Origin of the sequence: Clostridium sp. MD294 (assembly GCF_000364165.2) — a bacterium.
Taxonomy (GTDB): domain Bacteria; phylum Bacillota; class Clostridia; order Lachnospirales; family Anaerotignaceae; genus Coprocola.
Genome location: NZ_CP097810.1, coordinates 403,701 through 634,386, shown reverse-complemented (window position 1 = coordinate 634,386; position 230,686 = coordinate 403,701). Strand labels below are relative to the sequence as shown.

The window sequence follows — 230,686 nt, the reverse complement described above, 5'->3', positions numbered from 1 at the left end:
GTTCACAGATGCAGAAGGCAATGTTAAAACAGAGTCTCTCAGCTTTACTTATAAATCAGGTACAGCAAATATAGAAGCAGATAAGCTGATAGCGGCTGATGGTACAGAATATGAAATTTCAACAGTAGCGGCACCTGGTACATTAGTACAAACAAGTTGGGATACTGCAGTAAAAGCAGAATTACAGAAAAATGAAACAATAGGTGAAAACTTTAAAGTTACAGTTAATGCTGCTGGAGATGTTATATTAGACTCTAAAGAAACAGGTGCTAATACATTAAAATATACAGGTGTTAACAGGGTTGTTACAAATGGTAAAACAGGTGCTAATACAACAGATTTAGCAGTAGATGCTACAGAAGTAAAACAAGCAGAAAATTCAGCACAATATGTTGATATGTCTACTTTAGCTGCATATGATGGAACAAATTTAGAAAAGGCTACATTTGAAGTAAATGGTAAAAAATTTGTATTTATTGCAAATGGTAGTGACACAGCAGAAAATTTGCAGAAATTGAAAGATGCAGGTATTGAACATTATGTTACATGTGCAGCAGCAGGTGCTCCTGCAGCAGCAGATGTTAAAGCTATGGTAGAAAAAATTAATTTTGAAACTGGTATCAATGCATCACAAGGTAAATATACAGCAGCTACAGGTGCAACAGGTACAGCTCAAAATAAATGGGAAGCAGATGCTACTAAAACAACAGTTATATTCCGTCCAGCACCAGCAAGCAGCACAACAAAAGGCGGAAACGGCTTAAATCTTCAAATTGGTGATACTGCTGATGATTTCAATAGAATACAAGTAAGTATTCAAGACTGCCATGCTAAAGCATTGGGTGTAGGAAAAATTGATGTTTCTACAGAAAAGAGTGCAGCAAGTGGTATTCAAGATATTAAAGATGCTATTGACACTGTTTCCAAAATCAGAGCTAAATTGGGTGCTACTCAAAACAGATTAGACCATACACTCAACAACTTGGAAACAACAACAGAAAACTTGACAGAGTCCGAAAGCCGTATCAGAGATACAGACATGGCAAAAGAAATGATGCAGTACACAAAGAACAATATTCTTGTTCAGTCTTCTCAAGCTATGTTGGCTCAAGCAAATCAGTTGCCTCAAGGCGTTCTTCAGTTATTACAATAATAACAATCAATTTGTATTTATTACAAATTTCTCTAATAAACAAAACAAAGCGAAAATTAAAAAGGGCTGGCAAACTGTCAGCCTTTTTTATTTCATAAAAAAGGAAGTGAGGTATTTTCTCACTTCTATACAATACTATTTAAAATAACAAGGGGGCGGAAAGCGTGAAAAATGTTGTGTTGCAGCCAAGTTTTTACAAAGATTTTGAATGTATAGGAGGAAAATGTGTCAATAACTGCTGTCATTATAAATGGAATATTGATTTTACAAAAGAGGAATTTAAAAATGTAAAAAGGAGAATACATACAGAGGAATTTAAGGAAATATTTGATGATGCTTTTGTATATGACAAAGAAAGAGGAAAATTTTTAGTAAAATTTGATGAGGATAATAGATGTAAATTTTTAAATGAAAATGGTTTGTGTAGTATGTATAAAGAAGTAGGCCCTGAAAATATGTCTCAAGTATGTAAAATATTTCCAAGAAAAGGATTACATTATATGAAAGACTATGAATATTATTTATCACCAGGCTGTGAAGAAGTTGTTAGAATACTTACAGAAGAAGAAAATGGTATAAAATTAGAATATGTAGAAAGAGAATTAACTAGTACAGATAAACAAGGAGCAGATATTTGGTCAGCCGCAGTAGCAGATGAAAGACCAATATTATACTATTATAATGATATTAAAAGGTTGTTATTTGGTGTGCTTCAAAATAGAGAGTATAATTTTGGAGAAAGAATAGTAGTATTGGGAATTGCTATGAAAAAAATTTTTGATATGGAAAAAGATGGACAAGTAGATGATATAGCACAATATGTAGAAAATTTTATAAATGATTTTAATGATGAAAAAAATGAAGAAATATATAATAAATTGTTTGAAAAAGTAAATAGAAATGGACAAAAAAGAGCAATGCAAATGTTGAGTTATATTGGTGGAATAGGTGATGAAAAAATAGATAAAAAAGTATTTGAAAGAATAGATTATAAAAAAGTTACTGATTTTAAACAATATAATCAAGAGGAAAGAAAATATATAGCAGAAATTAATAGAGAATATAATAATGAAAAATATGCCGAAGCGATAGCAGATTTTGAGGAATTTTTAAAAGGAAAAGAGCATTGGATAGAAAATGTAATACTGGAAGGATTTTTATATGTGAGGGCACCATTTTTTGTAAGAGGTGGTATATGGAGTAATTATATTGCTATGGCAATGATATACAGTATATTTTTGTTTTATTTGACTTGTTATTTGGAAAAAGATAGCACAAAAGAAGATTTTATGTATATTGTTTCTAAATTAGGTAGATTTACATTTCATAATGATAAGTTTTTTGAATATTTAGAAAATATTTTGAAAGAAAATGAAAGTAAAACACTTGCTCATATGGCTGTGCTTGTATTATAAATGTTTTGAACGATTTTGGTTATACTATTTTTGCGAAATTGTGATTGCAGAAAGGAAAGTATTGCCATGTCGAAATTTGTGATTGAAAAAAAGGGGAAATTAGAAGGAAGTGTTGCAGTGGGTGGCTGCAAAAATGCTATATTGCCTATATTGGCGGCTACATTGCTCACAGAAGAAAAATGTGTTATAAATGCTGTGCCGCCGTTGTCTGATGTGATGGCATTATGCAGTATGATAAAAGAAATGGGTATTTTTTTGGATATTGACCAAAAAAAGCAATGTGTTAGTGTTTGTGCAAAAAATATTGAAAGTATACAAACCGATTATCAAAAAGCTGCGAAAATGAGAGCATCTTTTTTGATAATGGGGGCGTTGCTGGCAAGATGTCAAGAGGCAATTATTCCTTTGCCTGGAGGCTGCCCTATAGGAAGCCGTCCTGTAGATTTGCATTTGAAGGGATTTTATGCACTAGGAGCAAATTCTGAACAGTCGCATGGTTTGATACACATTTGTGCTAAAAAATTGCAGGGGGATAAAATTTATTTGGACTTTCCTAGTGTTGGAGCAACAGAAAATATTATGATTGCTGCAACGCTCGCCAAAGGTATTACTACTATTGTAAATGCTGCTGCTGAGCCTGAAGTGATTGATTTGGCAGAGTTTTTGAAAAAAATGGGTGCTGATATTACTGGAGAAGGTACAAATACTATTACAATTACTGGAGTGAAAAAACTGTCAGGTGCAGAATATACTGTTATGCCAGATAGAATTGAAGCAGGCACGTTTATGATAGCTGCTGCTATTACAAAAGGTGATATTGTTGTGGAAAATGTCAGAGAAAAAGATTTGAAACCTATACTTGCTAAATTGTCTGAAACAAATGTTAAAACACAGAAAGTTGAAGAAAATGCTTTTAGAGTGTATACAAATACGAAATTGCAGCCTGTTAGTCTTAAAACAATGCCTTTTCCTGGTTTTCCTACAGATATGCAAGCCCCTTTTATGAGTTTATTATCAGTAATAAAAGGTACTAGTATGATTACAGAAACCGTTTTTGAAAATCGTTTTTTGCATGCTTCGGAATTGCAAAGAATGGGAGCTAAAATTAGTATTGACAGCAGAACAGCTGTGATAGAAGGTGTAGATAAACTTACAGGTACACAGGTAAAAGCAATGGATTTAAGAGGTGGAGCAGGTCTGATATTGTCGGCACTTGCTGCAGAAGGTAAAACAGAAATTAGTGACATTTATCATATTGAAAGAGGCTATTATAATATAGAGAAAAAATTACAAAAAATTGGAGCAAATATTGTAAAAGTTACTTGAGGGGAAAACCTCTCAAGTTCTTTTTATATTACTCTTTATTTTTTAAAATTTATGCCGATATTATTCTAATGAAGCAATGTCTTTCATTCGTTTAAAATAGTAAAAATTTGGAAAGGAGAAATGTTTATGAAAAGGGCAAAAAGCAGACTTTTAGCAGGACTTTTGTCTACAGCTATGGCATTTTCTGTTGTGAGTGCACCACAAAAAGTTTCTGCTGCAACAGATACAAGTGGACATTGGGCAGAAGCAAGTATCAATAATTGGATAAACAGCGGTTATATCAGCGGCTATCCAGATGGTACATTTCGTCCAAATAATGCTATTAGTCGTGCTGAATTTGTGACAATAGCAAATAAAGCATTTGGTTTTACAAGTAGTCAAGGGATTTCTTTTAGTGATGTAAAAGCAGGCTATTGGGCATATAGTGAAATACAAAAAGGTGTAGCAGCAGGATATGTGCAAGGTGATGCTTCAGGTACATTTCGTCCTGGTAGTGCTGTTTCTAGACAAGAAGCAGCGATGATGTTGGCAAGACTGAAAGGATATGAAGATGATGAGGCAGCATCTTATGGTTATACAGATAGATGGGCTATGGCAAATTGGGCAGTAGGTGCTATTGGTGCAGTTTCTCGTAATGGTGTAATGAGTGGTTATCCTGATAAAACATTCCGCCCTCAAAGAGATTTAACAAGAGCAGAAGCAGTAGCAGCATTGCAAAAAGTAGCAAATAATTCTAATCGTTTTGGTAATACAGGTACAATTACTAACAACAATTATAATATGAACACAAGCACAAATAATAATACATCATCAATATCTGGTTCTAATACAAGTTCAAATATAAATACTAATACTACTTCTCGTTCTAACAGTACATATGATAATTATGTAAATGCTACTGTTTTAGAAGGTACAAGAATGGAAAACAGAACATTAACAGGAGATTTGTTAATACCTCGCAGTGTTGGAAGCCAAAATGTCACATTAAAAAATGTTAGAATAAAAGGAACATTGTATGTAGAAGGTGGAAGTACTATTACATTAGAAAACTGTAATATTACAAAAGTAGTAATGGATAAATCCAATGCTGTGCTAAAAAATAATGGTAGTTCTGATGTAGAAGAAGTATATTTTGAACAGTCAGGTCGTATTGATGGCAAAGGATATAAAAATGTTTTAATAGATGATGATAGTGTATCAGAAGTTATCATTGACGCAGATGTAGATACATTGACATTAGATGCAGATGTAGATGTAAAATTGTATGCTAATGCAAATATAGATTTGTTTGAAATAACAAAAAATGCAGATAAAGCAAAAATTAAATTAGGAGAAGACTCAGAAGTATCAGAGATGCAGATATATGATAAAGTACGTATTTCTGGTAAAGGAAAAATTGATACTATGACAGTATATGTTTCTGGTGTTCGTTCTGAGATTGAACCTAGAAGATTAATACAACAAGATGGTGCTAAAAAGCCAAACTTTAGCTATACAGATGAAGACGACGATGATGACGATTATGAAAATCTGACTATTGACGATGATGATGAAGATTTTGACGGCGATGGAGAAGATTATGATAGAGTTAGAATTGCAGCAGAAGATGTTACAGTAACAGATTTGACAGCACATGATGACTTGATTGTAACAAGTGCGGCAGGAGATAGCACTATTAGGATAGAAGATGTTACAGTAAAAGGCGATGTATATGTAGAAGGCGGAGGAGATAGCTCTGTTATATTTGAAGATTGTACATTGCAAGGACATATTTATTCCAGAAAAAATACAAGTGGAAGATATGACGAAGCGGTAGCAATTAAATTAAGAGGAGATACTTCTGTAAAAGGAAATATATTTGTAACAGGAGATACTATACTTGAGTCTAATAAAAAGTTAAATACTGTTACACTAAATAAAGCATTGTCAAAAGCGTTTAGAATGGAAGCAGAAGCAGAAAAATTAGTTGTAAATTATAATAATAATATACAGCTGAGAGGAAGTAAAACAATAACAAATGGAGAAATCGCTTCTGGTTTGACAGATGTTAGTATTACAATGGACGGCGGAAAGTTTGGCACATTAACAGCACGTTCTCCTGTAAAAATAGAGGGTACAGGTAGTATAGATAAACTTTTGACAAACCAAAATAATACAATTAGTTCAGGCATTACAATAGGCGAAACAGGTGATGTAGGAGATGATGGTGCTGCTGCAAATTATACTATAAAATCTTCTATAGCTGCAAATTCCAGCGGTTATGGTAGTATTTCACCATTGGGAGAGCAAACTGTAGCAAATGGTTCTTCTAAAGAATATCGCATTACACCAAATAGTGCATATCATGTAGCAGCGATAGTAGTAGATGGTAAAGAGTTGGATTTAGGTGGTAAATCTTATAGTGGATTTACTTATACATTCAATAATGTCAAAGCAAATCATGAAATTATAGTGTCATTTGCAGAAGGAGCAGGTGCAGATGGCTCTGGTAGTGCAAGCAATGGTACAAATAATGGCGGCGACGATAATAATAAACCATCTGAAGATGGGTACATCATTTCTACAATAGTAAATGGTACAGGTGGACGCGTTGATAATGATGTGATTAAAGTAAAAGAGGGAGAAGACGGCTCTGTTACATTTACAGCAGATCCTGGTTATCATATTGATGACATTACTATTGATGCAGGTACAGCAGAAGAAAAAAGCTTGAGAAAAATAAGCGAAAGTGAAGGAATTTATAACAAAGTAAAATATACATTTAAAAATGTGATAAAAAATCATACCATTACAGCGACATTTAAAGCAGGAGCAGGTAAAAATGAAACTAGTATTAGTTCAGGTGATGATGATACACCAGCTATAAAACCAAGTGGTTATAAATATGAAGTAACTACATTGCTCACAGATTTAGATGGAAACCAATTAACACATAATGATACTACTGGAAGGTATTATTGTATTGCAGGAGAAACAATACAATTAATTATGTCAGAATTGAAAACAGATGACCCTAATGAGGAATTTTTAAAAACAAAATGGGCTATTGTAAATACTACCACAGATATGAACATTACTTTGACACAGGGAGAAAATAGTACATTAGGCATATTAAAAACAACAGAAAATGATGGTCATGCGGTAATGTTGAGAGTGCAGGTATATGATACAAGTAAGGAATCAAATGTTAGTGCACCAGTTTATCAGTCAGATGTCATAGAGTTACATGTTGATGTACCTTTGTCAGAAAATCCAGGATTGATGCTTTCTAACTCTGATCAACTGTATTGTCAAAGTAATCAGTATATATTGTCACCACAAAACTTTACTTATGTGCCATCACAAGCAACAGCAGCAAATGACAGACAAAATATTCAGTGGAAAGTAGTACCAGGTAGTGAAAAAATTGATAAAGTAGACGGTCAACAAAGCCTTTATGTAGGAATTGATGATACAAAAACAGGAAATGGCGGAACAGTACCTACATTAGTTGTAAAGCAAGTATATAAGGAAGGCGACAGTATTACTGAGAAAACGATGGCAACACCTACAGGAGAGGTAAAAATTGAGGCAACCATACCAAATGGATATGGAAAAATGAGAGATTATAAAAAGGTATTTACTATCCAATTTATAGGTACTCAAATAATACCAGTTAAACAAATTATGATTTCTAATGACCTAAAAACAAATGGAGTAGAAATAACTGGTATACAAGAGGTAGATTTAGATACAGAAGCAATTACAAAAAATATAGAAATTTTACCTGAAAATGCAACGTATCAGCAAATAGAATGGAAAATTAAGAGTGATACACGTGCTAATGAAGATATAAAAACTGCAACAATACAAGCAGGCAAAAATGGTGCAAATACTAAAATTGTTACAACGGGTTATCCCGGACAAATTGTATTAAGGCCATATATTAAAAATGGTATGGGAAAAGATGAAGATTTTGATTTGTTTAATGCAGAAACAGATGAACAAATCACAGTAACAGTTAGAGTAGTAGCACCTACAGTTACTATGAATAAGGCAAATGTAGATAATGGAACAGATAAAGATGATATTATTATACTTTCTGCACAGGTAACAAATGCTGATAAAACACCATATACAGCAATAACAGGCTGGCAAAAAACATATAAAGAAAAACCAAAAGAAACTGATTGGGAAGATATTAGTGGCTTTTTGACAGATGTAGATGGAAATGGGGACGATATAGAGTCTCCAGATGATGAAGGTACTTATCGTGTAGGATATAAAGTACAACAAGAAGACTTAAATACTAGTGACAACTATAAGGGAAAAGCAGTTTATTTTAGAGCAATTGCAACATATGACAAAAATGTGGATAATACTCCTACAGATAATAAAAGTATTTCTAATACAATTAGCGTGGAGTGTAAAGCACAAGCAGTTGACTTCCCAAGAACAACAGATAATGAACAAACGATTTCACTTACTAATGGTGTATATACTATTAAAGGAGCGGATAAAGTAACATTACCATCTAAATTGGATAATGGTACAAATATTGACTGGAGTATTAGTACATCAGATAAAACTATTGCAGAAATAGATAAAACAGATGGTCAGGTATTAGTAACAAAAGGAAACCCAGATAAAAAATTTACTGTAACTGCAACAACAAGCAGAGGAGAAACGACATTTGATATTACTAATACATTTGTTCCAATTCAGAAGGCTAAATCTGGTTTTGATATAATGAACGAAGGCGGTACAGTTATTGATAATGCAAAACCAGGAGATACTGTTTATTTAGTTCCTGGTAAAGTAGATCCTGTAAATGCAACTTATCATGCTTATACAGGAGATGATAAAATATTGTGGTTAATGGGAGCAAATGCAAATGGAACTGGTGCAGCTTCTATTAATGCTACAAAAGAAGATGATGGTCGCTACTCGTATACAATACCAGATGATTTATCAACAGATACTAATGGAAAAATCTATTTTATTGCTTCTTGGAAAAATGGTGAATTAACTTCGAGTGGCAATGTTGCAGCTACTAATAGTAATACAGTTGGTATAGAAATTAAACAACCTGTAATACCAGTAACAGGTATAGATTTTTCGGAAACAGTAATGGGAGATTTACAACCTGACCCTGCTGGTTCTACAGAATATAAGTATACAATAAGCAAAAATGACTATGCAAACGATAGAGTGCAAATTGCTTTATCTAAAGCAAAAAAATTACCTGCAGATGCTAGTACAAATGCAAGTATACAGTGGTCTGTAGCAGTCCCTGATGAATTGCGTAATTATGTTAATTTTAATAATCAACATAATTTAGAAATATTGAAAAATGATCCTACAACTGGTAATCCAGGTGGAGATGTTGTGTTAACAGCAACAATAGAAGGTGGTACTGCAGAAAATCAAGCTTTTATTGCACATTTAACAATTACAATAGAAAAAACAGATCCAGTAAAGTCACCAGGAACTGGAACGACAACACCATCAACAGAACAAAGTACACAACAAAAACCACCAGCTTCTAATGCTACAACAACTCCAGAGGAAAGCAATACAGAACAAACAAACAAAAACGAAACAGTGAACAATGAAAACAACACAAACCAATTACCAAGCACTGAAAATAACACAAATCAAGCAACAAACAATACAAACAAATTACCAAGCACTGGAAGCAATACAAACAACCAAATAACAACAGGTGTTCCAGATGAAAATGGTTTTGTTGCAGTAACAGACATTAGTTTTGATGATATAGCAGGATTGCAGCCTATCGCAGGAGGCTATGCCGTTACAAGCGACAAGAGTAGACAGACTATATTGGATTTGGCAGATAGTATTACATCTGTAAATGGTGTTTCAGTGCATACAGGAGTAAAAGTATTCCCAGAGAATGCTACAAATAAAACGGTAAAATGGAGTGTAGAAAAAGGTTCTCCTATTGCAACTGCTGCAGCAGGAGGCGTTAATATGATACCATCTGGAAAGATTGGTGTATTGAATAACACAACAAATAAATTGACATTAGGAACAAATGTTTCTGGTACATTTACAGTATCAGCAGTTGTAAAAGATGGTAGTGGAGAAGGCGTTGATTTTGTAAAACAAGTTACAATACAGGTTTCTCCACAAAGTACAACTACAAATGTGCCAAATACTACAACACCTAATACAAGTACAACTACACCAACACAACAAATGCCTGCTAATACAATACAGTCATCAACAAGACAGGTAGTGTCTGTAGGTACAACAGAAGTAGGTACTTCATCAACAAATTCAGCGGGTGGTGGCACATCATCAAAAACAACGACATATACAGAAAATGAAAGAAAATTAGATAGTACAATATCTAATGCAGATGTAAGTATAGAATTTTCTGGAGAATGTAAAAAAGGAATTAGTCTTCCTTTGAGGGCAGTTTCAAAATCTACAAGACAACAATATACTGATGTAGATTGGGAGATTGCATATGATGGTGGTACAGATGCAAAAATTGTAAATAACAATCGTTTAAGAGCAACAAATACAGGTACAGTAACAGTTAGAGCAATTGTATATACTTCTTCTGGTGAAAGAATGGTATGTACAAAAGATATTAGAGTATCAAACTAAATAATATAATGAAAACCCTCTGTAAAAAATACAGGGGGTTTTTTATAGATATTGCTAAAATTTTGTATAACAAAATAAATACTTTGGCAAATATTACAACAATAAAATGTAGTAAAATAAATAGTGATATTTACTGATATTATATTTATTCATATGATATGTATAAATACAATATAACTTATAATAGTATAAAATATAAAATTATGATTTTTAAATGTTTTTACTTGCATAATTATAACAACTTATGTATAATTAAACATTATAGAACGGAGGAATGATTTATGATAAAAGCAGGCGTAATTGGTGCAACAGGATATGCGGGAAATGAATTAGTAAGATTGTTAATGCAACACCCTAATGTGGAATTAAAAACACTTACTTCTCAAAGATATATTGGAAAAGAATTTAATGAAGTGTATGAAAATTACAGAGAAATTAATACATTGGTTTGTGAAGAAGAAGATATTGAAAAAATGGCAGAGGAGTGTGATGTGGTATTTTTAGCATTGCCTCATGGTGTAGCTGCAAAAAAAGTAACAGAGCAAATATTACAAAAAACAGTTATTATTGATTTTGGTGCTGATTTTAGATTGCAAGATGTAAATGATTATGAAAAATGGTATGATTTGCCTCATGAGGGAAAACAGCTTTTAAAACAAGCAGTATATGGACTTTGTGAAATAAACAGAGAAAAAATTAAAGGGGCAAAATTGATTGCAAATCCAGGCTGTTATACTACTTGTAGTATATTGTCATTGATACCGCTTTTGGCAGAGAAATTGATAGACAATAAAAGCATTATTATAGATGCAAAATCTGGTGTTAGTGGAGCAGGTAGAGGGCTTGTCACAGGCAGTTTATATTGTGAAGCAAATGAAAATATGAAAGCATATAAAATAGCTTCTCATAGACATACACCAGAAATTGAAGAACAACTTTCTTATATTGCGAAAGAAAAAATAACACTTTCATTTACACCACATTTAACTCCTATGAATAGAGGAATATTAGCAACTTGCTATGCAACATTAAAACAATATGTAACAGAACAAGATGTCAGAAAGGCATATGAAAAGTGGTATGCAAAAGAACATTTTGTTAGAATAACAAAACAAGGTGTTTTTCCAGAAACAAGATGGGTAAAAGGTTCTAATTTTGTAGACATTGGTTTTACAGTAGATGAGAGAACAAAAAGAATTATAGTAATAGGTGCGATTGATAATTTGGTAAAAGGAGCAGCAGGACAAGCAATACAAAATATGAATATTGTATTTGGATTAAAAGAAGATACTGGACTTTGTCAAGCACCTATTTTTCCAGCATAAATAAAAGGGAGGAGCAATTATGAGAATTATTGATGGAGGCATTACAGCAGCAAAAGGATTTTTAGCGGCAGGAGCACATATAGGCATTAAGAAAATTAAAAAAGATTTATCTCTTTTATATAGTGAAAAGCCAGCCGTTGCTGCTGGTATGTTTACTCAAAATGTTGTCAGAGCAGCTCCTGTAATAAGAAATGAACAAATGATAAAAAGCAACAAAAAAATAAAAGGTCTTGTTACAATTAGTGGCAATGCTAATGCTTGTACAGGAGAACAGGGAATATTAGACAACCAAAAAATGGCTGATGTTTATGCCAAAGTGCTTCAAATTAGCTCAGAGGAAGTATTGACTGCAGCAACAGGCATTATAGGAAAACAAATGCCTATTAATATAATTGAACAGGGTATTCAAAAAATAACACCTCAACTAAAAAAAGACAGACAAAGTGCTAAAGAAGCAGCATCAGGTATTATTACAACAGATACTTTTTTAAAAGAAGTCGCTGTAGAGTTAGAACTAGGAGGAAAAACAGTAACAATAGGTGCTATGGCAAAGGGTAGCGGTATGATACACCCTAATATGGCTACTGTGTTGGCATTTATAGCAACAGATGCTGTAATTTCTCAGAAGTTGCTTCAAAAAGCACTTTCAGATGCTGTAGAGATTACTTATAATATGATTTCTGTAGATGGTGCAGTAAGTACGAATGATATGGCATTGCTTTTGGCAAATGGTATGGCTGAAAATGAGCCTTTTACAGAAGATAGTGAAGATTATAAAAAATTTAAAGATGCGATATTGTATATTAATCAAAAATTAGCAATACAAGTAATACATGATGGAGAAGGAGCAAGTAAACTCATTGCAGCAGTAGTAACAGGAGCTAAAACAAAACAAGATGCTCGAAAATTAGCCAAAGCAATTATTAATGATAATTTAGTTAAAACAGCTATGTATGGAGAAGATGCGAATTGGGGTCGTGTATTGGCAGCAATGGGTGGTTCTGGAGGATTTTTCAATCCAGAGAGAGTAGATATTGCATTTCAAAATGAAAAGGGATATTTGGCACTCATGGAGCAAGGAAAACCTATTTCATTTGATGAAGCAAAAGCACTTGAAATACTTGCGGAAAGAGATATTATTATACACATTACTTTGTATGATGGTGTAGAAGAGGCAATTGCTTGGGGCTGCGATTTGGGACACGAATATATTAGAATAAATGGAGAGTACCGTTTGAGAACATAATTAAAGAGGTTTAATAATGCAAAAACAAAATATAGAATATATAAAATATTTTTTTGGCATTGATTTTTTACTCCATAACATTATTATTGTTGGTGTAGCATTTATATTATATGAAGCAAATAAATATATGTCTTTTGCAGGGTTTGCTTCTCTTTTTGTTTTAATATTGTTAATACCTTATGTTATAGTGTTAATTCATATTTTAGTATTGTTGTTATTATCAATGATACTGAAAAAAACAATATTAGTAGTTATTGCAATGATATTACAAATTATTTGTTCGTTATTATGTATAGGTATACTATATTTATTTCAGTCAGCAATTTCGTGGTTTGAATTGGTAGTGATATTGCAAATTATTGTAGCAATAGTGATATTGTGTTTACTACTAGAAAATAGAAATATTTGAAAGATAAAAGGAGGAAATAACAATGAATGAAATACAAGGCGGTGTTACCGCAGCAAAGGGATATAAGGCAATAGGCGGTGCAGTAGGCATTAAACAAGATAGTAAAGATATGGCAATATTGATAAGTGATGTACCAGCAACAGCAGCAGGAGCTTTTACAACAAATGTAGTAAAGGCAACTTCTGTATTGCGTAATATGGAAATTATGGAGCAGAAACAATATATAAAAGGCATTGTAATCAATAGTGGTAACGCTAATGCTTGTACAGGAATAGAAGGAGAAAAGGCAAATCAAGAAATGGCTGAAACATTAGCAAACTGTTTAAATGTGGGACAAGAACAAATATTAACAGCATCTACAGGTGTTATTGGTACAACATTTCCTATTGAAAAAGTAAAAAATGGTATTGCTATGCTTTTTCCAAAATTAGGAGAAACATTAGAGCATGGGCATTTGGCAGCAGAAGGTATTATGACAACAGATACCTATTCTAAAGAAATAGCAGTACAATTAGAAATTGGAGGAAAAACAGTAACAATAGGTGGTATGGCAAAAGGCAGCGGTATGATACACCCTAATATGGCTACAATGTTGGCTTTTATTACAAGCGATGTATGTATCAAAAGAGAATTGCTTGATGAAATATTAAAACAAAGTATACAAACAACGTATAATATGGTTTCTGTAGATGGAGATACTAGCACAAATGATACAGTAATTGTACTTGCGAATGGTATGGCAGGAAATACTGAAATTACAGAAAAAAATGCAGATTATGAAGCATTTAAAAATGCACTCCATACTGTAAATACAAAATTAGCAAAGGATTTAGTAAGAGATGGAGAAGGTGCTACAAAATTTATAGAAGTTAATGTTATTGGTGCAAAAACACAACAAGATGCTAAAATAATGGCAAAATCTGTTGTTACATCTAATTTAGTTAAAACAGCTATGTATGGACAAGATGCAAATTGGGGACGTGTATTGTGTGCTATGGGATATTCTGGCGTTCATTTTGATACTAAAAAAGTGGATATTGTTTATTATAGTGCGAAAGGCAGTATTGATTTAATGATACAAGGTAGTCCTATTGTTTTTGATGAACAAAAAGCAGCAGAAATATTAAGTGAAAAAGAAATTGTAGTAGAAATTAAAATACAAGAAGGAAATGAAAAAGCAACAGCATGGGGGTGTGACTTAAGTCATGAATATGTAAGTATTAATGGAGATTATCGTTCTTAATATATAACAATATTTCATTATAAAAGGAGTGATAACATTGAAATTAAAAATTGTTGGTAGTGGTGGTATGTCAATTATACCAAGTTCATTTTGTAAATGCAAAATATGTGAAGAAGCTAGACAAAAAGGCGGAAGATATGAACGATTAGGACCAAGTTTATATATTGATGATATAAAAATGTTAATAGATACTCCTGAAGATATTGCTGTAGCTTGCAATAGACAAAACATAACAGAAGTAAAACGTATTTCTATTTCACACAGCGACCCTGACCATGTAAAAGGAATTAGAATTGTAGAAAAAATAGCATATAATTTTATAAAAGAAAAAAGTACACCTATTGATTTTTATGCACTTCCAGAAGTAATAAAAGATATTAACTATATGAACTGTGATTGCCTAAAATATTATGGTGATGTACTTGGCTGTATTTCTGTAAATGAAACATCACATATTTGTATAGATAATATTGATATTGATTTCATTAATAATAATCCAAATAGAAATATTACATTTTATGTAATAAAACAGTGTCAAAAAAAAGTAATATACGCTTGTTGTAATGCCAAACCATTTCATCATAATGAGGCATATTTTGATGCAGATGTTTTAATTATTAGTTTAGTTTCAGATGATGGTATATTAAACGATGGAACGAAACTAGAATATGCTCCATTTAAATATGAAATATTTACATTAGATGAAATCATAGAAATGAAAAATTTTTATAGAATTAAAAAAGTGATTGTAACACATATTGATGAGATATGGGGAAAATCATATGGTTATTATAAAGAATTAGAAAAGAAACTTGATAATATTTTATTTGCTTATGATGGCATGGATATTGTAGTGTGAAATATCCATTATAACAAATATATTCAATAATAATAAAAAAATAAAATGGTTTGTATTGAGAATAAAAAAATAAATTGCTATAATGAAATAAATAATAACAGCATAGCAAATATAGAAAGGGTATCATAATATGGAAAAAGATGTTATGCAGATATACATAGATAAGGCAAAAACGTTAATGGAGGCATTACCTTATATCAAAAGATTTTATGATAAAACAGTAGTAATAAAATATGGTGGAAGTGCTTTAATCAATGATAATATCAAACAGACTGTAATACAAGACATTGCTCTTATGAAATTGGTAGGTATGCACCCTGTCATTGTACATGGTGGAGGACCAGATATTAATGCGTTTTTAGAGCAAATGAATATAGAGTCAAAATTTATAAATGGATTAAGAGTAACAGATGAGAAGACAATGGAAATTGTAGAAATGGTGCTGTCTGGAAAGCTGAATAAACACATTGTAACAGAAATTGAAACACAAGGTGTAAAAGCTGTAGGCATCAGCGGAAAAGATGGCGGTATTATTAAAGCTAAAAAAATTGAAAAAGATGGTATTGATTATGGCTGTGTAGGAGATATTGTTTCTGTAGATCCTACATTAGTACAATCTTTGATAAACAATGAATTTATACCTGTTATAGCACCTATAGGAAAAGATGAAAATGGTACAACATATAACATAAATGCAGATTATGCAGCAGTAGCAATTGCAGGTGCTCTCAAAGCAGAAAAATTAGTATTTTTGACAGATGTAGAGGGTGTTATGAGAGATATTGATGACCCTAATTCTATTATGAGTTTTATTAGTTCTAAAAAAATACAAAAATTGATAGATGATGGTACTATTTCAGGGGGTATGATACCAAAAGTAGAGTGTTGCATGGAAGGAATACGACAGGGTGTAAATAATGTCCATATATTAGATGGTAGAGTAGAACACTGTTTGATATTAGAGGTATTTACACCAGAGGGTATTGGTACAATGATAGAAAAATGAGAAAGGGTGAAAGTGAATGGGAGAAAAAATGGAACAACTCATAGCAAGGGGAAATAAGGTAGTAATGAAAACATATAGCCGTTTTCCTATTGCAATAGAATGTGGCAATGGTATGTATGTATGGGACATAGAAGGAAAAAAGTATATTGATTTTGTTGCAGGTATTGCAGTAAATAGCCTAGGTTATGCTAGTGAAGCCTTAGAAAAGACAATAGCAGAGCAAGCAATGAAATTGATACATTGTTCTAATTTATATTATACAGAGCCACAAATTGAATTAGCAGAAAAATTAGTAGCAAATAGCGATTTTGATAAAGTGTTTTTCTGTAATAGTGGTGCAGAGTCTATAGAAAGTGCATTAAAATTAGCTAGAAAATATGCTAAAATGAAATCAAAATCAGGTAATGAAATCATTACTATGATACATTCTTTTCATGGCAGAACATATGGTGCAGTAACAGCAACAGGACAAGACAAATACCATAAAGGATTGGAACCACTTTTACCAGATATAAACTATGTTGCATTTAATGATTTTGAAGCATTACAAAAAGCAATAACAGATAAAACTTGTGCAATACTGTTAGAGCCTATACAAGGTGAGGGTGGCATATTGCCAGCAGATAAACAATATTTACAAAAAGTAAGAAAATTATGTGATGAAAAAGATATATTACTTATATTTGATGAAGTACAGTGCGGCGTAGGTAGAACAGGAAATTTGTTTGCATATCAAACATTAGGGGTAGTTCCAGATATTGCAACATTTGCGAAAGGCCTTGCAGGTGGTATACCTATTGGTGCAATGATGGCAAAAGATTTTGTGGCACAAGCATTTCAGCCTGGTGATCATGCTTCTACATTTGGAGGCAATTCTCTTGCAACAGCAGCAGGATTGACAGTAATGAAAGAATTATTTGAAAATGGCTTACTCGAAAATGTAAAGAAAAACGGTATTTATATGACAGAACAGCTTAAAAAGTTACAACAAAAACATAATTGTATTACGGATGTAAGAGGTGTTGGATTTATGCAGGGGATTGAGTTGAGCATACCAACAACAAATGTCATAAATAAATGTATAGAAAAAGGATTGCTTTTAGTGGGTGCAGGACATGATGTTATTCGTTTTGTGCCAGCATTGATTGCAGAACAAAGACATATTGATGTAATGATTGAAATATTAGATGAAGCATTAACAGAATGTGAATAAAAAGTAGTAAAGATTTAAAAAGGAATGGCGGAGATACTATCTCTGCTTTTCTTATATAGAAAGGAATGTAATATTTTGAAAACAAATATAGCATATTATGTTGACGGATACCAAAAAGAAATAGAAACAAAAGTAATAGAGTGTGTGAAAAGCAAAAAGGGGTATGATGTAGTATTAGAGGATACTTGTTTTTATCCAGAAGGAGGAGGACAGCCAGCAGATAAAGGTACATTAAATGGACAACAGGTATTAGATGTGCAACAAAAACAAGGTGTTGTATACCATACTGTAAAAAATCAAATAGCAGTAGGAAGTGTTATAAAAGGAGAAATCGATTGGCAATATCGTTTTGATTTGATGCAAAATCATACTGCAGAACATATATTATCTGGATTAGTATATAAAAAATATGGCTTCCACAATGTAGGTTTTCATATGGGAAAGGAATTTATTACATTAGATTTTGATGGAAAACTGTGTAAAAATGATGTTTTAAAATTAGAAATATTTACAAACAAAGCAGTTATGTATAATAAGGCAATTAAAGTATACTATCCTACAAAAGAAGAGTTGGAAAAACTGAAGTATAGAAGTAAAAAGAAATTAGAAGGAACAGTTCGTATTGTAGAGATACCAGAATATGACATTTGTGCTTGTTGTGGTATTCATACAAAAACAACAGGAGAAATTGGCTGTGTGAAAATACTTTCTTTTGAACCACATAAAGGAGGTACTCGACTGCGTATGATTGCAGGGGGGAGAGCATTGTTTGACTATTATATGAAAAGTAATTATGCAGAAGATATTTCTTATATGCTTTCTGTGCCAATAAAAGATATTGCAAAGGCAGTACAGAAACTAAAATCAGAAAGAGATACATTGCAGTATCAACTAAATTTGTTAGAAAAAGAGAAATTAGAAAAAATTGCAGAAACAGTAACGCAACATAGTAAAAAAGCAATTATATTTGAAAAGGTGTCTAATACAAAAGCATTACAACACTTTGCAAATGTATTGTGTCAAAAAGTAGATATTGCAGCAGTATTTTCTGGTGAAGATAAAACAGGATATACTTATGTACTTATGAGTCAAAAAGAAGATATGAGAGAATTAAAACAAAAATTGTCTGCTGTATTGCAATGCAATGGAGGAGGTACAAAAGAAATGATACAAGGAAAAATACAATCCAGTAGAAAAGAAATAGAATATTTTTTTGAAAATTATGAATAAATATAAAAAATAATGAATAAAAAATAATAAAAATGTGTAATAAATGTTAGTATTATAAATACTTGAAAAGGCAGTTTTCTGTGGATAACTCTGTGGATAACTTAAAATTTCTGTGGAAAAGTATAAAAAATTCCCTAAATTTTGTAAAAATAGAGTGTATAAAACAAAAAAATGATATACAAAATTATTTTTTAAAAATACAATATATATTATATTAAAAAGAAATATAATCAAAATATGGTATCTATTTCTATTATGTTAAAATGATATAGACAAATGTATTTAAAAAAAAGACAATAAAAATCATCTAAATTTTATAGATATAGTAGTTATATCATTTTCACAAAGTTATCCACAGCCTGTGGATAACTTTGTGGATAAATTTATAAAAAATCATATTATTCATTTAAAAACATTTCGCCAACACGATAAATATCACCAGCACCTACTGTTAATAATAAATCACCTTTTTTACAATGAGCATTTAAATAGGAGGTAATTTGTTCGAAATTGCCACAATACAGGGCATTTTTGTTATGATGTGCGATTTCGTCTGCAAGCTGTTGAGCATGAATAGTCCCGTTGTCTTTTTCTCTTGCTGCATAAATATCCGCTATAATAATAACATCTGCGTCTGTAAAGGAAGTTGCAAAAGAGTCAAACAATGCTTTTGTGCGAGAATAGGTGTGAGGCTGAAAAACACAGTAAGTTGTATTGTGCTGAATTTTTTTGGCCGCAGATAATGTTGCCTTAATTTCTGTAGGGTGATGAGCATAGTCGTCAATAACAATCACACCGTTTTTTTCGCCTTTTCTTTGAAAACGTCTTTGTGTACCATGAAATTTTTCAAGCCCTTTTATAATATCTTCTGTAGATAATGAAAGTGTATAAGCAACGGCAAAAGCAGAAAGTGCATTTGTAATATTATGGTCACCAGGAATGTGTAAATGTACGCAACCTAAACACACATTGTTATAAACTACATCAAAACTATTTCTACCGTCTGGTTCATGAGTAATATTTTGTGCTTTCCAGTTGGCATCATATTCTAGTCCTACTGTTTCAACGCGACAAGAAAGATTTTCAGTAATTTGCTGTAATTGAGGTATGGTATTGTTTATAATCAATGTACCGTTTGGTGCAATATTTTGAGCAAATTTATGAAAAGAAGCTCTGATGTTTTCTAAATTTTTGAAATAATCTAAATGGTCTGCTTCAATATTTAATATAACACCAATAAAAGGATAGAATTGTAAAAAGCTGTCAAAATATTCACAAGCTTCTGCTATAAAATAAGAATTACCTCCTATTTTGGTGTTGCTTTGTATAGTAGGCAATATACCACCTACTGTAATAGTAGGGTCTGCTTTAGCAGAAAGTAATATATCAGAAATCATACCTGTTGTAGTAGTTTTGCCATGAGTGCCTGAAACAGCAATAGAGTAAGGATATTGCTGCATAATCATGCCTAAAAGTTGTGCTCTGTCAATAATAGTAATATTTTTTTGTTTTGCAGCAATCAATTCAGCATTGTCTTGTTTAATTGCTGCAGTATAAATTACTAGTTGAATATCATCTGTAATATTTTCTGCTTTGTGTCCAATGTTTACTTTTATACCAATACTGCGTAAATGTTGTGTTTCTTTGGACTCTTTCATATCTGTACCAGATACTTGAAAACCTTTTGAAAGTAATATTTCAGCTAAACCAGACATACTGATACCACCAATACCTATAAAATATACAGATTGATATTGATTTAAAAAATCTTTTTTCATAAATAAATCGCCCCATTTTCTATTACAAAATTGTGTATAATATAAAGAGAATTTACCATATAAAATAATTTTGTTATAAATATTATGTTGGAAATAACAAAAAATATGTTTTAGATTTTGTAAATAACAAAATATTGTTAATACTATTATTGATTTTTTTATTATAGTACAGTCAAAAAGTAATAGCAATCAAAAAAAAGAAAAAAAGGCTTAAAAAATAAGTAATAAAATAGCATTTTGGAATAATTTTTTATAGAAAAAAATAAAGTATAGAATGGAAAATAATAACATATTAAAAAAGAGTTGTTTATTTTGATAAAAAATAATCAAAAAATTGTCAAAAATGTATAAAAAAATTTAAAAAAATGAAGAAAGATTTCTATTTTTACAAAATAAATTAGTAAAAATTGTTAAAAAATCATTATTCTAATAAAAAAAATATTTGATATTTTACAATGAAAAAAAGATGTGCTATAATATGATTATACAATAATCATTTTGTATAGATATCAATTTTATCTGTGCCGAATGCTTGTCTCAGTTTTATAAAAAATTATAAAAGTATTGGGGGTTATAAGACATGCGTAAGAAAGAGATGATTGCCATGTTATTGGCAGGTGGACAAGGAAGCCGTCTTGGTGTACTGACAAGAAATGTAGCAAAGCCAGCTGTTACATTTGGGGGAAAATATAGAATTATAGACTTTCCTTTAAGTAATTGCATCAACTCTGGTGTAGATACAGTAGGTGTATTAACACAATATCAACCATTGCGTTTAAATCAGCATATTGGTATTGGTATTCCTTGGGATTTGGACCGTAAATCAGGCGGTGTTACAATATTAGCTCCACATGTAAAAGGTGGTGGCGATTCTGGCGAATGGTTTATGGGTACAGCAAATGCTATCTATCAAAACTTGGAGTATATCGAAAGCAATAATCCAGAATATGTGCTCATACTTTCTGGTGACCATATTTATAAAATGGATTATGCTGCAATGTTAGATTTTCATAAAGAAAAAAAGGCAGCAGCAACTATCGCCGTTTTGGAAGTAGGTTGGGACGAAGCAAGTCGCTTTGGTATTATGAATACAAAAGATGACGATAGAATTTATGAATTTGAAGAAAAACCTGAAAGACCAAAAAGTAATTTAGCGTCTATGGGTATTTACATTTTTACATGGAGCCGTTTAAGAGAAGCATTGATTGAAGATAGCAAAATTCACCCTGATAGTGACTTTGGTAATCATATTATTCCACGTATGCTGGAAGAAGGACAAACAATGTATGCTTATCGCTTCAAAGGCTATTGGAAAGATGTTGGAACAATCGAATCTTATTGGCAGGCAAATATGGAATTAATCAGAACATTGCCTGATTTTAATCTTTATGAAGATTTTTGGAAAATTTATACAAATACAGACCATCAACCACCACAATATACTGGACCAGATGCTCGTGTAAAAACAAGTATTGTTTCAGATGGCTGTGAAGTATATGGAGAGATATATGACTCCATATTAGGCCCTAATGTTGTTGTGAAAAAGGGTGCTGTAATAAAAGGCTCTATTATTATGGGCAATACTGTAATTGGCGAAAATAGCCAGTTAGACCGTTGTATCATTGACGAAGGTTCAAAAGTAGGTGACAACGTAAAAATTGGTGTTGGCGATAATATTGAAAATGAGATGAAACCTAAAATTTATAATACAGGTATTACTGTAATAGGACACATGACTACTATTCCAAATAATGTGACAATTGGAAAGAACTGTGTGCTGTTAGGCAAAACAACAGAAAATGATTTTGCAGATGGTGTTTTGCAGAGCGGTAAATCTGTGATTGTAGAGGAGGTTAACTTATGAGAGCGATTGGTGTAATTTTAGCTGGCGGTAATAATGAAGGTCGTATGGGAGCATTGACAGATTTGAGAGCATCTGCAGCACTTCCAGTAGGTAGCTGCTATAGAGCAATAGATTTTGCTTTAAGTAGTATGTCTAGTTCTGGGGTACAAAAAGTAGCAGTGCTGACACAATATAATTCACGTTCATTGCATGACCATTTAGGTTCTGCAAAATGGTGGGATTTAGGAAGAAAACAAGGCGGTCTATTTGTACTGTCACCTTATACTAGTAGAGCAGATTCTAACTGGTTCCGTGGAACAGCCGATTCCATGTATCAGAATATGTCTTTTTTAAGACGAAGCAATACACCATATGTTATTATTGCATCTGGTGATGCAGTATATAAAATGGATTTCAAAAAAGTTTTGGAATATCATGAACAAAAAGGTGCAGATATTACAGTCATTTGTAAAGATATGTCAGGAAAAGACTTGTCTAAATATGGCATTATGCAAATGGACACAGATAAGAGATTACAAGAATTTGAGGAAAAACCTCTGCAAGCTCAAAGCAATATGGCTTCTTTAGGCATTTATGTAATTGGTAGAGAATTGTTAATTGACTTGTTGGAGAAAGCGAATGCTGAAGGAAGATATGATTTTGTAAAAGATATTATTATTCGTCAAAGAAAGACATTAAAAATTTATGGTTATGAATTTGAAGGTTACTGGAGTTCAGTAGGTTCTAGTATTGTAGATTATTTCAAAACCAATATGGACTTTTTGAAAAAAGAAGTAAGGGATGCTTTTGTAAATCAATATCCTTATATTGAAACAAAACCAAAAGATGAACCACCTGCAAAATATAATACAGGTGCAGAGGTGAAAAACTCTATTATAGGTAGTGGTTCTATTATAAATAGTAAAGTAGAGAATTCTGTTGTGTTCCGAAAAGTATATGTAGGCGACCATGCTAGTGTAGAAAATGCTGTTGTTATGGAAGGAACACGTGTAGGTAATGGCTGTGAAATAAGATATGCTATATTAGACAAAGATGTAGTATTAGCAGACGGACAAAAAGTCATCGGAACACCAGATAATCCTCAAATAGTAAGAAAAGGTGCAAAATTGTAAGTATTGTAAAAGCGTAAAGGAGGATAATTCCCAGGTCACATGGGAGGAGAGAGCGTATGGAAATTACTGATGTAAGAGTGAGAAAGGTCAACAAAGAAGGAAAAATGAAAGCTGTTATTTCTGTAACTTTCGACAACGAATTCGTGGTTCATGACATCAAGGTAATTGAAAGAGAACAGGGCTTATTTATTGCAATGCCAAGCAGAAAATCTGCTGATGGAGAATTTCGAGACATTGCACATCCAATCAATGGTGTGACCAGAGAAAAAATTCAGAGCGCAATATTAGAAAAATATGCAATAGCTGCACAAGAAATTGAGCAGGAAGAACAACAAACAAATGAGTAATAAACAAAAAACGGTATAGCCAAAAAAGGCTATACCGTTTTACTTTTATATGTTGATGTTTAAAATATTTTGTATTTCACTTTTGGTAAGTATAGTAGGCTGAAAATGATTTGCATAAGGCTCTAATAAATAGGCTTGTGTAAAAAGTATAATTTCATTGGGCTGAATATAAAAGTCGTATTCAAAATATTCAGAGTCTACTGTTTCTGTTGCACCATTAAAATAACTTTCTGGATATTGAGTAATATTATTTTTGAAGGCATTTTTTGCAAATTCGTCTATATTTTCTACATGAACTATATCACTTAATTGTAATTGATTTCCTGTTTTTAAATCAAATGTATACGCTTGACGGTAAGGCATACCATGAGCACCACCAGTAAATTCGTAATAATCTAATAGAAGTGATATCGTATTTTCGTCTAAATAAGTAATATTGTAAGTACAGTCAAGAGTATAAGGTAACATATTATATAAATCAGTATTAATATCATCTGGTGCTATTTCATTTCCCATAGCAGAAAGAGATGATTGTATATCATTTAAAATAACTTGATTTATTTTTGATATTGCTTCACTTTCTCCCTTCAATTCTGGATAGTATAGTTTTGCTTCCCATACTATAATGTCGTCTTTATTTTTGAGCGTTTTTTGTTCTATTTTTTCTGTAAAAAATGAGTTAGTATTTTCTATTTTTGCTGTATTTGTGCTGCTGTCCCATGTCATATTTGTTTCAAAGGCATTTAATAGTGGTCGAAGTGGTACAAACATAGTACCATTTTCAATATAAGCAGGTGTTGGCATAGTGATACGATTTGTTGTTTCTCCTTTTGTAATAATGAGTGTTTTGCTGTTTTCACAGGCAGATACAATGATATTTTCTTTCCTGGCAATTGCTGTTTTAGTAGGGACATTCCAACTTACTGTAGCACCAAGTGCCTCTGCTGTTTGTTTCATAGGCACACAAGTCGTGTTGTTTTTGAGCATTGGTTGTTGTGTGTAAGCAATCGCTGTATTATTAAGCAGTACAGTAATATTTTTTGCGAAAACAGTAGAAATAGATAATATAGAACAAATAAAAGTAATTGCAAATATTTTTTTCATAATTTGTTTTCTCCTTTATTAAAAAAAGTGCCAAACAGAAATATTTGGCACTATAAATTATATTAGCTGTTGTATGTGCTGCTTTGATTGTCTTTTAATACGACATCATGAGCACCGCCTTCTGTAAGGCTTGTAGCAGAAATAACAGTTAATTTTGCTTTTTGCTGTAATTCTGCTATAGTTAATGCACCACAGTTACACATAGTAGATTTTACTTTTTTAAGAGAAAGAGAAACATTATCTCTCAAACTTCCAGCATATGGTACATAGGAGTCAACACCTTCTTCAAAAGAAAGTTTTTTATCTCCACCCATGTCATATCTTTGCCAGTTTCTAGCTCTTGCAGAACCTTCTCCCCAGTATTCTTTCATGTAATTACCATTGATATTTACTTTGTTAGTAGGACTTTCGTCAAAACGAGAGAAATAACGACCTAACATTAAAAAGTCAGCACCCATAGCTAAAGCTAATGTCATGTGATAATCATATACAATACCGCCATCAGAACAAATAGGAATGTAAATGCCGGTTTCTTTGAAATATTCATCTCTAGCTTCTGCCACTTCTATTACTGCAGAAGCCTGTCCACGACCAATACCTTTTTGTTCTCTAGTAATACAGATAGAGCCACCACCAATACCAACTTTTATAAAGTCAGCACCACATTCTGCTAAATAACGGAAGCCTTCTTTATCAACAACATTTCCAGCACCAACTTTAACACTGTCACCATATTTTTGACGTATAAAATCTAATGTAATTTTCTGCCATTCTGAAAATCCTTCAGAGGAGTCAATACAAAGTATATCAGCACCAGCATTTATAAGAGCAGGAACACGTTCTTGGTAATCTCTTGTATTGATACCAGCACCCACAACATATCTTTTGTGTATATCTAATAGTTCATTTTTGTTTTCTTTATGAGAGTCATAATCTTTACGAAATACCATATAAAGTAATTTTCCATCGTCATCTATAATAGGTAAAGAATTTAATTTATGGTCCCAAATAATGTTATTTGCTTCTTTTAATGTAGTGCCTTTAGGAGCACAAACAAGTTTTTCAAGAGGAGTCATAAAATCTTTTACTTTTTCATCGCCATTCATACGACTTATACGATAGTCACGACTTGTTACAATACCTACTAATTTGCCTTGTGCTGTACCATCTGTAGTAACAGCAACAGTAGAGTGACCAGTTTTTTGTTTTAAAGCAAGTATGTCTTTTAATGTACTTTCAGGCATAATGTTGGAGTCGCTTACAACAAAACCAGCTTTATAGGATTTTGCTTTCTGTACCATAGCAGCTTGGCTTTGTATTGTTTGAGAACCATAAATAAATGAAATACCGCCTTCCTTTGCTAATGCTACTGCCATTTTGTCATCAGAAACAGATTGCATAATAGCAGAAACGAGAGGAATATTCATTTCTAATGCAGGTTTTTCTCCTTTTTTAAATTTTACAATAGGTGTTTTTAAACTAACATTATCGGGAGTGCACTCTACTGAGGAATATCCAGGAACAAGAAGATATTCGCTAAATGTACGAGAAAGTGATTGAAAATAAGTTGCCATAATTTACCTCCTGTTAAAAATATATAAGTGAATTGAAAATATAAGTAAATTTGTAAAACAAATCTACATCTAACAGACAGCGTTTGACAACGCATTGCTATTCCATAAAAGAGAACATTTTTATAAAACAACAATAGTAAATACCCATTGCCTAAAAAATAAGGGCATTACAAATGTCTGATAAAATACGTGTATGATGATATTAATAGAATTTATTATAGCACAAAAGAAATTTTGTGCAATAAAAAGTGTTGTGATAGAACGATTTTTGTAAAATTATTGGTAGAGAAAAAGAAACTATTTTACAATTTTTGTGTATTACTTTTAATGTTTGATATAGTGTATTGTTTTATTGGCTATAATACCAGTAATAAAACCTGTTGTAATGCCTAATATCACAAGAAAAGGCATATAATAAAAAAGTTTTAAATTTTCTACTACAATACAAGCAATAAATATTTGCCCTATATTGTGACTGATACCACCTAATATACTTACAGCAATAATAGAAAAAGCATTTGTTTTTTTACATATTGACATTACAATAAAACTGAGCAATGCACCAGAAGCACTATATAAAAAGCTAGCAAAACCTGTAAAAAGTATTCCTGAGATGAGTATACGTAATATAGAAATACAAAAAGCGGTTTTGCTGTCAAATAAATAAAGAGTAATGAGTACAGTAATGTTAGCAAGGCCTAATTTCATGCCAGGTACAATCATAGGAATAGCAAGTATACGTTCTACATAACTGAGAAGTAGTGCAACGGTAGTAAGCAATCCACAATATGCAATTTTTTGGCTGTTCATAATATTGCTACACTCCTTATTTTAATTCAATTACAACTTTGTGAGGCAGACAAACAATTAATTCTCCTGTATTACGAATGGACTTTTGATGCACACAAATTTGGTCTGGACAGTCTGCTTCTGTTACAGTTGCGGTATGATTTTGTATTTGAAGTATATTGTATCCCTGTGAGGTTTGTATAGTATAGTTTTGGTCTTTTGATAAATCAAATTGTTTGTATTCTGTGCCATTTATAGAAACAGAAACAATAGTAGATGAAGTATGTGTTGTAAAATGGAATATACAAAAAGCACCAGCCAATAAAAAAATAATTAAAAAAAATATGATTTCTTTTTTTTTCATTAATCATAACTCCTTTTTGTATGAAGTATAAACAAAAAAGGAAGCTTTTGGCTTCCTTAAAAACAGTATGCCCAGAACCGGAATCGAACCAGTGACACGAGGATTTTCAGTCCTCTGCTCTACCAACTGAGCTATCTGGGCAAATTTTATTTGCTGCAACAAATACTATACTGCATTTGAACTATTTTGTCAATTATTTTTTATTACTTTTTAATATTGGTGTTAACAAATCTTTTTGTTAAATTATATAGAGGAACAACTCCAAAAGAGAATAACAGTATAATAAGTGAGAAACTGTGTTATTCTTTTTTACGTTCATATGTTACAATGATACCATATCCAATAGCCATATTAGGACTGACAGTAATAACACGCCAACCATCATTTGCAAGTTTGTTCATTGCTTCTTCTGCTGCATTTACTTTATATGTTTCAACTTTGTACTCGTACATATCATTTCTCCTTTAAATTACAATGTTCATATTTCTATTTTGTATTTTTGATGCTTAGATAGTATAGTTTTTTTATTATGATATATAAGCCAAAAATTAAATATCTATATCAATAGTATAAGTGTCATCAATCAGTAAATAATCTACATTATATCGTTGGCACATTGTCAAAGCTTCCATATTATCAATAATTAAAGCTTCTATAGTACAGTCTGAATTATACAGCCTTGTTTCTATGGTATTAGCATATGCCTGTATATCATGATAATGGTGTCGTATGTATGCTTCACTCATTATCAGGCAACGATATTTGATATGTTGAATGTAATATTGAGAAAAATCTTTTGCCCAATCGAAAGGAATATAACAACCCTCAATAATAATGTTTTGTTGATTTTCAATTACAGTTTTTATGATTTCTCTTACAATAGGCCATAAATATTCTGTTAATGCTTTATCATTGCTCATAGAAGTAAGCGATGTATTTCCGCTTCGAATTAACCCCATTTTTAAATGGTCAATAGAAATGTATGGATATCCATATTTTTCAAGGGCTTTTTGAGCTAAAACGGTTTTTCCAGTATGTGATGCACCTGCTATCAATAAAACCATGTTAATTTTCTCCAAATTCTAATTATATTTTTATTATATAATATCGTTTAAGATTACTAAATAGATTTGTTGAAGTTTATAAAATTTCTAATTGGTAATATAAAATAGGTTTTTAAATGTACTATTTTAAATGATAGCATGGGTATATATCTTTGTCAATTATATTTCATAGAGCTGATAGAGCTTTATATTATGATACAAATTTTGAATAAATGCTACTCTATTTATGCTATTGATAATAAATTTATTGTTATATAAATAATAGCAAAAAGATACCGAATAAATGTAACTTTATGGATATTTTATAATTGGGCTTATTGACAAAGACAAAATATGTGATACAATGAGTAAAAACAATATAAAAAAGCGTTTGAAGAAAGCTAAATCTTGCAATAATACTACAGAGAGCCAATGTTTGGTGGAAATTGGTGTAAAAAAGAGATGTTCCACTTTCTGAGCTGCTTGGTGAAAGCCAAGAGGGTAAGCCCTTTATTGCTGTTTTGAGAGGCTTATATAAATAAGCAATTTGGGTGGCAACACGGGAGAACTGCTCTCGTCCCTTTTTATGACAATAAAAAGAGATGAGGGCTTTTTATATTATAAAAAATATTAAGGAGGAAATAAAAAATGTTAGATATTAAATTAATTCGTACTAATCCAGAATTGGTAAAAGAAAACATCAAAAAGAAATTTCAAGACCAAAAATTAGTGTTGGTAGATGAAGTTATTGAAATGGATAAACAATTTAGAGAAACAAAAGGAAAATGCGATGACTTGAGAAGTCAAAGAAACTCTATTAGTAAAGCAATAGGTGGTATGATGGCAAAAGGACAAAAAGAAGAAGCCGAAAAAGCAAAAGCACAAGTTGCAGAAATGGCAAAAGAATTGACAGAATTGGAAGCACTGGAAGAAGAATTGACAGCAAAAATTAGAGAAAGAATGTTAGTCATACCAAATATTATTGATGATAGCGTTCCAATAGGAAAAGATGACAGTGAAAATGTAGAAGTAGAAAAATTTGGAGAACCAGTTGTACCTGATTTTGAAGTACCATATCATATTGATATTATGGAAAGCCTTGCAGGTGTTGATTTAGATAGTGCAAGAAAAACAAGCGGAAATGGCTTTTATTATCTTTGTGGAGATGTAGCAAGATTGCATTCTTCCATACTTTCTTATGCAAGAGATTTTATGATAAATAAAGGATTTACGTATTATATTCCTCCATTTATGATAAGAAGTAATGTTGTAACAGGTGTTATGAGTTTTACAGAAATGGAAAATATGATGTATAAAATAGAAGGAGAAGATTTATATTTAATTGGTACAAGTGAACACTCTATGATAGGTAAATTTATTGATACAATATTAGAGGAGGAAACATTGCCACAAACATTAACAAGTTATTCTCCATGTTTTAGAAAAGAAGTAGGAGCACATGGTATTGAAGAAAGAGGAGTATATAGAATACATCAGTTTGAGAAGCAAGAAATGATAGTAGTATGTAAACCAGAAGATAGTCCTTATTGGTTTGAACAGCTTTATAAAAATACAGTAGAATTTTTTAGAACATTGGATATACCAGTAAGAACATTGGAATGTTGCTCTGGTGACTTGGCAGATTTAAAAGTAAAAAGTATTGATGTAGAAGCATGGTCACCAAGACAGAAAAAATATTTTGAAGTAGGTAGTTGCTCTAATTTGGGAGATGCACAAGCTCGCCGTTTAGGTATTCGTGTAAAAAATAAAGAAAAAGGCAATTATTTTGCACATACATTAAATAATACAGTAGTTGCACCTCCACGTATGCTTATAGCATTTTTGGAAAATAACTTAAATGCAGATGGTAGCATTAGCATACCAAAACCATTACAGCCATATATGGGTGGTACAGAAGTATTAAAACCAAAAAAATAGTCAAAAAATGAGGAGGGATTTCCCTCCTTTTTGTTATAAATATAGAAATATATTGTATCAATTATTTATAGAAAGTGTGGTACTATGGAAAATAAAAATTTAGCAATTAGTTTTATATTGATAGTGATAGGAATGATACTATTATTTTCAAATAATGATATTGCATTTGGCTTAACAGATGTGTATTTATTCGATAAAGGATTTGGAGAAGTTACAGAAATTGAAATATTTAAAAATTATTCTAATGCAGTTTTGATAATGGGTGGTGTATTGTTTTATAGAGGCATTTATATGCTAACTGAATTTTTATGGAAAAAATAAAAAAATGATAAGCCATATATGGGCGGTACAGAAGTGTTAAAACCAAAAAAATAGTCAAAAAATGAGGAGGGCTTTACCTCCTTTTTTTTGGTATAAATAACGAAAAATGACGATAAAAGTAAAATATTGCTAAATAAAACTGACTATTTTTATAAAAGACTACTATATTTTACAACGCCATAATGTGCTATAATATTATGAAATAAAGTGATATAATACAAAAATGTTAGAGCAATGAAAAAAGAAATTTTATGTACAAATCATTAAAAAAATTAGTTGTATTATTATGGCAATAAGTATGATATTTGTTCAAGTAGCTGTTGCTTCTGCACAAATGCTAGGACAAGAGGGAATGAATGAAGAAATTGTTTATCAAGGAATATATTATGATGAAGACGGTGAGCTTGTAAAAACAACAATTAGAAAAATAACATATCCCTCAGCTAGGTCTGGAGAATATGAAAGAGTGACTTATTCTAAAGAAAATGTATATGAAAATTATTCTATCACTTTAACAGCAACATTTTCTTATAATGTTACAAATAAAGAAGTAAGTTGTGTGTCGAAATATAGAACTTATAATAAAATGACTCCAATAAGTGAAAGCCTTACAGATACTGGAACAGGAACAAAATGTACTGTAAGATTAGATTATCGTCATAATACTGGACTAGGTACTAAGAATAAGGCACTTAGAATGATATGTGATTATAAGGGAAATTTAACTTATTTTGGAGAATAATAAATATTTAGTGAAAAGAGGATAGTAAAATTGAAAAAAAATAATAATAAATATATATATTTACTTATATATTTATTTTGTATTTTAATGATGCTTTTATATAGTATGAAGAAGTGTATTAGCATATATCCAAAAGAAAATATTTTTATTTATATTATTTCAGTATTATGTATTATATGCTTTTTGAAAGAGCAAAGTATTAAGAAAAATATAATAATAATATATATAAATACAGTTTTTTTTAGTATAGTTTTTATATATAATTGTTTGATAAATACTACTTTGAGTATACCAGGCATATCAGAAGAAGCTGTAGCATTATTATATGATTTAATAGAAAATATATTTGGAGATATAACAAAATTTTTTATGGTATATTTTTTCATATCAACAATATTACTTTTTTTTATAATAGTAAAAAAATATATAAAAAAGAATAAGGAGTGATAAATTTGAAAAAGTATAGTAAATATATTTATTTTTTAGCATTACTTTTTTTCATATATATCACACGAAAATATCACATTTATACCACAACAACACCATCTGCTATACAATTTGTAGGTTTCTTATTGTTGTATACTATGACAACATTTTGTATTATTAATATATTTCCAAAGTACAATAATTTATTGATAAAAGTTAGTACAGTGCTGTTTATACTGACATTTATAAGACATACTTTATCTAATACATTACCTTTTGATGATTTTAGTAAGAAAATATTACATCCTTGTATAACAGCTAGTATACTATATAGTGCATCAGCATTTGGCATATTGTTTTTAACAGAAAAATATAATAAAGATTAATATCGCTTTATTTGTAAAATAAAAACCAACAAAAAATATGATTTTGTTGGTTTTTTTGATGTTGTTATACAATTTCTATGCCACCTACAGGACGAATAGAAAGTATGTAACATTTGCCTTTTCCAAAGGCAGCTTCCATTTCATTGTGGAAAGTATCTAATAATTCCATAGGAACAAATGCTTGTATGGTACCAGCAAAACCACCTCCGTGTACTCTGTAAGCACCTTTGTCAGCTAATATTTTTTGACAAAGTGCTAAAGCTAAACTCAATCCTTGCTCTTGTGTATTTGAGGTAGAGTATACATTTTGAAGACAAGTAGAGGAAGAAATACCAGAAGAAAGCACTAATTTTTTAAATGTTTCAAAATTATTGTTTTTGAGTGCTTCTGCTTCCTGTACTGCTTTGTGACTGTCTGCAAAAAAGTGTATCGCACGAAGTATCGCTCTATCTCCACATTTTTGACGGAGAGCAGAAATATTTTGGTATATGTCATTTTCAGAAAGTTCAGAGAGTACTTCTTTACCAAAAAAAGCAGCAATAGATTTCATTTCTGCTGTAACAGCAGCATAATCTGGTGTTAAATCGGCATGATTGCCACCAGTATCTACAATGCAAAGAGCATGATGTACTGCTGCGAAATCAAAGGGAATTTGTTCTACTTTAGGTTGCTGTGTATTTTTAAAATCAATGGCAACAAAACTGCCTACAGAGGAAGCCATTTGATCCATTAAACCGCAGGGTTTTCCAAAATATACATTTTCTGCATATTGACCAATTTGAGCAATTTGAATAGCAGATTGTTCATTATTGCAGTATAAACTATTTAATATTGTACCAACTAGTACTTCAAAAGCAGCAGAAGAAGAAAGACCAGAACCTTTTAAAACATTTGAAGTCATAACAGCATTAAAGCCTTTTATGTTGTAACCTAATTTTATAAAATAAGCAGCAATACCTTTTACAAGAGAAAGAGTAGTACCTTCTTCTTGTTTATTTTGCTCAAGCTGTTTTAAATCAATACAAATCATGTCATAGCCATCACTTTTTATTTTGATAATGTCGCTGTCGTTGGGCTTTACAGCTGCGACAATGTCTAAATTTACACCAGCTGCTAATACACAACCTCTTTGATGATCTGTATGATTGCCTCCTATTTCTGTTCTTCCAGGTGCGGAAAATATGCGAATACCTTCTGTAATATTGTCATGAAAAACAGTAGAATATGTTTTTATTAGTGTAATCAATCTGTCAGTATATGCTTTGGAACCTTTTTCGTCTGTATTATAAATCATTTTTATTTGTTGCATGCAATCATTTTTTAATAATTTTTGAAATATGTCCATCAAAAAATTCTCCTCTCAAGTAATGTAGCTTTTGTATTTTGTTATCAGTAATATTATAGTATATTTTTTGTCAATAGTATAGTAATAATTGGATAGAAATTTATAGAGTAATAAAATAAAATTATACAATAATGAAAAGGTTATATTATGTAAAAATAGTAAATATTGACTGATTTTTTTAAAATATTATGTAAAAATATGGTGAAAATATAGAGAATTTTTATATTAAATAAAAGAATATTATATTGTCTTTCACAATTTGTACATTTATAATGAGGACAAGAAATAAAATTTCAGAGTAAATTCTGAAAGAATAAAAAAAATTATGCTAGGTTTTAAAGGGAGGTTTTTTAGGAAATGAAAAAGAGATTATTTGCATTAATGATGGCTTCTATGATGGTGATGGGTGCTATGGTAGGCTGCGGTGGCGGTGGTAGTGATACACCAGCTCCAACAGAAGGAGATGAAACTCAAACAGAAGGCGATGCAACAGATGGTGATGTAGATATGTCTAATGTAGAAATCGGTGTTTGTATTTATAAATTCGATGATACATTTATGACAGGTGTTAGAAATAATATGCAAGCACAGGCTGACACATTGGGAGCAAAAATTGAATTGGTAGACTCTCAAAACAAACAAGCAACACAAAATGACCAAGTAGACACATTTATTACAAAAGGTATGACAGCATTGGCAGTAAACCCTGTTGATAGAACAGCAGCAGGCCCATTAGTAGAAAAAGCATCTGCAGCAAGTTTGCCTATTGTATTTTTGAATAGAGAACCAGAACCAGATGTAATGCAAAGCTATGACAAAGTATGGTATGTAGGAGCAAAAGCAGAAGAGTCTGGTACAATGTCTGGAGAAATCATTGCAGACTACTGGAATGCAAACAAAGAAACAGCTGATAAAAATGGTGATGGTAAATTACAGTACATTATGGTAACAGGAGAACCAGGACATCAAGATGCTACATTGAGAACAGAATATTCTGTAAAAGCATTACAAGATGCAGGTATCGAAGTAGAAGAAATTGGAAATGACACAGCAATGTGGGATAAAGTAAAAGCAACAGAATTGATGAATGCATTTATTACATCACAAGGTATTGACTCTATAGAAGCAGTACTTTGCAATAATGATGATATGGCACTTGGTGTAATAGAGTCATTAAAAGCAAATGGTTATAACACAGGTGACGCATCTAAATTTGTGCCTGTAGTAGGTGTTGACGCAACTGCTCCAGCATTGGAAGCAATGAGTAATGGTTCTTTATTGGGAACAGTATTAAACGATGCTGAAAACCAAGGTATTGCAACAACAAATATTGCAGCAATGGCAGCAGCTGGACAAGAAATTACACAAGATACTGTTGGATATGAAATTACAGATGGAAAATATGTATGGGTACCATATGTAAAAATTACAGCTGAAAACTACAAAGATTTTCAATAATTCGTTATAAATAAGTATAATGCTATATTGCGGAACGGAAAATTTATTTTTCCGTTCCCTATTTTGTAACCCAATAAAGAAGTATTAACTTTAAAAAGGGGGTTTATTATATGAGTGAGTATGTACTGGAAATGAATAACATTTCTAAATTTTTTCCAGGTGTAAAAGCGTTAGATGGTGTTACATTAAAAGTGCGTCATGGAAGTGTTCATGCACTTATGGGGGAGAATGGTGCAGGAAAATCTACATTGATGAAATGTCTTTTTGGTATTTATCATGAAGATGAAGGTGAAATTATATTAGACGGAAAAAAACAGTCTATTGACAATTCTAGAATGGCATTGGATTTAGGTGTTTCTATGATACATCAAGAGTTACACCCAATTTCTTTTAGACCCGTAATGGAAAACATATGGCTGGGCAGATTTCCTATGATAGGAGGAATTGCTGTTGACCATAAAAAAATGTATCAAATGACAAAGGACTTATTTCAAAAAATTGACTTAGATATTAATCCTGCTGTGCTGGCTGGTACACTTTCGGCATCACAGTTGCAGCTTGTTGAAATAGCAAAAGCAGTAAGTTATAATTCTAAAATAATTATTATGGATGAACCAACTTCTTCATTAACAGATAATGAAGTAGAACATCTTTTTAAAATCATTGAACAGTTAAAATCTGAAGGACGTTCTATTATATATATATCCCATAAAATGGAAGAAATATTAAAAATTTCAGACGAAGTAACTATCATGAGAGATGGTACTTATGTAGGCACATGGCCAGCAAGTGAATTAACAACAGATTTGATTATCAATAGAATGGTTGGACGAGATATGACAAACCGTTTCCCACCTAAAACATATCAAACAAGTACAGAAACAATTATGGAAGTACGAAATTTGACAGCAACAGACTCACGTTCTTTTAAAGATGTTACATTTGATTTACATAAAGGCGAAATATTAGGTTTGGGTGGATTGGTTGGAGCACAAAGAACGGAATTAGTAGAAGCGATATTTGGATTGAGAGGAATTGCTTCAGGTACTATTACAATACATGGAAAACCATATCAAGCTAAAAATGTAGAAGAAGCGAAAAAATATAAAATAGGACTACTTACAGAAGAAAGACGTGCCACAGGAATATTTGGAGTACTTTCTATTACAGATAATACTATTATAGCTAGTGAAAAGAAATTTGCTTCTGGTGGTGTATTAGATAATAAAAAAAGAAGAAACATCGCAGCAGAAGAAAATAAAAAATTAAATACCAAAACGCCTACTATGGAAGCGTTGATACAAAATCTTTCTGGAGGTAATCAACAAAAAGTGCTTTTTGCAAGATGGCTTTTGACAGCACCTGATATATTGATATTAGATGAACCTACACGTGGTATTGATGTTGGTGCAAAATATGAAATTTATACAATTATGCAATCTCTTGCAGCAGAAGGAAAAGCAATTATAATGATTTCTTCTGAAATGCCTGAACTTTTGGGTATGAGTGATAGAGTAATGGTAATGAGTGATGGACATTTAGCAGGTATATTAGATAAAGAGCAGGCAGACCAAGTAGAAGTAATGCGTCTTGCTACTGCATACTTGTGATAGAGAGCGAGGGGTGTAATATGAGTGAAAGTAAACAATTAACTTGCGAAAAGTTTGGAAAAATGATGAGCTTTATTGGTGCAGCAATTGCAGCAGTAGGTGTGATATTAATATTGGCAAAAAATGCAGTAAAAAATTCTGGAGGATTAACAGGATTTTGGAAAGATATTTATGATTTGCCATGGTTTATATTTTTGTTAGGCTGTGGTATTGTAGTGTTTGGAGTATTAAAATGGAGAAGATATTTGGGAGATACAACTTCTATGATGGATACTTCTCCAAAAGCAGCAAAAACGTTTTTATTAAATAATGGTATTATATTGGCACTTGTCATTATGGTAATTGTAATAGCAATAAAAGAAAATAGATTTATGCAGGGACGTGTGCTTGTAGATATATTGGCACAAGCTTCTCCAAGAATGATTATAGCATTGGGTATTTGTTTTACACTTTTGATAGCAGGTACAGACCTTTCTGCTTGTAGAATGGTAGGTTTGGCAGCGGTAATTTCTGCATCTATGCTTCAAAATCCAGAATATCCTAATAGATTTTTCCCTGATTTGCCTTTTCTTCCTGTAATTGTTCCTATTGTAATAGCTATTGCAGTTTGTATGTTATTTGGATTGCTAAATGGATTTTTAGTAGCAAAATTTGATATGCACCCCTTTATTGCAACGCTTGCTGTACAAGTTATAATATATGGTGCGTGTTCATTGTATTTTGACTTACCTCCAAATAATTCACAGCCTATAGGTGGTATTAGAGCAGATTTTACATTGTTAGGACAGAAAAGATTTTTTCAAGAACAGTTACCGGCAATTAATGGTATTCCTATATTGATACCAATTGCATTAATATTTGTTTTAGCAATATGGTTTGTGCTGAATAAAACAGTATTTGGTAAAAATGTGTATGCTATAGGTGGTAATAGAGAAGCAGCAGTTGTTTCTGGTATCAATGTGTTTAAAACAATACTTTGTATATTTGTATTAGCATCTGCATTGTATGGTGTTGGTGGTGTATTAGAAGCAGCAAGAACAGCAGGTGCAACAAATAACTATGGTGTTGGCTATGAATTGGACGCTATCGCAGCGTGTGTTGTAGGTGGTGTGTCATTAAATGGTGGTGTAGGTAAAGTTTCTGGCATTATCATAGGTGTATTGATATTTACAATTATACAGTATGGCTTGCAGTTTATAGGTGTTAGTGCAATGTGGCAACAAGTAATAAAAGGTATTATTATAGCTATTGCGGTTGCACTTGACCTTTCAAAATATAGAAGAAAATAATTACTGCTGTGGTAAAACTAAAATATAATTATAATTGTAAAAACATTAGAATTTTACTCCAAATATTACAAGCTTTTTTAAAAATTTAACAAAAACTTTATGGAAAAATTTTATTTTTCCAGTTATAAATATGAGTTTATATACAGATGGAACAGTGTTATAATTTATATAACACTGTTCTTTTATTATAATAAAGTATTATTTTATATTTTGTTTTTGTTCACAACAAGAATAATTGTAACAACAAGGAATATTATGAAATACTTGTATCAATTGCTTTAGTGCATCTGAAAATTTTTGTAAATCAGAAGGACTCATTTTTTCTAGTAAAGGACGAAAACAACTTGCGTCATGTTCCATAAAATAGTCAATAAATTCAGTAGCTTTGTCAGTAAGCTGTATTTTTACAATTCTACGGTCTGAAGGGTCGTCAAAACGTTTTATAAAACCACATTGCACTAGACGATTGACTAATTTTGTCATTTGTTGTTTAGGCATTTTTGCCCACTTTGCAATTTCTGTCATAGTAGCACAGCCACCATTCCACTGTAGCGTTCTAATACAGTAGTACATTTCTAGGCTGACACCTTCGTCAAGAAGTTGTTTAAAAGGTTTTGCAATTTGATAATTCCATACAGGCATTAAGGAAAGTAAATTTTCTTGTATTTCTAAATAATTCATATTTTAATATTACTGAAAACTTATAAAAATTTGTATTACTTTTTATAATATTGCACGTTTTACAGTAATTTGCCCCTTTCTTGTTTTTAAATATACGCTGCAATATGCGTTTTTTATATTACAATGGATTTATTTTTGTTTTGGTCATTACATAGTTTTTTAGAAAAATTCCATTTCTTATTACTTGTTGTTGTTTTATTATTTTGTAATTTCTTTTTTCAAAAAATCCCTTTGCGGTAATAGAAGCATGAACAGTAATATTTTTAGTATTTACTGCTTTTTCTAATTCATCACAAATAGCAGAAGCAATTCCTTTGTGTTGATAGTTATGATGAACAAATAATTTATCTAAATATCCTGTTTTGTCAATATCACCGAAACCAACAATGATACCATTGATTTCAGCAATAATACAATATTGTTTTAAAAAAGAAGTATTCCATTGTTCTAAATCAACTGTTTTAGTTGCCCATGCGTTGCATTGAATTTGTGTATAATCTTTTCTATTGATATTGTGTACAGTATTATAAAATAATTCTACAAGTGTAGCACAATATTGTGGTGTATATTTTTTTAAAATCATAATATAAATTCCTAAAATAAAAGTAATATTTTATTATTATTATAGTAATATCATAATAAAGTAATATTGGTTGCTATTGACAAAATAAAAACAATATGGTACGATTTTATCCATTGTAATACTATGTTTACAATATCAATAGCAATCTCTTTTTTGTTATTATAGTGTTGGGTAAATAAAATGTCAACAAGAGTAGGAGATGAAAAAATGAGCAATAATAATGAAAATTTAAAATTGATGGAAAGTGCACCTATTCCTAAAGCAATATTGACGCTTGCTATTCCCACTGTGTTAAGTATGATTGTATCACTGATTTATAATATTACAGATACTTATTTTATAGGATTGTTAGATGACCCCATACAGTTGGGAGCGATTTCTCTTGCATTTCCTGTGTTTATGATATTTCAAGCATTAGGTAATATGTTTGGTGCAGGAGCACCTTCTTATATATCAAGATGTTTGGGAGCGAAAAAATATGAAGAAGTAAAAAAGACAAGTGCTGTTTCTGTATATGTATCTGCAACAGCAATGCTTGTTTTAACTGTATTAGGTCTGATATTTATGGAGTCAATACTGCATTTAATTGGTACAAGTAATGAAACAATTACACCTACAAGAGATTATTTAAGTATTATTATTACATTTAGTATTGTGATTATGCTTCAGATTATATTGCCAGCAATGCTTCGTGCAGAGGGGAAAGTGAAGCAGGCTGTTGCAGGTATGATAATAGGTACTGTATTAAATATCGTGCTTGACCCTATATTTATACTGGTATTTGGTATGGGAGCAGCAGGAGCGGCATGGGCGACAATTATAGGAAATGCTGCTGCAGTTGCATTTTATATTTATATTTATTTGCGTGGGAATACAATGGTTTCTATACTGCCACGTGATTTTAAACCAAGTACTCGTATATTTAAAGAAGTGTTAAAAATTGGATTTCCAGCATCACTTTCTCAAATATTGGGTAGTACCGTTATGCTTTTGTTTAATAATTTGGCAGCAGAATATGGTGATATGGTAATTTCTGCCTATGGTGTTGCAATTAAAATGATACAAATGGAATTTATGATATTGTTTGGATATGTTTCAGGATATATGCCTTTTGCAGGCTATAACTATGGTGCAGGTAATATTACAAGATTGGTAAAAGCATTAAAATTTACAATTATAACAGCTAGTGTGTTGTGTTTGCTGTTTTTAATACCATTTACAGTACTTGCTCCAGCTTATATTAATATATTTTCAAGTAATGAAGAAATTATAAATATTGGTGTGAAATTTTTAACAGCACAAGCATGGGCTGTTCCTTTTATGGGAATACAGCTTTCTCTTATGGCAACATTTCAGGCAACAGGGCAAGCATTTAGAGCACTTTTAGTAAATATGGGTAGGCAGTTTTTGTTTTATGTGCCTTATTTATATTTGTTTAATTATATATGGGGATTGGAAGGATTGCTTCGTGTACAAATGGCAGCGGATTTGTCTACAACGGCATTAAGTGTGATAATAGCATTACATATGATAAAAGGATTTTATAAAAAAGAAAAGGCAGAATTAGCAGAAGCAAAATAAAAATGTCATAAATAAAAGTCGTTAAGGGCGTAAAAAATTTCTTTTGCTCTTAACGGCTTTTTATTATGATATATTAAAACAAAAATATAATTCAATTAAATTAAATGAATTTCGTTATTTGTGTTTAGTTGCTTCTAATTTTGTTTTTTATAAGTGGGGTATACAATATCTAAAAATGTTTCTTCATTTTTGAGTGCTTCTCTTAATAAACATTGTGTATACAGAGAAACATATATAGCAGCAGCTTCTGCTTGGCAGTTTATAGATTTTTGTGGATTGAAAGCAATGTCAGTGAAAGCATTATATTCTAATATTTGTGTTGCTAAGTCATGATGTAAGTGGTGTAATGTGTTGATATATAACCAGTTATAAAAATAGGTTTTAGGTTCTGTACTGAATGTTTTATTTTTAATACAAAAAGCAATTATTTTGCCACTATTTTTCAAGCGTGCATCTTTTTTTGCTTCTCTGGAAGAAACATTTAATAAATCTGTATAAGGACCACCGTTTTCAAAAACTTTGCTAGATTGAAAAGCAGTTTCAACAGAATATTCTTTACCGTTTTTTGTTTTTATCATAAGGTTAAATGCACTTAGTTTTACACCTAATTCATTTTCTGATTTTGTGGATATTTCAAGCAGTTTATGATTTGGGTGTTTTTGTATATAGGACTGGTGTAAACTGTTTATGCTTCTTTGCATTTGTTTGTCTGAAAATCCACTAAAATATTGAAATTCTATGTTTTCGCGAATACAGTATCTATTATCAGGAGATACCACAAATACAGGTCTATTTGCCATAATAATCCTCCTAATTTACTAAAGTTTCTGAGAGTAGATAAATAAGACTTTAAAGAGAATTTTTCCCCTCTATTTCAAGAGATTAACCTAAATTTTTAAACAGAAGCTTTGTTATTTTGAGAATTTAATGTTTTTTTAAAAGCAATATATTGTCTGAAAATAGTTCTAACTCTTATTTCTGAGTATCGTTTTGCTTTTTTATAAAATATAGTACAAGATAAAATAGTATAACATAAAATGAATATAAATTTAATAGTATCATAATTGTATTCATGAAGTATTTCATAAACAAATAATATTGCTGCACAAATCAAAATTGCAATATTGCAAATAATAAATGTAAAACTCATAGAAAATAAAGCATCTAAAATATCTGCTTTTGCCATTTTATTTTCATTTTCTAAAAATGCTTTACACTCAAAAAACATTGCACTACAATGTTTATCTGAAAAGTTAGTAAAACCTTCTGATGTATTTAATATTTCTCTAGCGTGAGTTTGTATATTTTCTAATTCAATGTCTTTAAATACTACATTTTCTTTTAAAAATGTTGTTCTTGGCGTTAATCTTAGCTTTGTAAATTTTGTATCAAAAATTGAAGCAATTTCGTGTAGAAGAATTCCGATAATATAACTGAATAATACTAATGAAATTATTTTAAAAATTTCTGAATTAGGATATGTAATATGTTTTACTATAGGAATATCTATCATAATTAATGATAGTAAAAAAAATAAACCAGGCAATAAAGTTCCAAAAAATTCATATAGTCCAATTTTATTAAATATATTATCCATAAATGTTTTTCTCCTATTATCATGGTATATCATTATTACATAATAAATAAAAGGCGAGTTTCGTTATAAAATTCGCCTCTAAATTTATTCTATAACGTTCCCGAGAGGATTTGAACCTCCGACCTACCGCTTAGGAGGCGGTTGCTCTATCCAGCTGAGCTACGGGAACAAAATAATGCAATATTATTCTATGAAATTTTTGGTGTTTCGTCAAGTATTTTGTGAAATTATTCTATATTATAATGAATTGTTATTGATGTCATACAAGTAAAAGTATAAAAAGAGGATATTAATATAGTAATAAAATGTAGCACTTGACAAAATGGTTTTATTGCTTTATTATGCTAATGTGATAACACAGTATCATAAATTAGGAAACATTAGGGAGGATAAAATAATATGAAAAAGAAAATATTAAGTGTTTGTATGGCAACAATGATGATTTTGGGTATGGCAGCTTGTGGTAGTTCAGAACAGCCAACACAACAGCCTGATGACGAACAACAGCAGACAACAGCACAAGAAAATGAAAGTACATTGGACTATGATAAAATTGTAGTAGGATTAGATGATACTTTCGCACCTTTAGGATTTAGAGATGAAGAAGGAAATCTTTCAGGTGTAGATGTAGAATTGATAGAAGCAACAAGTGATATTATGGGAGTACCTTTTGAATTGCAGCCTATAGATTGGAGTATGAAAGAAACAGAATTAGCAAATAAAAATATTGATATGATATGGAATGGTTATACCATTACAGAAGAAAGAAAACAAAAAGTAGCATTTTCACAACCTTATTTGAATAATAGACAGGTTGTTGTAACAATGGCAGACTCTGATATTAATACATTGGCAGATTTGACAGATAAAACAGTTGCAGCACAAGCAGAGTCTAGTGCGATTGATGCCATTAATGCAAAACCAGAAATTGCACAAACATTTAGAAGTTTAGGGGAATTTGAAACAAATGACCAATGTCTTATGGATTTAGAAGCGGGCAGAACAGATGCAGTTGTAGCAGATGAAGTTATTATTCGTTATTATGTTTCTAAAAAAGGAGAACAAAACTATAAAATATTAGAAGAAGATTTTGGAAAAGAAGAATATGGTATTGGTGTTAGAAAAGAAGATACACAACTTTTAGAGGCACTTAATGTAGCATTAGACACATTAAAAGAAAATGGTACAACAAAAGAAATTTCTGAAAAATGGTTTGGCTCTGACATCATTATGGAATAATGAGATGAGGTATTGTTTATGTTAGTATCTTTGATTGGTTACATAGTAGAAGTATCTAGAGGATTGGGCATTACGTTGAGTGTATTTGCTATGACGCTTATTATCTCTTTACCTCTTGGAATAGTAGTTGCAATTTGTAGATTGTCTAAAAATAAAATCATTTGCAGTATTGCAAAACTTTACATATGGGTATTGAGAGGTACACCGCTTATGCTTCAAATAGCATTAGTATTTTTTGGTTTACCTTCTGTAGGTATTGTGTTTGATAGATTACCAGCAGCATATTTAGCTTGCGGATTGAATTATGCAGCCTATTTTGGTGAGATATTCCGTTCTGGTATACAATCCATAGAAAAAGGACAAAGAGAAGCGGCGAATATATTAGGATTTAAAACGATGCAATTTTATCGTTTTATATTGCTACCACAGGCAATCAAAAGAACATTGCCTGCAATAGGAAATGAAGTCATTACATTGGTAAAAGATACTTCACTTGTGTATGTAGTAGCAGTAAATGATATATTAAGAGTAGCAAAAGGGGCAGGAGGTAGAGATGCTAATACATTGCTTGCTTATGTTGCTGCAGGACTGCTTTATTTGGTAATGACTTATGTTATAACAAAATTATTTGAAATAATAGAGAAAAAAGTACAATATGAGGAGTAGGAAAATATGCTTTTGAGAGCGGAGGGGCTTTTTAAAGCCTTTGATAATGTGGCAGTATTACAAGATATTTCTTTTGAAGTAAAGCCTGGAGAGGTAGTCAGTTTGGTAGGAAAAAGCGGTGCAGGTAAAACAACAGTACTGCGTTGTATTACTGGTTTGGAAAAATGTGATAAAGGTACCATTGAAATAAATGGTAAGTATATCTGTTCTATGGAAAATGGAAGTATCAAAAGAGCAACGAAACAACAGCTTTTTGAATTAAGAAAAGACTTAGGAATGGTGTTTCAAAATTATCATTTGTTTCCACATTTAACTGTAGCAGAAAATGTAACATTAGCATTAACAGAAGTGTATAAAATGCCAAAACAACAGGCATTATTAAAAGCAAAAGAAATATTGACACAGCTAGACATGGGGGATAAATTAGAACAGAAACCATTTTCTCTTTCAGGAGGACAAAAGCAGAGGGTAGCCATAGCAAGGAGCTGTGTAACCAATCCGAAATTATTGTGTTTTGATGAACCAACAGCAGCACTAGACTCTGCTTTAGTGTTGGATATTATCAAAATCATAAGAAATCTGGCGAAAGAAGGCATGGGAATACTGATTATAAGCCATGACGAGAAATTTGTAAGAGATGTTTCAGATAGAGTACTTTTTATGGTATCAGGTAAAATTACAGAAGAACTAACAGCAGAAGAATATGAGAAATATATGAGAGAATAATACTAAAAAATAGTACCCAATAGGGTACTATTTTTTATTTTCCAAAAAGTAACAATGTAATATAATAAGCAGCAACAATGCCAGCAATATTAGCAATGATTGCTCCTGCTAATGTAAAGCGGGTTTTAGTAATTTTAACCGCAGTAAAATAAACAGACATTGTATAAAAAACGGTTTCTGTACAACTCATCATAACAGAGGAAATTCTACCTATAAAAGAGTCTGTACCATATGTAGTAAATAAATCGACTAAAAGCCCTGTGGCAGCAGAGGAAGAAACAAGACGCATTAAACTTAGAGGAATAATTTCAGCAGGAAAACCAGTCCATTGTACAAAAGGCTTTAATATATCTGTTAGGAATGATAAAAAGCCACTGCTTCGTAATACTGCTACTGCTACCATAAGTCCTATCAGTGTAGGTAAAATATCTACTACTGTTTTTAAGCCGTCGAAAGCACCTTCTATAAAAGCATCATAAATATTAACTTTTTTTATACAAGCAAATACAACAATAAATAGTATAGTAACAGGTATTATAAAATCAGAGAGATATAAAAAGAATACCAATTATTTACACCTCCGTTCTAATAATTTTCCAGCTAATACGCCTATAATAGTAGAAAATAAAGTTGCTATAATACTAGGAGCTATAATTTCTCCAGGATTTGCAGAACCATATTGTGCTCTGTAAGCAAGTATGTTGATAGTAACAAGCTGTAATGATGACATATTAATAATCATAAAAATACACATAGCATTGCTTGCAGTATCTTTATTTTTGTTATATTTTTGCAATTCTTTCATAGCAAGTATACCAGCAGGAGTAGCAGCCCAACCTAATCCTAAAAAATTAGCTATAAAATTGGCTGATATATATTGCATTGCTTTGCTTTTTCTGGGGATTTCAGGAAAAAGAAAATGTAGCACAGGAGCGAAGCGATTGGATAATGTAGAAATCATACCACCTTTTTCTGCAATTTTCATAATACCACTCCAAGTAGCAACAACACCTGCCATAGTAATAGCAAGGTTAACAGCTTCTCTACCTCCAGATAATACTGCTTGTGAAACAGCACTCATTTCTCCTGTAATAAGTGCAAATAAAATACCAAATAATATGCAAAATACCCATATAAAATTTAACATAGTAACCAATCCTCTCTATATATTATAGTAATATATTCTGCATAATTTAAAAAATTGCTACAAAAATAAATGGTTTTTGTTTGTGTTTCTTTAAAAGTTGACATTGTTTGACAAATGTGTTATATTCATTTAGATAGGTATTAAAAATTGTTAACAGGTGCTATTCGGGAGGATTTTTAAATATGAAATCAACAGGAATTGTGAGAAAAGTGGATGAGTTAGGACGTGTTGTATTGCCTATTGAACTGCGAAGGGTATTAAACATCAAAGAAAAAGATTCTTTGGAAATTTTTGTAGACGATGAAAAAGTAATACTAAAAAAATATGAGCCTGCGGATATTTTTACAGGTGCAATGGATGATTTAATTGATTACAAAGGTAAAAAAGTGGCGAAAAGTTCTATCATTGAGATGGCAGCACTTGCAGGTTTGCAGGTAATGGAGTAAGTCTGTATTCTTTTCCACGGCGGTGTCTAAAAAATGGCATCGCTTTTTTCGTTAAAATGTGTTTTACATTGTTGCATATCATTGACTATGCTGTCATAAGGTGTTATATTAAAATAGGTATTAATATAAAATGGCAGTAATAGTATTAACATAAAAATAAAAATAAGAAATATTTTATATAAAGGGGTTTTGTCTATCTATGTAAAATCAAATACAGAAAAAATAAATAAAAAATTTTTATAAATTAAGGGAGGAAATATAATCGAGGCAGTAAAGAATGAAGGGAGTAATTTATATTAAAACTAAACTTGGAGGATTTATTTTATGAAAAATTTGAGATTAAAGATGAAGTTGTTGATTAGTCTTGCAGTAATTATATTGGCAACGCTTGTATTAGGAATTACTGCTTTTATTAGTATTAGGCATATTAATAATCAGGTTAATATATTTGCACAAAAGGCTGTACCAAATACGAAATATTCTCAACAAATACAAACACAGTTAGAAAAAGTACAAATAAATATGTTGAGGGCTTTAATAGAAAGTGATTTAAATTTAATTTCACAACAATTACAAGAAGTAAATGAAGATACAACAAATTTGAATAATATAATTTCTTTGTATAAACAAAATGCTTCTATTGATGTCAGTTTGTTTTCTGGATTAGAAAATGCTTTAAAACAAATGGCAAATTCAGAACAACAAATGTCTTCTTTGCTTGCTTCAGATGATGAAGAATTAAATAACCAAGCATATGCAATATATAAAAATGAATTTGAAACTGCTTTAAGTCAAGCAGAGAGTGGTTTAGTCACTATTGTTAATGCACAGGAGGATATGATACAGAAACAAGTAGACGAGTCCAATGTAATAGCAACAAGGGCTTATCTAGCAATTGTTGTCATATTGATATTAAGTATTATCATTTCTATGATTATGATAAAAATGTTAAGTGTACTGATATTAACACCATTAAATCAAGTATTGTATGCAATGGATGAAATGTCAAAAGGAAATGTACATACTACAGTAGAATATGAGTCAAAAGATGAATTTGGAGAAATGGCAGATAGTGTTCGTTCTTCCGTATCAACATTAGCAGAATATATTACTCAAATTGATGATATAATGCATAGAATGTCAGAAGGCGATTTTAAAATTGAAAGAGCAAAAGAGCCGTTTAAGGGCGATTTTTCAAGTATAGAAAGTTCTGTAATGAAATTTGTGGATAAAATTTCTGATACATTGCAAACAGTAGCAGAGTCTTCTGTACAAGTTTCTAGTGGTGCATCTCAAGTTTCAAGTGGTGCTCAAGCACTTTCACAAGGTACAACAGAACAAGCAAGTTCTGTAGAAGAATTGTCTGCAACAATTACAGAAATATCAAATCAAGTATCTCAAAATGCAGAAAATGCAAATCAAGCAAATCAAAAAGCGAACCAAGTGGAAAGCGAAGCATCTGAAAGTAGTAACAGAATGAAAAATATGTTACAAGCAATGGAAGATATTAGTAATTCTTCCAGTGAGATTGGAAAAATAATTAAAACAATAGAAGATATTGCATTTCAAACAAATATACTTGCATTAAACGCAGCAGTAGAAGCGGCAAGAGCAGGAGCAGCAGGAAAAGGCTTTGCAGTAGTAGCAGATGAAGTAAGGACATTGGCAGGTAGAAGTGCAGAGGCATCTAAAAACACAGCAATGCTGATTGAAAATTCTATTAAAGCGGTGAAAAATGGTGAAGAAATTGCAAATCAGACAGCAGAATCATTAAATGAAGTGGTAGAAGGCGTTCAGGAGGTAGCAAATATTATCAATAAAATTTCTGTTGCATCAAGTGACCAGTCTTCTGCAATTAATCAAGTAACTTTAGGTATGGAACAAATATCTGCAGTAATACAAACAAACTCTGCAACAGCACAGCAAAGTGCAGCAGCAAGTGAACAGCTTTCAAGTCAGTCAGAGATGTTAAAGTCATTAATTTCACAGTTTAAATTAAAAGGTTCTACAGTAATGGAAGATACTGTAATATATAAACCTATTGATTATGATACTACAGAATATAATTTTGAAGAAGAACAAGAACAAAATTTTGATAGCAAATATTAAAAAAATGTAATGATGTAGCAGTGTGGAAATAGTATATTCTGCACTGCTGCTATTATAGTTGTGGGAAAGAAAGGGGAGTTAGAGTTGGAAATAGAAAAGAAAGTACGAAAAAGAAGTATAAAAACAAAAATTATGTCTATATCAATAATAGGAGTGCTTTGTGTAACTGTTTTTATGGGAGTAATAATGACATATGGTATTCATACATTAACACATTCATTAACAGAAAGGCTATTAAAACCTTTAACAAGAATTTCTTCCCAAACAGTAGAAGGGAATTTGCATATGCTTGCTGACCGTATTTTTACTGTTTCAGATAATGAAATATTATGTAGTGAATATACAACATTAGAACAAAAGCAGCAAGTTTTGACAGATTTTAGTGCAGGTATAGAATTTGTGTGGCTTTCGTTATATACAAGTGATGGTAAATTTTATTGTGGTGCAGAAAATAGCCCAAAAGATTTATCAAATACAGAATTATTTAAAGGAATGAAAGAAACAGGAAATCTAGTAGTAAGTGATGTAGAATATGCAGATAATCAACTTCAAATTGTAATAGGTACACCAATACAAGGGCAAGGAGATACTTCGTATTATGTAGTAGGTAGTTATAAATATGATATATTAAATGATGTGTTAAGTAATTTACAAATTGGTTCTAAAGGCTATGCTGTAATAGTGAATAAAAATGGTGTAATAATGGCACACCCTAATACAGATATTATAAAAGAGAAAACGAATATATCCCAAATATATTCAGGAAATCAAGAAATAATGGATTTATTTCAAAAGGTATATACAGGGGAAACAAATATAAAAGAAGTATCAATAAACGGAGAAGATGAATTTGTTTGTTATACTCCAGTGAGGGGAGCAAATTGGTATATGGTCATATTTGCACCTCAAGAAGAGTTTACTATAATAGCACGTCGTGTTAATATAACAAATATTATAGTGGCAATAATAAGCTGTTTAGTAGTAGCAATTATAGCAACTTTGATATCAAATAAAATATCAGGTTCTATTGGTAATGTAAAAGAGAGAATACAAAAATTAGCAGAGGGAGATATAACAAGTCCCGTAGAAATATTGCAAACAGGAGATGAAGCAGAAGACCTGTCTGTGGCATTAGAATATAGTGTAAAAGATATGAGAGAGTATATCGTAGAATTAAGAGATGTACTGATGTCTGTATCACAGGAAAATTTGAATGTGGAAGTAGAAAAGGAATTTGTGGGAGATTTTGTAATATTAAAAGAGTCCACAAATAACATTATAGATTTTTTGAATGAGATGATAGGACAGCTCAAAGAAGCAGCAAATATGCTTTCTAGTGCAGCATTAGGCGTTTCAAATGATGCTAGAGAAGTAGAAAATGCAAGTGAAGAACAGTCAGGCTCTATTGAAAAATTGATACAAGAGTCAAATGAAATTTCAGATAGCATTGTAGCAGTAGATGAAAATGCAAAAGAAACAAAAGAATTAACTATAAAAGTAGAACAAAAGCTAAAAGAAGGAATAAATCATATGAAATCACTTCTGAAGGCAATGGAAGACATTAGAACAAGTGAAGAAGAAATTAGTAAAACTACGAAATTTATGGAAGATATAGCATTCCAAACAAATATATTAGCAATTAATGCTTCTATAGAAGCAGCAAGAGCAGGAGAAGCGGGAAAAGGCTTTGCAGTAGTAGCAGATGAAGTAAGAAGTTTGGCAGGAAAGAGCTCTGACTTTGCAAAATATACAGCAGAGATTATTAAAAATTCTAGTACAGCAATTAATACAGGAGTAAAAATAGCAGATGAAACATCTGTTTCAATGAATGATATTGCGTCAATATCTCAAGAAATTTCAGATATTACAGATAAACTTTTAGTTTCTGTAGAAAGTGAAATGATTGCATTAGAAAATGTAGCATATGCTATTGAAACAATATCAAATATGGCATCAAAGAATTTGACAGTAAGTAAAGCAAGTGCAAGTTCTATTGATGAGTTAACACAACAAGCAGTAACACTGCAGAAAATGGTAGAAAGATTTCAAATAAAAGGGGAAAATATGAAATAAGGGGAGAGATAGTATGATGAAAAAAATAAAAATAGTTTTGCTGACAGTAGTCATGCTGTTTTCTTTAAGTAGTTGTGTAAAAGAGCAAGAATTAAAAGATGGCTATTATACGGCACATATGGACGGGTATGATAAAGGGCATGGTTGGCAAGAGTTTATAACTGTTTGTGTAAGTAATGGCAAAATTATAACTGTAGAATATAATGCAACCACACCTACAGGATTTATAAAATCTTGGGATATTGCATATATGAGAGTGATGAACCCTGCAAAAGGCATTTATCCAAACCGTTATACAAGACAATATGGAGCACAACTTTTAGAAAAACAATCTTCTGATATTGATGCAATTAGTGGTGCGACAAGTTCTGGAAAAAATTTCAAAGCACTGGTAGAGGCTGTATTAGAAAAGGCAAAACAAGGAGATTGCTCTGTTGCCATAGTATCTTATAGTGAGTAATAAAGAAAAAGGCTTATATACTATGAATATAGTAGTATATAAGTCTTTTTTATTTTAAAAAATAGTGTGCTATTTTTAGGGACAGCAGAATATAATGGAGTAGATAAAAAAAGCGATAAAATAAATGTAAAGAATTTATTAAAAATTAAAAAAAGTAAATTACAATATGTAGTATAAATGCAAAATAATACATACAATATGTTATACTTTTTGCATAAAAACAATAGTAAAAATTAGAACTTATTTATAAAAATTTTGTTAAAAAATTTACATAAAGGATAATGAAATTAATGGAAAATATTTTGTTATGTAAATTTAATAGAGAAAAATATAGAGAAAATTTCTATAATTTAGAAATTTATGTAAATATATTTATGTCATTTTTTGTAGAAAATAAATAAAAAATAATAATACATACTGTTATAAAATAGTAAAAATATAAGAAATTTATAGCATGAATGGTAATATAGTAATTTTATTATTATTTTTTTTGTTGAAATAGAAGCTTATGTGTTGATTTTTATATGGTTTTATCATATAATAATAATCATTGAAAAAGACATAAATGTAGTTGTAAAACAAATTGTATAATGATACATAAAAATTGAGGTGATAAGTTTGGATTTTATACTAGGAAATGCTGGAATGATGACAGAAAAATCGTTGAATTATTTGTGGCAGAAACAAAAGATTACAATGAATAATATTGCAAATCAAAATACACCTAATTTTAAAGCAGAATATTTAACGTTTGAAGATGAATTAGACAGAAGATTAAGGCTAACAGGGGATAAAAATAGGTCGTATAAAGATTTGAGAGAGGCAATTAAAAATACAAAAATGACTGTTCATGATACAGATGATGAATTTATGAGAATGGACGGTAACAATGTAGATGTTACAGCAGAGAGTGCAGAGCTGGCAAGAGCTACGCTTCAGTATCAGTATTTAATACAGTCTTTTAATTTTGATTATACAAGATTGCGTACTGCGATTAGAGGACAATAATAATAAAAATGAGGTGATTAGTTATGGCATTTTTGAGTGCATTAAATATTAGTGCTTCTGGTATGACAGCAGAAAGAATGAGATTAGATGTAGTATCAGAAAATATTTCAAATTTAAAAACAACAAGAACAGAAGATGGTGGCCCTTATAAAAGAAAAATGGTTGTTTTTGAAACAGTAAAAGATAGAAGTTTTCAAGAGGTATTAAATGGAGCTGCTCGTGGTGTAAGAGGAAGAAATGGCCAAAAAATAGGTAGTATTGGGGCAGCAGGAGGAGTACGTGTTTCTGAGATAGTAGAAGATGATAGAGATTTTAAACCAGTGTATGACCCATTGCACCCAGATGCAGATATAGATGGTTATGTTATGATGCCAAATATTGATTTAGTAAAAGAAACAATAGATGGTATGTCTGCATCCAGAGGATATGATGCAAATTTAACTGCATTTAATGCAATAAAAGCAATGGCATCAAAAGCCTTAGAAATAGGAAGATAATATTACAAGTAGTATCATAAATATTATTTGGAAAAAAATTTTGCAGTATAGTGTTGTTCAAAATAGTAGATTGTAGTATATAAGTGTGCTTTATATACTTATTTTCTGTTTTAGACTTCTTATGGTTACAATAAAAACTAAACTGCATCATTTTTGTATATAGTGATAATAAATAGATTTTGGAGGGATATGTTGTGTTTATAGACCCAATACAGTTGATGCAGTTTGGAGAAGGATTTGGTACAACACAGAAAGTAAATTCGGAAGTAGGACAAGGTGCAAATACTCTTGTAGGACAAACTGTATTTGCAGATGTATTTCAAAATGCAATTAATGATGTTATTACAACAGAAGATGAATATCAAAAAGCAAAATATATGCTAGCAACAGGACAGACAGATGATGCACATACAGAACCTATTGCAGGAGCAAAAGCACAGCTTTCTGTGGATCTTTTGGTTCAGTTGAGAAATAAAGCATTAGAAGCATATAATGAAATTATGCGTATTAATTTGTAAAAATCTCTTAATTTGTAAAAAATATAATTTTAGTATAAAATATAGATAAGGAAGCAAAACATAGGTTTGTTAAAAAAATTCTTCTATTTTTTAGGTAGCAAGATTTTGTGGTATAGAAGCATTATAATAAAAAAGTTTTAAGGGGTTTAAAATTATTTTTCAGAATATATACAAAGAAAATTTTTTTAAAATTCTTGCTGTTAAAAAATGGTGAGAACTGCTTAGTGTAAGACGAATATAAGAAAGTCAAGAGGGGTTTAAATTGGACGTTACAAAATTAAAAGCCATATGGACTAAAATAAAAGAAACGATTAAAAAATTGAATACCAAAGCAAAAAGGCTTATTATTGCAGGGATTATTTTGCTTTTAATTGGTTCTGCAGGGCTTGCGTTTTATTTGAATACAAGACCTTATGTTGTGCTTTTTCAAGATGTGAATGAAACAGAAGCAGCAGAGATTGTCACAATATTAAATGACGCAAGTGTGAACTATAAATATAGAGCTGGAGGAACAATATTAGTACCAGAAAGCCAAGAAAACCAATTACGTGCACAGTTGATAATGGCAGGCTATCCAAAGAGTGGTTTTTCTTATGATACATATACAACAAATATTAGTATGATGACGACAGATGCAGATAGACAAAACTATGAAAAATTCTATTTGCAGGATAGATTGGCTGCAACAATACGTGCTTTTGATGGAGTGAAAGAGGCAGTAGTTACAATTACACCAGCAGAAGAAAGAAAATACGTTATTGGAAATACACCAACAATAGATGCAAGTGCTAGTGTTACAGTAACAATGAAAGATGGTACAACACCAACAACAGCACAAGTAGAAGGTATACAAAGATTAATTTCTACTAGTGTATCTAGAATAAAATTTGAAAATATTACAGTAATTGATGGTAATGGAAATGATGTTACAGTAAGGGATACAAATGGAGATAGAAGCCTTTCTTCCCAACTGAAAATGGACGTAGAAAGAGCGATTGAAAATAGTATTAAAAACAAAATATTAGATATTTTAAAACCAGTTTATGGGGAAGGTAATGTTAAAGTATCTGTAAAAGCAACAGTTGATATTGATAAGAGAATAAGAGAGATTATAAACTATTCTGCACCTCCTAATGAAGAGGATAAAGTTGGAATACCAGGAAATGTATCAATAGACCAAGAATTGCAAAGACCAGATGGTGAAGCAGTAGGAGGAATACCTGGAACAGAAACAAATGCAGAAATACCTATTTATGGAGTACAAAACTTAGAAACAACAGGAACAGAAAATTATCTTAGAAACCAGCAAGATATAAATTATTTGGTAGACCAGATTAAAGAACAAGTACAAATGGATACAGGTAGTTTAGAAGATTTAAGTGTATCTGTAGTTATCAATGGCACAGATTTTGGTGACCTCTCAAGAAATGAATTGAGAGATATGATTGCAAGAGCAGCAGGTATCAATGATATAGATAAAAATACAAAAATTGCTCTAGCAAGTGCAACGTTCTTTATGGATACTACACAACCAGTAGATACAACAGGACAGTTTAGCAGATGGTTGTTAATTGGAGCAATTGCAGCAGCAGTATTGGTATTGCTTTTGATACTTTTAGTATTCTTGTTAAGAAGGAAAAAGAAAAAAGCACAAGAAGCAGCACTTGCTGAAGTACAATTAACAGAAACAGTAGTAGTACCACCAGCAACAGAAGTAACACAAGAGTCAGAAGATGAAAAGGCATCTAAGGAATTGCTTCGCATACAAAATGAAAAAAGTATGGAATTAAAAGAAAATATTCGTAAATTTGCAGAAGACAATCCTGAAATATCAGCACAGTTGATTAAATCTTGGCTAAGGGGAGGCGAAGACAATGCCTGAGGAAAAGCAAGAAAAGCAAGAAAAACAAGGAAAGCAAGATAAGCGAGCTTTATCGCCAGAGCAGAAGGCAGCGGCTGTTGTTGTTTCTCTGGGAGTAGATAAGGCATCTCAAATATATAAACACCTTAGCGAGGAAGATTTAGAAAAATTAACTGTAGAAGTAGCAAAGCTACAACATTTGACACCTGAAGAAATTGAGGAAGTTCTGGACGAATTTTATAAAATGTGTTTAACACAAAAAGTCGTAACAGATGGTGGATTAGAATATGCAAAAACAGTATTAGAAAAAGCATTTGGTGAGTCTGTAGCACATGGCTTATTAGAAAGGGTTTCTAAACAGTTAAAAACAAGGGCGTTTTCATTTATTAGAAAAACAGACGGTCCAAACTTGGTAACAATATTATCGCAAGAAAGACCACAAACAATTGCCCTTATACTGGCATATGTAGATTCTACATTGTCCTCACAGGTAATTGAAAATTTAAGTGATGAAAAAAGGCTACAAGTAGTACATAGTATTGCAACTATGAGTAGTGTAGCACCAGATATTATAAAAATTGTAGAAAAAGAATTAGAGAAGAAATTTGCTAATATGCTCACAACAGATTATAAACAAGTGGGTGGTATTGATTATATTGCTGAAGTAATGAACAATATGGACAGAAGCAGTGAAAAGAGTATATTTGATGGTCTTTCTGAAAGAGATGCTGAATTGGCGGAAGAAATCAGAAAGAGAATGTTTGTATTCGAAGATATTACAACAATGGACAATCGTTCTATACAACGTTTTGTACGTGATTGTGACAGCAAAGACATTGTATTTGCATTGAAGGGTGCAAATGAAGAAGTAAAGAGTATGATATTTGCAAATATGTCTTCTCGTATGGCTGAGTCTATTAAATCCGACCTTGAAATTACAACAAATGTTCGTAAAAAAGATGTTGAAGATGCACAACAAAGAATTGTTGGTATTATCAGAAAACTGGAAGAACAGGGTGAAATTGTCATTATGAAAGGCGGAAGGGATGATATTATTGCGTAGTAATATCTTTAAGTTCTATGATAATCATGAAATAATGGATTATATACCTAGTAATAAAGCCGATAGAGAAAAAGAAGAACAAGAAATCAAAAAAAAAATCAGAATATTAGATGATTTACCACAATTAAAAGAGGAAAAAAAGAAACCAAAAGAAGAAACTTTAGAAGAAGAAAAGAAAAATGATATTTTAGAAAAATCTGAAGAAGAAACAGAAGAAAATGAATTTGATGCTAGACAAGAATTTGAGCAAGAATTTCTAGAGGAAAGAATAAGAGCAGAACAAGAAATTGAACAAAGTAAGCAAAAAGCAAAAAAAATTGAGCAAGAAGCTGCTGTAAAAGCTGAAGAATTACTGCAAAAGGCAAAAGAAGAAGCAGAAGAAGTACTAACACAAGCAGAAAAAGAAGCAGAAAAGCTAAAAGTAGCAGCACAACAATCTGGTTATGAAGAGGGAATGATACAAGGTAGACAACAAGCAGAAGTAGATTGTAAAATGCAGTATGATAAAATGAGTAAAGAAGCTCTAGAAGATATTAAATTAGTCATAGAAAATGTAGAACAAATGAAAGAAGAAATGCTTCAAAAATATCGTAATCAGTTAAAAGATGTAGCAATAGCTGTAGCAGAAAAAGTAATTCAAGTTAGTTTAAAATCTAGTGAAGAAGTTATTGAAAGAATGGTGATTTCTGCTACAGAAAAATTAAAAACACGAGAATGGGCAAAAGTATATATTGCTAGATGTGACGCAGAGTTGATGGTAGAAGGAGATTCTGCATTACTCCAACATTTGGCACATCTATCTGACCATGTTAAAATTGTTGTAATGGAAAACGAAGCACCTGGAACATGTATTATAGAATTACCAGATGAAATTATAGACGCAAGTGCGAGCACACAAATGGTAAATATTAAAGAAATATTAAATAGTGCACCACTGTAAGTCAAATAATGATTGTTTTTGGACAATTTGTAGTTATGAAAAAAATAATAGGTAGTAAGGTTTTGTCCCGGTGTTTATGTTGAAAAGCATAAGCTTTACAAAAAAGAAATAATATTTGAATAGGGGCTTTACCAAATTAGACGGAAAGCCTCTATATTTATTTTAAATTTTTATTACAATAGAAAGAAGATGTAGAATTAAGGTTGACTGTTGAGCAAACAAAATTTAAAATAAGTAATAGGAGGGGTGGATATGTTTAAAAATATGGCTAGTTTGGTATTAGAGTCTGAAACAATCAGTCATATAGGCAAAATTGAAAATATTGTTGGTATGGGCATAGAAGCCTCTGGTGGAAAAGCAAGTATGGGTGATATTAGCCTGATATATAATGAAGGAAGTAATAAACAGATACCAGCAGAAATTGTAGGGTTTAAAGATGAAAAAATATTTTTGATGCCCTATGATAATATGAGTGGTATTGCAGTAGGAAGCTTTGTAAGAAATACGAAACAAAGATTAAAAATACCTGTTGGTGATTTTTTGAGAGGTAGAGCAATAGATGCTATGGGAAATCCTATAGACGGAAAAGGGGCTTTTAAAGCAGAAGAATATTATACAGTAGAGAGTTCTTACATAAATCCGTTAGAAAGACCACCTATTACAGAGAAAATAGAATTTGGAGTAAAAGCCATTGATGGAACATTAACAATAGGAAAAGGACAAAGGATTGGAATATTTGCAGGTAGTGGTGTTGGAAAAAGTACATTATTAGGCATGATAGCAAAAAATGTGAAAGCAGATATTAACGTTATCGCTTTAGTAGGGGAACGTGGTAGAGAAGTTGTAGAATTTATGGAAAGAGATTTAGGCGAAGAAGGTATGAAGCGTTCTGTACTTATTATTGCCACGAGTGACCAGCCTGCTATGCTAAGAATGAAATGTCCTTTAGTAGCAACAACAATAGCAGAGTATTTTAAAGACCAAGGAAATGATGTACTTTTAATGATGGACTCGCTGACACGTTTTGCTATGGCACAAAGAGAAATTGGACTTGCTGTAGGAGAACCTCCTGTAGCAAGAGGATATACTCCTTCAATTTATGCAGAGCTACCTAAATTATTGGAAAGAAGCGGCAATTTTAAAAAAGGTTCTATTACAGGAGTTTATACTGTCTTGGTAGAAGGCGATGATACAAATGAACCTATTGCTGATACAGTAAGGGGTATATTAGATGGACATATTGTATTAACAAGAAAACTAGCAAATAGTAATCATTTTCCTGCAATAGATGTTAATGCAAGTATATCTCGTTTAATGAGTAGTATTGTTTCACCAAAACATAAAGAATTAAATTCAAAAATGAGAGATATTATGAGTGTGTATGATAAAAATGCTGACTTGATTTCTATTGGTGCATATAAAGCTGGTACAAATGCACAAGTAGATTATGCTATTTCAAAAATAGATAAAATAAATAATTTTTTAAAGCAGAGCACAACAGATAAATTTTCATATGATGAAGTAGTAGAGCAAATGGAAAAAATTCTAAAGTGATTTGAGGAGAGGAATGTAATGGTATTATGAAAAAATTTAATTTTACATTAGGAACCGTATTAAGTTATAAAAATCAAGTTTTAGACTCTTTAAAAAATGAACACGCAAAAATATTAGCTAGAATTAATGAACAAGAAAAAGTAATACATAACTTAGAAGAAGAATATAAAAAGTGTAATAACGATTTTAACCAGAAAAAAATGGAAGGCATTACAATAATAGAGTCTATAGGTTTTGAAGCATATTTGAGAAAATTAGAAGTATCTATAAAACAAGAAGAAAAGAAATTAGCATTAATAAAAGTGGAAGAAGAAAATAAGAGAATGGAAGTTGTTGCAGCAAAACAGGATACTTCATCATTAGAAAAATTGAAAGAAAAAAAATTAGAAATATATCATAAAGAAGAACAAAAGGCAGAAGAAGCATTAGTAGAAGAATTTGTTTCATTTAATCGTATTGCAACAAAATAATTTTGGTAGTAATTCTAAAAAGAATTTACTATAAATATTTTATTATTTTAAGGAGGTGACGTTGTGGATACAAGCGTAAAATTAAATGACTTTGTGACAATGCAGGGGCAAGTATCAGCAGCAAAAGCAAAGGGTTCTGACTACAAAAATGAAGCATTTTATGGTTTCATGCAGCAGACAGCCCAAACACAAAAAACAGCCAATGATAATAATGCTACCAAAACAAACGCTAAAAAAGATACATCTTCAAAAGATACCAAAAATAAAGAAGATAGTATCAAAGAAAAAGAAGATGTTACAAAGCCAGAGAAACAGCAAGGGGAAGAAACAGATAGTAAAGATGTAGAACAAACAAAGGGCAATATGATACAACAAGTAGATTTAGCTATGTTTGTAGCAACAGTAAACACGAATATTGTACCAGTAGAAAATCAAACAGAAAATGGTGCTATACTATCCCCTGTAGCACAAACAGAAGTATTACAGGCAACAACTGAAGTAAACGCTGATATAACACAACAGACAGCAGTAGAAGGAAATGTAATACAACAAGGAAATGAAAAGGGAGCAGAACAAGTAGTACAACAAACAACTGTACAAACAGAAGAAGCTGTTGTAAAAGAAGCTCCAAAAGAGGTAGAAGTAGAAAAAGCTGTTGAAGTACAACCAAAACAAGAACAAAAACAGCAGACAGAAGCTGTAAAAACAGATGCAAAAGTGGAAACCGCAAAAGCAACAGAAGAAACTGTTGTAGTAAAAACAGAACAGGCAACTACAGCTGAAACAAATACAAATACAGCACAAACAAACACTTCAGAAGAGGAAACAAACATTTTTGAAGAAGAAATTCCTACTACAAATAGAAAAACATTTTCTGATGATGTTATCAATATTAAAGTAGGAGAAAATGCTCAAATTTCAGGTGGAGAAGTAGCACAAAAAGTATCTGATAAAATGTTAGCAAAATTTGCACAGCATGAAAATGAATTTGAAATACAGCTTATGCCAAAAGAGCTAGGTAAAATAGTAATTAAATTAGTTATGGAAAATGGTCAGGCACATATATCAATGTTTGCTGAAAATGCAAAAACAAGTAGCCTGCTTGCAGAAAAAGCAAGAGAAATTAGTTCTATTATAGAACAAAATACAGGAAATGAAACAAATGTTGAAGTAGTTGACAAAAAAGAAATGCAAGCACAAGACCAAAATAGAGAAGCAAAAGGTGATGGATTTGCAAGACAAAAAGAAGAACAGCAAAAACAACATCAACAAAGAATGCAGGCAGAGCAATCTATAGATTTCATACAACAAATGAGATTAGGATTATGGAATGCAGTATAATGAAAAAGGAGGAATTGCTATGGCAATAGATAATATAAGTGCTGCTTATAATCAAAGAGCAGAAGATGCTTTTAGAAAAGCGGGCACATATAGTAAAACAACATTAGACTCAACAGATTTTTTAAAGTTGATTGCAGCACAGTTGCAAAATCAAGATATGACAAATCCAATGAGTAACTCAGAAATGATGCAGCAATTATCACAAATGTCATCTATACAAACAATGTCAGAATTAAAATCAGCTATTGAAAATATGAATGATATTGCAGTTACAAACTATTCTGCATCATTGGTAGGAAAGGAAGTTACACTTGCAGTAGAAAATTCAAAGGGAGAATTAGAAACAAAAGTTGGTTTAATTACAGGAACTGGATTATATCAAGGAGAAACTGTTGTTTTTGTAGATGGAAAAGCATATAGTTTGTCACAAATTATGGCTGTTGGTAAAATTCCAGAAGAATTTATAGAAAATGAAGGTAATGATAAAAATGAAGGCGTAGATGGAGATGTAGACAAAGACGAAGGCATAGACAAAGATGAAAGTATAGACAAAGACGATACTACAGACAACACAGAAGAAGTCAAACCAGAGGCATAAACTTAGAGGAACAGGATAAGGGGAATGTTGTATGGTTCAAAATGTAAATAATAATCAAGTAGTAAATGGAATTAGAGGCTCCGAACTACAAAAAATACAGGCAGGTCAAAGAGGAATAGGTTTTGAACAACTTTTGCAAGAAACGATACAACAAAAGCAAGAGGTACAATTTTCAAAACATGCCAAAGAAAGAATTGACCAAAGGGGCATAGAAGTAACAACAACTCTTATGAATGATTTAAATGATGCAGTAGCGAAAGCGAAACAAAAAGGAGCAAAAGATGTTGTAATAATAGGCCCTAAAGAAGTATTTATTGTAAATGTTCCCAATAATATCGTTGTAACAACATTAAGTGGAGCTGAAATGAAAAATAATATTTTTACAAAAATAGATAGTGCTGTTATACTATAAGCTGGACCATTTTATGGAGGCTAAGAGAGCAGATAGACTGTCTGCTCTCAATGACAGCAAAATTTTAGGAGGAAATAATAAATGGTTAGATCAATGTATGCTGCAGTAGCAGGTTTAAAAACACATCAATCAAAAATGGACGTTATAGGCAATAATATATCAAACTGTAACACATATGGTTATAAAGCATCTCGTGCAACATTTCATGAAGCTATGTATACAACAACATCACACGCAGCAGGAGGTTCAGACTCCTTTGGTGGTACAAATGCAGCACAAGTAGGTTATGGTTGTAGCTTATCAACAATTGATAAACTTTTTGAAACGAGTACACCAGCAGCAACAGGAAAAGCTTCTGATTGTATGATTATTGGTCAAGGTTTCTTTTTGGTAGGTACTAAATTGCCAGAAGATACAAAAGGTGTTAATCCAAAGCAGGGAGCAGCAGAAGATGGAGAACAGTTAGATATTAGTGCTTTGAAATTAACAAGAGTAGGTGCTTTTGATAAAGATGAAGATGGATATCTGGTGGATAGAAATGGTTATGTAGTATATGGTTTTTCCTATCCAGAGGGAACTACATTTCCATTGCCAGATGGGGCAGCAATAGATCAAACAAATCTAGTACCATTAAAAGTACCAGAAATACAAGGTGATAATGCAGGCGGTGGCGGCGTTAATGGTGGAGAAGAAGGAGAAGTTCCAAAAGTTGCTATTTCCATTGATAAAAGTGGTGTAGTTACAGCAAAAATGCCAAGCGGAGAAACATTTGCATTAGGTATTATTGCAGTAGCAAATGTTCCTAATCCTGGTGCTTTGGAAGCTGATGTAAATTCTTATTATAATATAGGAAACAATACTGGTGTAGTAGAAGCATTCCAACCTGGAGAAGGAAATACAGGAAGATTGCAAACAGCTTGTTTGGAAATGGCCAATGTAGACATTGCAAATGAATTTGCAGAAATGATTACAACACAAAGAGGTTTCCAAGCAAATACAAGAATTATCACAGTAACAGATCAAATGCTGGAAGAACTGGTTAATATGAAACGATAATAATATAATGAGCTAGAGTGGGAAAATTCCCGCTCTGGCTAAATTATAAATATAAAAAGAGGGGGGCTTATTTTGATTAAGCTGACAAAATTAAATAAAGAACCATTTATTATTAACTGTGGACAAATTGAGAGAATTGAATTAATTCCAGAAAGTAAAATTATTATGATGAATAAGGATTATTACGTAGTAAGGGAAAGTGCTGAAGAAATTGTACAAAAGATTATTGATTATAATGCAAAGATATATGAATGGCATCAAAAAATGAGTATAGAGCATAATGGTGAAGAAAATTTGTTGTGGTAATGGAGAAATTAGCGGAGGCGTGTTATGGACTTAACAACAATTATTGGTATACTAGTTGGTATTGCATTTATTATTAATGGTATTGCTCTTGACACAAGTGAAGGCGTTAAATATGTTATAGGTAATCTTGGAAATTTTGCAGACCCTCCTAGTGCAATTATCGTTATAGGGGGTACTATTGCAGCTGTTGTTGCAAATTATTCTTCAAAACACTTAAAAGCAATACCAAAACATTTAAAAATTATGTTAGATGGCAAAAAATTTGACCCAATGGAATATATTGATACATTGGTAGATTTTGCACAAATTGCTAGAAAAAATGGACTTTTAGCTTTGGAAGAAAAAGCGAACCAAATAGATGACCCATTTTTTAAACAAGGCTTGATGCTAATTGTAGATGCAACAGATGCAGATAGAGTAAAAGAAATGCTTAATAATGACTTGGATAATTTAGTAGCAAGACATGATGAAGTTGTTGGAATGTATGAAAAAGCATCAACAACAGCACCAGCGTTTGGTATGATTGGTACATTGGTTGGTTTGATTAATATGTTAAAAAGTATGAATTTAGAAGATAGTAGTGGTGCAGGAAGTTTAGGTGCAAGTATGTCTGTTGCTTTGGTAACAACATTTTATGGTTGTATATTAGCGAACTTGATATTTAATCCTATTGCAACAAAATTAAGAATAAGACATTCTGAAGAAGAATTATGTAAAACGATTATTATTGAAGGAGTATTATCTATACAAGCGGGTGAAAATCCCAAATTTTTAAAAGAGAAATTAATTTCTTTCTTGCCACAAGGACAAAGAGAAGCAGCGTCTGCGGAAGGCGGAGAATGATAGAATATAGAAAATGAAGGAAAATAAAAAAATAAATCAATTTTAAATAGATTAATTAGAGGTCAGGTGTTATAATGGGCAGGAGGAAAAAAAGTAGCGGAGGCGGAGGAGCCAATTGGATGGATACTTATGGCGACATGGTAACGCTATTGCTGTGTTTTTTTGTATTATTATATTCTATGTCAGATATTAATAAAGAAAAATTTGAAATTTTGGTAAAAGCTTTTAATCCAAGTGCAGCAGAAATTTCTCAAATTGTCATTGACTCTAACGAACAACCAGGAGAAGATCCTCTGATATCTTCTGAACAACCAGAACAAATAGATGACTTTGATGAATTATTTTATACATTGTCGCAGTACATAGAACAAAATAATTTGCAAAATGATATAGAAGTTTCAAAAGGCGATGGATTTGCGTTTATTACATTTCGTAACAACATATTTTTTGATGGAGATAGTTATGTATTAAAACAAGAAGGAAAAGATACATTGGATATATTAGCTGGAGCTTTAAATAGCATTACAGATAATATTAAAGAAATATCTGTTTTGGGGCATACATCTCAAGCAAGTCCAAATGTACCAAATGAGCCAGTAAGTGATAGATTTTTATCATCAAATAGGGCAACAGAGGTATTACTATATTTGCAACAAAAGAATTTTATTGATCCTACAAAATTAGTAGCTTCTGGATATGGTCAATTTCGACCAATCAGTAAATTTGACACAGCAGAAGAAAGAGCAAGAAATAGACGTGTTGAAATACTAATTACAAAAACAGATGATGTAGAAAGAAGTTTAGAAGAGTATTACGCGGAGTCAGAGAGTATAAAAGTAGAAACAATTTTAGATAGTCAACAAGAAGCTGCACAAAATACACAACAATAAAATAATTATAATAAGGAGAGGGGGGAAGGTAAATGGCGGAAGCTTTATCTCAAAGCCAAATAGATGCACTGCTAAGTTCTATGGCAAGTGGAGGCTTTGAAGAAGAAAAGAAAGAAACTACCCCAGAGAAAAAGTATCGAAAATATGATTTTTATAGTCCTAAGAAATTTACAAAAGATAAACTAAAAATATTAAGTAATATTTATGAAAACTATGCTAGACTATTAAATGCTAGAGTAAATGGTTTGCTTCGTATGAATAGTCAGGTGGAGATTGTCAGTGTAGAGGAACAAAGGTATTATGAATTTAGTAATGCCTTGAGAGAAAATGACATATTGACATTAGTAAACGTCCATTTACCAAAAGGGGCAGAGGAGATAGAAGAAGTACCAACCGTTGTATTTACAAATGCAGAAGTTATGTTGTTAATGATTGATAGAATGTTGGGAGCTTCTGGAGAAGAAGTGCCTAACATATCTCTTGATTATAAGTATACAGATTTAGAGTTAGCATTGTATCGAGATATCATTTCACATTTTATACGCATTATGAGAGATGGCTGGCTGAACTATTTAGATGATGTATCATTTGATATACAAAAAATAGAAAGAAATGGTAATATGATGCAAACAGTAAGTATGGACGAAACTATAGCTATTGTAGTTTTAGATATTACGGTAGGCAAAGTAACAGGACGAATGAATATTTGTATTCCTGAAACGGTTTTAAGTGTTGTATTTAATTTAATTGATAATAGAAGTAGTAATGCAGGTAGAAAAGGTAACATTGAAGATACAGCAGAAGAAATTATGGAGTGCATTAAGAGCTCTACGCTAGAAATAAAGGCAGAGCTTGGTCAAGCCCAAGTAAATTTGAATGATATATATAATTTACATGTTGGAGATGTTATCAATCTAAACAAACCAAAAGATTCTGAAATCTATCTCTATATTGAAGACCAGCCATGGTTTAAAGGAAAACTTGGTGTTCAAAATAAGAACATGGCGGTAAAAATCAGCGGAATATATGAAGAATAAATGATTTATTGAAGGAGCGAGAAAAGAAATGAGTTCAAATCGTTTTAGTCCATTAGAGATAGACGCCATAGGTGAAATACTGAATATAAGTTTAGGAGCGTCAGCAACGGCAGTATCTACAATGCTTAGTAAAAGAGTTGATATTACAACACCTAGAGTACAAGTTCTTACTGCTGAAGAATTTAAGTTTACAAATTTAGAACCTGCTATTGGAGTGCAAATTACATATGTGGCCGGTTTAGAAGGCACAAATGTAATGCTTTTAAAAAGAAAAGATGTAAAATCTATAGTAGAGATTTTAATGATGACAGAAATTCCAGATGAGGAATTTGAATTAAATGAATTAAATTTAAGTGCAATTTGTGAAGTTATGAATATGATGATGGGGGCATCAGCTACAGCACTTTCTGAATTTTTAGGAGAAGTAGTAGATATTTCAACACCAGAAGCATTTTCTATTGAGGATATTCAAGGATTTAAAGATGATTGTTTTGGCGGTGAACAAGAAAAAGTTGTTATTAGCTTTGACCTAAAAATTGAGGATTATGTTGAGAGCGAATTTATGAATATGATGCCTGTTAAATTGGCTAAAAAATTAGTTTCTGCTTTTGGAGTACCAATGGACGAAATGGGCAATGAAACAGAACCGGAACCAGAGCCAACACCAGCGGCAACTACAGAGAGTAGTGGCGGTAATATGTCACAAGAAGAAATTGAGAAGTTGCTAGGCAATACGGCGAGTGAACCAGAGCCAACACCAGCAGCAAGTACATCAAGTAGTGGCGGTAATATGTCACAAGAGGAAATTGAGAAGTTGCTAGGCAATACGGCGAGTGAACCAGAGCCAACACCAGCAGCAAGTACATCAAGTAGTGGTGGTAATATGTCGCAGGAAGAAATTGAAAAATTGCTAGGTAGTGCAACAAGTGAGCCAACACCACAACCAGCACCAGTACCACAACCACAACCAATTCCTCAGCCACAACCAATGCCACAAATGATGCAACCACAAATGCAAGCAGCAGCACCAGATATGATGCAGCAAATGATGGGAGGAACACAACAACCACAAATGCCACAACAATCAATGGAACCGAAGGTGATTAATGTGCAACCTTTACCAGTAGATAATTTAAAAGCAACAAAGGAAAACATGGGAGAGGAACAAAAAGAAAATCTAAATATGATACTTGGTGTACCTTTAGAAGTTTCTGTTGAAATTGGTAGAACAAAAAAACTAGTAAAAGAGATATTAGAGTTGTCACAAGGTTCTCTTGTTGTATTAGATAAATTGGCAGGTGACCAAGTTGATTTATATGTAAATGGTCAATGTATAGCTAAAGGTGATGTAGTAGTAGTAAATGATAATTTTGGTATTCGTATAACTGAAATTATTAAAAAGCAAGATTTGATAAAAGGTCTTGGAAAATAACAAAAAGTAAGAATTGTTGTATAAAAAATAAAGTAATTTTTATTATACAACAGATAAATTATAAAAAATAAAAAAATGCTTATAGTGAAGAAAGGTATGGTAAAATGGCTAAGATTTTGTTAGTTGATGATGCAGCTTTTATGAGAATGATGGTAAAGGACGTATTAACTAAAAATGGTTACACAGATTTATATGAGGCAGCAGATGGAGTGCAGGCAGTAGAGAAATATGAAGAAGTACAACCAGATTTAGTAATTATGGATATTACAATGCCTAATATGGATGGTTTAGAAGCATTGAAAGCTATTAAGGGCAAGCATGCTGATGCAAATATTGTAATGTGTTCTGCAATGGGTCAAGAAGCAATGGTTATTGAAGCAATTAAATCTGGAGCAAAAGACTTTATTGTAAAACCATTCAAACCTGATAGAGTTTTAAAAACAGTAACCACAATTGTTGGTTAATGCAAGAGAGGACTGAGTGCTATCATAACACAAACATTGCCTATGTTGGCAACTCTTGTAGTAGTAATAATATTGATAGTGTATTTAAGTTATTTGTTTAGTAAATTGGTTGCAAAAAGCTCCTTCAAAACAGACAGTAGGGCAAAAGGCATAAAATTGCTGGACAGAGCGGTTGTGGGAACAGACCGCTCTATTGATATTATACAAGTGAATGAAAGATATTTTCTGATAGGAAATACTGCAACAAATATGGTATGTTTAGCAGAACTTTCTGAAGAAGATATAATTATTGAAAAAAAAGAATATGATATAGAAAACGGCAGTAAATTATTTCAAAATATGATGTTTGAAAAATGGAGAACAAAAAAGAAGAAATAATAGCTGACAGTTTTAGAGGTGTTTAACATGACAGATGCACTCATCAATGTCAATGGTAACAGTGTTCAAACATTAGAAATATTGTTTTTGTTGACAGTGATTTCGTTATTACCGTCTATATTGATGCTGATAACTGCCTTTACGAGAATTCTTATTGTGCTTTCTTTTTTGAGAAATGCCATTGGATTGCAGGGCACACCGCCAAACTCTGTATTAATAGGGCTTGCGTTATTTATGACATTGTTTATTATGACACCTGTTGTAGATGAGGTAAATGAAACGGCATATGTGCCATATAAAAATGAAGAAATTTCTCAAGTAGAGGCATTAGAAAGAGCAAGTATACCAATAAAAAGGTTTATGTTAGAGAATACAAAACCAGATTCATTAAATTTGTTTTTGGATTTTGCAGATATTCAGTATCCGCAAACAATGGAACAGCAGGTAATGGATTTGCCTATGCGAGTTGTAATACCAGCATTTATGACAAGTGAATTGTCAAGAGCATTTGTAATGGGATTTTTGTTATTTATACCATTTTTATTAATAGATATAGTGGTATCAAGTACATTAATGTCTATGGGTATGATTATGTTGCCACCAGCAACAATATCATTACCTTTTAAAATATTGCTTTTTGTGACTGTAGATGGGTGGCATTTGTTATTTTCGACTCTTGTTTATAGTTTTAATTAGTGAAGGAGGAGAAATTTATGACAAATTCAGAAGTAATGTCTGTCATGCAGTCTGCTCTTGTTGTTGGTGTAAAACTTGCAGCACCTATATTGTTATTAAGTATGTTTTTGGGAATATTAATTTCCATTATACAAGCAGCAACACAAATTCATGAACAAACGATTACATTTGTGCCTAAACTCATAATAATTATAGCATTATGTTTATTCAGTGGTAGTTGGATGCTGGAAACATTGCAAGATTATACTTATGAGTTGTTTCGAATGATGTTATTATAAAAGGCGAGGTTTCATATTGTGTTAGAGCCAAATCGTTTTATGTTTTTTACACTAGTATTAATGAGAATGTCAGGTATGATATTGTTCAATCCTATATTAGGAAGAAGGAACATACCAGCAGCAGTAAAAGCTGGTATGATTATGGCATTAACAATAATTGTTTCTAGTTTTTATAATGGTGCAATAGAGCCACCTAATACAATAGTAGAATATGCTGTATTGTTGTTAAAAGAATGTGCAGTAGGATATATTGCAGGATTTATCATTAGTTTATTTTTATATATCATTATATTAGCTGGAGAATTTATTGATATGCAATTAGGTTTATCTATGGCAAAAATATATGATAGTCAAAGTAATGCGTCTATTTCAATGAGTGCAACACTTTATAATATATTATATATGTTGTTATTTTTTGCTTTAAATGGTCATATTGCATTAATACATGCTATATTAACCTCCTCTGAAGTCATACCTTATGGGGAGGTTGTTTTAAATCAGGTAGCCTATCAAATGATTTGGGATATATTTATACAATGTACTATTGCAGGAATACAACTTTCATTTCCTATATTAGCAGCAGAATTAATTTGTGAAATGGGTGTAGGAATACTGATGAAAACAATACCACAAATCAATGTGTTTGTTATCAATATACAAGCAAAGGTATTGATAGGAATATTAATATTATTAATGATGTCTGTACCTATGGAGGAATTCATAAGGGGATTGATACCACAAACAATAGATAGTTTTAAAGAAATACTTCAGTTGTTGAAGTAATATAGAAATAGAAAAAAGACGCCTATAAAGGGGGGAGCAACATTGGCGGCAGATGAGAAAACCGAACAAGCCACCCCCAAGAAGCGACGAGATGAACGAAAAAAGGGTAATATCTTTTTGAGTAAAGATGTTGTAGTTGTTGCATCGCTTCTTGGTACATTTTTTTCTTTAAAGTTGTTATTTCCGGGTATGTATGAAGCAATTAGTACATTTTTAATTAGATATATGAACTATGCTTCGGTAAAAACGGAAGTAACAGCAGAATTTGTGTCAGATATGACAAGAGAAATGATTATTACGTTTGTAAAAGTATGTGTACCGCTTTTAATGATTGCTGTACTTTTGGCAGTTGTAGCAACAGCAGCACAAACAAAACTTTTATTTTCAACAGACGCATTAAAACCAAAATTTAGTAGGTTAAGTCCTTTACAAGGATTTAAGAAATTATTTTCATCAAAAAGTCTAGTAGAAGTATTAAAAGGAATAATAAAAATTACTATTTTAATATGGATTATGTATGACTTTTTTATAGGGCAGTTAATTAATTTTGAAAGAACATTAAAATTAGATTTAATTTCTTCTACTGCATTTGTTTTAGATTGTGTAATAAAATTGGTTATGAAAGTAAGTATTGCATTTGTGGCAATTTCTGCCTTTGACTATTTTTATCAATGGTGGGATTATGAAAAGCAGTTGAAGATGTCAAAACAAGAAGTAAAAGAAGAGTATAAACAAACAGAAGGAAATCCTCAAATTAAAGGAAAAATAAAAGAATTGCAAAGAAGAATGGCTATGTCAAGAATGATGCAGTCCGTTCCAACGGCAGACGTAGTATTAAGAAATCCAAGTCATTTTGCAGTTGCGTTAAAATATGATGGAGAAAAAGACGCAGCACCTATTGTTGTAGCAAAAGGACAAGATAAGATTGCATTCAAGATTATAAAAATTGCAGAAGAAAATGGTGTTCAGGTAGTAGAAAATAAACCTGTAGCAAGGGCATTGTATGCTATGACAAAAGTATCAGGTATGATACCAGAGGAATTTTATGGTACAGTTGCTGAAATTCTTGTGTATGTTTATAAACTTGAAGGTAAAGATTTAATGGGAAAAAAGAAATAAGAAAATACAAGTAATAAAAAAAAGACTTATTTTTTACATATAACATTTTGATTGGAAAATGGTGAAATCTATGAAAAATGCGTTAAATTATATCGTATCCATATTTGTAATTATCATAGTATTATTGTTAATTATTCCACTGCCTGTTTGGCTGTTGGATATGATGTTTATATTAAATATTTCCCTTTCTTTGATTATATTGCTGATTTCCATGCAAATTAAAGAGTCGCTGGAATTTTCCATATTTCCCTCATTGCTTTTAATTACAACGTTGTTTAGAATTGGTTTAAATATATCCTCAACACGTTTGATATTAACAAAAGCAGGTGCAGCAGGGGAAGTCATAAAGGCCTTTGGTACATTTGTATTACAGGGGAATATTGTTGTTGGTGTTATTATATTCTTAATTATAGTATTGGTACAATTTTTGGTTATTACAAAAGGTGCTGAACGTGTTGCTGAAGTTGCTGCTAGATTTACATTAGACGCTATGCCTGGTAAACAAATGGCAATTGATGCAGACTTAAGTTCTGGTTTAATAACAGAAGAAGAGTCACGTGTTAGAAGGTATAAAATACAAAAGGAAGCAGATTTCTATGGTTCTATGGACGGTGCTACAAAAATTGTAAAAGGTGATGCTATTATGTCTATTATCATAACAGCAACAAACTTTATAGCTGGTACAATTATAGGTATGGTACAGTCTACAATGACATTTAGTGAAGTGCTTTCTGTATATTCTATTGCAACAATAGGCGATGGTCTTGTATCACAGATACCAGCACTTTTGATTTCTACCGCAACTGGTATGATAGTAACAAGAGCAGTTTCAGATGGAAGTTTAAATAATGACGTAGCAACACAATTTTTAGCACAACCACAAGCACTTATGATGGGTGGCGGCATTATGGCAGCAGTTTCTGTAGTGCCTGGTATGCCTCATATTCCATTGATGGTAGTAGGTGCTATATTGCTTGCAATTGGTTGGAGAGCATCTAGTCGTATGAAAGCGTTAATTGCAGCAGATGCTACATTAACTGCTCCTGGTGGTGCTACAGTAGGAACAGCTCCAGAAGAAGAAGCACCTGCACCTATGAGCGAGAATGAATTTTATAAAGATATTAATAATGTGTATTCTTTGTTAAATGTAGAGCCTATTGAGATGGAAATAGGCTATAGCTTGATACCTCTTGTAGATGAGTCAAGTGGAGGTAAATTGATAGAACGTATTGTTATATTTAGAAGACAATATGCACAGGATATGGGATTTGTTATTCCTTCCATTCGATTGAGAGATAGTTCTAATTTAAATACAAATCAATATGTTATTAATATAAAGGGAGAAGAAATAGCAAAAGGCGAAATATTAATTGATTATTATTTAGCTTTAGAGCCACCAAATCCAGCAGGTGAAATTGATGGTATTGAAACAATAGAGCCGTCGTATGGTATTCCAAGTAAATGGATTACTCCAGAAAATAAAGAAATGGCAGAAATCTATGGTTATACAGTAATAGACCCGCTTTCTGTAATGTTAACACATTTGTCTGAAACAGTGAAAAAACACGCATATGAATTGTTAACAAGAAATGAAGTAATGCAATTAATTGAAAATACAAAAAAAGTGTCACCAGATTTAATAGAGGAAACATTTCCTAATGTACTAACATATGGAACATTTCAAAAAATATTGTCTAATCTGTTAAAAGAGGGTGTACCAATAAAAGATATGGAAACAATATTAGAAACGATTGTGGACTCTTCTGCAACAACAAGAGATTTAGATACCATTACAGAAAATATACGTATTGCATTAAAACGTACTATTACAAGAAAATTCTGTGAAGGTGGACAAATGAAAGTAATTACATTAGATGCAGAAGTTGAAAAAGCGATTATTGCTGGTTTAACAAAAGGTGAACAAGGAATTTACATTTCAATGAGTCCAGAATTGATGCAAAAATTAATTGGACAGATTAGTGAACAAATGAAGAAATTTAATGAACTTTCACAGACACCAATTATATTAACAAGTAATGTAGTCAGAGCCTATTTTTATAGACTTATAGAACAATTTTTTCCAAATATTTATGTACTTTCATTTAACGAAATTGCAAATAATGTGCAGATACAAGCAATTGGTAACATTGTATTATCGTAAAATAAGCAACAAGGACAGGAGAGATAGGTATGCTTTCTCAAAAAGAATTGGATACAAAAACAAATGAAGAGCTGCTTATACTGTATAAACAAACCAATGACCAAAAAATCAAACAAACATTGGTGTTGCGATATGTCTATATTGTTAAAAATATTGCTATGCAAATGAGAGGAATTTACTTGGGTTTTTCTCAGATTGATGATATAATTAATGAAGGCGTTTTAGCTATTATGACAGCAATTGATAAATTTGACATCAATAAGCACGTAAAATTTGAAACTTATATTTCAAAAAGAATACGAGGAATGATTATTGATATTGCTAGAAAACAAGATTGGGTTCCAAGAAGTATACGAAAAAGTGCCAAAGAAATAGAAGAAGCACAAAACATATTAAGTCATCAGTTAGGAAGAACACCAACAGATGAAGAAGTAGCAAACCATCTTCAAATTAGCATAAAAAAGTATAAAGAAGACTTGGGAAAGACAGGAACATTCAATTTACTTTCTTTGGATATGCTTATGGAAGAAGAAGGTGTTGGGCAAAAATCTGGAGGAATATTAAAAAATACGAATGAATTATTGCCAGAGCAGTATTTGCAAAAAAAAGAAACAGCAGCAGCATTAAAAGAGGGATTAGCTTCTTTAAGAGAAAAAGAACAAATGGTACTATCTCTTTATTATATCAATGAATTAAATATGAAAGAAATATCTGTAGTAATGCAGGTAAGTGAACCAAGAATTTCTCAAATTCATGCAAATGCAATACGCAAATTAAGAAATTATATGCAACGTTTTTTTGACGAAAAGGAATAGGAGGTGAGTAAGTGTGTCAAAGGGGTTTTATCATTTAACTTCAGGTATGCTTACACAAAATAGAAATTTATCAGTAATAGCAAATAATATGACAAATGCAGCAACACCAGGTTTTAAATCTGATGAATTTATCACAACAACATTTCAAAATGAGATGTTTTCAAGATATGGAAATATCAATCATGAAGATGGTCAAGAATTAGGTACAACATCATCTATGATTACAGCAGGTGAAGTAACTATAACAGACTATACACAGGGAATATTTGAACCAACAGATATGAATATGGACTTTGCAATAGCAGGGCCTGGTTTTTTCCAAGTGCAAACAGTAGATGGATTGATGTATACGAGAAATGGTGCTTTTATAATAGACGATGAAGGATATATAGCATTACAGCACGCAGGGCGTGTGCTGGGAGAAAATAATCAACCTATATATACTGGTACAGATAATATACAGGCATTAGATGATGGCACGATATTGGCAGCAGATGGTAATACTGTTTTAGGAAGATTAGGCATAGTAGACTTTGAAGATTATAATGGAATACAAAAATCAAAACAAGAAGGATTGTTTACAGCAATAGGAGGTCAGCAACCTGTACCAGTAAATACCCCTATAGAATGGAAGATGTTAGAAAAATCTAATGTAGATTTGGTAAAACAAATGACTGATATGATGGCTAGTGAAAGAGCGTTGCAAAGTGCAGCACAAGTGTTAAAAATGTATGACCAGTTGCTGGGAAAAGCAACAACAGAAATTGGTAGAGTATAATAATACAATAGGAGGCAGCAGATATGGACCGTTCATTTTATACAGGTGCTGTAGGAGCGATTGCACATCAAGAAAGATTGAATATTATAGCAAATAATATTGCTAATGTAAATACACATGGATATAAAAATAAACCTTCTACATTTTCGGAATGTATTTATAGTAATTTGAATGCAGTAGCACAAGAACCAACAGATTATATTGCTGGGGCAGGAGTACATGTAGAAAAGACGAATGTAGATTTTACACAGGGACATCTTTCAACAACAGGTTTAGAATATGATTATATGATTATGGGAGATGGATTTTTTGCAATACAAAATCCTGCAACGCAAGAAATTACATATACAAGAAATGGAAATTTTATGACATCATTACAGCCAGATGGTAATTTTTATCTTCAGACAGCAAATGGAAAAAGGGTATTAGATGTTAATCAAAATCCTATTATAGTAGGAACATTGCCTCCAACAGCAGAGGGAGGAATACCAGGTTCTCAAGAAATGATAGCAGGAGAAGACTTGATTGAACAAATAGGAATATATACATTTCCTTCTAAAAATGGTATGGAGAGTGTAAGGGGAACAGAATTTATACCAGCGGAAAAAGATGGTCAGCCTGTAGTAACAGCTGGTAATGGGACAATATTAGCAAATAAAGCATTAGAAATGAGTAATGTCAATTTAGGACAGGAAGTAACAAAAATGATTGAAGCACAAAGATGCTATCAATATGCGTTAAGAATGGTACAAACTTCTGACGAAGTAGAAACAACCATTAATGGATTGAGGTCTTGATAAGACACTTTATTAGGAGGAAACGCTATATGAAAAAATATGAGGATATAAATGGCCTTGAAATAGATGTTATGAGAGAGATAGGAAGTATTGGCACAGGCAATGCTGCGACAGCACTTTCTGAAATGATGAATAGAAAAATTAAAATGACAATGCCAGAAGTACAGATATTAGGATTTAATGAAGCAATTACAAAATTAGGTGACCCTGAAATGATTGTTTCTGGTGTATTAGTAAATATATCAGGAGAATTGAATGGTGTTATGTTGTATTTGCAGAATTTAGATTTGATTAATATTATGTTAGAACATGTATTAACATCAAAAATTGATGATTTTAGTCAATTAGGAGATTTAGAAGTATCGGCATTAGTAGAAATTGGAAATATTATGATTTCTTCTTATGTAAGTGCGATTTCAAAATTGACAGGGATTTCAATTAATTTATCAGTACCCGCTATGTCTGTAAATATGTTGGGAGGAATTATGTCTGTGCCGATGGTAGAATTTGGACATCAAACAGATAAAATAATGATTATAAATGGAAAATTTATTGTAGAAGATAAGGAAGTATATAGCAATTTGTTGTTGATGCCAGATATACCATCTTTGAATTATCTTTTAAAGAAATTAGGTGTTTTGAATGAGTGATAAGCAATTAGTAGTAGGAATTGCTGACATGAAGATTTGTCGAGGACCTGGAAAGCTAATTACATATGCGTTAGGCTCTTGTATTGGTATTTGTTTTTATGACCCTATGATACGTTTGGGGGGAATGGTTCATATTATGTTACCAAATAATATGGAAGGAAATAATAGTAATGTGTTTAAATATGCTGATACAGGTATACCTGCGACCCTTAGAAAATTAGAGGTGTTTGGAGGAGTACGTGCACGTATGGTTTGTAAAATTGCAGGTGGAGCAAGAATGTTCGAGGTTCAGGGCAATAATTCCATAGGCAATATAGGACAAAGGAATATAGAAACAGTAAAAAAAGTATTAGCAAAAGAAGGTATTAGAGTTGCAAGAGAAGATGTAGGACTAAATTATGCTAGAACATTACTTTTAGATGCAGAAACAGGAGTAGTGTTGGTGCGTTCTTTTGGAAGAAAAGAATTAGTTCTCTAAACAATAAAATCTAAGTCTTGAGCATAGATAGCTTCTTTTGTGTAAGTTGTTTATGCTCAAGATTAAGATTTGTTTGATAAAAAGCTGTAAAAATATAAATTTATAAAGTAATACAGTTATATTTTAACATTTTTAGTCGATATAAATAAAAAAAGGGCTTTGATAGAAGTGATTTATATTGATATTTTGTAAAAATGAATTGTAATAGATGATGTTTTGTATCTAGCATTATTTTACTAAAAATACTTTTAAAAGAATGGGGTATTCATCAAGTATATAGAATTTTTTTAAAGGAGATTTTAATACAATAAATTTTGCGAAATAGTAAAGCATTTGTTCAAAAAATAATATGGGAGGGCATTTGAACGATGAAAAAGACGAAAGGTGAGATTTTATTAGAGTCTGGTACAAATGAAATAGAGATTATGGAATTTATGATTTATGGAGAATTGTATGGCATTAATGTGGCAAAAGTAACAGAAATCATGATGTCAGATAAAGTAAAACCAATTCCTCATTCACATCCTGTTGTAGAGGGTATTTTCAAGCCTAGAGAAACAGTATTAACAGTAATAGATTTACCAAAATATTTAACTGGAAAACAAAGTGAAAAAGATGAAAAAGATTTGTTTATTGTAACAAATTTTAATAAAATGTTTGCAACGTTTAGAGTGCATAGTGTAGTAGGCATTAGTAGGATTTCATGGAATGACATACAAAAACCAGATAAAACAATATCTGGAGGAGAAGAAGGAGTTGCTACAGGTATTGCACAGACGGAAGGGGTACTTGTAACAATACTTGACTTTGAAAAAATTGTTTCTGAGATTGCACCAGAAACTACAATACAGATTGAAGAAATTGAGAAAATGGGAAAAAGGAGTAAAAATAAAAAGCCTATAGTTATGGCAGAGGACTCTGTGCTTCTTGCAAAATTGATAAGAGATTCTTTAAATAAAGCAGGGTATCAAAATGTATTAAAATTTGATAATGGTGAAGAAGCATGGGAATACTTAAAAAGTATTCGACAAGAAGAAAATATATATGAGAAGGTATCTTTGGTCATTACAGATATTGAGATGCCAAGAATGGACGGTCATAGACTAACAAAATTAGTAAAAGATGACCCAGACTTACAAAAAATTCCTGTTGTTATATTTTCCTCCTTGATTAATGAAGAAATGAGAATAAAGGGAAAACAGTTGGGAGCAGATGAACAACTTTCTAAGCCAGAAATCGGTCATTTGGTAGAAGTTATTGATGAATTGTTGGAAAAGAATAATATATAAAATTCTATAAATGAATAAGGTTTTAGGTGAAAAGCTTAAAATGAGGTGGAAAAGATATGAACAAATATGTTGTAAGGCAACCTATAAAAGATATACAAGGTAATTTGTTTGGATATGAAATATTATTTCAAGAAGAAAAGGGGAGTGGATTGTATAATCAAACGAATGATTATGCAGCAGCAGACTCCATTTCAAATTTTTTGTCACAAAATAATAAAAAAATATTTAGTGATAAAATTACTTTTATGACATTTACACCCAATTTGTTATTTAAAAATACGCCCAAAATATTTAAACAAAATGATTTAGTAATACAAATTGAGGATAATGTAATTATTCATCCATTAGCAACAACATTAATACAAAGATTTCGTAAAGAAGGATATAAATTTGCAATTAATGATTTTCAATTTGCACCAAGATATTTTGGTTTAATGGAATTTTTGGATTATATTAAATTGGATTTTGGAAAGAATGAAGCAGTATCATTAGAAAATACAGTAAAATTAGCAAAAAACTTTAATAAAATATGTATAGGCTATGGTATTGATACACAAAAGCAATATGATTTAGCAAAAGACTTAGGAGTAGACTATTTTCAAGGACAATATGTAGCAGAAAAAGTAGAAACAAAAGCAAATAAAACAGATTATTTACAAAGCAATTTCTTCCAGCTAGTAGTAGAAGTAACAAGAGATGAACCAAACGTTGAAATGATAGAAGAAATTATTTCTCGAGATGCAGCTTTGACATATGGCTTATTAAAAATGGTAAATTCTGTTTATTTTGCATTAAGAAATAGAACTTCTTCTATTCGTCAGGCATTAGTGACATTAGGATTAGGACAGTTGAAACAATGGATATATCTTTTAAGTTTTAAAGGAGATAAAGATTTTGGTTCTGAAGATGTTTTAAAACGTTCTTTTTTGAGAGCAAATTTTGCTGCTGAATTGATGGAGTATAATACAACATTACCTATTTCTAAAAATGAAGCGTATTTGATGGGAATGTTTTCTACAATGGGTAGTTTAATTGATGCTTCATTGGAAGAAATTTTTGAGGATATACCAATTTCAGAAGAATTAAAACAGGCATTAATATATCATAAAGGGCCTTGTTCTTTATTGTTAGATTTGGTACTTTGTTATGAAAGAGCAGATTGGCAAAATATTACAAATTATGCTGATATTTTAGGAATACCAACAAATATGATTGCACAAGTTTATTTTAATTGTGTAGAAGAAGTAAATCGTATTTGGGAAACAATACAAGATGCAGAGTATGATGAAGAAGAAGTAAAAGCAGCACAGAATGAAGAAACAATTGAAGAAATCATAGGAGATGACATAGAAGACGAGATTGACATTGATGATATAGTAAATGATAGTGTAGAGAAAACAACTACTGTAGAAGAGGATATAAAATAAGTAAAAAAGGCTGGTATCTACCAGCCTTTTTATAATATGTAAAAATGTTATTTTTTATCATGATGAGGAGATTTTCCTACAGCTAAGCAAGCTTTTAATACTTCAGTAGAAATAATTACGGAATATTTTGTACGATACATATGAAGTAATGGAGAGAGGCTTCCTTTTTTTACAACAATATATTTAGAAGGAAGATTTGTCAAAGCTAAAGCCATAGTATCAATGATACAATGATTACAACTACAATGAGCATATTGCTTCATATAATCTACAATAATTTCTTTTACAAATGTTTCCATGACATTCATATAAACATATTCTTCATCGTTTAGTGTAATTTGTTTACTGTCATTTTTGATTACATTTTCAAAGTTATCTTTGATAATAGTTTGTTTTTGCATAATATCTGTTTGCTCAAATAAAGCTGCTTCTTCTGGTGTAACTTCTTCTGGTTCTATTTCGTGTTGTAAATGAATGGTATTTTCTTCTGTTTCTGTAAAAGGAATAAAAGTATCTGGAGGAGTAACTGTTTCTGTAATAATTTCTGTTGGTTCTAATAATTCAGTTAATTTTTCTTTTATAATTTCAGAAACATGAGAAGTATCATCAGACTTTTGAATTTCCATAGAAGGAGTAAAATCTAGTGATTTTGAAAATGGCTGAGTCGCTATATTTTCTTCTTCTATGTTTTGATTATTTGCAGTAAAATCTGTTGTATTTGGTGTTTTATTGTTTTTTTGTGCTGACATAGTAATGCCCCCTTTTTAAAATCATTATAAAATTAATAAAGATATTTGTAAATAAAATAGTGTATTAAAAAAATTCCTTTCGTATAGTGATAATACTGTGTTTTATTTATTGAATATAAAAAGACATATCAAAAATAAAAACATAAAAACTTGCGAATTTCAATAATATTTATTTTAAAATTAATCTTAATTAAAGTATACTATATGTCGATAAATAAGTATAGAGGATAAATTAGAAAAAAAGATATAGATTATTTTCAAAATAAATGATAGAAAGGGTGTATACTATGGCAACAGTAAGTGGAGTAAGTAGTTCTACAAGTACAAATGGTTTTTATAACAATAAAATTAGTGGCCTTGCCAGTGGTTTAGATACAGAAACATTAATTGAAAATATGACTGCTTCAACAAGGTCAAAAATAGCAAAGCAAAAACAAAAACAGCAACTTTTACAATGGAAAACAGACGCAATGCGTTCTATTAGTAACTTGTTAGTAAGTTTTAGAAATAAATATGCTTCTTTTACAAGTCCATCAACAAATCTTTTAAATTCTGACTTTTTTAGCAGAAACTTGATTAGCACAATTGGAGAAAATAGTAAATATATTAAAGCAACAGGAGCTTCTAATTCAGTAGACTCTTTGTCTATATTGGGTGTAAAAAATCTTGCTTCTAGTGCAAGTATGAATGTAGCAAGTGCTTCTGATAAATTGATGGAGTCTGGAGATTTGGATTTATCTGATGGAGCAAAAACAGAAATTAGTGCTATTGCAGGTACTACAATTAGAGTAAAATATGCTGATAAAATAACAAGTATTAGCTTTGCTAGTAGCGGAGAATTTAATAGTATGCAGGACGTAGCAGATGCAATTAATAGTCAGTTTGATACTAATAAAATTAATGTAGAGGCATCTGTAGGAGATAATGGTGAATTAATATTCAAAGGCGACAAAGGATATGAAGGAAGTTCATTTGAAATATTGGGTGATACAGGTGGTGTATTAAATACATTAGGTATCAAAGCAGAGTCTAAATTAAATGGTCCTGGTACTACTATTACAGGAAATAGTTATAAATCAGGAGAAGATGCAACAAATGATAGCCGCTTGAAAAAAGAAGTAGATACATGGGACGCAATAGGTGGAAAATCAATGACATTTTCCTATAATGGTGTTACAAAACAAATTAAATTGGCAACAAAAGAAGAGATTGATGATTATAAAACAAAAAATGGAATTACTGATAATTTAGAAGCATTTGAGAAATTGACACAAGAAAAATTGGACAAAGCATTCGGTAAAGATAGGATTAAAGTAGATACAAAATCATCAGGAACTAACAAAGGAAAATTAACTTTTGAGACAACAGATAAAACTTCTGTATTAAAAGTTACAACTGCTGATACTGGTCTTTTAGGTAAGAGTGGTGTTTTGGGTATCAACTATGGAGAGTCCAACAGAATTAATACGAATATTGCATTAAAAGACTCAGGTTTGTTTGGTGCAGCTAATTTACAACCAGCTAGTGTGCCAAAATTAGACGCAGATGGAAATCCAGTAAAAGATAAAGATGGTAATCCAGTAAATGAAAATGTTTATAAATTTAGCATTAATGGTGTAGATTTTGAATTTAAAGAAGATGAAAAAATTTCTAATATTATTAGTACAATTAATAAATCTGATGCTGGTGTTACAATGAGTTATAATGAAACATCAGACAGCTTTTCTATAAAAGCAAGTGATTCTGGAGCATCAGGACAAATTGACATTAAAGATGCTGATGGTGGCGGAAATTTAGCAGAGGTAATGTTTGGTACACAAGTAAAAGATGCAAATGGAAATATTGTTTCTTATGATAGAACAGTAACAGATGCAAATGGAAATCCACCAACAAATGCAAATGGAGATAGTGTGGCTTCTTCTAAATTTAAAGCGGGTGAAGACGCTACGATTAGTGTTGACTTTGGTGATGGTGCAGGAGCTATGGAAATTACAAGAAGTAGTAATGTATTTGACATAGATGGTATGAGTATTACTGTAACAGGTACATTTGGAACATATGGTTCTGATGGACATATTGATGAAGTAGCTTCTAAAGAAGATGCAGTAACATTTGATGCACAAGTAGACAGTGACAAAGCAGTAGATGCAGTAAAACAGATGGTAGATGACTACAACGCATTGATTGAATTGGTAAATAAAGAATTATCAACAAAACGTGACAGAGATTATGCACCACTGACAGATGAACAAAAAGCAGATATGTCTGAAAATGAAATTAAACTTTGGGAAGAAAAAGCAAAAGCTGGTATGCTTTTCAATGACTCTGACCTTCGTGGACTTTCTAGCGAATTGAGAACAATATTCTCTAGTACAGATATGCAAGCATTGGAAGCTGCAGGAATTAGTATATCAAGTGATTATACCGAAAATGGTAAAATTACATTTAATGAAGACAAATTCAGAGCAGCAGTAGAAGCAGACCCAGATGGTATTGCAGCATTGTTTACAAGTGAAAAAGATGCAGGTGCTGATTTTGATGGCATTATGACAAGTATGGAAGCACTTTGCAAAAAATATGCTTCTACAACAGGTGCTACAAAGGGTATATTGATTGAGAGAGCAGGAAATACAGCTTCACCATTGTCATTGACAAATAATGCTTTCTACAAAGAAATGGAAGAAATACAAACATTGATTGATACATTAAATGATAAATTGAAATCAGAAAGAACAAGATATAATAATCAATTTACAAATTTGGAAGTATTAATGGCACAAATGAATTCACAAAGCAGTTACTTGTCACAACTTACTGGCGGATATTAAGAGATAATGAAGTATAACATATTATGAATAAACAAAAAGTTGAGGAAAAGGAAGGTTCGCTGATTTATGAATCAATACGGATACCAACAATATAAAACCCAATCTATAAATACAATGACAAAAGCAGAAATGCTCATATTGTTATATGATGAATTAATTAAAAGATTAACAAGAGCAGAAATGGCTTTGAAAAATCAAAATTTTACAGCATTTGAAGAAGCTGTGACACGTTGTAAAGAAATTGTAGATTATTTAGCTAGTACATTAGATAAAAAATATGATATTAGCAAAGAATTGTCAAGAATGTATGAATATTTTCAATTTGAGTTAGCTCGTTTATCTGCAGGAAGAAAAACAGAAATAATTGCAGAACTCAAACCTCTTATTATGGAATTGCGTGATACATTTAAAGAAGCGGATAAAATTAATAGTGGTGAAAAAGCAAAAAGCAAATAATAAGTAACAAATGTAATATTGACGGCAGAAATTCTGCCGTCTTTATTTTAGAAAGGAGTTTGATATAACTATGGATACATTAGAAAAAAAAATAGCACAATTAATCAAATTGATGAAAAAAGAATATGAAGAAGTGCTTAAAATTGAAAATGTTACAAATGATATAGAGAATGTACTGAAAAGAAATGATAAAATTTCTACAGAAATGTTTTTGAATATGCGTATGGAAATTATGGAAGCAATAGATGGTATTAAAGGAGAAATTGAGGATATTTTAACAAGTGGAGATGAAGAATGTTATCACTTTTTGAGAGGACTTTTAAATGTAGACACACAAGAGCAAGCAATGAATACAGAATATGAAGATGAAAAAATGCTTATGCTTATTAGTTTAAGAACAAGAAATGTTTTAAAATCTGTGCTAGAAAAAGATAAACAAATGAGTACAAGAATATTAGGAAAAAACTCTTTTTATGCGAAAGCAAAATAAAACCTCTTGAAATAATATCAAGAGGTTGGTATACTAATTGCCCAGAGAGGGCCTCCGCCTGTTGCTCCTATTTTTAGTTCATTTATTAAAATATCAATATCCCAAGCTTTTAGGCTGTTTTCTAGACTCATAGGGTCAGCAATAAGTACTTTTCCATCTAATGTAGTACTATGAACAAGTATAAAATGTCCACTGGTAGTAAAATGCCCTTTTTTCATAAGTGCAACAATAATTTTGCCTGTAGAGAGCTCTTTTCTTATATTATCATAAGTATAGTCTGTAAGAGAAGTAACTTCTAAACCAAAAGCCTGTGCAGCGTTTGGTATTAAAGTATGATAAGAACCACTTCCATAAGCAAAATAGCCGTTTATACGTGACCAATCTGCCATTTCATCAGGCAATACAACACGGTCTGTCATACTAGAAATAACCATTGACATTGCTGTAGGCCCACAGCCATATTTAGAAATAGGGTCTTTACCACCATACATTTTATTTCCCCAAAGAGGGTCAGCCTGATTAAAATAAACGATATTTCGAGCAGTACCCTTCAAATAGGTAACACCTTCGAGAGTATACAGACTTGTTTCGGTAGTTTCGGAGGCAGCTAATTCATCTTGTGATGTCAAACTATATATAGATAGGGGTTGCTTTTTGGGCTTTTGTGTGTAGTCTTTGCTTAATTTTGGTACAGGACGAGGCATAAATTTTGTATATTGTTTGTCCATAAATTCTAAAGAAGGAACACGATATTCCATTAAATATTGTTTATAATAGTGAAAACTAGTTTTTGGTATTTTTTTTGAACAAACATTGTATGTAAATGTAAATGTAACAATAAATAATATCGTAATTCTCAAATAACGCAAAAATGTCATACCTCCTTTTTGAAATATAGGGCATTGCCCTGAATGTTTTATTTAAGTAATTATTATAGCATTTTTAGCGTACAATGTATAGAGGGGGGAAAAGAGTGGCAGAAATATCTTTTAAAAATGTTGTTAAAATATTTGAAAATAAAGCAGTAGGGTTAAATCATTTTAATTTAGAGATACAAAAAGGGGAATTTGTGTTTTTAGTGGGGAAAAGCGGCGTAGGAAAAAGCACGTCATTAAGACTACTAACAAAAGAAATAGAGCCAACAAAAGGCAAAATATATGTAAGGGAAAGAGATATATCAGAAATTACAAGAAAAGAACTTCCTTATTTTAGGAGAACTATGGGTATAGTTTGGCAACAAACACAATTATTGCCCAAAAAAACGGTATATGAAAATGTTGCATTTGCATTAGAAGTGCTTGAAATAGACAAAAAAAAAATAGCGGAAGATGTGCCAGCAGCATTAGGACTAGTAAATATGAATAAAAAGGCAAATAGATACCCATCTGAACTTTCAGGAGGGGAGTGCTTAAGAGTAGCATTAGCAAGGGCAATGGTAAATAATCCCTCTATACTAATAGCGGACGAGCCTACAGGAAATTTAGACCAAGATACAGCATGGGACATTATGTGTCTTTTAGACGAAGCTAACAGATGTGGTATTACTGTGATAGTAGCAACACACGCATTAGAGTTAGCAAGACTTATGAAAAAAAGAATTATTGTGATGAGAGCAGGATATGTGGCAAGAGATATACCACAAGGGGGCGTAAAAGCGTTTCATTTGGTCGATTAGGCATAGAAAAAATTTTTTTTAAAAAAAGTATCAAAAAGTATTAAGTTTAGAGGAGAACGACCGATATTGTAAATAAGAGGCAATGAGGTAATACCGGTTAAAACCTTTGAGCCTTTTGGTAACTAAATAATATTAGACTAGTGGGAAAACGGAGTTTCCCGCGTAACTACATGGAGGTAGATTTTATGATAGTACAACATAATATTCCAGCTTTAAACTCTTATAACAGATTAGGTGCAAACAACAAAAACGTAGCAGCAAACTTGAAAAAATTGTCATCTGGTTACAAAATCAACAGTGCAGCTGACAATGCAGCAGGTTTGGCAATCTCTGAAAAAATGAGAGCTCAAATCACAGGTTTGGAAGCTTGCCAACAGAATGCTAAAGATGGTATTTCTTTGGTTCAAACAGCTGAAGGTGCTTTGACAGAAGTTCATTCTATGTTAAACAGAATGGTAGAACTTTCTACATTGGCATCAAACGGAACATATTCCGACAGCAACAGAGAAAAATATCAAAACGAAATTCAAGAACTGAAAGATGAAATCGACAGAATTGCAGACTCCACAAATTTCAACGGTATTAACTTGTTGGATGGTAACTTAAGTGGTGGCTCAATGAAAACAGATACAGCACAATTGATTGGTTCTAGTGTTAGTACACATTTCGAGCCAACAGCAGGAAATACAACTGCTATAGCTACTGACCTTAGCCAAGCTGCTAACTTAAAAGCTGCAAAAGAAACATATAATATTAATGGTCAAACATTAGAAATTGACTGGACAAAAGGTGATGCAAAACAACTTTTTGATTCCGCTCTTGCAGTAAATCATGCGAATACTGGTTGTAAAACACTTGATGGAACAAAAGACATTGCTAAAAAATTGCAAGAATTATTTACAAATGCAATGAAAGAGCAAGGCATCAATGGAGAAATTGAAATTAAAGCAACAGCTGCTGGTAAATTTGAAATGAAGAGCTTGAGTACAGACCCAAATGCTGCGGTAGGTTATGTAGGTTCTGATGTAGCTGCTGCTGCAGACCAAGCAAAAACAGTTGGTAGTATATTCTTTGGTGCAGCAGATGGTAAATCAAATGTTGCAACACCAGCAATGAAGTTTAATAATACACTTTCCGCAAATGATAAATTTACAATGACAATCAATGGTACTGAATTAGAAGTAGATATTGGTGGTCAGACAGTTGCTAACTTGGAAAGAGGAAAAACATTACAAGAAGTAGCTACTGAAGTGCAAACTGCAATTCAAGCTGCAGTAGCCAACTATAATGCTAATACCGGTATGAATACTACAGGTAAATTAGAAGAAATTGATGCTACTAAATTCCTTGTTGAAGCAGATAAGAGCGGTGGCTTAAAAGTAACATATACTGGCGACAATGCTAAAGATATTACATTTAGTTTTGGAGAAAAAACAGATAATGGTGTTACAGGTACAGCAGCTAGTTTGTTAGGATTGACAGATAAAACTTCTAGTCAAGGTGTAGGCGGTAGTGCTCTTTCACTTCAAATTGGTGATACAGCTGATGAATATAACAGAGTTACTGTAAGTATTCAAGATTGTCATGCTAGAGGATTAGGTGTAGCTGGCATTGATGTAACTACAGAAGCTAGTGCAGCACAAGGCATTAGCAAAATCAAAGATGCTATTGACACTGTTTCTAAAGTAAGAGCAAAACTTGGTGCTACTCAAAACAGATTAGACCATACATTAAATAACTTGGAAACAACAACAGAGAACTTGACAGATGCAGAAAGCCGTATCAGAGATACAGACATGGCAAAAGAAATGATGCAATATACAAAGAACAATATTCTTGTTCAGTCTTCTCAAGCTATGTTGGCTCAAGCAAATCAGTTACCTCAGGGTGTTCTTCAGTTATTACAATAATATATTTTAACAATAGATTAAAAAGGTTTGAATTCCTTTTTCTCAATAGAAAGCAGGCACAGCGTGCCTGCTTTTTTAATAATAAATGGTTATGTTGGGAAAACTGTTGTCAAAAATACGCACTAATTAGGAGGATAAATGTATGAAGTATATTGTGTTGCAACCAAGTTTTTATAGCAAATTTGAATGTATAGGAAGTGACTGTAAATATAACTGCTGTAGGGATTGGAATATTGGTTTTACAAAACAAGAATTTAAAAATATGAAAAGAAAGATAAGAACAGAAGAATTTAGAGAAAAATTTGAAGATGCTTTTGAAAAGTATCAAATTGATATTTTTCATTATAGAATTAAATTAGATGAGAATAACAAATGTAAATTTTTAGATGAAAATGGACTATGTAGCATTTATGCAGAAATGGGTCCAGAAAATATGAGCTTAGTTTGTAAAATATTTCCTAGACAAACAACATACTGTATGGGAAAATATGAATGTTTTTTAGATATAGCTTGTGAAGAAGTGATTAGATTATTATTACAAGAAAAAGAAGGTATTAAATTAGAAGTAATAGAAAGAGAAGTTACTGATACTGAAAAAAGTGGTGCTTCAAGGATAGATGGAGAAAAAGTAAAAACAAGTTCTATGTTTCAATATTGGGTAAATTTTAAAATACTTTTATTAGGTGTGCTCCAAAATAGAGAATATGATTTTGGGGAAAGAATGGTAATATTAGGAATGGCAATTAAAAAAATTGATGAAATGTTGAGAAATGGAACTGCAAATGAAAAAGCAGTATCAAATTATATACAACAGTTTGTAGACAGCTTTAATGATAGTAGAAATAAAGATATGTATAGTAATTTATTTGAAAATGCAGATAGAAGTGGTAGAAAAAGACTTTTTAATAGTATTGTTTATCATTATAATGGAACAAGAGCAGCAGAAGATTTAAAAATACAGAAAAAAATAAATAATAGAATAGATGTAAAAATACAGTTAAAAACAGAATTTGAAATAGGAAAAGAAAAAAGTGAAAATTGGAATATAGAATATGATTTTGAAAAATATCAGCAAGCTATAAGGGACTTTGAAGAATTTATAAAAGGAAAAGAGTATTGGATAGAAAATGTAATGGTAGAGGGATTTTTAGCTAATCGTTTTCCTTTTCGTATGAATGGTGGTATATGGAGAAATTATTGTGCTATGGCAACAGTATATAGTATGATGCTGTTTATGTGGACTTGCTGTTTAGAAAAAGACAGTACAGAAGAGGATTTTATATACTATACTTCTGAATTTTCAAAATCATTGTTCAATAGTGTAAATCATATGACAGAGTTAGAAAAATGCTTAAATGAAACAGAAAGTGAAACACTTGGACATATGGCAGCACTTGTATTATAAAAAAATCCCCTAGTATACTAGGGGGATTTTTCATTCTTTTTTGGTGAGCTTTGACAGTGCTGACAAACTGCTAGAAATGCTAGATAAATCGCCTTGTGGAACGTTTGTAGCTTCTTTATTTGCCGAAGCAGCCTCCAAAAGTTCAGAACGCACAATTGATATTTCTCTTGGTGCATCTATAGCAATTTTGACTTTGTCCGCTGTAATTTCTTGTATAGTAATGTGTATATTTCCATTGATAACAAGTGACTGTGTAGCTTTACGCTGTAATATTAACATCAGCTTTTCGCCTCCTCTGAGAAAGAATGACGAAATTGATATTCTGGGTTATCAAGTATCACTTGTAATGCCTTATTATTGTGTGTGTTGACAATAATGGGGCATTTTAAATTTGCGGTACTTGTAGAAATATCGTCTGTCATAGAACATATGACATAAATTGCTACGTCACTCATATCTTTTGCCTCTATTACCTCCAGTTCTTTGTCTGTCAGTATAGGGTGGTAATCCTCTGAAAAAGCAAAAGGATTAACCGTAAAAAAAGCAAGGTTTGTGTCTTTCAAACTTTGCAAACAAAGCACATTTTCATTGTTTGAGTCAAGCTGTATCAATAAAAATTCTTTTTCTTGTTCAAAGCCAAAAAGACCACTTTCAAATAGTATAATACTTTCTTCGTTATAGGAATAGTTGCCAAAGTATTTTGTACTACATTCTTTTATCATAATTCACCTCATGCTTTAATGTCAACAGCAGGCGTATAATTTGGATTAGCACTAGGTGGTACATAAATTGGGTCACCTACATATTCAATTTTTACGTCTGGTTGTTGTGTAATAGAAAATTCAATGCTTCCTGGTACAAATTCAAAACCAGTTTTGTTTATTTTCCAATCGAAATTTAATTTGTCCATTTCATATTGTATTGTCATATTAGGCTTTGACCAATTGATATTAGGCTGTGCTTTTGGTATAAAATCTAAGCCATAATCTGTATTAACAGTGTTTCTTTGTTTTATAATTTGGTCTAGTGCGTCATCGCCTAATGTTGCACTAAGTAATATCTGTCCTTCTTGAGCATATGTTGCAGTTGCTTCATAAGCGGCACTTTTACCTTTTTCAGAAAAACTTTTTACCAGAGAACTGGCAGAAGATGGACGAATGGAGTCCCTTGCCTCAAAAGTATCCATATTTAAACGAATTGGTTTGCTTCTGATAGTAAAGTTTCCTTCATTGCGACTGATTTCTAAATCAGCTGTACCGCTTCTTTGCTCAAGTCTGGCGTCATTTACTTTAAATTCAATAGAAATTGGAACAGTTGTAATTTTTAATAATTGCTCCATGTACAATCCCCCTTTTATGATATTAGCATTTTGCCAGAAATAGAATGAACATTTTTAGTAAAACTTTTATGTTTTACAGTATAATATATGTGCAGAAATTACTTTCTGCTAAAAAACCATTTAAAAAGAATGATGGCTTTTCTATTGATAGAAACACCAAAAAGTTCTCCACTTTAAGAAGAACTTTTTGATCGTATTTGATTTTATTAGCTCATAAAATCAATAAAAGAATTAGAAAGTAATGTATTTCCTACTTTTAAGGTAGCATTATAAGTATATTGTGACCACATTAAATTTGTAATAGCTTCTGCTGGGTCACAGAAGTCCAAATTGCTTATTTGCTCATTTAATATTTGAGATGTTTGAGTCAATTGGTCTTCTGTTTTTTCTAAAAAGGCCTGTTTTGTGCCCAATGCAGCAAGACCATTGTCAATCATATCATGCAAAACATCAGGAAATTTGTCTATAATTTTATCATATTTTTCTGCATCAGAACCTGTAATTTCCTCTTTACCTAAAAGATTTGAAAGTTCCTGAGCAAGACAAACAATGTTATTTGGCAAACCATCGGCATCTGTACCATAGCCAAATATATCTAAACCATTTACAGCAGTATCAAATGCACTAGTAGAAACAATTTCGCCATCTTTTTCTTTCATACCAAAACCAATATCACGATAACTATGTTCACTAAAATATTTGTGTGTATCTGGTATAGTATTAACAGGCTCGCCTCTATAATAAATTTCATTTCCTTTTTTTTCAAAAGGTAATTCTTTTGTACTTGCTCCGCCAAATATAAAGTTCTCGTTATATTTACCATTCATTTGCTGCAAAAAACTGTCTATTAATTCATCAACTTCTTGTTTAAATGCTTGACGTGTTTCATAAGAAGATGTTGGACCGCTTATACCTTTTAAATCAATATCAATAAATTGTCTTGCCATTTTAGAACAATTTAAAACATTTGATGTTACTTCATCGAATTTTGCAAGAGAGTCTTTTACATTTTCGATTTGTACATCTGTTCTAGCGAAATTACTTCTTAATTTAAAAGACTTCATTGCAGCACCAGGGTCTTCTGCAATTTTATTAAAATTTCTGTTTGTTGATACAGTATTTCTTTTGGCATCTAAATCGCCTAACGCTTTATTTAAATTTGTAGAATATTTTCTAATCATTGCGTTTGTTGTAATACGCATTCCAGCTCCCATACTGATTACCTCCTATATTATTTTATCTACCTACAATACCCATATTGTTTATAACTTTATCTAATTGTTCATCTAATGCTGTCATTAGTCTTGCAGAAGCAGTATACGCTTTTTGATATCTTAATATGTCAATACCTTCTTCGTCCAAAGAAACACCAGAAATAGCATCTCTGTTGTTAGCAATGTCGTTTGCAATGGTAATATAATTATTTTCCAATATAGTAGAGGATTTAATATCCAAACCAAGCTGATTACCAATATTGTCATAAAATTCTAAAAAAGTACCATTAAATACTTTTTGTTGTGTACCATCTGGTAATGTAAATGTATAATTTAATTTCTCACTAAATTGAGCAATTAAATGGTTAATATTGTCGTTATAACCTGCTGTTTGAGATGGGTCATGTGTCTGTACAAAATTTGTTTTGGAGTCAACCCAATCCTGTGTAATAGTGAAATTAGCAGCAGTAATTTGGTCATAATCAATTTTTGGTACTTTGCCTGCTAATGTTTCATAAGTACCAGTTGCTATACCATTTAATATCTGTGTTTTGTTAGCTGCGTTATTTATATCATCTGAATTAGCATTAAATAGCTTATTACCATCCTTATCTACCCAATCACCAGCATTAACTGTATCAATTACATTTCCTGCTGCATCTTTTATATCATAGGTTGTTTTGCTTTGTACAAAGCCATAAGATGCTAATGCTGTAGTGTCTAATAAAGCATTATTTAAATTAGCAGGGTTTTTTATAGAAAGAGGTTTACCATTACCATCTTTTTGTATTTCACCATTCGCATCTAATAAATAGCCATTCGCGTCTGTTTTAAAAACATCAGGAAGCGGTGTAGTTGTAACAGCCCCATTATAATCAAAATATTGACCATCTGTATTTGTTAAATTTTTGATTGGTGCTTTACCATCTGCACCAAAAAGGGCATTAGCATAGTCAAGAGGTTTACCATTTTCATCTACCAATGGATTACCATCTTTATCCATAGTATTTGCCTCATTAAATACTTTTGCTATTTGTCTTGCAAAGGTGTCTAACATATTTAAGTAATAATCATAGCCACGGTCGCTCGTTTCATTAAATTCACCAGCACGGTTAAACATATCCAGAGATGCTTTAATGCTACCAGAGTCTTCCTGTAAATGTTTATACATATTTCTTTGGTCACCCATGTCTAATATAGGATTTCCATATTCATCTAGTACACGATTACCATTGTTATCTAATTCATAAGGGTCACCATCGACATTAGCAGCCTTTTCTGTATATTCTACACCTCTAGTATCTGTAATAGTAATATCTACACCATCAGAAGCAATATTACCAATTTTTCCTGTATCTGCATCAAATAAAGGAATACCATTACCATCTCTAGCGGAAGTACCTGTTAATGTGATAGTAGGTAATGAAACAAAGAAATCTGTTCCTTCTACTGGATAGGACTCCCAATCTACTGTAATATTAGCATATTTTGCTAAACCATCTATAGCTTCTAATCGAGTTTTATCTGCAGGGTCAAGACCGTCAAGATTAACTTCAGGACTTTTTCCTCCATATATGTTAGCCTTTAACTCTTTTATGGTGAGTGAATAGTCTGCCCTCATTTTTTCCAAATCATCTTTTGCAGTAGCTAACTCGTTCTTTTTATCAATTAATGCTCCTCCAGCTAATTGTCCATTCGGATCAGTTGTATATTTTGGTGGCTGTGATTTTGCATCTGTAATAGTACCATAAATTTTTATTAATTTATTGTAAATACCGCTACCATCTGGGTCTAATTGATTTAATGCAGTAACATCATCAGGATAACCAGCAGGCACAGTATCTTGACCAAAAAGTTTATTATTATATTTTTTCAATAATTCTTGTCTGCTAGCTAAACTTGCTTCCACTTCTTTATATTTATCAGAAGTTTTATCAACGCCATCAGCATCCATTTTATCTAATTGTTCTTGTAAGTTATTGATGACATTGTTTATACTTTTTACAGAATTTAATGCACTAATTAAATCTTCATGAAGCTTATTTCCTTGTTTTACTAAATTGTTCTTTTGAGAACTCAAACTGCTGATTAATTTGTTTTGTTCGTCTATCTTTGTCATTTTGTCTTTTACAGCATTGCTTAATTCTTGTATTTTTTCAAGAAATTCACTCATAGCAGTTGCGTCAGCAGGTGTAAAAGTACCCTCTACACCACCAGTTGGCTTTAATGCACTACCTATATCAGCAACAGGATTGCCATTTACATCTGTTATAGTCAAATTAGAACAATCTTCATTTATTTGAAATTGTGATGCTTTATCATCATCTATAATAGTGTATTTATAATTATTACCATTTTCATCTATACCTAATATTTTAACAGTACATTCTTCTGCTGTTCTATCAGAAAGACCAAGATATTTATTTTCATATGTAACTTCTATTTTTACGTACTGAGAAAGTTCGTCTAAAAGTAAATTTCTTTCATCACGCAATTCCAGTGCAGGATTACCCAAAATTTCGTTATCTTTAATGCTTCTGTTTAAATTAGTAATATCTTTTAAAAGCTGATTTAGTTCAGGTATAGTTTGCTCTCTAAATTCTTTTATATTATCGTCTTTTGCTTGTTGTATTCTATTAGAATAATTATTAAAATATTGTGTTAATAACTGCATTTCTGTTTTTGCCATATTTTGGAACTCATTGTTAGCAGCTTGTGGGTTAAATTCATTTAATGCTTTAAATATAGCTTCTAATTGATTGTGAATACTACCTTCTCTGTCAACTTCGTCCAAAACGCTCTGCAAATCTTCCAAGCTAACAAGCATTTTATCATAATAACCAACACTTGACATTTCTGTACGAAAACGCAAATCTAAATAAGGGTCACGTACTTGTTCAATGCGGTTTGTTACAACACCATTTCCTATAAACGTTTCATTTACACTTCCCCATTGTCTAGGGCCTGTTGTAACATTAAAACTGTCTAAATCCACACGTTGTCTTGTATATCCTGTGACATTAATATTTGAAATATTTTGACCGATTACATTCAATGCAGCATTACTTGCAGACATACCAAGTTGTGCTGTTGTGAAACCAGCAAAAGATGACCTTATCATTCACATTACCTCCATTTTATAAATATTATATAATCTTATTTGTAAAGTTTGTTTTATTATTATTATGAATTTGGCCATTAGAAGAATAAGTAGTACCACTCTGAGAAGCAGAAGGAGGTTGATGATTTAATACTTCTAAAGCTCTATCAATTCCTATTAAGTTGATTTCTATAATACTTTTAGCATTATTATGAATTTGTTGATAATAATCCATTGTTTGTTTTAATGTATTGTATAATTCCTCAAATTCTTGTTTGTATTGTTTATCTTTTATATGAGAAACAATTTCTGAAAATTTCATATTTTCGAAACCTAAATCTTTTTGTATTGTTTCTCTTTTTTTATCTAATCCACGAAATTGCAAAAGAAAAACTTGCTCTTCTTTCATACAATCGCTTAATGTATCAATATCTTTATCTGTAACAGCTTCTAATTTTGTTTGTTCTACATCAGCTAAATCATCAAAAAGCAAAATGAGTTTTTCTAGCAAGTCTATAAAATCATCTAATGTTTTTTGCATAATGACTCCTTCCTAAAATAAAGGATTTTTCGAATGAAATCAATAGTTATATTATCAAAAAAATAAGAAATCAGTTTATTTTTATTGTAACAATATCTTTTTTACAATAGCGTCTAAATCAATTTGATATGTTCCATCTGCCACTTTTTGCTGAAGTTCTTTTAGCTTTTCAGAAGATGCCGATTTTCTTACCTCTAAAGAAAGCTTTGTTGTAGTATCGTTAACAAATTTATCATCAGAATTAGAAGAAGGTGTAGTATTGATTAAAATTTTATCAAAATTTTTATCAATCCTTCTTTGATTTTTTTCAGAATTGTGTAACCTTGCTGTTTCTTTTTGTATATTAAAAGAAGTATAAAGACTATTAGATGCTATTTTCATGCAATCACCTCAATTCACTTTTATGCAGTAGTATGATGTTATATATAATCATAATATAGTATTTCTAAAAAAATTTTACTTATTACATATATCGGCAAAAGAACGTAAATCATAATACCTAGCAAGATTTTACTTTTTACCAAAACAAAAAGCTATATTTTACAATACAAATAAAATATAGCTTAAAATTATTTTTAGCTGAATAAATTATTTTTTATTACTTAATTATGCTTGTCCCATGCTACTTCAATACTGTCACCTTGAGAAATGCTTGCGGTATAAGAAGTATCTTCTCCATTTAATTTTATTATAATGTTTCCTTGTGGTTTTTCTAAATCAATGTCTACATAATTAAGCATATCATAAAAAAGTAGCTTCTTTCTATCTTCTAAAGGAATTGTTTTCCATACGCCATTGATAGAAACGATAATATGGTCAGCATCTTCTGACATTGGTGGAATTTGTTGCGACATTTCTTCTTTAGATATCTCTGGCAGTATTTCAGTCTGTTCTGCTATAGTAAAATCTTCCTTTTCTGATATGGATACTGTTTTATTTGGTATTGTATATTGTTCTATTTGTGGCACTTCTGTTTGATGAATTTCCTGTGTCTGTTGTAAGATAACAGATTGCTGTTGTATATTGTCATCTACTTCTTCTAAATTTTGTTTTGTTTGCTTATTTTCTTCTTCTATCAGTAATTTTTCAGATTGTTGTTTTGATATAAAAGAAATTTGGTCACCTGCAGCAATTAAAGCATCTGGACTGGCTACAGAATTATTGATTAACATGACCATTTCTTCTGGTTGAAATGATGTTTCCATATTATCTAGTAAATCTGTAAGTGTAATAACAGCTTCTGTAGTGAGCCTGTCCATAGGTTTTATAATATAGTCATCTTGTAATTGTTCACCGTCTTTATAAAATATTACAGGTACTTCTGCTAAAACTTCATCAACAATAACAGAAAAACGAAATTTTTCTTCTTGTTTTAAGTCTTTAATAGAAATAACAGGTTGTTTACCAGGAATTGCTTCTTTTGCTACAATAACATCTCCTTGCTTTATTTTTGTGTCTATAGAAGCCAATTCGCCATTTACATATAATTCTCCAGGAACAGCGTTTTCACCTTTTTTATTATATCTTTTACCATCAATATAATAATTGATAGAACGAGCAGGAAAACCAATTAAATTTTGTGGTTTGATAGAAGAAAGTAAAAGAGCGTCTGCTACTTTTGACTCTCTATAATTTAAAAGCATTTGTTTTTTTCCATTAATAGTAATGGAAAAAAAATCACAACCCTTATAAATAGAGGACATTGCACCAATACCAAGAGGAGTAATAAACTCAGGATTTTGCAATTTTTTATCATATACAGCGACGTTTTTAAAGGACTGATTTCCAGATATTGCAACATTTTCAAATGGAATTTTTAATTCTGTAGCAATGGCTTGACAAAATCCAGGAATTTGACAGCCTCCTCCAGCTAAAAATACAGCTGTAGGAGCAGCACCATTTGCTTTTAATATACCATTTGCAATTTCTTCGCTCAATACTTTAATAGCTGATTTTAAATTTTTTAATAATTTTGATTTTACTTCTTTATGAATATTTCCTAAAATGTCTGTGTAAGTGATTTGAGAGTTATCTGTGTCCAAAGCAATTTTAATTTTTTCTGCGTTTTCAAAATTACAAAGACATTTTTGCATAATAGCTTCTGTAATTTCATCTCCTGCTGTTGTTACCATATCATAGGCAATAATACTACCATCTTTTGATATAGCAATATCGCTTGTACCAGCACCAATATCTACTAATGCAATGTTTAATAAACGAATATCTTCAGGCACTACTACATTGATAGCAGCAATAGGTTCTAATGTTAAATTTTCAACAGTAAGTTGATTTGCTGCCATAACAGCATAAAGATTTTGAACAACATTTTGAGGCAAAAAAGCTGCAATTAAATCAATAGTAACTTCTTTTCCTTTATGTCCTATAATAGTACTGCTTTGATAGTTATCTAACTGATATTTTGTAATGCTATAACCTACACAATAAAATGTTGTTTTATTTTCTGTATGTTCTTCTAAATCTTGGTCAAATTCTGATTGTGCAATACCTAATGCAGAATATTCCATAGCATTAAGTAATTTTTCAGTAATTTCTTCTGTAGGATTTAATTCTTGTGTATAAGTTACTTTTTTTGTAATTAAAGCACGTCCTGCTGCTGCAATACAAACTTTTGTTAGTTTTAGTTTATTTCGTTTTTCTAAAGCAGATTTTACTTTTGTAACAACACTAGCCACAAGTGTAATATTTTCAATTTGCCCATCACGCATAGCACGTTCTTGATGAAATGCTTGTTCATAATCTAATACATGAAAAATATTACCATCATGTACACCTACAATACCAACAACGCTACGTGTACCAATATCTAGTGCAAATATGGCATTAGATTGCGTAAGGGTAACAGGGGGTTTTTTTATTGGTTCAGACACAGTTTCTATTTTTTTGCTTCTCAAAAAAAAGCCTCCTTTCAAGGCATTAATATGGAACAAAGCCGTTCTTTTTGAAAGAACGGCTATTTTTAAATGATAGAAATATTAGGCTGAAAAATATTTATTGTATTTTTACTAAATGTCTGCGTAAAACACCAGCGATATTATCACAAGACGCCTGTACTTCAACAGCACCTATATTTTGAGCTACCATAGGCATACCATATACAATACAAGACTCTTTGTCTTGTCCAATAGTAAAAGCTCCACTTTTTTTCATTTTTAGCAAGCCGTCAGCACCATCACGCCCCATACCTGTCATAATAATGCCTACAGAATTTTTTCCTACTGTTTCTGCGACAGATGTGAATAATACATCTACAGAAGGTCTATGACCACTGACTTTATCACCTGGCAAACAAGTAACAGCAAAACCACTACCTTGACGAACTACTTTTGTTTGTAATTCTCCACCAGGAGCAATTAATACTTGTCCTCTAACAATAGCATCACCAGATTTTGCTTCTTTTACTCTCATGGCACACAAACGGTCTAATCTTTCAGCATACATTTTAGTAAAACCTTCAGGCATATGCTGCACTACAACAATACCTGGAGTATCTGGTGGCAAATCTTTCAAAACGGTTAATGTGGCTTCTGTTCCACCAGTAGATGCACCAATAGCAATTACCATAGATTTTAATTTTGCAGAATTTAATGGAGAAGGTGCAGCTGGTCTTACAACTTCTCTTGGTTTTGGCTGATGCACAATTGCTTTAGAAGCAATTCTAACTTTTCCTGCTAAGTCCTTTAAAAAGGCATCTACTGTATTTTGCTTTGTCATATCTGGCTTTCTTACAAAATCAACAGCTCCAGCTGAAAGTGCTTCAAATACATTGATATTTAAAGAAGAAACAACAACAACTGGAACAGGATGTTGTGGAATTAACTGTTTTAAGAAAGCAATACCATTTAAACGTGGCATTTCTACGTCTAATGTTACAACATCTGGACGCAATACAGGTATTTTCGCTTTTGCATCAAAAGCATCTACTGCGTATCCTACAACTTCAATGTCATTATGTTTTGATAGACTGTCGATTAATACTTTGCGAAAAAGCATAGAATCATCAACAACAAGAACTCTAATTTTTTTTTCCATAAAAGAAACACCGTATCCTTTCGGGTTGGTAATAAAATAATTGATTGTTTATTATATTGATTTTTTGATATTATAGTTTCTGGTATGTAGCAGGCATAATATATTTATATGCTAAACGCTCTTTATTTAATGATTCAGAATGACCAATTAACAAATATCCACCTGAATTTGTTGCATTGTAAAAACGATTTACTAAAGCATCTTTTGTGGGTTGGTCAAAGTAAATCATAACATTTCGGCAGAAAATAACATCAAATTTAATTTTAAATTGTATTGGACTCATAAGATTAAATGTCCTAAATATTACATTAGATTTAATATGCGGAGCTACTGCATAACGTCCATCAGCAAGTTTTTTAAAATACTCTGTTCTCCATCTATCAGGTATTTTTTCTAAAGACTCTGCTTCATATATTGCAGTTTGAGCCTGTCCTAATACTTTTTGAGAAATATCTGTTGCTAAAACACGAGTATCCCAACCAGCAGCTTGTACACCAAGATAATCTTTTAATATCATAGAGATAGTATATGGTTCTTCTCCAGAAGAACAGCCAGCACTCCAAATGCTGAGCACTTTATTTTTTTTCTGCTTTACTAAACGAGGTAATATTGTATTTTTTAAAAAGTCAAAGTGATTAGCTTCTCGCAAAAAATAAGTATAATTTGTTGTTAATTTATTTAGCATTAATTCAATACTATTTTTATCAGAAGTTTGTATAATATGATTTACATAAGCAGAAAAATCGGCAAATCCAGCTGTAATAATAGAATTAGAAAGACGACTAGTAATAAGCTGCTTTTTTTTGGATAAATCAATGCCAAAATTTTTTTGCACATAATCAACAAGACGTAAAAAATCTTGGTCTGTAATTGTAAGCATAATAAATTACTACTCAGAATATGGACAAATATACCCATATCAAGATAACTATCATATAACTGTGTTATATGATACAATTATAGCTTTTAATAAATTATAATAACTTGTTAGAATATTTATTTTGTAAGTTATCTTGAAGTAGCTTTCTCCTTTCGTAATATTTTTATTTCCTGCGTTTCGTTTTTACTCAGTAATGAAATGCCATTTATCAACTGCACACTTTCTCTATTTGTAGTATAAAGAATTTTTGTGCAGTTGAAAATGTGTTAAAATTTAGTAAAAATGATATATTTTATATTTCTATAAAGATATTAAAAATATAAACATTATTTTTTATTTTAATATATTATACCACTATATGAACTATTGAAGCAATAGTTCGCAATCAAGAAATAATATTACCTGTTCTTTTGAAAGTGACATCATGCCTTTTACTAATTCTTGAGAACTATTTGGAGGCATAGAAGAAATATTACTTTCATAAATATCTACTACATGAGATACAGCATCTACAAATATACCAATAGAAGTAGAATTAATATCTAATACAATAATACAAGAAGTATCTGTTTCTTCTAGAGGCATTTTGTGCATTCTTTCTCTAATATCTATAATTGGTATAATCTGCCCTCTTAAATTAATAATTCCTTTAATAAAAGAAGGAACATTTGGAACTATAGTAATAGGATAATTTGTAATAATTTCACCAACGTTTGTAGCATCAATGGCAAATGTTAAACCATCTGATAAAAACGTAAGAAATTTTTTAGGTTCTTCTTTTATTTCTACATTTAGGGCTTGGCTTCTTTCCATGTCCATTTCATTGAATTCTTCAGTCATAAATTAAGTTCCTCCAATATTATTTTCTATGTTGAGAATAACTTAGTAAGCATAGTCGGTAGTATTGTGATGAAGAGTTGCAATATCTAATATTATACTAATATTACCATCACCTAATATAGTACAACCAGCTATACCAGATTTTTTAATATTATATGTGCTTAAATAAGATGGTAATGGTTTTACAACAACTTGCTGTTCGCCCATAAGTTCATCTACAAACAAGCAGTAAGATTTATCTCCTTCACCTACCCAAACGAGTATACCATCTTCCAAATTGGTAATTTCTGTATCAATATTATATAAACGATGTACTCTAATAATAGGATAAAAATTATCCATTCTTTTTACAATTTCTTGTCCTTGTGCATCATAAATAATTTCTTCAGGAGTAATTTTGAAGGATTGCTTTATGTCAGAAATAGGAATTGTAAATATTGATTTTCCAACAGAAACTTCCATACCATCTACAATAGCCATTGTTAAAGGAATTTTCATTGTAGTACACATTCCTTTTCCTAACTCACTTGTTATTGTAACAGTACCAGCGATTTTTTCAATATTTTTCTTTACAACGTCCATACCAACGCCACGACCAGAATATTCTGTTACTTGTTCGTTTGTGGAAAAACCAGGAGCCATTAAAAGAGCAAGTATTTCTTTTTGAGAATATTCGCTTTCTGGTTTTGTTAAAATGCCATTTCTTCTTGCTTTTTCTAATATTTTAACAGGGTCTGCTCCTTTACCATCATCTTGTATCGTAATAATAACTTCGCTTCCTGTATGTTCTGCTGAGAGTATAATTTCTCCTTGAGGACTTTTACCTGCTTTAATTCTTTCTTCTACTGTTTCTTCTATACCATGGTCCATTGAATTTCTAACCATATGCATAATAGGGTCACCAATGCTATCTACAATTGTTTTATCTACTTCTGTGTCTTCTCCAATAATTGTTAAGCGAACATTCTTATTTAAACTTTTGCTCATATCTCTAACAATTCGGTTCATTTTTTGAAATGCACCTGCTACAGGTATCATACGAATAGACATAACAGTATCTTGTAAGTCGTCTGTTAGCTTTCTTAATTGACGAGCTGACTTTGTAAAATTATCTAATTTTAGTCCTTGCAGCTCTGGAGAAGATGTTACCATAGACTCAGTAATAACAAGTTCTCCCATTAACATCATTAATTTATCCAATTTAGATAAATTTACGCTAATTAAACTTTGTTTGTTTGCACCAATATGTGTTACATTTGTTGTATTCTGTGTAGAAGATTGTGCATTTTGTGCAGGAGCTTGTACTTTTTGTGCAGGAGCTGCTTCAACTTGATTTTGTACGACTGGTTCATTTTCTTTTGAAACAGAAACATCTTCTTCTTTTTCAGCTTGTGGTGGTATTAATATTTCATAAGACTGAACATTACCTGAACTTTGTACAAGATTTAATGCTGTTTCTAATGTTTGTTTTGTATCAAAGCCTAAAAGAAATCCTTTTTCAACAATTGTTGCTGCTGTATCAGGATTTGTTTCTACATCAGATGGATAGAATGTTAGATTTTCATAAATGTCTTTTATAGAAGTAACCAACATAAAGGCACGCAGATTTTCCATACCACAACCTTCATCAAATGTAACTTTTAAAAATGCACCAGAACCATCTTGTGGTAATTCGGTAGAAGAACTTTGTGATTTGTTATTATTTTCTTCTTCTTTAGAAGCTGTATTTTCGTCTGTTTTATTACTGATTTTGTTCAAAAAGCTATTAACTTTTTCAACAAAACTGTCGACATTACTGGTAAGTGGCTCGTTATTTTCTAATTTTTCCACTTCAGCACGCAACATATCAGTGGAAAAAAACATGAGATTGAAAAGTTCTTTTTTATGTTCTTCGTCAATACTGTCAATGGTATTTTCACGAATGAAAAAAAATAAATCTTCAATACGATGTGCAATCGTCATTAAAGAAGAAAATTCCATCATAGCAGAAGAACCTTTAATTGTGTGCATGATACGAAAAATTTCGTTTACACTATCATCTGTAAAAGTATTAGCACTTTCGGCATCAAGAAGGACTTCATCGAGTTGCTCTAAAAGTGAATTTGTTTCAAAAAGGTACATATCTAGCATATTTTCCATGCCGTTATCCATACTTACACCCCTCATACGTTTTTATTATCTAGTATCTATATCGGCAGATTAATTAAAAAAATAATAGTATAAATCTTATTAAAGTGTAGGTGAAAAAAGTGGCAGATTTATTGAAAGTGACAACACCCCTTACAGGAAGTGAAAATTCTACAAGAACAAATCCTATAAGAGAAAATGATTCTAGCATACAAAATATAGTAAATCCATCTAAAGTAGTTAGACCAGATGGCAGAGAAGGTGTATCAACAGATACACAAAGAAAGGCACTAAATTATGAGTCTAATTATGAAACTTTTATGCAGATGGTAAGAGATACACCTGGCTTAACACAAATGATTACAGATTTAATTTATTCTCGTATGGGTATTGTAGTCAGCTCTGGTATGGGTGAAAATTTTACGGAGGAAATTGCAAATTTTATGGAAATGCTCAAAATGACACAAGGAGAGCTTGTTTATTTTTTAAAAAATCAAGCTGCTTCTGCTGTTAAATTTAAAGGGGCATTTTTTAATGTTTTAAGGCAAATATTAGACCAAACGCCTTCTATTGAGTTAAAAACAAGTATATTAGACTTTTTAAAACGATATAATGATATGTCTGCAGGTCCTCATTTAATGAACCAAATTATGCAAAATTTGCAAAACATTAGACAGTCTATTCCAAGAAGTTATGGAGATACTCTTGCAGAATTGATGACTAAGTTATATACTGGAAGTGAACAAGGAGATACTACTGCAAATACAGCAGTGCTGAAAAATGAAATCATACCTTATTTGTCAAAATATGTTAGTGCAACATATGATTTAGGAAAAGCAAGAGATTGGATGACAATGCTTACTCTTAATATTGCTCGTTATGAAAACGGAGAAAAATCCGCATTTTTAAAAGCATTTTCTCAGATGATGACTTTTGGAAGTGTAAGAGAAAAATTAGGCGATATTTCACCAGAACAATTAGGAAAAATATTAGCAAATACAGAATTTGAAAGAGCAACACAACAATATACACTTATGGATAAACTAACTGAAATATTAGAAACAGGAATGAATGGAACAGAGTCTACTCATGAAGCAAAAACTGTTTTTGCAAATATTATAAATTCTCTTTTATTAAATGAAAGTGTTTATATGCCTTTACTTCACTTAATGATACCAGCAGATATTGGTGGCAGATTAATGTTTTCAGAAATGTGGATTGACCCTGATGACCAATCAAATGGTAATGATGGCAGCAATGGAGAAAAAGAAAAACAAATTAGATTATTTATTAAATTTGACATTAAGGATGTAGGCTATTTTGAAATGATATTACTTTCAAAACAGGAAAATGTAGATATGCAGTTATATTATCCTGAAAAGTTGTCTACTCATAAAAAAATGATTCAAGATGGTGTTAGCAATATTATGGAAAGAAATGGTTTACGTTTTCAATCATTTTATACAGATGTTTTGCAAACACCAAAAACAATATCAGAGGTATTTCCTAAGCTATATGAAAGGATGAATGCAGTCAATGTCAGGATTTAATGACAAATTAAACAAAAAAGCAGTAGCACTGCGTTATGATGTTGATAAAAATATTGCCCCTGTTATTGTAGCATCTGGTATGGGACACGTTGCAGAAAAAATTATAGAGATTGCAGGAGAAAATAAAGTTCCTATTTATGAAGATACCTCTTTAACAACAATATTAACTCAACTGGAATTAGGCTCAGAAATACCAGAGGAGCTTTACAAGGCAGTAGTAGATATTTATGTTTTCTTTTTGAATTTTGCACAACAATATGAGGAAGAGGAAGAATAATTCTTTAGGAGGTGTTTTTATTGGCACAAGAAAAATATGCTGTTCTTTCCGAAAACAGTGACATGGTTTTGTGTGAGGCTATTTTGATAGAACAATATAGAAATAAAATGACTTTGAAAGTAGTAGATGATGTAAACGTTTTAAAAGGCTTAAAATTAGTAAAATTTCATAAAATGCAAAGTTATGCGGAAATTTATCAAGGTGAAATAACTGAAATAAAAGGAGATAATGTTTTTTTTACTGAAGTAGTTAATATTAGTGCTCAAATGAGAACTGAAATTAAAATAAAAATTCGTGTAGATACAAATCTGATAAAATTATTTCCACCAGAGGAACAAAAAATACCAGTTGCTGTTCCTATTGTTACAAATGATATTAGTTGTGGCGGTATAGGATTTGTTTCAAAAGCAGATTTTGATAAAGAAGGTAATTATGAAGTGGTAATTCCTATTACTTCCCCACCTACTGTGATTGACCTTACTATTATGAGAAAGGAATTTCAACCAGAACAAAATCAATATGTGTATGGCAGTAAATTTACAGATTTAGATATTGTGGAAGAACGTATGCTAAGAAAAGCAATATTTAAAATACAAATGCGTCGTCACCACAAAAGAATTATGGAGGAGAAAAATAAATGATGAAAAATATGCAGGGCAAAGCCAAAAAAATAATAGCCGTTGCTGCTGCAATTTCTATGCTGACAAGTCAGCTTTTTATTTCTGAAGGTTTGTTGTTAAAACAAACATATGCAGCAGGCTTTAATATGAACGGCAGCAAATGGTCTGAACCTTATTTAAGAAGTTTATATGATAATGGTATTATGTCAGGAGATACCAATGGAAATATGAACCCTGACAATGACATTACAAGAGCAGAATTTGTTACTATGCTTAATAAAGGTATGGGATACCATGAAACAACAGGAAAAACAAAATTTAAAGATATTAATGGCACAGAATGGTATGCCAATGAAATTGATATTGCAACAACACAGGGATATTTTGTAGGAAGTGGAAAAAATCTTTCAGGAGCTTCAGACAATTTAACAAGAGAACAGGCAGTTGCTTTTTTAACAAGAAATTTAAAATATGAAGAAGATGACAGAGTAAATACAGATTTTGTAGATGGTATGAATTTTCCAACATGGAGTAGAGGCTCTATTAATGCAGCAGCAAATAAAGGTGTTATTAATGGTTACAAAGATGGAACATTCCGCCCTAAAAATAATATTACAAGAGCAGAAGCAGGTACAATATTATACAATGCTTTAGGAAAAATTATCAATCAATCTGGTGATTATACTTATGGTAATATTAATGGAAATATAACAATATCAAAATCAGGTGTAACACTTCATGATACTGTTATTAATGGAGATTTATATATTACAGAAGGAGTAGAACTTGGTTTTACTAATTTGAGAAATGTAACAGTAACAGGACAAGTTATTATTAGTGGTGGTGGAGAGAGTAATGTAGGTGGAAGCAGTATTACATTTACAGACTCTACTATAAAAGAAATGATTATAAATGCTCCAGAAGATAAACCTGTTTCTGTAAAAGTAGATGGAAGTACACAAATTACAAATACAAAAATAAAGTCAAATTCCTATTTAGAAGAACTTTCTAATTTAGAAGGCGGCTTTGAAAATGTAGAATTAAATGGTCCAAAAGATACAGATTTGCATTTGAGAGGTACTTATGGTACTGTGTCGATAAAAGGAGAAGAAAATAATCTTTATTTGGACTCTGGAGAAATCAATACACTTGTTATTGATGAAACAGCAGCAGGCAGTACTACAACAATAGATGAACGTGCTTATGTTGCAGAGGCTTTTATTGATGTAAAAACAGACATAAAAGGTAATGGTGATATGGGTCAGGCAAATATCAATGCAGATGGTGTAACAATTTCTATGCTACCAGACAGCATTATATTACGTCCAGGAGCAACTGCAAAAATAAATGGTAAAACAATGACAAGCAAAGATGCGGAAGAAGCTTCTTCATTTCCTAGAATATTGAGCAGATACCCTAAAATGGATTTGATAGAAGCAACAAAAGTAAGTATACTTGTAAAAACAAATAAACCAGGTACTGTTTATTGGGCAGTAACAGAGTCTGACGCAGCTTCCATTTCAGATGATGATTTGTTGAAACCAGAAAGACGAAAAGATATTATAAAATCTGGAAGTATTACAACAGCAAAATCAGATACAGAATATACTATCAATGTCAGCGGTTTAACAAAAGATGCGGAATACACACTTACTGCTGCTTTAGTAGATGATAGAAAAGACGTTAGTACAAGAGAAAAAATAACATTTACAACAACAGATAATACATCACCACAATATTTATCTGGTTCTCCTAGAATAAAAGAAACTACAAATACTACCGCAACGATTTCTGCTGTTACAAACAAAGATTTAACAACTTATTGGGCATTGTTTCCAACAGGTAGTTTAGCCCCAACAGCATATGAAGTAAGGCGTGGAAACCTCAGTGGACATTTAGCAAAGGGAACTATAAAAGATTGTAAAAAGAACATAGAATTTGAATTTGGTATTTCTGGATTAGAAGAAAAAACAACATATGATTTGTATATTGTAGGTCATGACGATGTGGAACAAAAAGATACATCAATGAAAAAACTAACATTTACCACATCTGATAAAACAGCACCTCATTTTATGGAAGATTACCCAAAATCAAATAAAATAACAAAAACTTCTGTAGAGATGCTTTATAAAGTAGATGAAGATGCAAAAGTATACTATTTAGTTATGGATAGAGGAGAAGATTTTCCACCTCCACCAGTTGGCTCTATGATAATACCACCACTTACTTCTGATGAAGCAAAATTAGCTATTATAAACGGTGTAACAGGTATTTCAAAGGGTTCAGCTACAGCAAAATCAGAAGTAGAAGGTAAAGTAAATGTAACTAGACTGCAAGAAGAAATTGCTTATGACCTTTATATGGTTGCAGTAGATAATGAAGGAAATATGTCTGAAATTGAAAAAAGACTGATTAAAACATTAGACGAAATTCCACCAACAGCAACACAGGAATTTACGGAAATGATGGACGAATATCCAACTGTTTCTTCTGATGTAAGAATTGTATTTAGTGAAGAAGTAAAAGTAATAGAAGACAATGAATTTGTTGACCTTGCTCCAGAAAATTTAGCAAATCATATTACACTATATGACATTACAACAGTAGAAACAAAAACAGTAGAAATTAATTTCAAGAGAGCAACTGTTGCACTAGAAAAAGGAAAAACAGTTGTAACATTCCCATCTCGTGCTATTCCTATGAGCAGCGGTTCAAGGTATCAATTTGAACTTAATGGCATTGTAGATACAAGCAATAACAAAATGGAAGATAAAACAATGCTGCCAGAGTTTAGAACAGTACCTTCTTTGGTGTCATTGATACAGACTATTGCACCACAAGATTATGATGTAACATTTACAGCAACACCACAGTCAAATGATACAAATGATGAATTGCTTTATGATATGTTGATATATTCTAGTTCTAATATTACATTTGACTTATATGAAAAAGGGCCAAATGATGCAGACTTTAGACTGTTAACAGGTACAAGAGTAGATTTGACAACAGGTCAGGAAGTGGACTATGACGCACAAATCAATGCTAGCGATAGTGATACAGGTACGAATGGTATTTCACTCCATCACATTTTGGATAGAGTAATGCACAATGAGCCAACTTATTTATTTGAAAGATTTAATCAGTTAGAGCCAAAAGAATACGCTATCAAAATACGTAGCATTGATGGTAAGCCAGAAAGTGCAGGCTGGACAGCAAATGTAAGTATGAGTATAAAATGTGTTGTAGGTTCTAGAACAACATTACAACCAGCAGCAGGTGCTCCTGTAAAAGGTTTTGATGATGCTATTGCAGCAGGTGCATTAGAAGTAACAGACCCTCAGCCATTTAATATGACAATACCATTTACAGATACTGTAGTACCTAAATTTATAGAAGGTTATCCTATGTTAGATGAATTCCAAACAGATGCACCAGACCAGTACCCTTCTACATATCAATATGTATCTGATTATACTATCCGCCCACGTTTGCAGACAGACAAAGAAGCAACAATGTATTATATGATAATGCCTCGTACAAATGTAGAAAACGCTACTATTACAGCACAAGACGTATTTTATGGCACAATAAACGGTGCAAATGTTATAAAGGGAAGACATTCTATACCAAATCCATATATTGTTATGGACAATTTGGAAATAGAAGGATTAGAACCAGCTACAGACTATATTATGTACAGTGTTTTGAAAGGAACACCAGCTGACCCTTCACCATTGTATATCAACCGTTTTAGAACAAAAGATTTAGTACCACCAACCATTACAAATATACTTGTATTAAATGATGAAAATGCAGCAGATGCTGTTACAATACAGCTTACAGTAGATAAAACATCTACATTGTATTATGTAGTATATCCAGCAGCAACAAGTGCAAATGGTTATGCTGGCGGTCAAATTAATGCAGAACAAATTAAAAATGGTTATACAGAGCCTAGTAACCAACCTCTTGTAAGGGGACAGCAAATTATAGAAGTAGACCCAGAAGTAGGATTGACAACTGTGGATATTCCAATAAAAGGATTACGTCCAGGCGTAAAATATATATTCCATGCAGTAGCAAGAAACTATTTGGGCACAAGTACTGCATTAGGTTATGACTCAGAAGTAAAATGGTCTGATGAATTTGGTGCATTGGATTTAATACCACCATCACTTACAATAGGATATAATGTTAACCCTTGGAATACAGGTGACCCAGATGAATTATATAGTGGTAGTGTTACAGTAAGTTCAGATGAAGCATTATATTATATGGGTAGAGATGGTTCTATCAATCCATTGACTTATGAAGTATTGTTAAATGCTTTAGATGTTACACCAAAAAGTGGAGAAATTGTATTAGATACACAAGGCAGGTCAAGAAAAGCAGAATATAAAATGACACGAAATGATGTTACAGTATCTGTAGCAAGAGATATGGAAGGTAGAGCAGTAGGAGAAGGCATATCTTCATTCACATTAAATTATACTAATATTCATTTAGGAGAAGGAAGAATAACATTCCCATATCCAATTTGTGATGTAGAAGGTAATGCAATTCCTAATGCAAATGGAGGAGCACGTGGTACATTGTCATTAGTATTTAGAGAAAGAGCAATACTTGACTATAATGGCGAGTTCCGTGAATATAGACCAAGTTGGGAAGAAACAGGATTAGATGACGATTATGTAACAGTTACTCACCCATTTGGTTGATAATTTGTATTACAAATTTATAAAATACAATAAAAATTAAGTAAGAGAACACTCCGAAAGGGGTGTTCTTTTTACACAACAAAAGGAGAACATATGACACTAGAACAAGAAATAAAACAATTTGCAGAGCATAGAAATTTAGAAGTAGGTATTACTACAACAGAACCTTTTTTAGAACTACAGCAAATACTGATAGAAAATAACAGTGATTTACAAGGCTTTGTAGAGCAAGACATTACAAAAAGAATATATCCGTGTAAAACAATGCCAGAAGCAAAAAGTATTATTGTTTTTGCTATGGGATATGGTGTTCGTAAAAAGCTACAACAATGTGATACTACTTTAATGGGAGAATTTTCAATAGCAGCAGTAGCAACAGATTATCATATTGCTTTAAAAGAGCATTTCAAAGCATTAGAACAGTTTTTGAAACAAAAAATAGAAGGATTTGAATGTAAATATTTTGTAGACACAGGGCCTCTTGTAGATAGAGCAGTTGCAGTAAGGGCAGGTTTAGGATGGATAGGAAAAAATAACTGTGTTCATACAGCGAAATTTGGCTCTCTCGCCTTTTTTGGTTATATGATGACTAATTTATCATTAAAACAAAATAAACAGATTATAGGGGATTGTGGAAGCTGTAAACGCTGTATTACTTTTTGCCCCACTGGTGCATTGTCAGAAAAGCGATTTGATATGAAAAAGTGTATTTCTTATTTAACACAAACAAAAACTGTTTTATCAGTAGATGTTATGAAAACAATGTCAAAACAATTATACGGCTGTGATGTGTGTCAAATTGTTTGCCCTAAAAATCAAAAAGCATTACAATGTTTTGAACAAAAACAAACAAGTTTTTCATTAGAAGAAATGCTTCACTGTTCTAATAAAACATTTTCTCAAAATATTTCAAAAACAGCAGCAGGCTGGAGAGGAAAAAAAATACTGCAAAGAAATGCTGTGATTGCATTAGGAAATAGTGGCACAATAAAAGCATTGCCCTTATTAGAACAAGCATTAAAAGATGAAAGAGAACTGATTAGACATACTGCTATAAGAGCAGTATACAATTTAAATATACCAGAAGGATTTTTGATGTTAAAACAAATAGAAAAAATAGAGAAGTCAGAGGAAATCAAACAAGAATTGCAAATTATCAATAAAATGTTATAAATAGGAGGAATTATGAGCTATTGGAATACAAGAGGATTACGAGGAAGTGCATTAGAAGATTTAATCAATTTTACAAATGAGTTTTATAGACAAAGAGGACTAGCACTATTTCAAAAAATACCTACGCCTATTACGCCTGTAGAGGTGAATAATAAAAAAAGAACAATTACATTAGCTTATTTTGGACAACAAAGTACAGTTGACTATATGGGTGTTGTACAAGGTATTGCTGTGTGTTTTGATGCCAAAGAAACAAGTTTGAAAAGTTTACCTATACAAAATATACACCCCCATCAAATACAGTTTATGAAGGATTTTCAAAAACAAAATGGTATTTCATTTTTATTAGTACATTTTTCAGCAATAGATAGTTTTTATTTTCTGCCATTTGAAACATTAGAACAATATTGGATAGCATCACAAAAAGGAGGAAGAAAATCTATACCATTTGATGCTTTTGAACAAAAATACTGTATTATACAAAAAAATGGTATATTGCAGTATTTAGAGGCAATTAATACTTATTTGAGCAGATGAAAATGATGGAATAAGTGAAAATATATTGCATAAATGCTGTAACATTGTTATGCTATTTTTTGAAAGTATTTTATAACAATTTGATAGTTACGTTAAAGTAATATAATATCATTTTAATAAAGAAAGGGCAATGATATGTTAAAAAATTCTATTATAGAAAATGTACTAACAACAGCATTAGAACAATATGCAGATTTTGGAGAAATATATGTAGAGCAAACACAAAAAAATACTATTGCAATGACAAATGGAATAGTGGATACTGCTCTATCTGGTATAGATAAAGGAGCAGGTATACGCTTGTTTTATGGCAATCAAGCAGTTTATGCTTATACAAATGATTTAAGTGAAAAAAATTTAATAGAAATTACAAAAAAAGCCTCTTTAGCAATGAAAGAAAATCATAATGCAAAAGAAGTATTTGATTTTACAAAACCTTTTCACACAAATTATAATAAAATACAGAAAATGCCTAATACCATACCTAAAAAGCAAAAAATTGAAGTAATGAAGGGAGCTTCTTCAGCAGCATTTTTATATGATACTTTGATTTCTCAAACAAGATTAGGCTATCAAGATATTACACAGTCTGTTTTAATTGCGAATACAAAAGGAGTATTAGCTAAAGATGAACGTGTTCGCAGCCGTATGACAGTGGAAGCGATTGCCTCTTCTCAAACGGAAAAACAAAGCGGCTTTTTTGGTCCTGGAGCGTCTATGGGATTTGAATTATTTGAGAAAATTGATATGGAACAAGTGGCAAGAAATGCTTCTCGTATTGCAGTTACAATGTTGAAAGCAGATGTTTGTCCTCGTAAGAAAATGACTGTTGTAATAGAAAATGGTTTTGGAGGAGTTATATTTCATGAAGCTTGTGGGCATAGCTTAGAGGCGACAGCGGTAGCAAGAAATGCTTCTGTATTTGCTGGAAAACTAGGACAGAAAATTGCTTCTAGTATTGTAACAGCAGTAGATGATGGCACAATAGAAAATGCTTGGGGTACTACGAATATTGATGATGAGGGAATACCTACTCAAAAAAATATACTGATTGAAAATGGTATATTAAAATCTTATTTAGTAGATACACTAAACGGGCAAAAAATGAATATGTTTTCTACAGGCTCAGCAAGAAGAGAAAGTTATAAATTTGCTCCTACTTCTCGTATGACAAACACATATATTGCAGCAGGAAATACAAAACCAGCAGATATCATTTCAGATACAGAGTATGGATTGTATGCAAAATGTATGGGTGGAGGTAGTGTTGACCCAGCAACAGGAGTGTTTAATTTTGCAGTACTAGAAGGTTATATGATACGAAACGGAAAAATAGCAGAGCCAGTAAGAGGTGCTACACTGATAGGAAAAGGAGATGAAATACTCCTTAGAATTGATAGAGTGGGCAATAATTTAAAAAGTGCACAAGGAATGTGTGGTAGTATAAGTGGTTCTATACCTACTAATGTAGGGCAGCCTATGATTAGAGTAAGTGAAATTACAGTAGGAGGAAGGGGGTAAAACATTGGAAAGAGAACAATTTCAAAAAATATTGATGGAAAGTGCATTATCACAGGGATTTAAACATTGTGAGGTATATTTTGAAGCAACAGAAAATTTTGAAGTTCTTGTGTTAGAGGGAGAAATTTCTCATTATGAAAACAGTAGTCAAATTGGTATTTGTTTTAGAGGAATTTATAAAAATAATATGGGCTATGCCTATGCTACAACAATGAACGAACAAACAATACAATATTTAATTGAACAGTCAAAAGAAAATGCAGAAGTAATAGAAGAAATAGAAAAAGAAGTGATATTTGAAGGAAGTAACTATTATACTCCTATTAATAGTTATAATGAAAAATTAAAAATGCTTTCTTTAGAGGAGAAAATGGAAGCTGCAAAAAAAATGGAACAAGGAGCATTACAGCAATATGAACAGGTTTCTATTGATTATTGTGTACTACAAACAATAGAAAAAACCATTGCTTTATCAAATAGTAAAGGTCTTTCTCTTTGTCATAAAAAAAATGGCATTGTTGCAAATATATCTACTATTGCACAACAAAATGGTGATGTCAAAACAGCTTCAGAGGATTGGATAAGTAATGATTGGAGTGCTTTTTATCCTCAAGAAATTGGAAGAAAAGCGGGAGAAAAGGCAGTAAGCCATTTAGGAGCATATAGTTTGCCATCAGGAGAATATAAAGTACTTTTAGAAAATCATGTAGCAGCAGAATTGCTTTCTGCATTTGCTAGTATATTTTATGGAGAAAATGTACAGAAGGGATTTTCTCTTTTAAAGGGAAGATTAAAAGAAAAAATTGCATCTTCTAAAGTTACATTGAGAGATGATGGCCTTTTAGAAAATATATTTGGTTCTGTTCCTTTTGATGATGAAGGAGTAGCAGTAAAAAATAAAATAGTGATTGAAAATGGTAGACTAGAGACTTTATTGTATAATTTAAAATCAGCAGCAAAAGATAAAACAGTCTCTAGTGGAAATGGTTTTAAAAATGGATATAAAAATACTATAAAAACAAAATGCACTAATTTTTATATACAACCTGGAGGAAAAACAACAAGAACACTTATAGCACAGTTAGGAGAAGGGCTTTTGATTACAGATATTGCAGGACTTCATTCGGGAACAAATGCAGTTTCTGGAGATTTTTCACTTTCAGCAGAAGGATTTTGGATAGAAAGGGGACAGATTGTACGTCCTGTAGAGCAAATTACAATAGGAGGTAATTTTTATACTATATTAAAATTAATTGAAGAAGTAGGAAATGATTTGAAATTTATTACACCAAATAGTAATGGTACAATGGGAGCACCTATGGTTATGATTAAACGCCTTTCTGTAGCAGGAATTTAACATTTGTGTGTATTTGATAAATATAGAAAATCAAAATGAGGGGATAAAAGTGGAAATGGTAAAAGAATGGCTCAAAACAATATTATATGCTTTTATCATTGTTTTAGTACTTTATTTTGCTGCATGGCCTGTTACAATAGAAGGGGACTCTATGAAGCCTACTTTTTTAGATGGAGATAAAGTGGTAACATCTCGTATATTAACTATGACAGGAAAATATAAAGCAGGAGATGTTGTAGTATTTCATATGATAGATGAATATGGGCAAAGAGATGTTATTAAAAGAGTAATAGGAGTAGAAGGCGATAAAATAGAAATAAAACAAGGCATTGTATACCGCAATGGCGTAGCAATATTGGAAGAATATATAAAAGAAAGTACAGAAGGGGAAATTTCTCTAACAGTGCCACAAGGAGGTATATTTGTATTAGGAGATAATCGTAGTCATAGTTATGATAGTCGTAATATGGGTATTATTTCTGAAAGTGAATTAAAAGGAAAGGTAGTATTAAGATGGTATCCTTTTAACACTATAAAAAAATTTTGATATTTTTTTATTATTTCTTTTTCAAAAAAGACGATAATATAATAAAGATTGACATGTTACAAGCAAAATAATACAGTAAGGAAAGGGGAGAAAAGTTTATGAAAATTTCATCTAGTACAATAGCAATGCAGTCAGAAAGAAAATATACTGCCATACGTCAAGAAGTCAGAGAAGAAAAAATGCAATATATTACAGAAGATGCAGAAAATGGTGATAAAGCAGAAAATGTAAAACAACCTTCTGTTGCTGATGCTGTAAAGGGCATGATAGAAAAACAAGCAGAGCTATATGGAACTGCTAAACAAGAAAAAATAGCACCTTCTTATGAAAATGAATTTTCACTTAAAGTAAAATTGATGGAAAAAATGTTAGAAGCATTATCTAAAATGGTAAAGGGAACTGTTACAAAAAGCCCCATGAGTTTATATGAATTATTTGACAATGGCAATAAAAGTGAAATCATAAATTTAGGCAATAGACCTGCTCCAGGAAAATGGGTAAGGAATGTAAAAACATCTACATTTTTTGCAGAAGTAGAACATACTACATTTTCAACAGTAGGTATTGCAAAAACAGAAGATGGTAGAGAAATTAATTTTAATATTGATTTAGAAATGTCAAGAGGATTTTGCGAGCAAGTAGAAGCAGAATGGCAAGAAGAAGTGATTTGTACAGACCCTCTTGTGATTAATTTAGAAGGAAATAATGCAGAATTAACAGACCAAAAATTTTTATTTGACATCGATGGTGATGGAAACAAAGAAAGTATTTCTCGTTTACAAAATGGAAGCGGTTATTTGGCATATGACAAAAATGGCAATGGCATCATTGATGATGGTAGTGAACTTTTTGGAGCAAAAACAGGAAACGGCTTTGCAGAATTGGCAGAATATGATGCAGATGGTAACGGCTGGATTGATGAAAACGACCCTATATTTGATAAATTAAAAATTTGGACACAAGATTCCTCTGGTAATACAAAATTAGTAGGATTAGCAGATGCAGATGTAGGAGCGATTTATTTAGGAAATGTTTCTACTGATTTTACATTAAAATCAAATGAAACAGGAGAAGTAAACGGACAAATAAAAAGAACAGGATTTTATTTAAAAGAAAGTGGCGGTTCTGGCACAGTACAACATGTGGATGTAGCAGTTTAAAAAAATATGAAATTTGTTGTTGTTTTATTTTCTACTTTATTGACATAATTTTATATAATATTAAGTAGAGAAAGAAGAATAATTATGGACGATGATTTAATTGAATTTTGTGAAAAAGAAAAACAAAATTATATGATATTAAATTCTGAAGAAAGAGAATTTATTAAAAATGCTGTAAAAGCAAAGTATATGAGAAAAGATGTAAAAACAAGTTTTTCTTTTTTCGATATGTTAGATTATAGCCATATGTCAGGAACAAATATGGCAGATGCTTGGAGATGGATAAAAGATTTTATTGTTAATAAAAAAATTGTAGTGTTTTTTAATGAAGGAACAGCAAAAGAATACATAAAATTGTATAATGGAGCAATATTTGTTGATTTTTATGATGAAAGTCCATTAGTAGAATTTTATATTACAGATTGTGCTGTCAGTTTTTTGCTTGGTTATAATCATTCACAATGTTTATTCGCTTTTGACACAGCAGGGGATTGGCTAGAAAATGACTACAGATATAAAAAATATCAAAAATTAAAAAAACTAAAATAAAAACCTTGAGTGTTTTACTCAAGGTTTTTATTTTAAAATTAAGCAACAGCTTTTTTTAATATCAATAGTTTTTGTCCTGTATAAATAATTTCTGGATTTTCAATGTCATTTAATAACAGTATATCTTCTATTGTAGTATTATATTGTTTTGCAATACTCCAAAGGCTATCATCTCTTTGCACAACATAAATAACAGCACTAGCAAAAGAACGATTTAATTCATCAGATGTTTCATCAAATTCAATTTCTGTAATAATTTCTCCTTCTTTTTCTTCTGTTACGATAGTGTCAATACTTAATGTAGCCCTTACTTCAATTTCGTTACTAGAAAGCATATTTGATGTTACATTTTCTACAGAAGATGTAATGTGAACATTTGAATTTTCTTTACTTCCTTTTACTTCTAATTCTTGAGAAAAAGGAACACTTTGTGTAACAATAGCAATAGGAGAAGTATCATTTTCACCTATATAAAGCACCTCAAAAGTAACAACACCTTGTATTTCTATTTTATCCTCAGAGGTAATCACATCATCTATAGAAGCATTTGCCCAAACAGTTTCAATCTGCATAATAGGAGTAGCGTTATCTTCTAATACTAATGTTTCTTTTACAGTGAACTGGCTTTTACTAGTACCTATAATATTAGGATAACGTATTGTTTCTCTTTGTATAGAAAGAGGTTTTCCAGGATAATAAGCATCTTCTATAAGTTCCATTTCTTGGCTGTCTGTTACCTTTAATGCAGTACCTATTGTAATTTCTGTGTTTAATATGCGGTCTTCACCATCTTCATCTGCCAAAGGCTGTATTTCTTTATTTTCAATTTGCAAATCAGCCTGCACAAGCATTTTATTTGTAATATCATTTCCATCAATGTATCCACTGAAAGGAATTTCATGTTCTACTACTTCTAGTATGCTGTCATCAGTATCTCCTGTATAGAGTGTACATAATTTTAAATTTCCTCTCACTAATACTCTACCGTCCATAGCACGAATGTCTTTGTCTGCAATAGAAACCGTTGTTTGCAGAATTTCTCCTATATTTGGTTTATTATTTGGTATTGTAAGTTCTTCTTTTACAATAAACCTCTCTTTTTTGTTTTCAATAGTACTGTTAATATTCATAATACCTTTTTTTGTTTGTAATGCAGGCATATCATTAATATCTTCTATGATTTCACCAGTATAAGATGTAGTTGCTTCTGCTGTAACAGTAATGACTGCTTTAATATTGATTTTTCTATCATTTAATAGTTTGCAGTCCAGATGATTTAATATAGCAGAAAGCGTAATATCTGCGTTTTGGTCAATACCATCAATATGTATAATGTCCTCAATAGGAAGGGACGCTTCCATACCATTAATTGGTTTAATACTTTTTTTACCTTGATATAATATAGAAAGTAACAGTTCTCCTGAAAAATTAACTCTGTCTTCATTTCCTTTTGCTTCCTGTAATCGCACAATACCACTACAACGTAATATTTGTTCAATATCTGGTTTATTGTCTGGTACAATAACATCGCCTTCTAATAATATCTGAGAAGATTCTTTTCCTGCTTGTTGGTCAAGCGTGATTTTCTTTTTTTCTAAATCCCAAGACATACCAAAAGCCTCCTTTACTTTTATGGCTATTATGATATTGTACTATATGATGAAAAAATGAAAAGTATGCTAATAAACAGTATCATTGTAAGTTAAAAATATTTGTAAAGTCTGTTTTATAAATTGATTGATAAAATAAAAATGACTTTGCAATAAAAAGGTGTTAAAATGAAATATATGTTTTGGAGGTGTTTTTATGGCATATTACAAAGTATTATTAGCAGATGATGAAAAAGAAATCAGACAAGGCATTATTCAAAAAATAGATTGGGCAGCAAATGGTTTTGTATTAGCAGGAGATGCTTCTAATGGAAGAGAGGCATTAGAATTGGCTGAAAAAATTCACCCTGATGTTGTTATGACAGATATTAAAATGCCTTTTATGAGTGGCTTGGAATTAGGAGAAATATTGGCAGTAGAAATGCCTTTGACAAAATTGGTATTTTTTTCTGGATTTGACGATTTTGAATATGCTAAACAAGCAATTCAAATGAATGCTTCAGAATATATTTTAAAACCAGTAGACTCCAAAGAAGTAACAACATTGCTCCAAAAATTAAAAAAACAATTAGACCATGAAATGAAAGAAAGACGAGATGTAGAAATACTAAGACAAAATTATATACAAAGTTTGCCTTTATTAAGACAACAATTTTTTTCTAGTTTAGTAGAGGGAAGTTTTTCAGAAAAAAAAATACAAACATTAATGAAACAATATGATATTAATTTAAAAGCAAATTGCTGGGCGGTTACCGTAATAAAAGGAGATACTAAAGAAAATGGTGGAAAAGGTTCTCTTTCAGGACAAGCAGAATTAGTGCCATTATCTTTACAACAAATTGTAACTGAAAATTTAGCACGCTTATATAAAACAATTAATTTTTTATATAATGATGCTTTAGTAATACTATCATTGTTTCAAAAAAAAGAAGAAGTTTTAGGATATGTTAGTGCAATCAATCGTATTTGTGATATGGCAAGAGATGTGTTAGAACTTTCTGTAACAGCAGGAATAGGTTCTGTTTGCCATAAACTGTCACATTTGAGATATTCTTTTGAAGGAGCATTGACTGCCTTAGATTATAGGGTATTGTTAGATGATAAAGCTATATTTATTGATGATGTAGAACCAAATGCAAAAGGATTACAGTTAGATGAGGCAGAACAAAAAGCATTGATAAATGCGATTAAATTAGATATACCAGATAATATAGAAAAAACAGTGAACCATATGATAGATTATTTTAAAGAAGTGAATACAAGCATTAGTCAATATCAGATTTATATGACAGAGCTTCTTTCTGAATTGTTTAAAATAGTAAAATCTTATCAGTTAGATTTGAATGAAATATTTGGTACAGATTTTAAGGGCTATTTTGCTATGCAAGATTATGAGTCTTTGGAAGAACTCAAAAAATGGATTACAGAAGTTTCTGTTAAAATCAATGTAAAAATAAAAAGGGAAAGGTTAGACTCTACTAAAATTTTAGCAGAGAAGGCAAAGGAATTTGTACAAAAAAATTATGGAAATAGTGACGTTTCTGTTGAAATGCTTTGCAGTTATCTTCATGTAAGCCCTGCTTATTTTTCTACGATATTTAAAAGAGAAACAGGTTCTAGTTTTATAAGCTATTTAACAGATGTCCGTATGGAAGAAGCCATTAAATTATTAAATACAACAGATGATAAAACTTATATTATATCTGCAAAAGTAGGATATACAGAACCAAATTACTTTAGTTATGTTTTTAAAAAGCATTTTGGAATTTCTCCTTCTAAATATAGAAATAACCGATAACATAAAAGTGTGTAGGGGGTATAGAGAAGGATATGAAACAAAATATACAAAATATAATACAATATTTTATTAAAAAAGATATTCGTTTTGTCATTTCTATTTGTTTTACTATTGTAGCTGTTTGTGGTAGTATTTTTATAGGTACTTCTTTGTATTTGAGATTTTCTGCTGCAAATGAAGCAACATTAGAAGAAAATAATAAAAGAATTGTAAATCAGGTAAATATGAGTTTAGACGGTTATCTTAGAAATCTAATGAAAGTATCAGATACTATGAGGTACCGTGTGCTGCAAAATTGCGATATGGCAGAACAAAGCTTTAATAGTGATATGAATTTGCTTTATGAGTCCAATAGAGAGAGTATTGTTAGTATTGCTGTTTTTGATAAACAGGGAAAACTGATTGATGCAACACCTTTAGCAAGACTGAAAAAAACAGCTGAACCTAAAAAAGAAAGTTGGTTTTATGAAGCACAATATAAAATGGAAAATATACACTTTTCTACTCCTCATGTACAAAATTTATTTGAAGATATTGACTATAAATATAAATGGGTAGTTTCATTAAGCCGTTCTGTAGAATTAATTACAGGAGGAAAAACAGAAACAGGCATATTATTGGTAGATATGAATTTCAGTGGTATTGAACAAATATTTAAAAATATAGATTTAGGAAAATCAGGATATATCTATTTAATGAGTAACAAAGGCGAGATAATATATCACCCAAGACAACAGTTAATTTATTCTAATTTGGAACAAGAAAATAATTTAAAAGCAACAAAATATGAAGACGGTAGTCATGTAGAGAGATTTGAAGGGCAAAAAAGATTAGTAACTATTAAGACAGTAGGCTATACAGGGTGGAAAATTGTAGGAGTTTCTTTTATGGAAGAAAACTTTCAAAATAATTTTCAAATTAGAATGTTTGTACTGTTTTTATTCATATTTACTATATTACTTTTACTTGTAGCAAATACTTTTGTATCCTCTAAAATTGCAGACCCTATTATGGAATTAGAAAAATCTGTAAAAGAATTGGAGCAGGGACATTTAGATGCTTCTATTGCAATAGGTGGTTCTTATGAAATACGTCATTTAGGAGAAACCATAAAATCTATGGCAGAACAAATGAGAAAATTAATGCAAGATATTGTAACAGAACAGGAGTCTAAAAGAAAAAGTGAATTTGACGCATTACAAAGTCAAATCAATCCTCATTTTTTATATAATACACTAGACTCTATAGTATGGATGGTAGAAAATGAAAGGTATCAAGAAGCTATTGTTATGGTAACTTCTCTTGCAGGATTTTTTAGAGTAGGACTCAGCAAAGGAAAAAATATCATTACATTAAAAGATGAATTAAATCATGCAGGCAGTTATATAACAATACAACATATGCGTTTTAGAGATAAATTTACATTTCGTATTAATGTAGAAAAAGAAATTCTTTCTATGGCAACAATTAAATTAATTGTGCAACCTCTTTTAGAAAATGCAGTATATCATGGTGTGGAATTTATGGACGGAGATGGAGAAATAGAAGTAAATGCCTATGCAAAAGAAAATTCACTTTATATTGATGTAACAGATAATGGTATGGGTATTCCAGAAGAAGAAATTGATGGTCTTTTAAAAAGAGAAAGTAAGCATAGAGGAAAGGGCAGCGGTATTGGACTGAAAAATGTACATGAAAGAATACAGCTTTATTTTGGTGAAAATTATGGCTTGACAATATTGAGTGAAGCAGATGTTGGAACAACAGTAAGAATTCATTTGCCTTTAGTGCCTTATGAAAGTGCAGAACAATGGGGAGGCGAAAAAGAGTGAAATTAAAAAATATATTTTTCCTTTTTTCTATTGGCATTCTTTTTTTTGGTATGATTTATTTTATTTCATTTGATGTAGCACAAGAAAATATACAATCTGTTTATACAAAAATTTCTGTAATAACAAGAGAAAGTAGCAGTGAAGCAATTGTAAATTTACAGCAAGGATTGGAACAAGCAGCAACTGACATGGACGTAGAAATGAGTATTGTAACATTAACAAAACAAAATAATGCTCAGGAACAACAAAAATTAATACAAAGAGAAATAAATAGTGGTGCAGAAGCTATAATAATTATGCCAATAGAAGATGAAGAATTAAAAAAAACAATAGAAAAAGTATCAGAAGAAATTCCTGTTATTTATATGGCAAATTCATTACAAGATACTACTGTTTCAGCAACTGTATTGGGACAAGATGAAGAAATGGGAAAAGAGTTAGGAAGAAGGATATTTGTAAAAGGGGTTTTTAATAAAAAGATATTAATATTAGAAAGTAGCTTACAGTGTGATGCTATTTGTAAAAGAGAAACCGCTTTGTTATCTATGTTAGAAAACAGAGCAAAAAGTATATTTAAACAACCATTTGAATTTTCTGACAATGATATACAAAATTTAAGTAAAATAATACAGCAAACAGAACCAGATATTATTATTACATTAGAACCAACAGTATTAGATATTGCAGCAGAAACAGTGCAACATTTGCAAAAAAATCATATTATGGTATATGGTTTTGGTATGACAACAAAAACACCTTCTTATATTGAAAAAGAAAATGTGGCAGCCTCTATGATACAAAATGATTTTAATTTAGGGTATTTAAGCATATATAATGCTATGGAAATATTAGGTAAAACAAAGAAAGAAAAAAAGGGAATGATTGATTATGCTTTTGTAAATAGACAAAATATGTATACAAAAGAAAATCAAAGATTATTATTTCCTTTTGTACGTTAAGGGAGAAATAGCATGAATTTAAAATACTTTTTAAAAGAGTGTAATATATTTTTATGTATATTATTTTTATTATTTCAAATTGGGTGTAATAAAAAAACAGCAGAACAACAAAAAATAGATAGTACTGTTCCAGAAATTAAAATTGGTCTTACTGTTTATAGGAGAGATGATACTTTTATATCTATGATTGTTTCTAATATAGAAGAAGCTGTAAAAAAGGGAGAACAACAAAATAATATTAAAATTATAATGAATACAATGGATGCAAAGGGAAGTCAAACAGTACAAAATGACCATATTGACAAATTAATTGAGCAAGGTTGTGATGTACTTTGTGTTAATTTGGTAGATAGAACAGTTGCAGCAACTGTAATTGATAAAGCAAAGGCAGCAGATATTGCAGTTGTATTTTTTAATAGAGAACCTGTAAAAGAAGATTTGGAAAGATGGAATAAAGTATATTATGTAGGTGCAGATGCGAGTGAAAGTGGAAAATTAGAAGGGGAAATTGTAGCAGAAGAGTATTATAAAAACAATAGTATGGATAAAAATGGAGATGGAAAATTGCAGTATGTTGTTTTAGAAGGAGAACAAGGACATCAAGATGCCCTTTTGAGAACAGAATATGCTGTAAAAACAATTACAGAAGCAGGTATACAAATGGATAAATTAGCAGGAGATACTGCAAATTGGTTAAGAAGTCAAGCAGAAACAAAAATGAACCAATGGTTACAAATATATGGTGATGAAATTGAATTGATATTATGTAACAATGATGATATGGCATTAGGAGCGATTGATGCCTATGAAAATGTAGATAAGACACTACCAGCTATTGTAGGAATTGATGGTATTGCACCAGCAATAGAAGCAATGCAGCAAGGAAAATTATTAGGAACAGTCAAAAATGATGCAGAAATGCAGTCAGAACTGATTTTTGAATTGAGTTATCATTTAGCAATGAAACAAGATATTCCAAAAAGCATGAATTTAGTAAGAGGAAAATATATTTTTACAAAATATACAATACTAAAATCGAATAGCGATGTTTAAGAAGAATAGTATATAGTAAAAAAAATCTTTTTGATATAATATAAATGTTTTATTTTTGTTATAATTATAATGAATTTTGTATAATAATAGTATATCATGCAATTTGCATGATACAAAGATTTTGTTTTTTTAATAGTTGTATGATTTTCATAAAAAAATGGTAAAAAAGTGGAAATTATAAAAAAATCATAAACAACAATGTTGATTTTTAGGCATTTTATGGAAAATAAGCAATTTTATTTTCTTTTCTTGACAGTATAAAAAAGAATGTTTAAAATAAAACTAATAAGAGGAAATATAAATTTCTTCTTTAAAATATACAAAAGAAAAAATGTAATAATATACAAAAGAAGACAGAATAATAAATGTAACAAATTAAAAACTTTATTGGAGCAGCAGATATTTTTATCTGCTGTTCTTATTTTTGTAGAAATGATTGGAATAGTGCAAATTTATTATTTTGTGACTAAAATGGTTGACAAAAGAGTTATTTTTACATAATATAAATGAGTATACTTATGATGTATTTTTAAAAATATAACGGAGGGAAGGAAAAGTGTCTAAAAAAGCATCAGAAGCAGAACGCTATGATAGAAAAAGAAAAATGGAAAGGGAAGCAGAGGCGGAAAAAAGAAAAAATAATATATTAAAAAAGAAAAGCAGTAAACCAAAAATGACACAATATTATTGTTCAAAAGGACATTTTCGCTATGACGAAGAAGAATATGATTTATATTGACATTTTTAATTGATTTGTTAAATATAATTTGAACAGTATAAATATAATATTGCATAATAAAACAATTTATGTAAACTGACATCATAATATAGTGGTGTCAGTTTTATTTTATAGTATAAAAGAGTATTTAGAAAAAGAATTTGACAATAGTATAAAAAGTTAATATTATACAGATAGGGCAAAAATAAAAGGAGGAAATAACATGATTTCATTTAAAAATGATTATAGTGAGGGTGCACATAGCATTATTTTAGAAAGAATACAGAAAGAAAATACTATTCAAAATGTAGGATATGGTGAAGATGAACATTGTAAAAGAGCAGCAAAATGTATTCAAAAACAGTTAAATTGTTATGATTGTGATGTTCATTTTTTGGTAGGAGGAACACAAACAAATTTAGTTATGATTTCTCATTGTTTAAAACCATATCAAGCGGTAATTGCAGCAGATAGTGGCCATATTAATGTACATGAAACAGGAGCAATTGAGGCGACAGGACACAAAGTGATTGCAATGCCATCAAAAGAAGGAAAATTAAATGTACAAGCAGTACAAAAAGCATTAGATATTCATACAGATGAACATATGGTACAGCCTAAAATGGTATATATTTCTAATCCAACAGAAGTAGGAACATTATATACAAAAAAAGAATTACAAGAATTAAGTGATTTTTGTAAACAACATCATTTGATATTTTATTTAGATGGTGCGAGAATGGCCTCTGCTCTAGCTTCAAAATACAATGATATCACTATAGCAGATTATTCAAATTTAGTAGATTTGTTGTATTTAGGTGGCACAAAATGTGGGGCATTGTTTGGAGAAGCACTTGTAATATTTAAACGTACATTGAATGAAGATTTTCGTTTTTCTATCAAACAAAAAGGAGCTATGTTAGCAAAAGGTTGGCTTTTAGGTATACAATTTGAAGCACTTTTTGAAGGGGAATTATATCAAAAAACAGGAGAATATGCTAATGCTATGGCAGAAAAAATAAAAAATGTTATAGAACAAAAAGGATATTCTTTTCAATTTACCCCTTGTAGTAATCAGCTTTTTCCAATATTACCTAATGTTGTTTTACAGAAATTAGAAAAAGAGTTTTTATTTACAGAATGGGAAAAAATAGATGATACTCATACATCAATTAGAATTGTGACAAGCTGGGCAACAAAAGAGGAAAACGTACAAAAGTTAATAGAGGCTATTCATCAAGTATAATTATAGCATAATAAGGAAAAAGCAGTATTTTATGAAAAATATAAAGGGCAGTTAGTAAGTGTAGATTTATGTAATACAAATTTAGAGAGTACTTATTTAAGATGTGCAAATATATAAAATTCTATATTAACAGAAATAAGTTTATTAACAAGAATGAATTTAGCAAAAATAGATTTAAAACAAGTATACTTAAATTGGTACAATATTAAGGTATACTCACATAGAATATGCTATATTTTAAAAAAGGAGAGCTTTTGCTCTCTTTTTTTGTCATTAAAAGACGTAAAAAAATCAACACTAATTTGTGCTTTTGACAAAAAAAGCAGTTCTAATTTTGTATAATAAGCATATAGCAGAATTAAAAAAATAGGGAGGCACGTTATGGAGAAAACAGAAGTAGTTGCAGAACGTTCTGGATTTGGCAAAATGCTACCTCCAAAATTGCCCTTAGATAAAATAAAACTACAGATACCAAAAAAGTGGGCATTTGTGAAGGAAAGCGTATTATTAAGTATAGGTTTTTTGTGGGGAAATACCACAGTATTTCAAATACTAAATCCTATGGGAATAGCATACATTTCTGCATTTTTAATACAGGGAAAACGTTTTTATAGAGTTATGGTAGCAGTAGCAGCAGGAATATTATGCAGTAGTTTTGAAAATAAACAAAAATACATATTATGTATGCTATTATGTTTAGGATTTCATTGGGGAGCTAGTAATAAAATAAAATATCCTTCTACCATATTAAAAGCAGCATTTGGAGGTACTGCAACAATATTAGGTGGTCTTTTGTTTGCAACAATAAGAGGTGGTTCTTATTTTTATGGAGGAATAGCCACAGTAGAAGGAATAGCAGTATTTTTGTTGACCTATGTAGTAGAAAAGGGAGTTGTGCTTTTACAAAGAGGATTAAAAAGACATATTATGACAAGTGAAGAAATTATTAGCCTTGCATTACTTTTAGGAGGGGCAGTAGCAGGTTCTGCCAATATGACAGTTCCTTTTTTAAAAATTCCTATTATGGCGATATTGTCTTCTTGTATGATATTAATAGGAGGTTATAGAGGAGGTGCAGGCATAGGAACAGCTTCAGGTGTATTGTTTGGCTTTTTGCTTCTTGTTTGTGGTAAAGTAGAAATGGAAATATTTTGTGCATTTAGTTTAGGGGGATTGCTTTGTGGTGCTATGAAAGAATTAGGAAAAGTAGCTTCTGTAATTAGTTTTTTTATTGCTGTAGTAGTAGTACTGTTTTATTGTAATCAAGCAGAATTAAATATATCTTTTTTGAAAGGGCTATTGATAGGAAGTATATTATTTTTGTTTGTACCTAAAAAAGCATTTGCTTTTATTAATACTTATGGTGTACATGAAAAAGAATTGCAACAAGATACTTATTTTTTAAAAATGAAAGAATTGACAGAGGAAAGACTGTCACAATTTGCAGCAGCTTTTAGGAGTTTAGGGAAAACATTTTTACCTGAATTAGATAAAAAAACAATGGGAAAAAATGATGTGTCACTATTAATAGATACTATAGCAGATAAAGCTTGTAGAAATTGTGGACTTGCTGTATATTGCTGGGACACAGAACTATATGCAACATATCAAACTGCATTTTCAGCACTTTCCATATGTGAAAAAAGAGGTAGAGTGGAACTAGAACAGCTTCCTGAAACATTTCGAAAAAACTGTGTAAGAGGAGATATTTTTGTAGATGTTGTAAATAGATGCTATGAAGTTTTTGAAACGCAAAGTATATGGAGAAATAAATTGGCAGAATGTAGAGAACTGGTAAGTCAGCAGTTGTTTGCTGTAGGTAGTATTATAGAAAATCTTTCAGGTCAGTTAGATATTAGAGGTGTTTTTTTAGAGGGGATAGAAAAAGAAATAAAAGCGAAATTAGATAAAATAGGGATTAGCGTAGAAGAAGTGTCAGTAATGGAAGATAGAATAAAGCAAGGTACAGAAGTGATGATTACTATGAAATCTTGCAATGGCAATAATATGTGTCGTGAAAAAGTGATACCACTTGTAAGTAAAGTACTTCATAAACCTATGAAAAAAGTAGGAGGAAAATATGCTTGTTATGCAGGTGCAGGAGGAAAGTGTATATTACGTTTAATAGAGGAAAATAAATATAGATTGACAGTTGCGACGGCAGCTTGTCCCAAACAGGAGGGAGGAATTTCGGGAGATAGTGCTAGTTTTTTGGAAACAGAAAGTGGCATTTCAGTCATTGCACTTTCTGATGGTATGGGAAGTGGTATAGCAGCAAGAGAAGAAAGTAAATCAGCCATAGAACTTTTAGAGCAATTTATAGAAGCAGGTTTTGAAAAAGAATTAGCTATTAATATGATTAATTCTGTGTTATTATTACGTTCTGCACAAGAAAAATTTGCAACATTAGATATTTGTACCGTAAATTTGTATACTGCCAAAGCAGAATTTATGAAAATGGGAGCAGCAGCAGCTTATATACTTAGAGATGGCAAAATTATCGCAATACGTTCTGAAACACTTCCTGTAGGAATATTGCAAAATGTTTCTATGGAAAAAAATGATATACTATTAAAAGATAGTGATATTATATTGCTTATGACAGATGGTGTTATGGAAGCAGTAGGAGAGGAACAAGAAGATGTAGAATGGCTTAGTTCTCTTTTTGAAACATTTTACAGCAATAATCCTCAAGATGTAGCAGATTATATATTGCAACAAGCACAGAAAAAAGCAAAAGAGTATAAGAAAGATGACATGACTGTAATTGCAGCAAGATTTTGGGAAATCTATTAATTTTTGATAAAAATAAATAAAATATTACTATGTACTAGTGAAAAAAATACTATTTTATAATGTATTAGTGATACCCTCATTTTTTTGAATAGAGGGTATTTGCTGATGCTTTTTGTTGTTAGTATATTTCAGTAGTACATTTTTGCGTTGAAAATAATAGTATACTATGGTAATATTAATAAAAATAATATGTTATAGTGAAAGAAGGAATATATATATGAAAAAGAATAATTTATTTTTATTTATCGTTGTAGGAATTTGTGTATTGACTTTTGTAATACATACATTAAACCGTCATACTGTAATGAAACAAGATATTGATTTGAATACAGCAGAATGGAATACAATTTATACTATAAATAGTTTTCATGCTATAGAAGGTACTTTTTTTGGTATTATCAATGATGGAAATAATGATAATGCAATTTGTGTTAGAGTACTTGATGAAAATAAAGAAGTTGTTTGTGCTCCCTTGTTTGTAGCACTTGGAGAGCAAAAAGATTTAGATTTTATGAAAGATGGTTATATCATACAAGCAAAATCTGTAAAAGAATGTGGAAATTATAGAATTTGTATTGTAAATAAAGGAATGATAGTATGAGATAGATAAGAAAGTAGTGAAAATATGATACGCTTTAAAAAAATAATAGTAATATGTTGTATTTTATTGTGTGGTGTATTTTTAATATCCTTTTTGACAAAACAACGGTTTTATATTCATAATAAAAATATACCTATACAAGAAATAAAAATATCAAAAATATTTAGTGTACCTAGTATGGAAATAGAAGATAGCGTTGAAACTGCAATATTACAGGACAAAAAAGAAATAGAAAGCATGATTTCAAAATTAAAAAATTATACTTTTCAAAAAAGGATTTCTTTGGATAAAATAATGGGTATTCCTACTACAACAGAAGATATTACGACATTTTTTATTGATATTTACTATGATACAAATGAACAACAACAGCATTTTGATAGAATACAATTTTCTGCAACAGAAGATGTTAGAGTAAGGAATGTCAAAGTACATTGCTATAATGCAAATTCTAAAAAAAAATATCAAGGAACAGTGTCAAATGAAATTATGAAGCAGTTTTTAGAATATATAGAAATTTATTTTTAAAAAATAAATATAAAAGGAGGAATATTATGTCAAAAAAGAAACAATGTATATTTTTATCTTTAGTAATTTCTACTATATTTTGTTTTCAAGTGGTAGCTAGTTCTGATACATATAGAGATGAAAAAGGAATTTTACATAGTGTTATAACAGCAAAAAATGGTTCAGAATATGATAATACTTCAACGCTAATTTCAAGTCATGAAGAATATACAGATAAAAATGGCAATGTAATAAAAGTGGTTGATTATGTAAATCCAGACTATGCTGAAAATGTAAATGTTAAAAAAATAATAAAAGAAAAATTAAATTATGAAAATGATGAAGCAATATTATATAATTTTTATGATAATTATAATGCCTATAAGAATGCAAGAAATAGAAATAGTACCAATAAAACAGAAACGAAAGATACTCCTAAAGTAAGAATTAGTATTTCTGATTATGTACCAATACATAGTATTGATGATATTGAGAATATAGCAGGATATGTTATAAAAGCAAAGGTACTTGAAGGCAAAGAAAATACATCTTTTGAAGAATATAGTGGTGGCTATACAAAAATAAATTTAGAAGTTACAGATGTATATAAAGGAGATTTGAATATAGGAGATGTTATTCCATTGATGGAGCGTTATTATATAGAAGATGATGGAACAGAGCTAAGACGAGATGGTTATTCTGCTTCTGAAGTAGGCAAAGAATATTTATTTTTTGTTGGAAAATATGATGATGGACTTTATGATACAGTTTGTACAGTTTTAGGACGTTATTCTTTAGAGGATACACAAGTATTAAATGGAGAAGTAGATACGATAGAAGCAAATATAGTAGAGGAATATAAACCATTATATTATCAGTTAAAAGAAGAAGTAATGAACAAGTACAATAAAAATTGATATTGTAGTAGGAGAGATTTGGTATATACAAATCTCTCTTTTTTTGATAATATGAAACAAAAGTATTATAATTAATACAAATAAAAGAGGAGGAGTGTGTTATGTTATTTAAAAGAATAATAAGCATAATAACAATATTGAATATATATTTATGTTTTTGTAATGTTGCATTTGCGAAGGAAGTTTCACAAAATACGAATAAAGAATTTTATCGCTATACATTAATATATGAATTAGGTCATGTTTTTACATTAGGACACCCTAATGCTAGCTGTTTATATAAATCTATTATGCAGCCATCAGGCGAAAATGGTGACTCTAAAAAAAGAAGTAATGAAATAACACTACATGATGCGTATGGTGTTTATAATGCTTATAAAAATCCAAAAAACAGAAGCAATACAAATAGAACTAGAGAAATTCCTAAAATTCAAATATTACATTCTGAATTTAATACACAAATAAAGAATATTAATGATGTTGAAGATATGGCACAATGTATTGTAAAAGCGAAAGTATTAGAAAGTGAAAATATGCCAGAAGGAGGTATGTATACCGAAACAGATATAGAAATTACTGATGTATATAAAGGAAATCTAAATGTAGGAGATATAGTTACAATAGTAGAAGCTTATTGTACCACTGAGGTAGGAGTAGAAATGAGAACAGATGGTTATTCTGCTTCTACACCAGGTAAGGAATATATATTTTATTTAGGAACACAATTTGATGATGGTACGTATAATGTTTTTGGTACTGTTTTTGGACGCTATCCTTTAGAGGATACACAAGCACTAAATGGAGAAGTAGATACTATAGAAGCAAATATTATAGAGGAATGTGTACCATTATATAATCAGTTAAAAGAAGAAGTAATGAACAAGTACAATAAAAATTGATATTATAGTAGGAGAGATTTGGTATATACAAATCTCTCTTTTTTTGTTATATTTTTTTTAGTTTTTATAAAATTAAAGGAGAAAATAATATAATGTTTTTAGAAAAAGTACAAAAAACAATAGAAAAATATCATATGATAGAAAAAGGAGATAGTATTGTAGTAGGTGTTTCGGGCGGTGCAGACTCTGTAGCACTTTTGACCGCACTTTGTGCATTTCAAAAAGAATATCAGTTAAATATAAAAGTGGTACATATTCATCATGGTTTGAGAGGAGAGGAAGCAGACAGAGATGCACTTTTTGTAAAACAGCTTTGTGAAAAATGGTCTATTTCATGTGATGTGCTGAAATTTGATATAGCAGCAGAAGCTAAAAAAAGAGGTGTAGGTACTGAAGAAATGGGAAGAATATGTCGTTATGAAACATTTTATAAAAAAGCAGGTAACACCGCAAAAATTGCTGTAGCACATCATCAAAATGATCAAGCTGAAACAGTACTTTTAAATTTGTGCAGAGGCACAGGTTTAACAGGTCTTTCTGGTATGCTTCCTATAAGAGGTAGTATTATACGTCCATTTTTATTTATAAGCCGAAAAGAAATAGAATATTTTTTGTTGGAAAAAGAAATAAAATATTGCCAAGATAGTACAAATGAACAGCAACATTATGCAAGGAATAAAATAAGATTGTCAGTATTGCCTTTTTTAGAGAAAGAAGTCAATGATAAAACAATAGAACATATTGCAACAACAGCCTCTTTATTGGCAGAAGAGGAGGCTTTTTTAGAAGAGTTAGCAGAACAACAACTTCAAAAAATAATATTAAAAAAAGAACAAAATAAAATTGTATTAAATATACAAGAATTGTTATGTCAAAGTAGTGTCATGAGAAGAAGAATTATCAGAAAATCATTCTGTTTGATAGATAGTTCTTTGAGAGATTTGTCTTACATTCATATACAACAAATAGAACAGCTTCTATATAAACGAACAGGGAAAAAATTATCATTGCCATTAAAAAGAGTTGCTTTTGTAGAGTATCATACACTTGTTTTAACATGGGAAAATGAAAATAAAAATACCAAATTTTTCTATAATTTAACACCTGAAAAAGCAATTTATATAAAAGAAATCAACAAATTTGTAAAATTATCGTTCAATGCGTATAAAAAAGAAGAAAAAAGGCTTACGATATATACGAAAGTGTTTGATTATGATAAAATAAAAGGAAACATCATCTGTCGGACAAGACAACAAGGAGATTTGATAGCCATAGGAAATGGACATCAAAAGAAATTAAAAGACTTTTTTATTGATTGCAAAATTACAAGACAACAAAGAGAAACTCTTTTACTGTTTGCTGTAGAAAAGCAAATTTTATGGATACCTGGTTATCGTGTTTCAGGTGATTTTTTAGTTGATGAAAAAACAAAAAATAAAGTATGGATTTCTGTTTGGGAAGGAGAGAAACATGAAAGAGAATATTGAAACATTGATTTCAAAAACAGCGATACAAAAGAGAATTTCAGAAATTGCAGAAGATATTTCTCAGGACTATGCTGGAGAAAGTTTAGAACTTATTTGTGTATTAAAAGGCGGCGTTGTGTTTATGGTAGACTTGGCAAAACACATTAAAGTACCTGTTACAATGAATTTTATGGACGTTTCTAGCTATGGCAATGGAACAGAAAGCAGTGGAGAAATTAAAATACTAATGGATTTAGATGAGCCCATTGAAGGAAAAAATGTTCTTATTGTAGAAGACATTATTGACAGTGGCAGAACATTGAGTAAATTGGTAGAACACCTTTCTCACAGAAAACCAAAAAGTTTAAAAATATGTACTTTATTGGATAAGCCAGACCGTCGTGTTGCTAATGTAAATGTAGATTATACTGGATTTTCTATTCCAGATGCTTTTGTAATAGGCTGTGGTTTAGATTATGCACAAAAATATCGTAATTTAGATTATATTGGCGTATTGTCATTTGAGGAGGAGTAATAGTACTTAATACAATATTTTTGTAATAAGCAAAACAAAAAAGTTTTCAATGCTGAAAAAATATAGAATAATACTTAATTTTTTTGACAATCTAAAGGTGAAGATAGTTTTATCTTCACCTTATTTTTGTTTATCTATCAAAAACAGAGTATTTTTGATAATATTAGAGCAACTATTTTTGCAATATTTTTCAGTAAGTATGTTGTGTTTAATGAATATATGTGATAAAATTAAAAATTGACAGACTATATATTTTGTAAATCAATTTCTGTTACTTCATAACAAGATTTGCATAAAGTTTTGACAATAGTAAAACTTTTTCGTATGATAGATGTGAAGAGAACAGATATGCAAAGAATACAAGGAGTGAGATATTTGAAAAAATATTGGAAGTCTTTTGGATTGTATGCTGTTATTTTTGTTGTTATTGCAATGTTGATTGCAGTAGCAGGACAAAAAGCAGAGAGGTCATCTACTGTGAATTATACATACAGTAATTTGATTACAGCGTTAGAACAAGACAAAGTAAAAGAAATTCAAGTACAAAGAAGTTCCGAAGCGAATGATTTCGGTACAGCTACAGCAAGATTGACAAATGGAGAAACCATTCGTGTCAATATTCCAAGTGTTTCTGTGCTTCAACAACGTTTGGACGATAAAGCAGCACAAAGCAATAGCTTAAAAATTTCCGTACCTGATATACCAAAAACAAGTATATTAACAGCAATATTGCCCTCATTAATTATGATGATTATTATGGTAATTATATTTACTGTTATATTTCAAAAAATGCAGGGTGGCAGTGGCGGAAAAATGATGTCTTTTGGCAAAAGTAAAGCAAAAATGTCTATAGACGAAAAAGACAAAGTAACTTTTGCAAATGTAGCAGGTTTAGATGAAGAAAAGGCAGAACTGGAAGAATTGGTTCAATTTTTAAAAGAACCTAAAAAGTTTCAAGCTTTGGGAGCAAGAATACCAAAAGGTGTTTTATTAGTAGGCCCTCCAGGAACTGGTAAAACATTATTAGCAAAGGCAGTTGCAGGAGAAGCAGGTGTTCCATTTTTTAGTATATCTGGTTCTGACTTTGTTGAAATGTTTGTTGGTGTAGGTGCATCTCGTGTAAGAGATTTGTTTGACCAAGCAAAGAAAAATTCACCTTGTATTGTTTTTATTGATGAAATTGATGCTGTTGGACGACGTAGAGGTGCTGGATTAGGCGGCGGACATGATGAAAGAGAACAAACATTAAACCAATTGCTTGTAGAAATGGACGGTTTTGGTGTAAATGAAGGTGTTATTGTAGTTGCAGCAACAAATAGAGCTGATATATTAGACCCTGCTATATTGCGTCCAGGACGTTTTGACAGACAAGTCTATGTAGGAAGACCAGATGTAAAAGGTAGAGAGGCAATATTACGTGTTCATGCAAAAGGAAAACCTCTTTCTTCTGAAGTAGATTTAAAAGTAGTAGCACAAACAACATCAGGCTTTACAGGAGCAGATTTAGCAAATCTTTTAAATGAGGCTGCACTTTTAGCTGCAAGAGCAAATAAAAAAGCTATTGATATGGAAGAAATACAAAAAGCATTTGTAAAAGTAGGTATTGGTACAGAAAAGAAAAGTAGAATTATTTCAGACAAAGAAAAATTCATTACAGCATACCATGAAAGTGGCCATGCAATATTGTTTGAACTTTTAAGTGAATTAGATCCTGTTCATAGTATTTCTATTATACCAACTGGTATGGCAGGAGGTTATACTATGCCTTTGCCGGGAGAAGATAGAATGTATATGACAAAATTGCATATGGAACAGGAAATTATTAGTCTTTTAGGTGGTAGAGCAGCAGAATTTATTGTTTTAAAAGACGTAACAACAGGTGCATCAAATGATATTCAAAGAGCTACAGCAATGGCTAGAAGTATGGTAACACAGTATGGTATGAGTGATATATTAGGCCCAATACAATTTGGTGATGATAGTAATGAAGTGTTTATTGGCAGAGATTGGGGCCATGCTAGAAATTATAGCGAAGATGTAGCAACTACTATTGATAAGGAAGTACGTCGTATTGTAGATACAGCATATAGCGAAGCAATTCGTATGTTAAAAGAAAATATGGAAATTCTTCATGCTTCTGCAAAACTTTTAGTAGAAAAAGAAAAAGTAACAGGAGAAGAATTTAGAGAACTATTTGAAGAAGAAAAAAGAAATAATGTTCTTGGTATTACAACAATGGATAATGACAGTGAAAAACAAACAGAACAACAAACAAATACAGTAGCTATTAATTTAGAAAAGAAAGAACAAGAATAAGGGGGTACTTTTGTGGAATTTAATTTATCAGTAGGCATGAGTATGGAAGAAGAATATGTTGTAACAGAAGCAGATACAGCAGTTCATTTTGGTAGTGGAACAGTAACTGTATTAGCAACACCTAAAATGATTGCATGGATGGAAGGCGTTTCACTTAATGCAGTACTTCCATTTTTGCCAAAAGGATATGATACAGTAGGAACAGCTGTAGAAATTAAACATTCTGCTGCTACACCAGTAGGTATGAAAGTGCGTGTTGTGTCAGAATTGATTGAAATTGATGGAAAGGCATTGACATTTAAAGTAAAAGCATATGATGAAATAGATAAAATTGGCTCTGGTATTCATAAACGTGCTATAGTAGAATTAGACCGTTTTATAAAGCGTACCAAAGAAAAAGGCAAAAAAGCGTAATAAATATAGACAGTCAAAATGACTTTGACTGTCTTTTTTCATTAAATAAGGAGGGATTGTATTATGGCAGTAAATTTAAAGGGAAGAAGTTTTTTAACATTGAAGGATTTTACAGCAGAAGAAATTGAATATTTTATTGACTTAGCTATGGAGTTAAAAGAGAAAAAGAAAAAAGGTATTTATGAAAAAAGAATGAAAAATAAAAATGTAGCATTAATATTTGAAAAACCTTCTACAAGAACACGTTGTTCTTTTACAGTAGGTGCTGTTGATGAAGGAGCACACCCTGAATATTTGGGAAAAGATGATATACAGTTAGGACATAAAGAAACTGTAGAAGATACTGCTAGAGTATTAGGAAGAATGTTTGATGGTATTGAATTTAGAGGATTTTCTCAAGAAACTGTTGAGAAATTGGCAAAATATAGTGGTGTACCTGTTTGGAATGGTTTAACAGATGAAGACCACCCAACACAAGTATTAGCAGATTTTATGACAATAAAAGAAAAACTTGGAAAGTTAGAAGGAATACGTTTTGTATATGCTGGTGATGGTAGAAACAATATGTCTAATGCTTTAATGATTGGTTGTGCTAAAATGGGATTGCATTATGTTGTAGCATCTCCTGAAAGCCTTTATCCAGAAAAACAACTTATAGAACTTTGTAAAGTATATGCAGAAGAAAGTGGTGGTAGTATTACCGTTACATCAGATATGAAACAAGCAGTAAAAAATGCAGATGTTATTTATACAGATGTTTGGGTATCTATGGGAGAAGAGGCGAAAACAAAAGAAAGAATTGATTTGTTGCAGCCTTATCAAGTAAATGAAGAAGTTATGGCAGCTACAGGAAATGAAAATACAATATTTATGCACTGCTTGCCAGCAGTAAGAGGATATGAAGTAACACATGAAGTATTGGAAGGAAAACAATCTGTAGTATTTGATGAAGCAGAAAATAGAATGCACACAATTAAGGCAGTTATGGTGGCAACAATTGGTGAATAATGAAACAATTACGAATGTAGAAATAAGTTTATTGACAGACTGAAAACCCTCGAGTATTCGAGGGTTTTTTGATAAGGAGATAGCCATAATGTATAAAAAAATATTAGAAGAATTAAAAAAAGCGAACAATTATATTTCTGGAGAAGAATTAGGAGAAAAATTAGGAGTTTCTCGTACTGCTATATGGAAGGGAGTAAAAAAATTAAAAGAACAAGGATATCAAATTGAAGCAGTTTCTAATAAAGGCTATTATTTTGTACCAGAACAGGATTTATATAATGAGATAGAAATAAAAGAAGCATTAAATACTATAAAAATAGCAAATGAAATTTATTTTTATGAGCAAACAGACAGCACAAATAATTGTATTAGAGCATTAGCAAGAGAGGGAAAACAAGAAGGAGTTATTGCTGTAGCAGAAATGCAAACAGCAGCAAAAGGGAGAAGGGGAAAAAGCTGGCAGTCTCCAAAGGGGACAGGAGTATGGTTCAGTATACTTTTAAAGCCTAATATTATGCCATCAGAAGCACCTGTTTTAACATTGTTAGCAGGGCTTGCTGTGTGTCGTGCTATACGTCAACAAACAGGTTTGCAATCAAAAATCAAGTGGCCTAATGATATTTTGATTTCAGGTAAAAAAGTTTGTGGTATATTAACAGAACTAGATGCAGAAATGGATAGCGTACATTTTGTAATAACAGGTATTGGTATTAATGTAAATATAGAGGCATTTCCAAAAGAACTAGAACAGATAGCTACTTCACTCAAAATAGAAATGGGAAAAACCATTTCTAGAAAAAGTATTATAAAATCAGTATTAGAGGAATTTGAAAAAATTTATTTACAATATGAAAAACAATGTAGTTTTTTGCCTTTTCGTGAAGAATATAAAAAGTATTGTATTAATATAGGAAAAGAGTTACAAGTGTTGTCAAAACAGCCTTTTACTGCAAAAGGTATTGATATTACAGAGCAAGGAGAACTTTTAGTACAAAAACAAACAGGAGAAAGAGTAGTTGTATTTTCAGGAGAAGTTTCTATTAGAAATATAGTATAAAGGAGAAAAATATGGAAAAACAGATATTAGCAGTAGCAAATTATGAAAAACAAAAATATTTTATAGAACCAAAATTTGAAACATTGCCAGAAGAAATACAAAAAGAATTAAAAGTAATATGTGTTTTAACAGCACAAAAATTATGTTGCACTTTTTTAATAGGATTTAAAAAAGAAGGAAATATTTATTTTGAAATAATAAAACCAGAACAATGTATTGATTTTGATGATATTGGAGCAGAATTAGAAATTAAAAAAATACAGTCTGAAAATAAAGAGCTATTAAAAAAATTAAAAGTGTGGTATACAATATTTTTTACAGAACAAGGAAAAAAATTAAGACAACAATTATTACAAAAAAAAGAGATATAATTCATAATATGATAAAAAATAACATATTATACAGTATTTGTATTTCTAATTAAAAAAATAGTAGAATTACTAAAAAAAATGTTGTAATTAGAAAATTTGCTGTTATAATAGTTTTGTGTTGAAAAAAAGAACATGGCAGAATGAATTTTTCGCTAAAGTTCTATGAAATAAAAAGACACAATATAAAATATTATCATCTTATATCTGAAAGAATGAGAATGAAAGGAGGACTCAAAAAAATGAGTTCAAAAAAAGGAATGTCTACAAGAAAATTAACTGTTACAGGTATGATGATTGCTATTACAATGATATTGTCATACACACCATTAGGAATTATACCTTTGCAGCCTGTTAGTGCTACGATTGTACATATTCCTACAATTATTATTGCATTGTTAGAAGGGCCTCTTGTAGGAGGAATTGTAGGGGCAGCATTTGGTATTTCTTCTATGATAAAAGCAATTACACAACCATCAGGCATATTAGACCCTTGTTTTATGAACCCTATAGTATCTGTATTGCCTAGAATATGTATTGGTGTTGTAGCAGGATATAGTTATAAAGGATTAATGAGTGTTATAAAAAATAATACAATTTCTTCTGTTATTGCTTCTGCATTAGGTTCTTTGACAAATACACTAGGTGCTATGGGCTTAATCTATTTTATTTATGTAGAAGATATGACAGAAAGATTAGGTACAGCGGCAGGGCCAGTAATATGGGGAATTATTACAACATATGGTGTAGTAGAAATGTTGGCAGCAGTAGTAATTTGTACCTCTGTTGTGTTGGCACTTCAAAAAGCAGTTTATAGAAATAAAATAGCATAAAAATATGTTTTAGGGTACGGGATTGTTCCCGTGCTCTTTTTTAATATTTTAAGGAGAGAAAAAAATGATTTTAGCCATAGATGTAGGCAATACCAATATTATTTTAGGTGTTTATGATAAAGAAGAGCTTGTAGCAAATTGGAGAATTACTACATTAAATAATAGAACAGCAGATGAAACAGGAAGTTTAATTCGCTCTCTTTTTTCTCATTCTAATGTGGATATAAAAGAGATTGAAAGTGTTATTATTTCTTCTGTTGTACCTAATATTATGTATTCTTTAACAAATGCCATAAAAAAACAGCTTCATATAGAACCTATGATAGTAGGAGTAGGAACGAAAACAGGCATCAATTTAAGAATGGAAAATCCCAAAGAAATGGGTGCCGATAGAATTGTAAATTTGGTAGCAGCATATGAAATTTATGGTGGGCCTGTTGTTGTAGTAGATTATAGTACAGCAACAATGTTTGATGTTATTAGTGAAAATGGAGAATTTATTACAGCAATTACAGCACCAGGTGTACAGGTTTGTGCAGATGCCTTATATCAAAAAGCAGCACAGTTGCCCAAAATTGAAATTAAAAAACCAGAAAGCATTATAGCAAAGAATACAGTAAATAGTATACAAGCAGGCATTGTAATAGGACATATTGGAGAAACACTTTATATATTAGAAAAATTAAAACAAGAGTTACAACAACCTCATTTAAAAGTAGTTGCTACAGGGGGACTTGCAAGAGTAATTGATGAAAAAGGAGAAATATTTGATGTAATAGACCCTGTATTATCTTTAAAAGGGTTACGAATATTGTATGAAAAAAACAAACATAGAAAATAGGAGGGTATATTAATGCTTTTGGTAATAGATGTAGGGAATACAAATATTGTTTTAGGGGTATATAAGGACAATAAAATAGTAAAATATTGGAGAATGGCAACAGGAACAAAAAAAACGGCAGATGAAACTGGTATATTTATACATTCTCTTTTTGATGCTTCTGATGTAAAAGCAAGCTGTATTGATGCAGTGATTATTTCTTCTGTTGTACCAGATATTATGTATTCTTTAACACATGGCATACGAAAATATTTTAATATAGAACCTATGATAGTAGGAGCAGGTATGAAAACAGGCATAGTAATTAAAAGAGATAATCCTAAAGAAGTAGGTGCAGATAGAATTGTAAATTTAGTAGCAGCGAAAGAAATTTATGGAGGAGCTGCTATAGTTATTGATTATGGCACTGCGGACACATTTGATGTTATCAATGAAAAAGGAGAATTTATTACAGGACTGATAGCACCAGGTATTTCTATTTGTGCAGATGCCTTATATCAGAGAGCGGCACAATTACCCAAAGTAGAAATTAAAAAGCCTAAGTCTGTTATTGTAAAAAATACAGTAGGTAGTATACAAGCAGGCATTGTGCTAGGACATATTGGACAAACTGTTCATATTGTAAGAGAATTAAAAAGAGAATTAAATTTACCTAATATGAAAGTGATTGCTACAGGAGGATTAGCAAAAGTAATTGACCCTGATAAAACGATATTTGATGTGTTAGACCCTACATTAACATTAAAAGGGCTAAAAATACTTTATGAAAAAAATAAATAATATTGATTACAACAAGAGAGGAACAAAAATGAAAATAGGCAATGTGGAATTAGAAAATAATATTTTTTTAGCACCTATGGCAGGTGTAACAGACTTACCTTTTCGCATACTTTGTAAAGAAATGGGCTGTGGATTGGTGTATTCTGAAATGGTAAGTGCAAAAGGAATATTATATGACAATGAAAATACAAAAAAATTGCTTACTGTAGAACAAAAAGAAAGACCTGCAGCAGTACAACTTTTTGGTTCTCAACCAGAAATTATGGCAGCTATGGCAAAAAAAATTGAAAAATATGATATTGATATTATAGATGTAAATATGGGTTGTCCTGCTCCTAAAATTGTTAAAAATGGCGAAGGAAGTGCTTTAACAAAAAATCCAAAATTAGTAGGAGATATTGTAAAAGCAATGGTAACTGCTCAAAAAAAACCTGTTACAATTAAATTTAGAAAAGGATTTGATGAAGAACATATTAATGCAATAGAAATTGCAAAAATTGCAGAACAAAATGGTGCAGCAGCGGTTGCAGTACATGGTAGAACAAGAGAACAATATTATAGCGGAAAAGCAGATTGGGATATTATAAAGGCAGTAAAACAATCAGTTAGTATTCCAGTGATTGGAAATGGAGATATTTTTACACCAGAAGATGCAAAAAATATGCTAGAGTATACAAAATGTGATGCTATTATGATAGGAAGGGCAGCACAAGGAAATCCGTGGATATTTCAAAGAATTCGTCACTATTTTAATACAGGAGAACTTCTGAAAGAACCAACAGCAGAACAAAAAGTCGAAAAAGCATTATGTCATGCTCGTATGTTGATAGAATATAAAGGGGAATATATTGGAGTAAGAGAAATGAGAAAGCATATTTCATGGTATATGAAAGGAATAAAAGGAGCAGCAGAGCTTAGAGAAAAAATCAATCGTGCAAATAGCTATAATGAAATGGAGCAATTATTACAAAAAATTTTAATATAAAATGAGATTAAGAACACTTCCTTTTTTGCCGATATATAAATAAAAGGGCAAAGTAAATAAGGGAGGGATATTATGGCAATTTCATCTATTCAAAAACAAAATACAATATATCGTAAACAAGAATATCAAAAGGAAAATAGTATTTCAAAAGAACAAACAAAACAAACAGTACAAAATACAAAACAAAATGAAGCAGAAAATATCAAAGAAAATGTAACAGAGAAAAAGGATATTTTTTTGCCACAACAGCAAAAAGAAAATAAAACACTTCCTACACAAGGACAAAATAAACAAAAAAAGTCTAATGTAGATTATCAAGCAACAGAGGACTTAATTAAATTGATGAATGCAAAGAGTACATCAGAAGTACGCAGCATTATAGCAAGAATAAAAGGAGAAATGGCACAAACAAAGTCAAGCGGTGGAGAAGAGGAACAAATTAAAAAAGCAGTTGCAAAAATGAAAAAAGTAATTAAAAAAGCACAAAGCAAAGAAAAAGCTTTGATAGCAGAGAATAAAATGGAATTACAAATGAAAATGAAACAAAAAAATGAAGCAGAGGAAGCAGAAGAAATTGGAACAGAACTTCAAGCGAAAAAGAGAAAACGTATGTCAAAAGAAATCAATGATGTTCTAAATTCTTCAAATGATATTGCAACAGGTTCTTCAGAAAATGCCTCTTTTATGGATATAGGAGGAGATTTGTCTATGACTATGCCAGAAATAGGAAATATTGATATTAGTATATAAAAAATAATAAAGAAGTAATTCCAATAATGAAGAAGGAAATTACTTCTTTTTTTGTTTGATAAAAGTGGTATTGTATCATTTGTGTAAATTGTTGTTTGAAATTAGAGTATAATTAGTATATAATAGATAAAATAATTATATTCGAACAAAAGGGACGTGACAAAAACAATGATACGAAAGTGGCTTTGTGTATATATGTGTTTTCTTTTAATAACTATAACAGCTTGTAATGATACTGCAAATGAACAAACGGAAGTTTTTTCTATTTCCGAAGAAAAAGCAAAAGAGTATGAAGAAAAAATTGATAAGCTATTATATGATAATTATTGGAGATGCGATAGTAGTTCTATTACTTTTTTTAAAGGTATTGTTCCAGAAAATACAAAAGAAAATCAAAAAATATTTGAGGCATCTTCTGCTGTAGCATTAGATATGACTGCAAATACAACAAAAGAAGCAATTGTAGCAACAGTTCCTTTACTTTATTATAATGAAGAAATAGCAGGGCTTTTGTATTGTTATTTTGTAAAAGATAAATTGATAGGTAGTTATTATGTAGGTGGTTATAATAATGGTATCTATGCTTTGACAGATAGAAATGTATTTTTAGCAGATGGTCATTTTTCAAAATATGAAACAGATACATCTTTTGCTACATTTCATGGTAGAAAGGCAACATTCCCTTCAGAAGGATTTTGTGATATAGGAAAAGATGCACAAGGTAATACTTTAGCAGCAAATATTAGTGAAGATGGCAAGCTTTCATTATATCGTTATCGCAATTATTTCGGAAGATATCGTAACATTTATTTGCAAAGAGGGCTTGTAGTAGATAGTGCAGCATTTTTAGAAGAAGGTATGGCAGTACTTTTAAGCCGACCTATTACAGAAGGAACTGGAGAAGGAGAAAACACACATACTTTTTCTGAAAAATTAGTATTTTTAAATCGCAATTTTGGTATTACAGCAGAAAATATAGATTTATCACATGGTAATTATACCTGTGTAGGATTTGATGGTACAGAACTTTTTTTAATGAATAACAAAACGTTAGAATGTTATAAAAAAGGAGAAGAAGGCTGGACAATATCCAATCAATACTATTTAGAACATGGTGCAAGCTATATGCACATAACAGATTTAGATAATGATGGCACATTAGAATATTTTATAACAGACGGATTTGATTTGTATTTGTATCATAAAACAGGTGCAGGCTTTATCAAAATATGGAGTACACATTTAGGTATAAAGAGCATTGAAAGTAGTATTTATAGTGGTGATTTGAATAGAGATGGCGTTAAAGAAATATACGTTTGTGATACAACAGGAACAGCTATGAGATATATTTTGACAGAAAAAGGACTTGCTATAAAAAATGATGATATTGTACATGGACAAGTAATATACGCTATGGATTTAGATGGGGATAATATAGAAGAATATGTTGGTATGAGTGATATAGAAAACTCTGACACAATGGTATATTTTAGTGAGTAGGAGAAAAATATGACAGAACAACAATATTATATGACAGAGGCATTGATAGAGGCAAAAAAGGCATTTGCATTGAAAGAAGTGCCTATTGGTGCTGTTATGGTAAGAAAGGGAGAAATCATTGCAAGAGGGTATAATTTGAGGAATAGTGCAAAAAACCCTCTTTGCCATGCAGAAATAGATGTTATTGATAAAAGTGCCAAAATAGTAGGAGATTGGCGACTAGAAGACTGTACGCTTTATGTTACAGTAGAACCTTGCCCTATGTGTGCAGGGGCGATTGTGCAGTCGAGAATACCAAAAATTGTTTTTGGTACAAGAAATAATAAAGCAGGCTGTGCAGGTTCTATATTGAATATATTGCAAGAACCACGTTTTAATCATCAGGTAGAAATAGAGGAAAATGTGTTGCAACAGGAATGTGCAGAATTGATGAGGGCATTTTTTAAAAATTTTAGAAAAAAAAGTAATATGTGACTTTTGTTGAAATATGGCGAATAATATGTTAATCTAATATTAGCAGTCATGACGGGTGGTCACCCTCTTACATACAAAAAGGGAGAGGGGGTGGTGTCTATGACGGTTTACGAAGCAATTATGGTCATGCTGACCTTTGGTTTGTTCCTCATAGCGTTACTTTCTTATATGAACAAGAAGTAATAAAAAAACTACCCATCATAGCCCTGCAAAGCTAGGGTAGTTTTTTACCTTAACCTGGGTGACCACAATAACGTGGTGACTGCTCCCTTTTTGTAATAATATTATAGCATTGTTATTATATTTTGTAAAGCATAGAATAAGTGTTTTATTTATGGGGAATAATGCTATTGACAAAACAGAGCAATATAATGTATACTATTAAACAATACTGAAAAGCACAAAAATTTCCGTGCTAGTCGGGGCGTTAGCGGTGTCTTGTAACCCACAATCCGCTATAGTGGGGACGATGTCTATAGGAGGTATTTGTTTTGTATGGTCTGCCCTTTTGCGTTAGTGATGAAGATTGAGTCTTGTGCAACAGGAACTTATGAACCGTGTCAGGGTCGGAAGGCAGCAGCACTAAGTAAGCACTCTTGTGTGCCGCAGGGTAGCTTAGTCGGAGCTAATAATAAAGGTAACGCATGGAAAGCAATATCGAATATAGATGCACGGATTTTATATAAAAAAATGAGAGCGAAATATCGCTCTTTTTTTATACAAAAGAATTGAATATAAAAGTGTTAAAAAAGACTTGTGTATTGATGTTTTTCTAATTTTTTTGTTCTATATTCAAAATATCACTTAATTCACATTGTAATTCCACACAAATTTTTAAAAGTAAATAGCTGTCTAATCTTTCTACTTTATTTTTACAATAATTGTCAATAATTTGAAAGCTACTTTGTACACGTTTGGCAAGAGTACCTCTTTTTATATTGACCTTTTTTAAATAATCTTCTAGCGTAATTTGAAAGACATAATTCTTATATTCCATACAGTATCACCCAAATTATATTATAATAATTATATATATTATTTGTAATTTATTATTTTTAATATATTATTAAAAATATATTTATATCAGTATATTTTCAAATAAAAAAGAACAAAAAAATACAGCAATTAACGTATTTCTTGTTCTAAATTTTTAAATGTTTCTGTATCAAAAAAGTCATAAAGTGATATATCCAAACCATCACATAGCAACTTAATAGTAACAATACCTGGATTTTTACTAACATCATACATAATATTTTTAATAGTAGATGGTGATATACCAGATAAATGTGCCAAATAATTTAGTGAAATATTTCTTTCATTGCATAATTCTAAAATTCTATTTTTGACAGCAGCTTTTGTATCCATTAAAATCCCTCTATAAATATACTTTATTATTAAGTATAAATATAAAAGAGAAAAATTAACGACTATATATAGACTATTTTTTAATTATATAGTATAGTAATAAAAAGGGGTTAACTGTCTTTTCCGTCAATTAAATAGTCATATGGGGAGTGTCTAAACAAGTATTTTTTTAAGAGGGGGAACTTTTTTCACTTGTGAAAAGTTCCCCCAGCGGACAAAGTCCGCTTCCCCTTCAAAAACACGCTTGGAGCAGAAAAACCTTGAGGCTTTGCCTCAAACTCCACTCGCTTTTGAAAAAGCGAGGCAAAACTTTTGCAGAAAACTTCGTTTTCTGAATTGCAAATAGCAATAAAGATTATAATAATTATATATATTTCTCCAAATTAAAAAGAAATATATATAATTATATAGATTATTTTTTGATAATAAATTATACTGTATAAAAGAGGTTAATTGTCTTTTCCATCAATTAAATAGTCATAAGTTACATGAAATAGTTCACAAATAGCTTTCAGTTCTATATCTGTAACATATCTTTTATTTGTTTCAATTCTAGTAATGACATTTTTATCTACATCAAGACCAGAAAGTTGTAGTTTATCGGCTAGGTCTCTTTGAGATAAATTGTATTTTTGTCTAAGCATTTTTAGATGAGAACCAATTAAATTCTTTTCACCTGTTTTACTACGTGGTTTTGGCATATGTGACCTCTTTTCTATGTTGTTTTTGTATCATTTTTTGCACTTTTTAAAATTTTATGATATTTTTTTAACTAAATCGGTTGTAAAAGTGATACAAAGTAAAATTTTAATGGTATTTAAAGGAGGAATTTTTATGTCAAAGTCAAAAGTAGATGAAAACAAATTGATAAACTACTATTTAACAGCGTGCTATTTTAAACCCAAAGAGTATTTTGTTCCTTTACCAGAGTGTAAAAGAATTACATTTTATCGTAATTTGATAAGGGCAATAAAAAGAGATTGCACTGCTTGTTTTAAAAAAACAATTGTAGACACGCTTAACGACCACATTGCCTACATAGAAAAAGAAAAGAATTTTAAAAAATTGCTTACAAAAGACCAGCTAAAACAATTTGAAGAATTGAGAGAAAGCATTGTAATGTGGTATGCTATGCAAAAAGAAATTTTAAAATTAGGTATAGGAGAAAATGAAATTATACAAATGAGTATACAACAGCAGGAAAATGAAGAAGATTATGAGCTAAAACATAAAATAAAAGATAATAAATATTATTATTATGGTTTAGAAGATTTTAATAGAGAAGACGAATGTTGTGATGATGAAAAACCAACGCATTATGAAATAAATATAGAAAGACCAATATATTATTGCGATGACCCCCCTGTAAGATATGATAAAACAGAAGATGATGACAAAAAATAAAAGTGTTTAGGGAGGACTTTTTCCAAATGAAAAAAAGGATTTTATACTATTATTTTTTAATATATTAAATTTTTTTGTAAAAAATGGGCTATAATTTGCTTTTTTTTCCCAAAACGGATATAATACTACCATATCATGCGAAATTTGCGAAACTGCAAAAGTAGAAATTTGGGAGGGATTTTTTTGGAAAAATTTTATATTACAACACCAATTTATTACCCTAGTGATAAATTGCATATAGGTCATTCTTATTGTACTGTAGCAACGGATACTATGGCAAGATATAAAAGACTACGTGGCTATGACGTTATGTTTTTGACAGGAACAGATGAACATGGTCAAAAATTAGAAAGAATTGCAAAAAAACAAGGTATGACACCTAAAGAATATATTGATAATGTTGTAGTGGGCATTAAACAGCTTTGGAAAACATTGAATATTTCTTATGATAAATTTATTAGAACAACAGATGATTACCACGTTAAAACAGTACAAAAAATATTTAAACAACTTTATGACCAAGGAGATATTTACAAAAGCACATATGAAGGCTGGTATTGTACTCCTTGTGAGTCCTTTTTTACAGAACATCAGCTTGTTGACGGAAAATGTCCAGATTGTGGTAGAGAAGTAGAAAAAGTAAAAGAGGAAAGTTATTTCTTCCGCCTTTCAAAATATCAAGACAGAATTATAAAATATATGGAAGAAAACACAGAATTTTTACAGCCTAATACTAGACAAAATGAAATGATTAATAACTTTTTAAAACCAGGTTTAGAGGATTTAGCAGTTAGTAGAACTTCATTTGAATGGGGTATACCTGTAGAATTTGACCCCGGACATATTGTATATGTTTGGGTAGATGCCCTTTCTAACTATATTAGTGCATTGGGCTATAATAGCGATGATGATAGTTTATTCCAAAAATATTGGCCAGCAGATGTACACGTGGTAGGAAAGGAAATTGTACGCTTCCATTCTATTATATGGCCTGCTATGCTTATGGCATTGAATTTGCCTCTGCCTAAACAAATTTTTGGACATGGCTGGCTTGTTATCAATGGTGGAAAAATGTCAAAGTCTGTAGGTAATGTGGTAGACCCTAATGTTTTGGTTGAAAAATATGGTGTTGACGCAATACGTTATTTCTTGCTAAGAGAAATTGCTTTTGGACAAGATGGTAATTTCAATAATGAGGCATTGATACAAAGAATTAATTCAGACTTGGCGAATGATTTGGGTAATCTTGTTTCTAGAACAGTAGGCATGATAGAAAAATATTTTAATGGTACATTGCCAGAAACACAGTCTTCTACACAGTTTGATGCAGATTTGATAGAAACTGCAAAAAATATTGTACCAAAAGTAGAGGCAGACATGGATAAAATGATGTTTAGTGATGCGTTAATAGAACTTTGGAATTTAATTCGCAGAACAAATAAATACATTGATGAAACACAACCTTGGATATTGATAAAAGATGAAGCAAAACATTCTGAATTAGCAAATGCTCTGTATAATGTAACAGAAAGTATTAGAATTATTTCTATATTGCTTCAGCCATTTATGCCTAATACACCAGAATTAATATGGAAACAAATTGGTATAGAAGCTGGAGAACTTACAAAATGGGATAGTGCAAAACAATGGGGAAAATTACCAAAAACACTTTCTGTAAAAAAAGGAAATGTAATATTCCCAAGAATTGATATGAAAAAAGAAATTGCTGAATTAGAAGAAGCAATAAAAGCATCTCAAGCAAGTTCTATTGCAAATCAAGAGAAAAAACAAGAAACTAAAAAGGAACAAAAAAAACAACCAGAAGTGCCTTCTGAAATTAGCATTGATGACTTTTTTAAAGTACAGTTAAAAGTAGGAGAAGTTGTTGCAAGTGAAAAAGTAGAAAAATCTGATAAACTGTTGAGAAATCAGGTAAAAATAGGCGATGAAGTAAGAACGATATTTTCTGGTATTTCAAAATGGTATAGCCCAGAAGAAATGGTTGGTAAAAAAGTGGTAGTAGCTTATAATTTGAAACCAAGGAAAATGATGGGCGAAATGTCATATGGTATGTTGTTGTGTGCAGATGACGGAGCAGACAAACTTTCATTATTGACATTGGATAAAAATGATATTCCAAGTGGAGCGGACATAAGCTAATGTATTTTGAATCTCACGCACATTATGATGATAGACAGTTCAATAAAGATAGGCAGGCACTTTTGGAGTGCCTGCCCCAATGTGGTGTTGATGTAGTAATAAATAGTGGTTCAGATTTGAAAAGTTCTTATATAGGGAAAAAACTTTCTGAACAATATGATTATATTTATTTTGCTGCAGGAGTACACCCTAATGAACTGTATGACATTAGTGAAAAAACTATACAAGAAATCCGTCAGTTGGCACAACATAAAAAATGCGTTGCTATAGGAGAAATTGGTTTAGACTATCATTATGATACTTTTTCTAAAGAAACGCAGAAATATTGGTTTAAAAAACAGTTATCACTTGCGAAATCACTTCACATTCCTGTAATAATTCATTCAAGAGAAGCTAGTCAAGATTGCTTTGATATTATTAAAAAAAGTGGTGTCGAAAAAGGCGTTATTCATTGCTATTCGGGCAGTGTAGAGATGGCAGAGGAATATGTAAAAATGGGTTTTTTAATAGGAATAGGAGGAGTTTTGACATATTCTAATGCTAAAAAATTGGTAGAGGTAGCAAAAAAAATTGAATTAAAGCATATTTTGATTGAAACAGACAGCCCTTATTTATCACCTGTTCCTTACAGAGGAAAACGCAACGATTCTAGAAATTTGGAATTTGTTGTAAAAAAATTGTCTGAAATAAAAGGGATTTCTCCTATCGAAATAGCGAATATAACATTAAAAAACGGTAAAAATTTATTTTTTTCATAAAAAATGTTGAATATTTATTACAGATATGTTAATATAATAAATGTAACAGGATAAGGATATATCATGAATAGGTATATCTTTATTTTATGCAGTAAAGATAGGCACAACTGAAAATAGTTGTAAATACTGTCAAGGCATTTATCAAAAAGGAATAATGTCAAATAAAACGAATAGGGTGTCCTATCCTATCAAAGGCAACATCATAGGACATTCGAGGAGGAGAAAATGACAAGAAGACTGATTAGAGTAATAGCTATTGTAGTATTTATGCTGGCTATTGGCAGCAATACGGCCTTCGCCTACACAAAAACTGTAATTATCAATTTAGATGGAGTACCTCGTATGATAAATACAGACAAAGAAACAGTAGGCGATTTAATGAAAACGTTAGATGATATTGTTTCTGCTGATTATGTGTTACAAGGGGATATCAGCAAAAACACAGAACTAACGAAAAATATGGTCATTGATTTGACTTCCATCACGGAAAAGAAGATAACAAAAAAAGAGACCATTGCCTATGATACAGAAATTAGAGAAAATCCTAATTTAGAAGAAGGCAAGGAGAATGTATTGCAAGAAGGGGAAAATGGGGAATTATCCATTATTACAAAGGAGAACTATTCTGGAGCTGAATTAATTTCTTCTGAAGTAGTAGAGGAATTAGTTACAAAAGAAGCAAAAAATAAAATTATTGAAAGAGGAACAAAAAAAGAAGAAATTCCAATTCCAGTCGTAGAATTAAAGAAAGAAAAACAGCCAGCGAGTGTTACTGCTTCTGCAGTAACAAATAATAATACTTCTTTAAATGTGGTGGCGACAGGCTATACACCTGGTGACCCAGGTTGTACAGGGATTACTTATACAGGAACAAAGGCAACAAGGGGAACTATTGCGGTAGACCCTAAAGTGATACCATTTGGCACAAAATTATATATACCAGGCTATGGCTATGGTGTAGCTGCCGATACAGGCGGAGCAATTAAAGGAAATAAAATAGACTTGTGCTATGAAAGTAGAACAGAAGCATTAAACTGGGGTATCAAAAATATTACAGTGTATATTGTAAAATAATAAAAAAATCCACTATTTTGTGTGTAATAGTGGATTTTTTTTATTGTATAAATTTAGTTTTTAGCATGGAAATCTAATTTATAGAATGTTCTTTCTGGTTCACCACTTGGAGAAACACCATTTGTATACCATACTACTTTTCCATTAATACAAATAGGTTGACAATCAGAAGAAAGCATTCCCATAAAAGTAGTACCAGCTGTTAGTTCTTTTGATGTATTACCATTTTCATCTACTATTTTTACTTCCATATTACGAGGAGAACCTTCAGCAAATACTTCCCATAATAACATATAATTTCCATTTGGAAGTTTTGTAATATATGGTTTACTTGCAGATAAGTCTTCTTTACTATTTGCATAATTTGTAATATTTACTTGTTTTACATTTTTGCTATCTTTTTTATCTGTTATTAAAAGCATAACATCTCTTTTTGTAGAATTTCCATTATTTTGATTAATAGTGCTAACTGCAGCAATATAATTATTTTCAGAAACCTCAAAACCGCCTACTGTGACGCCTGTGTAATTGTTTCCTGTATTTCCTGCAATTTTGAGCATATCAACAGAGGAACACATACCATCTGATGAAAATTTTCCTTTGTTTAGTATTGTATTATATTTTGTAAGAACAACGGAACGAGGATAGGCATCTCCTAAATCAAGTGCTACTAATTTTCCGTCATCTACAGCAATATATTGGTCAAAAGAATGGCTGACATAACCATAGTCGGTATTCATTACTTTACTAAATTGGTCTGCAATTTCCATTTTATCAATATCTACACTGTATGTAATATTAGCTTGATGATTATAACCATCACGTGACTGATACATTTGATGACAAGAACGCACATATAAATAATTGTTATGTTCTGTCATTCTTAAAGAACCTACTTCAAATGGTTTTATTGTATTATTGTTGCTGTAATCTGCAGCTCCAATTTTTTCCCAATCTTTAGTATATTTTACTGTTTTAAAAGTAATTACATTATCATTTTCAGAAATGTTATTTTGTCCAAATACAATAAAATTGTATTTACTGCCACAATATACACCACCAAAAAGAGGTAATTCCATAGCGATTTTTTTATTTTTTATCCATTCGTATGTTTGGCTATTATATGTATCTATATTGATAGTATTATTACTAAAATCTATAACACAAAATGTATTATCATCATTAACATACATATAAGATGTCACAACTTTTCCATAATTTCCATAACCTTGATTATTTGGAGCAGTAGAAGTCAATACTTTTGTTTCGCCTCCACTGCTTTTAGAAATAGTAATCCAACCGTCAGGGTCTGTAGGCAGACGATGATTTGGAACATCAGAAGTCAACAATTTTACTGCTCCTTCGCTATTTTTAGAAATAGTAACCTCATCAGTGTCTGTAGACAGACGAGGAGAGGCTAAAACACTTGTAGACAGCACTATTATAGCTGTTGTAAAACAAATTACTTTTTTTAATAACATAATAAATCCCTCCTTCACTATATTTAAAATTTAAAATGAACAGGAACGCCGTTGCGATATGTGACAGGAAGTTCTCCTTGTACAAGAGGTAATATGTAGTCAATGAGTTCCTGTGTTACATCATTGCCTTGCTCTGTAATCCAATTTCTTGGTACAAATTTTACACGATTAGCAATTTTGCTAATAGGAGAAAATGTAATTTCAATTTGATAAGGTGTATTACTTGTTCTTTTAATACAAGCCATTTCGCCAGAAAAGCCACTTATTACTCTATCAGCAGCAGCATTTCCCAAAAGACGAGCTTCATGAATGTCAGAAGTACTTGCAATATGGGAAGCACATCTTTGCATAACATTTAATTCTATACTTCTAACTTTACAACCTATTTCATGACGTACAATTTCCTCTAAAAAACGTCCTGTGCCTGCAAGCATTTTATGTCCAAAATCATCTGTCTGTTGACTTTGCATAGCTTCTGCAATATAATAGCCTTCTTCATTTTTTAATCCTTCACTAATGGCAACTACAACAGCCATTCTTTCAGAAAGTTTACATTGTAAATCTTCTAAAAATTGCTCAATATCAAAAGGAAGTTCTGAAAGATAAATTAAATCAGGTGAAGCATGACCATTACATCTAGCCAAAGCAGATGCAGCTGTTAACCAGCCTGTATCTCTGCCCATTACTTCCACAATACTAACAGAAGGTCTTGCGTAAACATGACAATCGCAAGCAATTTCTGAAAATGTGGTAGCAATGTATTTTGCAGCAGAGCCAAAGCCAGGACAATGGTCTGTTTCAGCTAAGTCATTATCTATTGTTTTAGGAGCTCCAATAATTTTAATATCATTAATATTTTTTGCCTTACAATAAGAAGCTAATTTTTCTACAGTATCCATAGAGTCATTGCCTCCTATGTATACAAAGTATCCTATGTTGTGTTTTCTTAGTACAGATATTATTTTTTCATATTCTAAACTACTTTCTTTCCAGTCGGATAATTTCATACGACAAGAACCTAATGCAGAAGAAGGTGTCTGACAAAGAAGTTGTAATGCTTCTGGATTAAAAAGAGTAGGCTTTAATTCTATCAGTTTGTCTGATAATATACCAAGTACGCCATTACGAGCACCATATACTTTTTCTATTGCTGTGCTTACAATACCCTTTTCAATAACACCACAAAGTGTTGCATTGATTGCCGCAGTAGGGCCGCCTGATTGTGCTACTAATAAATTTTTCATACGATTACCTTTCCTATATATTCATTATACGAAAATGATTTATTTGTTTTTGTTCTGTTCTACATTCTCTGATTTGTGGTACAAGTGTTTTAAAATGTTCTGTATTATTATGATACGATATTGCGTTTTCATCTTCCCATTGTTCTATAATGCAGTAATGGAGAGAATTTTGTGTATTTTGGTGTATTGTATAGGAAATACACCCTTTTTCTTTTCTACTTTCTTCTGCCATTTTTTTGACAATAGAAAGAAAAGTTTGCTGTTTTTGTTCCTGTATAATATTATTTGAAATAATTGTAATCATTTATAATCCCCTTTTAAAAATAGTATTATTACTATATTATAATTGTTTAGAGTTTTTTGCAATGCTAAAGTGTAAAAAGAATAAAATTATTTATTGTATAAACAATATAGACCTCGAACAACTTTGTTTTTCGAGGTCTATAAATAAATTTTGTAAATTATATATGACAATTTTTTAAAGAGTCAAATTCATCAGTCATGTCTTTTGAAGGAGGATTGTCTAATAAACTAAATATTACAATAGCTAATATAGAAGTTATTGCACCTGGTACCATTGCATAGATTTCAAATATGCCTCCTAAAGAGCCTAATAGTCCCCATACAATAGAAACAACACCACCAGTAATTACACCAGCAATAGCACCTTTTCTAGTCATACGTCTCCAATAAAGAGAAAGTAACACAGTAGGGCCAAATGCAGAACCAAAGCCAGCCCAAGCATAACTAACCAAACTGAATATACTGCTGTTAGGGTCTAAACCAATTACAACAGCAATCGCAGTAATAATTACCACTGTCATTCTGCTTAATTTCAAAAGTTCTGCATCTGTTGCAGAAGGTTTTACAAAAGCTTTGTAAATATCTTCTGAAATAGAAGAAGCTGTTACTAAAAGCTGAGAGTCTGCTGTACTCATTGTAGCAGCTAATATAGCAGAAAGAAGTATCGCTGCAATGACAGGGTGGAAAAGACGCATAGCCATTGTCATAAATACAGTTTCATGAGTACCCTCTGCCAGTGGTGGGTTTAGATAAGCAATACCAAAAATACCAACTAATATTGCAAAAGAAAGTGAAATAATTACCCATACCATAGCAATCAAGCGTGCAGGTGCGACTTCTTTAGAACTTCTAATTGCCATAAATCTTGCTAAAATATGAGGTTGTCCAAAATAACCAAATCCCCAACTGATACCAGTGATAACAACAAACCAAGAAATATTATTTCCATTTGGTATAATATTTAATATTCCTTCATGGCTTTGATTTACTATATCCATAGTAGTATCTAAACTCCCTATTGATTTTACTGCTGCAATAGGTATTATGATAATAGCAAAAAACATCAAAAGACCTTGAAATAAATCTGTCCAGCAAACTGCTTTAAATCCTCCTAAGCAAGTATAAATTACAACAATGACAGCACCCACTAAAAGCCCTGTTAAATAAGAAATACCAAAAACAGTCTGAAATAGTTTTGCTGCTGTGACGAAAGCAGAAGAAGTGTATACTAAAAAGAATACAATAATAAATAGTGCTGTAAGTATACGTAATGTTCTGGAAGTATCACGAAATCTTTGTTCAAAATAGTCAGGCATTGTTAAGGAGTTACCTGCAATTTCTGTATATTGACGCAATCTTTTTGCAATAATTTTCCAGTTTAAATACGTACCAATAGCAAGTCCTAAAGCTGTCCAAATAGCTTCTTGTGCTCCAGCGGTAGAAAGATAAGCAAGTCCTGGAAGACCTGTTAAAAGCCAGCCACTCATGTCTGATGCTTGTGCACTTAATGATGCGACCCAGACATTTAAAGAACGTCCACCTAAAATATAGTCAGACATATTTTCATTTTTATTTGAGAAATACATACCTATGGCTATCATAATGCCTATGTAAATCGCAAATATTACAACATAAATCATAGTATCTCCTCCTAAAATTTTAGAGCTTATAGAGTAGTTTATCCATTTTTTTATAATAAAAAACAGATAGCCAAAGCCACCTGCGAAATTTTCAAAAAATATCAATATAAAAATAGCAGGGGATAGCAAAAACTGCTATTAAAGAAAATGCCTCCATTCCTGACAATGTGTCAGAAACCCCCCTCGACATTTCTTTTTAAAGCTCTTTTTTCAATATGTTTATCATTATACAATCTTTTTTTAATATTAGCAATATTTTTTTAAATTTTTGGAGAAGTATATGAAATATTGTCAATTTAACATTGATTTTTTATAGCAATATGTTATGATACGAGAATGAAAATAATAAAAGAAAAAAGGTGTTATAGTATGGAACAACAAATAAAAAACAAATGGAAGGGATTTTTATTAGTTGCTTTTGGTGCTTGTTGTTGGGGTATTTCAGGTAATGTAGGACAATTTTTAAAAACAACAAGAGGATTTTCATTGGAATGGATTGTATCTTGTCGTTTGCTTGTAGGAGGATTTTTACTTTTATGCTATTTATTTCTAAAAGAAAATAAAAAGGTGTTTGAAATATGGCAGCAAAAAGAATGTAAAATAGCATTACCTATTTTTGCTGTATTTGGTATGTTACCTGCACAATATACTTATTTTGTGGCAATAAAATACTCTAATGCTGCTACAGCAACAGTATTGCAATATACAGGCCCTGTATTAATTGTACTTTATATGGCACTAAGACAAAAGAAGTTGCCTACTAAAGCAGAATGTATTGCAGTATTTTGTGCATTGTTTGGTACATTTTTGCTTGCTACAAATGGTAATTTACATAGTTTGGCATTGTCACCAAAAGCGTTATTTTGGGGAGTACTTTCTGCTTTTGCATTGGCGTTTTATACTATTCAGCCTAAAAAAATGTTAGAAAAATGGGAGTCATCTTTTGTAATAGGGTGGGGTATGCTTTTAGCAGGTATTGCAATTTCTCCTATTCACCCTATTACTAGTTTTACTGGTACAATGGACATAGGAGCAGTGATAGCAATGCTATTTATATTGTCATTTGGTACAATATTTGCTTTTTGTTGTTATTTGGCTGGTGTTGCCATTGTAGGAGCAACAAAAGGCAGCTTAATTGCCTGCTTAGAACCTTTATCTGCTACAGTAGTTTCTATTATTTGGCTCAAACAAAATTTTAGTTTTATAGATTTTGTAGGATTTGTATTTATTATTGCTACAATAGGTATATTGTCATTACCAAAAAGACAGCTCTCTTTAAAACAACAATAGTATAAAATAATTATTATATATAATTAAGAAATAGTCTGTCACATTTTTATAGTATGATAAGTGACAGACTATTTTAAAAAATATTATTTTAAAATTTCGCAAGGCTCAAAAGAACCAATGGCATGGCAAGTTGAACAAACATCAGGACGTTGTTCATATGTAGCACCACAAAACATACAACGATAGCCCATTACTTTTTGTTTTTGCTCTACTGTTACAGGTGTTTCTGTTGTCTTTTTACCTTTTTGCATTAAATGTAGCATTGCTTCTAAAAATCTTCTTTCATGATCATGTTCTATTTTAGCAATATTTTGAAAAAGCTGTGCTAATTCTGTAAGACCTTCTTCTTCTGCTGTTTTAGCAAAAGAGGGATACATATTTGTCCATTCTGAGTTTTCGCCAGAAGCAGCATCTTTTAAATTAGATAAACTATCAGAGAATTCACCATATAATGTTGTATATAGTAGTTTGGCATGAGTAGACTCATTTAGTGCCATTTTTTCAAATAATTCTGCAATTTCGTCATGACCTTCTTTTTTTGCTATTGCAGCAAAAAAAGTATATTTGTTGCGAGCTAAAGACTCTCCCATAAGTGCTGCTTTTATATTTTTTTCAGATTGTGTTCCTTTTATTTCCATAAATGTTACGCTCCTTTTTTATAATAATAAAAATTACTTAATAATTATTATTAAATATTATAGTATGTTTTTTAGTATATTTCAATATTTATTTATAAATATTTGTAACATATTTATTATAAAGCATTGTTTGTTTGGATTTTTAATGTTGTTTTTTTATATAAAACAACGTTTTCATGTATTTGTTCTATTCAAAGTATTAAGGTATATTGTAATATTACGAAATATTTGTTAAAATAAAAAAAGTTGCGTATTTCGTATACAAAGTTGTATTTTTTGATAGTATGAAAAAAGGGGGATTTATTGTGTTTTCTGCATTCCGAAAGGAATTAAAACAGGAGTTTAAAGGATATAATGGTGCGATACTTGCAAAAGATGCTATGGCAGGTTTGACAGTAGCAGCAGTAGCATTGCCATTAGCATTAGCATTTGGTGTTAGTAGTGGTGCAGATGCAGGTGCGGGATTGGTAACAGCAATTATTGCAGGTATTGTAATGAGTGTGCTTTCAGGAGCATATTATCAAATATCAGGACCAACGGGGGCAATGGCAGCAATATTGATGTCTATTATTGCTTCTTATGGCTTAGATGGTGTATTTGTTGCAACAATGTTAGCAGGTGTTTTTTTATTGCTTGCGGGTATATTTCATTTAGGAAAAATGACATCATTTATACCAGCACCTGTTATTACAGGATTTACATCTGGTATTGCGGTAATTATTGCATTAGGACAAGTAGATAACTTTTTTGGTGTAATGTCACAAGGAAGTAGTACATTAGAAAAAATATTAAGTTATAAAACATTAGGATTTTCTCCTAATATAACAGCAGTTGCTATAGGTGTATTCGTTATGATATTTATGTTTGTATTTCCTAAAAAATGGAATGCAATTGTGCCAGCATCATTAATTAGTATTATACTAGCAACAGCAGTTTCTATTGGTGTGGATTTAGATGTAGCAGTAGTAGGAGAAATACCAAAAACGTTACTACCAGAAAAAAGACTATTATTTTCTGCCATTAGTGTAGATAAAGTAACAGGATTGATTGCACCAGCATTTAGTATTGCAATATTAGGTATGATTGAAAGCTTACTTTGTGGTGCAAGTGCAGGTAGAATGACAGGAAAACAATTAGACAGTGACCAAGAATTAATTGCACAAGGTATTGGTAATCTGATATTGCCATTTTTTGGAGGAATTCCAGCTACAGCAGCAATCGCTCGTACTAGTGTAGCAATTAAATCTGGTGCAAAAACAAGATTAACAGGTGTTTTTCATGCAGTAGGACTTTTGATTTCAATGTTTTTATTGGGAGATGTTATGTCAAAAATTCCATTGGCAGCATTAGCAGGCGTTTTGATGGTAACAGCTTTTCGCATGAATGAATGGATTGCTATTCACTATATATTAACACATAAATTTAAAGGGGCAATGTTAGAATACATAGCAACAATGTTAGCAACAATATTATTTGACTTAACAACAGCGATTATTATTGGTGTATTAATTGGTCTGATATTCCTTGTAGTACAGCTTTCTCATATTGAAATCAATTATGAAAATGTGGATATGGCAAGAATGAAAGTGGACGACCCTGTACTTTGCGAAAGATATAATAATGCAAGAGTAGCTTATATTACAGGTCCTATGATATTTGCTAATACACAAACAGTAGCAGATATACCAAATCATTTACAAAATTGTGATACATTGCTGTTTTCTATGAGAGGGGTATCTAATATTGATATTTCTTGTGCTCAAATTATGATAGAATTGTTAGAAGATTTTCAAAAAAGAGGTATTGATGTAGTAGTTTGTGGTCTGCCTACTCGTGCTATGGAAATGATGCATAGAAGTGGTTTATATGATATGTTGGGAGAAGAAAATTTTTATTGGAGTGTAGAAAGAGCACTTTTGACAAATCGCCCACTACCTCCTATGAGAAAAACAGAAATATAAAAAGAGATATTTATGAGAAAATATATTTTCATTATTGTAACAATATGCTTTTTGTTTGTGTTAATGATTTGTAATAAAAATGACACAAAAATAATGACATCTGGAATTTATAAAATGAAATTAAGTCAAGAACAACAAAATAGTGAAAAAGTAGCACCAACAATTTCAATAGATACGAAACAAAAAAGTTTTATATTTTGTTATGATGCACTTTCTTATTATATGAATATTGGAATATATAAAATAAATGATAATATTTTGACTTGTACAACAAGTGATGATAAATATCATTATATATTTGAAATGATTGATGAAAATACATTGTGTTTTTTAGAAGAACAATCTTCTAAAATAACTATATTTGATACTACTTTTGGTGTTGTACCACAAAATGGTGCAATATTTGAAAAAATAGAAAAATAATATACTTTAGTTTAGGGCAATATAATAGCAGAAATTTTAATTTCTGCTATTATATTTATACTATATTATTCGTTTTCTTCTATATTGTCTGTTTTCTGTTGTTCTAAATCGTCAAATTGTTCAGAAAGTATTTCATTTTCTTGTTGTTCTTCAATTTCTTCTAAAATTTGGCCATCTACAGGTAAATGATAATATTTTCTAACTTCCATTTCAATTTCTTTACATTGTTCTGGATGCTCTTTTAAATAAATTTTAGCATTTTCTCTACCTTGCCCTATGCGTGTTTCTTTATAAGAATACCATGCACCACTTTTATTTATGACATCAATTTCTGCTGCTAAATCTAATATATCACCTTCTTTTGAAACACCTTGTCCATACATAATATCAAATTCTGCTGTTTTAAAAGGTGGGGCTACTTTATTTTTAGCAATTTTTACTTTTGTACGATTACCAACAACGCTATCTCCTTGTTTGAGTGCGTCTGCTTTTCTAATATCTATACGAACAGAAGCATAAAATTTTAATGCTCTACCTCCTGTTGTTGTTTCTGGATTACCAAATGTAATACCTATTTTTTCACGAAGCTGGTTTATAAATACTACAGAACATTTCGATTTATTTGTAATACCTGTCAATTTTCTTAATGCCTGTGACATTAGTCTTGCTTGCAGTCCCATATGAGAGTCGCCCATTTCTCCCTGTATTTCAGCACGTGGTACAAGTGCTGCTACAGAGTCTACAATTACAATATCCATTGCACCACTTCTAACCATAGTTTCTGCAATTTCAAGTGCCTGTTCGCCATCATCTGGCTGTGAAATATATAGGTTGTCAATATCTACTCCTAATGCTTTAGCATATACAGGGTCCATAGCATGCTCTGCATCAATATAACCTGCGATACCATCTTGTTTTTGTACTTCTGCAACCATATGAAGTGCCATAGTTGTTTTACCAGAAGACTCAGGACCATATACTTCTATAATTCTACCTTTTGGAATACCTCCCACACCTAAAGCAATATCTAGACTTAATGAACCTGTAGGAATTACTTCTACATTCATTTTTGCAGAATTATCTCCTAATTTCATAACAGAACCTTTTCCAAACTGTTTTTCAATATAAGTTAATGCTGCTTCTAATGCTTTTTGTTTATCTTCTGGTTTAATTTCTTCAAATTTTTTAGAACCTTTTTTTTCTGCCATAGTTATGAAGCCACCCTTTCTGCTATCAAAAATATCGAACTTATGTTCTTATTATAAATCAAAACTCTATTTTCGTCAACCATTGTTTTTGATGCTATTTGTATTTGGTTTTTTCTCCGCTAATATTACTGCAAAAAATATAATTGCACAGCCTGCATATTCTCTCAATGATAAACGTTCTCCATACAACACTGCTGCAAAAATAGAAGCAAAAACAGACTCTGTTGTTAATATGATTGCAGCACTAGAGGGCTTTGTATATTTTTGCCCTATTGACTGCAATACAAAATATATTGCAGTACAAACTATTCCTAAAAGTAAAAAGTATTTTAATGCAGATAATGTAATAACGGGAAAAGTAATATTATATTGTTTTAGCACTACAATAAAGGATAATACCAATACAACAATATGTTCTACTAATGCTAAATGAAGTGCATCTCCTTGTTTCAAAAACTTATCCATAAATGTCATTTGAAATGCAAATGCTACAGAAGAACCAAATGACAATATCATACCTAAGCCACCATGTAAACCATTTGTATCAGAAAGTACAGTAATTCCTACCATTGTAAGTGCTGCTGATAGAAAACAAATCGTATTTGGCTTTTTATGAAATATACCCCAAAGTATAAAAGGCACTATAACTGCTGGTAAAGAGCCTAAAAAAGCATTTACAGAAGGTGTTGTGTATTGCAGACCTAATATCAAAAGTGCAAAAACCCAAAATAAAAATATACCTAATATACTTCCATTTTTCCATTCTTGTACTGTAATGTGCTTTAATTGTTTATAATAAACAATACAAAGCAATATCGTCGCTATCAAAAAGCGTACCATAATAATTTGAAAAGCACTATATTGCATTTCCAAAAGATATTTTAAAAATACAAAACCTGTACCTCCTACTGCAGATGCTCCAATCAGCATAATATCGCCTTTGTATTGTCTCATTTCAAAAGTTCCCTTCTTAACCAATCCAATGCAGTGTAAACTGTTCTGACACGTATTTTTTCTCTATTGCCTACAAAATGACATTCTTTTGTTTTTGTCACACCATCTATTGTTAAACCAATATAAACTAATCCTACTGGTTTTTGTTCTGTTCCTCCGTCTGGCCCTGCAACGCCTGTTGTAGATAGTCCTATATTTGTACCTGCTGTTTTTGCTGCACCTTCTGCCATTTCTTTTGCAGTTTCTGCACTAACAGCACCATATTTTTGAAGAGTTTCTGATTTTACACCTAATCTATTCTGTTTTGAAGCATTAGAATAAGTAACGCAGCCATCTAAAAATACAGAAGAAATACCTGCATATTCTACTAATGCAGAAGCAATTGCTCCGCCTGTACAGGACTCTGCTGTAGAAATTGTTTTTTGTTTTTTTAACAAAAGTTCTGCCACTACTGTCTGCATATTTGTTTCTCCTTCTGCATAAATGTTGTGTTCAAAACGACGATATATTTCTTCTGCAACAGGTGCTATCAATTCTTCTGCTTGCTGTTTATTTTGTGCTTTTGCTGTAATTCTTAAAAGTGACTCAGAATCTTTGGCATAAGGTGCAATGGTTGGATTTGTTTGATTATCAATTAAATCTTTTACCATAGTTTCCATAGCACTTTCTCCTACTCCAGCAATACGCAATACACGAGATACAAATGTATATTCTTGTTTTTGTGATAAAAATGGTTTCACTTGTTTTTCAAACATAGGTACAGTTTCTTTAGGAGGACCAGGTAGCATAACCAATATTTTATTATTTTTTTCTATAATAATACCAGGTGCTGTACCATTATCATTATAGAGTACTTTACTATTTTTAGGTACATAAGCTTGTTTTCTATTATTTTCTGTCATTTTTCTACCTGTTTTGTTAAAATAATTTTCTATTCTTTTCAATGCTCTTTCATCAAGAACTAATTCTTCTTCAAAATATTTTGCACCTGTTTCTTTTGTGAGGTCATCTTCTGTAGGGCCAAGTCCTCCTGTTGTAATAATGACATTTGCTCTTGAAAATGCGTGAAATATAGTGTTTTCTAATCTTTCTGGATTATCTCCTACGACAGTCTGATAATATACATCAATACCTAATTTTGCTAATTGTAGTGCTAAATATTGTGCATTTGTGTTTAGTATGTCGCCTAATAATATTTCTGTTCCTACTGCAATAATTTCTGCTTTCATTATAAATTCCTCCTTTATTATTGATATAGAAAGCCTTGTCAAAACTTTATCATACAAACTATTTTTATACAAGTATATCCAATGGTGTTTTGTTTCATATATCTGAAATATTAATACATAATTTTCTGTTTTATTTTTATGATAACATTTTTAGAAAAATTCTGCTGCCATTTTTACTATTAGTTGCTATAGTCAATTGTTTATATTTTACTATTATTTGTGTAAAGTACTTTTTGATAATAAAAAAATAAGCCAAAGTAATATATACTTTGGCTTTATCAATAAAATTATCCTTTTAAAACATTTTTATTTTTTACAATATAATCCACACCAGACACTATAGTAAAAAATGTTGCTAGTAGTATCAATATAAATTCTATTATTTCCATACCGTTTATATTAAGTAAAACAACAATAATCATTATCATTTGTGTTGTGGTTTTAATTTTGCCCCACCAACTTGCTGCCATAACAATATTTGCTTCCATAGCAAGCGTACGAAATCCTGTAATAGCAAATTCTCTGCTTAATATAATAATTGCTACCCAAGCAGGTAAGTCATCTAATTCTACCATAGCAATCAATGCAGAACATACTAGCAATTTATCTGCTAAAGGGTCCATAAATTTGCCAAAATTAGTTACCATGTTTCTACTTCTTGCAATATATCCATCTAAAAAATCTGTAATAGATGCCACAATAAATATTGCTACTGCAACATATCTATCAAAAGGCTCTGAAAGAAAAGAAGAAAGCAATACTATTAAAAATACAGGTATCAGCACAACACGAAGTGTTGTTAACTTATTTGCTAAATTCATTTCCATAATATAACTCTCCAATCAAATCGTAGTCACTTGCTTCTTTTACAGCCACTTTTATAAAATCTCCAGAAAGTAACTCTTCTTCTGATGAAAAAAATACAAGTCCATCAATATCTGGTGCGTCCTGCATTGTTCTACCACAATAAATATTTTCTTGAGGTAATTTTCCCTCTACAATTACTTCTTTTATGGTATTGATTTGCTTTTGACAGTATTGTGCAGATATAGATTTCTGTAATTCCATAACAGCATTTTTTCTCTGTTCTTTTATTTCTTCTTCTATTTGATAGTCCATATTTGCCGCTGGTGTGCCTTCTTCTTGAGAATAACAAAATACACCTAATTTTTCAAAACGCATTTCTTGTGTAAACTGCATTAAGTCCTCAAATTCCTGTTGTGTTTCTTGAGGAAATCCTACTATAAATGTAGTACGTATAGCAATATCAGGCATAGCTTCTCTTAATTTTGTTATTTTTTCTTTTAATATTTTTTGAGTGCTTTTTCTACCCATTTTTTTTAATATAGTATCATTAGCGTGTTGTATAGGTAAGTCAATATAATGACATATTTTAGATTGTTTTGCCATAACTTGTATTGTTTCATCTGTAAGTGTTTCAGGATAACAATATAAAAGACGTATCCATGCAATGTCTTCCACAGCACAAAGTTTTTCCAAAAGTATATGCAGTTTTGGCTCGCCATATAAATCTCTACCATAGATAGAAGTATCTTGTGCCACAATAACAATTTCTTTTACACCTTGTTTTGCTAATAATTTTGTTTCTTCTACAAGGCTTTCTATTGTACGACTTCTATGCTTTCCCCTCATACTGGGTATGGCACAATAAGTGCAGTGATTATCACAACCTTCTGATATTTTTAAATATGCGTAATAACCTGCTGTAGAAACCATACGAAGTTTTGCATTTTCATTTATCATAGCTTTGTCAATGCTTTGAATATGTTTTATACTTTTTTCCCCTTGTAATATACGATTTGCTACTTCTGCAATATCTTCATATGCTGTTGTGCCTACTATAGCATCAACTTCTGGCATTTCTTGAAATATTTCTTTTTCATATCTTTGCCCTAAACAACCTGCTACAATAATACCTTTACAAACAGCATTTTTTTTGTATTCTGCCATTTCTAATATGGTTTCAATACTTTCTTCTAGAGCATCTTTTATAAAACAGCAGGTGTTTATTACAATTAAATCTGCTTTTTGTTCATCAGCTACGATTTCAAAGCCGTTTTTACGCAATATTCCTAACATTACTTCACTATCTACTCTATTTTTGTCACACCCTAAAGAAGTAAATGCAACTGTTGCTGCCATATGGTATCCTCCCTTACTGCTTTCGCAACTTTTATTAAAAAATAAAAACTTTCTTTTATCACTATTATGATTGTTTTTTTGCTGCTGTCAAGCAATTTTTCATAAGCATAGCGATAGTCATAGGCCCAACACCACCTGGTACTGGTGTAATTGCTCCTGCTACTTGTTTTACTTGTTCAAAATCTACATCACCGCAAAGTTTTCCTTGCTCATCTCTGTTCATGCCTACATCAATTATTACTGCACCTTGTTTTATCATATCTTTTGTTAATGTATTTCTTTTTCCTGTTGCTACTACGATAATGTCTGCACGTCTGCATACCTCTGCTAAATTTTTTGTTTTGGAATGACATATTGTAACAGTAGCGTTTTGCTGAAGTAAAAGCATTGCTACAGGTTTTCCTACAATGTTGCTTCTGCCTATTACAACACATTCTTTTCCAGTAATGTCACAATCGCTTCTTTTTATCAATTCTAATATACCTGCTGGTGTGCAAGGTAAAAATCCCTCTCCTCCTGTATGCAATGCCCCTACATTTTGAGGGTGAAAACAATCTACATCTTTTTCTGGTGATATAGCTAATATTACTTTGGTATCATCAATGTGCTTTGGTAAGGGTAATTGTACTAATATACCATTTACTTTTTTATCATCGTTTAATTTTTGTACTAATTCCAATAATTCTGCTTCTGTAGTGGTTTCTGGTAGTTCATAAGATATAGAAGCAATACCACAATTTTCACAAGCCTTTTTTTTGTTGTTTACATATACTTTAGAAGCACTGTTTTCTCCTACAAGCACTACAGCAAGACATGGAATGATGCCACTTATTTTTAATTGTTCTACTTCTGTTTTGACTTCTTGTTTTATGTCTGATGAAATTGCTTTTCCATCAATTATTTTTGCACTCATAATTAACCTCCATAATTTATAAAACTTTGAAACAAACCCAAGCGTTTGCTTGGGCTTGTTTGTAAAAAATATTATTTTGATTTTAGAACAATCCTACAATATTTCCACTTTCATCAATATCAATATTTAATGCTGCAGGTGCTTTTGGCAATCCTGGCATTGTCATAATATCCCCTAAAAGTGCTACAATAAATCCTGCACCAGCAGAAATACGTATTTCTTTTACTGTTACAGTAAATCCTTCTGGTCTGCCTAAAACATTAGGGTCATCAGAAAGAGAATACTGTGTTTTTGCCATACAAACAGGAAAATGTTCAAAACCTAATTTTGTAATCTGTTGTAATGTCTTTTTTGCTGCTGGTGTAAAGTTTACAGCACCTGCACCGTAAATTTCTTTACAAACTTTATTTATTTTTTGTTCAATTGTCATATTATCTTCATATAACAATGTAAAATTACTTTTTTTGTTTTCTAATGTGTGCAATACTTTTTGTGCCAATGCTTTGCCACCAGCACCGCCATCTGCCCAAACATGAGCTACTTCAAAATCTGCTCCCATTTCTTCACAACGTTGTTTTATATAAGCAACTTCTGCATCTGTATCTGCTACAAAATGGTTCAATGTAACAATAACAGGTACGTTGAATTTTTGTATATTTTCAATATGCTTTTCTAAATTTACAAAGCCTCTTTTTAATGCTTCTAAGTTTTCATTGCTTAAGTCAGCTTTTGCAACACCACCATTATATTTTAATGCTCTTACTGTTGCTACTAATACTACTGCATCTGGTTTTAATGCTGTTTTACGACATTTAATATCGAAGAATTTTTCTGCACCTAAATCTGCACCGAAACCTGCTTCTGTAACAACATAGTCTGCTAATTTTAATGCAGTTTGTGTTGCTCTAACACTGTTACAACCATGAGCAATATTTGCAAATGGTCCACCATGTATTAATGCAGGTGTATTTTCTAATGTTTGTACTAAATTAGGTTGTAAAGCATCTTTTAACAATGCTGTCATAGCGCCATCTGCACCTATATCATGTGCTGTTACAGGCTCATCATTATAATTATAGCCAACAATAATTTTACCTAACATTTGTTTTAAATCTTTTAAATCTTTTGCTAAACAGAATATTGCCATAATTTCAGATGCTACTGTAATTTGAAAACCGTCTTCACGAGGTACACCGTGTGCTTTTCCTCCTAAACCAACTACTACTTGACGTAATGCTCTGTCGTTCATATCTAATACACGTTTCCAAACAATTCTTCTTACGTCAATATTGCAAGCATTGCCTTGTTGAATGTGGTTGTCTACCATAGCAGAAAGTAAATTGTTTGCTGTTGTGATAGCGTGTAAATCTCCTGTAAAGTGTAAATTAATGTCTTCCATAGGTACGACTTGTGCATAACCGCCTCCTGCTGCACCACCTTTAATACCCATACAAGGACCAAGAGAGGGTTCTCTTAATGCTGCAATAGCGTTTTTGCCCAGTTTTTGAAGTGCTTGTGTTAAGCCTATTGTTACAGTTGTTTTACCTTCTCCTGCAGGAGTAGGATTGACTGCTGTTACTAATATTAATTTGCCATCTTTGTTCTCTTTTATTTTGTCATAGTATTCACTACTGATTTTTGCTTTGTATTTTCCGTAACATTCAATGTATTCTGTAGGAATACCTGCTTTTTGTGCGATTTTTTCAATGTGTTCCATAGTACACTCTTGTGCAATTTGTAAATCTGTTTTCATGAAGACATCTCTCCTTTTCATTTTCAAAAACACTATTTAGCCTATTAAAAAAAGCCAACAGGCTGAGCAGTTTGCCCAGACGGTCGGCATAATTTACAAGTCATACTCCATGTGGTTTTATTTCCACTTCCGTCAGTCATATGACATTAAAGTTATGTTACTATAATCAAATACTTTTGTCAACAAATATCTCTAATGATTGCATAAAATGTTTTTTAGTTGTATGATGATAAAAAGGGGGAATATTATGTTGATAGTACAAAGTGTAAAACTTACTTGGGACAAAATGGAAAGAGGTGCAAAATTTGCAAATGCACGAAAACAATTTCCTTTTGCCTATGTATTACCCCAAACAGATACATACGATAATGTTATGTTGCATAATCAATATTTTTATCAACATAATACAAAATTTATAAATACATCTCATACTAGAAAAAAAATTTATTGTTATTCTTCTATTGAAAAATTGCATTTACATAATGTTACTATCTGCCAAAATCAATATGAATATGAAATTTGTTATCATAACTATAGAAGAGGACATAATAAAGACTATCATAATATACAATCTCAATATTATAGAAAAAATTGTATCAATGAAGTTGCTTTTATATTAAAACAATATCAATATGGTCGTATCATATGGAATGAACGTAGTATAGATTGGGATGGAATATGGAATTACAATATTTATATATATAATTTTTATGTTGCAGATAAAATGCCTCAAAATAATATTTTTGTTTCTTGTGCTCCTGATTTTGTTTATAAACAAATGGCAATGTTGTATAAACATTAGGAATTGTTACATATATGACACCCAAATATTGTAAGTAATGTATGGTGTTTAGAACACTTGTAATAATAAAGCTGTTCTTCTGAAAGCCATTGCTGTAATATTTCATTTTGAATATATGTTGTATTCATATTTGATACAAGTTCAATAAATTTATCAATACAGTAAAAAAGCATTTCTTCATTTGGTGTATAGTTTAAATACTCCCACATCAATTTATTTTTTACTTCTAAAGCTGTTTTGATTAAAAATGATTTATCTTGTTCAAATGTCTGTATATCCCAAGGCATATCACAAATAGCAAATCCTACTGCTCCTATGCCAACTTTACTTTGGTCTTTTTCTGACAACCATATAATAAGATTTTTTTGTTGTTGTGTTTGAGCAATTTGAGAACCACTTAGTAACATTACATCAATAAAAACAGATGTTAAGCCATTACTCATAGAAATATATTCACTACATTTTTTATGAAGCATAATAATATTTGACACAATATCTTCTCCTTATTTAAAAAAATGCAGTATTTGTGATAAAGCAAATACTGCATTTTTAAAATTTATTCTAGTTCTGTTGTTTCTTCCCATTGTTGTTTTGTAAGAAGTACTTTTCTAGGTCTACTGCCTTCTTCTTGTCCTACAATACCTTTCTGTTCTAATGCTTCCATAAGCCTTGCTGCTCTATTATAACCTATTCTGAATTGCCTTTGAAGCATAGAAGTAGAAGCTTTTTGTTTTTGTATCACAAGTTCTACAGCACTGTCAAAAAATTCGTCTTCATTTTCTGTATCTGTATCTGTTTTTGCTGTTGCTGTAATTTTATCAATCATTTCTTTATCGTATTGTTTTGTGTTGTCAGTTTTTACAAACTGTACAATGCTTTCTACTTCTTTATCTGATAAAAAAGCACCTTGTATTCTGACTGGTTTGCTCATTCCTTGAGGGTAGAATAACATATCTCCTTTTCCAAGTAGTTTTTCTGCTCCTGTCATATCCAATATAGTACGTGAATCAATACCTGAAGATACTGCAAATGCCAAACGAGAAGGAATATTTGCCTTTATTACTCCTGTAATGACATCTACAGAAGGCCTTTGCGTTGCTATAATTAAGTGCATACCTGCTGCACGTGCCATCTGTGCCAATCTGCATATAGAGTCCTCCACTTCTCCAGGTGCTGCCATCATTAAATCAGCCAATTCATCAATAATAATGACAATTTGAGGCATAAAATCACTTTCACCTTTTTCTTTTTTCATAGCATTATAGCCTTTTATATCACGAACACCATTTTCTGCAAAATCGTTATATCTTTCAAGCATTTCACGAACTGCCCAATTTAATGCCGCAGAGGCTTTTTTAGGGTCTGTCACAACAGGTATAAGTAAATGAGGAATACCATTATAAATACTTAACTCCACTACTTTAGGGTCTACTAAAAGCAATTTTACTTCTTCTGGTTTTGCTTTATATAATATACTTGTAATAAGTGTGTTAATACAAACGCTTTTGCCAGAACCTGTTGCACCTGCAATCAATAAATGGGGCATTTTAGCTATGTCTGTTACAATAGGTTGTCCAGTAATGTCTTCTCCCAATGCAAAAGCAAGTTTTGAAGGAAATTTTTGAAATGTTTCACTTTCCAAAACACTTCTTAATGAAACTGATTGTGCTTCTTTATTAGGTACTTCTATGCCTACTGCTGCTTTGCCTGGAATTGGTGCTTCTATACGAATACCAGAAGCTGCTAAATTTAATGCAATGTCATCTGCTAAATTCACTATTTTGCTTACTTTTACTCCTTGACTAGGGGAAAGTTCATATCTTGTAACAGTAGGCCCTTTGTTAATTTGTATGACTTTTGCATCTACACCAAAGCTTTTTAGTGTTGTTTCTAACTTTTTGGCATTAACAAGCATTTCTGATTTTGACTCACTACTTTGTATTGCCTGTTTTCTACTAAGTAAATCAAAAGGAGGAAATATATATTCTTTTTTTGTTTGTTCTATTTCTTTTAATTGTTTTGTTTCTTCTAATGGCTCTATTTCTTCTAATTGTTGTGGTATTTCTTCTATTTCCTGTGTTTCATTGATTTGCTGTGTTGGTGTTTCTTCTATTTGTGGTATATTTTCTATTTGTTCTATTTCTTGTTTTTGTTCCATTTGCTGCTGTTCCATTTGTTCTATTGTGATTTCATTTATATTTTGTTGTTGCTGTAAATTTTCTGTTTGTTCTGTATTATTTTGAATTTGTTCTTTTTTCTGTTGGTTATCATTTATTTCTTCTGTATGTAAAGTTTCTGTTACTTCTGACTGTTCTATAACATATTGCTGTTTAGATATTTCATCAGATTTTTGTATTATGGTGTCTTCTGCTTCTACTTCTTCTGTTTTTTTTTGTGCTATTTCTTCTATTTGCTCTGTATCGTCTTCTGCTAAAACAAGTGATAAACCATTGCTTTGTGGTATTTCTTGCTCCTGTTCTGCCCAATCTGCTATAATTTCCATAATATCTTGTGTATTTTCGTTTGCATTTTGAGTTACTTTTTCTACTTCTTCTTCAAAATGAATACTATTAAGCAGTGCTAATACATCTGCAATATCTTCTGTATCACTTTTTACTTCTTCTGCTTGTTCTAGAGGTTGATTTTGTTCTTCTTCAAATATCATATAACGAACAGTATTTGTTTGATTTTGTTCTTCTGTATTTTGCTGTTGCGTTAATTCTTGTTTGCTATCTATATTTTGCTTATCTGATGATATTTGATTTTGCTGTTGTAATTGTTGTTGCTGTTGTCTTTCTAATTCTAATAGTTTTTGTTGCTGTCTTTCTAGCTCTCTGAGCTTTTCTCTTTCTATTCTTCTACGACGCATTTCTTCTCTTTTTTCTTTTTCTGCATCTGTTTGTATATCTGATTGAGTTTCTACATTATTTACTTCATTTACTTCCATATCAGGTGCTTGTTGATATGGTTGTTCTACAATATTTTGCTGCTGTTCTGCCAATACTTCACTTTCTGTTTTACCATAGTCAAATATAACAGGTGTTTTTGGTGCAGCCTCTAATACTGAAGTTTGTTCTTGTTTATTTTTATTTTGAAATACCATTGCTTCAACAATAGGGATTTCTTCTCTATTTTGATTATAACCCTCATCTGCACGCAGCAATATATTAAAATTTCCTTTTTGTTTTGCTTTATTTTTTGTATTTTGATTTTTCTGCATTTTTTTATGAGATTTAGGCTGAGGCTGAGGTTTTATTTGAGGTTTAGGCTGAGGTTTAGGTTGTGTTTTTGGTACTTTAGGTACTACTTGTAATGGTATTTCTTTTACTTTAGATGTTTGCATTTGTTGTCGTCTTTCATGGTATTGCTTTTTTTTATTTTTTACCCCTTTAAAAAAAGATTTTCCTGTTGACATAATAAGCGAAATAAGTAGTATAGCACTCCAAATAATACCTGCACCAATTTTACCAAATGCTTTTTTTACAATACCACCTAATATTCCTCCTAGTACACCACCATTAGTAAATTCTCCCTCTTGATAGTAAGACTGTATAATTTCTGCTAAATTTGCCATAATAGACGTTTCAATGGGATTGATAACGTGTGCTAATGCACTAATTGTAACGAGAAAAAGTGCTATTCCTGCAACACGTACTTCTCGATTTTTCTTTTGTTCGCTGCCCAAAAGCCAACAACAATATATAATAACTGACAAAGGCAATAATATGCTGCTAATACCTAAAAGTCCTTTTAGACCGCTCCCTAATGCAGTGCCTAATATACCCATTTTTTTGGTGAGTAAACTAATCAACACAACAATACAAATAACTACAATAATAATTAGTATTACTTCATCTATCATACTATCACCAAAACGCTGCTGTTGTTGCTCTGTTTTTGTTTTTTGTTTCGCCATGTATTACACCTCTTTTATATATAAATTTAAAGTAATTATAGAAATAAAAAAGAGATTTCTATGATTTTCCTTTTCAAAATCTTCCAAGTCTCCAATTTGATATTATATCATAAATGTTATTATTTTGTACAATTCTTTTGAAAAAAATAAAAAAGAAAGATAGAGAAATTTCCATCTTTCTTTTTTACTAGACATCAATAAACATTTGAAATAATCAATATCATAAAATAGATTACAATGTTTATTTTCCATAAATTTTGATAGCACGTTTTGCCATTTCTGCTTTTCTTAATGCCTGTGACATACTATCTGCAATAGTTGTAATATGTCCCATTTTACGATTTGGTCTACATTCTCCTTTTCCGTAAATATGCAGATAAACTCCCTCTATTGCTAGTGCAGTATCTGCTCCAGATATATGTGTTTTTCCTGTACTTCCTACTTCTCCTAATAAGTTTCGCATGACAACAGGCTTTAATAATTCTGAAGAACCTAAAGGCAGTCCTGTGATAGCTCTGATGTGCTGTTCAAATTGGCTAGTAGCACAGGCTTCTATGGTATAGTGTCCAGAATTGTGTGGTCTTGGTGCAACTTCATTAACTGCTATGTTTTCTTCTTTATCTACAAACATTTCTACACAAAACATACCTACTCCTTGAAATACTTCCATTACTTTTTTTGCTACTTCCATTGCTTTTGGTATAACATGTTTTGAAATGCTGGCAGGTACTCTTGTTTCAGATAATATACTATCTTTATGAATATTTTCTGCTACAGGATAGACTTTGATTTCACCTTTTATGCCTCTACAAGCAAGCACAGAAATTTCTACTGTAAATGGAAAAAACTTTTCTGCCATTAAATTTAATTTTCCTTTTCCTAATTCTGCATATGCTTTTGGTATTTCTTCTTTGTTTTTCAGCAAAAAATTACCTTTTCCATCATAACCTCCTGTGCAAGTTTTAAGCATAATAGGATAACCGAATTTTTCTGCTGCGTTTGCGATATCTCTTTCTGAAGAAACTGCACAAAATGCAGGTGTAGGTAAACCACGTTCTAATATTAATTTTTTTTGTGCATATTTATTTTGTATTACTTTTAAGCTTTTGGCAGTAGGATATACTTTTTTACCTTCTTTTTCTAATTTTTGAAGTATATCCGCATCAATATGCTCAAATTCATATGTCAATACATCTGTTTTTTCTGCTAAACTTCTAATTGCTTCTTTATCATCAAAATTTGCAACAATATGTTCATCTACTAATGTGTGAGCAGGACATTTTGGTGTAGGGTCTAATACTGCAACATAAAAGCCCATTTTTTTTGCTTCTTGTATCATCATTTTACCTAGTTGTCCACCACCTATAATACCAATTTTCTTATGTATATTTTCCATATTTTTTCCTCCAATATTGTTAAAATGTGGGGCTTATTGTCTGCTTGTTTTTTTAACCAAGCAGACAATTACAATAGGCTGACTTTTTGTAAATTGCCCTTTTCCCAAAAAAAACATAGTGACAGCCAATAGTAGTATACTGTATGTGTGATTGCAAAATACTGTTTGTTGTTGATAAATAAACTATTTTAAAAATCCATTTATAATTTGCTGTTCTGCTTCTTTTTCTGTTAGTCCTAATGACATTAGTTTTATTAATTGGTCGCCAGCAATTTTGCCTATTGCTGCTTCATGTATGAGTGTGGCATCTAAATGATTTGCTGTAATTTCTGGTATTGCTGCTACAATACCATTATCCATAATAATAGCATCACATTCAGAATGTCCATAACATTGATCATTTCCGTTAATAATAGAACGAAATACTTGTTTTGAATTATCTTTTGCTACAGAACGAGAAATTAAATTTGCACTAGAATTTTTTCCATCTAATTCTACCTCAAAAGAAGTTTCTGCAGTTTGTTTGCCGTGTGTCATAATTTTTTCTTTTATTACAAGTGTTGCACCATCAGCTAATTTTGCTGTAGATACTCTATTAGTAGAGTCTACACCTTTCATTTGTACAGTGTCCATTTCCATATAGCTGTTTTCTCCAGCTTCAATATGTGTTTGAGGATTTATAATTCTTTCTCCTGTACCTTCTCCTTCTCCAACGTGTTTTTCTATATATTTTACTTTAGCATTTTTGCTCAAAAAGAAGCGATGTATTCCTTCATGTATAGAAGCCTCTTCTCCACTATTATGAACGCCACAACCTGCAACAATTACAATATCAGCATTTTCTCCAATATAAAAATCATTATATACTAAATCATTTACACCTGCTTGTGTAATAATAGCAGGAATATGAACACTTTCATTTTTAGTATTTTCTTTTACAATAATATCAATACCAGATTTTCCATCTGTTTTTGGTACAATTTGTATGCTTGCTGTGGAATTTCTACCTTCGCTTTGACCATTATTACGTATGTTATAAGCACCAACAGGAATATCATGTAAATCAGCAACCTGCTCTAAAAGTGATTTTAATACTGTATCCATTTCATTGTTCCTCCTTCATAAAGCGGCAACCTTCTGTTTGACATAAAAGACTAGGTAATACTTCTTGCTTTGTACCTTGTTTTGTAATTTCTCCATTGCTTATAACAATAATTTTATCAGCAATGTTTAATATTCTTTCTTGATGAGAAATAATTACAATAGAACCTTGTATTTCTTGGTGCATTTTTTCAAAAACATTTATCAAATTTTTAAAGCTCCATAAATCAATACCTGCTTCTGGTTCATCAAATAAACTGACTTTTGTTTTCCTTGCCAAAACAGTTGCAATTTCAATTCTTTTTAATTCTCCTCCAGAAAGGCTTGCATTGACTTCTCTATCAATATAATCTCTAGCACAAAGTCCTACTTCTGAAAGATATTGACAAGCTGCAACAGTACTCAAATCTTTGCCAGAAGAAAGTGATATTAAATCGTGTACTGTAACACCTTTAAAACGAACAGGCTGCTGAAAAGCAAAACTAATGCCTGCTTTTGCTCTGTCTGTAATAGAAAGTGTTGTAATGTCTTGTCCATCTAATATAATTTGTCCGCTCTGTGGTGAGATAATGCCTGCAATCATTTTTGCTAAAGTAGATTTTCCACCACCGTTTGGTCCTGTAATAACAACAAATTGATTGTCTTCAATGTTTAAACTAATATTTTTTAATATTCCCTCTTTGCCTTCCGCAGAATAGGATATATTTTTTAATTCTAGCATAATATTGTTCCTCCTAAAAAAGGTGCTCCTTTATTCTCCATAATCTTTAAAATTATAACAATTTCATGGTAAAAATGCAATAGCTACAAACAGTACTGTTATTATTTTGTGTCATAATAATAATAAAATTAAAAAAATATTTATTATTATCAATATAAATTTAACCATAGCTTTTTATTTTTATACTGTTTTACATATTAATAGAAAAATTGATACTTTTTGATACTTTTTATTTTTTAGTATAAATTTATCTTGGTCAAGAGAAATCATTTTTTAAAATAGTTCAAAAAAGAAAGGGGAAAAATAATGAATTCAGAATATGGCTCATATACTAAAAACTATCATTTATTAAAACCAGATGATAAAGACTTTTATGACATAGAACATATCAATGGAAATATGGATATTGTAGATATAGAACTAGATAAATTAGACCAAAAAACAATACAATTAAATGAAGCAGTAGTAGACATTAGTGGTTTAATTGGTACAAAAACAGACACAGGAGGCACAAATACAGAAGGTACTGTTATGGCAAAGCTAAATGCTGTGTTGGATAAAAATGATGATACAGAAATTGATATAGATAGCATAAAAGAATTGATAGGACAAACATCAAATACTGGAGGAACTGCTTCTTCAGGAAGTGTTATGGCGAAATTAAACAAAATGTTATCAGACTGGACAAATAGTAGGGCTAGTAAAATTGATACAATAAATAATGTCATTGGTGCAACAGCGAATACAGGTGGTACAACACAAGCTGGAACTGTTATGGCAAAATTGAATGCTTCTTTACAAAATGAAGTAGATATAAAAGAATTGATAGGACAAGCAGCAAATACTGGGGGAACATCAAATGCTGGAACAGCTATGGCAAAATTAAATAAACTATTGACAGACTGGACAAATGCAAGAGCAGTAAAAATTGACACTATAAATAGTGCTATAGGTACAACAGGTAGTACAGGAGGTACTGCAACAGCAGGAAGTGTTATGGCAAAACTAAATGCACTTTTAAGTAAAGTATCTGGTGGTGTAGGAATTAAAAGTATACAAAGGGGAAGTTTTGTAGAAGACTTTAGTGTAGAAACAGTAAAAACGACTAAAATCACTATTTCGACAGTTAATCCTCAAAAAACGTTTGTTATTATAAATGGTGGTTTGAGTGCAGGATATAGTAATAGTTCTTCTGCTGTAAGAGGGTATGTAGGTACAGTTGCATCAACTTATTTTAATTATTGTGCAGGACGTGCAAGTCTTACAATAGGTGCAGGAACTGTTGGTTATCAAGTTGTAGAATTTTATTAAAATTATACTTAATAATAAGGAGGAATTATCAGTGAGATATGCACAAATTAATGAAAATGACATTTGTATTGCAGACTCCTTTTTATCTGGAGAAGTGATTGCAGAAAATATGATACCTTTGACAGATGAGGAACCTTCACCATTAACAAAGAAATATGTTAATGGTGTTTGGGAGGAAGTAAAAAAAGAACAACAGACACAAATACAGTCTGATACTGAAATGATAATGCAAAGTATTGCAGAGTTGGAATTACAAAATTATGAGGCACAGTCAGAAAGACATGAAATTACTCAGAAAGTGACAGAATTGGAACTGAAAATATTACAAGGAGGAAAATAATAATGTATGAAATATTGAAACAAAAATATGAAAGAAATTTTGTAAGAAAAGACCAATTATTAAGATATGTAGCACTGGGTAAAATCACACAACAGCAATATCAACAAATTATTGAAAACAAGAAATAAATAATAAACCCCTTTGAATTGAAATTCAAAGGGGAATTTTTTATTTTACAATAATATTAAATTCTTGATAATATGTTTTAGAATAACTGTTTCCAGCACCACCATATACTGTAGCAGAAATAACAATATTTCCTGCTGTTCTGGTGTATAAATTGGTATGATTTTGTATATATGCACCTGTAGTGCCAGCATCTACAATTCTCCACTGTATCTCTTTAGCATTGGCATTGTTAGGCTGTATTGTACCAGAAAGCTGTAACATTTCACCTGATTTGCAAGTAGTTGGTGTATTAAGTACAATATTGTTTACTTTTGTATATTTTTCTTCTATAGGTATGATATTGATTTGAAATTCTTTTGTAATATCAGAAGTACCGTCAACGCCTTTTTCTACTGTAGCACATATTGTAACAACACCTGTACGCTGAGCAGTTAATTCGTTATTTGTTATTTTTGATTTTGTGTTGCCGTCGTTTTGGATACTCCACTGTATAAAATTATGTGTTGCATTAGAAGGTGTAACATATCCTGTTAAAACAAGAGGTTCATCAATATCCCATACTGTAGGAGAAGTCATTATAATATCTTCTGTTTTTACAAAATTTTTGAATTCATCTTCTACATTGATTATAAAATCTTGTGTAAAATGTTTTGCATTGCCCATTCCATGAAATACCTGTGCTGTTACAATTATACTTCCTTCTGAATAAGCAGTAAGTACATTACCATTAGAAATAGCTGCACCTGTATTTCCAGCATCTTTAATACTCCAACGTATTGCTTGTTTATTTGCGTTATGAGGTACTACAGCACCAGATAATGTAATACTTTTTCCCTGATACATACTTGTGGGCACATTTTCAATGCCTGTTACAGAAATAAAACCATCTGAATGTTCGCCTACCATAATAGTGGAAGCGATATTTGACTGTTTATTTGTAATAAGTTTTTGTATTGTTCCTGTACCAGTAATTTCTATATTGGTATCAGCATAAAGTTCTTCTATTACAGAACCTTCTGCCATATTTATTTTTAATGTATTTGGTACATTAGAAATATTAAGTGTTTGTATTTTTTTGTTTTGATTTAATTGTACTTCTACTGCTGTAGTATCAAAAGTGATATTTTTAATATTAGTGTCTATTTCTAATTTTCTGCCAGTATATTGCTCTACAAGTACATTTTTCAGTATGGTATAGCGGTCACCTTTTAATATAGTATTTCCTCTAATAGCAATATTACCAGAAACATTAGTATTGCTATCAAAAAATAATGTAACAGGTGTTCTGTCTTTACGATAAGATATCACATCATTTTGTATATTACAGTTTTCGATATAAACAGCATCTCTGCCACCATAAATATTTACATTGCCTTTTACTGTAACATCTTTTAATGTTGCAGAAGTATTTTTGATAACATCTTGTATTGTGACATCTTTTTCAATTACAGCATTATAAAGTGTGGCATTTTGTGCTTTTATAGTAGCATTTTGATATGTTTTTGCTGTAGCATTAAATCCCTGTCCATCTGTATTCAATATTAAATTTTCTTTTGATGTTGCTGTTTTAGCAGTAGAAGAGTTTGCTATATTTTCTCTTGTTGTATAAGTAATTTTATTTGCATTTTGTTTTAAATAAAGCTGTTCTGGTTTAATATCTGTTTCTATATCATTGACATAAGCTGTTAATTCATTAATTTTTCCTGCTGTACCAGTGATTTTTGTTTTTGCATATAATATACAATTTTTTACTTGTGCATTTTGTAAAAAATTAATGGACGTATTTGGTGCATTACTAGAAATTTGTAATGTTTGTATTTGTGCATTTGACAGCAATGTAATAGAAGAAGGTGTGTTAATTTCTAATAGCTCTATGTCCGCATCTACTTTTACAGTAGAAACAACATTTTCTGAAATGAAAACATTTTTATAACTATTTCCTTTGATATGTGCATTGGTACAAATCTGCATAGTATTGATGTTGCTTGAAATATCACTATCTATTATGACATTTTGTTTTTGTACTTGTATATTGTTGATATTACAGCCTCTTATGTTAATTGTTCCGCCGCCTTGCACAAAAACAGAACCTGTAACAGTGATATGCTCTAATATAATTTGTTCGTTGTTATTAGAAGTAGGTATTGTTAAATTACCATTTATTATCTGATTTTGCATGGTACTTTTTTGTAATATTATTGTATTGCTTTCCGTTTCAGAGGAGGCTTGTGCTGTTATCATATTTTTGGTGTTTTGTGTCCAATTATTTTTAATATCATTGTGTACTGCTGCAAATGCTGTTGTAACAGTGCTTGAAGCAAGTATTGCAGAAAAACAAATACAAAGCAGCTGTTTTGTTCTATTCATGATGTTTTATCTCCTTTCTTATTTACTATAATAAGTATTTTTTAATATTTTATATTATAATGATACGTTTTTAATATAGTTTTGTTTTATTAGAAATTATTGATTAATAAAATCTTCTCCTAAAAGTTGGTCATATGTTATGAGCCAAAGTGCATCTGTTAATTTTTTTGTTTTTTCAGGGTCAATATTTGGCTGATATAAATTGTATTTGCTGTGAATAACAGGACAAGTTTTATATAAATCTAATAACATATTACTTTGTACTGTTTCAGGAGCATTGATATACTTTAAAAGCAGAGGCATTAACATATAAGAAGTTACTGCTTGTTTGTCTGCTATATAATCTTTCCCTGTATCATAATTGGCAAATACAATATAAGGAGTAGAGAACATATACTCAATTTCTTTTTCTGTCCAGTTTTCTGCTTCACTACTATGTAATGCACCTGTAGTAGTATAAGGAGTAAAATCGTTTCCTAATGTAGGCAAGTGGTCACCAAACCAAAGTACTACTGTAGGTTTTTGCCTTGTCATAATGTAATCATAAAGTTGTTTTAATGCTTTATCAGAGTCGCTTACTCCTTTTGCAAAATTCTCTAGTGCATTGATTTCTTGTGCAGAACAATTATCATTTTGTACTTTTATAGTTAAATCTTGTTTTTCAAATTTGTTTTGATAAAGGCTATGATTTTCCATTGTAATACCAAACAAAAAAACACTATTGTTACGTGATTGTTCTAATTCTTTTTGTATTTCATCTATAAGTGTTTCATCTGTCAAATAAGGGCCGCTGTTCCACCATAATTCTGTTTTTAGTTGGCTTTGCCCTCTAAATTCATCAAATCCCATGTAAGGATATGCTTTATTTCTTTCATAGAATGTATTGTCATAAGTATGTAAACCTATAGTGTCATATCCCATATTTTTAAAATAACGAGCAAATGAAAATACATCTTTTTGCATATATTGTTGATAAGGAAAAGAACCTGCTGGCATAGGCGATGTTGTCATACCTGTAAGAACTTCAAATTCAGGGCGTGCTGTTCCTCCTCCAAATGTGCTTGAAATCATAGTACCACTAGGATAATTTTGTGACAAAGCATTGTAATTTTCTAGAGGGTGTTGCGAAAATGTTGTATTAGGCAATGTTGTCATATCCCAAAAAGACTCAGACAATATCACTATGACATCTGGTTTTATAAAATCCGCATAGGGTACAGCAGGTGAATATTCTTTTTTAAGCTGTTCTATGGCACTTTTACCATAGTGAGAAGGTGCATCAATATTTAAGTAACCTATATTTAGTAAAAAAGCAGTTAAAAAACCATTTTTATAATAATTGCTCTGTTGTGTGGAAGTATCATTTACAGAAATATCAAACCATTTTGTGTAACTCATTCTCATAGTATTGTTTGTTAAAAATATACCTGTACCAGTAAATATTACTATTCCTAATAAAAAAGTAATAAAACGCAAGTATTTTTTAGAGTATGATTTAGGTTTTCTAGGTAAAAGCAATATACTATACAATACAGGAGAAAATAAAAGCAATATCATAATAGGCGTGATATGTAATGCTTTTAAAAAAGGTTGAAAATCTTCTATATTTTTACTCAAAAGCAAATCCCAAGGAAGCAAATGTTCCTGTAATATTGAAAATTTAATATTGTCTGCTAATGCAAGTGTGGTATAACAAATACCTAATATACTTCCTGCTAGCCATGCTCTGGAAAAAATCAAACATAACGATATAAAAAGCACAGAAGTAATTATTAATCCAAAATAAAAAGCACCTGTTCTATTTTCCATTAAAAAAGAAATAGTATTGATGTCATAAGAAGAAATACAATTTGCTAATGCTGTTAATAAATAAGGATAAGGCAAAAAGCAAATATAACGAATGACAGTAAGTACTCCTTTTAAAATATTGTTATGAGATGTTTTGGTAGGCTCTACCGTCTGCTTTGGCGTGATATTGCCTAACGCTGGCGAAACATCTGTAGAATGAAACATAGTGACAAACTCCTTTACAAAATATAATACTTTAAACTATATTTAAGTATAACGGGAAATTGTCAAATATTCAATAAAAAAACAATATGCTGACGAAAATTGTTTTTTATATCATTTTTTATCATACAAAAGCACAAAATACTATATTACTTAAATCTATTCCTTTATTTGTCAAATAATAATGTCCTTGCTGTTTTTGCAATAATTTTTGTTCTATCAATAACGAAAGTTGCTTTCCGTAAATACTGTCTATGCTGACACCAAATCTTTTTTGAAAAGTATATTCAGAAATGCCTTTTGTCATACGTAGTCCCATAAACATAAATTCACTTTGAAGTTGTTCTATTGTCAAATGTTCTACACCTCCTGTCAATAAAGATGTATTTCCTTTTGATTGTATATATTTTTGCATATCATATGTGTTGTAAAAACGTTTGTTTTTGTAATAAGAATGTGCTCCTAATCCAAATCCTAGATATTGTTTTGTTTGCCAATAGACTTTATTGTGACGACTTTCATAACCTTTTTTACAAAAATTAGAGATTTCATATTGATGATAACCATATTGTGCTAAAAGTTGTTGTGTAAGATGATACATTGCTCTGTCTGTTTGTTCTTTTGGAAGTAAAAGCTTATTTTGTTGATAGAAATGGTAAAAAGGTGTACCTTCTTCTATAATAAGGCTGTAAGCAGAAATATGTTCTGGCTGTAAATGTAATATACTATAAAGTGTTTGCTGCCATTGACTATATGTTTGCTCTGGTAATGAGAACATAATGTCAATATTAATATTTTCAAAACCAGCTTTTCTAGCATTGTCATAGTTTTTTAAAAATGTAGTACGATTATGTATTCTGCCTAATTTCTGCAAAAGTTCATTTTGCCAAGCTTGTAAACCTATGCTAATGCGACAAAATCCCATAGTATGCAATGCAGACAATACAGAACTAGATAGTGTACCTGGATTTGCTTCTATAGTAATTTCTGCATTATTTAAAACGTTGTAATACTGAAAAATAGTATTCATTATTTTTTGTAAAAAAGAAATAGGCAGTATTGTAGGTGTTCCACCTCCAAAAAATATAGTATGTATTACTTCATTATGACATAGAGTAGCTTTTTGTATCAGTTCTTTTATTAGTATATCTGTATAGTCAGCATATAAATATTCTTTGTTGGCAAAAGAAGTAAAATCGCAATATAGGCATTTTTGGATACAAAATGGAATATGAATATAAAGACTGTTCATAATAAACTTCCTTTCTAGCAATAGTATAAAATATGGTAATTAATATATTATGATAGATTAGTATAGTATATTTTTGAAAAAAATAAAATATAAAAAGTAAAAAAACACTTGACATATTTTAAGTCAAGTGTTATTTTAAGAATAGAAATTAGCACTCGACATCATTGAGTGCTAACAAACAAAAGGAAGGAGTTGACAATATGGCATTGAATGATAGAAAAATACAAATATTGCAAGCAATCATCAATGACTATATTGCAACAGCAGAGCCTGTAGGTTCGAGAACCATTGCAAAAAAATATAATTTAGGTATTAGTTCTGCTACTATTCGTAATGAAATGAGTGATTTGGAAGAAATGGGCTTTATTATACAACCCCATGCTTCAGCGGGTAGAATTCCGTCAGATTTAGGCTATAGACTTTATGTGGACAGATTAATGCAGAAAAAAGAGTTGACACCACAAGAACAGCAGCTTTTAAAAAGTGTTGCTACTACAAATATTAGTCAGATTGATTATCTTATGGAGGAAACAGCAAAAGTAATTTCTATGCTAACTAATTATACAGCATTAATTTCTGAGCCTATATTTACATGTGCAAAATTAAAACAAATTAGATTGTTACCTCTTGACAGTGAGTCCATTATATTGATGGTTGCAACAGATGGAAATTATATTAAAAATCATATATTAAAATTATCTACAGTACCAGAAGAAAAAAAGCTGTTTGAAATGGGAAGTTGTATTAACAACATATTGAAAGGCTGTACAATAGAAGACATTGATGAGTGTATTATTACATTGTTAAGGAGAGAATTACAGGAATATAGTTATATATTACCTATGCTGTTATCTGCAATACAAAAGACAGCAACAAGTGCAGAAAGTATGCAGGTACATTTAAGTGGTACAAAAAATATATTGGCATTTCCTGAATTTAGTGATATACAAAGAGCAAAATCACTTTTTCAAACATTAGAACAAAAAGATGTTTTAATTACATTACTTCAAGAGCAAAAAAATGATGACGTTCAAATTATGATAGGCAGCGAAAATAGTTTACAAAGTATAAAAGATTGTAGTGTTATCACAACAACGTATAAAATGGGAAATGGTACAAGAGGAACAATAGGCATATTAGGGCCTACCAGAATGGATTATTCTCAAGTGGTATCAGTACTCAATGGTATGGTAAAAAATATAGAAAATGTGTTACAAGCATTAGTAGAAAATAAAAATGATACTTAGCAAATATAGCAAATTAAAGTAGAAAAAGAAAAGAGGTTTTACTTTTGGAAGAAAAGGATAAAGAAGTAGAGGAAATAGAAACAGAAAAGCAAGAATTACAACAAACCACACAAGAACAAGCTGATACAACAGAAGAAGATGCTGTGCAGCAAGAACAACAAGAACAAACACAACAGGACATTATAACAAAATTAGAAGCACAATGTGCAGATTATCTGGATAAATATCAAAGATGTTTTGCTGAATTTGATAATTTTAGAAAAAGAACTATAAAAGAAAAAGCAAGTATGTATGATGATGGTGTAAGGAGTACAGTAGAAAAACTGCTTCCTGTTATAGATAATTTAGAAAGAGCTGTAGCAGTAGAATGTGAAAACAATGCAGAAGATAGTTTTTATAAAGGCGTTGCAATGACACTCAAACAATTTCAAGAAATATTGACAACAATGGGAGTAGAACCAATTAAAGCACTAGGTGAAACATTTAATCCTAATTTGCACGCAGCTGTAGCACATGAAGATAATGAAGAATATGGTGAAAATATTATTATGCTAGAAATGCAGAAAGGATATAAATATAAAGATAAAGTAATTCGTCACAGTATGGTAAAAGTAGCAAATTAAAATAATACTGCAAATTGTAAAGCAGTTTCGTATAAATGATAAATTAAAATAACAAAGAATGGTTTTATATTAGGAGGAATATATATTATGGGTAAAATTATTGGTATTGACTTAGGAACAACAAATTCATGTGTAGCAGTAATGGAAGGTGGTCAGCCTGTTGTTATTGTAAACTCTGACGGTGCAAGAACAACACCATCTGTAGTTGGTTTTGCAAAAAATGGAGAGCGTTTAGTTGGTGAAACTGCAAAACGTCAAGCAATTACAAATCCAGACAATACAATTAGTTCTATTAAAAGAGAAATGGGAAATAGCTATAAAGTGTCTATTGAAGGAAAGCAATATTCTCCACAAGAAATTTCTGCTATGGTATTGCAAAAATTAAAAGCAGATGCAGAAAGTTATTTAGGAGAAAAAGTTACTGAAGCAGTCATTACTGTACCAGCTTATTTCAATGACGCACAAAGACAAGCAACAAAAGATGCAGGTAAAATTGCAGGATTAGATGTAAAGAGAATTATAAATGAACCAACAGCGGCAGCACTTGCTTATGGTCTTGACAATGAACAAGAACAAAAAATAATGGTATATGATTTAGGTGGCGGTACATTCGACGTTTCCATTATTGAAATTGGCGATGGTGTTATAGAAGTATTGGCTACAAATGGTGATACTCGTTTAGGTGGAGATGATTTTGATAATAAAGTAATCAACTTCTTAATAGAGGAATTTAAAAGAGTAGAAAATATGGATTTGAGCAAAGATAAAATGGCTATGCAGAGATTGAAAGAAGCAGCAGAAAAAGCAAAAAAAGAACTTTCAACAACAACAACAACAAATATCAATCTGCCATTTATCACAATGAACCAAGATGGCCCAAAACATTTAGATGTGACACTGTCTAGAGCAAAATTTGATGAATTAACAAGTGATTTAGTAGATAGAACAATGACACCTGTACGTCAAGCATTATCTGATGCAGATTTGACAGCAAGTGATATTGATAAAGTATTGTTAGTAGGTGGTTCTACAAGAATACCAGCAGTACAAGATGCAGTAAAGAAATTTACAGGAAAAGACCCATTCAAAGGCATTAACCCAGACGAATGTGTTGCAGTAGGTGCATCAATACAAGGTGGTAAACTTTCTGGAGAACAAGGTGCAGGAAGTGTATTATTGTTAGACGTAACACCACTTTCACTTGGTATTGAAACATTAGGTGGTGTTGCTACAAAATTGATTGATAGAAATACAACTATACCAACAAGTAAAAAACAAATATTCTCTACAGCAGAAGATAATCAAACAGCGGTAGATATTCACGTTGTACAAGGAGAAAGACAATTAGCAAGAGATAACAAGACATTAGGACAATTTAAATTAGATGGCATTGCTCCTGCAAGACGTGGCGTACCACAAATTGAAGTTGCATTTGATATTGATGCAAATGGTATTGTAAATGTATCTGCCAAAGATTTAGGTACAGGAAAAGAACAAAAAATTACAATTACTGCTGGTTCTAATTTGAGTGATGAAGAAATTGAAAAAGCAGTAAAAGAAGCAGAACAATTTGCAGAAGAAGATAGAAAGAGAAAAGAAGCTATTGATGCAAAAAATGAAGCTGACTCTTTAATATTCCAAACAGAAAAAGCATTAGCTGATTTAGAAGGTAAAATTGATGATGCAGAAAAGAGTAGTGTAGAAGGTGCATTAAATCAATTAAAAGATGCAGTAAAAGACTTAGAACCTGCTACTATGACAGAAAGTGATGTTTCAAATATAAAATCAGCTACAGAAACATTAAAACAAGAATTTTATAAAATTTCTGAAAAATTGTATCAAGCAGCAGGTGCAGCAAATGCAGAAGGTGCAGCACCACAAGATGATAATGTAGTTGACGGAGAAGGAAAAGAACTGTAATATAGAAAATGCTATGCGTATAACATTGAGAAAATAGACACAAAAGTAGACAAAAAAGTAACCTTGGGAATATTTCCCAAACAAATGCAATACTTTTTAGTATATTTGAATACTAAATAGGTGTTGATGTGGTTTGGAAGTTCTCAAGGTTTTAACTTGTAGAAAGAAAGGTTTTAGGTGGTGAAGCAAGTGGCTGACAAACGTGATTATTACGAAGTGTTGGGTGTAAGTAAAGGTGCAAGTGATGACGAAATTAAAAAAGCATATCGTAAATTAGCAAAAAAATATCACCCAGATGCAAATCCTGGCAATAAAGAAGCAGAAGAAAAATTCAAAGAATTGGGAGAAGCTTATGAAATATTGAGTGACCCACAGAAAAAAGCACAATATGACCAGTTTGGTCATGCGGCATTTGACCCAAGTAGTGGTATGGGTGGCGGTGGATTTTACAGCAGTAGCTTTGATATGGGAGATATTGGTGATATTTTCAGTATGTTTGGCTTTGGCGGTGGTGGTAGTACTAGAAGAAGTGGCCCAAGACGAGGAAATGACATTCATATCAATATGCAGATTTCATTTTCAGAGTCTATATTTGGAGGCACAAAAGAGATTTCTGTACCAGTAACAGATGAATGTGATACTTGTCATGGAACAGGTGCAAAACCAGGCACACATGCAGAAACTTGTAAAAGATGTAATGGTACTGGACAAGAAAGAGTAACACAGCAATCCCTTTTTGGTGCTATGACATCTGTTAGAACTTGTTCTGCTTGTGGAGGTACAGGAAAACAAATCAAAGACCCTTGCACAAGTTGTAGAGGGGCTGGAAAAGTAAGAAAAACAAAAACATTTGAAATCAAAATACCAGCAGGTATTGACAGTGGCCAAACAATTCGCTTAAGTGGTAAAGGAGATATTGGAGAAAAAGGTGGCGGATATGGTGACCTTCTTGTTACAATTTATGTAGAGTCTGATAAAGTATTTAAAAGAAAAGGATTAAATTTATATTGTGATGTATCTATTTCATTTATACAGGCTGCATTAGGCGATGAAATTAGTATTAAAACAATGTATGGTGAACAAAAATATAACATAAAAGCAGGTACACAACCTGAAACAGTAATTACATTAAAAGGAGCAGGTGCTCCAAAATTGAGAAATGAAAAATCAAAAGGAGATTTAGTTGTAACACTTAAAGTGCAAATACCAACTTCTTTAACAGACAGACAAAAACAATTATTGAAAGAGTTTTATGGTGATGGAGATGTTTCAAAAGAACATCAAGAGGAAAAGAAAAAAAGTATTTTTGAAAAATTTAAAAAATAAAATCAAAAGGAATATTTAGTATGTCAAAAATATTAGTAGCATATTTTTGAGCAAGTGGTGTTATAAAAACAGTTGCAGAAACATTATCAAAAGTGACAAATACTGATTTATATGAAATTAAGCCAAAAACTTGCATATATTTCTGCAAACATTGATTGGATAAATAATAAAAGCCGTAGTTCTATAAAAATGAATAATAGTGCTTTTCGTCCTCCTATAGTAAAAGGTACACTAAATATAACACAATATGATACTATATTTATTGGTTTTCCTGTGTAGTGGTATATTGTTCCAACGATTATAAATACATTTATAGAAACATATGATTTGACTGGTAAAATAATAATTCCTTTTGCAGCATCTGGCAGCAGCGATATTGAAAACTGCGAAAAAGATTTAAAAAAGCAATATTCTCAGCTTCATTAGAAAAAAGGTAAATTATTAAATGGTAGCCAAACAAAACAATCACTTTCTCAGTGGATTGCTGAATGCAATTTATAATTCCCCTTTGTCCCTTTATCGAATAAAAAATCCCTTTGCATAACAAAGGGATTTTTTATTTGTACTTTAATAATATATATGCTAAAATGACTATAGTTACTTTGTTATGTGAATAGGGGGATTGCTATGAAAAAACAAAATTTATTATTTTCACTTTATACCATTTTAGTATCATTTTTTATTATTTCCTGTAATACTGTTGAAAACACTGAAAAAATTTTAAAAATAGAATATACAGATATTACAGCATATATTAATGGCATACCAATACCATCTTATAATATAAACGGGAATACTGCTATTGTTGCTGAAGATTTGAACGAATATGGTTTTGAAGTGTTTTATTATACTGACCCCGAAACTTCTAATACTTCTTTAGAAATTTATTATGACGGTAGTTGGAAAGAGGTTACAGCAGATGGCATATTACTGGAAAATACTTTTGTATCTGAAGAAGTATCTCCTTCTGGCATTATTACACACATCAATAATATGTATAGCCATGAAATTAACTCTTATAATGTCAATGGAAAAATACTTATTTTTATAGATGACCTTGCTATTTATGGTGATGTAAAATGGTACGCTGACCAAAGAAAAATTTGTTTTGATTATACACCTGATTGGGAAATTACTTTAGAAGATGACCATAAAGGAGATACTTCAAAAGAAATTTTGGATTTTACTATAAAAGCAAATAAAAATAGCAATGGAACATTTGACAGCACTGGAGAAAACAGAAATTACATATCAGATATTAGGCTCAGCTGGGATAAAGAACAAGGATTATACATTCGTTTTTCTCTTTATCAAAGAGTTTTATCTCAAACAACTGAACTTGGTCGTATGTTATATGACATTGTAACAATAGACAAAGAAGGTGAAATTAGATATCCAAATGCTGATATAGCAAATCAACATGTTACAATATATGTTAATGGTGAAAAAATAAATATTAAATCTGTAGGAGAAGGGCTAGGAAATGGCCATCATGATTATTATTTATATTTGGATACCGATATAAAAAATAAAGAAAATATACAATCGTTTGAAATAACATACAAATAATTTACTAGAAAGGGATATATTTATGAGAAAAAAACATATATTATTGTTATTTATATTTTGTAGTGCATTTATTTCATTTCATACAATTAGCTATGCTACTACAAAAGTGGTAGAAAAAGCAGTATATACAGATATTGTTGCTTATGTAAATGGAAAAGCAATACCTTCTTACAACATTAACGGGTATACAGGTATTGTTGCTGAAGATTTGGAAAAGTATGGTTTTGATGTAGACTATAGTGAATGGCTGCGTCAATTAGTAATAGAATATAATGAAACAAAAAAAATTACAGCTGATTATGTGCCACAAAAAACTAATAAAACAATAGGCACTTTTTTTAAAAACATCTATCAAACAGATATTATAACATGTTTTGAAGGACAGAAAGTTCCTTCTTATAATATTGGTGGTAAAACAATTATATTGATGGATTATTTAGAATATTTTGGTGATGTTGTATGGTATCCAGAGGAAAGAAAAATATGTTTTGATTATGTTCCAGATTGGAGAATAGATATTAAAACGGAATATGACCAAAATAGAACAGAAGTTATTTCAAGTTTTACAATAGAATTGATTAAAAATAAATTGGGAGAATTTGAAATATCAGGAGAAAATTATCAATATTTAAGTAATATTTCTATGTATGGCTCAAAGGATGGTAAAACTTATTTAGACTTGGCTATTTATCAAAATGTTATGGAATATACGTCAGAACTGATGGCACTATTAAATAAAATGTATACTATTAATATTGACAATCATGTGATAGCACAAAATGCTGATTTTGCAAAAGAACATATGCAAATTTATGTAGATGATGAAAAAATGAATATTATAGATGTGCAGGAAGGTATGGGAAATGGACATCAGGATTATTATTTTGTAATGGACAATAAAATAAGAAGTTTAGATAATGTACAAACAATTAAAATAATATGTAAATAATAATATACCCCCTCATTACTTTGAGGGGGAGTGCTTCTTTAATATAATAGTTTTTATGGTAATATATTTTCGCTCACATAAATTTTAGATTTTATTAATTCAGGAGCTTTTTCTGCTTGTAATACTTCTGTTCCTTTTTTATATTCTTTTTGTCCTACTACAATTTCTATTGTTACGTCATCTTTTTGTAATAACACTGGCTTATCGTTTGCTGCCCATGTTACAGTAAAGCCTTTATTTTCTGCAATTTCTCTCAAAGGTACAAAATTTACTGCATTTGATGTTGGTTCTGTTTGTTCTTCTTTTTCTCCCATTTCCTGTTGCTGTATTGTGTCAATAATTTCTTCTTCCTTTTCTTCTTCTATTTCTTGCTTATCTAATATCATTACAAATACAGGATTTGTTTGTGCTGGTATACTTCTTGTTGTTATACCATATACTACAAGACAGTCTTGATTTTTTACATCATCTTGTGTAAATAATTTTTTGCTACCTGCCATATCTACAATTTTTGTTTCTTCTGAAATATTTAATTGTAGCATTGCTGGAGTATCTTCGCTTATCAATTCTTCATTAAAATATCCTGTTGCTGCAAAATTTTGTTCTCCTACTACCAATACTACTGCATTTGTTATAGGGGGCAGGCTCATTGTCATAGGGGAATTTTTTGCTACAATAGCAGTAATATTCATGTCACTTTTTAATTCATCAAATGTCATAAAATTGCCGTTTTCACTATTTACAATAAAAGCATTTTCATTTACAGTATATACTATACCAAATTCATCATCTGGTAGTGCAACAGAAATTGTATAATAGTCTTTTTCTTTTTCTATTGATTTTATTGTTCCACTTTTGGTCATGTATTGGCTTTCCATTTTTGCATCGCTTTGTTCTAATTCTTTCATTTCTGGTAATTCCTTTACTAATGGTAATTTCTGCTGTACCTCATCTGCAAATATCGTCATTGTACTTACTGTAGAAAAAGCAATCATTGTCGCAAGTATTGCACACATTTTTTTCATAATATTTTCCTCCTAAATATACATCATTTATTGTTTTCTATAATATAAGACGATAGGCTTTTTTGATTTGTTCCACAAAATATTATTTTTTTAATTATTTTATTTTTTTTATTTCTTCCAGTAAGACATTTATTTTTTTTATTATAATGTAAGTGTAAGTAACAATAAGTGATGCAATAAGTGCTATTCCTGTATAAGAAGGCATATGATAAGACAGTTCATAGCTATCTCTGCCTATTATTAACAAAAAACCTATGCCACATAAAATATATTGGTTAAACAAATAAAATGCAAAAAAGGACAAAATTGCTAATAATATTACTTTTGTATTAGTTTTCATATTTTTCCCCCAAAGCATTACAAAGTATCAAAACTGTTCAAAAAATTTATAATACAAAATCTACTCCCAGCATATTAATAGCAATATCTACCATTTCTGTTACCATAGCATAAGTTTCTTCATCTGATTGTAAACGTTCCATTGTTTCTTCATCACCTTCAAAGCTACAAATTAACTGTTCCTCTACATCATAAAAGTCTGCTCTCCATTCATCTGTTCTATCTTTATATTTTTTTAAGTGATACCATATTTCGTTTATTCCACTAATAACATATTTATCAATCATAGTATTTTCCTCCTTTTAATATTCTGCATTGTGTACTGTTCTGGGATAAGGTATAACATCTCTAATATTGCTCATACCTGTCAAATACATTACAGCTCTTTCAAAGCCTAATCCAAAACCAGAGTGGCGTGTGCTACCGTATCTTCTTAAATCAACATACCACCAATAATCTTCTTTTTTCATAGATAATTCATTCATTCTTTTTTCTAATTTGTCTAATCTTTCCTCTCTTTGGCTTCCTCCTATAATTTCTCCTATATTAGGAACAAGTAAATCCATAGCTGCAACTGTTTTGTTGTCATCATTAATTCTCATATAAAATGCTTTAATGTCTTTAGGATAATCTGTTACAAAAACAGGTTTTTGAAATATTTCTTCTGTTAAATATCTTTCGTGTTCTGTTTGCAAATCTATACCCCATTTTACAGGATATACAAATCTGTTTTGTACTTTTTCTAATATGGTAATGGCTTGTGTATAAGTTATTCTTTCAAAATCAGAACAAACAATGTTTTCTAATCTTTTTAGAAGTCCTTTATCTATAAATTCATTAAAAAATGCCATTTCTTCTGGTGCATTTTCTAATATAAATGATATAATATATTTTAACATTTCTTCTGCTACTTCCATATTATCTTCTAAATCTGCAAAAGCCATTTCAGGCTCTACCATCCAAAATTCTGCAGCGTGACGTGCAGTATTAGAATTTTCTGCTCTAAATGTTGGGCCAAATGTATAAATATTGCGGAAAGCCATAGCAAACGTTTCTCCTGAAAGCTGACCACTTACTGTTAAATTAGTTTGTTTACCAAAAAAGTCTTTTGTAAAATCAATATCACCATTTTCTGTAACAGGTATATTTTGAAATTCTTTTAATGGTAATGTTGTAACAGAAAACATTTCTCCTGCTCCTTCGCAGTCACTTCCTGTAATAATAGGTGTATGCACATATACAAACCCTTTTTGTTGAAAAAATGTGTGTATAGCATAAGCAATTAAACTCCTTACTCTAAATACCGCTGAAAATGTATTTGTTCTGGGACGTAAATAAGCGATTTTTCTTAAATATTCAAAAGAATGCCTTTTTTTCTGCAAAGGATAAGAATTGTCACAGCTTCCCTCTAATAATATTTGTTTTGCTTTTAATTCAAAAGGCTGTTTTGCATGAGGTGTTTCTTCCAGAATACCTTTTATAATTACAGCTGTTCCTACATTCCATTTTATTACATCAGCATAATTACTAAGTTGATTTTGTTCTAGCACTATTTGCATATTTTTAAAAAAAGTACCATCATTTAATTCTAAAAATCCGAATGTTTTGGAACTCCTTGTTGTTTTTATCCAGCCTGCTACAGTAATTTCTTTTTGTGCATATTGTTTTTGATTTTTGTAAATCTCTTTTATCTGTATAAAATGCAATGTTATCACTTCTTTCTTAATTACAAAAATTTTAAAAATTCTCCATATCCTTGTTTTTTCATATCTTCTTTTGGTATAAAATGTAGTGCAGCACTGTTAATACAATATCTTAAGCCATATTTTTCTTCAAAAACGTGACCTAAATGTGCATTACCACATCTACTTCTGACTTCTGTTCTTATCATATTATGACTTAAATCGTCATATTCTAAAATAGTATTGGGGTCTATGGCTTTTGTAAAACTTGGCCAACCACAACCAGATTGAAATTTATCTTTAGAACTAAAAAGAGGCTCTCCTGTAGTAATGTCTACATAGATACCCTCTTTTTCCATATCATAGTAACTATTCTGAAAAGGAGGTTCTGTTTCGTTTTGCTGTGTTACTGCATATTGCAAAGGAGTTAACATTTCTTTCAATGTTTCGTTATCTGGTTTTATATATTTTGTTTCATCTACAATACGATTTTTTTGTTTCATTATTTTTTCAATATTGATATGACAATATCCATTAGGATTTTTATTCAAATAATTTTGATGATATTCTTCTGCTTTACAAAAATGTTTTAAGGGCAGATTTTCCACTACAACAGGTTTTTGATACTGTTTTTGTAATTCTTTTAAAGATTGTGCTATTACTTCTTTTTGACTTTGTTCTATATAATAAACGCCTGTTCTATATTGTATGCCTACGTCCATACCTTGTCTGTAGTGACAAGTAGGGTCTATTGTTCTATAAAAATCTTCTAGTAACTGCAAAAGTGATATTTTGTCACTGTCAAAAATAACTTCTACTGTTTCAGCATGACCACTGCCATTACATACTGCTTCATAACTAGTATATTCTTCATCACCATTTGCATAGCCTACTGTAGTATCTAAAACACCATCTAATAACTGCATATATTTTTGCGTTCCCCAAAAACAACCACCTGCTAAATATATTTTTTGTTTATTCATAAATATATCACTCTTTTCTTTTTAATGTATAAATATCATTTCTCCTATGTGCTAATATAGGTAATTGTTGTCTGACTTTATTGATTTCATTCAAATCTATATCACAAAAAGCAATTTCTTCTTTTTCAGATAATCGTGTAAGCACTTTTCCCCAAGGAGATACCACTATAGAATTACCATAAGAAATATATGTGCTATGTTGTTGTCTAGCTGGTGCGACACCTATGGTATATACTTGATTATCTAATGCTCTTGTACGAAATAATATTTCCCAATGTGCTGGGCCTGTTGTCATATTAAAAGCAGCTGGCACAATAATGATATTTGCTCCTTCTAGTGCCATAATGCGAGATAATTCTGTAAAACGAATGTCGTAACAAATACAAATACCCATTTTACCAAATTCAGTATCAAATACAGTAATTTCATTTCCTGCTGTTAATGTATCAGATTCTTTAAAATATTGTCCTCCTGCCACATTAATATCAAATAAGTGCATTTTTCTATGCTTTGCTATTTGCTTTCCTTCTCTATCAAAAACATAACAAGTATTATAAACTACTCCATTTTCTCCTTTTTCTGGCATAGAACCACCAACAATATACATATGGAGTTTTTTAGCTGTTTGAGAAAGTGCTTGCCATACTGTACTGCCTGGAAATTCTGCATATAAAGGAAAGTTTTCTGTAGCATAAGGACAACAAAACATTTCTGGCAATATTGCAATATCAGCACACTCTTTTTTACTTTGTTCTAATAAAGAAATTGCTTTTTCTATATTTTGTTGTTTACTCTCAGAAACGGACATCTGTAATAATGCTGTTTTCATATTCACACCACCGTTTATTTTTGTTTATATTATTTTTTCATTATAGCATAATACAATATATAGCAAAAGTAGATATTTTTAAGTATATTATTTTTCATTTTAAAAACATACCATTTGTATTTTGATAAAAATAATGTTATGCTAATAAAAACAATAGAAAGGGAGAAATTGTTATGTTTCGATTACAATGCAGCATTTATCATTTGAACTATGAAGCTGCTTTTTCTTTTTTACTTCAAAAAATGATGTCGCATACAAACACTGTGTTACAACCTTTTTTAAAAAGTATTTCTATGTGTATAAAAGAAATTACAGATACTGTTACTACAACAGTTTCTCAATATGACATACAAAATGCTATTGTGTATTTTGTTAATGAATATCATAATAAATTAAGTCATTCTATAGAAAAAGCAGCTTCAAAAAAGGGATTTACTATAGAAGTAGCTTCTCTTTCTGCTTCACTAGACCAAAATACAGAAGAAATTTTATTTTATATGGAATTTCAAGTGATTTCTTATCCTATTAAAATAATGACACCTATTTTATCCGATAAATTGTTTTCTCGTTTGTTTCATATTAAATATTTTACAGAAGCCTTGTTTTCATTAGCAGAAAATATTTTTCAGACACAATGTAATTTTGCAGAAATCAAAAATTTGCATATTGAAGTAATATAATGGCATATAAAAGGACACAGCAAAGTATTCACTTTGCTGTGTCCTTTTGAAAAATTGTAGGGTTTTGTGTTGGGTAATTGTCTTTTCAGACATTATTATTTTGCCATAAAAGTGATAAAAAAGCAATTAATAAAATGTTAAGAACGTTTATATTAATAAAAATTTATTATTGACAACAGTAAAAGGATATGTTAATGTTTTAGTAATTTAGTAATTTAGTAATTTAGTAAAAATAAGGAGGACAAATATGAAAATACCTGCAAATTTAAAACATAAACCTGTTGTTATTTCTGAAAATTATGAAAATATAGATGGAAGATATGCCTATCATTCTGACGCAAAAGGACTTTCACTTGGTCTTGCACAATGGAATGACAGGGGAAAAGTAGATATTTCTGCAAAAGTATGGCGTCATACAGGAGGAAAATGGTCACGCCAATCAGAAGAACTTCCTATACATAGAGTACTTGACTTAGCAATATTGATTTGTGAAAGCAAATTATATTTTCGTGAAGCATATCGCTATGAGAATTTTTACGACAAACAAAATCCTTCTATTGCTAGAGTTGGATTGCAAGGAGATGCCATGACAGTAGAGTTTTGTACAGAAAATAATATGCTAGAAGAAGATATAAAACTTTTTATGAATACATTAAGTCAAGATGATGAATTGATAGGAGAGCGTTTAAAAGTATTAAGTTCTAAACTAAAAGAGATGGGATATTAAAAATCATAAACATTCCCTTGCTATTTTAATCAAATATGATATTATTATGGTAGTATTTTTCATATACTATTTTGTGTAAAAAATATATTTGATTTTATGATTGGGGGGGAATTTTTCTATGAGTAAGTCAGTAAAAGTATGTCTTTGTATCACTCTAGTATTGTTTATGATAGGAAATATAAGTAATTTTGTTTTACTTTATCATATCATTTTTGAAACAGAACAAAAAAATACACAACAACAATTGCTATTAAATACAGAACAAATTGATGATATGCTAAATTCTACTACAAACTTGAGTAGTGGTAGTAGATACTATTTTTCTTTTACCGATGTACCGAAATGTATTATAAAAGATGATTATGCTATATTAAATAAGGAGCAAAAACAATACATAGAACAAATTTTTAATAACTATTTTAGTGAAATATGGAATAAGTATGGATATAGTACTGATATGCCTGTTGTTACATTTTTAATAGGTTCTGATATGATTGATGATAATACTTTTGGTATGACACTTGGAAATAATGCAATTATTTTAAGAGAAGATATATTTGAATATAGCGAAGAAGAAGTAGAAAATGTAATACTACATGAATTGGTACATATTGCACAGGATTACTATAATATTCATTGTTTTTTCTGGCTTTGTGAAGGTATGGCAGAATATATTACTTCTGAGTATTCAAGTTATGGATATTCTTTTATTCCTAAACAATATATAGAAGGAGAACTTTATGATGGCTATGAAGTTGCTGCAGGTTTTTTAATGTGGATTGAAAATCAAAAGGTAGAAGGTACTGTTATGAAACTTCATAGAATTTGCCAACAGGGTAATATGGAATATCAAACATTTGAAGCATTAACAGGGCAATCACTTTCTGATTTGTGGAAGGAATATTCTGGACAAAATTTGCCTTCTATGGAACAATATTTGCTTAACTATTCCAATGAAAATTATTTTAGAATAGCTAATTATTATTATTTTGGTTATGATAATGAAGTAAATTATCAAAAGGCTTGGGAATACTATCAAAAAGCTACTGAACAGAATGATGGAAATACTGCTGACGCCTATATTATGCTTGCTGATATGGCACAAAATCATATTATTGAAAATGTAGAAATACAAAAAATAATTGAATATTATGAAAATGTGATTGATTTTGAAAAGAAAAATGACATTATTACATCAAAAACCTCTCTTGCTTTGGCAAGATTAGGTGATATTTATTTGGAGAAAGAAGATATACAAGCAATTACATGGTATGAAAAAGCTGCTGAAATGGGTAGTGTATATGCTAAAAGTATATTAGGTGACATTTATTATGAGGGTATACTTACTAAAAAAGATACACAAAAGGCTTATTGTTATTATTTAGAGGTAGTAGAAAGTAATATTGATATACAAGAGGGCAAAGTATATGCTATGGAAGCGATTGCTGATATATTTTTAGAAAATGAAGATATACAAGCGATTGCTTGGTATGAAAAAGCTGCTCCTTATGATATTTATGCTCAAATAAAACTAGGTGATATTTATTTTGAAGGTACACTTACTAAAAGAGATACACAAAAGGCTTATTCCTATTATATAGATGTGATAGAAAGTGGTACAGTTATATCCGAAAATAAAGCAGCATACATTATGGAAACAATAGCAGATATTTGTTTAGAAAATAAAGATGAACAAGCAGTTATATGGTATGAAAAAGCCGCTCCTTATGACTCCTATGCTCAAGTTAAATTAGGAGAAATATATTATTATGGTACTTTTGGAAAAAAAGATATACAAAAAGCACGTTATTATTTTACACAAGTTGCAGAAAATATAGAAACAATGCAATCAAATAGAGAATATGCAATAGAAATGTTAGATATTATAGATTAAAAATATTTTACATTATAAAGAAACTATATAAATAATAAATAAAAAACAATACCAAAAAAAAGAGGTGAATAATTATGGAAACATTACAAAAAAAAGAAATTAAAAAAGCATATCAACAAAAAAAGATAATAGGAGGCATTTATGCTATACAAAATACAAAAACAGATAAATGGTTTGTAAAAGAAAGTCATAATTTAGAGGCTTCTAAAAATCTTTTTGATTTTTCTAAAAAAATAAACGATTGTACTGAACAAAAATTAAAACAAGATTGGTTACAATATGGTAGTGATTATTTTTGTTTTATTGTACTAGAAGAATTGGAAAAAGGAGAAGAACAAACTAGAAAATCATTTCAAGAAGATTTAAAAGAACTCCTTCAAATTTGGCTAGAAAAATTGTCTGAAAAAATATTATATTAAGTAGATAAAATAGAAAAACATATTTGACTGTTTTAAATTTTCACTTTATAATAAATTTGAATATTTTGTTTTTATGTATAAATGTGAAGAGGGAAAAAGCATGAGAAAAATTTTAGTAATAACAGTAGCAGTTTTTATTTGTATAATTACTATGGGGTGTAGCAGCATAAAGCAAAAAGCAAAAGAAGTTGCTATAGATTGGAAAGCAGATGGCAGAGAATATGGAAAAGAAACAGCATATACTATAGAGGATACTGTTCAAACAGCATTTTTTAAAGTAAAAGTAAATAGTGTTACAACACAAGATGAGATACAAGGAAAAAATGATGAGTATGTACCTCAAGATGTTGCACATCAGTTTATTGTAGTAAATATAACAGTAGAAAATACTTATGATGATTTTGATAGTATTACAATGTTCTGTGATGATTTTGAATTAACTTGGGAACAGTTGCAAGGAGAAACAACTTTTCCAGAATATCAAATGAATGAGGAACAGTTACCAGATAGTTATGAATTAAAATATGGAGAGAGCAAAACAGGAAATTTAGTATTTATTACGCCCAGAAATATAAAAGATTATCGCATGAAATATTATGAAATATGGGACGATAATTTTATAGGAAATACTTATTATATAGATTTTTCTGTAACGGAATAAATGCGAATAATATCATAATAAAAACAAAGCAGGGAAAAAGTACCTGCTTTGTTTTTATATCGTTTTGTTTACAGTAAAATATGCAGGAGGGAATTTTGTTGAAAATTACAGCAATTACACAACAACTACATCACCCAGAAAGATATTCTGTATTTGTAAATGATAGTTTTGCTTTTGGTTTACCTATGGAAGATATTACCTATTTTAAACTAAAAGAAGGAGAAGAAATTACACAAAGTAAATATGATTTTATAAAAAATGAATTGATATATGTAAAAGCACAAGATACTGCATTATATTATATTGGCTATAAAATGAGAACAGAAAAAGAAGTTCGTGTAAAATTATTGGAAAAAGGATTTACAGAGGATATAATAGAACGTGTCATAAATTTTTTAATAGAGTATCATTATGTTGATGATGAAAAATATTGTGAAAGTTATATTAAACAAAGATTGCGATGCAATCCAAAGGGCAGTTATGTATTAAAAATGGAATTAAAACAAAGAGGAATAAAAGATAGTATCATTTGTAGAGTGATAGAGCAGTCAAATATAGATGAATTTAGTGACGCTGTAAAATTATTAGAAAAGAAATGCTTTTATTTAGAAGAAATTGACGAAAAAGAGAAAAAAAGACTGATTTCATTTTTACAGCGAAGAGGCTATTCCTATGATATAATAAAAGAAAGTTTTGAATATGTTGTAAAAAATAAATGCAAAGGGGAACTATAAGAACTTGAAAGGATTTGATAAGCTATGGCTTTTTATATTGGCGAGATAATGAAGTTAAGAAGAGAGTTTCAAGAAGCACACCAAAATGGAGAATACATGGAAGCAATTGCTTTAGGAAAAAGAATATATGATTTATATAGAGAAAATAATGACTGTAATACAATGGAATATGCTATTGATGTTAATAATTTAGCGATTGCATTTGATGATATTTGTATGTATGAAAAGGCACAAAAATATTATAAAGAAGCAGCAGAATTAAAAAGAGAAATAGGTGGAGAATGTAGTTCTTATAGTGATACTTTAAATAATTTAGCAATCACATATAGCAATATGGCAAAATATGAAGATGCTGTTACATTACAAAAACAAGTTTTAGAAATTCGAGATAGATTATTAGGTAGAGGACATGAAGATTATGTAGCGAGTTTGTATAATTTAGGAAATGCTTATGAAGATGTAAAACAATATGATAAAGCAATAGAAATGCATAATAAAGCATTATTAAAAGGGCAAAGACTTCGTACTGTTTCAAAAATGGATTTAGCAGACATTTTAACAAGCTTAGGACGTGCTTATGAAAAACAGGGAAATTATAAAAAAGCAGAAAAAGCATTAAAAAGGGCGTTGGATATATTAAAAGTAGAAAGAGGAGAAGAAAGCCAATATTATATGATGAACCTTTTAAGAATGGCAACAGTATGTGAAAAAGCAGGGCTATTGGAAAAAGCCGCTTACTGCTGTGAAAAAGCAATGAAAATAAGAAAAAAAATAACTACAGAAAGCCATTTAGAATATATCACAAATTTGAATACACTTGCAACATTATATGCTAAAAAAAATGATTTTACACGCTCTCTTGAAATACATCAAAAAGTACAGTCTATAGTAAAAAATCTTTTGGGTGATCATCATACATTTTATGCAGAGGGTTTAAATCATATGGCTATGGACTATTGTGGACTTCAGGAATATAAAAAAGCACTAGAATTAAATGATAAATCATTGGAATTAAAAAAACAACTTATAGGCGAAAAACATGGTCAATATGTTATTAGTCTTTTGAGCAGAGGAACAATATTAGATAAAAAAGGAGATTATGATGAAGCATTACAATGTTATCAAAAGGCATTAGATATGAGAAATGAATTGTATCAAGGAAAAAGTATTGCTTGTGCAGATACCATGTTGGCTATGGCAAGAGTATATACTCACAAAAAAGACAACAAAAATGCAGAACAATATTTATTACAAAGCCGAGAATTGAGAAGAGAATTAAATGAAATAGAAGATAGTGCTTATGTATTAAATTTAGAAATGTTGTCAGAACTATATTATAGTGAGAAAAATATAGAAAAAGGAATTGCTTTTTGTAAAGAGGCAGTTGAAATGCAAAAAAGAATGTATGGACAAATACACCCTCTTTATGCAAGAGTGCTGGAACATTTAGGAAAATTATATATAGCAGCAAATAAATCAGAAAGTGCTTTAAAAGCACTTCAAAAAGTAGTAGAAATTGAGGAAGAAACACTTGGAGAAGAAAATCCAAAATATAAAAACAGCTTAGAAATGTTAGCAAGAGTATCTTATCAAAATGGTGCTTATGAGTTGTCAATGAATTGCTGGGAAAAATTATATAATATGAATTTTGAAGAAACTACTGAAAAAAGATTTGCTTCTGCAAAGATAGAACTTTGGCTAGCAAGTTGTGCTTTACATTTAGAAAATCTTTCAAAAGCAAAAGCATATTATGAAAAGGCTATGGAGAAAAAAGAACAATGTAATATTAATACTGACCAAGAATGGGGTATTATGATAAAAACATTTCTTTTAACATTAGCACAAAAAAATGAGCAAAAACTAAAAAAAGACAAAGAAAAAATAAAAAGAACAGAAGAAAAAAAGAAAACCGAAAAAAGTAATATGAGTTTTGAAGAAAAAGAAAAATATTTGTTATATTGTTATGAACAAAGAATTGCAGAATTTGGAGCAAATGATTTGCAAGCACAACAATGCTGTATTGAAATAGGCGATTTTTATGCAGAAATAGGAGTTTATGATAAAGCTTTTATATGGTTAGAAAAAGCAGAAAAACAAGGAGAAGGTAAAATTTATGCAGAGGCAGTTAGAAAAATAGGAATATTATGTCTTTTAGGAGGAAATTATAAAAAAGCATTTGAAAAATTTATTCATGCTATAAAATATCAGCAAGAATATGGGTCTATAGAAGGAGAGGAATATTGTATTTTAATGGGATTAATGGGAGATTTTTATTTTACATTAAAAGACATAGAAAAATCACTTTGTTATTATGAAATATGGCATAAATTATTTTATGATAAAACATTAAAAAATCAGTTATACTTAGAAAGAATACAAAGAATGGGGAAAATATCAGAACGTTTAAAAAAAAAGGAGCAAGCTAGCATTTATTATAAAGAAGCAGCAGAATATATCAAACAAAATAAAGGAGAATGTTTAGAATTAGCAAGAGAATTGTTAAAATTAGGAGAAGTTCTTTTAAAAATAGATAAAAATAATATACAAGGAGAACAAAATATAAACGAAGCAATCAAACTCTTTGGCAATGAAAAAGGAAAAGAAAGTAAAATATATGGCAAATTAATGAGTAAATTAGGTGTTTTTTATGTTTCATTGGATAAAATAGAACAAGGCATTTCTTTTTTGGAACAGTCTTATCAAATACAATGTGTTTATGAACAAACAAAAATATTAAGTAAAAAGGGATATGAAACATTAACAAAATATTTAAAAGAAAGTAAAGATAATATAAAATATCAATTAATCAAAAAAGGTAAGCCATTGTATTGAATTTTTAAACAAAAAGTATTGACAGAATTTGTTGCTTGTGATACGATAACGAAGTATGTTTAGCCGCACGAAGAGGTTATAAATTCTAATAAGAATACCATATTCGGCGAGTTTAGTGGTGAGGAGGTGTACGAAAGATGTACGCAATTATTGAAACTGGTGGAAAACAATATAAAGTAGCAGAAGGCGATGTTATTAAAGTAGAAAAGCTTGCTGTAGAAGAAGGACAAGAATATAGCTTTGATAAAGTACTTGTTGTTGCTAAAGATAGCGATGTAACAGTAGGTGCTCCTTATGTTGCTGGTGCAAAAGTATCTGCATCTGTATTAGGCGAAGGAAAAGCAAAAAAAGTAATTGTATATAAATATAAATCCAAAAAAGGATTTCATAAGAAAAAAGGTCATAGACAACCTTTTACAGAATTACAAATTAAAGCAATTTCATTATAATTGATATGATAAAAGCAACGATATATCATAATAGTAGAAAACAACTTTGTGGATACTGCATTTCTGGACATGCTGGTTTTGCACAAAAAGGAGAAGATATTGTTTGTGCAGCTGTATCAATATTGGCTATCAATACAGTAAATGCTATAGAGCAGCTTACAACAACACATTTTCACTGTAATGCCAATGAACAAAAAGGCGGTTATTTAAAAATAATACTTTCTGATGCAGAAAAAGGCATAAACCATGATACAGAGCTTTTATTGAAAGCAATGGTAATGGGTTTGGAAGATTTATCAAAAGAATATAAAAAATATATCCGATTAAATTATGAGGAGGTGTAACAATATGTTGAAATGTAACCTTCAATTTTTCGCTCATAAAAAAGGTGTTGGTTCTACAAGAAACGGACGTGACTCCAAAGCTAAAAGACTTGGTGCAAAACGTGCTGATGGTCAAATTGTAAGAGCTGGTAACATCTTATATACACAAAGAGGAACAAAAATCCACCCAGGTATTAATGTAGGTAAAGGTGGAAACGATACCCTTTTCGCATTAGTAGATGGTCGTGTAAGTTATGAAAGAAAAGGCAGAGATAAAAAACAAGTTTCTGTATATCCAGTGGATTTAGCAGTAGCTGAATAAAAAAACAGGGGGGCTTCAAATGACGAGCATTTGAAGCCCTATTTTTTCATATAAAGGTATAAAAGAGGTGATAAAATGTTTGTAGATAGAGTAAAAATTCACATTAAAGGCGGAAACGGTGGAAATGGCATGGTTTCGTTTTATAGAGCAAAATATATTACACATGGAGGACCAGACGGCGGAGATGGTGGTCGTGGAGGAGATGTCATATTTGTAGGCGACAATAGCATGAATACACTTATGGATTTTAGATATAAACGTTCTTTTAAAGCAGAAAATGGACAAGATGGCGGAAAATTAAATTGTTTTGGGAAAAGTGGAGAAAGCGTTATAATAAAAGTGCCTGTTGGTACAATTATAAGAGAAGCAAATAGTAATAAAATTATGGCTGATATAACAAAAGCAGGAGAGCAAAAAGTAATTATAAAAGGCGGCAAAGGCGGAAAAGGAAATCAGCATTTTGCTACACCTACTAGACAAGCACCTCGTTATGCAGAACGTGGTCAAACTGCAAAAGAATATGATGTAATATTAGAATTAAAATTAATTGCAGATGTGGGATTAATTGGATTTCCTAATGTAGGAAAATCAACGATATTGTCTATGGTAACAAATGCCAATCCTAAAATAGCTAATTACCATTTTACAACATTAGCACCTAATTTAGGTGTAGTACAAAGTAGAATAGGAGAAAATTTTGTTTTAGCAGATATTCCTGGATTAGTAGAAGGTGCAAGTGAAGGCGTTGGACTAGGACATGAATTTTTGCGTCATGTAGAAAGAACAAAAGTATTTATACACGTAGTAGATGCAGCAGCACTCGAAGGCGATGACCCTGTTGAAAATTTCAGAAAAATTAATCAAGAGCTTTCAGAATATAATACAGAATTGCTGAAACGTCCTCAAGTTATTGCAGCGAATAAAACAGATATACCAGAAGCACAACAAAATGTTATTAGATTAAAAGAAACTTATGAAAAAGAAGGTTATCAGGTGTTTCCTATTTCAGCAGCAACAAATAAAGGGCTTGATGAAATGCTGGAAGCAGTTGCTAAAATATTAAAAGAATACCCTGAAGATATTATTTTTGAAAAAGAATATGAAGAATATCAAGAAATAGAAATTGATAGAGAACCATTTACAATAGAAGTATTTGATGACAATTATTATGTTGTTACAGGCACAGGTGTTGAAAAAATGATTGGATATACTAATATTGATACAGAAAAAGGTTTTGCATTTTTTCAGAGATATTTAAGAGAAAAGGGCATTATAGAAGCGTTAGAAGAAAAGGGTATACAAGAGGGAGATACTGTAAAAATTTATGGTTTAGAATTTGATTATTATAAATAAGTTATAATGTTTTTATGGTATAATATGTAGTAGGAGGAAAAAATGTTAACAAGTAAACAAAGAGCCTATTTAAAAGGTATGGCAAATGGCTTGGACAGTATATTTCAAATAGGTAAAAGCGGTATAACACCAGAATTACGAGATACTGTAGATAAAGCACTAGAAGCAAGAGAATTAATAAAGTTAAATGTATTAGATAATAATATGATAGAAGCAAAACAAGCGGCTGGTATATTGGCAGATAGAACAGGTGCAGAGGTAGTGCAAGTAATTGGCAATCGTTTTATATTGTTTCGTCAGTCAAAAAAGAAACCAGTGATTGAATTGCCAAAATAATGGAAAGAGTGTAAGTTTTATGAGAAGTGGTATAGAAGATTTTAAAAGTTGTAAAAGCATTGCTATAATGGGAGGAACATTTGACCCTATACATTATGGACATTTAGCGACAGCAGAGGCAGTTCGACACAGATTTAAAGTAGATAAAGTAATATTTATGCCTACAGGTAATCCAGCTCATAAAGCAGATAAAGTAGTGACACATCATGAGCATAGATATTTGATGACAGTATTAGCAACAATGAGAAATGAAAATTTTGATGTATCTCGTATTGAAATTGAGCGTCCTGGTAAAACATATACTATAGATACTATAGAAGAATTAAAAAGGTTATGTCGCCCAAATGCTCGTTTATATTTTATTACAGGAGCAGATGCCATACATCAAATTTTTACATGGAAAAATGCAGAAAAATTATTAACAATGTGTGATTTTGTTGCAGTTACTCGTTCTGGATATAAAAAAAATAAATTATTTGATGAAATCACAGAAATAAGAGATAAATTTGCTAGTAGAATACATTATATGGAAGTACCTGGACTGGAAATTTCATCTTCTGATATTAGAAAACGTGTACAAAATAGTAGACCTATAAAATACCTTTTGCCTCAGGAGGTAGAGGACTATATTTATAAATTTGGCTTATATGAAAATGATACAGAAAAAGAGGTAAAATTTATGCTAACAACAGATGTTATGAAAGAAAAATTACAATCTGCGTTATCTGTAAAAAGATATATTCATACAATGGGCGTAGCAGAAGAAGCAGTGAAATTAGCAGAAATTTATGGCACAGCACAAGACAGAAAAAAAGCAGAAGTGGCAGGGCTGTTGCATGATTGTGCAAAAAACTATCCTAATGATTTAAAAATACGTTTATGTAAAGAATATCATATAGCATTAGATGATATTTTGAAAGAACAGAAAGATTTGATACACCCATTTTTGGGAGCAGAGATTGCAAAGAGGGAGTATTTAGTAGAAGATGAGGATATTTTAAATGCCATTCGCTATCATACTACAGGTAGAAAAGAAATGAGTTTATTAGAAAAAATTATATTTTTAGCAGACTATATTGAACCGAATAGAGCAACTTTTGATGGATTAGAAGAAGCGAGAAGACTTTCTTATTTAGATTTGGATATGGCTATGAGATATACACTTGAACATACGATTTCTTATGTCAAACAAAGAAAGTTAAAATTACATTCTCTATCATTAGAAGCATTAGAATATTTTAAAAATAAATAAAGGAGGAAATACTGTGGAAGTTGTAGAAATTGCAAAAATTGCTCAACAAGCATTAGAGGATAAAATGGGAGAAGACATTAAAGTATTAGATTTAAAAGGAATTTCTAATATTGCAGATTACTTTGTAATTGCAAGTGGAAATAATGTAAACCATTTAAGAGCAATGGCAGATGAAGTAGAACAAAAATTATTTAAAGTAGGTGTAAAACTACATCATTCAGAGGGATATAGTGTAGCAACATGGATACTTTTAGATTTTGGAAATATATTAGTACACTTGTTTAATAAAGAACAAAGAGAATTTTATAGCTTAGACCATCTTTGGGGAGATGCCAAAAATGTGTGAAAATAGAAAAAAATTCTAGTGTAGTTGATACAAATAAAAAGCAGGGAATTTCCCTGCTTTATTGCTGATTAAGAACGTTTATTTGCTCTTTTATTTAATCCTGCCTGTCTTTCATTAGATTGTTTTAGCCAGTCTTTCATTTTATCTTCAAAGTCAGAAGAAGATGATTGTGGTTTAAAATAATCGTCAGCAGGATATATTGTTCTATTTTCATAATTTGACTTGTGCTCTTTAGAACGGAATTTTTTTTCAAAATTATATGGTTTTGAAGTTTTTGTTGCAGAAGGAAGTGCCTCTCGTATAGAAAGAGAAATTTTGTTGGAGGCTTCGTCTACAGAGAGAACTTTTACTTTTACAATATCACCTACAGAAATATGTTCGTTTATATCTTGCACGAAATTGTTTGCTATTTGTGAAATATGAACCAATCCCTGCACTTTATCACCCAATGAAACGATAGCACCAAAAGGTTTGATGCGTAATACTTTACCTTCAACAATATTGCCAACTTGAACTTTTTCTGACATTAAATTTTACACTCCCATTCTATTTTAATCGTAGTTTTTTGTGTTACAATCATTCGTATTACATAAAGGTATTCATTTACCGTAACAAGTATAACATAATTTATATTAAAATACAAATATTTTGTAGGCTTTTTTTGGAGGGACACATATGAAAAAAAATGATAGCATTGTATTAGACATAGAAGAAGTATTATTTCCCAATAAAGGGATTGGATATATAGAAGGACAAAAAGTAGTTGTAAAAAATGTTTTACCAAAACAAAAAATAGAAGCACGTATTACAAAAAAAAGAAGTAGTGGCATAGAGGCAAAATTAGAAAAAGTGTTACAAAAATCTCCTTTTGAACAACCATCAGAGTGTCCTCATTTTTCGCTTTGCGGGGGTTGCACTTATCAAAATATGGATATTGCATCAGAAATTGCTATGAAAGAAAAACAAGTAAAAACATTACTGGAGCAAGCAAATATTATTGTAAAAAGTTGGGAAGGAATATTATCTTCTCCAAAACAAAAAGCATATCGTAACAAATGTGAATTTTCATTTGGAGATGAACAAAAGGGTGGCAATTTAGCATTAGGCATGAGAAAAAGACAGAGTTATTACGAAGTAGTAACATTGACAGACTGTAATATTGTAGATAGTGATTTTTTAAAAATAATTGATGCAACATTACATTTTTTTCAAAAAAGAAATATTCCTTTTTATCATAAAGCACGTCATGATGGTGTGTTAAGACATTTAGTAGTGAGAAAAGGAGAAGCAACAGGAGAAATATTAGTAAATTTAGTAACAACATCAGAAATTTGTTTTTCATTAGAGGAATATCAAAAACAACTACTGTGTTTAACATTAGAAGGCAATATCTGTGGTATACTACATACTAAAAATGATGGATTAGCTGATATTGTACAGAGTGATAAAACAGAGGTATTATATGGTAGAGATTATTTTATAGAAAAACTGCTTGATTTAGAATTTAAAGTTTCTGCATTTTCTTTTTTTCAAACAAATTCAAAAGGAGCAGAAAAATTGTATGAAATTGTAAAAGAATTTGCTGGAGATGTCAAAAATAAAATTGTGTTTGACTTGTACTGTGGCACAGGTACGATTGCTCAAATTATGGCCGAACAGTCTAAAAAAGTAATAGGTATAGAATTAGTAGAAGAAGCAGTTGCAGCAGCTTATGAAAATGCTAAAAGAAATGAATTATTAAATTGTGAATTTATAGCAGGTGATGTACTAAAAAAAATAGAAGAATTAAATGAAAAACCAGATTTGATAATATTAGACCCTCCTAGAGATGGTATTCATACCAAAGCCATTGATAAAATTATTGGTTTTGATGCTCCAGAAATTATTTATGTTTCTTGTAAACCTAGTTCTTTGGCAAGAGATTTGCAAATTTTTCAACAAAATAACTATAGTATAGAAAGAGTAAAATTAGTCAATCAGTTTCCAAGAACAGTACATGTAGAAACAGTAGTGAGTATGAAAAAAATATAAAAATAAAATGAAAAGAACGAATGTTGTATTGACATTCGTTCTTATTATTCTGCTAAAGTATATAAAATGTCATAATTTTAAATTATTGTTTTGATTAGTGACAACCGTGATGTCCTCCACCACAACCATAACCATAATTGCTTTGTGTTACACAAGAACCGTCACAATATCCACAGCCGTGGTCATAACCACAATAGTCTACGCCATCATGTACATGACGACCTGGTTCTGTACAGCCTTCTATAGTACAAATAGCTGGATAATTTACAGTAGCCTGTGTTCTTCTGTGATGTCCATGTGCAAATGCTGGCATAGCAAAAGCAGATGACATTGCAACAACTGCTCCTACTGCAAGTAATTTTTTAATATTCATAACAAACGCCTCCTTTCTGCATTTTTAATAATATGAAATATTTCATTATATTCACATTATATCAAAATCATACTACTTTGTAAATGAATACATAAGAATATACAATATTTTAATGTACGATATTTTATTGCTTAAATAGTTTTTTTGCTTGTTTCATGTTTTCTATAATATTAACGTTAAAAGGACATCGTTTTTCACAAGCACCACACTCTATACAATCTCCTGCTTTGGCGTTTAAAGCCATATAATGCTGAAAAACAGTTTCAGGAATTTCACATTGTGCTTTTGCTAAATTTAAAAATTTTGTAACAGAGGCTATATCAATTTGTTTTGTACAAGGAGCACAATGTCCACAATACATACAATGTCCCTGCCAGCTTATGTTATTAAATGTAGAGAAAACAGTAGCATAATCTTTTTCTTTTTCACTAGCATATTCATAATGTAGTGAATTTTTTAAATCTTCTATACTACGAACACCAGAAAACACAGTAGCGACAGCAGGACGTGTTAAAGCATAATGTATACATTGACTAGGTGTCATGGCTTTTCCTGCTGGAGAATATTCTGAAAGTAAATCTCCTCCTCCAAATGCTTTCATAACAGTAATACCAATACCTAAACGCTGACAAGTTTCGTATAATTTTTCTCTTTGTGGATCTAAATTGAAAAGTGGTTTTTCATAACTGGATTGAGCCCATAGTTTTTCAACATCTTCATCTGGTGGAAGTAAGTCATAACAAGGATTAACACTAAACATAAGTACTTCAATATATCCACTGTTTACTGCTTCCAAAGCTACAATAGGATTGTGGCTGCTTATGCCAATGTGTTTTATTTTACACTGTGATTTTAATTCTAGTGCATATTTCATTATTTCCCCTTCTGCAATTTGTTTCCAAGTATTAAGAGAGTCTACATAATGTATCATGCCAATGTCTATATAGTCTGTATTTAAATTTTTGAGCATTGTTTCAAATGCTGTTTTTACTTCTGTAATATTTCGTGTTGCTTTGTATTGTTCATTTTGCCATATAGTACACAAATGTCCCTGTAATATAAATTTTTCTCTTTGATTATGAATGAGTTTTCCAACACGTCTATGTAAATCTGGATTAGGACTGTACATATCCATACAGTTTACACCATGCTCTAAAGCAAGAGAAAACATTTCGTTTGTAAAAGCATCATTTTTTTCTAAAAAACCCTCACAGCCAAAACCAATTTCACTTACTTCTAAACCTGTTTTGCCAAGTTTACGATAATTCATATTTTCCCTCCTAATTTGGTAAGTATATTTGATATTAATAAAAGTTTTAATTAAGTAATTTCCTAAAAGAAAAGTAGGAGAAATTTGAATGTCAAATATACAAATACTTTTTCAATATAGTGAAAAGCAGGAAATCAAAAAAGATTTCCTGCTATATTTTATTTTAGTTGTTGTATATTTCCTTGTTGTATTGCTTTGATATTTTGAGCAATTTTTTGTTTTTCCCAGTTCCACCATTTGATATGAAGTAATTCAGAAATGATTTCGTCTGAATAACGTTTTCGTATTATTTTTGCAGGCACACCAGCTACTATAGTATAAGGAGGTACATCTTTTGTAACAACTGCACGTGTTCCAATAATAGCACCATCTCCTATTGTGACACCAGCTAATATCACTGCTTCATAACCAATCCAAACATCATTTCCAATAACAATATCTCCTTTATTATCCCAAGCATCTACTACATTTTTACTGTCCAGTCTCCATTGCTCATAAAAAATAGGAAATGGATAACTAGATAGAGAATATAAACTGTGGTTAGCACTGTTGAACAAAAAACGAGCACCACAAGCAATAGAACAAAATTTTCCTATTATTAATTTATCATGATTGATAGGATAGTGGTATAATACATTATTTTTTTCAAATAATATAGGGTTATTTACAAAATCATTGTATATAGTATATTCTCCAACAATGATATTTGTATTTGTAATGACATTTTTTAAATAAATTGTTTGTGTATCTCTTGTACGAGGATATATTTTTTCTGGAATAGTCATAATATTTCTCCTTTATTATCATGTTATTTTTTTGTAACTATTCCAGATACTACAATGCAACGTTTCAAATATTATCACCTCTTACATATTGCTAGTATTTTATCTAATAAAACTTGTAGCAATTTTTTCTTCTTTTTTAGGTAAACCATATTTCTGTTTTCCTAGTGAAATACTTTTGATTAAAAATGACATATTTTCTGCTAATAAACGCATTGTTTGAAGTCCTTCTTTATCTTGTGATGCTTCTTCAGCACTATTGCCATGTACGCTATTCCAATATTGACTAGGTGCTATAGGCATATTAGATATAGTGAAATATTTGTTTAGTTCATCAAATGTAGCAGATAAGCCGCCTCTTCTTGCCGTAACAACACTTGCTCCTACTTTCATTGTTTTATCAAAAGAAGTACTATAAAAAAGTCTGTCTAAAAATGCAATAAGTGTTGCATTTGCAGAAGCATAATAAACAGGACTAGAAACAACAATACCATCTGCTTTTTCAAATTTTGGTGCAATTTCATTTACAATATCATCAATGGCACATTTACCATGTGATGCACAATAGTTGCAAGCCATACAACCTCTCACTGCTTGACTTCCTAACTGTATTAATTCTGTATCAATACTGTTTTTTTGAAATACCTTTTCCATTTCACTTAAAGCTGTAAAACCAGCTCCATTTTTGTGAGGACTACCATTGATTAATAATACATTCATTTTTTTCTCTCCTTATATAATATTATGATTTTAATTTTGACGTAAAATCAGCAAGTGCTTCTGATATTTTGATTTGTTGAGGACAAACTGCTTCACAGCTTTTACAAGCTATGCAAGCACTTGGACGTTTTTGTTCTGGAAGTGTTCCAACTACCATAGGGGCGATAAATCCGCCGCCTGTAAAACAATATTCATTATAAAGTTCTAGAAGGCGAGGAATGTCTAATTGCTGAGGACAATGTGTTGTACAATAATGACAGGAAGTACAAGGCAATTTTCCATTTAACATACCATCAGCAATAGTAAATAATGCTTGTTTTTCCGTTTTATTTAATGGTTTTTCTGTTTGAAATATTTGTATATTTTGTTTTAACTGTTCCAAAGAAGACATACCAGAAAGTATCATAGTTACTTCTGGTATACTCTGCAAAAATCGAAATGCCCATTCTGTAGCATCTGCCTCTGGTCTAAACTGTTTTAATGTTTTTGTGTCATTTCCAGAAAGTTTACAAAGTTTACCACCTCTAAGAGGTTCCATTACCCAAATAGGAATATTATATTGTTTTAAAAGTTCTATTTTATCATCTGCATGTTGAAATGATAAATCTATGTAATTTAACTGTATTTGGCAAAATTCCATATCTTTTCCATACTTTTCTAAAAAGCGTTTCATAACATCATAACTACCATGTACAGAAAATCCTAAATAATGAATTCTACCATTTTGTTTTTGTTTCATAAGATATTCGTGTATTTTATACTTTTCATCAAGATATTGTTCAATATTTAATTCACATACATTATGAAATAAATAAAAATCAAAATAATCTACTTTGCACTTTTCAAGCTGTTTTTCAAAAATTTGTTCTACTTTATCCATATTGGAAACATCATAGCCTGGAAATTTTGTTGCTAAGTAGTATTTTTCACGAGGGTATTTGTTCAATATATTTCCTATTACAATTTCTGAATTTCCATTGTGATAGCCCCAAGCCGTATCATAATAATTAATACCATTTTTCATAGCATAAGCAATTATTTCTTCTGTTTTTTGTTCATCTATTTTTGCATTATTTTCTTCTACCAAAGGTAAACGCATAGAACCCATACCAAGTGCTGACAATTTTAATTGTTTAAAACTTTTATGAACCATATTGTTTCCTCCTTTGTGTAAAGCTATTTTTACTGTAGTACAACTATTATACTCCTTAAAGTGTACTTTAAGTCAATATTTTTTTATAAAAAGTGCTATATTTTCACTATGATACTGTTCTGAATGTTATCACTTACTATTTTTTAGAAATCAAATATGTGATATACTATTAAAACAAAGTATTTATATAAAAAGGAGGTATCAATGTGGAAAGCATAAGCAAAATAAAAACTAAGTTTTTATCTGCATCAGTACAAGAGATTTCTGCTCTTATTTGTCAATATCAATATGATACAAGAAAGGGAGTACAAAATATACTCTGCCAATATCAAAAAAGAATAGAAGCTTATCAAAAAGAACAGTTACGACTAGATACTATGCTAACATTTGAAAAAGAATGTTATCAAAAAGGTTATCATATTGTTGCAGGAATTGATGAAGTAGGTAGAGGGCCTCTTGCTGGTCCTGTTGTAACAGCTGCAGTTATACTTCCTGAAAATTGTAAAATAGAAGGTGTAAATGACTCTAAAAAACTTTCAGCTAAAAAAAGACAAGAATTATATCATGTGATATGCGAAAAAGCAATTTGTTATAGTGTAGGTGTTGTATCAGCAGAACGTATTGATGAAATCAATATATTGCAGGCAACTTATGAGGCAATGAGAGAAACATTAGCAAAGCTTTCTGTTACACCAGAATTTGTATTAGCTGATGCTGTGCATATTCCTCATATTACAATACCTCAAAGGGGCATTATAGGTGGTGATGGTAAAAGCATTTCTATTGCAGCAGCAAGTATTGTTGCAAAAGTAACAAGAGATGCTATGATGGAAGAATTTTCAAAATTATATACACAATATGGTTTTGAAAGAAATAAGGGATATGGTTCACAAGAACATATACAGGCAATTAAACAATATGGCATTTGCGCTATACATAGAAAAACGTTTATAAAAAATATAATTTCTACAGAACAAAATGAAACAAAATTAGATAATAGAGCAAAGGGAACAAAAGGAGAACTGTTAGCAGTAAAAGAAATGCAAAAAATAGGCTATACTATATTAGAAAAAAATTATTATAGTGAATATGGTGAAATTGACATTATAGCACAAAAACAGAATATGATTGTATTTACAGAAGTAAAACTTCGCCAAACAGAAAAAAATGGTCAGCCTTGTGAAGCAGTTACAAAACAAAAACAAAAAAAGATTATACAAACAGCAAAACATTATATTGCACAAAATAATGTTATGGATTTAAATATGCGTTTTGATGTAGCAGAAGTATTGAAAAAACAGAATAAATATTATTTTCGTTATATAGAAAACGCCTTTTGGCTAGAATAGGAGAAAAATATGATTTGTCAAAAAAATAATTTAAAATATATTACATTTCAAAATTTAGAAAATACGAATATGGTAAAACATTGTATTACTACACGTTTAGGGGGTGTAAGTACAGGTGTCTATGCAGAGTTAAATATGAGTTTTACGAGAGGAGAACAAAAAGAAAAAGTATTACAAAATTATGATATTATTTGTAATACACTTGATTTTGATAAAAATAGTTTTGTACTTTGTCATCAAACACATACTACAAATATTAGAGTAGTAACAGAACAGGACAGAGGCATGGGAGTGACAAAACAAAGTGTTATAAAAGATACAGATGGATTGATTACAAACATTCCAGGCATACAATTAACAGTATTTTCGGCAGACTGTACTCCTATATTACTTTTAGACCCTATAAATAAGGCAATTGGTGCAGTACACGCTGGTTGGAGAGGTACTGTAAATAGTATTGTACAAAAAGCAATTGAAAAAATGACAGAAAATTATGGTACAAATGCTAAATATGTTATTGCAGGAATTGGCCCATCTATAGGACAATGCTGTTTTCAAGTAGATGACCCTGTTGTAAAAGAGTTTCGCCAAAAACTAGATTTTGCAGATGATGTTATTATTAATGATACTGTACCAGAAAGATATAAAATTGATTTGTGGGAAACAAATAAACGTATTTTAATAAATTGTGGCGTACCAGAAAAAAATATTGAATTATCTAATATTTGTACTATGTGTCATACAGATTTGTTTTATTCCCATAGAGTAATGGGAAATGAAAGAGGAAATATGGCAGGTATTATTGCACTAAAGTAGGAGGTGTTTTGTTATGATAGAAATACAACAATATCTGAATTTATTTCAGCAAAAATTAAAAGAAGTATTTGAAAAAGATATATTCTTTTTTGGTATACAAGGCAGTTATGCAAGAGGAGAAGCAACAGAAAATAGTGATATTGATATTGTGGTAATATTTGAAAATTTGGGAACAGAACAACTATTAAAATATAAAAATATGATTGACACATTACCTTTTAGAGAAAAACTTTGCGGTTTTGTTTCAGGAAAGCAAGAATTATTACATTGGACAGCTTCTGAATTATTTCAATTTTATTATGATACTACTCCTATACTAGGAACATTGGATGATTTATTACCACTCATTACACAAGAAAAAATAAAAGAAGCTGTTAAAACAGCAGCTTGTACAATATATCATAGTGCTTGTCATAATCTGCTTCATGAAAAAAGTATAGAAATATGTAAAGCACTTTATAAATCTGCTGTATTTTTGTTACAAGCAAAATCTTTTTTAGAAAAGGGAATATATAGCAAAACAAAAACAGAATTGTTGTCAAGAGTTTCTAAAAGAGATGCTTTTATACTTTCTGATTTACAACATGAATTTTTACAACAAAATTTAGAAAGCTATTCTATTGCTTTAATAGATTGGACAAGCCGCATAATAATAAGTGATTGAGGTATTTGCCTCAATCACTCTGTTTTTGTTCTACTATTTTTTTAACACCTTTTTCAAATTTTTGTCTGGATAACATAACAAGATGACCACATTTACAGCATTTTATTCTGAAATCAATGCCTGTTCGTAATATTTCCCATTCATTACCACCACAAGGGTGTTGTTTTTTCATTTGTACTTTATCACCTATTGAAAAATTCATTTTTTATCACTCCTTTTATTCTCTTTTGATATGTACTGTTGTTTGTGTAAATGGTATTGTAATATTTTCTTTATCTAGTCTGTTTTTTATACGTAAACGAAGCACTCTTTCTACACCCCAGTTTTGTTTAACTTGACATTTTGCTACAATACGTATTGTTATTGCAGAAGCTCCCAATTCTGTGATACCTAATATTTCAGGTGTTTCTAAAATATATGGTATATCTTTTGTTTTTTCCATTTCATTTTTTAATATTGCTATAACATTTTCTAAATTTTCATTGTAGTCAATGTCAATATCTACAATAGCATTGATATAGTCTTTACAGTAATTTGTAATACTACCAATAGAACCATTTGGAAAAATATGTACTGCACCATTGGCATCTCTTATTTTAGTGGTTCTCATAGTAATGGCTTCTACAGTACCTGTTTTTCCTTGTATTTCTATAATATCACCTACGCCAAAATGGTCTTCAAAAAGTATAAAAAAACCATCTAACATATCTTGTATTACATTTTGAGCCCCTAGACCAATAGCAACAGAACCAGCTCCCGCAATGGCAATTAAAGAACTTTTTTCAATACCTAGTTCTGTTAATATGGTACATAATGCAATAAAATATAACAAATATTTTATAATACTAGATACAATAGAGTAAATAGTATTTGCTTTTCTTTCATCAACAGGTACTTTACTATTCGCTGCTTGTTTTAGTAAAAAACGTTTTACTGCTTTTCGACTTAATTGTATAAAAAAAAGACAAACAGCAAATACAACAAAACAATAAAATAATTTATAACCTAATGCTAATATTTTTTCAATATTTTTTTCTGAAAATAATAATAAAAATTCATTCAAATGAGTTTTCCCCTTTTTTGTATTGTATTTTGTATAAAAACTTGAAACAGCTTTTGCTGTATAGTATCTTGTGGCATAGCTTCAGGGTGCCATTGTACTCCCACAACAAAAGGTAATGTTTTATGTTCTATTGCTTCAATTAAGCCATCTTTACTTTTTGCTGAAATAATGAAATCATTTCCTGCTTGTTTTACTGCTTGATGATGGAATGAATTTACTGTACAGCTTTTTTGTTGAGTAATATGATATAGTATACTGTTTTCTATAATATCTATAGTATGTGTTGCTTCAAAACGTGGTGCTTTTTGAATATGTTTTATATTAGTATTTGTTTGTGTATAAATATCTTGATAAATACTACCACCATTACACAAACAAAAAATTTGCATACCTCTACAAATACCTAACATAGGTAATTTTTTGTGAAATCCCCATTGGCATAATTTTAACTCAAAATTATCTCTTATAGGACAGATTTCACCATTGTTAATAATTGGCTGCTCTCCAAATAAAAGGGGATTTACATCTCCTCCTCCTGTTAGTATAATGCCATCTATGATATCAGAAAAATCGTCTGTATCAAAAATAGCAATAGGATAGCCTCCAGCTTTTTTAACTGCATCAACATATCGCTGAGATAGTATATACTTTTGTAATTCATAATTGTAATCTGGTGTAATGGCTATAACTGGTTTCATTTGATTTCCTCTCCTTTTGTTATGATTTTATACATACGCTGAAAAAGAAATATTTATCACTTTTATTAAAATTTATGACAATGTTTTTCTTACCATCATAATGGAAAAGCCTAACAAATTTTGACCTTTCCATTGTGTCATATCAAAACGCTTTTCGTTTTTCATAGATAAACCAATACCCCAAATTTTGTCTTGTACAGCACATTCTGCTAAAACTGCATTTTCTGTTTTTATTAATTTTTTTCTAATTTCTTCATTTTGTCGGAACTTTTCAAGTAATCCCTCATAAACAATGATTTGTCTTGTACCATTCCAAATAGTATCATTATAATTTTTTACGGAACGTCCCAAAGCTTTTATTTTACCAGCATCTGATGTATTTAATATTTTTGAAGCAATATCATTGTCTTGAAACAATTTTGCTTTTTGGTACATCATATATTGCTCCATAGAAGAAAATAAAATATCATTTTTTGTAAACTCTGACAAAAACCAATTACTCAAATAACCATTAATTTCATCAGGATTATGAAAACAAATTATATTTTGCATTTAAAATATTCCCCCCATTTCTGTTTTATTTCTTTGTACAATAAGTTTTTATGTATTGTATGGTAGCATAAATGTATGTTAAAATAAAGAAGTTTTTAATATATTTTATTGTAAAAGAAAGGAGAATAAAATTGCAAAATATTGGTATTATTGGGGCAATGGAAGAAGAAATTGCATTATTACAACAAAAAGCATTTATTACAGATACAGAAGAATTTATTGGTTTAACATTTTATAAAGGGACATTATATAATAAAAAAATTGTGTTAGTAAAAAGTGGTATAGGTAAAGTCAATGCAGCACTTTGTGTACAAGTATTAATTGACCGTTTTGGTGTAGACTGTGTGATTAATGTAGGTGTAGCAGGTGCTATTTATAAACAATTGTCTATAGGAGATATTGTGATTTCAAAAGATACTGTACAACATGATATGGATACATCTGTTTTTGGTGACCCTATTGGCATCATTCCTCGTATGAAAGAGAGTTATTTTAAAGCAGATAAAACATTGATAGAATTAGCAGAAAAATGTAGTATGTCATTGAAATCAAAAGCAAATGTATTTTTAGGGAGAGTTGCCAGTGGTGACCAGTTTATTAGTACACCACAGGGTAAGCAGAAAATATGGCAAACTGTGCAAGGATATTGTGCTGAAATGGAAGGAGCAGCCATTGCTCATGCGTGTTATCTCAATCAAATTCCTTTTGTGATTATACGTTCTATATCAGATGATGCAGAAGATAAGGCACATATTGCTTATGAACAATTTGTAAAAATTGCTGCTGAAAATTCTAGTGAATTGTTAGAAAAAATGATTGAGATAATGCCATAATATAATAACATACAAAAAGGGTATATTATATACCCTTTTTATAATTGTTCCATTTGTTCAATTTTATCTAAATCGTGAGCAATAATTTGATTTTGTGTTTTAATACATAGTAAATCCATTTTACTTTTACCTATAATTTCCCCTTCAATGACTTTTTTTTGTATTGTTGTAATTCTAACACGCATACCACTATGAAATGCTTTTCCTTTAAAATAAACAGTATCAATAGGAAATAATTCATAACATTTTGCCATTAATTTTTCTAAATCTACTATTTTATAATCCATTGAAATCATCTGACGTTGTTTTATGTTTTTAATACTTTTTTTAAAACTATTGATACGCAATATTATATGTGTCACAAAATAAGCAATAATTGCTGTCAATATCCAATCTTGTATGGTTAATGTATCTAGTAAATTTTTCATATTGCTTCACTTCCTTTTTAACTTATCACTTCTATAGTATTTAAAGTGTTATTATGACAGCCTACTAATGAAATGTTTGCTTTTTTTAATATAACAATCTGCTTCATAATTTGTTTTGTAATAACTTCTCCTGGTGCTAAAAGTGGTATACCAGGAGGATAAGGAATTATAAATTCTCCACAAATTTGTCCTTGACATTGTGAAAAGGGAATTTGCTTTTTTTCTGCAAAAAAAGCATCTCTAGGACAGTATTTTACAATAGGCAATGTATTTTGTATTTTAGGTAATGGTGTTACATTACAAACATCACAAATTTCAGCATCAATTTGTGTAATGGCTTTTAAAAGCATATCAAATCCTTGTTTTGTATCTGCGGGACTTGTCATAGCAATAGCATAATGTAAATAACCCATTTCTAATATCAAATGATATCTCTTTATTAGTATATCATTTAATTCAATACCTGTCATCTGTCTTTGAGGTAATTGCAGTATTAATTTCGATTTATCTCTACAATAGCCTGCTTCATTTAATAATACAATATGTTTCCAATGTTTAGATTGTTCATGAAACCATTTTATATTTTGAACATAGTGTTCGAAGGCATATTGTGCTTCATTTTCAAGCCAATGACAGCAAAAATCAATAGCAGATAAAAATAAATAAGAAGGACTGGAAGTTTGTACCATAGAAAGACATTGTTTCAGCCTATTTTTATTTACTCTATTACCTTGTATGTGAATTACAGCTGTTTGTGTAGGACAGGGCAGCGTTTTGTGTAAACTTTGTATTACAATATCTGCATTTTGTTGTAATGCTGTTTTTGGAAAAAAGTCATGAAATTTCATATGACTACCATGTGCTTCATCTACAATAAGTAATATATCTTTTTTGTGTAAAAAATCACTTATTTCTAAAATATTTGATGTAATACCTTCATAAGTAGGACTTGTTATAATGACAGCTTTGGTATTTTTTGTAATAGTTTTTTGCACTTGCTCTAGTGTGACGCTTCCTAAAAAATCAGCATTTTCTATACTTTCAGGCAGTACATATATTGGCTTTGCTCCTGAAAGTATAAGAGCACTATAAACGCTTTTATGACAATTTCTTGCAACAACAATTTCATCTTCTATACTGCAAACAGAAAGTATTGCTGCCAATATACCACTTGTAGCACCATTTACTAAAAAAAAACTTTCTTCTGCACCAAATAATTCTGCACATCTTTTTTGAGATTGCAATAATATGCCTTCTGGTTTATGAAGATTGTCAAAATTCATTATTTCTGTGATGTCTTGAGAAAATATTTCAGTAAAAGCACCTAATCTGCCTGCTTTATGTCCAGGCATATGAAAAGGATAATATTGTTGTTGTGAATGATTTTTTAATGCTTGCCAAAGTTCTATCATTCTAGTGTCACCACTTTATAATCGTGTCCAGAAGCAGGTAATATTTTTTGAATAAAGTCATTTATAGAAAGTGCTACTGTAGCAGTGTTAACACAAGGGTGCATTGCAATTTTTTCCATATTTAACACATCAGCATCTATTAAAAATTGTACTTTTTTTTCTGTATCAAAAAGAAGTCCTAAAGGACTAACAGCACCTGGATGAATTTTTAAATATTGCCACATATGTTCTTCACCTGCAAATGTCATACGAGGAACCCCCACTTGTTTGGATACTTTTCCTGTATTAAATTTTTTGTTTCCTTGCATAAAAAGTAAAAAAAATTCTGTTTTATGTCTGGAGGACAAAAAAAGATTTTTACAAATTGAAAACCCCATTTTTTTATCTAATTCTTTTGCTGCTTCAATAGTATATAAAGGTTCATGTTCATATTTTATGTAATCAACATTTAATTCTTGTAATATTTCATATACTTTTTGTTCTACATTTTCCATTATGTTATCTCCTTACTTTTTGTGATAATAAGCATAAATTTCTCTTTTAGAAACACCTCTATCTTTTGCTACTTGTTTCATTGCTTCTTTTTCAGAAAGATACTGTGACAAATACTGTGACATATGTTCTTCTATAGATATTGATTGATAATTTTGCTGTTGTTGCTTTTTTTGCTCTGCTAACGAAACACCTTCTATTGCTAATACGAATTCTCCTTTAGGTGCATTTTGTGTGTAGTAAGTAATATGTCCTTGTATGGTGTCTTTACGTCGTTGCTCATATTTTTTGGTTAGTTCTTTCATGATAACTACTGTTCTATATTGTCCGAGCGTTTCTGAAAGTTCTTTTAATGTATGAAGTAATCTGTGAGGTGCTTCATATAATAATATAGTACGATGTTCTTTTGATAATGAATTTAATATCATATAACGCTCTTTTTTATCAGAAGGTAAAAAACCCTCAAATACAAAACGACGAGTATCTAACCCAGAGAGTACCAAAGCAATAATACAAGCAGATGCACCAGGTACTACGGTTACAGTAATATCATTTTCATAACAAAGTTTTATTAAATCTGCACCAGGGTCAGAAATGCCAGGCATACCTGCATCTGTTACTAGTGCTATATTACTACCTTGCTGCAATTTTTCAATAAGCTGTAATCCTTTTGTTTGTTTATTATGTTCATGATAACTTGTCATAGCAGTATTAATTTGAAAATGATTTAATAAATGTAATGTATGACGTGTATCTTCTGCTGCAATGATGTCTACTGCTTTTAATAAATGAAGTACTCTTATGCTAATATCGTCTAAATTTCCTATAGGTGTACCACATAGATATAATGTTCCAGACATTTTTTCCTCCTTAATAAAAGGTGTTATTCGTAATATATTTTTTTGATTTCTTCTGTATAATCACCATCATTTTGATAAATGACAAGAGGAGCTTCTACTTTTATCATAGCTTTTCCATTTCTAGCACCTTCTATTAAAAGTAGTGAAGGTTCTTTATTTGCATAAGACTGTACAAAACGTAGTCTTTTAGGTTCTAGGCGATGTTGTCGCATAAGTGCAATAATATCTGCTAATCTATGAGGCTTATGCACCATATAAAATCTACCACCTGTTTTTAACAATTTAGAAGCGTTATAAATAATATCTTCTAAATTGCATAATAATTCATGTCGTGCGATAGCTTTTGGAGCATAATCATTTTTTAGACCACCGCCATCGTTTATATAAGGGGGATTTGATGTAACAACATCAAATACTGCACTACCATAAATAGAAATTGCTTTTTTAATATCTCCTTCATCAATGGTTATTTTTTTTTCTAAACCATTTAATGCTACACTGCGTCTTGCCATTTCTACACTTTCTTTTTGTATTTCAATACCTGTAAAATGATTTCCTTTTGTTTTTGCTTCTAACAATATAGGAATAACACCTGTTCCTGTTCCTAAGTCAATCATGTTTTCCCCTTTTTTGACTTGAGTAAAATCAGAAAGCAATACCGCATCAATACCAAAACAAAACATTTTAGTATTTTGTATTAATAAATAACCATTTCTGTGTAAGTCATCTATTCTTTCTTCTGGTTTGATTTCTATATCATTGTTCATACTGCTCCTCCACAGTTTTTATTTTTTTTACTTTTTTTTGTTTGCATACTGTAATTTCATCTAAACTATAAAAATTAATAGTAGGAGGATCATTTTCTTTTTTTCTAACGGCTGCTTTTACTGTCTGCATCAATACATTTGTAGAAAGTATTTCTCCTGTACCATCTACTGTAGTAATAATATCTCCTACATTAGGCAAATTTTTATTTAATTCTTCATAAATATCTTCTTCATATTTTAAACAGCACATTAGTCTGCCACAAATACCAGATATTTTAGTAGGATTTAATGATAAACTTTGTTCTTTTGCCATTTTGATAGAAACAGGCTGGAAATCCCCTAAAAATGTGGCACAACAGAGAGGTCTGCCACAAATGCCTATGCCATTTCTCATTTTTGCTTCATCTCTAACACCTATTTGACGCAATTCAATACGCATTCTAAATATAGAAGCAAGTTCTTTGACTAATTCTCTAAAATCCACTCTACCATCAGAAGTAAAATAAAATATTAATTTGATTTGGTCAAATGTAATTTCTGCATCAATCAATTTCATATCTAATCCATGTTGTGCAATTTTTTCTAAACAAATGTCAAATGCTTCTTTTTCTCTTATTTTATTTTTTTCTTCTATTAATAAATCTTCTTCTGTTGCTTGTCTTTGTACTTTTTTTAAAGGTTGTACAATACTTTCATCTGGTACAAGTGTATTTTCTTTTATCACTATACCGCATTCTATTCCTCTAGCTGTTTCAACAATGACATGGCTGCCTTTTAACATTTCCAGTCCATCTGGGTCAAAATAATACATTTTTCCCGCTTTTTTAAAACGAACTCCTACAATTTCTACCATATTTTTGAACTCTCCTTTAGTTTCATAAGCATCACTTCCATAGTAAGCTGAAAATTACCGTTAACAGATAATTGTTGTTTTGCTTGCCAGACTGCATTTATTTTTTCAATAATATCAGCTTCATTTTGTTTTTTGGATTGTGCAATAATATTTTTTTTCTGGTCTTTTTGTATAATATATTTTTCATCATTACATTTAATATATGCTAATAAATCTCTGTACCATAAATACATAATATCTAAAAATTGCTGGTTTTGTTTATATGTTTCTAATTCTTTCGCCATAAAAATTGCTTCTGATAAATCATCATTTTGTTTAGAAAGAGAGAGTAGTTTTTGTATAATATCATTTCTCATAGTAGAAAATGTTTCAGATGTAGCTATTTCTATTGATTTTCCGATACTTCCTTGGGCATATTCTGCAAAAATGCTCGCATTTTCTTTTTCTGCAAAATGATGATTACAAAGATATTGCTCTATTTTGTCTGTGGAAATAGTACGTAATTTGATTACAACACATCTAGATAATATAGTAGGTAAAATTTTATCTATATTATTTGTTAAAAGAAATATCATGCCATAATAAGGTGGTTCTTCTAATGTTTTTAATAAGGCATTTTGTGCTGCGATGGTCATAGTATCTGCTTTATCTACAATAAATATTTTATAAGGATATTTATATTGTTTGATTTCCATATTTTTAATAAGCTGTTGTCTAATATCTTCTATACTAATACTATTTTTATTTTTTTCTGATGTTATATAAAATATATCAGGGTGATTTTTACTGTCAAATGTACGACAGCTAGTACATTCATTGCAAGGTGTAATATTTTGTTTTTCACATTGCATTGTTTTTGCAATAGTATTCGCTAATAACTTTTTGCCAGTACCTGCTTCTCCTTGTATGATATAAGCATGAGAAATATGTTTTTTTTGTATAGATTTTTGTATTTGTTTTATCATTTGTTCATTTCCTATAATTTCTTCAAATGTGTACATATTTCCCTCCTATGTCAATATTAAAATTTATGGAATTGTTCTACATCTATTACAAATACAGTTGCTCCTCCAACTCGTACCTCAATAGGTTTTGGCATAAATCCGTGAACACTTCCATAAGGAGCAGGCAATGTTGTAAATTGATTTCTGCTTTTACAATTTGTTTCTAATATATGAAGTACATTTTCAATTTTTTCTTCTTCTACACCTGTTAAAATAGTGGTGTTTCCAGAACGCAAAAATCCACCTTTTGTAGAAAGACGTGTTACTTGAAAACCGTCATCATTTAAGTGTCCTATTACATTTCCTGCATCATCATCTTGTATAATTGCAACAATTAATTTCATAATATAAAACCTCCTATATTGGTGTATTCTTTTATTTTAATAAAAATGATTATTTTATCATTCTATGAATTTAAGTGTAGTTTATTATATCATACTTTTTAATACTATGGATAATATTCTTACAAAACAATACCACTAATCAATGAAATTAGTGGTAAATATTTTAAATACTATATAAAATTATGATTTTATAATATCAATTTTATCATTTTGCTGATGTAATTTTAATAGAATAAATCTTGCAATAGGCTGTGCAATGAAAAGTTCTACTGCGAAAGAAATGGAAAAATTGCGAGGCCATTTATAAAAAAAGGACTTTATTGGTTCAATACTAATTTGTCTGCTTCCTATCCAAGTGCCTACTACTGTTAAAAATATAGACATTAAAAATACAGTACATAATATATTTATAATAATATGGGATTGGAAACTATCACCTTTTTGAACAATTTTTTCTGTAAGCCATTCAGCAGGTTTATATGTTAATAGTACGAAAAAAATAACACTCACCCATATAAAAGGAATAACATTTAAAACATCAGTCCAAATATACAGATGAAATCCTGCTTCAAAACAAGTAATGAGTGGTGCAATAATGTTGACAGACAATATTGATATGACAGCTATAAAAATTGCAAATTCTTTTTTGTTTCTTGGTAATTTCATGTAAAAGTCCATTATTTTATTCTCTCCTTTTTTTGCATAAAAAAACAAGCGTAAAGCCGATATGACTTTACGCTGAACAATTTTACGCGTTTATTTGATATTTTTTACAATAAATTATAATATAATTTTTTTTATTTTTCAAGCAAAAAATTTATAATATTTAAAAAAAGAATATATTTTCCTAGTTGAGAATTGCAGTAAAAAAACATATAATAAAATGTAACATATTGTAAAAGGAGAGTTGATTTTTTGATAATAAAAATAAATGATGTACCTGCTATATATCAAATATATGTTCCTTTGCCAGATAATCCTTTAAAAAATTTAAATTGTTATGTACTAAAATCAGGCAATGAAACATTGATGATTGATACAGGATTTAACAGACCTGAATGTAAACAAGCTTTAGAATGTGGAATGAAAGAATTAGAAATAGATGTAGAACAGATTTCTCTTTTTTTAACACATTTACATTCTGACCATGTAGGATTAGTTTATGAATTAACAAAAAACAAAAAATGTAATGTTTATATGGGAAAAGTAGACTATGATTATTTTGTAGAAACTACAACAGGAGATATGTGGCTTAAAACAGAACAAAAATTTGAACAAGAAGGTTTTCCAAAAGAATATACTACAGCATTACGAAATACAAATCCAGCACGTAGTTTTGCACCTAGTGGTGTTTTTGAAGCAACTACATTAAATGATGGTGACACTATAAAAATTGGTGATTGCACATTACAGGCAATATTTGTGCCAGGACATACGCCGGGACAAATGTGCCTTTATATAGAAAAAGAAAAAATATTATTTACAGCAGACCATATTTTATTTGATATTACACCTAATGTTACATCATGGATAGGGATAAAAAATTCTCTAGAAGATTATATACAAAGTCTCCATAAAATAAAAAAAATACCTATACAATTAGCACTTCCCGCTCATAGAAAAAATGATATTAATGTTTATGAAAGGATAGATCAAATATTATTGCATCATAAAATGCGTTTAGAAGATACCATTGATATATTAGCCAAAAAACAAAATTTAACAGCATATCAAACGGCTTCATTTATGAAATGGTCTATGAGAGGAAAGTGCTGGGAAGATTTTCCTATTACACAAAGATGGTTTGCAGTAGGTGAAACAATGGCACATTTAGATTATTTAATTGCAATTCATGTAGCTGAAAAAATAGAGGGAAATGTTAATCAATATCGTTTGCTTTATAGTGCTGAAAAGTGTAAAAGTAAAATTGATTTATCAGAAAACAAATAGGAGGAAACAATGGATATACAATTAAAATTACAGCAAGAATTTGAACTAAAACAAACACAAGTAGAAAATGTAATAAAACTTATAGATGAAGGTAATACAATACCTTTTATTGCTCGTTATAGAAAGGAAATGACAGGTTCATTAGATGACCAAGTATTGCGTTCTTTATCAGAAAGGCTTTACTATTTACGTAATTTAGAAGAAAAAAGACAGCAAGTCAAAAATATCATTACAGAGCAAGGAAATATGACAGAAGAGTTAGAGCAAAAACTTTCTTTAGCTGAAACAATGACAGAAATAGAAGATATTTATCGTCCTTTCCGTCCAAAACGTCGTACAAGAGCAACGATTGCAAAAGAGAAAGGTTTAGAGCCTCTTGCAGATTTGATATGGCTTCAAATTGTTCCAGATAGTATAGAAAATATGGCAAAAGAATTTATTGATGCAGAAAAAGGCGTTGAAACAATAGAAGATGCTCTTT

Annotated in this window: 220 protein-coding genes, 2 tRNA genes, 1 other RNA gene, 1 pseudogene, 1 riboswitch and 1 other annotated feature (2 of these 226 only partly in view); of the genes and pseudogenes, 145 read left to right on the top strand and 79 right to left on the bottom strand. The window is 30.8% G+C overall.

Annotation, left to right across the window (positions count from 1 at the left end):
• The 12 genes from C820_RS03085 to C820_RS03030 all read left to right on the top strand — a co-directional run.
• On the top strand, positions 1 to 1,153 hold the 3' portion of the coding sequence (locus C820_RS03085; RefSeq protein ID WP_004035402.1) for a flagellin N-terminal helical domain-containing protein. Its footprint begins 614 nt before the window's first position; only the last 1,153 of its 1,767 coding nucleotides appear in the window; its start codon lies off the left edge, out of view; the stop codon is at positions 1,151 to 1,153.
• 164 nt (positions 1,154 to 1,317) lie between these two features.
• Positions 1,318 to 2,568 (top strand): flagellin lysine-N-methylase, encoded by a 1,251-nt coding sequence (fliB, locus tag C820_RS03080; RefSeq protein WP_004035404.1) that lies wholly within the window; start codon positions 1,318 to 1,320, stop codon positions 2,566 to 2,568.
• Positions 2,569 to 2,634: 66 nt separating this feature from the next.
• A complete protein-coding gene (murA, locus tag C820_RS03075) occupies positions 2,635 to 3,894 on the top strand; it encodes a UDP-N-acetylglucosamine 1-carboxyvinyltransferase (protein ID WP_004035405.1) in 1,260 nt (419 codons plus the stop codon).
• Positions 3,895 to 4,020: 126 nt separating this feature from the next.
• Positions 4,021 to 10,512 carry an S-layer homology domain-containing protein gene (locus C820_RS03070; protein WP_004035407.1) on the top strand — a complete coding sequence of 2,164 codons (6,492 nt, stop codon included), beginning with the start codon at positions 4,021 to 4,023 and terminating at the stop codon, positions 10,510 to 10,512.
• 281 nt (positions 10,513 to 10,793) lie between these two features.
• Positions 10,794 to 11,837 carry an N-acetyl-gamma-glutamyl-phosphate reductase gene (gene argC / locus C820_RS03065; RefSeq protein ID WP_004035409.1) on the top strand — a complete coding sequence of 348 codons (1,044 nt, stop codon included), beginning with the start codon at positions 10,794 to 10,796 and terminating at the stop codon, positions 11,835 to 11,837.
• Between the two features lie 19 nt (positions 11,838 to 11,856).
• Complete coding sequence (gene argJ / locus C820_RS03060) at positions 11,857 to 13,083, top strand: bifunctional ornithine acetyltransferase/N-acetylglutamate synthase (RefSeq protein WP_004035410.1); 1,227 nt, start codon at positions 11,857 to 11,859, stop codon at positions 13,081 to 13,083.
• Positions 13,084 to 13,099: 16 nt separating this feature from the next.
• On the top strand, positions 13,100 to 13,492 hold the full coding sequence (locus C820_RS03055; protein ID WP_004035411.1) for a hypothetical protein: 393 nt from the start codon (positions 13,100 to 13,102) through the stop codon (positions 13,490 to 13,492).
• A 22-nt stretch (positions 13,493 to 13,514) separates the two neighbouring features.
• Positions 13,515 to 14,735, top strand: coding sequence for a bifunctional ornithine acetyltransferase/N-acetylglutamate synthase (gene argJ / locus C820_RS03050; protein ID WP_004035412.1), 1,221 nt, complete (start codon positions 13,515 to 13,517; stop codon positions 14,733 to 14,735).
• A 37-nt stretch (positions 14,736 to 14,772) separates the two neighbouring features.
• Positions 14,773 to 15,594 carry an MBL fold metallo-hydrolase gene (locus C820_RS03045; RefSeq protein ID WP_004035413.1) on the top strand — a complete coding sequence of 274 codons (822 nt, stop codon included), beginning with the start codon at positions 14,773 to 14,775 and terminating at the stop codon, positions 15,592 to 15,594.
• A gap of 130 nt (positions 15,595 to 15,724) precedes the next feature.
• A complete protein-coding gene (gene argB / locus C820_RS03040; RefSeq protein ID WP_004035414.1) occupies positions 15,725 to 16,600 on the top strand; it encodes an acetylglutamate kinase in 876 nt (291 codons plus the stop codon).
• A 16-nt stretch (positions 16,601 to 16,616) separates the two neighbouring features.
• The gene (locus C820_RS03035; protein ID WP_242824482.1) at positions 16,617 to 17,813 is read left to right on the top strand and encodes an aspartate aminotransferase family protein; all 1,197 of its coding nucleotides are present in this window, start codon (positions 16,617 to 16,619) and stop codon (positions 17,811 to 17,813) included.
• 75 nt (positions 17,814 to 17,888) lie between these two features.
• Positions 17,889 to 19,043: an alanyl-tRNA editing protein gene (locus tag C820_RS03030; RefSeq protein WP_004035416.1), complete on the top strand. Its 1,155-nt coding sequence runs from the start codon at positions 17,889 to 17,891 to the stop codon at positions 19,041 to 19,043.
• A 398-nt stretch (positions 19,044 to 19,441) separates the two neighbouring features.
• Here the strand turns inward: C820_RS03030 and murC are convergent, their stop codons facing one another.
• A complete protein-coding gene (gene murC / locus C820_RS03025) occupies positions 19,442 to 20,821 on the bottom strand; it encodes a UDP-N-acetylmuramate--L-alanine ligase (RefSeq protein ID WP_004035417.1) in 1,380 nt (459 codons plus the stop codon).
• 580 nt (positions 20,822 to 21,401) lie between these two features.
• On the opposite strand from murC, the gene C820_RS03020 reads away from it, so the two are divergent.
• The 3 genes from C820_RS03020 to spoVG are packed head-to-tail and all read left to right on the top strand — an operon-like array spanning position 21,402 to position 24,144.
• A complete protein-coding gene (locus C820_RS03020) occupies positions 21,402 to 22,685 on the top strand; it encodes a glucose-1-phosphate adenylyltransferase (RefSeq protein ID WP_004035419.1) in 1,284 nt (427 codons plus the stop codon).
• A complete protein-coding gene (glgD, locus tag C820_RS03015; RefSeq protein ID WP_004035421.1) occupies positions 22,682 to 23,797 on the top strand; it encodes a glucose-1-phosphate adenylyltransferase subunit GlgD in 1,116 nt (371 codons plus the stop codon). The genes C820_RS03020 and glgD overlap by 4 nt, the downstream gene beginning before the upstream one ends.
• 56 nt (positions 23,798 to 23,853) lie before the next feature.
• On the top strand, positions 23,854 to 24,144 hold the full coding sequence (gene spoVG / locus C820_RS03010; RefSeq protein WP_004035422.1) for a septation regulator SpoVG: 291 nt from the start codon (positions 23,854 to 23,856) through the stop codon (positions 24,142 to 24,144).
• A 45-nt stretch (positions 24,145 to 24,189) separates the two neighbouring features.
• On the opposite strand, the gene C820_RS03005 is transcribed toward spoVG, so the two are convergent.
• From C820_RS03005 to C820_RS02975, 7 genes are all read right to left on the bottom strand, one after another.
• Positions 24,190 to 25,248, bottom strand: coding sequence for a GNAT family N-acetyltransferase (locus tag C820_RS03005; protein ID WP_004035424.1), 1,059 nt, complete (start codon positions 25,246 to 25,248; stop codon positions 24,190 to 24,192).
• A gap of 62 nt (positions 25,249 to 25,310) precedes the next feature.
• Positions 25,311 to 26,822, bottom strand: a complete 1,512-nt coding sequence (locus tag C820_RS03000) for an IMP dehydrogenase (protein ID WP_004035426.1) — start codon at positions 26,820 to 26,822, stop codon at positions 25,311 to 25,313.
• Positions 26,823 to 27,146: 324 nt separating this feature from the next.
• Entirely contained in the window at positions 27,147 to 27,632 is a 486-nt protein-coding gene (locus C820_RS02995) for a Gx transporter family protein (protein ID WP_004035427.1), read from the bottom strand.
• Positions 27,633 to 27,648: 16 nt separating this feature from the next.
• On the bottom strand, positions 27,649 to 27,975 hold the full coding sequence (locus C820_RS02990; protein WP_004035428.1) for a NusG domain II-containing protein: 327 nt from the start codon (positions 27,973 to 27,975) through the stop codon (positions 27,649 to 27,651).
• Between the two features lie 68 nt (positions 27,976 to 28,043).
• Positions 28,044 to 28,116: transfer RNA gene (locus C820_RS02985), tRNA-Phe, on the bottom strand.
• A 158-nt stretch (positions 28,117 to 28,274) separates the two neighbouring features.
• Entirely contained in the window at positions 28,275 to 28,427 is a 153-nt protein-coding gene (locus tag C820_RS02980; protein WP_004035430.1) for a DUF4177 domain-containing protein, read from the bottom strand.
• A gap of 96 nt (positions 28,428 to 28,523) precedes the next feature.
• Positions 28,524 to 29,039, bottom strand: coding sequence for a hypothetical protein (locus C820_RS02975; RefSeq protein WP_004035432.1), 516 nt, complete (start codon positions 29,037 to 29,039; stop codon positions 28,524 to 28,526).
• 360 nt (positions 29,040 to 29,399) lie between these two features.
• Positions 29,400 to 29,603: a binding site (T-box leader), on the top strand.
• Positions 29,604 to 29,666: 63 nt separating this feature from the next.
• Between C820_RS02975 and serS the strand changes: the two genes are divergently transcribed.
• The 4 genes from serS to C820_RS02955 all read left to right on the top strand — a co-directional run bounded on the left by serS (position 29,667) and on the right by C820_RS02955 (position 32,831).
• Positions 29,667 to 30,956 (top strand): serine--tRNA ligase, encoded by a 1,290-nt coding sequence (gene serS / locus C820_RS02970; RefSeq protein ID WP_004035434.1) that lies wholly within the window; start codon positions 29,667 to 29,669, stop codon positions 30,954 to 30,956.
• An 84-nt stretch (positions 30,957 to 31,040) separates the two neighbouring features.
• Positions 31,041 to 31,277 (top strand): hypothetical protein, encoded by a 237-nt coding sequence (locus tag C820_RS02965; protein ID WP_004035436.1) that lies wholly within the window; start codon positions 31,041 to 31,043, stop codon positions 31,275 to 31,277.
• Positions 31,278 to 31,563: 286 nt separating this feature from the next.
• Complete coding sequence (locus tag C820_RS02960) at positions 31,564 to 32,019, top strand: hypothetical protein (RefSeq protein ID WP_004035437.1); 456 nt, start codon at positions 31,564 to 31,566, stop codon at positions 32,017 to 32,019.
• A gap of 452 nt (positions 32,020 to 32,471) precedes the next feature.
• Positions 32,472 to 32,831, top strand: coding sequence for a hypothetical protein (locus tag C820_RS02955; RefSeq protein WP_004035441.1), 360 nt, complete (start codon positions 32,472 to 32,474; stop codon positions 32,829 to 32,831).
• Positions 32,832 to 32,895: 64 nt separating this feature from the next.
• On the opposite strand, the gene C820_RS02950 is transcribed toward C820_RS02955, so the two are convergent.
• Complete coding sequence (locus C820_RS02950) at positions 32,896 to 34,176, bottom strand: galactokinase (protein ID WP_004035452.1); 1,281 nt, start codon at positions 34,174 to 34,176, stop codon at positions 32,896 to 32,898.
• 357 nt (positions 34,177 to 34,533) lie between these two features.
• On the opposite strand from C820_RS02950, the gene C820_RS02945 reads away from it, so the two are divergent.
• The 3 genes from C820_RS02945 (at position 34,534) to mglC (ending at position 38,533) form a co-directional block, all read left to right on the top strand.
• The gene (locus tag C820_RS02945) at positions 34,534 to 35,634 is read left to right on the top strand and encodes a galactose ABC transporter substrate-binding protein (protein ID WP_004035453.1); all 1,101 of its coding nucleotides are present in this window, start codon (positions 34,534 to 34,536) and stop codon (positions 35,632 to 35,634) included.
• Between the two features lie 110 nt (positions 35,635 to 35,744).
• On the top strand, positions 35,745 to 37,244 hold the full coding sequence (locus C820_RS02940) for a sugar ABC transporter ATP-binding protein (RefSeq protein ID WP_004035457.1): 1,500 nt from the start codon (positions 35,745 to 35,747) through the stop codon (positions 37,242 to 37,244).
• 20 nt (positions 37,245 to 37,264) lie between these two features.
• Positions 37,265 to 38,533 carry a galactose/methyl galactoside ABC transporter permease MglC gene (mglC, locus tag C820_RS02935; RefSeq protein WP_004035458.1) on the top strand — a complete coding sequence of 423 codons (1,269 nt, stop codon included), beginning with the start codon at positions 37,265 to 37,267 and terminating at the stop codon, positions 38,531 to 38,533.
• 198 nt (positions 38,534 to 38,731) lie between these two features.
• Here the strand turns inward: mglC and C820_RS02930 are convergent, their stop codons facing one another.
• Together C820_RS02930 and C820_RS02925 are read right to left on the bottom strand one after the other, a co-directional pair.
• Positions 38,732 to 39,214 (bottom strand): MarR family winged helix-turn-helix transcriptional regulator, encoded by a 483-nt coding sequence (locus tag C820_RS02930; protein ID WP_004035461.1) that lies wholly within the window; start codon positions 39,212 to 39,214, stop codon positions 38,732 to 38,734.
• Positions 39,215 to 39,332: 118 nt separating this feature from the next.
• A complete protein-coding gene (locus C820_RS02925) occupies positions 39,333 to 39,797 on the bottom strand; it encodes a GNAT family N-acetyltransferase (protein WP_004035463.1) in 465 nt (154 codons plus the stop codon).
• A 207-nt stretch (positions 39,798 to 40,004) separates the two neighbouring features.
• Here C820_RS02925 and C820_RS02920 point away from each other — a divergent pair, with 207 nt between their 5' ends.
• Positions 40,005 to 41,378 (top strand): MATE family efflux transporter, encoded by a 1,374-nt coding sequence (locus C820_RS02920; protein ID WP_004035465.1) that lies wholly within the window; start codon positions 40,005 to 40,007, stop codon positions 41,376 to 41,378.
• A 134-nt stretch (positions 41,379 to 41,512) separates the two neighbouring features.
• On the opposite strand, the gene C820_RS02915 is transcribed toward C820_RS02920, so the two are convergent.
• The 3 genes from C820_RS02915 to C820_RS02905 all read right to left on the bottom strand — a co-directional run bounded on the left by C820_RS02915 (position 41,513) and on the right by C820_RS02905 (position 43,144).
• Positions 41,513 to 42,178, bottom strand: a complete 666-nt coding sequence (locus tag C820_RS02915; RefSeq protein WP_004035466.1) for a DarT1-associated NADAR antitoxin family protein — start codon at positions 42,176 to 42,178, stop codon at positions 41,513 to 41,515.
• A gap of 95 nt (positions 42,179 to 42,273) precedes the next feature.
• The gene (locus C820_RS02910; protein ID WP_004035468.1) at positions 42,274 to 42,975 is read right to left on the bottom strand and encodes a hypothetical protein; all 702 of its coding nucleotides are present in this window, start codon (positions 42,973 to 42,975) and stop codon (positions 42,274 to 42,276) included.
• A gap of 95 nt (positions 42,976 to 43,070) precedes the next feature.
• Positions 43,071 to 43,144: transfer RNA gene (locus tag C820_RS02905), tRNA-Arg, on the bottom strand.
• Between the two features lie 230 nt (positions 43,145 to 43,374).
• On the opposite strand from C820_RS02905, the gene C820_RS02900 reads away from it, so the two are divergent.
• The 3 genes from C820_RS02900 to C820_RS02890 are packed head-to-tail and all read left to right on the top strand — an operon-like array spanning position 43,375 to position 45,606.
• Complete coding sequence (locus C820_RS02900; protein WP_004035470.1) at positions 43,375 to 44,214, top strand: amino acid ABC transporter substrate-binding protein; 840 nt, start codon at positions 43,375 to 43,377, stop codon at positions 44,212 to 44,214.
• 18 nt (positions 44,215 to 44,232) lie between these two features.
• Entirely contained in the window at positions 44,233 to 44,880 is a 648-nt protein-coding gene (locus C820_RS02895) for an amino acid ABC transporter permease (RefSeq protein ID WP_004035472.1), read from the top strand.
• 6 nt (positions 44,881 to 44,886) lie between these two features.
• Positions 44,887 to 45,606, top strand: a complete 720-nt coding sequence (locus C820_RS02890) for an amino acid ABC transporter ATP-binding protein (protein WP_004035473.1) — start codon at positions 44,887 to 44,889, stop codon at positions 45,604 to 45,606.
• Between the two features lie 34 nt (positions 45,607 to 45,640).
• Here C820_RS02890 and C820_RS02885 read toward each other — a convergent pair whose 3' ends face one another.
• Both C820_RS02885 and C820_RS02880 read right to left on the bottom strand, forming a co-directional pair.
• A complete protein-coding gene (locus C820_RS02885; RefSeq protein ID WP_004035474.1) occupies positions 45,641 to 46,174 on the bottom strand; it encodes a spore maturation protein in 534 nt (177 codons plus the stop codon).
• Positions 46,175 to 46,753 (bottom strand): hypothetical protein, encoded by a 579-nt coding sequence (locus C820_RS02880; RefSeq protein WP_004035475.1) that lies wholly within the window; start codon positions 46,751 to 46,753, stop codon positions 46,175 to 46,177. It lies immediately after the preceding gene.
• Positions 46,754 to 46,935: 182 nt separating this feature from the next.
• Between C820_RS02880 and C820_RS02875 the strand changes: the two genes are divergently transcribed.
• The 35 genes from C820_RS02875 (at position 46,936) to C820_RS02705 (ending at position 79,780) form a co-directional block, all read left to right on the top strand.
• Positions 46,936 to 47,199, top strand: a complete 264-nt coding sequence (locus tag C820_RS02875) for an AbrB/MazE/SpoVT family DNA-binding domain-containing protein (RefSeq protein ID WP_004035476.1) — start codon at positions 46,936 to 46,938, stop codon at positions 47,197 to 47,199.
• A 324-nt stretch (positions 47,200 to 47,523) separates the two neighbouring features.
• Complete coding sequence (locus tag C820_RS02870) at positions 47,524 to 49,308, top strand: methyl-accepting chemotaxis protein (protein ID WP_004035477.1); 1,785 nt, start codon at positions 47,524 to 47,526, stop codon at positions 49,306 to 49,308.
• An 84-nt stretch (positions 49,309 to 49,392) separates the two neighbouring features.
• Positions 49,393 to 51,381 (top strand): methyl-accepting chemotaxis protein, encoded by a 1,989-nt coding sequence (locus C820_RS02865; protein WP_004035478.1) that lies wholly within the window; start codon positions 49,393 to 49,395, stop codon positions 51,379 to 51,381.
• Between the two features lie 13 nt (positions 51,382 to 51,394).
• Positions 51,395 to 51,841: an FMN-binding protein gene (locus tag C820_RS02860; protein ID WP_004035480.1), complete on the top strand. Its 447-nt coding sequence runs from the start codon at positions 51,395 to 51,397 to the stop codon at positions 51,839 to 51,841.
• 618 nt (positions 51,842 to 52,459) lie between these two features.
• Entirely contained in the window at positions 52,460 to 52,849 is a 390-nt protein-coding gene (gene flgB / locus C820_RS02855; protein WP_004035484.1) for a flagellar basal body rod protein FlgB, read from the top strand.
• A gap of 23 nt (positions 52,850 to 52,872) precedes the next feature.
• A complete protein-coding gene (gene flgC, locus C820_RS02850) occupies positions 52,873 to 53,346 on the top strand; it encodes a flagellar basal body rod protein FlgC (protein WP_004035486.1) in 474 nt (157 codons plus the stop codon).
• Positions 53,347 to 53,540: 194 nt separating this feature from the next.
• A complete protein-coding gene (fliE, locus tag C820_RS02845; RefSeq protein ID WP_004035488.1) occupies positions 53,541 to 53,864 on the top strand; it encodes a flagellar hook-basal body complex protein FliE in 324 nt (107 codons plus the stop codon).
• Positions 53,865 to 54,126: 262 nt separating this feature from the next.
• Entirely contained in the window at positions 54,127 to 55,746 is a 1,620-nt protein-coding gene (fliF, locus tag C820_RS02840) for a flagellar basal-body MS-ring/collar protein FliF (RefSeq protein WP_004035490.1), read from the top strand.
• Entirely contained in the window at positions 55,739 to 56,788 is a 1,050-nt protein-coding gene (fliG, locus tag C820_RS02835; protein WP_004035492.1) for a flagellar motor switch protein FliG, read from the top strand. Before fliF ends, fliG begins: the two co-directional genes overlap by 8 nt.
• Positions 56,772 to 57,728 (top strand): FliH/SctL family protein, encoded by a 957-nt coding sequence (locus C820_RS02830; RefSeq protein WP_004035494.1) that lies wholly within the window; start codon positions 56,772 to 56,774, stop codon positions 57,726 to 57,728. Before fliG ends, C820_RS02830 begins: the two co-directional genes overlap by 17 nt.
• Positions 57,729 to 57,980: 252 nt before the next feature.
• Positions 57,981 to 59,282, top strand: a complete 1,302-nt coding sequence (gene fliI, locus C820_RS02825; protein WP_004035496.1) for a flagellar protein export ATPase FliI — start codon at positions 57,981 to 57,983, stop codon at positions 59,280 to 59,282.
• 26 nt (positions 59,283 to 59,308) lie between these two features.
• On the top strand, positions 59,309 to 59,752 hold the full coding sequence (fliJ, locus tag C820_RS02820; RefSeq protein ID WP_004035497.1) for a flagellar export protein FliJ: 444 nt from the start codon (positions 59,309 to 59,311) through the stop codon (positions 59,750 to 59,752).
• Positions 59,753 to 59,815: 63 nt separating this feature from the next.
• Complete coding sequence (locus C820_RS02815) at positions 59,816 to 61,093, top strand: flagellar hook-length control protein FliK (RefSeq protein ID WP_004035498.1); 1,278 nt, start codon at positions 59,816 to 59,818, stop codon at positions 61,091 to 61,093.
• 19 nt (positions 61,094 to 61,112) lie between these two features.
• On the top strand, positions 61,113 to 61,691 hold the full coding sequence (locus C820_RS02810; protein WP_162213053.1) for a flagellar hook assembly protein FlgD: 579 nt from the start codon (positions 61,113 to 61,115) through the stop codon (positions 61,689 to 61,691).
• Positions 61,692 to 61,722: 31 nt separating this feature from the next.
• Positions 61,723 to 62,103 carry a TIGR02530 family flagellar biosynthesis protein gene (locus C820_RS02805; protein ID WP_004035500.1) on the top strand — a complete coding sequence of 127 codons (381 nt, stop codon included), beginning with the start codon at positions 61,723 to 61,725 and terminating at the stop codon, positions 62,101 to 62,103.
• Positions 62,104 to 62,184: 81 nt separating this feature from the next.
• Positions 62,185 to 63,159 carry a flagellar hook-basal body complex protein gene (locus C820_RS02800; protein ID WP_004035504.1) on the top strand — a complete coding sequence of 325 codons (975 nt, stop codon included), beginning with the start codon at positions 62,185 to 62,187 and terminating at the stop codon, positions 63,157 to 63,159.
• A 72-nt stretch (positions 63,160 to 63,231) separates the two neighbouring features.
• Positions 63,232 to 63,465 (top strand): flagellar FlbD family protein, encoded by a 234-nt coding sequence (locus tag C820_RS02795; RefSeq protein WP_004035506.1) that lies wholly within the window; start codon positions 63,232 to 63,234, stop codon positions 63,463 to 63,465.
• A gap of 24 nt (positions 63,466 to 63,489) precedes the next feature.
• Positions 63,490 to 64,308 carry a motility protein A gene (locus C820_RS02790; protein ID WP_004035507.1) on the top strand — a complete coding sequence of 273 codons (819 nt, stop codon included), beginning with the start codon at positions 63,490 to 63,492 and terminating at the stop codon, positions 64,306 to 64,308.
• Positions 64,309 to 64,382: 74 nt separating this feature from the next.
• A complete protein-coding gene (locus tag C820_RS02785) occupies positions 64,383 to 65,198 on the top strand; it encodes an OmpA/MotB family protein (RefSeq protein WP_004035509.1) in 816 nt (271 codons plus the stop codon).
• Between the two features lie 32 nt (positions 65,199 to 65,230).
• Positions 65,231 to 66,235 carry a flagellar motor switch protein FliM gene (locus C820_RS02780; protein ID WP_004035510.1) on the top strand — a complete coding sequence of 335 codons (1,005 nt, stop codon included), beginning with the start codon at positions 65,231 to 65,233 and terminating at the stop codon, positions 66,233 to 66,235.
• Positions 66,236 to 66,263: 28 nt separating this feature from the next.
• Positions 66,264 to 67,667, top strand: a complete 1,404-nt coding sequence (gene fliN, locus C820_RS02775) for a flagellar motor switch protein FliN (protein WP_251855621.1) — start codon at positions 66,264 to 66,266, stop codon at positions 67,665 to 67,667.
• Between the two features lie 104 nt (positions 67,668 to 67,771).
• A complete protein-coding gene (locus C820_RS02770) occupies positions 67,772 to 68,131 on the top strand; it encodes a response regulator (RefSeq protein WP_004035514.1) in 360 nt (119 codons plus the stop codon).
• 78 nt (positions 68,132 to 68,209) lie between these two features.
• Complete coding sequence (locus C820_RS02765) at positions 68,210 to 68,509, top strand: flagellar biosynthetic protein FliO (protein ID WP_242824491.1); 300 nt, start codon at positions 68,210 to 68,212, stop codon at positions 68,507 to 68,509.
• 27 nt (positions 68,510 to 68,536) lie between these two features.
• Positions 68,537 to 69,205 (top strand): flagellar type III secretion system pore protein FliP, encoded by a 669-nt coding sequence (fliP, locus tag C820_RS02760; RefSeq protein WP_004035524.1) that lies wholly within the window; start codon positions 68,537 to 68,539, stop codon positions 69,203 to 69,205.
• Positions 69,206 to 69,222: 17 nt separating this feature from the next.
• On the top strand, positions 69,223 to 69,483 hold the full coding sequence (gene fliQ / locus C820_RS02755; protein WP_004035526.1) for a flagellar biosynthesis protein FliQ: 261 nt from the start codon (positions 69,223 to 69,225) through the stop codon (positions 69,481 to 69,483).
• A gap of 18 nt (positions 69,484 to 69,501) precedes the next feature.
• The gene (locus C820_RS02750) at positions 69,502 to 70,266 is read left to right on the top strand and encodes a flagellar biosynthetic protein FliR (RefSeq protein ID WP_004035528.1); all 765 of its coding nucleotides are present in this window, start codon (positions 69,502 to 69,504) and stop codon (positions 70,264 to 70,266) included.
• A gap of 42 nt (positions 70,267 to 70,308) precedes the next feature.
• On the top strand, positions 70,309 to 71,385 hold the full coding sequence (flhB, locus tag C820_RS02745) for a flagellar biosynthesis protein FlhB (RefSeq protein WP_004035530.1): 1,077 nt from the start codon (positions 70,309 to 70,311) through the stop codon (positions 71,383 to 71,385).
• A 70-nt stretch (positions 71,386 to 71,455) separates the two neighbouring features.
• A complete protein-coding gene (gene flhA / locus C820_RS02740; protein WP_051057751.1) occupies positions 71,456 to 73,546 on the top strand; it encodes a flagellar biosynthesis protein FlhA in 2,091 nt (696 codons plus the stop codon).
• Positions 73,547 to 73,575: 29 nt separating this feature from the next.
• Positions 73,576 to 74,361: a sigma-70 family RNA polymerase sigma factor gene (locus C820_RS02735; protein ID WP_004035534.1), complete on the top strand. Its 786-nt coding sequence runs from the start codon at positions 73,576 to 73,578 to the stop codon at positions 74,359 to 74,361.
• A gap of 13 nt (positions 74,362 to 74,374) precedes the next feature.
• Positions 74,375 to 75,139: a flagellar hook-basal body protein gene (locus C820_RS02730; protein WP_004035536.1), complete on the top strand. Its 765-nt coding sequence runs from the start codon at positions 74,375 to 74,377 to the stop codon at positions 75,137 to 75,139.
• A 23-nt stretch (positions 75,140 to 75,162) separates the two neighbouring features.
• On the top strand, positions 75,163 to 75,936 hold the full coding sequence (locus C820_RS02725; protein ID WP_004035538.1) for a flagellar hook-basal body protein: 774 nt from the start codon (positions 75,163 to 75,165) through the stop codon (positions 75,934 to 75,936).
• A 29-nt stretch (positions 75,937 to 75,965) separates the two neighbouring features.
• Entirely contained in the window at positions 75,966 to 76,586 is a 621-nt protein-coding gene (locus C820_RS02720) for a chemotaxis protein CheC (RefSeq protein ID WP_004035539.1), read from the top strand.
• The gene (locus C820_RS02715) at positions 76,579 to 77,064 is read left to right on the top strand and encodes a chemotaxis protein CheD (RefSeq protein WP_004035540.1); all 486 of its coding nucleotides are present in this window, start codon (positions 76,579 to 76,581) and stop codon (positions 77,062 to 77,064) included. The genes C820_RS02720 and C820_RS02715 overlap by 8 nt, the downstream gene beginning before the upstream one ends.
• Positions 77,065 to 77,432: 368 nt before the next feature.
• Positions 77,433 to 78,353, top strand: coding sequence for a chemotaxis protein (locus C820_RS02710; protein ID WP_004035542.1), 921 nt, complete (start codon positions 77,433 to 77,435; stop codon positions 78,351 to 78,353).
• A 56-nt stretch (positions 78,354 to 78,409) separates the two neighbouring features.
• Positions 78,410 to 79,780 carry an EAL and HDOD domain-containing protein gene (locus C820_RS02705; protein WP_004035543.1) on the top strand — a complete coding sequence of 457 codons (1,371 nt, stop codon included), beginning with the start codon at positions 78,410 to 78,412 and terminating at the stop codon, positions 79,778 to 79,780.
• 47 nt (positions 79,781 to 79,827) lie between these two features.
• Here C820_RS02705 and C820_RS02700 read toward each other — a convergent pair whose 3' ends face one another.
• A complete protein-coding gene (locus tag C820_RS02700; protein ID WP_004035544.1) occupies positions 79,828 to 80,529 on the bottom strand; it encodes a late competence development ComFB family protein in 702 nt (233 codons plus the stop codon).
• A gap of 287 nt (positions 80,530 to 80,816) precedes the next feature.
• Between C820_RS02700 and fliD the strand changes: the two genes are divergently transcribed.
• The 3 genes from fliD to C820_RS02685 all read left to right on the top strand — a co-directional run bounded on the left by fliD (position 80,817) and on the right by C820_RS02685 (position 84,303).
• Entirely contained in the window at positions 80,817 to 83,357 is a 2,541-nt protein-coding gene (gene fliD / locus C820_RS02695; RefSeq protein WP_004035545.1) for a flagellar filament capping protein FliD, read from the top strand.
• Positions 83,358 to 83,423: 66 nt separating this feature from the next.
• Positions 83,424 to 83,813: a flagellar export chaperone FliS gene (locus C820_RS02690; RefSeq protein ID WP_004035546.1), complete on the top strand. Its 390-nt coding sequence runs from the start codon at positions 83,424 to 83,426 to the stop codon at positions 83,811 to 83,813.
• A 70-nt stretch (positions 83,814 to 83,883) separates the two neighbouring features.
• Positions 83,884 to 84,303, top strand: coding sequence for a hypothetical protein (locus C820_RS02685; RefSeq protein WP_004035547.1), 420 nt, complete (start codon positions 83,884 to 83,886; stop codon positions 84,301 to 84,303).
• A 17-nt stretch (positions 84,304 to 84,320) separates the two neighbouring features.
• Here C820_RS02685 and C820_RS02680 read toward each other — a convergent pair whose 3' ends face one another.
• Positions 84,321 to 85,172 carry a C39 family peptidase gene (locus C820_RS02680; RefSeq protein ID WP_004035548.1) on the bottom strand — a complete coding sequence of 284 codons (852 nt, stop codon included), beginning with the start codon at positions 85,170 to 85,172 and terminating at the stop codon, positions 84,321 to 84,323.
• A gap of 104 nt (positions 85,173 to 85,276) precedes the next feature.
• Here C820_RS02680 and C820_RS02675 point away from each other — a divergent pair, with 104 nt between their 5' ends.
• The 3 genes from C820_RS02675 (at position 85,277) to fliB (C820_RS02665) (ending at position 89,293) form a co-directional block, all read left to right on the top strand.
• Positions 85,277 to 85,978, top strand: coding sequence for a cell division ATP-binding protein FtsE (locus C820_RS02675; protein ID WP_004035550.1), 702 nt, complete (start codon positions 85,277 to 85,279; stop codon positions 85,976 to 85,978).
• 185 nt (positions 85,979 to 86,163) lie between these two features.
• Positions 86,164 to 87,888 carry a flagellin N-terminal helical domain-containing protein gene (locus C820_RS02670; RefSeq protein ID WP_251855620.1) on the top strand — a complete coding sequence of 575 codons (1,725 nt, stop codon included), beginning with the start codon at positions 86,164 to 86,166 and terminating at the stop codon, positions 87,886 to 87,888.
• A 142-nt stretch (positions 87,889 to 88,030) separates the two neighbouring features.
• Positions 88,031 to 89,293 carry a flagellin lysine-N-methylase gene (fliB, locus tag C820_RS02665; RefSeq protein WP_004035560.1) on the top strand — a complete coding sequence of 421 codons (1,263 nt, stop codon included), beginning with the start codon at positions 88,031 to 88,033 and terminating at the stop codon, positions 89,291 to 89,293.
• A gap of 30 nt (positions 89,294 to 89,323) precedes the next feature.
• Here fliB (C820_RS02665) and C820_RS02660 read toward each other — a convergent pair whose 3' ends face one another.
• From C820_RS02660 to C820_RS02605, 12 genes are all read right to left on the bottom strand, one after another.
• Entirely contained in the window at positions 89,324 to 89,572 is a 249-nt protein-coding gene (locus tag C820_RS02660; protein ID WP_004035562.1) for a carbon storage regulator, read from the bottom strand.
• Positions 89,572 to 90,015 carry a flagellar assembly protein FliW gene (gene fliW / locus C820_RS02655; RefSeq protein ID WP_004035565.1) on the bottom strand — a complete coding sequence of 148 codons (444 nt, stop codon included), beginning with the start codon at positions 90,013 to 90,015 and terminating at the stop codon, positions 89,572 to 89,574. Before fliW ends, C820_RS02660 begins: the two co-directional genes overlap by 1 nt.
• Before the next feature lie 8 nt (positions 90,016 to 90,023).
• Complete coding sequence (locus tag C820_RS02650; protein ID WP_004035567.1) at positions 90,024 to 90,632, bottom strand: DUF6470 family protein; 609 nt, start codon at positions 90,630 to 90,632, stop codon at positions 90,024 to 90,026.
• 206 nt (positions 90,633 to 90,838) lie between these two features.
• Positions 90,839 to 91,846, bottom strand: a complete 1,008-nt coding sequence (locus C820_RS02645) for a flagellin (RefSeq protein WP_004035569.1) — start codon at positions 91,844 to 91,846, stop codon at positions 90,839 to 90,841.
• Positions 91,847 to 91,868: 22 nt separating this feature from the next.
• Positions 91,869 to 94,967 (bottom strand): FlgK family flagellar hook-associated protein, encoded by a 3,099-nt coding sequence (locus C820_RS02640; RefSeq protein WP_004035570.1) that lies wholly within the window; start codon positions 94,965 to 94,967, stop codon positions 91,869 to 91,871.
• Positions 94,968 to 94,992: 25 nt separating this feature from the next.
• On the bottom strand, positions 94,993 to 95,487 hold the full coding sequence (locus C820_RS02635; protein WP_004035571.1) for a flagellar protein FlgN: 495 nt from the start codon (positions 95,485 to 95,487) through the stop codon (positions 94,993 to 94,995).
• Positions 95,488 to 95,568: 81 nt separating this feature from the next.
• Positions 95,569 to 95,868, bottom strand: a complete 300-nt coding sequence (locus tag C820_RS02630; protein ID WP_004035572.1) for a flagellar biosynthesis anti-sigma factor FlgM — start codon at positions 95,866 to 95,868, stop codon at positions 95,569 to 95,571.
• 221 nt (positions 95,869 to 96,089) lie between these two features.
• Positions 96,090 to 98,399 carry a cell division protein FtsA gene (locus C820_RS02625; protein WP_004035574.1) on the bottom strand — a complete coding sequence of 770 codons (2,310 nt, stop codon included), beginning with the start codon at positions 98,397 to 98,399 and terminating at the stop codon, positions 96,090 to 96,092.
• A gap of 97 nt (positions 98,400 to 98,496) precedes the next feature.
• Positions 98,497 to 99,537 carry a protein-glutamate methylesterase/protein-glutamine glutaminase gene (locus C820_RS02620; RefSeq protein WP_004035576.1) on the bottom strand — a complete coding sequence of 347 codons (1,041 nt, stop codon included), beginning with the start codon at positions 99,535 to 99,537 and terminating at the stop codon, positions 98,497 to 98,499.
• Between the two features lie 70 nt (positions 99,538 to 99,607).
• On the bottom strand, positions 99,608 to 100,417 hold the full coding sequence (locus C820_RS02615) for a CheR family methyltransferase (RefSeq protein WP_004035578.1): 810 nt from the start codon (positions 100,415 to 100,417) through the stop codon (positions 99,608 to 99,610).
• Between the two features lie 363 nt (positions 100,418 to 100,780).
• A complete protein-coding gene (locus tag C820_RS02610) occupies positions 100,781 to 101,257 on the bottom strand; it encodes a chemotaxis protein CheW (protein WP_004035580.1) in 477 nt (158 codons plus the stop codon).
• 42 nt (positions 101,258 to 101,299) lie between these two features.
• Entirely contained in the window at positions 101,300 to 103,408 is a 2,109-nt protein-coding gene (locus tag C820_RS02605) for a chemotaxis protein CheA (RefSeq protein WP_004035582.1), read from the bottom strand.
• Between the two features lie 98 nt (positions 103,409 to 103,506).
• Here C820_RS02605 and C820_RS02600 point away from each other — a divergent pair, with 98 nt between their 5' ends.
• From C820_RS02600 to C820_RS02550, 11 genes are all read left to right on the top strand, one after another.
• A complete protein-coding gene (locus C820_RS02600; RefSeq protein ID WP_004035584.1) occupies positions 103,507 to 104,934 on the top strand; it encodes a hypothetical protein in 1,428 nt (475 codons plus the stop codon).
• Positions 104,921 to 105,211 carry an EscU/YscU/HrcU family type III secretion system export apparatus switch protein gene (locus C820_RS02595; protein WP_004035585.1) on the top strand — a complete coding sequence of 97 codons (291 nt, stop codon included), beginning with the start codon at positions 104,921 to 104,923 and terminating at the stop codon, positions 105,209 to 105,211. Before C820_RS02600 ends, C820_RS02595 begins: the two co-directional genes overlap by 14 nt.
• Positions 105,212 to 105,231: 20 nt before the next feature.
• On the top strand, positions 105,232 to 105,852 hold the full coding sequence (locus C820_RS02590; RefSeq protein ID WP_004035586.1) for a PilZ domain-containing protein: 621 nt from the start codon (positions 105,232 to 105,234) through the stop codon (positions 105,850 to 105,852).
• Entirely contained in the window at positions 105,849 to 110,555 is a 4,707-nt protein-coding gene (locus tag C820_RS02585; protein ID WP_004035587.1) for an S-layer homology domain-containing protein, read from the top strand. Before C820_RS02590 ends, C820_RS02585 begins: the two co-directional genes overlap by 4 nt.
• Positions 110,556 to 110,648: 93 nt before the next feature.
• Positions 110,649 to 111,728: a tRNA epoxyqueuosine(34) reductase QueG gene (queG, locus tag C820_RS02580; protein ID WP_004035588.1), complete on the top strand. Its 1,080-nt coding sequence runs from the start codon at positions 110,649 to 110,651 to the stop codon at positions 111,726 to 111,728.
• A gap of 12 nt (positions 111,729 to 111,740) precedes the next feature.
• A complete protein-coding gene (locus C820_RS02575; protein WP_004035590.1) occupies positions 111,741 to 112,265 on the top strand; it encodes a Holliday junction resolvase RecU in 525 nt (174 codons plus the stop codon).
• A gap of 135 nt (positions 112,266 to 112,400) precedes the next feature.
• Positions 112,401 to 113,786, top strand: coding sequence for a TldD/PmbA family protein (locus C820_RS02570; RefSeq protein ID WP_004035592.1), 1,386 nt, complete (start codon positions 112,401 to 112,403; stop codon positions 113,784 to 113,786).
• 4 nt (positions 113,787 to 113,790) lie between these two features.
• The gene (locus tag C820_RS02565) at positions 113,791 to 115,143 is read left to right on the top strand and encodes a TldD/PmbA family protein (protein WP_004035594.1); all 1,353 of its coding nucleotides are present in this window, start codon (positions 113,791 to 113,793) and stop codon (positions 115,141 to 115,143) included.
• Positions 115,144 to 115,198: 55 nt separating this feature from the next.
• Positions 115,199 to 115,690: a signal peptidase I gene (lepB, locus tag C820_RS02560; protein ID WP_035296398.1), complete on the top strand. Its 492-nt coding sequence runs from the start codon at positions 115,199 to 115,201 to the stop codon at positions 115,688 to 115,690.
• Between the two features lie 98 nt (positions 115,691 to 115,788).
• Positions 115,789 to 116,850, top strand: coding sequence for an SPM autocatalytic domain-containing protein (locus C820_RS02555; protein ID WP_004035598.1), 1,062 nt, complete (start codon positions 115,789 to 115,791; stop codon positions 116,848 to 116,850).
• 84 nt (positions 116,851 to 116,934) lie between these two features.
• Positions 116,935 to 117,399, top strand: coding sequence for a hypothetical protein (locus C820_RS02550; protein WP_004035600.1), 465 nt, complete (start codon positions 116,935 to 116,937; stop codon positions 117,397 to 117,399).
• Between the two features lie 38 nt (positions 117,400 to 117,437).
• Here the strand turns inward: C820_RS02550 and C820_RS02545 are convergent, their stop codons facing one another.
• Positions 117,438 to 119,009: a DUF3794 and LysM peptidoglycan-binding domain-containing protein gene (locus C820_RS02545; protein ID WP_004035601.1), complete on the bottom strand. Its 1,572-nt coding sequence runs from the start codon at positions 119,007 to 119,009 to the stop codon at positions 117,438 to 117,440.
• Between the two features lie 196 nt (positions 119,010 to 119,205).
• Between C820_RS02545 and C820_RS02540 the strand changes: the two genes are divergently transcribed.
• The 27 genes from C820_RS02540 to ffs all read left to right on the top strand — a co-directional run bounded on the left by C820_RS02540 (position 119,206) and on the right by ffs (position 146,337).
• Positions 119,206 to 120,807: a helix-turn-helix domain-containing protein gene (locus C820_RS02540; RefSeq protein WP_004035603.1), complete on the top strand. Its 1,602-nt coding sequence runs from the start codon at positions 119,206 to 119,208 to the stop codon at positions 120,805 to 120,807.
• Positions 120,808 to 120,839: 32 nt separating this feature from the next.
• Complete coding sequence (locus tag C820_RS02535; RefSeq protein ID WP_004035604.1) at positions 120,840 to 122,639, top strand: sensor histidine kinase; 1,800 nt, start codon at positions 120,840 to 120,842, stop codon at positions 122,637 to 122,639.
• The gene (locus tag C820_RS02530; protein WP_004035605.1) at positions 122,636 to 123,598 is read left to right on the top strand and encodes a substrate-binding domain-containing protein; all 963 of its coding nucleotides are present in this window, start codon (positions 122,636 to 122,638) and stop codon (positions 123,596 to 123,598) included. Before C820_RS02535 ends, C820_RS02530 begins: the two co-directional genes overlap by 4 nt.
• Before the next feature lie 12 nt (positions 123,599 to 123,610).
• Complete coding sequence (locus tag C820_RS02525) at positions 123,611 to 124,651, top strand: galactose ABC transporter substrate-binding protein (RefSeq protein ID WP_004035606.1); 1,041 nt, start codon at positions 123,611 to 123,613, stop codon at positions 124,649 to 124,651.
• 556 nt (positions 124,652 to 125,207) lie between these two features.
• Positions 125,208 to 125,390: a hypothetical protein gene (locus C820_RS02520; protein ID WP_004035607.1), complete on the top strand. Its 183-nt coding sequence runs from the start codon at positions 125,208 to 125,210 to the stop codon at positions 125,388 to 125,390.
• A 202-nt stretch (positions 125,391 to 125,592) separates the two neighbouring features.
• A complete protein-coding gene (locus C820_RS02515) occupies positions 125,593 to 126,615 on the top strand; it encodes a threonine aldolase family protein (RefSeq protein WP_004035608.1) in 1,023 nt (340 codons plus the stop codon).
• Between the two features lie 381 nt (positions 126,616 to 126,996).
• Positions 126,997 to 129,411: a stage II sporulation protein E gene (gene spoIIE / locus C820_RS02510; protein ID WP_004035610.1), complete on the top strand. Its 2,415-nt coding sequence runs from the start codon at positions 126,997 to 126,999 to the stop codon at positions 129,409 to 129,411.
• A 217-nt stretch (positions 129,412 to 129,628) separates the two neighbouring features.
• Positions 129,629 to 130,012 carry a hypothetical protein gene (locus C820_RS02505; RefSeq protein ID WP_004035612.1) on the top strand — a complete coding sequence of 128 codons (384 nt, stop codon included), beginning with the start codon at positions 129,629 to 129,631 and terminating at the stop codon, positions 130,010 to 130,012.
• A 24-nt stretch (positions 130,013 to 130,036) separates the two neighbouring features.
• On the top strand, positions 130,037 to 130,540 hold the full coding sequence (locus C820_RS02500; protein WP_004035614.1) for a hypothetical protein: 504 nt from the start codon (positions 130,037 to 130,039) through the stop codon (positions 130,538 to 130,540).
• Between the two features lie 26 nt (positions 130,541 to 130,566).
• Positions 130,567 to 131,436 (top strand): hypothetical protein, encoded by an 870-nt coding sequence (locus tag C820_RS02495; RefSeq protein ID WP_004035617.1) that lies wholly within the window; start codon positions 130,567 to 130,569, stop codon positions 131,434 to 131,436.
• Between the two features lie 101 nt (positions 131,437 to 131,537).
• Positions 131,538 to 132,335, top strand: a complete 798-nt coding sequence (locus C820_RS02490; RefSeq protein ID WP_004035620.1) for a hypothetical protein — start codon at positions 131,538 to 131,540, stop codon at positions 132,333 to 132,335.
• 92 nt (positions 132,336 to 132,427) lie between these two features.
• Positions 132,428 to 133,822: a tRNA lysidine(34) synthetase TilS gene (gene tilS, locus C820_RS02485; protein WP_004035622.1), complete on the top strand. Its 1,395-nt coding sequence runs from the start codon at positions 132,428 to 132,430 to the stop codon at positions 133,820 to 133,822.
• Positions 133,806 to 134,336 carry a hypoxanthine phosphoribosyltransferase gene (gene hpt, locus C820_RS02480; protein WP_004035624.1) on the top strand — a complete coding sequence of 177 codons (531 nt, stop codon included), beginning with the start codon at positions 133,806 to 133,808 and terminating at the stop codon, positions 134,334 to 134,336. Before tilS ends, hpt begins: the two co-directional genes overlap by 17 nt.
• 348 nt (positions 134,337 to 134,684) lie before the next feature.
• Positions 134,685 to 136,652 (top strand): ATP-dependent zinc metalloprotease FtsH, encoded by a 1,968-nt coding sequence (gene ftsH, locus C820_RS02475; RefSeq protein WP_004035625.1) that lies wholly within the window; start codon positions 134,685 to 134,687, stop codon positions 136,650 to 136,652.
• A 12-nt stretch (positions 136,653 to 136,664) separates the two neighbouring features.
• On the top strand, positions 136,665 to 137,066 hold the full coding sequence (locus tag C820_RS02470; protein WP_004035626.1) for a thioesterase family protein: 402 nt from the start codon (positions 136,665 to 136,667) through the stop codon (positions 137,064 to 137,066).
• Between the two features lie 63 nt (positions 137,067 to 137,129).
• Positions 137,130 to 138,074 carry an ornithine carbamoyltransferase gene (gene argF, locus C820_RS02465; protein ID WP_004035628.1) on the top strand — a complete coding sequence of 315 codons (945 nt, stop codon included), beginning with the start codon at positions 137,130 to 137,132 and terminating at the stop codon, positions 138,072 to 138,074.
• 88 nt (positions 138,075 to 138,162) lie between these two features.
• Positions 138,163 to 139,131, top strand: a complete 969-nt coding sequence (locus C820_RS02460) for a biotin--[acetyl-CoA-carboxylase] ligase (protein WP_004035630.1) — start codon at positions 138,163 to 138,165, stop codon at positions 139,129 to 139,131.
• 11 nt (positions 139,132 to 139,142) lie between these two features.
• Entirely contained in the window at positions 139,143 to 139,502 is a 360-nt protein-coding gene (locus tag C820_RS02455; protein WP_004035632.1) for a DUF6145 family protein, read from the top strand.
• A gap of 239 nt (positions 139,503 to 139,741) precedes the next feature.
• Positions 139,742 to 140,332, top strand: coding sequence for an ECF transporter S component (locus tag C820_RS02450; RefSeq protein WP_004035634.1), 591 nt, complete (start codon positions 139,742 to 139,744; stop codon positions 140,330 to 140,332).
• A gap of 64 nt (positions 140,333 to 140,396) precedes the next feature.
• The gene (locus tag C820_RS02445; RefSeq protein ID WP_004035636.1) at positions 140,397 to 141,173 is read left to right on the top strand and encodes a type III pantothenate kinase; all 777 of its coding nucleotides are present in this window, start codon (positions 140,397 to 140,399) and stop codon (positions 141,171 to 141,173) included.
• 12 nt (positions 141,174 to 141,185) lie between these two features.
• Positions 141,186 to 141,953 (top strand): type III pantothenate kinase, encoded by a 768-nt coding sequence (locus C820_RS02440; RefSeq protein WP_004035639.1) that lies wholly within the window; start codon positions 141,186 to 141,188, stop codon positions 141,951 to 141,953.
• Positions 141,954 to 141,981: 28 nt separating this feature from the next.
• Complete coding sequence (dusB, locus tag C820_RS02435) at positions 141,982 to 142,938, top strand: tRNA dihydrouridine synthase DusB (protein ID WP_004035640.1); 957 nt, start codon at positions 141,982 to 141,984, stop codon at positions 142,936 to 142,938.
• 72 nt (positions 142,939 to 143,010) lie between these two features.
• Positions 143,011 to 143,688, top strand: coding sequence for a hypothetical protein (locus C820_RS02430; RefSeq protein WP_004035641.1), 678 nt, complete (start codon positions 143,011 to 143,013; stop codon positions 143,686 to 143,688).
• Between the two features lie 168 nt (positions 143,689 to 143,856).
• The gene (locus tag C820_RS02425) at positions 143,857 to 145,188 is read left to right on the top strand and encodes an FG-GAP repeat domain-containing protein (RefSeq protein WP_004035642.1); all 1,332 of its coding nucleotides are present in this window, start codon (positions 143,857 to 143,859) and stop codon (positions 145,186 to 145,188) included.
• A gap of 9 nt (positions 145,189 to 145,197) precedes the next feature.
• Positions 145,198 to 145,662, top strand: coding sequence for a tRNA adenosine(34) deaminase TadA (gene tadA, locus C820_RS02420; protein WP_004035644.1), 465 nt, complete (start codon positions 145,198 to 145,200; stop codon positions 145,660 to 145,662).
• Positions 145,663 to 145,710: 48 nt separating this feature from the next.
• Positions 145,711 to 145,845, top strand: coding sequence for a putative holin-like toxin (locus tag C820_RS14540; protein ID WP_156801411.1), 135 nt, complete (start codon positions 145,711 to 145,713; stop codon positions 145,843 to 145,845).
• 227 nt (positions 145,846 to 146,072) lie between these two features.
• An RNA gene (gene ffs, locus C820_RS02410) (signal recognition particle sRNA large type) lies at positions 146,073 to 146,337 on the top strand.
• 97 nt (positions 146,338 to 146,434) lie between these two features.
• Here the strand turns inward: ffs and C820_RS02405 are convergent.
• The 3 genes from C820_RS02405 to C820_RS02395 form a co-directional block, all read right to left on the bottom strand.
• On the bottom strand, positions 146,435 to 146,659 hold the full coding sequence (locus C820_RS02405; protein ID WP_004035648.1) for a helix-turn-helix domain-containing protein: 225 nt from the start codon (positions 146,657 to 146,659) through the stop codon (positions 146,435 to 146,437).
• Between the two features lie 128 nt (positions 146,660 to 146,787).
• Positions 146,788 to 147,030, bottom strand: a complete 243-nt coding sequence (locus tag C820_RS02400; protein WP_004035649.1) for a helix-turn-helix domain-containing protein — start codon at positions 147,028 to 147,030, stop codon at positions 146,788 to 146,790.
• 449 nt (positions 147,031 to 147,479) lie between these two features.
• Positions 147,480 to 147,731: a helix-turn-helix domain-containing protein gene (locus C820_RS02395; RefSeq protein ID WP_004035650.1), complete on the bottom strand. Its 252-nt coding sequence runs from the start codon at positions 147,729 to 147,731 to the stop codon at positions 147,480 to 147,482.
• Between the two features lie 133 nt (positions 147,732 to 147,864).
• Here C820_RS02395 and C820_RS02390 point away from each other — a divergent pair, with 133 nt between their 5' ends.
• The 4 genes from C820_RS02390 to C820_RS02375 all read left to right on the top strand — a co-directional run bounded on the left by C820_RS02390 (position 147,865) and on the right by C820_RS02375 (position 152,426).
• The gene (locus C820_RS02390) at positions 147,865 to 148,434 is read left to right on the top strand and encodes a hypothetical protein (protein WP_004035651.1); all 570 of its coding nucleotides are present in this window, start codon (positions 147,865 to 147,867) and stop codon (positions 148,432 to 148,434) included.
• Between the two features lie 135 nt (positions 148,435 to 148,569).
• Positions 148,570 to 150,594 carry a methionine--tRNA ligase gene (metG, locus tag C820_RS02385; protein ID WP_051057752.1) on the top strand — a complete coding sequence of 675 codons (2,025 nt, stop codon included), beginning with the start codon at positions 148,570 to 148,572 and terminating at the stop codon, positions 150,592 to 150,594.
• Entirely contained in the window at positions 150,594 to 151,352 is a 759-nt protein-coding gene (locus C820_RS02380; RefSeq protein ID WP_004035654.1) for a TatD family hydrolase, read from the top strand. The genes metG and C820_RS02380 overlap by 1 nt, the downstream gene beginning before the upstream one ends.
• A 225-nt stretch (positions 151,353 to 151,577) precedes the next feature.
• Positions 151,578 to 152,426, top strand: a complete 849-nt coding sequence (locus C820_RS02375; protein ID WP_004035655.1) for a 3D domain-containing protein — start codon at positions 151,578 to 151,580, stop codon at positions 152,424 to 152,426.
• Positions 152,427 to 152,479: 53 nt separating this feature from the next.
• Here the strand turns inward: C820_RS02375 and C820_RS02370 are convergent, their stop codons facing one another.
• The 4 genes from C820_RS02370 to putP all read right to left on the bottom strand — a co-directional run bounded on the left by C820_RS02370 (position 152,480) and on the right by putP (position 157,094).
• Positions 152,480 to 153,907, bottom strand: a complete 1,428-nt coding sequence (locus C820_RS02370; protein WP_004035656.1) for a hypothetical protein — start codon at positions 153,905 to 153,907, stop codon at positions 152,480 to 152,482.
• Between the two features lie 23 nt (positions 153,908 to 153,930).
• Complete coding sequence (locus tag C820_RS02365; protein ID WP_004035658.1) at positions 153,931 to 155,151, bottom strand: 6-phosphofructokinase; 1,221 nt, start codon at positions 155,149 to 155,151, stop codon at positions 153,931 to 153,933.
• A gap of 13 nt (positions 155,152 to 155,164) precedes the next feature.
• On the bottom strand, positions 155,165 to 155,455 hold the full coding sequence (locus tag C820_RS02360) for a putative quinol monooxygenase (RefSeq protein ID WP_004035659.1): 291 nt from the start codon (positions 155,453 to 155,455) through the stop codon (positions 155,165 to 155,167).
• 157 nt (positions 155,456 to 155,612) lie between these two features.
• Entirely contained in the window at positions 155,613 to 157,094 is a 1,482-nt protein-coding gene (gene putP, locus C820_RS02355; RefSeq protein ID WP_004035661.1) for a sodium/proline symporter PutP, read from the bottom strand.
• Positions 157,095 to 157,463: 369 nt separating this feature from the next.
• Here putP and C820_RS02350 point away from each other — a divergent pair, with 369 nt between their 5' ends.
• Positions 157,464 to 158,384: a DMT family transporter gene (locus C820_RS02350; RefSeq protein WP_004035662.1), complete on the top strand. Its 921-nt coding sequence runs from the start codon at positions 157,464 to 157,466 to the stop codon at positions 158,382 to 158,384.
• Between the two features lie 83 nt (positions 158,385 to 158,467).
• Here the strand turns inward: C820_RS02350 and C820_RS02345 are convergent, their stop codons facing one another.
• On the bottom strand, positions 158,468 to 159,022 hold the full coding sequence (locus C820_RS02345) for a rubrerythrin family protein (RefSeq protein WP_004035663.1): 555 nt from the start codon (positions 159,020 to 159,022) through the stop codon (positions 158,468 to 158,470).
• Between the two features lie 305 nt (positions 159,023 to 159,327).
• Between C820_RS02345 and C820_RS02340 the strand changes: the two genes are divergently transcribed.
• Together C820_RS02340 and C820_RS02335 are read left to right on the top strand one after the other, a co-directional pair.
• Positions 159,328 to 160,983, top strand: coding sequence for a SulP family inorganic anion transporter (locus C820_RS02340; protein WP_004035665.1), 1,656 nt, complete (start codon positions 159,328 to 159,330; stop codon positions 160,981 to 160,983).
• 12 nt (positions 160,984 to 160,995) lie between these two features.
• Positions 160,996 to 161,406 (top strand): hypothetical protein, encoded by a 411-nt coding sequence (locus C820_RS02335; protein ID WP_004035666.1) that lies wholly within the window; start codon positions 160,996 to 160,998, stop codon positions 161,404 to 161,406.
• A 65-nt stretch (positions 161,407 to 161,471) separates the two neighbouring features.
• Here the strand turns inward: C820_RS02335 and recA are convergent, their stop codons facing one another.
• The 7 genes from recA to C820_RS02300 form a co-directional block, all read right to left on the bottom strand.
• Positions 161,472 to 162,614: a recombinase RecA gene (recA, locus tag C820_RS02330; RefSeq protein ID WP_004035667.1), complete on the bottom strand. Its 1,143-nt coding sequence runs from the start codon at positions 162,612 to 162,614 to the stop codon at positions 161,472 to 161,474.
• A 75-nt stretch (positions 162,615 to 162,689) separates the two neighbouring features.
• Entirely contained in the window at positions 162,690 to 163,568 is an 879-nt protein-coding gene (locus C820_RS02325) for a DMT family transporter (protein WP_004035670.1), read from the bottom strand.
• Positions 163,565 to 164,797: a competence/damage-inducible protein A gene (locus C820_RS02320; protein WP_004035672.1), complete on the bottom strand. Its 1,233-nt coding sequence runs from the start codon at positions 164,795 to 164,797 to the stop codon at positions 163,565 to 163,567. Before C820_RS02320 ends, C820_RS02325 begins: the two co-directional genes overlap by 4 nt.
• A 287-nt stretch (positions 164,798 to 165,084) precedes the next feature.
• The gene (pgsA, locus tag C820_RS02315) at positions 165,085 to 165,618 is read right to left on the bottom strand and encodes a CDP-diacylglycerol--glycerol-3-phosphate 3-phosphatidyltransferase (protein WP_035296412.1); all 534 of its coding nucleotides are present in this window, start codon (positions 165,616 to 165,618) and stop codon (positions 165,085 to 165,087) included.
• A complete protein-coding gene (gene rimO / locus C820_RS02310; RefSeq protein ID WP_004035677.1) occupies positions 165,602 to 166,960 on the bottom strand; it encodes a 30S ribosomal protein S12 methylthiotransferase RimO in 1,359 nt (452 codons plus the stop codon). The genes pgsA and rimO overlap by 17 nt, the downstream gene beginning before the upstream one ends.
• Positions 166,961 to 167,024: 64 nt before the next feature.
• Entirely contained in the window at positions 167,025 to 167,873 is an 849-nt protein-coding gene (folD, locus tag C820_RS02305; RefSeq protein ID WP_004035679.1) for a bifunctional methylenetetrahydrofolate dehydrogenase/methenyltetrahydrofolate cyclohydrolase FolD, read from the bottom strand.
• 82 nt (positions 167,874 to 167,955) lie between these two features.
• Complete coding sequence (locus C820_RS02300; RefSeq protein WP_004035680.1) at positions 167,956 to 169,626, bottom strand: formate--tetrahydrofolate ligase; 1,671 nt, start codon at positions 169,624 to 169,626, stop codon at positions 167,956 to 167,958.
• Positions 169,627 to 169,692: 66 nt separating this feature from the next.
• Positions 169,693 to 169,776, bottom strand: a riboswitch (ZMP/ZTP riboswitch).
• Between the two features lie 97 nt (positions 169,777 to 169,873).
• On the opposite strand from C820_RS02300, the gene C820_RS02295 reads away from it, so the two are divergent.
• Positions 169,874 to 170,428: a hypothetical protein gene (locus C820_RS02295; RefSeq protein ID WP_004035681.1), complete on the top strand. Its 555-nt coding sequence runs from the start codon at positions 169,874 to 169,876 to the stop codon at positions 170,426 to 170,428.
• Here the strand turns inward: C820_RS02295 and C820_RS02290 are convergent.
• From C820_RS02290 to C820_RS02270, 5 genes are all read right to left on the bottom strand, one after another.
• A complete protein-coding gene (locus C820_RS02290; RefSeq protein ID WP_004035682.1) occupies positions 170,425 to 170,919 on the bottom strand; it encodes a hypothetical protein in 495 nt (164 codons plus the stop codon). The genes C820_RS02295 and C820_RS02290 overlap by 4 nt on opposite strands.
• 65 nt (positions 170,920 to 170,984) lie before the next feature.
• Positions 170,985 to 174,344: a DNA translocase FtsK 4TM domain-containing protein gene (locus tag C820_RS14640; RefSeq protein WP_004035687.1), complete on the bottom strand. Its 3,360-nt coding sequence runs from the start codon at positions 174,342 to 174,344 to the stop codon at positions 170,985 to 170,987.
• 241 nt (positions 174,345 to 174,585) lie between these two features.
• A complete protein-coding gene (locus C820_RS02280) occupies positions 174,586 to 175,740 on the bottom strand; it encodes a 5-(carboxyamino)imidazole ribonucleotide synthase (RefSeq protein WP_004035690.1) in 1,155 nt (384 codons plus the stop codon).
• Positions 175,741 to 175,923: 183 nt separating this feature from the next.
• The gene (locus tag C820_RS02275; RefSeq protein WP_004035692.1) at positions 175,924 to 176,844 is read right to left on the bottom strand and encodes a SufB/SufD family protein; all 921 of its coding nucleotides are present in this window, start codon (positions 176,842 to 176,844) and stop codon (positions 175,924 to 175,926) included.
• 1 nt (position 176,845) lies between these two features.
• Positions 176,846 to 177,562: an ABC transporter ATP-binding protein gene (locus C820_RS02270; protein ID WP_004035694.1), complete on the bottom strand. Its 717-nt coding sequence runs from the start codon at positions 177,560 to 177,562 to the stop codon at positions 176,846 to 176,848.
• Positions 177,563 to 177,868: 306 nt separating this feature from the next.
• Here C820_RS02270 and C820_RS02265 point away from each other — a divergent pair, with 306 nt between their 5' ends.
• The 3 genes from C820_RS02265 to C820_RS02255 are packed head-to-tail and all read left to right on the top strand — an operon-like array spanning position 177,869 to position 179,341.
• Positions 177,869 to 178,873 carry a hypothetical protein gene (locus tag C820_RS02265; protein ID WP_004035701.1) on the top strand — a complete coding sequence of 335 codons (1,005 nt, stop codon included), beginning with the start codon at positions 177,869 to 177,871 and terminating at the stop codon, positions 178,871 to 178,873.
• Positions 178,874 to 178,904: 31 nt separating this feature from the next.
• A complete protein-coding gene (locus C820_RS02260; RefSeq protein ID WP_004035705.1) occupies positions 178,905 to 179,213 on the top strand; it encodes a hypothetical protein in 309 nt (102 codons plus the stop codon).
• Between the two features lie 2 nt (positions 179,214 to 179,215).
• Complete coding sequence (locus tag C820_RS02255; RefSeq protein ID WP_004035707.1) at positions 179,216 to 179,341, top strand: XkdX family protein; 126 nt, start codon at positions 179,216 to 179,218, stop codon at positions 179,339 to 179,341.
• 40 nt (positions 179,342 to 179,381) lie between these two features.
• On the opposite strand, the gene C820_RS02250 is transcribed toward C820_RS02255, so the two are convergent.
• The 3 genes from C820_RS02250 to hemW all read right to left on the bottom strand — a co-directional run bounded on the left by C820_RS02250 (position 179,382) and on the right by hemW (position 184,971).
• Entirely contained in the window at positions 179,382 to 181,709 is a 2,328-nt protein-coding gene (locus C820_RS02250) for a hypothetical protein (RefSeq protein WP_004035711.1), read from the bottom strand.
• Between the two features lie 96 nt (positions 181,710 to 181,805).
• A complete protein-coding gene (locus tag C820_RS02245; protein ID WP_004035713.1) occupies positions 181,806 to 183,722 on the bottom strand; it encodes an LTA synthase family protein in 1,917 nt (638 codons plus the stop codon).
• 121 nt (positions 183,723 to 183,843) lie between these two features.
• Positions 183,844 to 184,971 (bottom strand): radical SAM family heme chaperone HemW, encoded by a 1,128-nt coding sequence (hemW, locus tag C820_RS02240; RefSeq protein ID WP_004035715.1) that lies wholly within the window; start codon positions 184,969 to 184,971, stop codon positions 183,844 to 183,846.
• Positions 184,972 to 185,171: 200 nt separating this feature from the next.
• Here hemW and hrcA point away from each other — a divergent pair, with 200 nt between their 5' ends.
• From hrcA to C820_RS02210, 8 genes and pseudogenes are all read left to right on the top strand, one after another.
• Positions 185,172 to 186,218 carry a heat-inducible transcriptional repressor HrcA gene (gene hrcA, locus C820_RS02235; protein ID WP_004035717.1) on the top strand — a complete coding sequence of 349 codons (1,047 nt, stop codon included), beginning with the start codon at positions 185,172 to 185,174 and terminating at the stop codon, positions 186,216 to 186,218.
• Positions 186,219 to 186,262: 44 nt separating this feature from the next.
• Entirely contained in the window at positions 186,263 to 186,841 is a 579-nt protein-coding gene (gene grpE / locus C820_RS02230; protein ID WP_004035719.1) for a nucleotide exchange factor GrpE, read from the top strand.
• Between the two features lie 87 nt (positions 186,842 to 186,928).
• The gene (dnaK, locus tag C820_RS02225; RefSeq protein WP_004035721.1) at positions 186,929 to 188,761 is read left to right on the top strand and encodes a molecular chaperone DnaK; all 1,833 of its coding nucleotides are present in this window, start codon (positions 186,929 to 186,931) and stop codon (positions 188,759 to 188,761) included.
• 189 nt (positions 188,762 to 188,950) lie between these two features.
• The gene (dnaJ, locus tag C820_RS02220) at positions 188,951 to 190,087 is read left to right on the top strand and encodes a molecular chaperone DnaJ (RefSeq protein ID WP_004035723.1); all 1,137 of its coding nucleotides are present in this window, start codon (positions 188,951 to 188,953) and stop codon (positions 190,085 to 190,087) included.
• A gap of 62 nt (positions 190,088 to 190,149) precedes the next feature.
• Entirely contained in the window at positions 190,150 to 190,242 is a 93-nt protein-coding gene (locus tag C820_RS14525) for a hypothetical protein (protein ID WP_207635779.1), read from the top strand.
• A pseudogene (locus tag C820_RS14520) lies at positions 190,199 to 190,513 on the top strand (flavodoxin). The gene C820_RS14525 and the pseudogene C820_RS14520 overlap by 44 nt, the downstream one beginning before the upstream one ends.
• 201 nt (positions 190,514 to 190,714) lie before the next feature.
• A complete protein-coding gene (locus tag C820_RS02215; RefSeq protein WP_004035724.1) occupies positions 190,715 to 191,656 on the top strand; it encodes a hypothetical protein in 942 nt (313 codons plus the stop codon).
• Between the two features lie 22 nt (positions 191,657 to 191,678).
• The gene (locus C820_RS02210) at positions 191,679 to 192,605 is read left to right on the top strand and encodes a hypothetical protein (protein ID WP_004035726.1); all 927 of its coding nucleotides are present in this window, start codon (positions 191,679 to 191,681) and stop codon (positions 192,603 to 192,605) included.
• Positions 192,606 to 192,658: 53 nt separating this feature from the next.
• Here the strand turns inward: C820_RS02210 and C820_RS02205 are convergent, their stop codons facing one another.
• The 6 genes from C820_RS02205 to C820_RS02180 all read right to left on the bottom strand — a co-directional run bounded on the left by C820_RS02205 (position 192,659) and on the right by C820_RS02180 (position 197,463).
• Complete coding sequence (locus C820_RS02205; RefSeq protein ID WP_004035727.1) at positions 192,659 to 193,630, bottom strand: stalk domain-containing protein; 972 nt, start codon at positions 193,628 to 193,630, stop codon at positions 192,659 to 192,661.
• 94 nt (positions 193,631 to 193,724) lie between these two features.
• Complete coding sequence (locus tag C820_RS02200) at positions 193,725 to 193,970, bottom strand: hypothetical protein (RefSeq protein WP_004035729.1); 246 nt, start codon at positions 193,968 to 193,970, stop codon at positions 193,725 to 193,727.
• A 46-nt stretch (positions 193,971 to 194,016) separates the two neighbouring features.
• On the bottom strand, positions 194,017 to 194,256 hold the full coding sequence (locus C820_RS02195; protein WP_004035731.1) for a hypothetical protein: 240 nt from the start codon (positions 194,254 to 194,256) through the stop codon (positions 194,017 to 194,019).
• A 15-nt stretch (positions 194,257 to 194,271) separates the two neighbouring features.
• Positions 194,272 to 195,675, bottom strand: a complete 1,404-nt coding sequence (asnS, locus tag C820_RS02190; RefSeq protein ID WP_004035732.1) for an asparagine--tRNA ligase — start codon at positions 195,673 to 195,675, stop codon at positions 194,272 to 194,274.
• A gap of 20 nt (positions 195,676 to 195,695) precedes the next feature.
• Complete coding sequence (gene msrB, locus C820_RS02185; RefSeq protein WP_004035734.1) at positions 195,696 to 196,634, bottom strand: peptide-methionine (R)-S-oxide reductase MsrB; 939 nt, start codon at positions 196,632 to 196,634, stop codon at positions 195,696 to 195,698.
• Positions 196,635 to 196,641: 7 nt separating this feature from the next.
• Positions 196,642 to 197,463, bottom strand: a complete 822-nt coding sequence (locus tag C820_RS02180) for a carbon-nitrogen hydrolase family protein (protein WP_004035736.1) — start codon at positions 197,461 to 197,463, stop codon at positions 196,642 to 196,644.
• A 173-nt stretch (positions 197,464 to 197,636) separates the two neighbouring features.
• On the opposite strand from C820_RS02180, the gene C820_RS02175 reads away from it, so the two are divergent.
• The 14 genes from C820_RS02175 to rsfS all read left to right on the top strand — a co-directional run bounded on the left by C820_RS02175 (position 197,637) and on the right by rsfS (position 209,791).
• Positions 197,637 to 198,143 (top strand): hypothetical protein, encoded by a 507-nt coding sequence (locus C820_RS02175; protein WP_004035737.1) that lies wholly within the window; start codon positions 197,637 to 197,639, stop codon positions 198,141 to 198,143.
• 247 nt (positions 198,144 to 198,390) lie between these two features.
• A complete protein-coding gene (locus C820_RS02170) occupies positions 198,391 to 198,870 on the top strand; it encodes a DUF6530 family protein (protein WP_004035739.1) in 480 nt (159 codons plus the stop codon).
• Positions 198,871 to 198,988: 118 nt separating this feature from the next.
• Positions 198,989 to 200,764, top strand: coding sequence for a basic secretory protein-like protein (locus C820_RS02165; protein ID WP_004035740.1), 1,776 nt, complete (start codon positions 198,989 to 198,991; stop codon positions 200,762 to 200,764).
• A gap of 74 nt (positions 200,765 to 200,838) precedes the next feature.
• Positions 200,839 to 201,183 (top strand): GIY-YIG nuclease family protein, encoded by a 345-nt coding sequence (locus C820_RS02160; protein ID WP_004035741.1) that lies wholly within the window; start codon positions 200,839 to 200,841, stop codon positions 201,181 to 201,183.
• Between the two features lie 100 nt (positions 201,184 to 201,283).
• Positions 201,284 to 201,844, top strand: coding sequence for a DUF4352 domain-containing protein (locus C820_RS02155; RefSeq protein ID WP_004035742.1), 561 nt, complete (start codon positions 201,284 to 201,286; stop codon positions 201,842 to 201,844).
• A 95-nt stretch (positions 201,845 to 201,939) separates the two neighbouring features.
• Entirely contained in the window at positions 201,940 to 202,578 is a 639-nt protein-coding gene (locus C820_RS02150) for a regulatory protein RecX (RefSeq protein WP_004035743.1), read from the top strand.
• 24 nt (positions 202,579 to 202,602) lie between these two features.
• Complete coding sequence (locus tag C820_RS02145) at positions 202,603 to 205,410, top strand: tetratricopeptide repeat protein (protein ID WP_004035744.1); 2,808 nt, start codon at positions 202,603 to 202,605, stop codon at positions 205,408 to 205,410.
• Between the two features lie 137 nt (positions 205,411 to 205,547).
• On the top strand, positions 205,548 to 205,859 hold the full coding sequence (gene rplU / locus C820_RS02140; protein ID WP_004035745.1) for a 50S ribosomal protein L21: 312 nt from the start codon (positions 205,548 to 205,550) through the stop codon (positions 205,857 to 205,859).
• Between the two features lie 5 nt (positions 205,860 to 205,864).
• Positions 205,865 to 206,203, top strand: a complete 339-nt coding sequence (locus C820_RS02135; RefSeq protein WP_004035747.1) for a ribosomal-processing cysteine protease Prp — start codon at positions 205,865 to 205,867, stop codon at positions 206,201 to 206,203.
• A gap of 4 nt (positions 206,204 to 206,207) precedes the next feature.
• Positions 206,208 to 206,504: a 50S ribosomal protein L27 gene (gene rpmA / locus C820_RS02130; RefSeq protein WP_004035749.1), complete on the top strand. Its 297-nt coding sequence runs from the start codon at positions 206,208 to 206,210 to the stop codon at positions 206,502 to 206,504.
• A gap of 75 nt (positions 206,505 to 206,579) precedes the next feature.
• Positions 206,580 to 207,857 carry a GTPase ObgE gene (obgE, locus tag C820_RS02125; protein WP_004035756.1) on the top strand — a complete coding sequence of 426 codons (1,278 nt, stop codon included), beginning with the start codon at positions 206,580 to 206,582 and terminating at the stop codon, positions 207,855 to 207,857.
• A 42-nt stretch (positions 207,858 to 207,899) separates the two neighbouring features.
• Complete coding sequence (locus C820_RS02120; protein WP_004035758.1) at positions 207,900 to 208,193, top strand: YhbY family RNA-binding protein; 294 nt, start codon at positions 207,900 to 207,902, stop codon at positions 208,191 to 208,193.
• Between the two features lie 19 nt (positions 208,194 to 208,212).
• On the top strand, positions 208,213 to 209,445 hold the full coding sequence (gene nadD, locus C820_RS14515; RefSeq protein ID WP_004035760.1) for a nicotinate-nucleotide adenylyltransferase: 1,233 nt from the start codon (positions 208,213 to 208,215) through the stop codon (positions 209,443 to 209,445).
• A gap of 13 nt (positions 209,446 to 209,458) precedes the next feature.
• The gene (gene rsfS, locus C820_RS02105; protein ID WP_004035762.1) at positions 209,459 to 209,791 is read left to right on the top strand and encodes a ribosome silencing factor; all 333 of its coding nucleotides are present in this window, start codon (positions 209,459 to 209,461) and stop codon (positions 209,789 to 209,791) included.
• Positions 209,792 to 209,859: 68 nt separating this feature from the next.
• On the opposite strand, the gene C820_RS02100 is transcribed toward rsfS, so the two are convergent.
• The gene (locus C820_RS02100; protein ID WP_004035763.1) at positions 209,860 to 210,318 is read right to left on the bottom strand and encodes a S1 RNA-binding domain-containing protein; all 459 of its coding nucleotides are present in this window, start codon (positions 210,316 to 210,318) and stop codon (positions 209,860 to 209,862) included.
• Positions 210,319 to 210,466: 148 nt separating this feature from the next.
• Here C820_RS02100 and rlmD point away from each other — a divergent pair, with 148 nt between their 5' ends.
• Positions 210,467 to 211,822, top strand: coding sequence for a 23S rRNA (uracil(1939)-C(5))-methyltransferase RlmD (gene rlmD, locus C820_RS02095; protein WP_004035765.1), 1,356 nt, complete (start codon positions 210,467 to 210,469; stop codon positions 211,820 to 211,822).
• A gap of 94 nt (positions 211,823 to 211,916) precedes the next feature.
• Here the strand turns inward: rlmD and C820_RS02090 are convergent, their stop codons facing one another.
• The 5 genes from C820_RS02090 to C820_RS02070 form a co-directional block, all read right to left on the bottom strand.
• Positions 211,917 to 212,195, bottom strand: a complete 279-nt coding sequence (locus C820_RS02090; RefSeq protein WP_004035767.1) for a hypothetical protein — start codon at positions 212,193 to 212,195, stop codon at positions 211,917 to 211,919.
• Positions 212,196 to 212,319: 124 nt separating this feature from the next.
• Positions 212,320 to 213,465, bottom strand: a complete 1,146-nt coding sequence (locus tag C820_RS02085) for an aldo/keto reductase (protein ID WP_004035769.1) — start codon at positions 213,463 to 213,465, stop codon at positions 212,320 to 212,322.
• 158 nt (positions 213,466 to 213,623) lie between these two features.
• Positions 213,624 to 214,250, bottom strand: a complete 627-nt coding sequence (locus tag C820_RS02080; RefSeq protein WP_004035771.1) for a CatB-related O-acetyltransferase — start codon at positions 214,248 to 214,250, stop codon at positions 213,624 to 213,626.
• Positions 214,251 to 214,349: 99 nt separating this feature from the next.
• Positions 214,350 to 214,967: a flavodoxin family protein gene (locus tag C820_RS02075; protein ID WP_004035773.1), complete on the bottom strand. Its 618-nt coding sequence runs from the start codon at positions 214,965 to 214,967 to the stop codon at positions 214,350 to 214,352.
• A 22-nt stretch (positions 214,968 to 214,989) separates the two neighbouring features.
• The gene (locus C820_RS02070; protein WP_004035775.1) at positions 214,990 to 216,120 is read right to left on the bottom strand and encodes an aldo/keto reductase; all 1,131 of its coding nucleotides are present in this window, start codon (positions 216,118 to 216,120) and stop codon (positions 214,990 to 214,992) included.
• A 206-nt stretch (positions 216,121 to 216,326) separates the two neighbouring features.
• Between C820_RS02070 and rnhB the strand changes: the two genes are divergently transcribed.
• Genes rnhB through C820_RS02050 form a run of 3 tightly spaced genes read left to right on the top strand, consistent with a single transcriptional unit; the run spans position 216,327 to position 218,949 of the window.
• Entirely contained in the window at positions 216,327 to 217,469 is a 1,143-nt protein-coding gene (rnhB, locus tag C820_RS02065) for a ribonuclease HII (RefSeq protein ID WP_004035777.1), read from the top strand.
• A 9-nt stretch (positions 217,470 to 217,478) separates the two neighbouring features.
• Positions 217,479 to 218,285: a peptidoglycan editing factor PgeF gene (gene pgeF, locus C820_RS02055; protein ID WP_004035780.1), complete on the top strand. Its 807-nt coding sequence runs from the start codon at positions 217,479 to 217,481 to the stop codon at positions 218,283 to 218,285.
• Positions 218,286 to 218,298: 13 nt separating this feature from the next.
• Positions 218,299 to 218,949 (top strand): nucleotidyltransferase domain-containing protein, encoded by a 651-nt coding sequence (locus C820_RS02050; RefSeq protein ID WP_004035782.1) that lies wholly within the window; start codon positions 218,299 to 218,301, stop codon positions 218,947 to 218,949.
• Between the two features lie 10 nt (positions 218,950 to 218,959).
• On the opposite strand, the gene C820_RS02045 is transcribed toward C820_RS02050, so the two are convergent.
• The 4 genes from C820_RS02045 to ybiA form a co-directional block, all read right to left on the bottom strand.
• Entirely contained in the window at positions 218,960 to 219,151 is a 192-nt protein-coding gene (locus tag C820_RS02045) for a DUF951 domain-containing protein (RefSeq protein ID WP_004035784.1), read from the bottom strand.
• Between the two features lie 15 nt (positions 219,152 to 219,166).
• A complete protein-coding gene (locus C820_RS02040) occupies positions 219,167 to 220,012 on the bottom strand; it encodes a mechanosensitive ion channel family protein (RefSeq protein WP_004035785.1) in 846 nt (281 codons plus the stop codon).
• A complete protein-coding gene (locus tag C820_RS02035) occupies positions 220,009 to 220,710 on the bottom strand; it encodes a gamma-glutamyl-gamma-aminobutyrate hydrolase family protein (protein ID WP_004035786.1) in 702 nt (233 codons plus the stop codon). Before C820_RS02035 ends, C820_RS02040 begins: the two co-directional genes overlap by 4 nt.
• 72 nt (positions 220,711 to 220,782) lie before the next feature.
• Positions 220,783 to 221,262, bottom strand: coding sequence for a riboflavin biosynthesis intermediates N-glycosidase (gene ybiA / locus C820_RS02030; protein ID WP_004035787.1), 480 nt, complete (start codon positions 221,260 to 221,262; stop codon positions 220,783 to 220,785).
• Positions 221,263 to 221,393: 131 nt separating this feature from the next.
• Here ybiA and C820_RS02025 point away from each other — a divergent pair, with 131 nt between their 5' ends.
• Positions 221,394 to 222,095, top strand: a complete 702-nt coding sequence (locus C820_RS02025) for a 5'-methylthioadenosine/adenosylhomocysteine nucleosidase (RefSeq protein WP_004035788.1) — start codon at positions 221,394 to 221,396, stop codon at positions 222,093 to 222,095.
• Between the two features lie 38 nt (positions 222,096 to 222,133).
• On the opposite strand, the gene C820_RS02020 is transcribed toward C820_RS02025, so the two are convergent.
• The 9 genes from C820_RS02020 to C820_RS01980 form a co-directional block, all read right to left on the bottom strand.
• Entirely contained in the window at positions 222,134 to 222,523 is a 390-nt protein-coding gene (locus C820_RS02020; RefSeq protein ID WP_004035789.1) for a hypothetical protein, read from the bottom strand.
• A gap of 17 nt (positions 222,524 to 222,540) precedes the next feature.
• The gene (locus tag C820_RS02015; RefSeq protein WP_004035791.1) at positions 222,541 to 223,935 is read right to left on the bottom strand and encodes an aminotransferase class I/II-fold pyridoxal phosphate-dependent enzyme; all 1,395 of its coding nucleotides are present in this window, start codon (positions 223,933 to 223,935) and stop codon (positions 222,541 to 222,543) included.
• Positions 223,932 to 224,429: a prolyl-tRNA synthetase associated domain-containing protein gene (locus C820_RS02010; protein ID WP_004035793.1), complete on the bottom strand. Its 498-nt coding sequence runs from the start codon at positions 224,427 to 224,429 to the stop codon at positions 223,932 to 223,934. The genes C820_RS02015 and C820_RS02010 overlap by 4 nt, the downstream gene beginning before the upstream one ends.
• 12 nt (positions 224,430 to 224,441) lie before the next feature.
• Positions 224,442 to 225,287, bottom strand: coding sequence for a 16S rRNA (cytidine(1402)-2'-O)-methyltransferase (rsmI, locus tag C820_RS02005; RefSeq protein ID WP_004035794.1), 846 nt, complete (start codon positions 225,285 to 225,287; stop codon positions 224,442 to 224,444).
• 23 nt (positions 225,288 to 225,310) lie between these two features.
• Positions 225,311 to 226,054, bottom strand: a complete 744-nt coding sequence (locus C820_RS02000) for a tRNA1(Val) (adenine(37)-N6)-methyltransferase (RefSeq protein ID WP_004035796.1) — start codon at positions 226,052 to 226,054, stop codon at positions 225,311 to 225,313.
• A complete protein-coding gene (locus C820_RS01995) occupies positions 226,044 to 226,907 on the bottom strand; it encodes a PSP1 domain-containing protein (protein WP_004035798.1) in 864 nt (287 codons plus the stop codon). The genes C820_RS02000 and C820_RS01995 overlap by 11 nt, the downstream gene beginning before the upstream one ends.
• Positions 226,901 to 227,908, bottom strand: a complete 1,008-nt coding sequence (gene holB / locus C820_RS01990) for a DNA polymerase III subunit delta' (RefSeq protein WP_004035799.1) — start codon at positions 227,906 to 227,908, stop codon at positions 226,901 to 226,903. Before holB ends, C820_RS01995 begins: the two co-directional genes overlap by 7 nt.
• Positions 227,909 to 227,928: 20 nt before the next feature.
• A complete protein-coding gene (locus C820_RS01985) occupies positions 227,929 to 228,255 on the bottom strand; it encodes a cyclic-di-AMP receptor (protein WP_004035800.1) in 327 nt (108 codons plus the stop codon).
• A gap of 180 nt (positions 228,256 to 228,435) precedes the next feature.
• Positions 228,436 to 228,933, bottom strand: coding sequence for a DUF2798 domain-containing protein (locus tag C820_RS01980; RefSeq protein ID WP_004035801.1), 498 nt, complete (start codon positions 228,931 to 228,933; stop codon positions 228,436 to 228,438).
• A gap of 237 nt (positions 228,934 to 229,170) precedes the next feature.
• Between C820_RS01980 and C820_RS01975 the strand changes: the two genes are divergently transcribed.
• Both C820_RS01975 and C820_RS01970 read left to right on the top strand, forming a co-directional pair.
• Positions 229,171 to 230,205 (top strand): MBL fold metallo-hydrolase, encoded by a 1,035-nt coding sequence (locus C820_RS01975; RefSeq protein WP_004035802.1) that lies wholly within the window; start codon positions 229,171 to 229,173, stop codon positions 230,203 to 230,205.
• A gap of 9 nt (positions 230,206 to 230,214) precedes the next feature.
• Positions 230,215 to 230,686, top strand: the beginning of a protein-coding gene (locus C820_RS01970) for a Tex family protein (protein ID WP_004035803.1). Its footprint extends 1,682 nt past the window's final position; 472 of the gene's 2,154 nt are visible here — the first part of the coding sequence; it begins with the start codon at positions 230,215 to 230,217; its stop codon lies off the right edge, out of view.

Bases quoted from the DNA above. Each gene is read 5' to 3' on its own strand.
- C820_RS02275 (WP_004035692.1), bottom strand. From the start codon at position 176,844: ATGGATACAGTATTAAAATCACTTTTAGAGCAGGTTGCTGATTTACAT.
- obgE (WP_004035756.1), top strand. From the start codon at position 206,580: ATGTTTGTAGATAGAGTAAAAATTCACATTAAAGGCGGAAACGGTGGA.
- C820_RS02940 (WP_004035457.1), top strand. From the start codon at position 35,745: ATGAGTGAGTATGTACTGGAAATGAATAACATTTCTAAATTTTTTCCA.
- C820_RS02670 (WP_251855620.1), top strand. From the start codon at position 86,164: ATGATAGTACAACATAATATTCCAGCTTTAAACTCTTATAACAGATTA.
- ftsH (WP_004035625.1), top strand. From the start codon at position 134,685: ATGCAAAGAATACAAGGAGTGAGATATTTGAAAAAATATTGGAAGTCT.
- C820_RS02990 (WP_004035428.1), bottom strand. From the start codon at position 27,975: ATGAAAAAAAAAGAAATCATATTTTTTTTAATTATTTTTTTATTGGCT.
- C820_RS02010 (WP_004035793.1), bottom strand. From the start codon at position 224,429: ATGGAAAATGTAGAACAAAAAGTATATGAAATATTACAAGAATTAAAT.
- C820_RS02900 (WP_004035470.1), top strand. From the start codon at position 43,375: ATGAAAAAGAAAATATTAAGTGTTTGTATGGCAACAATGATGATTTTG.
- folD (WP_004035679.1), bottom strand. From the start codon at position 167,873: ATGAGTGCAAAAATAATTGATGGAAAAGCAATTTCATCAGACATAAAA.
- C820_RS02180 (WP_004035736.1), bottom strand. From the start codon at position 197,463: ATGAAAACAGCATTATTACAGATGTCCGTTTCTGAGAGTAAACAACAA.
- recA (WP_004035667.1), bottom strand. From the start codon at position 162,614: ATGGCAGAAAAAAAAGGTTCTAAAAAATTTGAAGAAATTAAACCAGAA.
- C820_RS02370 (WP_004035656.1), bottom strand. From the start codon at position 153,907: ATGTTATTAAAAAAAGTAATTTGTTTTACAACAGCTATAATAGTGCTG.
- C820_RS02335 (WP_004035666.1), top strand. From the start codon at position 160,996: ATGAGAAAATATATTTTCATTATTGTAACAATATGCTTTTTGTTTGTG.
- tadA (WP_004035644.1), top strand. From the start codon at position 145,198: ATGACAGAACAACAATATTATATGACAGAGGCATTGATAGAGGCAAAA.
- C820_RS02800 (WP_004035504.1), top strand. From the start codon at position 62,185: ATGGTTAGATCAATGTATGCTGCAGTAGCAGGTTTAAAAACACATCAA.
- fliJ (WP_004035497.1), top strand. From the start codon at position 59,309: ATGAAAAAATTTAATTTTACATTAGGAACCGTATTAAGTTATAAAAAT.
- putP (WP_004035661.1), bottom strand. From the start codon at position 157,094: ATGATTTATGTTGTAATATTTGCGATTTACATAGGCATTATGATAGCC.
- C820_RS02325 (WP_004035670.1), bottom strand. From the start codon at position 163,568: ATGAGACAATACAAAGGCGATATTATGCTGATTGGAGCATCTGCAGTA.
- rsmI (WP_004035794.1), bottom strand. From the start codon at position 225,287: ATGTCTGGAACATTATATCTATGTGGTACACCTATAGGAAATTTAGAC.
- C820_RS02890 (WP_004035473.1), top strand. From the start codon at position 44,887: ATGCTTTTGAGAGCGGAGGGGCTTTTTAAAGCCTTTGATAATGTGGCA.
- argJ (WP_004035410.1), top strand. From the start codon at position 11,857: ATGAGAATTATTGATGGAGGCATTACAGCAGCAAAAGGATTTTTAGCG.
- hrcA (WP_004035717.1), top strand. From the start codon at position 185,172: ATGGCATTGAATGATAGAAAAATACAAATATTGCAAGCAATCATCAAT.
- C820_RS02160 (WP_004035741.1), top strand. From the start codon at position 200,839: ATGGAAACATTACAAAAAAAAGAAATTAAAAAAGCATATCAACAAAAA.
- C820_RS02505 (WP_004035612.1), top strand. From the start codon at position 129,629: ATGAAAAAGAATAATTTATTTTTATTTATCGTTGTAGGAATTTGTGTA.
- C820_RS02455 (WP_004035632.1), top strand. From the start codon at position 139,143: ATGGAAAAACAGATATTAGCAGTAGCAAATTATGAAAAACAAAAATAT.
- C820_RS02875 (WP_004035476.1), top strand. From the start codon at position 46,936: ATGAAATCAACAGGAATTGTGAGAAAAGTGGATGAGTTAGGACGTGTT.
- C820_RS02245 (WP_004035713.1), bottom strand. From the start codon at position 183,722: ATGTTTCATTCTACAGATGTTTCGCCAGCGTTAGGCAATATCACGCCA.
- rpmA (WP_004035749.1), top strand. From the start codon at position 206,208: ATGTTGAAATGTAACCTTCAATTTTTCGCTCATAAAAAAGGTGTTGGT.
- dusB (WP_004035640.1), top strand. From the start codon at position 141,982: ATGAAAATAGGCAATGTGGAATTAGAAAATAATATTTTTTTAGCACCT.
- C820_RS02620 (WP_004035576.1), bottom strand. From the start codon at position 99,537: ATGGAAAAAAAAATTAGAGTTCTTGTTGTTGATGATTCTATGCTTTTT.
- C820_RS02960 (WP_004035437.1), top strand. From the start codon at position 31,564: ATGGCAATAAGTATGATATTTGTTCAAGTAGCTGTTGCTTCTGCACAA.
- metG (WP_051057752.1), top strand. From the start codon at position 148,570: ATGCGAAATTTGCGAAACTGCAAAAGTAGAAATTTGGGAGGGATTTTT.
- C820_RS02405 (WP_004035648.1), bottom strand. From the start codon at position 146,659: ATGGAATATAAGAATTATGTCTTTCAAATTACGCTAGAAGATTATTTA.
- C820_RS02295 (WP_004035681.1), top strand. From the start codon at position 169,874: ATGTTGATAGTACAAAGTGTAAAACTTACTTGGGACAAAATGGAAAGA.
- fliN (WP_251855621.1), top strand. From the start codon at position 66,264: ATGAGTTCAAATCGTTTTAGTCCATTAGAGATAGACGCCATAGGTGAA.
- C820_RS02780 (WP_004035510.1), top strand. From the start codon at position 65,231: ATGGCGGAAGCTTTATCTCAAAGCCAAATAGATGCACTGCTAAGTTCT.
- C820_RS02635 (WP_004035571.1), bottom strand. From the start codon at position 95,487: ATGCAAAAAACATTAGATGATTTTATAGACTTGCTAGAAAAACTCATT.
- C820_RS02980 (WP_004035430.1), bottom strand. From the start codon at position 28,427: ATGTACGAGTACAAAGTTGAAACATATAAAGTAAATGCAGCAGAAGAA.
- C820_RS03000 (WP_004035426.1), bottom strand. From the start codon at position 26,822: ATGGCAACTTATTTTCAATCACTTTCTCGTACATTTAGCGAATATCTT.
- C820_RS02555 (WP_004035598.1), top strand. From the start codon at position 115,789: ATGAAAATTTCATCTAGTACAATAGCAATGCAGTCAGAAAGAAAATAT.
- C820_RS02720 (WP_004035539.1), top strand. From the start codon at position 75,966: ATGAAAAAATATGAGGATATAAATGGCCTTGAAATAGATGTTATGAGA.
- C820_RS02075 (WP_004035773.1), bottom strand. From the start codon at position 214,967: ATGAATGTATTATTAATCAATGGTAGTCCTCACAAAAATGGAGCTGGT.
- C820_RS02805 (WP_004035500.1), top strand. From the start codon at position 61,723: ATGGTTCAAAATGTAAATAATAATCAAGTAGTAAATGGAATTAGAGGC.
- C820_RS02320 (WP_004035672.1), bottom strand. From the start codon at position 164,797: ATGAAAGCAGAAATTATTGCAGTAGGAACAGAAATATTATTAGGCGAC.
- C820_RS02660 (WP_004035562.1), bottom strand. From the start codon at position 89,572: ATGTTAATATTACAGCGTAAAGCTACACAGTCACTTGTTATCAATGGA.
- C820_RS02545 (WP_004035601.1), bottom strand. From the start codon at position 119,009: ATGTCTTGGGATTTAGAAAAAAAGAAAATCACGCTTGACCAACAAGCA.
- fliB (WP_004035560.1), top strand. From the start codon at position 88,031: ATGAAGTATATTGTGTTGCAACCAAGTTTTTATAGCAAATTTGAATGT.
- C820_RS02215 (WP_004035724.1), top strand. From the start codon at position 190,715: ATGAAAAAACAAAATTTATTATTTTCACTTTATACCATTTTAGTATCA.
- C820_RS01995 (WP_004035798.1), bottom strand. From the start codon at position 226,907: ATGGTAGAAATTGTAGGAGTTCGTTTTAAAAAAGCGGGAAAAATGTAT.
- C820_RS02700 (WP_004035544.1), bottom strand. From the start codon at position 80,529: ATGTCAGCACAAAAAAACAATAAAACACCAAATACAACAGATTTTACT.
- C820_RS02085 (WP_004035769.1), bottom strand. From the start codon at position 213,465: ATGAATTATCGTAAACTTGGCAAAACAGGTTTAGAAGTAAGTGAAATT.
- C820_RS02710 (WP_004035542.1), top strand. From the start codon at position 77,433: ATGAAAAAGACGAAAGGTGAGATTTTATTAGAGTCTGGTACAAATGAA.
- C820_RS02070 (WP_004035775.1), bottom strand. From the start codon at position 216,120: ATGGTTCATAAAAGTTTTAAACAATTAAAATTGTCAGCACTTGGTATG.
- C820_RS02155 (WP_004035742.1), top strand. From the start codon at position 201,284: ATGAGAAAAATTTTAGTAATAACAGTAGCAGTTTTTATTTGTATAATT.
- C820_RS02390 (WP_004035651.1), top strand. From the start codon at position 147,865: ATGTCAAAGTCAAAAGTAGATGAAAACAAATTGATAAACTACTATTTA.
- C820_RS02135 (WP_004035747.1), top strand. From the start codon at position 205,865: ATGATAAAAGCAACGATATATCATAATAGTAGAAAACAACTTTGTGGA.
- C820_RS02880 (WP_004035475.1), bottom strand. From the start codon at position 46,753: ATGTTAAATTTTATATGGGTATTTTGCATATTATTTGGTATTTTATTT.
- C820_RS02975 (WP_004035432.1), bottom strand. From the start codon at position 29,039: ATGGTTTTATTGATAGCAGGTGCATCACATACTGGAAAAACCGTTTTA.
- C820_RS02250 (WP_004035711.1), bottom strand. From the start codon at position 181,709: ATGAATAGAACAAAACAGCTGCTTTGTATTTGTTTTTCTGCAATACTT.
- C820_RS02195 (WP_004035731.1), bottom strand. From the start codon at position 194,256: ATGATTGATAAATATGTTATTAGTGGAATAAACGAAATATGGTATCAC.
- flgC (WP_004035486.1), top strand. From the start codon at position 52,873: ATGGCATTTTTGAGTGCATTAAATATTAGTGCTTCTGGTATGACAGCA.
- queG (WP_004035588.1), top strand. From the start codon at position 110,649: ATGACACTAGAACAAGAAATAAAACAATTTGCAGAGCATAGAAATTTA.
- C820_RS02570 (WP_004035592.1), top strand. From the start codon at position 112,401: ATGTTAAAAAATTCTATTATAGAAAATGTACTAACAACAGCATTAGAA.
- C820_RS02575 (WP_004035590.1), top strand. From the start codon at position 111,741: ATGAGCTATTGGAATACAAGAGGATTACGAGGAAGTGCATTAGAAGAT.
- C820_RS02080 (WP_004035771.1), bottom strand. From the start codon at position 214,250: ATGACTATTCCAGAAAAAATATATCCTCGTACAAGAGATACACAAACA.
- C820_RS02210 (WP_004035726.1), top strand. From the start codon at position 191,679: ATGAGAAAAAAACATATATTATTGTTATTTATATTTTGTAGTGCATTT.
- C820_RS02035 (WP_004035786.1), bottom strand. From the start codon at position 220,710: ATGAAACCAGTTATAGCCATTACACCAGATTACAATTATGAATTACAA.
- C820_RS02535 (WP_004035604.1), top strand. From the start codon at position 120,840: ATGAAACAAAATATACAAAATATAATACAATATTTTATTAAAAAAGAT.
- C820_RS02610 (WP_004035580.1), bottom strand. From the start codon at position 101,257: ATGACTGAAGAATTCAATGAAATGGACATGGAAAGAAGCCAAGCCCTA.
- C820_RS02165 (WP_004035740.1), top strand. From the start codon at position 198,989: ATGAGTAAGTCAGTAAAAGTATGTCTTTGTATCACTCTAGTATTGTTT.
- C820_RS02450 (WP_004035634.1), top strand. From the start codon at position 139,742: ATGAGTTCAAAAAAAGGAATGTCTACAAGAAAATTAACTGTTACAGGT.
- C820_RS01980 (WP_004035801.1), bottom strand. From the start codon at position 228,933: ATGGACTTTTACATGAAATTACCAAGAAACAAAAAAGAATTTGCAATT.
- C820_RS03055 (WP_004035411.1), top strand. From the start codon at position 13,100: ATGCAAAAACAAAATATAGAATATATAAAATATTTTTTTGGCATTGAT.
- fliW (WP_004035565.1), bottom strand. From the start codon at position 90,015: ATGATAAAAGAATGTAGTACAAAATACTTTGGCAACTATTCCTATAAC.
- C820_RS02395 (WP_004035650.1), bottom strand. From the start codon at position 147,731: ATGCCAAAACCACGTAGTAAAACAGGTGAAAAGAATTTAATTGGTTCT.
- glgD (WP_004035421.1), top strand. From the start codon at position 22,682: ATGAGAGCGATTGGTGTAATTTTAGCTGGCGGTAATAATGAAGGTCGT.
- murC (WP_004035417.1), bottom strand. From the start codon at position 20,821: ATGAAAAAAGATTTTTTAAATCAATATCAATCTGTATATTTTATAGGT.
- spoVG (WP_004035422.1), top strand. From the start codon at position 23,854: ATGGAAATTACTGATGTAAGAGTGAGAAAGGTCAACAAAGAAGGAAAA.
- C820_RS14640 (WP_004035687.1), bottom strand. From the start codon at position 174,344: ATGGCGAAACAAAAAACAAAAACAGAGCAACAACAGCAGCGTTTTGGT.
- C820_RS02785 (WP_004035509.1), top strand. From the start codon at position 64,383: ATGGGCAGGAGGAAAAAAAGTAGCGGAGGCGGAGGAGCCAATTGGATG.
- holB (WP_004035799.1), bottom strand. From the start codon at position 227,908: ATGTACACATTTGAAGAAATTATAGGAAATGAACAAATGATAAAACAA.
- C820_RS01985 (WP_004035800.1), bottom strand. From the start codon at position 228,255: ATGAAATTAATTGTTGCAATTATACAAGATGATGATGCAGGAAATGTA.
- C820_RS02640 (WP_004035570.1), bottom strand. From the start codon at position 94,967: ATGATAAGGTCATCTTTTGCTGGTTTCACAACAGCACAACTTGGTATG.
- C820_RS02645 (WP_004035569.1), bottom strand. From the start codon at position 91,846: ATGGGAGCTGGAATGCGTATTACAACAAACGCAATGATTAGAAAATAT.
- C820_RS02910 (WP_004035468.1), bottom strand. From the start codon at position 42,975: ATGGATAATATATTTAATAAAATTGGACTATATGAATTTTTTGGAACT.
- C820_RS02830 (WP_004035494.1), top strand. From the start codon at position 56,772: ATGATATTATTGCGTAGTAATATCTTTAAGTTCTATGATAATCATGAA.
- C820_RS02255 (WP_004035707.1), top strand. From the start codon at position 179,216: ATGTATGAAATATTGAAACAAAAATATGAAAGAAATTTTGTAAGAAAA.
- C820_RS02200 (WP_004035729.1), bottom strand. From the start codon at position 193,970: ATGAAAACTAATACAAAAGTAATATTATTAGCAATTTTGTCCTTTTTT.
- C820_RS02585 (WP_004035587.1), top strand. From the start codon at position 105,849: ATGATGAAAAATATGCAGGGCAAAGCCAAAAAAATAATAGCCGTTGCT.
- C820_RS02630 (WP_004035572.1), bottom strand. From the start codon at position 95,868: ATGAAAATAGCATCTAATAGTCTTTATACTTCTTTTAATATACAAAAA.
- C820_RS02145 (WP_004035744.1), top strand. From the start codon at position 202,603: ATGGCTTTTTATATTGGCGAGATAATGAAGTTAAGAAGAGAGTTTCAA.
- C820_RS02045 (WP_004035784.1), bottom strand. From the start codon at position 219,151: ATGAATTTTTCAATAGGTGATAAAGTACAAATGAAAAAACAACACCCT.
- tilS (WP_004035622.1), top strand. From the start codon at position 132,428: ATGTTTTTAGAAAAAGTACAAAAAACAATAGAAAAATATCATATGATA.
- C820_RS02550 (WP_004035600.1), top strand. From the start codon at position 116,935: ATGGACGATGATTTAATTGAATTTTGTGAAAAAGAAAAACAAAATTAT.
- C820_RS02490 (WP_004035620.1), top strand. From the start codon at position 131,538: ATGTTATTTAAAAGAATAATAAGCATAATAACAATATTGAATATATAT.
- msrB (WP_004035734.1), bottom strand. From the start codon at position 196,634: ATGAATAAACAAAAAATATATTTAGCAGGTGGTTGTTTTTGGGGAACG.
- C820_RS02605 (WP_004035582.1), bottom strand. From the start codon at position 103,408: ATGGATAACGGCATGGAAAATATGCTAGATATGTACCTTTTTGAAACA.
- C820_RS02870 (WP_004035477.1), top strand. From the start codon at position 47,524: ATGAAAAATTTGAGATTAAAGATGAAGTTGTTGATTAGTCTTGCAGTA.
- C820_RS02790 (WP_004035507.1), top strand. From the start codon at position 63,490: ATGGACTTAACAACAATTATTGGTATACTAGTTGGTATTGCATTTATT.
- C820_RS02930 (WP_004035461.1), bottom strand. From the start codon at position 39,214: ATGAATTATTTAGAAATACAAGAAAATTTACTTTCCTTAATGCCTGTA.
- fliQ (WP_004035526.1), top strand. From the start codon at position 69,223: ATGACAAATTCAGAAGTAATGTCTGTCATGCAGTCTGCTCTTGTTGTT.
- fliD (WP_004035545.1), top strand. From the start codon at position 80,817: ATGGCAACAGTAAGTGGAGTAAGTAGTTCTACAAGTACAAATGGTTTT.
- spoIIE (WP_004035610.1), top strand. From the start codon at position 126,997: ATGGAGAAAACAGAAGTAGTTGCAGAACGTTCTGGATTTGGCAAAATG.
- argC (WP_004035409.1), top strand. From the start codon at position 10,794: ATGATAAAAGCAGGCGTAATTGGTGCAACAGGATATGCGGGAAATGAA.
- C820_RS03070 (WP_004035407.1), top strand. From the start codon at position 4,021: ATGAAAAGGGCAAAAAGCAGACTTTTAGCAGGACTTTTGTCTACAGCT.
- C820_RS02020 (WP_004035789.1), bottom strand. From the start codon at position 222,523: ATGAAAAATTTACTAGATACATTAACCATACAAGATTGGATATTGACA.
- C820_RS02460 (WP_004035630.1), top strand. From the start codon at position 138,163: ATGTATAAAAAAATATTAGAAGAATTAAAAAAAGCGAACAATTATATT.
- C820_RS02375 (WP_004035655.1), top strand. From the start codon at position 151,578: ATGACAAGAAGACTGATTAGAGTAATAGCTATTGTAGTATTTATGCTG.
- C820_RS02965 (WP_004035436.1), top strand. From the start codon at position 31,041: ATGGAAAATAAAAATTTAGCAATTAGTTTTATATTGATAGTGATAGGA.
- C820_RS02265 (WP_004035701.1), top strand. From the start codon at position 177,869: ATGAATTCAGAATATGGCTCATATACTAAAAACTATCATTTATTAAAA.
- C820_RS02915 (WP_004035466.1), bottom strand. From the start codon at position 42,178: ATGGCAAATAGACCTGTATTTGTGGTATCTCCTGATAATAGATACTGT.
- dnaK (WP_004035721.1), top strand. From the start codon at position 186,929: ATGGGTAAAATTATTGGTATTGACTTAGGAACAACAAATTCATGTGTA.
- C820_RS02735 (WP_004035534.1), top strand. From the start codon at position 73,576: ATGCTTTCTCAAAAAGAATTGGATACAAAAACAAATGAAGAGCTGCTT.
- C820_RS02430 (WP_004035641.1), top strand. From the start codon at position 143,011: ATGGCAATTTCATCTATTCAAAAACAAAATACAATATATCGTAAACAA.
- C820_RS02810 (WP_162213053.1), top strand. From the start codon at position 61,113: ATGGCAATAGATAATATAAGTGCTGCTTATAATCAAAGAGCAGAAGAT.
- C820_RS02895 (WP_004035472.1), top strand. From the start codon at position 44,233: ATGTTAGTATCTTTGATTGGTTACATAGTAGAAGTATCTAGAGGATTG.
- C820_RS02120 (WP_004035758.1), top strand. From the start codon at position 207,900: ATGTTAACAAGTAAACAAAGAGCCTATTTAAAAGGTATGGCAAATGGC.
- fliP (WP_004035524.1), top strand. From the start codon at position 68,537: ATGACAGATGCACTCATCAATGTCAATGGTAACAGTGTTCAAACATTA.
- lepB (WP_035296398.1), top strand. From the start codon at position 115,199: ATGGTAAAAGAATGGCTCAAAACAATATTATATGCTTTTATCATTGTT.
- C820_RS02015 (WP_004035791.1), bottom strand. From the start codon at position 223,935: ATGATAGAACTTTGGCAAGCATTAAAAAATCATTCACAACAACAATAT.
- C820_RS02205 (WP_004035727.1), bottom strand. From the start codon at position 193,630: ATGAAAAAAATGTGTGCAATACTTGCGACAATGATTGCTTTTTCTACA.
- C820_RS02100 (WP_004035763.1), bottom strand. From the start codon at position 210,318: ATGTCAGAAAAAGTTCAAGTTGGCAATATTGTTGAAGGTAAAGTATTA.
- C820_RS02440 (WP_004035639.1), top strand. From the start codon at position 141,186: ATGCTTTTGGTAATAGATGTAGGGAATACAAATATTGTTTTAGGGGTA.
- C820_RS02495 (WP_004035617.1), top strand. From the start codon at position 130,567: ATGTCAAAAAAGAAACAATGTATATTTTTATCTTTAGTAATTTCTACT.
- C820_RS02425 (WP_004035642.1), top strand. From the start codon at position 143,857: ATGATACGAAAGTGGCTTTGTGTATATATGTGTTTTCTTTTAATAACT.
- argF (WP_004035628.1), top strand. From the start codon at position 137,130: ATGGCAGTAAATTTAAAGGGAAGAAGTTTTTTAACATTGAAGGATTTT.
- C820_RS02525 (WP_004035606.1), top strand. From the start codon at position 123,611: ATGAATTTAAAATACTTTTTAAAAGAGTGTAATATATTTTTATGTATA.
- C820_RS02300 (WP_004035680.1), bottom strand. From the start codon at position 169,626: ATGAAAACAGATTTACAAATTGCACAAGAGTGTACTATGGAACACATT.
- C820_RS02995 (WP_004035427.1), bottom strand. From the start codon at position 27,632: ATGAACAGCCAAAAAATTGCATATTGTGGATTGCTTACTACCGTTGCA.
- serS (WP_004035434.1), top strand. From the start codon at position 29,667: ATGTTAGATATTAAATTAATTCGTACTAATCCAGAATTGGTAAAAGAA.
- hpt (WP_004035624.1), top strand. From the start codon at position 133,806: ATGAAAGAGAATATTGAAACATTGATTTCAAAAACAGCGATACAAAAG.
- C820_RS02925 (WP_004035463.1), bottom strand. From the start codon at position 39,797: ATGATTTTAAAAAAATATACACCACAATATTGTGCTACACTTGTAGAA.
- C820_RS02860 (WP_004035480.1), top strand. From the start codon at position 51,395: ATGATGAAAAAAATAAAAATAGTTTTGCTGACAGTAGTCATGCTGTTT.
- C820_RS02445 (WP_004035636.1), top strand. From the start codon at position 140,397: ATGATTTTAGCCATAGATGTAGGCAATACCAATATTATTTTAGGTGTT.
- C820_RS02715 (WP_004035540.1), top strand. From the start codon at position 76,579: ATGAGTGATAAGCAATTAGTAGTAGGAATTGCTGACATGAAGATTTGT.
- C820_RS02400 (WP_004035649.1), bottom strand. From the start codon at position 147,030: ATGGATACAAAAGCTGCTGTCAAAAATAGAATTTTAGAATTATGCAAT.
- C820_RS02595 (WP_004035585.1), top strand. From the start codon at position 104,921: ATGTCAGGATTTAATGACAAATTAAACAAAAAAGCAGTAGCACTGCGT.
- ybiA (WP_004035787.1), bottom strand. From the start codon at position 221,262: ATGCAAAATATAATTTGTTTTCATAATCCTGATGAAATTAATGGTTAT.
- C820_RS02365 (WP_004035658.1), bottom strand. From the start codon at position 155,151: ATGAAAAATTTATTAGTAGCACAATCAGGCGGCCCTACTGCGGCAATC.
- rimO (WP_004035677.1), bottom strand. From the start codon at position 166,960: ATGGCAGCAACAGTTGCATTTACTTCTTTAGGGTGTGACAAAAATAGA.
- C820_RS02000 (WP_004035796.1), bottom strand. From the start codon at position 226,054: ATGAACAATGATATAGAAATCAAACCAGAAGAAAGAATAGATGACTTA.
- C820_RS02345 (WP_004035663.1), bottom strand. From the start codon at position 159,022: ATGGAAATAAAAGGAACACAATCTGAAAAAAATATAAAAGCAGCACTT.
- C820_RS03020 (WP_004035419.1), top strand. From the start codon at position 21,402: ATGCGTAAGAAAGAGATGATTGCCATGTTATTGGCAGGTGGACAAGGA.
- pgsA (WP_035296412.1), bottom strand. From the start codon at position 165,618: ATGAATTTAGCAAATAAGTTAACAACACTTCGTGTTGTGCTGATACCT.
- C820_RS02945 (WP_004035453.1), top strand. From the start codon at position 34,534: ATGAAAAAGAGATTATTTGCATTAATGATGGCTTCTATGATGGTGATG.
- fliG (WP_004035492.1), top strand. From the start codon at position 55,739: ATGCCTGAGGAAAAGCAAGAAAAGCAAGAAAAACAAGGAAAGCAAGAT.
- C820_RS02685 (WP_004035547.1), top strand. From the start codon at position 83,884: ATGGATACATTAGAAAAAAAAATAGCACAATTAATCAAATTGATGAAA.
- argJ (WP_004035412.1), top strand. From the start codon at position 13,515: ATGAATGAAATACAAGGCGGTGTTACCGCAGCAAAGGGATATAAGGCA.
- C820_RS02650 (WP_004035567.1), bottom strand. From the start codon at position 90,632: ATGGAGCAATTATTAAAAATTACAACTGTTCCAATTTCTATTGAATTT.
- pgeF (WP_004035780.1), top strand. From the start codon at position 217,479: ATGATTTGTCAAAAAAATAATTTAAAATATATTACATTTCAAAATTTA.
- C820_RS02515 (WP_004035608.1), top strand. From the start codon at position 125,593: ATGATTTCATTTAAAAATGATTATAGTGAGGGTGCACATAGCATTATT.
- rlmD (WP_004035765.1), top strand. From the start codon at position 210,467: ATGAAAAAAAATGATAGCATTGTATTAGACATAGAAGAAGTATTATTT.
- C820_RS02270 (WP_004035694.1), bottom strand. From the start codon at position 177,562: ATGCTAGAATTAAAAAATATATCCTATTCTGCGGAAGGCAAAGAGGGA.
- C820_RS03005 (WP_004035424.1), bottom strand. From the start codon at position 25,248: ATGAAAAAAATATTTGCAATTACTTTTATTTGTTCTATATTATCTATT.
- C820_RS02615 (WP_004035578.1), bottom strand. From the start codon at position 100,417: ATGCTTACAATTACAGACCAAGATTTTTTACGTCTTGTTGATTATGTG.
- C820_RS02350 (WP_004035662.1), top strand. From the start codon at position 157,464: ATGGAACAACAAATAAAAAACAAATGGAAGGGATTTTTATTAGTTGCT.
- C820_RS02950 (WP_004035452.1), bottom strand. From the start codon at position 34,176: ATGGACATATTTCAAAAATTATTAAAAAATGATTGCATGCAACAAATA.
- C820_RS02175 (WP_004035737.1), top strand. From the start codon at position 197,637: ATGTTTCGATTACAATGCAGCATTTATCATTTGAACTATGAAGCTGCT.
- flhA (WP_051057751.1), top strand. From the start codon at position 71,456: ATGAAAAATGCGTTAAATTATATCGTATCCATATTTGTAATTATCATA.
- C820_RS02705 (WP_004035543.1), top strand. From the start codon at position 78,410: ATGAACAAATATGTTGTAAGGCAACCTATAAAAGATATACAAGGTAAT.
- hemW (WP_004035715.1), bottom strand. From the start codon at position 184,971: ATGAACAGTCTTTATATTCATATTCCATTTTGTATCCAAAAATGCCTA.
- C820_RS02500 (WP_004035614.1), top strand. From the start codon at position 130,037: ATGATACGCTTTAAAAAAATAATAGTAATATGTTGTATTTTATTGTGT.
- C820_RS02690 (WP_004035546.1), top strand. From the start codon at position 83,424: ATGAATCAATACGGATACCAACAATATAAAACCCAATCTATAAATACA.
- nadD (WP_004035760.1), top strand. From the start codon at position 208,213: ATGAGAAGTGGTATAGAAGATTTTAAAAGTTGTAAAAGCATTGCTATA.
- C820_RS02360 (WP_004035659.1), bottom strand. From the start codon at position 155,455: ATGATTACAATTATTTCAAATAATATTATACAGGAACAAAAACAGCAA.
- C820_RS02090 (WP_004035767.1), bottom strand. From the start codon at position 212,195: ATGAATATTAAAAAATTACTTGCAGTAGGAGCAGTTGTTGCAATGTCA.
- C820_RS02725 (WP_004035538.1), top strand. From the start codon at position 75,163: ATGGACCGTTCATTTTATACAGGTGCTGTAGGAGCGATTGCACATCAA.
- C820_RS02380 (WP_004035654.1), top strand. From the start codon at position 150,594: ATGTATTTTGAATCTCACGCACATTATGATGATAGACAGTTCAATAAA.
- rplU (WP_004035745.1), top strand. From the start codon at position 205,548: ATGTACGCAATTATTGAAACTGGTGGAAAACAATATAAAGTAGCAGAA.
- C820_RS03035 (WP_242824482.1), top strand. From the start codon at position 16,617: ATGGGAGAAAAAATGGAACAACTCATAGCAAGGGGAAATAAGGTAGTA.
- mglC (WP_004035458.1), top strand. From the start codon at position 37,265: ATGAGTGAAAGTAAACAATTAACTTGCGAAAAGTTTGGAAAAATGATG.
- C820_RS02770 (WP_004035514.1), top strand. From the start codon at position 67,772: ATGGCTAAGATTTTGTTAGTTGATGATGCAGCTTTTATGAGAATGATG.
- fliI (WP_004035496.1), top strand. From the start codon at position 57,981: ATGTTTAAAAATATGGCTAGTTTGGTATTAGAGTCTGAAACAATCAGT.
- argB (WP_004035414.1), top strand. From the start codon at position 15,725: ATGGAAAAAGATGTTATGCAGATATACATAGATAAGGCAAAAACGTTA.
- C820_RS02280 (WP_004035690.1), bottom strand. From the start codon at position 175,740: ATGGAAAATATACATAAGAAAATTGGTATTATAGGTGGTGGACAACTA.
- C820_RS02170 (WP_004035739.1), top strand. From the start codon at position 198,391: ATGAAAATACCTGCAAATTTAAAACATAAACCTGTTGTTATTTCTGAA.
- C820_RS02050 (WP_004035782.1), top strand. From the start codon at position 218,299: ATGATAGAAATACAACAATATCTGAATTTATTTCAGCAAAAATTAAAA.
- murA (WP_004035405.1), top strand. From the start codon at position 2,635: ATGTCGAAATTTGTGATTGAAAAAAAGGGGAAATTAGAAGGAAGTGTT.
- C820_RS02920 (WP_004035465.1), top strand. From the start codon at position 40,005: ATGAGCAATAATAATGAAAATTTAAAATTGATGGAAAGTGCACCTATT.
- C820_RS02540 (WP_004035603.1), top strand. From the start codon at position 119,206: ATGGCATATTACAAAGTATTATTAGCAGATGATGAAAAAGAAATCAGA.
- C820_RS14540 (WP_156801411.1), top strand. From the start codon at position 145,711: ATGACGGGTGGTCACCCTCTTACATACAAAAAGGGAGAGGGGGTGGTG.